The 215366-nt window shown below is 69.5% G+C and carries 182 protein-coding genes and 1 pseudogene (1 of these 183 cut by a window edge); 76 read left to right on the top strand and 107 right to left on the bottom strand.

Annotated elements, in window-relative coordinates; all coding sequences use genetic code 11:
• The 3 genes in view from AOM45_RS15640 to AOM45_RS15650 are tightly spaced (at most 19 nt apart) and all read left to right on the top strand, a layout consistent with a single transcriptional unit that may run on beyond the window.
• On the top strand, positions 1 to 378 hold the 3' portion of the coding sequence (locus AOM45_RS15640; RefSeq protein ID WP_201779977.1) for a RidA family protein. 114 nt of this gene lie to the left of the window's left edge; only the last 378 of its 492 coding nucleotides appear in the window; its start codon lies off the left edge, out of view; the stop codon is at positions 376 to 378.
• Complete coding sequence (locus tag AOM45_RS15645) at positions 375 to 1481, top strand: alanine racemase (protein WP_030474250.1); 1107 nt, start codon at positions 375 to 377, stop codon at positions 1479 to 1481. Before AOM45_RS15640 ends, AOM45_RS15645 begins: the two co-directional genes overlap by 4 nt.
• 19 nt (positions 1482 to 1500) lie before the next feature.
• Positions 1501 to 2235 carry an SDR family NAD(P)-dependent oxidoreductase gene (locus AOM45_RS15650; protein WP_030474251.1) on the top strand — a complete coding sequence of 245 codons (735 nt, stop codon included), beginning with the start codon at positions 1501 to 1503 and terminating at the stop codon, positions 2233 to 2235.
• Positions 2236 to 2243: 8 nt separating this feature from the next.
• Here AOM45_RS15650 and AOM45_RS15655 read toward each other — a convergent pair whose 3' ends face one another.
• From AOM45_RS15655 to AOM45_RS15670, 4 genes are all read right to left on the bottom strand, one after another.
• Complete coding sequence (locus tag AOM45_RS15655) at positions 2244 to 2915, bottom strand: GntR family transcriptional regulator (RefSeq protein WP_030474252.1); 672 nt, start codon at positions 2913 to 2915, stop codon at positions 2244 to 2246.
• 59 nt (positions 2916 to 2974) lie between these two features.
• A complete protein-coding gene (locus AOM45_RS15660) occupies positions 2975 to 4018 on the bottom strand; it encodes a phosphotransferase (RefSeq protein WP_030474253.1) in 1044 nt (347 codons plus the stop codon).
• A gap of 22 nt (positions 4019 to 4040) precedes the next feature.
• Positions 4041 to 5390, bottom strand: coding sequence for an aspartate aminotransferase family protein (locus AOM45_RS15665; RefSeq protein WP_030474254.1), 1350 nt, complete (start codon positions 5388 to 5390; stop codon positions 4041 to 4043).
• 141 nt (positions 5391 to 5531) lie between these two features.
• Positions 5532 to 6704 (bottom strand): ROK family transcriptional regulator, encoded by a 1173-nt coding sequence (locus tag AOM45_RS15670; protein ID WP_030474255.1) that lies wholly within the window; start codon positions 6702 to 6704, stop codon positions 5532 to 5534.
• Between AOM45_RS15670 and AOM45_RS15675 the strand changes: the two genes are divergently transcribed.
• The gene (locus tag AOM45_RS15675) at positions 6685 to 7137 is read left to right on the top strand and encodes a flavoprotein (protein WP_081902865.1); all 453 of its coding nucleotides are present in this window, start codon (positions 6685 to 6687) and stop codon (positions 7135 to 7137) included. The genes AOM45_RS15670 and AOM45_RS15675 overlap by 20 nt on opposite strands.
• Before the next feature lie 4 nt (positions 7138 to 7141).
• Here the strand turns inward: AOM45_RS15675 and aspA are convergent, their stop codons facing one another.
• From aspA to solA (AOM45_RS15730), 11 genes and pseudogenes are all read right to left on the bottom strand, one after another.
• Positions 7142 to 8542, bottom strand: a complete 1401-nt coding sequence (aspA, locus tag AOM45_RS15680) for an aspartate ammonia-lyase (RefSeq protein WP_030474257.1) — start codon at positions 8540 to 8542, stop codon at positions 7142 to 7144.
• A 60-nt stretch (positions 8543 to 8602) separates the two neighbouring features.
• On the bottom strand, positions 8603 to 9886 hold the full coding sequence (locus AOM45_RS15685) for an NAD(P)/FAD-dependent oxidoreductase (RefSeq protein ID WP_030474258.1): 1284 nt from the start codon (positions 9884 to 9886) through the stop codon (positions 8603 to 8605).
• Between the two features lie 19 nt (positions 9887 to 9905).
• A complete protein-coding gene (locus AOM45_RS15690) occupies positions 9906 to 10571 on the bottom strand; it encodes a haloacid dehalogenase type II (RefSeq protein ID WP_030474259.1) in 666 nt (221 codons plus the stop codon).
• 92 nt (positions 10572 to 10663) lie between these two features.
• On the bottom strand, positions 10664 to 12112 hold the full coding sequence (locus tag AOM45_RS15695) for an aldehyde dehydrogenase family protein (protein ID WP_030474260.1): 1449 nt from the start codon (positions 12110 to 12112) through the stop codon (positions 10664 to 10666).
• The gene (locus AOM45_RS15700) at positions 12109 to 13062 is read right to left on the bottom strand and encodes a succinylglutamate desuccinylase/aspartoacylase family protein (protein WP_030474261.1); all 954 of its coding nucleotides are present in this window, start codon (positions 13060 to 13062) and stop codon (positions 12109 to 12111) included. Before AOM45_RS15700 ends, AOM45_RS15695 begins: the two co-directional genes overlap by 4 nt.
• Before the next feature lie 38 nt (positions 13063 to 13100).
• Positions 13101 to 13868, bottom strand: a complete 768-nt coding sequence (locus AOM45_RS15705) for an amino acid ABC transporter ATP-binding protein (protein ID WP_059362498.1) — start codon at positions 13866 to 13868, stop codon at positions 13101 to 13103.
• On the bottom strand, positions 13865 to 14746 hold the full coding sequence (locus AOM45_RS15710) for an amino acid ABC transporter permease (protein ID WP_059362501.1): 882 nt from the start codon (positions 14744 to 14746) through the stop codon (positions 13865 to 13867). Before AOM45_RS15710 ends, AOM45_RS15705 begins: the two co-directional genes overlap by 4 nt.
• Positions 14747 to 14790: 44 nt before the next feature.
• Entirely contained in the window at positions 14791 to 15732 is a 942-nt protein-coding gene (locus tag AOM45_RS15715; RefSeq protein ID WP_059362504.1) for an ABC transporter substrate-binding protein, read from the bottom strand.
• A gap of 52 nt (positions 15733 to 15784) precedes the next feature.
• Positions 15785 to 16756: a succinylglutamate desuccinylase/aspartoacylase family protein gene (locus AOM45_RS15720; protein WP_030473756.1), complete on the bottom strand. Its 972-nt coding sequence runs from the start codon at positions 16754 to 16756 to the stop codon at positions 15785 to 15787.
• 22 nt (positions 16757 to 16778) lie between these two features.
• Positions 16779 to 17918: pseudogene (gene solA / locus AOM45_RS15725) on the bottom strand (N-methyl-L-tryptophan oxidase); the annotation flags it as partial.
• Between the two features lie 28 nt (positions 17919 to 17946).
• Positions 17947 to 19086, bottom strand: coding sequence for an N-methyl-L-tryptophan oxidase (solA, locus tag AOM45_RS15730; protein WP_030473758.1), 1140 nt, complete (start codon positions 19084 to 19086; stop codon positions 17947 to 17949).
• Between the two features lie 153 nt (positions 19087 to 19239).
• Here solA (AOM45_RS15730) and AOM45_RS15735 point away from each other — a divergent pair, with 153 nt between their 5' ends.
• The 3 genes from AOM45_RS15735 to AOM45_RS15745 all read left to right on the top strand — a co-directional run bounded on the left by AOM45_RS15735 (position 19240) and on the right by AOM45_RS15745 (position 21421).
• Positions 19240 to 19989, top strand: a complete 750-nt coding sequence (locus tag AOM45_RS15735; protein WP_030473759.1) for an IclR family transcriptional regulator — start codon at positions 19240 to 19242, stop codon at positions 19987 to 19989.
• A 210-nt stretch (positions 19990 to 20199) separates the two neighbouring features.
• Complete coding sequence (locus AOM45_RS15740) at positions 20200 to 20892, top strand: HAD hydrolase-like protein (RefSeq protein ID WP_030473760.1); 693 nt, start codon at positions 20200 to 20202, stop codon at positions 20890 to 20892.
• Between the two features lie 37 nt (positions 20893 to 20929).
• Positions 20930 to 21421: an Lrp/AsnC family transcriptional regulator gene (locus AOM45_RS15745; protein ID WP_035913937.1), complete on the top strand. Its 492-nt coding sequence runs from the start codon at positions 20930 to 20932 to the stop codon at positions 21419 to 21421.
• Here the strand turns inward: AOM45_RS15745 and AOM45_RS15750 are convergent.
• The gene (locus AOM45_RS15750) at positions 21390 to 22823 is read right to left on the bottom strand and encodes an aldehyde dehydrogenase family protein (RefSeq protein WP_201779978.1); all 1434 of its coding nucleotides are present in this window, start codon (positions 22821 to 22823) and stop codon (positions 21390 to 21392) included. The two genes, AOM45_RS15745 and AOM45_RS15750, sit on opposite strands and share 32 nt — an antisense overlap.
• Positions 22816 to 23892, bottom strand: coding sequence for a homoserine dehydrogenase (locus AOM45_RS15755; protein WP_030473763.1), 1077 nt, complete (start codon positions 23890 to 23892; stop codon positions 22816 to 22818). The genes AOM45_RS15750 and AOM45_RS15755 overlap by 8 nt, the downstream gene beginning before the upstream one ends.
• 380 nt (positions 23893 to 24272) lie before the next feature.
• On the opposite strand from AOM45_RS15755, the gene AOM45_RS15760 reads away from it, so the two are divergent.
• Entirely contained in the window at positions 24273 to 25019 is a 747-nt protein-coding gene (locus AOM45_RS15760) for an IclR family transcriptional regulator (protein WP_030473764.1), read from the top strand.
• Between the two features lie 61 nt (positions 25020 to 25080).
• Here the strand turns inward: AOM45_RS15760 and AOM45_RS15765 are convergent, their stop codons facing one another.
• From AOM45_RS15765 to AOM45_RS15775, 3 genes are read right to left on the bottom strand one after another with little or no spacing between them, the layout of a single operon-like run.
• Positions 25081 to 26520, bottom strand: a complete 1440-nt coding sequence (locus AOM45_RS15765) for an NAD-dependent succinate-semialdehyde dehydrogenase (RefSeq protein ID WP_030473765.1) — start codon at positions 26518 to 26520, stop codon at positions 25081 to 25083.
• Positions 26517 to 29327 (bottom strand): FAD-binding and (Fe-S)-binding domain-containing protein, encoded by a 2811-nt coding sequence (locus AOM45_RS15770; protein WP_030473766.1) that lies wholly within the window; start codon positions 29325 to 29327, stop codon positions 26517 to 26519. Before AOM45_RS15770 ends, AOM45_RS15765 begins: the two co-directional genes overlap by 4 nt.
• Positions 29324 to 30583 (bottom strand): aspartate aminotransferase family protein, encoded by a 1260-nt coding sequence (locus AOM45_RS15775; protein ID WP_030473767.1) that lies wholly within the window; start codon positions 30581 to 30583, stop codon positions 29324 to 29326. The genes AOM45_RS15770 and AOM45_RS15775 overlap by 4 nt, the downstream gene beginning before the upstream one ends.
• A gap of 210 nt (positions 30584 to 30793) precedes the next feature.
• Here AOM45_RS15775 and AOM45_RS15780 point away from each other — a divergent pair, with 210 nt between their 5' ends.
• Positions 30794 to 32365, top strand: a complete 1572-nt coding sequence (locus AOM45_RS15780; protein WP_030473768.1) for a PucR family transcriptional regulator — start codon at positions 30794 to 30796, stop codon at positions 32363 to 32365.
• Between the two features lie 4 nt (positions 32366 to 32369).
• Here the strand turns inward: AOM45_RS15780 and AOM45_RS15785 are convergent, their stop codons facing one another.
• Both AOM45_RS15785 and AOM45_RS15790 read right to left on the bottom strand, forming a co-directional pair.
• Positions 32370 to 34118: an ABC transporter ATP-binding protein gene (locus tag AOM45_RS15785; RefSeq protein ID WP_030473769.1), complete on the bottom strand. Its 1749-nt coding sequence runs from the start codon at positions 34116 to 34118 to the stop codon at positions 32370 to 32372.
• Between the two features lie 129 nt (positions 34119 to 34247).
• Entirely contained in the window at positions 34248 to 34997 is a 750-nt protein-coding gene (locus AOM45_RS15790) for a helix-turn-helix transcriptional regulator (protein ID WP_030473770.1), read from the bottom strand.
• 79 nt (positions 34998 to 35076) lie between these two features.
• Here AOM45_RS15790 and AOM45_RS15795 point away from each other — a divergent pair, with 79 nt between their 5' ends.
• Positions 35077 to 35886: a phytanoyl-CoA dioxygenase family protein gene (locus AOM45_RS15795; RefSeq protein WP_201779980.1), complete on the top strand. Its 810-nt coding sequence runs from the start codon at positions 35077 to 35079 to the stop codon at positions 35884 to 35886.
• Entirely contained in the window at positions 35883 to 36143 is a 261-nt protein-coding gene (locus AOM45_RS15800; protein ID WP_030473772.1) for a hypothetical protein, read from the top strand. Before AOM45_RS15795 ends, AOM45_RS15800 begins: the two co-directional genes overlap by 4 nt.
• On the opposite strand, the gene AOM45_RS15805 is transcribed toward AOM45_RS15800, so the two are convergent.
• Positions 36086 to 36745: a GNAT family N-acetyltransferase gene (locus AOM45_RS15805; protein WP_201779981.1), complete on the bottom strand. Its 660-nt coding sequence runs from the start codon at positions 36743 to 36745 to the stop codon at positions 36086 to 36088. The genes AOM45_RS15800 and AOM45_RS15805 overlap by 58 nt on opposite strands.
• Before the next feature lie 517 nt (positions 36746 to 37262).
• On the opposite strand from AOM45_RS15805, the gene AOM45_RS15810 reads away from it, so the two are divergent.
• A complete protein-coding gene (locus tag AOM45_RS15810; protein WP_030473774.1) occupies positions 37263 to 38537 on the top strand; it encodes an SGNH/GDSL hydrolase family protein in 1275 nt (424 codons plus the stop codon).
• A gap of 2 nt (positions 38538 to 38539) precedes the next feature.
• Here AOM45_RS15810 and AOM45_RS15815 read toward each other — a convergent pair whose 3' ends face one another.
• Genes AOM45_RS15815 through AOM45_RS15835 form a run of 5 tightly spaced genes read right to left on the bottom strand, consistent with a single transcriptional unit; the run spans position 38540 to position 45677 of the window.
• Entirely contained in the window at positions 38540 to 39550 is a 1011-nt protein-coding gene (locus AOM45_RS15815) for a glycoside hydrolase family 10 protein (RefSeq protein WP_081902818.1), read from the bottom strand.
• Positions 39551 to 39571: 21 nt separating this feature from the next.
• On the bottom strand, positions 39572 to 42577 hold the full coding sequence (locus tag AOM45_RS15820; RefSeq protein WP_030473776.1) for a glycosyl hydrolase 115 family protein: 3006 nt from the start codon (positions 42575 to 42577) through the stop codon (positions 39572 to 39574).
• 22 nt (positions 42578 to 42599) lie between these two features.
• Entirely contained in the window at positions 42600 to 43415 is an 816-nt protein-coding gene (locus tag AOM45_RS15825) for a carbohydrate ABC transporter permease (RefSeq protein WP_030473777.1), read from the bottom strand.
• 1 nt (position 43416) lies between these two features.
• The gene (locus AOM45_RS15830) at positions 43417 to 44391 is read right to left on the bottom strand and encodes a carbohydrate ABC transporter permease (RefSeq protein ID WP_030473778.1); all 975 of its coding nucleotides are present in this window, start codon (positions 44389 to 44391) and stop codon (positions 43417 to 43419) included.
• Entirely contained in the window at positions 44391 to 45677 is a 1287-nt protein-coding gene (locus AOM45_RS15835) for an ABC transporter substrate-binding protein (RefSeq protein WP_030473779.1), read from the bottom strand. The genes AOM45_RS15830 and AOM45_RS15835 overlap by 1 nt, the downstream gene beginning before the upstream one ends.
• 133 nt (positions 45678 to 45810) lie before the next feature.
• On the opposite strand from AOM45_RS15835, the gene AOM45_RS15840 reads away from it, so the two are divergent.
• From AOM45_RS15840 to AOM45_RS15870, 7 genes are read left to right on the top strand one after another with little or no spacing between them, the layout of a single operon-like run.
• Positions 45811 to 46824 carry a LacI family DNA-binding transcriptional regulator gene (locus AOM45_RS15840; RefSeq protein WP_030473780.1) on the top strand — a complete coding sequence of 338 codons (1014 nt, stop codon included), beginning with the start codon at positions 45811 to 45813 and terminating at the stop codon, positions 46822 to 46824.
• Positions 46825 to 46838: 14 nt separating this feature from the next.
• On the top strand, positions 46839 to 49139 hold the full coding sequence (locus tag AOM45_RS15845; RefSeq protein WP_030473781.1) for a beta-glucosidase: 2301 nt from the start codon (positions 46839 to 46841) through the stop codon (positions 49137 to 49139).
• Between the two features lie 40 nt (positions 49140 to 49179).
• Positions 49180 to 50178: a TerC/Alx family metal homeostasis membrane protein gene (locus tag AOM45_RS15850; protein ID WP_030473782.1), complete on the top strand. Its 999-nt coding sequence runs from the start codon at positions 49180 to 49182 to the stop codon at positions 50176 to 50178.
• Between the two features lie 43 nt (positions 50179 to 50221).
• Positions 50222 to 51652, top strand: a complete 1431-nt coding sequence (locus AOM45_RS15855; RefSeq protein ID WP_156094454.1) for a hypothetical protein — start codon at positions 50222 to 50224, stop codon at positions 51650 to 51652.
• Positions 51652 to 52251 (top strand): VOC family protein, encoded by a 600-nt coding sequence (locus AOM45_RS15860; protein WP_030473784.1) that lies wholly within the window; start codon positions 51652 to 51654, stop codon positions 52249 to 52251. Before AOM45_RS15855 ends, AOM45_RS15860 begins: the two co-directional genes overlap by 1 nt.
• Before the next feature lie 44 nt (positions 52252 to 52295).
• Positions 52296 to 52874: a TetR/AcrR family transcriptional regulator gene (locus tag AOM45_RS15865; protein WP_030473785.1), complete on the top strand. Its 579-nt coding sequence runs from the start codon at positions 52296 to 52298 to the stop codon at positions 52872 to 52874.
• A complete protein-coding gene (locus tag AOM45_RS15870) occupies positions 52871 to 54451 on the top strand; it encodes a CocE/NonD family hydrolase (RefSeq protein WP_030473786.1) in 1581 nt (526 codons plus the stop codon). The genes AOM45_RS15865 and AOM45_RS15870 overlap by 4 nt, the downstream gene beginning before the upstream one ends.
• A gap of 3 nt (positions 54452 to 54454) precedes the next feature.
• On the opposite strand, the gene AOM45_RS15875 is transcribed toward AOM45_RS15870, so the two are convergent.
• Together AOM45_RS15875 and AOM45_RS15880 are read right to left on the bottom strand one after the other, a co-directional pair.
• On the bottom strand, positions 54455 to 55543 hold the full coding sequence (locus tag AOM45_RS15875) for a serine/threonine-protein kinase (RefSeq protein WP_030473787.1): 1089 nt from the start codon (positions 55541 to 55543) through the stop codon (positions 54455 to 54457).
• A 627-nt stretch (positions 55544 to 56170) separates the two neighbouring features.
• Positions 56171 to 57364, bottom strand: a complete 1194-nt coding sequence (locus AOM45_RS15880; RefSeq protein WP_059362507.1) for an HNH endonuclease signature motif containing protein — start codon at positions 57362 to 57364, stop codon at positions 56171 to 56173.
• Positions 57365 to 57931: 567 nt separating this feature from the next.
• Here AOM45_RS15880 and sph point away from each other — a divergent pair.
• Positions 57932 to 58864 carry a sphingomyelin phosphodiesterase gene (sph, locus tag AOM45_RS15885; protein WP_030470609.1) on the top strand — a complete coding sequence of 311 codons (933 nt, stop codon included), beginning with the start codon at positions 57932 to 57934 and terminating at the stop codon, positions 58862 to 58864.
• Here the strand turns inward: sph and AOM45_RS15890 are convergent.
• From AOM45_RS15890 to kdpF, 8 genes are all read right to left on the bottom strand, one after another.
• Positions 58857 to 61346, bottom strand: coding sequence for a DUF6493 family protein (locus tag AOM45_RS15890; protein WP_030470608.1), 2490 nt, complete (start codon positions 61344 to 61346; stop codon positions 58857 to 58859). The two genes, sph and AOM45_RS15890, sit on opposite strands and share 8 nt — an antisense overlap.
• Positions 61343 to 62623 (bottom strand): SWIM zinc finger family protein, encoded by a 1281-nt coding sequence (locus tag AOM45_RS15895; protein WP_030470607.1) that lies wholly within the window; start codon positions 62621 to 62623, stop codon positions 61343 to 61345. The genes AOM45_RS15890 and AOM45_RS15895 overlap by 4 nt, the downstream gene beginning before the upstream one ends.
• Before the next feature lie 44 nt (positions 62624 to 62667).
• A complete protein-coding gene (gene lysA, locus AOM45_RS15900; RefSeq protein WP_030470606.1) occupies positions 62668 to 63978 on the bottom strand; it encodes a diaminopimelate decarboxylase in 1311 nt (436 codons plus the stop codon).
• Between the two features lie 109 nt (positions 63979 to 64087).
• A complete protein-coding gene (locus AOM45_RS15905; RefSeq protein WP_030470605.1) occupies positions 64088 to 64765 on the bottom strand; it encodes a response regulator in 678 nt (225 codons plus the stop codon).
• Positions 64762 to 65292, bottom strand: coding sequence for a potassium-transporting ATPase subunit C (locus tag AOM45_RS15910; RefSeq protein WP_030470604.1), 531 nt, complete (start codon positions 65290 to 65292; stop codon positions 64762 to 64764). The genes AOM45_RS15905 and AOM45_RS15910 overlap by 4 nt, the downstream gene beginning before the upstream one ends.
• Before the next feature lies 1 nt (position 65293).
• Positions 65294 to 67243: a potassium-transporting ATPase subunit KdpB gene (gene kdpB / locus AOM45_RS15915; RefSeq protein WP_051784207.1), complete on the bottom strand. Its 1950-nt coding sequence runs from the start codon at positions 67241 to 67243 to the stop codon at positions 65294 to 65296.
• Entirely contained in the window at positions 67240 to 68862 is a 1623-nt protein-coding gene (kdpA, locus tag AOM45_RS15920) for a potassium-transporting ATPase subunit KdpA (protein ID WP_030470602.1), read from the bottom strand. Before kdpA ends, kdpB begins: the two co-directional genes overlap by 4 nt.
• Positions 68862 to 68963 carry a K(+)-transporting ATPase subunit F gene (gene kdpF, locus AOM45_RS15925; protein ID WP_030470601.1) on the bottom strand — a complete coding sequence of 34 codons (102 nt, stop codon included), beginning with the start codon at positions 68961 to 68963 and terminating at the stop codon, positions 68862 to 68864. Before kdpF ends, kdpA begins: the two co-directional genes overlap by 1 nt.
• Before the next feature lie 271 nt (positions 68964 to 69234).
• Between kdpF and AOM45_RS15930 the strand changes: the two genes are divergently transcribed.
• From AOM45_RS15930 to AOM45_RS15935, 3 genes are read left to right on the top strand one after another with little or no spacing between them, the layout of a single operon-like run.
• A complete protein-coding gene (locus tag AOM45_RS15930; RefSeq protein WP_030470600.1) occupies positions 69235 to 69825 on the top strand; it encodes a nucleoside/nucleotide kinase family protein in 591 nt (196 codons plus the stop codon).
• A 15-nt stretch (positions 69826 to 69840) separates the two neighbouring features.
• Positions 69841 to 69996, top strand: coding sequence for a hypothetical protein (locus AOM45_RS50890; protein ID WP_156094138.1), 156 nt, complete (start codon positions 69841 to 69843; stop codon positions 69994 to 69996).
• A 60-nt stretch (positions 69997 to 70056) separates the two neighbouring features.
• Positions 70057 to 71547, top strand: coding sequence for a tetratricopeptide repeat protein (locus AOM45_RS15935; protein WP_030470599.1), 1491 nt, complete (start codon positions 70057 to 70059; stop codon positions 71545 to 71547).
• Positions 71548 to 71596: 49 nt separating this feature from the next.
• Here the strand turns inward: AOM45_RS15935 and AOM45_RS15940 are convergent, their stop codons facing one another.
• From AOM45_RS15940 to AOM45_RS15950, 3 genes are all read right to left on the bottom strand, one after another.
• Entirely contained in the window at positions 71597 to 72553 is a 957-nt protein-coding gene (locus AOM45_RS15940; protein ID WP_081902450.1) for a zinc metalloprotease, read from the bottom strand.
• A 69-nt stretch (positions 72554 to 72622) separates the two neighbouring features.
• Positions 72623 to 73726 (bottom strand): winged helix DNA-binding domain-containing protein, encoded by a 1104-nt coding sequence (locus AOM45_RS15945; protein WP_030470597.1) that lies wholly within the window; start codon positions 73724 to 73726, stop codon positions 72623 to 72625.
• 15 nt (positions 73727 to 73741) lie between these two features.
• Positions 73742 to 75718 carry an MMPL family transporter gene (locus AOM45_RS15950; RefSeq protein ID WP_030470596.1) on the bottom strand — a complete coding sequence of 659 codons (1977 nt, stop codon included), beginning with the start codon at positions 75716 to 75718 and terminating at the stop codon, positions 73742 to 73744.
• 55 nt (positions 75719 to 75773) lie between these two features.
• Here AOM45_RS15950 and AOM45_RS15955 point away from each other — a divergent pair, with 55 nt between their 5' ends.
• Positions 75774 to 76271, top strand: coding sequence for a MarR family winged helix-turn-helix transcriptional regulator (locus AOM45_RS15955; protein WP_236703645.1), 498 nt, complete (start codon positions 75774 to 75776; stop codon positions 76269 to 76271).
• Here the strand turns inward: AOM45_RS15955 and AOM45_RS15960 are convergent.
• The 3 genes from AOM45_RS15960 to AOM45_RS15970 are packed head-to-tail and all read right to left on the bottom strand — an operon-like array spanning position 76223 to position 79661.
• Positions 76223 to 76807 carry a maleylpyruvate isomerase family mycothiol-dependent enzyme gene (locus tag AOM45_RS15960; protein ID WP_030470594.1) on the bottom strand — a complete coding sequence of 195 codons (585 nt, stop codon included), beginning with the start codon at positions 76805 to 76807 and terminating at the stop codon, positions 76223 to 76225. The two genes, AOM45_RS15955 and AOM45_RS15960, sit on opposite strands and share 49 nt — an antisense overlap.
• A gap of 29 nt (positions 76808 to 76836) precedes the next feature.
• Positions 76837 to 79074, bottom strand: a complete 2238-nt coding sequence (locus AOM45_RS15965) for a molybdopterin-dependent oxidoreductase (RefSeq protein WP_030470593.1) — start codon at positions 79072 to 79074, stop codon at positions 76837 to 76839.
• An 11-nt stretch (positions 79075 to 79085) separates the two neighbouring features.
• Positions 79086 to 79661, bottom strand: coding sequence for a TetR/AcrR family transcriptional regulator (locus AOM45_RS15970; RefSeq protein ID WP_030470592.1), 576 nt, complete (start codon positions 79659 to 79661; stop codon positions 79086 to 79088).
• 76 nt (positions 79662 to 79737) lie between these two features.
• On the opposite strand from AOM45_RS15970, the gene AOM45_RS15975 reads away from it, so the two are divergent.
• From AOM45_RS15975 to AOM45_RS15985, 3 genes are all read left to right on the top strand, one after another.
• Complete coding sequence (locus AOM45_RS15975; RefSeq protein WP_030470591.1) at positions 79738 to 80676, top strand: RNA polymerase subunit sigma-70; 939 nt, start codon at positions 79738 to 79740, stop codon at positions 80674 to 80676.
• A gap of 399 nt (positions 80677 to 81075) precedes the next feature.
• A complete protein-coding gene (locus AOM45_RS15980) occupies positions 81076 to 81642 on the top strand; it encodes a GNAT family N-acetyltransferase (RefSeq protein WP_030470590.1) in 567 nt (188 codons plus the stop codon).
• 150 nt (positions 81643 to 81792) lie between these two features.
• Entirely contained in the window at positions 81793 to 82641 is an 849-nt protein-coding gene (locus tag AOM45_RS15985) for an alpha/beta fold hydrolase (protein WP_051784206.1), read from the top strand.
• Here the strand turns inward: AOM45_RS15985 and AOM45_RS15990 are convergent.
• From AOM45_RS15990 to AOM45_RS16000, 3 genes are all read right to left on the bottom strand, one after another.
• Positions 82591 to 83136 (bottom strand): hypothetical protein, encoded by a 546-nt coding sequence (locus AOM45_RS15990; RefSeq protein WP_035912047.1) that lies wholly within the window; start codon positions 83134 to 83136, stop codon positions 82591 to 82593. The genes AOM45_RS15985 and AOM45_RS15990 overlap by 51 nt on opposite strands.
• A gap of 106 nt (positions 83137 to 83242) precedes the next feature.
• On the bottom strand, positions 83243 to 83890 hold the full coding sequence (locus AOM45_RS15995; RefSeq protein WP_174517909.1) for a response regulator: 648 nt from the start codon (positions 83888 to 83890) through the stop codon (positions 83243 to 83245).
• Positions 83887 to 85152, bottom strand: coding sequence for a sensor histidine kinase (locus AOM45_RS16000; protein WP_030470586.1), 1266 nt, complete (start codon positions 85150 to 85152; stop codon positions 83887 to 83889). The genes AOM45_RS15995 and AOM45_RS16000 overlap by 4 nt, the downstream gene beginning before the upstream one ends.
• Positions 85153 to 85398: 246 nt before the next feature.
• Here AOM45_RS16000 and AOM45_RS16005 point away from each other — a divergent pair, with 246 nt between their 5' ends.
• Together AOM45_RS16005 and AOM45_RS16010 are read left to right on the top strand one after the other, a co-directional pair.
• A complete protein-coding gene (locus tag AOM45_RS16005; RefSeq protein ID WP_236703648.1) occupies positions 85399 to 86529 on the top strand; it encodes an ABC transporter substrate-binding protein in 1131 nt (376 codons plus the stop codon).
• A gap of 14 nt (positions 86530 to 86543) precedes the next feature.
• On the top strand, positions 86544 to 87296 hold the full coding sequence (locus tag AOM45_RS16010; protein ID WP_030470584.1) for an MBL fold metallo-hydrolase: 753 nt from the start codon (positions 86544 to 86546) through the stop codon (positions 87294 to 87296).
• Here the strand turns inward: AOM45_RS16010 and AOM45_RS16015 are convergent.
• Genes AOM45_RS16015 through AOM45_RS16025 form a run of 3 tightly spaced genes read right to left on the bottom strand, consistent with a single transcriptional unit; the run spans position 87283 to position 90447 of the window.
• Positions 87283 to 87705 carry a VOC family protein gene (locus AOM45_RS16015; RefSeq protein ID WP_030470583.1) on the bottom strand — a complete coding sequence of 141 codons (423 nt, stop codon included), beginning with the start codon at positions 87703 to 87705 and terminating at the stop codon, positions 87283 to 87285. The genes AOM45_RS16010 and AOM45_RS16015 overlap by 14 nt on opposite strands.
• Positions 87706 to 87715: 10 nt before the next feature.
• Positions 87716 to 88150, bottom strand: coding sequence for a helix-turn-helix transcriptional regulator (locus AOM45_RS16020; protein WP_201779982.1), 435 nt, complete (start codon positions 88148 to 88150; stop codon positions 87716 to 87718).
• Positions 88151 to 88188: 38 nt separating this feature from the next.
• Positions 88189 to 90447 (bottom strand): glycosyl hydrolase family 18 protein, encoded by a 2259-nt coding sequence (locus AOM45_RS16025; protein WP_236703668.1) that lies wholly within the window; start codon positions 90445 to 90447, stop codon positions 88189 to 88191.
• Positions 90448 to 90660: 213 nt separating this feature from the next.
• On the opposite strand from AOM45_RS16025, the gene AOM45_RS16030 reads away from it, so the two are divergent.
• Together AOM45_RS16030 and AOM45_RS16035 are read left to right on the top strand one after the other, a co-directional pair.
• Entirely contained in the window at positions 90661 to 91110 is a 450-nt protein-coding gene (locus AOM45_RS16030) for a hypothetical protein (protein ID WP_030470580.1), read from the top strand.
• Between the two features lie 67 nt (positions 91111 to 91177).
• Positions 91178 to 91360, top strand: a complete 183-nt coding sequence (locus tag AOM45_RS16035) for a hypothetical protein (protein WP_030470579.1) — start codon at positions 91178 to 91180, stop codon at positions 91358 to 91360.
• 108 nt (positions 91361 to 91468) lie between these two features.
• Here the strand turns inward: AOM45_RS16035 and AOM45_RS16040 are convergent, their stop codons facing one another.
• From AOM45_RS16040 to AOM45_RS16055, 5 genes are all read right to left on the bottom strand, one after another.
• Positions 91469 to 93094, bottom strand: a complete 1626-nt coding sequence (locus tag AOM45_RS16040; protein ID WP_236703677.1) for an IS1634 family transposase — start codon at positions 93092 to 93094, stop codon at positions 91469 to 91471.
• A gap of 71 nt (positions 93095 to 93165) precedes the next feature.
• Positions 93166 to 94161: a YdcF family protein gene (locus tag AOM45_RS16045; RefSeq protein ID WP_156094137.1), complete on the bottom strand. Its 996-nt coding sequence runs from the start codon at positions 94159 to 94161 to the stop codon at positions 93166 to 93168.
• Between the two features lie 22 nt (positions 94162 to 94183).
• Positions 94184 to 94363, bottom strand: a complete 180-nt coding sequence (locus AOM45_RS16050) for a hypothetical protein (RefSeq protein ID WP_035912041.1) — start codon at positions 94361 to 94363, stop codon at positions 94184 to 94186.
• 16 nt (positions 94364 to 94379) lie between these two features.
• Entirely contained in the window at positions 94380 to 94532 is a 153-nt protein-coding gene (locus tag AOM45_RS51780) for a hypothetical protein (protein ID WP_169774277.1), read from the bottom strand.
• Between the two features lie 23 nt (positions 94533 to 94555).
• Positions 94556 to 95293, bottom strand: a complete 738-nt coding sequence (locus AOM45_RS16055; RefSeq protein WP_035912039.1) for a phosphotransferase — start codon at positions 95291 to 95293, stop codon at positions 94556 to 94558.
• Positions 95294 to 95326: 33 nt separating this feature from the next.
• Here AOM45_RS16055 and AOM45_RS16060 point away from each other — a divergent pair, with 33 nt between their 5' ends.
• The gene (locus AOM45_RS16060) at positions 95327 to 96088 is read left to right on the top strand and encodes an IclR family transcriptional regulator (RefSeq protein ID WP_030470575.1); all 762 of its coding nucleotides are present in this window, start codon (positions 95327 to 95329) and stop codon (positions 96086 to 96088) included.
• 30 nt (positions 96089 to 96118) lie between these two features.
• Positions 96119 to 97564, top strand: coding sequence for an aldehyde dehydrogenase family protein (locus AOM45_RS16065; RefSeq protein ID WP_030470574.1), 1446 nt, complete (start codon positions 96119 to 96121; stop codon positions 97562 to 97564).
• 35 nt (positions 97565 to 97599) lie between these two features.
• Here AOM45_RS16065 and AOM45_RS16070 read toward each other — a convergent pair whose 3' ends face one another.
• The 7 genes from AOM45_RS16070 to AOM45_RS16100 all read right to left on the bottom strand — a co-directional run bounded on the left by AOM45_RS16070 (position 97600) and on the right by AOM45_RS16100 (position 104397).
• Complete coding sequence (locus tag AOM45_RS16070; protein WP_030470573.1) at positions 97600 to 98235, bottom strand: response regulator; 636 nt, start codon at positions 98233 to 98235, stop codon at positions 97600 to 97602.
• Positions 98232 to 99095 (bottom strand): sensor histidine kinase, encoded by an 864-nt coding sequence (locus AOM45_RS16075; RefSeq protein WP_030470572.1) that lies wholly within the window; start codon positions 99093 to 99095, stop codon positions 98232 to 98234. The genes AOM45_RS16070 and AOM45_RS16075 overlap by 4 nt, the downstream gene beginning before the upstream one ends.
• Positions 99092 to 100300 carry a serine hydrolase domain-containing protein gene (locus AOM45_RS16080; protein ID WP_051784202.1) on the bottom strand — a complete coding sequence of 403 codons (1209 nt, stop codon included), beginning with the start codon at positions 100298 to 100300 and terminating at the stop codon, positions 99092 to 99094. Before AOM45_RS16080 ends, AOM45_RS16075 begins: the two co-directional genes overlap by 4 nt.
• 90 nt (positions 100301 to 100390) lie before the next feature.
• Positions 100391 to 101938: an MDR family MFS transporter gene (locus AOM45_RS16085; RefSeq protein WP_030470570.1), complete on the bottom strand. Its 1548-nt coding sequence runs from the start codon at positions 101936 to 101938 to the stop codon at positions 100391 to 100393.
• Positions 101935 to 102558 carry a TetR/AcrR family transcriptional regulator gene (locus AOM45_RS16090; RefSeq protein WP_035912037.1) on the bottom strand — a complete coding sequence of 208 codons (624 nt, stop codon included), beginning with the start codon at positions 102556 to 102558 and terminating at the stop codon, positions 101935 to 101937. The genes AOM45_RS16085 and AOM45_RS16090 overlap by 4 nt, the downstream gene beginning before the upstream one ends.
• A 62-nt stretch (positions 102559 to 102620) precedes the next feature.
• The gene (locus AOM45_RS16095) at positions 102621 to 103373 is read right to left on the bottom strand and encodes a DUF427 domain-containing protein (protein WP_030470568.1); all 753 of its coding nucleotides are present in this window, start codon (positions 103371 to 103373) and stop codon (positions 102621 to 102623) included.
• A 40-nt stretch (positions 103374 to 103413) separates the two neighbouring features.
• Complete coding sequence (locus AOM45_RS16100; RefSeq protein WP_030470567.1) at positions 103414 to 104397, bottom strand: ribose-phosphate diphosphokinase; 984 nt, start codon at positions 104395 to 104397, stop codon at positions 103414 to 103416.
• A gap of 270 nt (positions 104398 to 104667) precedes the next feature.
• On the opposite strand from AOM45_RS16100, the gene AOM45_RS53490 reads away from it, so the two are divergent.
• Together AOM45_RS53490 and AOM45_RS16105 are read left to right on the top strand one after the other, a co-directional pair.
• Positions 104668 to 104802, top strand: a complete 135-nt coding sequence (locus AOM45_RS53490) for a hypothetical protein (protein ID WP_269083647.1) — start codon at positions 104668 to 104670, stop codon at positions 104800 to 104802.
• A 99-nt stretch (positions 104803 to 104901) separates the two neighbouring features.
• Positions 104902 to 106386, top strand: coding sequence for an alpha/beta hydrolase (locus AOM45_RS16105; RefSeq protein ID WP_051784201.1), 1485 nt, complete (start codon positions 104902 to 104904; stop codon positions 106384 to 106386).
• Here the strand turns inward: AOM45_RS16105 and AOM45_RS16110 are convergent.
• The 3 genes from AOM45_RS16110 to AOM45_RS16120 are packed head-to-tail and all read right to left on the bottom strand — an operon-like array spanning position 106367 to position 110869.
• The gene (locus tag AOM45_RS16110; RefSeq protein ID WP_051784200.1) at positions 106367 to 109126 is read right to left on the bottom strand and encodes an AAA domain-containing protein; all 2760 of its coding nucleotides are present in this window, start codon (positions 109124 to 109126) and stop codon (positions 106367 to 106369) included. The genes AOM45_RS16105 and AOM45_RS16110 overlap by 20 nt on opposite strands.
• Before the next feature lie 22 nt (positions 109127 to 109148).
• The gene (locus AOM45_RS16115; RefSeq protein ID WP_030470564.1) at positions 109149 to 109778 is read right to left on the bottom strand and encodes a response regulator; all 630 of its coding nucleotides are present in this window, start codon (positions 109776 to 109778) and stop codon (positions 109149 to 109151) included.
• Entirely contained in the window at positions 109775 to 110869 is a 1095-nt protein-coding gene (locus AOM45_RS16120; RefSeq protein ID WP_051784199.1) for a sensor histidine kinase, read from the bottom strand. The genes AOM45_RS16115 and AOM45_RS16120 overlap by 4 nt, the downstream gene beginning before the upstream one ends.
• A gap of 134 nt (positions 110870 to 111003) precedes the next feature.
• Here AOM45_RS16120 and AOM45_RS16125 point away from each other — a divergent pair, with 134 nt between their 5' ends.
• Entirely contained in the window at positions 111004 to 111783 is a 780-nt protein-coding gene (locus AOM45_RS16125; RefSeq protein ID WP_030470562.1) for a CPBP family intramembrane glutamic endopeptidase, read from the top strand.
• A 14-nt stretch (positions 111784 to 111797) separates the two neighbouring features.
• On the opposite strand, the gene AOM45_RS16130 is transcribed toward AOM45_RS16125, so the two are convergent.
• The 3 genes from AOM45_RS16130 to AOM45_RS16140 all read right to left on the bottom strand — a co-directional run bounded on the left by AOM45_RS16130 (position 111798) and on the right by AOM45_RS16140 (position 116065).
• A complete protein-coding gene (locus tag AOM45_RS16130) occupies positions 111798 to 113615 on the bottom strand; it encodes a S8 family peptidase (RefSeq protein ID WP_030470561.1) in 1818 nt (605 codons plus the stop codon).
• 163 nt (positions 113616 to 113778) lie between these two features.
• A complete protein-coding gene (locus AOM45_RS16135) occupies positions 113779 to 114717 on the bottom strand; it encodes a sigma-70 family RNA polymerase sigma factor (protein ID WP_051784198.1) in 939 nt (312 codons plus the stop codon).
• A 64-nt stretch (positions 114718 to 114781) separates the two neighbouring features.
• A complete protein-coding gene (locus AOM45_RS16140; protein ID WP_030470559.1) occupies positions 114782 to 116065 on the bottom strand; it encodes a hemolysin family protein in 1284 nt (427 codons plus the stop codon).
• A gap of 93 nt (positions 116066 to 116158) precedes the next feature.
• On the opposite strand from AOM45_RS16140, the gene AOM45_RS16145 reads away from it, so the two are divergent.
• From AOM45_RS16145 to AOM45_RS16160, 4 genes are all read left to right on the top strand, one after another.
• Complete coding sequence (locus AOM45_RS16145) at positions 116159 to 116554, top strand: ATP-binding protein (protein WP_063757127.1); 396 nt, start codon at positions 116159 to 116161, stop codon at positions 116552 to 116554.
• Between the two features lie 79 nt (positions 116555 to 116633).
• A complete protein-coding gene (locus tag AOM45_RS52885; RefSeq protein ID WP_030470557.1) occupies positions 116634 to 117374 on the top strand; it encodes a hypothetical protein in 741 nt (246 codons plus the stop codon).
• A 10-nt stretch (positions 117375 to 117384) separates the two neighbouring features.
• Positions 117385 to 118446, top strand: a complete 1062-nt coding sequence (locus AOM45_RS16155; RefSeq protein ID WP_201779983.1) for a sensor histidine kinase — start codon at positions 117385 to 117387, stop codon at positions 118444 to 118446.
• Positions 118443 to 119048: a response regulator transcription factor gene (locus AOM45_RS16160; protein ID WP_030470555.1), complete on the top strand. Its 606-nt coding sequence runs from the start codon at positions 118443 to 118445 to the stop codon at positions 119046 to 119048. Before AOM45_RS16155 ends, AOM45_RS16160 begins: the two co-directional genes overlap by 4 nt.
• Positions 119049 to 119621: 573 nt before the next feature.
• Here the strand turns inward: AOM45_RS16160 and AOM45_RS16165 are convergent.
• A complete protein-coding gene (locus AOM45_RS16165) occupies positions 119622 to 120284 on the bottom strand; it encodes a GntR family transcriptional regulator (RefSeq protein ID WP_030470554.1) in 663 nt (220 codons plus the stop codon).
• A 57-nt stretch (positions 120285 to 120341) separates the two neighbouring features.
• Here AOM45_RS16165 and AOM45_RS16170 point away from each other — a divergent pair, with 57 nt between their 5' ends.
• Entirely contained in the window at positions 120342 to 120764 is a 423-nt protein-coding gene (locus AOM45_RS16170; RefSeq protein ID WP_030470553.1) for a VOC family protein, read from the top strand.
• A 227-nt stretch (positions 120765 to 120991) separates the two neighbouring features.
• The gene (locus AOM45_RS16175) at positions 120992 to 122233 is read left to right on the top strand and encodes a cytochrome P450 (protein WP_030470552.1); all 1242 of its coding nucleotides are present in this window, start codon (positions 120992 to 120994) and stop codon (positions 122231 to 122233) included.
• Between the two features lie 40 nt (positions 122234 to 122273).
• Here the strand turns inward: AOM45_RS16175 and AOM45_RS16180 are convergent, their stop codons facing one another.
• Positions 122274 to 122864, bottom strand: a complete 591-nt coding sequence (locus AOM45_RS16180) for a TetR/AcrR family transcriptional regulator (RefSeq protein ID WP_030470551.1) — start codon at positions 122862 to 122864, stop codon at positions 122274 to 122276.
• A gap of 356 nt (positions 122865 to 123220) precedes the next feature.
• On the opposite strand from AOM45_RS16180, the gene AOM45_RS16185 reads away from it, so the two are divergent.
• From AOM45_RS16185 to AOM45_RS50895, 6 genes are all read left to right on the top strand, one after another.
• Positions 123221 to 126208: a S8 family peptidase gene (locus AOM45_RS16185; protein WP_156094134.1), complete on the top strand. Its 2988-nt coding sequence runs from the start codon at positions 123221 to 123223 to the stop codon at positions 126206 to 126208.
• A gap of 10 nt (positions 126209 to 126218) precedes the next feature.
• The gene (locus tag AOM45_RS16190; protein WP_051784195.1) at positions 126219 to 127487 is read left to right on the top strand and encodes an alpha/beta hydrolase family protein; all 1269 of its coding nucleotides are present in this window, start codon (positions 126219 to 126221) and stop codon (positions 127485 to 127487) included.
• A gap of 318 nt (positions 127488 to 127805) precedes the next feature.
• Positions 127806 to 131612 carry a discoidin domain-containing protein gene (locus tag AOM45_RS16195; RefSeq protein WP_051784194.1) on the top strand — a complete coding sequence of 1269 codons (3807 nt, stop codon included), beginning with the start codon at positions 127806 to 127808 and terminating at the stop codon, positions 131610 to 131612.
• A gap of 25 nt (positions 131613 to 131637) precedes the next feature.
• Entirely contained in the window at positions 131638 to 134964 is a 3327-nt protein-coding gene (locus AOM45_RS16200) for a CARDB domain-containing protein (RefSeq protein WP_030470547.1), read from the top strand.
• A gap of 54 nt (positions 134965 to 135018) precedes the next feature.
• Positions 135019 to 135870 carry a universal stress protein gene (locus AOM45_RS16205; protein ID WP_030470546.1) on the top strand — a complete coding sequence of 284 codons (852 nt, stop codon included), beginning with the start codon at positions 135019 to 135021 and terminating at the stop codon, positions 135868 to 135870.
• A gap of 6 nt (positions 135871 to 135876) precedes the next feature.
• Complete coding sequence (locus tag AOM45_RS50895; RefSeq protein ID WP_030470545.1) at positions 135877 to 136272, top strand: hypothetical protein; 396 nt, start codon at positions 135877 to 135879, stop codon at positions 136270 to 136272.
• 6 nt (positions 136273 to 136278) lie between these two features.
• On the opposite strand, the gene AOM45_RS16215 is transcribed toward AOM45_RS50895, so the two are convergent.
• From AOM45_RS16215 to AOM45_RS16230, 4 genes are all read right to left on the bottom strand, one after another.
• Entirely contained in the window at positions 136279 to 137292 is a 1014-nt protein-coding gene (locus AOM45_RS16215) for a CobW family GTP-binding protein (protein WP_030470544.1), read from the bottom strand.
• 83 nt (positions 137293 to 137375) lie between these two features.
• Positions 137376 to 138506, bottom strand: a complete 1131-nt coding sequence (locus AOM45_RS16220; RefSeq protein ID WP_030470543.1) for a GTP-binding protein — start codon at positions 138504 to 138506, stop codon at positions 137376 to 137378.
• A gap of 22 nt (positions 138507 to 138528) precedes the next feature.
• Complete coding sequence (locus AOM45_RS16225; RefSeq protein ID WP_030470542.1) at positions 138529 to 139461, bottom strand: alpha/beta hydrolase; 933 nt, start codon at positions 139459 to 139461, stop codon at positions 138529 to 138531.
• A gap of 77 nt (positions 139462 to 139538) precedes the next feature.
• Complete coding sequence (locus tag AOM45_RS16230) at positions 139539 to 140642, bottom strand: substrate-binding domain-containing protein (protein WP_030470541.1); 1104 nt, start codon at positions 140640 to 140642, stop codon at positions 139539 to 139541.
• A gap of 103 nt (positions 140643 to 140745) precedes the next feature.
• Between AOM45_RS16230 and AOM45_RS16235 the strand changes: the two genes are divergently transcribed.
• The 8 genes from AOM45_RS16235 to AOM45_RS16270 all read left to right on the top strand — a co-directional run bounded on the left by AOM45_RS16235 (position 140746) and on the right by AOM45_RS16270 (position 150451).
• Entirely contained in the window at positions 140746 to 142071 is a 1326-nt protein-coding gene (locus AOM45_RS16235; RefSeq protein WP_030470540.1) for an ABC transporter substrate-binding protein, read from the top strand.
• Positions 142068 to 143000, top strand: a complete 933-nt coding sequence (locus AOM45_RS16240; RefSeq protein ID WP_030470539.1) for a carbohydrate ABC transporter permease — start codon at positions 142068 to 142070, stop codon at positions 142998 to 143000. The genes AOM45_RS16235 and AOM45_RS16240 overlap by 4 nt, the downstream gene beginning before the upstream one ends.
• A gap of 41 nt (positions 143001 to 143041) precedes the next feature.
• A complete protein-coding gene (locus AOM45_RS16245; protein WP_030470538.1) occupies positions 143042 to 143851 on the top strand; it encodes a carbohydrate ABC transporter permease in 810 nt (269 codons plus the stop codon).
• Positions 143848 to 144858, top strand: a complete 1011-nt coding sequence (locus AOM45_RS16250) for a hydroxyacid dehydrogenase (RefSeq protein ID WP_236703686.1) — start codon at positions 143848 to 143850, stop codon at positions 144856 to 144858. The genes AOM45_RS16245 and AOM45_RS16250 overlap by 4 nt, the downstream gene beginning before the upstream one ends.
• 79 nt (positions 144859 to 144937) lie before the next feature.
• On the top strand, positions 144938 to 146839 hold the full coding sequence (locus AOM45_RS16255; protein ID WP_030470536.1) for a DUF2264 domain-containing protein: 1902 nt from the start codon (positions 144938 to 144940) through the stop codon (positions 146837 to 146839).
• A gap of 8 nt (positions 146840 to 146847) precedes the next feature.
• On the top strand, positions 146848 to 148305 hold the full coding sequence (locus AOM45_RS16260; protein WP_030470535.1) for a glycoside hydrolase: 1458 nt from the start codon (positions 146848 to 146850) through the stop codon (positions 148303 to 148305).
• Positions 148306 to 148658: 353 nt separating this feature from the next.
• Complete coding sequence (locus AOM45_RS16265) at positions 148659 to 149627, top strand: pectinesterase family protein (RefSeq protein WP_063757124.1); 969 nt, start codon at positions 148659 to 148661, stop codon at positions 149625 to 149627.
• Positions 149624 to 150451 (top strand): rhamnogalacturonan acetylesterase, encoded by an 828-nt coding sequence (locus AOM45_RS16270; protein ID WP_030470533.1) that lies wholly within the window; start codon positions 149624 to 149626, stop codon positions 150449 to 150451. Before AOM45_RS16265 ends, AOM45_RS16270 begins: the two co-directional genes overlap by 4 nt.
• Here AOM45_RS16270 and AOM45_RS16275 read toward each other — a convergent pair.
• From AOM45_RS16275 to AOM45_RS16285, 3 genes are all read right to left on the bottom strand, one after another.
• Positions 150445 to 151167: an aspartate/glutamate racemase family protein gene (locus tag AOM45_RS16275; RefSeq protein ID WP_030470532.1), complete on the bottom strand. Its 723-nt coding sequence runs from the start codon at positions 151165 to 151167 to the stop codon at positions 150445 to 150447. The genes AOM45_RS16270 and AOM45_RS16275 overlap by 7 nt on opposite strands.
• Positions 151164 to 152603, bottom strand: a complete 1440-nt coding sequence (locus tag AOM45_RS16280; protein WP_030470531.1) for an NCS1 family nucleobase:cation symporter-1 — start codon at positions 152601 to 152603, stop codon at positions 151164 to 151166. Before AOM45_RS16280 ends, AOM45_RS16275 begins: the two co-directional genes overlap by 4 nt.
• Positions 152604 to 152699: 96 nt before the next feature.
• The gene (locus AOM45_RS16285; RefSeq protein ID WP_030470530.1) at positions 152700 to 153413 is read right to left on the bottom strand and encodes a GntR family transcriptional regulator; all 714 of its coding nucleotides are present in this window, start codon (positions 153411 to 153413) and stop codon (positions 152700 to 152702) included.
• 73 nt (positions 153414 to 153486) lie between these two features.
• Here AOM45_RS16285 and AOM45_RS16290 point away from each other — a divergent pair, with 73 nt between their 5' ends.
• Positions 153487 to 154242, top strand: a complete 756-nt coding sequence (locus AOM45_RS16290) for a hypothetical protein (protein WP_030470529.1) — start codon at positions 153487 to 153489, stop codon at positions 154240 to 154242.
• Positions 154243 to 154405: 163 nt separating this feature from the next.
• Positions 154406 to 155245: a GDSL-type esterase/lipase family protein gene (locus tag AOM45_RS16295; protein WP_201779984.1), complete on the top strand. Its 840-nt coding sequence runs from the start codon at positions 154406 to 154408 to the stop codon at positions 155243 to 155245.
• On the opposite strand, the gene AOM45_RS16300 is transcribed toward AOM45_RS16295, so the two are convergent.
• From AOM45_RS16300 to AOM45_RS52890, 3 genes are all read right to left on the bottom strand, one after another.
• Entirely contained in the window at positions 155238 to 156050 is an 813-nt protein-coding gene (locus tag AOM45_RS16300) for an SAM-dependent methyltransferase (protein WP_030470527.1), read from the bottom strand. The genes AOM45_RS16295 and AOM45_RS16300 overlap by 8 nt on opposite strands.
• A gap of 55 nt (positions 156051 to 156105) precedes the next feature.
• Positions 156106 to 158328, bottom strand: coding sequence for an alpha-xylosidase (yicI, locus tag AOM45_RS16305; RefSeq protein ID WP_081902446.1), 2223 nt, complete (start codon positions 158326 to 158328; stop codon positions 156106 to 156108).
• A gap of 147 nt (positions 158329 to 158475) precedes the next feature.
• Positions 158476 to 159858 (bottom strand): ROK family protein, encoded by a 1383-nt coding sequence (locus AOM45_RS52890; protein WP_030470525.1) that lies wholly within the window; start codon positions 159856 to 159858, stop codon positions 158476 to 158478.
• A gap of 136 nt (positions 159859 to 159994) precedes the next feature.
• Between AOM45_RS52890 and AOM45_RS16315 the strand changes: the two genes are divergently transcribed.
• Genes AOM45_RS16315 through AOM45_RS16340 form a run of 6 tightly spaced genes read left to right on the top strand, consistent with a single transcriptional unit; the run spans position 159995 to position 168428 of the window.
• Positions 159995 to 161653: an ABC transporter substrate-binding protein gene (locus AOM45_RS16315; protein WP_030470524.1), complete on the top strand. Its 1659-nt coding sequence runs from the start codon at positions 159995 to 159997 to the stop codon at positions 161651 to 161653.
• A gap of 2 nt (positions 161654 to 161655) precedes the next feature.
• A complete protein-coding gene (locus AOM45_RS16320; RefSeq protein WP_030470523.1) occupies positions 161656 to 162654 on the top strand; it encodes an ABC transporter permease in 999 nt (332 codons plus the stop codon).
• A complete protein-coding gene (locus AOM45_RS16325; protein WP_030470522.1) occupies positions 162651 to 164420 on the top strand; it encodes a dipeptide/oligopeptide/nickel ABC transporter permease/ATP-binding protein in 1770 nt (589 codons plus the stop codon). Before AOM45_RS16320 ends, AOM45_RS16325 begins: the two co-directional genes overlap by 4 nt.
• On the top strand, positions 164417 to 165172 hold the full coding sequence (locus AOM45_RS16330) for an ABC transporter ATP-binding protein (RefSeq protein ID WP_030470521.1): 756 nt from the start codon (positions 164417 to 164419) through the stop codon (positions 165170 to 165172). Before AOM45_RS16325 ends, AOM45_RS16330 begins: the two co-directional genes overlap by 4 nt.
• Entirely contained in the window at positions 165169 to 167619 is a 2451-nt protein-coding gene (locus AOM45_RS16335; protein ID WP_030470520.1) for a glycoside hydrolase family 2 protein, read from the top strand. Before AOM45_RS16330 ends, AOM45_RS16335 begins: the two co-directional genes overlap by 4 nt.
• Positions 167616 to 168428 carry a LacI family DNA-binding transcriptional regulator gene (locus AOM45_RS16340; protein WP_035912025.1) on the top strand — a complete coding sequence of 271 codons (813 nt, stop codon included), beginning with the start codon at positions 167616 to 167618 and terminating at the stop codon, positions 168426 to 168428. The genes AOM45_RS16335 and AOM45_RS16340 overlap by 4 nt, the downstream gene beginning before the upstream one ends.
• 1 nt (position 168429) lies before the next feature.
• Here the strand turns inward: AOM45_RS16340 and AOM45_RS16345 are convergent, their stop codons facing one another.
• The 7 genes from AOM45_RS16345 to AOM45_RS16375 form a co-directional block, all read right to left on the bottom strand.
• Positions 168430 to 169254 carry an SCO6745 family protein gene (locus AOM45_RS16345; protein ID WP_030470518.1) on the bottom strand — a complete coding sequence of 275 codons (825 nt, stop codon included), beginning with the start codon at positions 169252 to 169254 and terminating at the stop codon, positions 168430 to 168432.
• A 5-nt stretch (positions 169255 to 169259) separates the two neighbouring features.
• The gene (locus tag AOM45_RS16350) at positions 169260 to 170003 is read right to left on the bottom strand and encodes a class I SAM-dependent methyltransferase (RefSeq protein WP_030470517.1); all 744 of its coding nucleotides are present in this window, start codon (positions 170001 to 170003) and stop codon (positions 169260 to 169262) included.
• A gap of 22 nt (positions 170004 to 170025) precedes the next feature.
• Positions 170026 to 170679 (bottom strand): polysaccharide deacetylase family protein, encoded by a 654-nt coding sequence (locus AOM45_RS16355; protein WP_035912023.1) that lies wholly within the window; start codon positions 170677 to 170679, stop codon positions 170026 to 170028.
• Positions 170680 to 170907: 228 nt separating this feature from the next.
• Positions 170908 to 171417, bottom strand: a complete 510-nt coding sequence (locus tag AOM45_RS16360; RefSeq protein ID WP_030470515.1) for a hypothetical protein — start codon at positions 171415 to 171417, stop codon at positions 170908 to 170910.
• Entirely contained in the window at positions 171407 to 172165 is a 759-nt protein-coding gene (locus AOM45_RS16365; RefSeq protein ID WP_030470514.1) for a thermonuclease family protein, read from the bottom strand. Before AOM45_RS16365 ends, AOM45_RS16360 begins: the two co-directional genes overlap by 11 nt.
• Before the next feature lie 262 nt (positions 172166 to 172427).
• Positions 172428 to 173294 (bottom strand): DUF4394 domain-containing protein, encoded by an 867-nt coding sequence (locus AOM45_RS16370; RefSeq protein WP_030470513.1) that lies wholly within the window; start codon positions 173292 to 173294, stop codon positions 172428 to 172430.
• Positions 173295 to 173374: 80 nt separating this feature from the next.
• On the bottom strand, positions 173375 to 174244 hold the full coding sequence (locus AOM45_RS16375) for a DUF4394 domain-containing protein (RefSeq protein ID WP_030470512.1): 870 nt from the start codon (positions 174242 to 174244) through the stop codon (positions 173375 to 173377).
• Positions 174245 to 174396: 152 nt separating this feature from the next.
• Here AOM45_RS16375 and AOM45_RS16380 point away from each other — a divergent pair, with 152 nt between their 5' ends.
• Entirely contained in the window at positions 174397 to 174843 is a 447-nt protein-coding gene (locus tag AOM45_RS16380) for a hypothetical protein (RefSeq protein WP_051784191.1), read from the top strand.
• Here the strand turns inward: AOM45_RS16380 and AOM45_RS16385 are convergent.
• The 11 genes from AOM45_RS16385 to AOM45_RS16430 form a co-directional block, all read right to left on the bottom strand.
• Positions 174840 to 177995: an AfsR/SARP family transcriptional regulator gene (locus AOM45_RS16385; protein ID WP_174517910.1), complete on the bottom strand. Its 3156-nt coding sequence runs from the start codon at positions 177993 to 177995 to the stop codon at positions 174840 to 174842. The two genes, AOM45_RS16380 and AOM45_RS16385, sit on opposite strands and share 4 nt — an antisense overlap.
• Before the next feature lie 7 nt (positions 177996 to 178002).
• Positions 178003 to 178701 carry a GvpL/GvpF family gas vesicle protein gene (locus tag AOM45_RS16390; RefSeq protein WP_051784189.1) on the bottom strand — a complete coding sequence of 233 codons (699 nt, stop codon included), beginning with the start codon at positions 178699 to 178701 and terminating at the stop codon, positions 178003 to 178005.
• Positions 178698 to 179060 (bottom strand): gas vesicle protein GvpJ, encoded by a 363-nt coding sequence (gene gvpJ / locus AOM45_RS16395; protein WP_030470508.1) that lies wholly within the window; start codon positions 179058 to 179060, stop codon positions 178698 to 178700. The genes AOM45_RS16390 and gvpJ (AOM45_RS16395) overlap by 4 nt, the downstream gene beginning before the upstream one ends.
• Positions 179057 to 179326, bottom strand: coding sequence for a gas vesicle protein K (locus tag AOM45_RS16400; RefSeq protein ID WP_035912021.1), 270 nt, complete (start codon positions 179324 to 179326; stop codon positions 179057 to 179059). The genes gvpJ (AOM45_RS16395) and AOM45_RS16400 overlap by 4 nt, the downstream gene beginning before the upstream one ends.
• A complete protein-coding gene (gene gvpJ / locus AOM45_RS49565; protein WP_081902445.1) occupies positions 179323 to 179484 on the bottom strand; it encodes a gas vesicle protein GvpJ in 162 nt (53 codons plus the stop codon). The genes AOM45_RS16400 and gvpJ (AOM45_RS49565) overlap by 4 nt, the downstream gene beginning before the upstream one ends.
• A complete protein-coding gene (locus AOM45_RS16405; protein ID WP_030470506.1) occupies positions 179477 to 180154 on the bottom strand; it encodes a GvpL/GvpF family gas vesicle protein in 678 nt (225 codons plus the stop codon). The genes gvpJ (AOM45_RS49565) and AOM45_RS16405 overlap by 8 nt, the downstream gene beginning before the upstream one ends.
• Positions 180151 to 180453, bottom strand: coding sequence for a gas vesicle protein (locus AOM45_RS16410; protein ID WP_035912055.1), 303 nt, complete (start codon positions 180451 to 180453; stop codon positions 180151 to 180153). Before AOM45_RS16410 ends, AOM45_RS16405 begins: the two co-directional genes overlap by 4 nt.
• Positions 180454 to 180467: 14 nt before the next feature.
• Entirely contained in the window at positions 180468 to 180770 is a 303-nt protein-coding gene (locus AOM45_RS49570; protein ID WP_236703688.1) for a gas vesicle protein GvpO, read from the bottom strand.
• Between the two features lie 155 nt (positions 180771 to 180925).
• Complete coding sequence (locus AOM45_RS16420) at positions 180926 to 181834, bottom strand: cellulose-binding domain-containing protein (RefSeq protein WP_156094133.1); 909 nt, start codon at positions 181832 to 181834, stop codon at positions 180926 to 180928.
• Positions 181835 to 181846: 12 nt separating this feature from the next.
• Positions 181847 to 183829 (bottom strand): RICIN domain-containing protein, encoded by a 1983-nt coding sequence (locus tag AOM45_RS16425; RefSeq protein WP_030470502.1) that lies wholly within the window; start codon positions 183827 to 183829, stop codon positions 181847 to 181849.
• Positions 183830 to 183993: 164 nt separating this feature from the next.
• Positions 183994 to 184812 (bottom strand): hypothetical protein, encoded by an 819-nt coding sequence (locus AOM45_RS16430; protein WP_030470501.1) that lies wholly within the window; start codon positions 184810 to 184812, stop codon positions 183994 to 183996.
• A 212-nt stretch (positions 184813 to 185024) separates the two neighbouring features.
• Here AOM45_RS16430 and AOM45_RS16435 point away from each other — a divergent pair, with 212 nt between their 5' ends.
• Positions 185025 to 185807: an alpha/beta fold hydrolase gene (locus AOM45_RS16435; RefSeq protein ID WP_201779985.1), complete on the top strand. Its 783-nt coding sequence runs from the start codon at positions 185025 to 185027 to the stop codon at positions 185805 to 185807.
• On the opposite strand, the gene araA is transcribed toward AOM45_RS16435, so the two are convergent.
• From araA to AOM45_RS16465, 6 genes are all read right to left on the bottom strand, one after another.
• On the bottom strand, positions 185777 to 187285 hold the full coding sequence (gene araA / locus AOM45_RS16440) for an L-arabinose isomerase (protein ID WP_059362513.1): 1509 nt from the start codon (positions 187283 to 187285) through the stop codon (positions 185777 to 185779). The genes AOM45_RS16435 and araA overlap by 31 nt on opposite strands.
• A gap of 17 nt (positions 187286 to 187302) precedes the next feature.
• Positions 187303 to 187956 carry an L-ribulose-5-phosphate 4-epimerase gene (locus tag AOM45_RS16445; protein ID WP_030474281.1) on the bottom strand — a complete coding sequence of 218 codons (654 nt, stop codon included), beginning with the start codon at positions 187954 to 187956 and terminating at the stop codon, positions 187303 to 187305.
• Entirely contained in the window at positions 187956 to 189638 is a 1683-nt protein-coding gene (gene araB / locus AOM45_RS16450) for a ribulokinase (protein WP_236703698.1), read from the bottom strand. Before araB ends, AOM45_RS16445 begins: the two co-directional genes overlap by 1 nt.
• Positions 189639 to 189788: 150 nt before the next feature.
• A complete protein-coding gene (locus AOM45_RS16455; RefSeq protein ID WP_030474279.1) occupies positions 189789 to 190802 on the bottom strand; it encodes a LacI family DNA-binding transcriptional regulator in 1014 nt (337 codons plus the stop codon).
• A gap of 83 nt (positions 190803 to 190885) precedes the next feature.
• A complete protein-coding gene (locus AOM45_RS16460) occupies positions 190886 to 192325 on the bottom strand; it encodes a family 43 glycosylhydrolase (protein WP_030474278.1) in 1440 nt (479 codons plus the stop codon).
• The gene (locus AOM45_RS16465; RefSeq protein WP_030474277.1) at positions 192322 to 194799 is read right to left on the bottom strand and encodes an alpha-L-arabinofuranosidase family protein; all 2478 of its coding nucleotides are present in this window, start codon (positions 194797 to 194799) and stop codon (positions 192322 to 192324) included. The genes AOM45_RS16460 and AOM45_RS16465 overlap by 4 nt, the downstream gene beginning before the upstream one ends.
• Before the next feature lie 204 nt (positions 194800 to 195003).
• On the opposite strand from AOM45_RS16465, the gene AOM45_RS16470 reads away from it, so the two are divergent.
• The 4 genes from AOM45_RS16470 (at position 195004) to yjfF (ending at position 199536) form a co-directional block, all read left to right on the top strand.
• Positions 195004 to 195981 (top strand): ABC transporter substrate-binding protein, encoded by a 978-nt coding sequence (locus AOM45_RS16470; RefSeq protein ID WP_169792640.1) that lies wholly within the window; start codon positions 195004 to 195006, stop codon positions 195979 to 195981.
• Between the two features lie 80 nt (positions 195982 to 196061).
• Positions 196062 to 197591: a sugar ABC transporter ATP-binding protein gene (locus AOM45_RS16475; protein ID WP_059362520.1), complete on the top strand. Its 1530-nt coding sequence runs from the start codon at positions 196062 to 196064 to the stop codon at positions 197589 to 197591.
• Positions 197588 to 198571: an ABC transporter permease gene (locus AOM45_RS16480; RefSeq protein WP_059362523.1), complete on the top strand. Its 984-nt coding sequence runs from the start codon at positions 197588 to 197590 to the stop codon at positions 198569 to 198571. The genes AOM45_RS16475 and AOM45_RS16480 overlap by 4 nt, the downstream gene beginning before the upstream one ends.
• The gene (gene yjfF / locus AOM45_RS16485; RefSeq protein WP_059362526.1) at positions 198568 to 199536 is read left to right on the top strand and encodes a galactofuranose ABC transporter, permease protein YjfF; all 969 of its coding nucleotides are present in this window, start codon (positions 198568 to 198570) and stop codon (positions 199534 to 199536) included. The genes AOM45_RS16480 and yjfF overlap by 4 nt, the downstream gene beginning before the upstream one ends.
• A 46-nt stretch (positions 199537 to 199582) precedes the next feature.
• On the opposite strand, the gene AOM45_RS52895 is transcribed toward yjfF, so the two are convergent.
• The gene (locus AOM45_RS52895; RefSeq protein WP_063757228.1) at positions 199583 to 201454 is read right to left on the bottom strand and encodes a S8 family serine peptidase; all 1872 of its coding nucleotides are present in this window, start codon (positions 201452 to 201454) and stop codon (positions 199583 to 199585) included.
• Between the two features lie 272 nt (positions 201455 to 201726).
• Positions 201727 to 204831: an AfsR/SARP family transcriptional regulator gene (locus AOM45_RS16495; protein ID WP_051784871.1), complete on the bottom strand. Its 3105-nt coding sequence runs from the start codon at positions 204829 to 204831 to the stop codon at positions 201727 to 201729.
• A 176-nt stretch (positions 204832 to 205007) separates the two neighbouring features.
• On the opposite strand from AOM45_RS16495, the gene AOM45_RS16500 reads away from it, so the two are divergent.
• Positions 205008 to 207824, top strand: coding sequence for an ATP-binding protein (locus AOM45_RS16500; protein ID WP_030474242.1), 2817 nt, complete (start codon positions 205008 to 205010; stop codon positions 207822 to 207824).
• 5 nt (positions 207825 to 207829) lie between these two features.
• Here AOM45_RS16500 and AOM45_RS16505 read toward each other — a convergent pair whose 3' ends face one another.
• Complete coding sequence (locus tag AOM45_RS16505) at positions 207830 to 208624, bottom strand: flavoprotein (RefSeq protein ID WP_201779986.1); 795 nt, start codon at positions 208622 to 208624, stop codon at positions 207830 to 207832.
• 109 nt (positions 208625 to 208733) lie between these two features.
• Here AOM45_RS16505 and AOM45_RS16510 point away from each other — a divergent pair, with 109 nt between their 5' ends.
• From AOM45_RS16510 to AOM45_RS16530, 5 genes are all read left to right on the top strand, one after another.
• The gene (locus AOM45_RS16510) at positions 208734 to 209891 is read left to right on the top strand and encodes a hypothetical protein (protein ID WP_030474244.1); all 1158 of its coding nucleotides are present in this window, start codon (positions 208734 to 208736) and stop codon (positions 209889 to 209891) included.
• The gene (locus AOM45_RS16515; RefSeq protein WP_051784872.1) at positions 209888 to 211939 is read left to right on the top strand and encodes a tetratricopeptide repeat protein; all 2052 of its coding nucleotides are present in this window, start codon (positions 209888 to 209890) and stop codon (positions 211937 to 211939) included. The genes AOM45_RS16510 and AOM45_RS16515 overlap by 4 nt, the downstream gene beginning before the upstream one ends.
• A complete protein-coding gene (locus tag AOM45_RS16520; protein ID WP_030474246.1) occupies positions 211936 to 212424 on the top strand; it encodes a flavin reductase family protein in 489 nt (162 codons plus the stop codon). The genes AOM45_RS16515 and AOM45_RS16520 overlap by 4 nt, the downstream gene beginning before the upstream one ends.
• 562 nt (positions 212425 to 212986) lie before the next feature.
• Complete coding sequence (locus tag AOM45_RS16525) at positions 212987 to 214186, top strand: HNH endonuclease signature motif containing protein (RefSeq protein WP_059362529.1); 1200 nt, start codon at positions 212987 to 212989, stop codon at positions 214184 to 214186.
• Positions 214187 to 214696: 510 nt separating this feature from the next.
• On the top strand, positions 214697 to 215366 hold a 670-nt coding region (locus AOM45_RS16530), incomplete at its 3' end, for an IS110 family transposase (RefSeq protein ID WP_201779987.1).

Raw genomic sequence — 215366 nt, forward strand, 5'->3', positions numbered from 1 at the left:
AGCATCTACATCTCGGGCCAGTTGCCGTACCGGGACGGCGTGCTGCTGGGCCAGGGCGTCGTCGGCCGGGACGTCGACGTGCCGATGGCGCGCGACTTCGCCCGCCAGACCGCGCTCAACGCACTCGCCATCGCCGCGGACGCGGTGGGGGATCTCGACCGGGTCAGGGTCGTGCAGATGCTGGTATTCGTGGCCAGCACACCGGATCTGGGCGAGCAGTCGCGGGTCGCCGACGCGGCCAGTGACCTCCTCGTCGAGGTACTGGGTGAGAACGGACGGCACGCGCGCACCGCGATCGGCGTCGCGGGCCTGCCGCGCAACAGTCCGGTCGAGATCCAGATGGTCTGCGCCGCGGTGCAGGAGAGGAGTGCAACGTGAGTCAGCTCCAGCGAGCGCTCGCCGCCCTGGCAGGGCGGATCGACACCCCGGCGCCGATCGTGCTGGTCGACGTGCTGCAGGACAACATCGACCGCATGCAGGCTTTCGCCGGCCAGCACGGCCTCCACGTCCGACCGCACGTCAAGACGCACAAGTGCGTCGAGATCGGCAGGCGCCAGCTCGCGGCGGGAGCGGTCGGCATCACCGCGGGCAACGTCGGTGAGGCCGAGGTCTTCGCCGCGGCCGGATTCGACGACATCTTCCTCGCCTACCCGGTCTGGCCCTCGGGGACCAAGGGCGCGCGGTTGCGCGGGCTGACCGAGTCCTCCCGGCTGCGGGTCGGCGTGGACAACGTCGCGGCGATCGACGCACTCGCCGACGCGATGGCGGGCGAACCGGAGCGGCTGGAGGTCGTGATCGAGGTGGACTGCGGCGCCCGTCGCTCCGGGGCACCGCCTGAGCTCGCGGGCGACCTCGCTTCGGCCGCCCGCCGGCGCGGCCTGGTGCCGGTGGGCGTCTTCACGTATCCGGGTCACGGCAGCGCCGGTCCGGACGCTCGCCTGCGCGCCGCGCAGGACCAGGACGTCGCGCTCGTCACCGCGGTGCGCAGCCTCACCGCTGCCGGGATCACCGCTCAGGTGGTGAGTGCCGGCTCCACCCCGACCGTCGAGTTCACCGGCAGCAGCGTGATCACCGAGATCCGGCCAGGCGAGTACGTCTTCTGCGACCTGAACAACACCCGGCTCGGCGCCTGCACGGACGACCAGGTCGCGCTGTTCGTCGCCACCACCGTGGTCAGCGACTGGGTCCCCGACCAGGTGATCGTCGACGCGGGCACCAAAGCCCTCAGCCGGGAGGGCAGCGCCGAACGCGGCTACGGCGGCATCGCCGGCACGAAGGCCGTCCTGACCAAGCTCAACGAGTACCACGGATTCCTCGCGTTGCCCGCCGGCGAGGTCCGCCCCACCATCGGCACCGTGCTACCGGTGGTGCCGAACCACGTCTGCCCGGTCGTCATCAACTTCGAGGAACTGATCGTCACCGACAGCACGGGCACGTCGCTGCAGCGTTGGCCGGTCGACGCCCGCGGATTCCTCAGCTGACCCACAGGAGTTGCCCGACATGAGACTCGACCACGTGACGGCCCTGGTGACCGGTGCCGGCAGCGGCATCGGCGAGGCCGTGAGCTCCCGCTTCCGCCGCGAGGGCGCACGACTGCTGCTCACCAGCCGCAGGGAGCGGCTCGACACGGCCCAGCCCGACGACCTGTACGTCCCCGGCGATCTCAACGACGAGGCGTTCGTCGAAGCCCTCGCCCGTCAGGCCGCCGAGTCGTTCGGCACCGTCGACGTCGTCGTCCTCAACCACGGCCTGCAGGCGAGCAGCCCGCTCACCGAGATGAGCTGCGAGGCGGCGAAGAACGTGCTCGACAGCAACCTGCTCAGCGCGTTCCTGGTGATGAAGCACTTCGCGCCGCTGATGCCCGCCGCGGGAGGGTCGTTCGTCTGTGTCGGCTCACGGCTCGGCATGGTCGGCAAGGCGGGCGAAGTCCTGTACTCCGCGGCCAAGGGTGGTCTGATCATGCTCGCCAAGGGCGCCGCGATCGAGTGGGCGGCACGCAACATCCGCGTCAACGTCGTCGCCCCCGGCCTGACCGTCACGCCGATCATCGAGGCGTCCATCCAGCGCAGTGCCGACCCCGAGGCCTACCGCCGCGAGCGCGAGTCCCAGATCCCGCTCCAGCGCCTCGCCACTCCGGAGGAGGTCGCCGACGCGGTGCTCTTCCTGGCGTCCTCGGAGTCGACCTACATCACCGGAGCGGTGCTACCTGTCGACGGCGGATACACCGCGTTCTGAGCATGGCCTCACGCCTGCCGGGGATGAACCTCGGCGTGGCCGCTGAGCCCTGTCTGGAAGTGGGCGGCCAACTCCTTGCGGAACTCGTCGATGGAGCCCTCCAGCGCGACCGCGGCCAGCCTCTCGTGCTCGACAGCCAGCTCGCGCGGGTCGCTGTAGGTCTGGTGATCGACGCTGAGGTAGAGCCGCAGCTTCGTCTCCCAGCCGTTCCACAGGTTCTGCAGAGCGCCACTGCCGGAGAGGTCGTAGAAGAGCCGGTGGAAGCCGAGGTGCGCGTCGACGCTGGCCGCGATGTCGTTCTTCGCCAAGGCCTGGTGGAGGTCCTCGACGGTCTGCAGCAACCTCGACCGCTCGGAACCGCGCAACGCCTCGGCCGAGAGCTCTGCGGCGTACGGCTCGACGAGCAGGCGGATCGCGTCGATCTCGGCGACGTCCCGAGCGCTCACCTCCGCGACGAACGCCCCGCGGTAGGGGATCTTGACGATGAGCCCCTCCTCCTCCAGCTTGGTGAGCGCCTCGCGCAGCGGGGACCGGCTGATGCCGAGATCCGCGGCGATGTGCGCCTCCCGCAGCTGCCCGCCGGGAGGCACGGTCCCGTCGAGAATGGCGGCACGCAGCACGCGGTAGACGCCGTCCGGCGTCGTCGTCCGGTCTTCGATCCACTCGAACTTGCGGTCCATTCCCCCGCCGCCTCCCCTTTGTCTATTGTCGACTATACCGGCTTGGCGGCGGTCAGGTTTCAGCGGAGTTGGGCGACGACCTCGTCGAGGGCCACAGCGAGCGCCTGCTCGACGTTGGTCCAGTCGTCCTTGGCGTGGGCCAGGAGGTACTCGCGCCGTTGTGGGACACGCTGCGCGCGCCAGTTCGTGATCAACGCGCGTAGCGTCAGCCGGGCCAGCGCGGCGACGGGCAGGAGTGCGAGTTCCGAGTCCTCGACCAGCCGGACGCGCTCGTAGCCCTTCAGGAAGGCGCAGGCGTCCTGCCAGGGGTTCTCCTGGCCGCGGCCGAGCAGGTTGGCCATGGGCACGGCGAGGTCGAAGATCAGGGCACTGCGCACCGTGTCACCGAAGTCGATGACGCCGGTCACGAACGGCTCGCCGTGCGGGTCTACGACCACGTTGTAGGGGCTGTAGTCGCCGTGGATCACCTGTGTCTCCAGGCCGCTCAGGCGCGGTACGACGATCTCGCCGAACAGCCGGGACACTTCCCCTGCCAGCCGGCGGTGCCCGGCGTCCGGCGTGTGCGTGACCAGCCCGGTCAGGTGGTGGAAGTGCTTGATGTCCCACGCCAGCCCTCGCCCGTCGGCGGGGTGCGCGAATCCTGCGAGTGCCACGTCGATGCGGCCCAGCATCTCGCCCGCCGCGGCGAGCTGCCGCGCGTCGCGGTTCGCCCCGGCCCAGACCGGGCCGGCGACGAAGCCGAACACCCGCAGGATGCGCGTTCCGACGGCCACGCTGTCGTGCCCGTCGACGGTCAGCCGCACGCGCTGGACCGGCAGTTCAGGAGCGGTGTCCTCGAGGAAGCGCATCGCGGCGGTCTGCAGGTCGACAACGCTCTCGTCCTCGCCCGGCGGCGACACCTTCACGAGGTGGTCACCAGAGCCGGTCGTGAGCCGGAAGGTGTCGTCCTTCTCCGTGGCCAGCCGCTTGAGCCGCCCGCGCAGCCGGTAGTGCTGTTCGAGGAGCGTCTCCACGAGCGTGACGTCGACAGGCTCGTGGGCCGACGCCAGTCCACTGTCGACCATGAGGCGCCTGCCGGAGTCCGCCAGCGGTGGGATGGTCACGGTGTGTCCCTTCGATCAGCCGTTACAGCCGGTCCTGCGCGACCTGGGCGAAGGTCTCCAGGAACCGGGTCACGTCGGCAGCGTCGAACGCAAGCGGCGGACGGATCTTCAGCACGTTCGCCTTGGGGCCGGTGCCGCTGATGAGCACCCGCCGGTCACGCAGATCGTTGATGACGTCCTCGGCGAGCGCACGGTGGGGTTCGCGCGTCTCCCGGTCCTTCACGAGCTCGACGCCGACGTAGAGACCGCAGCCGCGGACTTCGGCGACGTACGGCGACTCCCGCGTGATCTCCTCGAGCCCGGCGCGCAGGGCCGTACCGTTGTCGAGGACGCTCTGCTGGACGTTCTCCTGCTCGAAGACGTCCAGCACCGCGGCGGCCGCCGCCACCGGGATCGAGCTGCCGCCGAAGGTGTTGAAGTAGCGGACGTTGCGCCCGAACTCGTCGGAGACCTCCGGGCGGAAGACGACGCCGGAGACCGGCAGCCCGTTGCCCATCGGCTTGCCCATGGTCACGATGTCCGGCACCACGCCGTGGCGCGCGAAGCCCCACATGGACTCCCCGAGCCTGGCGAACCCGGACTGCACCTCGTCGGCGATGTAGACACCGCCGGCCGCGTGCACCTCCTCGATCATCGCCTTCAGGTAGCCGACCGGGTCGGTGAAGATCCCGTCACTGCTGTACGCCCCGTCCGTGACCAGGGCGGCGAGCCGGTAACCGTGACGCTCCAGGTCGTCGATGGCGCCACGGACCTGCGCACGCATGTGGTCGGCCAGCGTCGACCCCGGCGCGACGAGCCGTGGGTCCGGCGGGTCGATCAGCCTGACGTTCGGCCCCAGTGGAGATCCTGTGCCCAGGGTCGGCGAGAAGCTCGCGACCTCACGCGTGATGCCGTGGTAGGCCCAGCGCGTCGCGATGATGCCCTCACCGCCGGTGTGGAACCTGGCCACGCGCATCGCGAGGTCGTTCGCCTCCGAGCCGCTGCACGCGATGCTCAGCTTCGACAGCTCCGCGGGAAAGGTCGCGAGCAGCCGTTCCGCGTAGTCCACCAGCGAGTCCTGGACGTAGCGCGTGTTGATGTTGACCGCCGACATCTGCCGGGTGACGGCCTCCACCACGTGCGGGTGCGCGTGCCCGACGCACGGGACGTTGTTGTAGGCGTCGAGGTAGTCGTTGCCGTCGCGGTCGATCAGGTGAGCGCCGTGACCGGAGACGAACTCGACCGGTGTGCGGTAGATGAGGGTGTAGCCGGGTCCCAGCACCTCGGTCCGGCGCCGGATCGTGTCCTGGAGACGGTCGGGGAGCGCGTCCAGCACGGCCGGGTCGAAACGGTTCGGGTAGCCGGCGATCGCCCGGCTCAGTGTCGTAGTCATCGGCCGTCACTTTCCTCTGGTTCCGCAGGTGACCTGACCGTACCACTTTTAGTTCCAGTTCCAAACTGAAACTTTATAAGCGATGAAGGGTCCCTTCATCCACGTCAGGTGGATGAAGGGACCCTTCATCGCGAGCGTGGCTCAGAACGCGGGCGCGGGCTGCTGCTCCGCACGCGGCGCTTGACGACGTGCGTCGAGCAGAGCCTCCCGCAACCGGGCCTGAGCCAGCGTCAGACACGAGTACCCCGCGCCGCGTGCGGTCGACAGCCCCAGCACCTGCGTGGCGACCGTGACCCGCGGAACGGAGGGAAGGCGCTCCTCGAGGCGCCTGCGCACCTCGGGCAGGACTTCCTCGACCAGCGCGCGCAACCTGCCCACGAAGAAGATCGACTCAGGGTCCAGGGTCACGACGACGGTGGTCACAGCCGTCACCAACGCCGTGGTGAACGCCTCCACCACCGCCGCGCGCACCTCGTCGTGGCGCGCCTCGCCCCAGAGGTCGTCGATGCGTTCCATCCCCAGTCCCCGCTCATGCGCGAACGCGAGCAGCCCTCCCGTGCTCAGCAGCTTTTCGAGGGGTTTGTCGTGCACTCCGGAGGAGAGCACGCCGACGCCACCGAACGAGGGAGTGCTCCCGCGAGCAAGCGCGCGGTCGGTGCAGCAGGCGAAGCTGAGCATGCTGCTGACGCTGAAGAGTGCCGCGTTCCTGATCGTGACGTCGTCGGCGAGGACGCCCAGCAAGGACGCGTTCGCGTCGCTGTCGAGCAGCACCGGGGCGCCGAGCAGGTCCGCCAGCGCGCGCTGCAGGCCGGAGCCGGCGAGGTAGGTCATCGACTCGGCCGGGCCGAAGATCTCGGCACCGTCGCGGACCCGGCCGGGCACGGCCACGACGACCTGCCGCAACGGCCCAGCCGCGGACTGGCGGGCGCCGGCGATCAGACCGGCCAGCCAGGCGGCGGCCTGGCCGACGTCGTCGTGGTTCGCGGTGGGCACGATCACGTGCTGGATCTCGCGTCCCCTCAGGTCGGTCGCGAGAACACCGGTGGTCTGCGCACCGAAGCTCACGCCGACGACGTGCCCGGTGGTGCCGGGGATGTCCAGGTAGGTGGACGGCCGGCCACGACCGGCGACCGCGTCGACCCCGCCGTCCACGACGAAGCCGTCGGCCCGCAGCTCCTCCACCGCCCTGGACACCGTGGCCTTGCTCAGGCCCGTCAGCTCGATGAGCTTGTTGCGCGTCAAGGGCGCCTGGGCGAGAACGACGTCGAGGACGGATGCTTTGTTGTAGTCGCGCGTGGTCGGGTTGATCGTCACCCTGGTTACCATAGCAAAGATTTTAGTTTGGAACTGGAACAAATGGTGGTGTTCGCCCGGCCCCAGGAACTCGGACGAAGCAGGGCAACCGGCGCTCCCGAAGGCCACCGCGGTCGTCGTCGCACCCGCCACGTACAACACGATCAACAAGTGGGCGGCTGGTATCGCCGACACCTGCCTGCTCACCCAGCTCGCTGAGCTGACCGGGCTCGGTGTCCCGCTCGCGGTGCTGCCGTTCGTGAACACCGCGCTTGCGAACAACCGTCCGTTCCGGCGCAGCGTCGACGAGTTGCGCGAGTCGGACGTGACCGTGCTGTTCGGTGAGGGTGGGTTCGTGCCACATCCGCCGCGGACGGATGGCCAGGCCATGGACTCCTGTCCCTGGGGTGCGGCGTTGTCGGCCGTGAAATCCTTCAGCACCGGCGCCGACTGATACCTCAAGCGCTGCCCGCCACCACCTCCGGCCGCAGCAGGTCGGCCAGCGTCTGCGCCGGCAGCAATCCCTTCTCCAGCACCAGTTCCGCCACTCCCCTGCCGGTGGCGAGCGCTTCCTTGGCGATGTCGGTCGCCGCGTTGTACCCGATGTGGGGGTTGAGCGCGGTGACCAGACCGATGGAGTTCTCGACGGCCGCCCGCAGCACCTCGGTGTTGGCGGTGATGCCGTCCACGCACCGCTCGGCCAGAGTGAGACAGGCCGCGCGCAGGTGCGTGATCGACTCCGACAGCGAGTGCAGGATGATCGGCTCGAAGGCGTTGAGCTGCAGCTGGCCCGCTTCGGCCGCCATGGTGATCGTGACGTCGTTGCCGATCACCTCGAACGCGACCTGGTTGACGACCTCGGGGATCACCGGGTTGACCTTGCCCGGCATGATCGACGAACCGGCCTGCACGGGCGGCAGGTTGATCTCGCCGAAACCCGCGCGCGGACCGGACGAGAGCAGGCGCAGGTCGTTGCAGGTCTTGGAGAGCTTGACGGCGATCCGTTTCAGCACACCGGACATCTGCACGAACGCGCCGCAGTCCTGGGTGGCCTCGACCAGGTTCGCGGCTGTCACCAACTCCAGCCCGGTGATCGCGGCGAGGTGGCGGCGGGCCGCCTCCGCGTAGCCCGGCGCGGCGTTGAGGCCGGTGCCGATCGCGGTGGCGCCCAGGTTGATCTCGTGGATCAGCAGGACCGCCTCGGCGAGCCGGGCGCGGTCCTCGTCGAGCATGACGGCGTAGGTGGAGAACTCCTGCCCCAGGGTCATCGGCACCGCGTCCTGCAGCTGCGTGCGGCCCATCTTCAGGACGTCGCGGAACTCGACCGCCTTGCGGGCGAAGGCTTCCTGCAAAACCGACATCGCGTCCAGCAGGCCGCGCACGGCGAAGATCGTCGCGATCCGCACGGCCGTGGGGTACACGTCGTTCGTGGACTGCCCGAGGTTGACGTCCTCGTTGGGGTGCAGGTTCGAGTACTCGCCCTTCTCGTGGCCGAGCAGTTCCAGCGCGCGGTTCGCCACGACCTCGTTGGCGTTCATGTTCGTCGAGGTGCCGGCTCCGCCCTGGATCACGTCCACGACGAACTGGTCGAGCAGCTTGCCCGCCCGGATCTCGCGGCACGCCTCGGTGATCGCGGCGGCCTTCACCGAGTCGAGCAGGCCGAGCTCCTCGTTGGCGAGCGCCGCGGCTTCCTTGACCGCGGCCATTGCCCCCACCAGGTGCGGGTAGGAGGAGATCGGCGTGCCGGTGATCGGGAAGTTCTCCTTGGCGCGCAACGTGTGCACGCCCCAGTACGCTTCGGCGGGCACGTCGCGGTCGCCGAGCAGGTCGTGCTCTCTTCGAGAGTCCGCGGCAGTCATGGCAGTCCTTCGGAAGGAGGGCCTTCCGCGACGGGGGCGGTCGCGGAAGGCCGAGCGGTGTCAGCTCCAGCGGTCCTTGGCCTTGTAGTAGGCGCCACCGAACGGCAGGAACCAGGCGGTGCCGTTGTAGAACGGCACGGGAACCTTCGGGAAACCGAGGCCGCGCAACGGGTTGGCCTCCGGCTTGCCGTCCATCATGTCGGCGACCGCACGGCCCATGTAGGTCGCCATCTGGACGCCGTGGCCGCAGTAGCCCATGGAGTAGTACAGGCCGTCGATCTCCCCCGCGTGCGGGATGCGGTCCCAGGAGAAGCCGACCATGCCTCCCCACACGTAGTCGATCCGCACCCCGGCCAGCTGCGGGAAGATCTCCGTCATCTCCCGTTTGAGGATGTCGCCGCTCTTGATGTCGGAAGCCGGGTTGGAGGGTGCGAAACGGGCCCGGCCACCGAACGCGAGGCGGTTGTCCGGGGTGAGGCGGACGTAGTGGCCGACGTTCTTGTGGGCGACCAGCAGGCGGCCGTTGGGGATGAGCTCCTTGGCGCGCGCCTCACCCAGCGGCTCGGTGACGATGATGAAGCTGCCGACGTTGATGAGCCGCTTGCGGAACCACGGCATCGACTTGTCGGTGTAGGCGTCCGTCGCCGCCATGACCTGCTTGGCGCGGATGGTGCCGTGCATCGTCTCCACCACGAAGCCGCCGCCGGGCAGGCGGGTGAGGCCGGTGGCGGCGTTGCGCTCGTGGATCTGCGCACCGGCGCGTTCGGCGGCGTCCGCGAGGCCGCCGACGAACTTGCCCACGTGCAGGCCCGCGCTGAGCGGGTCGAGCAGAGCGCCGTGGTAGTAGTCCGAACCGATCTCGGCCCGCAGGTCGCTCTTGCTCAGCACGACCGTCTCGTGACCGAAGTTCTCGGCCAGTTCGCGCTGCTTGGCCTGCAGGTGCTCGAAGTGCTTGGGCTTGCAGGCCAGGCCGAGGCGCCCGGCGCGGGTGAAGTCGCAGTCGATCTGCTCCCTCAGCGTCAGGTCCTCGACGAGGTCCACGGCGTCGCGGAAGGCGTTGTACAGCTCAAGAGCACGCTCCTGGCCGTACCGCTTGCGGGCCTCGCCGGGCGGGATCGTGATGCCCTGCGTGCACATGCTGCCGTTGCGGCCGGACGCACCGGAGCCGATCTGGTCCTTCTCGACCAGCACCACGGACGCGCCTTTGCGGGCCGCGTGGTAGGCGGTCGACAGGCCGGTGAGACCGCCGCCGATGACCACCACGTCCGCGCTCTCGGGAAGTGGCTTGCCCGAGCGGTCGGGCCGTTGCGGGGCGGTGTCGAGCCAGTAGGGGATCTGTTTCATGGCGGCGGTTCCTCCGGTGTCAGCAGCCGAGCAGAGCGGGCAGCCCCGACAGGTCGGGCAGCTCGTCGTAGGGCTGGTAGTCGCTGCTGCCGCGACGGCCGTAGCGGTTGATCCACACGCGGCGATTCAGACCGAGGTCCCTGGTGGGGATGTGGTCGTACTCCCAGCCCTGCGCGACGTGGATCACCTGGCTCGGGTCGACGTCCATGGTCTGGAAGGCGTACTCGAACGTCTGCCGGTCCGGCTTGTACGCCTTGGCCTGCTGCGCGGTGATCACGTAGTCGAACTCGACGCCGATGTTCTCGACGTTGCGCGCGATGAGGTTGTCGTCGGTGTTGGAGATGATCGCGATCTCGTACTTCTTCTTCAGCGCCCGCAACGCCTCGGGCACCTCGGGCCAGGGCCCGAAGGTCGGGACGGCCTCGACGAGGGCGTCGCCGTCGGACTCGCGGTACTCCAGGCCGTGCAGCCGCATGGCGTTGCGCAGGCTGGAGTGCAGGATCTCGTGGTAGGGCCGGTAGGCCTCCAGGACGGCCTGGAAGCGCATGACCCGGAAGTCGTCCAGGAACTCGTCGACGTCCAGCCCGTCCAGGTCCAGCCGGTCGGCCAGCACCTTCAGGGTGGTCGGGGCGAGCTCGAAGTTGATCAGGGTCGCATAGGCGTCGAAGGTGACGATCTGACGCATGATGTCCAATCCTCTTTCTCAGACCACCCGGTCGCCGGGGGTCACGCTGATGACGGAGCCGGCGGCGGGCAGTGCTACCAGCGCGCGGTTGCTCAGGTGCGGTTCCCGAAGCCGATGCAGACGTTCTTGGTCTGCGTGTAGCTGTCCAGCCCCTCCAGGCCCTTCTCGCGGCCCCAGCCGCTGTGCTTGTAGCCGCCGAAGGGCAGTTCCACGCCGGTGCCGACGCCGGTGGCGTTGACGTTGACCTGGCCGGCACGGATGCCGTGCGCCATTCGCAGGGCCTTGTCGATGTCCCGCGTCCACACGTACGACGACAGGCCGAACGGGCTGTCGTTGGCGATCTCCAGCGCGTCCTCGACGTCGTCGAACTCGATGACGGTCACGACGGGACCGAAGATCTCCTCACGGGCGACCCGGTGCTGGTTGGTCAGTCCGGAAAGGACGGTCGGCGCGACGTAGTAGCCGCGGCGCAGCGTCAGGTCCGCCGGTTCGCCACCGCCCGCACGGACCGTCGCACCCTCCTCGCGGGCGACGTCCAGGTATCCCAGCACCTTGTCGCGCTGGCGTGCCGAGACGAGCGGCCCGACGTCGGGGTCGGTGAGTCCGGGGCCCACGCGCAGCGCGTTCGCGTGGGCCGCCAGCCGGTCCAGGAACTCCTCGGCACCGCGCTGCAACAGCAGCCGGGTTCCGGCCGAGCAGGTCTGGCCCGCGTTTCCGAACGCCGAGGCCGCGATGGCACCCAGCGCCAGGTCGAAGTCGGCGTCGGCGAACACGACGACCGGTGACTTGCCACCCAGCTCGACGACCGACGGCACCACGTTCTCGGCGGCGGCCTGGGCGACCTTGATCCCGGTCGCCACCGACCCGGTGAACGTCACCTGGTCGATGCCGGCATGCCCGGCCAGCGCCGCACCGGTCTCGCCGTCACCGGGCACGACGTTGAGCACCCCCGGCGGCAGACCGCACTCCAGCGCGATCCGGGCGATCTCCAGCGGCGTCAGAGGTGCTTCCGGCGACGGCTTCAGCACCACCGTGCAGCCGGCCGCGAGCGCGGGAGCGCTCCCCCGCGCGGTGTTCTGCAACGGGTAGTTGAACGGGATGATCTGCCCGGACACGCCGATCGGCTCGCGCACGGTGTAGTCGATCAGGCCCGGTCCCAGCGGGATGGTGGAGCCACCGAGCTTGTCCGCGAAGCCCGCGTAGAACTCGAAGTACCGCGCGGCGGCCTCGACGTCGGCCCTGGCCTGCTTCAGCGGCTTGCCCACGTCGAGGCTCTCCAGCCGCGCCAGCCGTTCGACATCGGCCCTGATGGCCTCGGCGATCCGGTAGAGCAGCCGACCGCGGTCCGCCGCGCGCATGCCCGCCCACTCGGGAGCGGTGAACGCGGCACGAGCGGCGGCGACCGCAGCGTCCACGTCCGCCTTGCCCGCCAACGAAACCTCGGCGATCGGGTCGCCCAAGGCCGGGTCCACGACGGTGAAGGTGCGACCGTCGGCCGCGGGCACCCGCTTGCCGTCGATCAGCAGCTCGGTGACGTTCATGGCTTGATCTCGCCTTCGACCGCACCGAAGATGACGACCTCGTCGCCGGGGCGCACGGTGCGGATGCGGCGCACCCACAGCACGATCCCGTCCCAGTCGGCGCGCACCTCTTCGAGCGTGTTGCCGTAGTGGTCCACGATCTGGCCGATCAGGTCGCCTTCCTTGCAGGTGTCGCCCGGCTCGGAGTGGCTGACGAAGAACCCGCCGGCGTTGGAACGGGCGAACGTGCCCGAAACCGCCGTGTAGACGTCCCGCAGCTCCACCTCGCCGTCGATCATCTTCAGGCTGCGCAGGATGTTGCGGATCGAGTGAAGGTGCCGCTCGACGTTGGCCTCGCGGTAGGTGGCGCCACCGCACTCGATGGTGATGGCGGGCTTGCCGGCCGCGAGCACGGGATGGCGGACCGTGCCGCCCCACTTGCCGCCCTTCCAAACCAGCTCGTGCCCGGCGGCCAGGGCGATGTCCGTCGCCAGGTCCTCGTAACCGCCCTGGAGGATGACCAACGGGGCGATCTCGCCGTAGGCGCCACCGGTGTGCAGGTCGACCACGGCGTCGACAACGGGGACGACCGCCTCGACGAACTTGGCGGCCAGCCGTTGCGAGTAGGAGCCGTCCGGGTCGCCGGGGAAGATGCGGTTGAGGTTCAGGTGGTCGATGCCGCTCGCACGGGCGGCCGCCTCGAACGCCGGGGTGTTCATGCACGGGATGCCGACGACGGTGCCCCGCAGGGTGGCCGGGTCGAGCTCGGCGAGCGCGCGCCGGATGGCCTCCTGGCCGTCGTACTCGTCGCCGTGCACGCCCGCGTCCACACAGAGGACCGGGCCGTCCTGGGCGCCGTTGACGACGATCAGCGGAATGCCGAGCTCCACGCCGTAACTGCTGGTGCCGACCGGGATGAGGCCCTGGGCGCGCTCCCCCGGCGAGACGGTCAGCGGACCGATGGAGTACATGTGGTTCCTTCCCAATGAGTGGTTCAGACGCGGGGCGACTACAGCACCCGTTCCAGGAACTCCTGGGTTCGTTTTTCGCGGGGGTTGGCGAGCACCTCACGCGCGTCACCGCGTTCCACGGCGACTCCGCCGTCCATGAACAGCACCTCGTCGGCGACGTCGCGGGCGAAGCCCATCTCGTGGGTGACGACGAGCATGGTCATGCCGTGGTGGGCGAGGTCGCGCATGACGGCGAGGACTTCGCCGACGAGTTCGGGGTCGAGTGCGCTGGTGGGTTCGTCGAACAGCATGATGCTGGGCTCCATCGCGAGTGCCCGTGCGATGGCGACGCGTTGTTGCTGGCCGCCGGAGAGCTGGGCGGGGTATTTGTGGCCGCACCCGGCGAGCCCGACCTGGGCCAGGAGTCTCTGGGCCTGTTCCTTGGCGACCTTGCGGCTGATCTTCTTGACCAGTACCGGCCCGGACATGACGTTGTCCTCGGCGGTCATGTTGGGGAACAGGTTGAACTGCTGGAACACCATGCCGATGTGGGAGCGCTGCTCGGCCAGCCGTTGCGGACGCAGAGCGTGGTAGGCACGTTCCTTCTCGACGTAGCCGAAGTCCTCGCCGTTGACTCGCAGCACACCGCGGTCGATGGTCTCCAACCCGTTGACACACCGCAACAACGTGGACTTCCCGGACCCGCTGGGGCCGATGATGCAGGAGATCTCGCCGGCCTTGACGGTCAGGTCGATCCCGCGCAGGACCTCGTGATGTCCGAAGCTCTTGCACAACTGGCGTGCCACGATCGTTCCGTCGGCTTTCACAGCAACGACTCCTTCGTCGCGACGGCCACCGGGGCAGGCCTGCGGGTCGAACGGGAGAAACGGCGTTCGATCATCGACTGCGGCACGCTCAGCGCCATTGTCATGATCAGGTACCAGAGGCTCGCCACGATCAGCAGCGGAATGGTCTGGTAAGTGCGGGCGTAGATCGACTGTGCGCTGTTGAGCAGTTCGGCCACGCCGAGCACGCTGACCAGGGAGGTTTCCTTGAGCATGCCGATGACCTGGTTGCCGGTGGCGGGGATGATCGCGGGCATGGTCTGCGGGATGATCACGTGGCGGAGCCTGGTGAAACCGCTCATGCCCAGGGAGTCAGCGGCTTCGTACTGGCCGCGGTTCACCGAGGCGAACCCGCCGCGGATGATCTCGGCCATGTAGGCGGCCTGGTTCAGCGTCAGACCGACGATGGCCGCGGTCAGCGGAGTCATCAGGGCGTTCATGTCCACCGGTGTGGAGATGTCGGTGAAGGGGATGCCGATGGTGATGTTCGGGTAGAGCGCGGCGATGTTGAACCAGAAGATCAGCTGCACGAGCACCGGTGTGCCGCGGAAGAACGTGATGTAGAGCCGGGCCAGGCCGGAGATCGGTGCCTGGTGCGACATCCGCATCACCGCGAGCAGCAACCCGAGCAGCGTGCCCAGCACCATGCTGGCCACGGTCAGGACCAGCGTGAGGACCAGACCGTCCAGAATGGCCTCGGTGGTGAAGTAGCTGAACACCACCGGCCACTGGTAGTTCTCGTTCGTCACCGTCGTGGTGACCAGGCCGCCGACGATCGCGATCGCGACCGCCCAAGACACGTAGTCGCGCGGACGCTTCGGCGTGATCCGCTTCTTCTGTTCCGGCAACAGTTCGGACACCGGCCGACTCCTGGTAGGTGAACCGATCGTATTGGTGGACATCATCACCCCAGTGGGACGGCCGGCGCCGCGGTCTTGATGCCCAGGCCCTGGAAGCCCCAGCGGTCAAGCGCTTCGGCGTACTTCGGACTGTCGATGATGGACTGAATCGCCGCCTGAACCGCCGGGGTCAGCGGAGAACCCTTGGGCAGCGCCACGTTCACATTCGTGGTGACCACGCGTTCCGGGAGGACCTCCAGCACGTTCGGCTGCCGCTTGGCCGCCCAGGCGAGCGAGGTGAAGTCGTACATCACCGCGTCGAGACGCTTGGAGGACAACTGGGTCAGCGCGTCGGTGACACTCGGCAGCGTCACGCCCGTGATGGCGGGCTTGCCCTGGCTCGTGCAGTCCTTCTCGGTCAGCTGCGGCAGCCACTTGAGCTCCTGCGTGCTGCCGGACTGCACGCCGACACGACGCCCGCACAACTCATGGACGGCCAGCTTCTGCGGGTTGCTCTTGGGGACCGCGACGCCGGTGCCGGTCTGGAAGTAGTTGACCATGTCGAGCACCTTCAGCCGCTCCGCCGTGGCGCCCATGGTGGACGCGGTGAAGTCGAACCGGCCGCCCTGCAGACCCGGGATGATCGTGTCGAACTTGACGTTTTGGATCTGCAGCTTCACCCCGAGCTTGGCGGCGATGAGTCGCGCCATGTCCGGGTTGAACCCGATCGGCGTCTTGTTGTCCGTCGCCATGAACGTGGTGGGCGGGGCCGACAGGTCCATCGGCACCGAGAGCGTGCCCTTGGCCTTCACCGCCTCGGGCAGCAGCTTCACCACGGCCGGATCCGGTTGTACGCCGACCGAGATGTCATCGGTGTGCTCGACCAACTGGCCGGGCTCACCGCTCTGCGGAGCGCTCTGAGGAGCGCCAGTCGACCCGCAAGCGGCGAGCGTGACGGCCAAGGCCGTCGAGACGATCGTTGCGCTCAAGCTTCTGCTGACTCGCATGGGTTTGCTCCTACTCAAAGGGAAAGCACGCCAGGGGCGGGCGTGATGTCTGTCAGTGGTGAGGGGTGGCGATGGCGGCGAGGTGCGTGCCGGGACGGACGGACAGCCCGTTCATGTGGTAGATGACCGTTCCGGAGGAGACGGCGGTGATCTTGTGCTCGGCGCCGTCGACCGGGTCGACGACGCGGCCGATGGTCTGTCCCTCGGTGACCTCGTCGCCGGTGACGGCGTCCGGGTACCAGAGGCCGGTGACCTCGGACTCGACCTCGCCCGTCCAGATCCAGTCGCGCGGCTGCGCGGTCACCGGTGCGAGGTTCTGCGGTGCCTCGACGACGCCGAGGTGGTGCAGCAGCCGGTACAGGCCGTCGAGCAGCCTGCGGACGGTGGCGGGCTCCCGGTCGCCGAGTTGCCCGGTCTCGATCAGGATCGCGGGAACACCCCGCCGGTTCGCCGCGGCGTGGCTGTTGCCGCCGTCCGGGCTGGTGCCGAAGATGGCCCGCTCGTAGCCGACCGCGCGGGCCATTGCCCTGTTCTTCGCGTCCAGCGCGTCGTCGCCGGTCAGGCGGTAGCCGACGAAGTCGAGCAGGTACTGGTCGATGCCACCGCTGTGCAGGTCCGCGTAGGCGTCGGCGCCGTCGATCAGGTGCTCGAACAACCAGGCCGCCATCCGCTCGGTGGGGCCGCCGCCGGGGTCGCCGGGGAAGACTCGGTTGATGTTGATGCCGTCCAACGGGGAGATGTTGAGCCGCCCGCCGTAGACGGCCGCCGGGTTGGCCACGGGGCAGATCACCACCTGGCCGGCGACGTCGTCCGGTTCCAGCAGCCCGGCCAGGCGGGCGGTGGCGTCGAGGGGAATGAACTCGCCGCCGTGGACACCACCGGTGAGCACGACCCTGGGGCCGGGCCGCGAGCCGTTGATGAGGATCAGAGGAACGTCCACCGTCGTGCTGCCGAGATCAGCGGTCAGACTCCCGCGGGTCTTCTGGCCGGGCTCCGCACTCAGCGGACCGATGGTCAGGTTCATGTCTCGCTTACCTCGTTCGGGCTCAGGCCACGGTGCGGGCGTGGGTGGTGACGAAGTCGATCGGCTGGGAGGTGCGGCCCTCCAGAACGAGGTCCGCGGCGATGTCGCCCATGGCGGGCGCGAGCTTGAAACCCTGACCGGAGAAACCGGCCAGCAGGACGACGTCGTCGCAGCCGGGCACAGGGCCGACCAACGGCAGGTTGCTGTGCGTGTAGCCCTCCATGAAGACCGACACGCGCACCGGGTCGGGGTTCAACCCGGGCAGGTGTCGCCGCAGCACCGCCGTGAACGTCTCCAGTTCCTCCGGTGCGACGGTCCGGTTCAGCCGGTTCGGGTCGTCGACCGGCTGGTGGTGGGTCTGGGGCAGGCCGAGCTTCACGGTCAGGCCGTCCGGAGACGGGATGCCGTAGAAAGAGTCCTCGCCACAACGGATGAAGGCGGGACGCTCCGCGTCTGCCGAGGGATCCTCGTGCGGCAGGAACCAGGCGCTGATCGCGCGGCAGATGCTCACCTCCCACGGCAAGTCGGGCAACAGATCGCCCACCCACGGGCCGGGGGTGACGACCGCGGCGTCGAAGCGTTCGGTGCCGGTGTCGGTGCGGATCTCCACGCCTCCCCCGGCGACGGGAGCGACCTCGCGCACCGGCGTGTAGCGGCGGATCCGGGCTCCCAGCTCCTCGGCACGCCGAGCCGCGGTCTGGACCGTGAGCTCCGGGCGGATGTAGCCGGCGTGGCAGTCGAGGATCACCAGGTCGCCGTCGTCGACGCGGAACTGCGGGAACCGCTTGGCCATCGCCTCGGCGTCGATCACCTCGTGGTCGAGGCCGTGCTCGGCGATGCCGTCCACGACGGTGCGCATGTGCGGGTCGTCGGCCGGACCCCAGACCAGGGCACCCGTGAGGCGGCGCAGTTCCCGCCCGGTCTCCGCCTGCAGCTGCTTCCACAGGGCGTCCGCGTGCTGCACGAGCGGTACGTAGCGGCTGTCGTGCGTCTGCACGCTGCGGAAGACACGGGTCTCACCACCGGCGGCACCGCGGTCGTGACCGGGAGCGAACCGGTCGTAGCCGACAACCTCGGCACCCCGTGCCGCCAGTCGCCAGGCGGCCTGACTGCCCACCGTGCCCGTCCCGACGACGGCGACTCGTTTCTTGCTGGCCATGTCGTTTCCTTGTCGGTGGGTGCGGGACGCCTCAGGCCGCGACGCGGTCGGCGGTCGAGATGAAGTCGATGGACTGAGCCGAGGAGCCGTTCAGCGCCAGATCCGCGGCGATGTCGCCGAAGGCCGGCGCGAGCTTGAAGCCGTGGCCGGAGAAACCGGCGAGCAGGATCACGTTCTCGTTGCCCGGCAGCGGACCGACCAGCGGGCGGCTGCTCTCGGTGTAGCCCTCCATGTAGACGGCCAGGCGGGTCGGGTCGGGGCACAGGTCGGGCAGGTAGCGGCCGATCAGCTCGCGGTAGATCTCGAGCTCTTCCGGCTGCACCGTCCGGTCCAGCTGGTTCGGGTCGTCCGCGAGGCGGTGCAGGGCCTGGGAGAGGCCGAGCTTGACCGACACACCGTCCGGGGAGGGCAGGCCGTAGCAGTGGGTGGGTGAGGTGCGGATGAAGGCGGGGCGCTCCTCCCCGAACCAGGCGTCGGGAGTGGTGGACATGAACCAGGCGCTGATCACCCGGCGAACGTCCACCTCCCACGGCAGGTCGGGCAGGAGGTCGTTGACCCAGGGGCCGGGGGTGACGACGGCGGCGTCGAAGTGCTCGCTGCCGGTGTCGGTGCGGATCTCCACGCCGTTCGCGACGGGGACGATCTCGCGGACCGGGGTGTAGCGGTGAATCACGGCACCCAGCTGCTCGGCGTGACGGGCGGCGGTCTGAATGGTCAGTTCAGGGCGGATGAAGCCGGCGCGCCGATCGAGCACGACCGCGTCACCTTCGTCGAGCCGGTACTGCGGGAACCGCTTGGCCAGGGACTCGGCGTCGAGAACATCGTGGTCGAGGCCGTGCTCGGCGATGGACTCGAGGACGGTGGCCATCTGCTGTCCCTCGGGGGACCCCATGAGCAGACATCCGGTGAGCCGGCGCAACTCCCGGCCGGTCTCCTGCTGCAACTGCTCCCACAGGACGTCGGCGTGCTGGAGCAGCGGCACGTACCGGGTGTCCTCGAAGTGCGCGCTGCGGAAGATCCGGGTCTCGCCACCGGCGGCGCTGCGGTCGTGGCCGGGGGCGAACCGGTCGTAACCGACGACCTCGGCGCCACGGGCTGCCAGCCGCCAGGCGGCCTGACTGCCCATCGTTCCCACACCGACGACGGCGACGCGCTTCCTGGCAGCTGACACAGGACCTGTCCTTTCGATTCGCGGGCCCCTCAAGAGGGCTCGTGCCACAATGTGGAACGTCGTGCTAGGATCTGGCACGAACCATGACACCGGCATCGAGGGGAGTCAAGAGGGTGTTCACAGGAAATTCAGAGAGTTAATGGGGGTGACCGGATGGAGATGAAGAGCGTCACCAGGTCGTTGCGCGTCCTGGAAGCGGTCGCCCAGCATCAGCCGGTCACGGTCGGGGAGCTGACGAAGCTCTTCGGCCTGCCGAAGTCGACCGTGCAACGCACCCTGGTCACCCTGGCGGAAGCCGGCTGGCTGCGAGCCAGCCGCAAGGACACCACCCGCTGGGAGATCGGCGCCCGCGTCCTGGCTGTGCGGCCGGCCGCTCTGCAGGGCTCCAGCCTGCTGGCGGTCGCGCACGAGCCGATGGTCCGCCTGCGCGACGCGCTGAACGAGACGATCCACCTGTCGGTGCCGGACGTCCTGCAGAGCATGGTCGTGGTGGACCGCGTCGACTGCGACCACCCCGTGCGAACCTTCCACGCCATCGGCGACACCTCGCCCCTGCACGCCACTGCGGCCGGACGCGCCGTCCTGGCCCAGCTGCCGGCGTCCGAAGTGGACGAGTTCATCGCGCACGGGCTGGAGCGGTTCACCGACACGACCCCGACCGACCCCGACGAACTGTGCGCGGAGCTCGACCGGATCCGCACCGACGGCTACGCGGTCAACCACAACCAGTACCGGCCCGGCATCTGTGCCGTCGCCGCGCCCGTCCTGGAGGAGGACGGCACTCCGCTCGCCGCCGTCGCGGTCTCCATGCCCGACTCCCGCTTCGACCCGAACCGGCTGCCCGAGTGGGGCCGCATGGTCGCCGACGCGGCCAAGGAAGCCACGGAACGCCGGAGCGCCTGAACGTCACCCACACGGCAATGAACGGCCCTTCACCGACGAACGTGAAGGGCCGGCCTTGTGCGCGTCGCCAATCCGCACCGAGCCGACTTGAACCTGTGTGACACGTGCGCCCTTGACCTCTTCGGACTCCATTGCCACCATGATGTGCCGTAATCTGGAACGTCGTTGCACAATGTGGCACGCGGTTCCGACGAAGTTGAGGAGCACACCGTGAAGCCCACCTGTCTGCTGCTGGACCTCGACGGCACGCTGGTGGACTCCGCGGCCGGCATCACCGCGAGCGTCGCCGCCACGTTGACGGCGATCGGCGTTCCCGTGCCCGACAGCGACACCTTGCGGAGCTTCGTCGGCCCGCCGATGCGCCAGACGTTCCGGGAGGTCGTCGGCCTTGACGAGCCGACCGCCGAACGCGCTCTGCGGCTGTACCGAGCGGACTACGCGGCGAGAGGCGCGCTGAACAGCCGGGTCTACGACGGGATTCCCAGCCTGTTGGAGACGCTGGCCGCAGGCGGCTTCCCGCTGGGCGTGGCGACGTCGAAGGTCGAGGACCAGGCTGAGCGGATCATCGAACACCACGACCTGACCACACATCTGACGACCGTGTGCGGCACGTCAGACGCGGCGGGCCGGGCCACCAAGCGTGATGTCATCCGTGAGTGCCTGCGGCGCATGCGGGAGCAGGGCGTCGACGTCTCGCGGCCGCTGATGGTGGGTGACCGCGGCTACGACGTGCTGAGCGCCGCAGCCGAAGGCATCCCCGCAGTCCGCGTGCTGTGGGGCTACGGAACCCCTGACGAGTCGGTGAACGCCCACGCGACTGTCGACTCGCCACAGGCATTGACCCGGCTGCTGATGCCGTCGGGCCGACCGGAGCGGGACCTCCTGTCGCGCGCCCTTTCCTGACCTGCTCTCGCCAACATCGCGGAAGGTTCCGTCCACCATGGACAGTGTCGATGAGAAGATCATCGCCGAGCTGACCCGCAACGCCCGCATCTCGCACGCCGAGCTGGCCGGTCGAGTGCTGCTGTCCCGCAACGCGGTGCGCCAGCGCATCGAACGACTGGAGCGCCAGGGACACATCGCCGGTTACACCATCGTCCGGGCCGGCGACGACTCCGGCGACATCGTTTCCGCGCTCGTGCTCATCTACCGCCAGGACCGCATGCGCGGCGGCGATGTGCTGGCCGCGCTCAAACGCATCCCGGAGGTCGTGATCTGCGAGGTCCTCAGCGGCGACTTCGACATCATGGTGCGTCTGGAGGCGGCGACGCTGCAGCGGCTGCGGGACATCTGGGAAGACATCGCCGAGATGCCCGGCGTCCGTGACACCGTCACCGCGCTCACCCTGTCCTCGGTGGTGAACCGCACGCGAGGAGCAGGGCGAGGTTCGGCGGCGCCGACTACAACCGGGAGCCCGCCCGGAGATGGTTGACGCACACGACCTTGGGCTGGGTCATCTCCTCGAAGGCGAAGCGCACGCCCTCGCGGCCCATGCTGCCGTGCTTGAACCCGCCGAACGGCATGGCGTCGAACCGGTAGTCGGACGAGTCGTTGATCATCACTCCTCCGGCTTCCAGTAGCCGGGCGGCGGTCAGGGCTCGGTCCAGGCGCGCGGTGAAGATTCCCGCGTGGAGGCTGTAGTCGATGGCGTTGGCCTGCTCGATGGCGTCCTCGAAGGACTCGACGGGCTGCAGCACCACGACCGGCGCGAACACCTCCTCCTGCCAGATCGAACTGGTGCTCGGAACACCCTCCAGCACGGCAGGCTTGTACACCGAGCCACTCACCTCGTTGCCGCACAACAGGATTGCGCCCCGTTCCACGGCCGCGTGGACCTTCGCCCGGATGGCGAGCGCGGCCTGCCTGGTGATCATCGGGCCGACGTCGGTGCGCTCGTCGAGCGGGTCTCCGACCCTCAGCAACTCAGTGCGAGCGACGAAAGCGTCGCGGAAGCGTTCGTAGACCTGGTGGGCGATCAGGATTCGCTGGGTGCCGATGCAGTTCTGGCCCGCGGCCCAGAACGCGCCGGAGACGCAGGACTCCACCGCCTCGTCGAGGTCGGCGTCGTCCATCACGATGACCGGGGCGTTGCCACCCAGGTCCATGGCGAGTTTCTTCAGGCCGGCCGTGCGGGAGATGGCCTCGCCGGTGGCGAATCCGCCGGTGAAGGACACCATGCGCACGTCGGGGACGGAGACGATCGCGGCGGCGATGTCGGCCTCGCCGTTGACGACGGTGACGACCTCCTCCGGCAGGCCGGCCTCGACGAGGGTGTCGACCAGGCGCAGCGCGGACAGCGGCGTCAGGGCGGACGGTTTGAGGATGACCGCGTTGCCGCCCGCGACGGCCGGTCCGAGCTTGTGGGCGACCAGGTTGAGCGGGTCGTTGAACGGGGTGATGGCTGCGATGATGCCCAGAGGTTCGCGGGTGAACCAGCCCTGCCGGTTCTCCGAGCCCTCATAGGAGTCGAACGGGATGACCTCACCGGCGTTGCGCCGGGCCTCGGCCGCGGACAGCGAGAGGGTGTTGACGGCGCGGGCGACTTCCTTGCGGGCCTGGGTGATGGTCTTGCCGGCCTCGCTCACGATCAGCCGCGCGAACGACTCCGCGCGCTGCTCGACCAGACGGGAGGCACGTTCCAGGACGGAGGCCCTGGACGCGCGGGACAACGCGGCCGCGACACGCCGCCCGCGCCTGGCCTGCCGCAGGACGCTGCCGATGGCGGTGGCATCGACGGTGGGAACCGAGGCGATGATCTCGCCGGTGTAGGGATTGCGCACGGGCGCCATCTCGGCTCCGGCCTCGACGCCGGTGTGTGTGATGGTGTCAGACAAGGTGGGTCTCCTGGAGGACGCGGCGCGTGGCGGTGGCGTGACGCTGGTGGATGGCGATGATGTCCGAGAGCAGGGCGCAGGCGGTCTCGATGCGGCCGGCGCCAGGGCCGGACACCGTGACCGTGCCGAGGAGGTCGGTGTGGAACGAAACCGCGTTGACCGGGCCTGACACGCCCGCGAGCGGGTGGTGGGCGGGCAGGGCGAGCGGGGCGACACGGGCGTCGACGCTCCCGTCCTCGTTGCGGGTGGCGGAGCCGACGAGCTTCCAGCGCAACGCCTTCGAGGCGGCGTCCCGCACTTCGTCAGGTGTGATCGCGGAGATGCCCTCGCAGAAGACGTCCTCGCGACGCAGGTCGGCGCCGAGCACCTCGTTCGCCAGGATCACGACCTTGAGCTGAACGTCGTGACCCTCGATGTCGGCGGTGGGGTCGGCTTCGGCGTATCCGAGTTCCTGCGCTTCCGCGATGGCCGCCGACAGATCGACACCTTCCTCGATCCGGCCGAGGACGTAGTTCGACGTGCCGTTCATGATGCCTTCGACGCCGGTGATCTCCAGCCCGCCGAACAGTTTTTCGGCCGTGCGCAGGACGGGCGTGCCGCTCAGCACCGAGCCCTCGAACTCGAAGCTGACACCGTGCTCGGCAGCCAGCGCCTTGAGCGCCCTGCCGGCGAGGGCGACCGGTCCTTTGTTCGTGGTGCACACGTGCTTGCCGGATTCGAGAGCCCAGCGCACGTGCGAGAGGGCGGGCTCACCGTCGGCGGGGTTGGTGAACGTCGCCTCCACGACGATGTCGGACGGCACGTCGCGGATCACCCACTCGTTGCGTGGATCAGCGCTTCCGCCCGGCAGCCGCGCGAAGTTCAGCTCCCCCGGCTCGGCGGCCAGCAGCGGCGCCAGATCGATGCCGTCGGTGTCCACCAGGGAACCGGCCCTCAGATCGGTGATCGCCACGACGCGCAGGGCGAAGCCCAAGTCTTCGGCAAGGCGGTCCCCGCGCTGGGACACCAGTTCGGCGAGCGCGCGGTTGACGCCGCCGAAGCCGATGAGGGCCAGGTCGTATCGGCTCATGTGAGAGGCTCCTTCGCGATCCACCGCATCCGACTGCGGTGCGGATGCTCAAAAGCCTCGCCGCCAGGCCTGTCACCTGCTCCATTCCACAACGCTCACAGAGCATGCCGATGTGCGCCGGACTGATGACAGTTCGCACAGCACGGTGCAGTCAGAAAGCCGTGCAGCCCCCGTCCACGGGGAAAGCTCGGGGCGCCGTCCGGTGAGTGAGTACGAGGTTGGCGCCGTCCCGGCGGAGGTGGGAGTGTTCCTCCTCGTTCATGTAATCCACTATGTGGCACGCCGTGCTAATTTATGGCACGACAATCTCCACCCCGAAAGGGGCGGTCAAGCGATGTGAGAAGAGAATGCAGAAGACCAACAGGGGGTAACGCGTGGAGATGAAGAGCGTGACCAGGTCGCTGCGCATCCTGGAGGCGGTCGCGCAGCACCAACCGGTCACGGTGGGCGAACTGACCAAGCTCTTCGGGCTGCCCAAGTCGACCGTGCAGCGCACACTCGTCACGCTGCACGAAGCAGGATGGTTGCGTGCCAACCGGAAGGACACGACGCGCTGGGAGATCGGCGCGCGCGTGCTCGCCGTGCGCCCGGCCGCTCTCCAGGGCTCCAGTCTGCTCGCGGCGGCCCGCGATCCCATGATCCGGTTGCGGGACAAGGTGAACGAGACGATCCACCTGTCCGTTCCCGACGCGTTGGACTGCATGGTGGTGGTCGACCGCATCGACTCGTCGCACGCGGTGCGCACGTTCCACGACATCGGCGACATCTCGCCGTTGCACGCCACGGCGGGCGGACGGGCGATACTGGCCAACACCGGCAAGTCCGATCGGGACGAAGTCCTCGCCAGGCCGCTGGAGAGCTACAGCGAGACCACCCTCACCGATCCGCAGCAGCTCAGGGCGGAGCTGGAGCTGGTGTCGGCGAACGGCTACGCGGTCAACCGCAACCAGTTCCGTCCCGGCGTGTGCGCCATCGCCTCGGCAGTGCTCGACTCCGACGGCTCACCGCTGGCCGCGGTGGTGATCTCCATGCCGGACTCCCGCTACGACCCGGACCGGCTCCCCGAACTCGGCCGCCTCGTCGCCGAAACCGCCAAGGAGATCTCCGCCCGCAGACTGGGCTCCTGATCTCGATGAACGGCGCATTTGTCCACCTGGGGCCGACGAATGCGCCGTTCATCGGGAGCGGTCAGGTCACCGGCACCGCCACGTACTTGTAGTCGAGGAACTCGTCGATGCCGACTCGGCCGCCCTCGCGACCCAGGCCGGACTGCTTCACGCCGCCGAACGGCGCGGCGGGGTTCGAGACGAGACCGGTGTTGAGGCCGACCATGCCCGCTTCCAGCCGTTCGCTCACGCGCAACGCCCGGTCGAGAGACTCGGTGAACACGTAGCCCACGAGGCCCCACTCGGTGTCGTTGGCGCGGCGCAGGACCTCGTCCTCGTCGTCGAACGTCAGGATCGCCGCGACCGGGCCGAAGATCTCCGTCCCCATCAGGTCGCTGTCCGGTGACACGCGGCTCAGCACGGTCGGCGGGTAGAAGCTGCCGGGTCCGGTCGGCGTCCGGCCGCCGGCGAGGACCCGTGCGCCGCGCTGGACGGCGTCCTCGACCAGGCGCTCCACCTTGCGGCGGCCGTTCTGGTCGATCAGCGGTCCGACGTCGACGCCCGGTTCGGTACCGGGTCCGACGTTGAGCGCGCTCATGCGCGCCGCGAGCCGCACGGCGAACTCCTCCGCCACGTCGCGGTGGACGAAGAACCGGTTGGCCGCGGTGCAGGCCTCGCCCATGTTGCGCATCTTGGCGACCATCGCCCCGTCGACGGCCTTCTCCAGGTCGGCGTCGTCGAACACGATGAACGGCGCGTTGCCGCCCAGCTCCATCGACGTGCGCACGACCTGCTCAGCCGACTGCTCGAGCAGCAGCTTGCCCACCTGCGTGGACCCGGTGAACGACAGCTTGCGGATCCGTCCGCCGCGCAGCAGCGGTTCGACGACCTCGCCCGGCCTGGACGTCGTGACGACGTTCAGCACACCGTCCGGCAGCCCGGCCTCGCGCAGGATCTCCGCCAGCACGAGGCTCGACAACGGAGTCTGCGGCGCGGGCTTGAGGACCATCGTGCAGCCGGCCGCGATCGCCGGTCCGATCTTGCGGGTGCCCATCGCCAGCGGGAAGTTCCACGGCGTGATCAGCAGGCACGGGCCGACCGGGCGACGCATCAGCAGCATCCGGTTGCGGCCGTCCGGCAGGGTGCCGAAGCCGCCCTCGATCCGCACAGCCTCCTCGGAGAACCACCGGAAGAACTCGGCCGCGTAGGCGACCTCGCCCCGTGCTTCGGCGAGCGGCTTGCCCATCTCCGTGGTCATCAGCAGCGCGAGCTCGTCGGTGCGCGACACGATGATGTCGTAGGCACGGCGCAGGATCTCGCTGCGCGCACGCGGCGCGGTGGCGGCCCACTCCTCCTGGACCCGCACCGCGGCGTCCACGGCGAGCTGCGCGTCCTTGGTGCCCGCGTCAGCGACGTGGCAGACGACCTCGCCGGTCGCCGGGTTGTCGACGGGCATCGTGGCGCCGTCCGCGGCGTCCACCCACGTACCGCCGATGAACAACTGCTTCGGAACGTCGATCATGGGTTCCCTCCTGGGTCGAGCAGCTCTGCCAGGTGCACGGCGCGGGCGCCGAGGTGGTCGACCTGGGTGGCGCAGCTGAAGCCGTCCGCCACGACGACGGCATCGGGGTTCTCTTCCAGTCGTGGCCGCAGGGACAGGCCCGCGACGGCCATCGACGTGTCGTAGTGCTGTTCCTCGAAACCGAAGTTGCCGGCGAGCCCGCAGCAGCCCTCGGCCTCGGTCACCGTCCGCACACCGAGCTTGCGCAGCAGGTCACGCGGACCGCCGAACGTGGCGTACTCGTGGCAATGCGTTTGCAGCACCACCGAGTCCGGCACGCCGGGCTGCCAGTCCGAAGTGGACAGATCGGTCAACGCGGACGTCAGTGTGTGCACGCGCGCCGCGACCCGCCGGGCGGCGTCGGTGCCCAGCAGTTCGGGCACGTCCCGCTTCAACGCGGCCGCGCAGCTCGGCTCCGCCACCACGATCGGCAGGTCGCGGTCCGGGCCACGATCGAGCCGGGTGACGGTGCGGGCCATCACCCGGCGTGCCACCGAAAGCTGACCGGTGCTGACCCACGTGAGGCCGCAGCACAGTCCGCTGCTCGGTGTGCAGGGCAGGCCGGCGGCGTCGAGCACGCGGGAGGCGGCGCCGGCGACCTGCGGGCGGAAGGCACGCGTGAAGCTGTCCACGAACAGCACCGCGGCCGGTCTGTCGACCGCCGTGCGCAGAACCGATTTCAGCGCACGGCGGGACGCGAAGGGCGGGATGGCCCGGTGTCGGGTGACACCGCCGAGCCACGCGGCGACCTTGCCCAGCGGGCCGCGCAGGACCGCGTTGAGCGGCCGTGCGACGTAACCGGCGAGCTTCGAGGTCGCGGGCAGCCAACCCAGCGAGTAGTGCGACCGCGGACGGATCCGGCCGCGGTAGTGCTGGTGCAGGAACTCGGCCTTGTAGGTGGCCATGTCCACACCGGTCGGACAGTCCGTCGAACACGCCTTGCACGACAGGCAGAGGTCCAGCGCGTCCCGAACCTCGGTCGAACGCCAGCCGTCGCGGACGACGTCACCGCGCAGCATCTCCTGGAGCATCCGGGCACGGCCGCGGGTGGAGTGGTTCTCCTCCCCTGTCGCTCGGTAACTCGGGCACATCACGCCACCGGAACCGCTGCGGCAGCGGCCGACACCGACGCAGCGCCGGACCGCGCCCTCGAAGCCGCCCTCGAAGGTGAACAGCGTCGGACGCCCCTGCGGCTGCGGGACATCCAGCGCGAGATCGGCGTCCACCGCGGACGGCGCCACGATGACACCGGGGTTCAGCAGACCGTCCGGGTCGAAAGCTCGTTTGAAGGCCTCGAAAGCCGCGATGACCTCCCGGCTGTACATGACCTCCAGCAGTTCGCTGCGCGCCCGTCCGTCGCCGTGCTCGCCCGAGAGCGTGCCGCCGTGGCGCACCACGACCTCGGCCGCCTCGCGCAGGAACCGGCGAGTGGCCTCCCTGCCCTCCTCGCTGCCCAGGTCGAAGTCGATGCGCACGTGCACGCACCCGGCACCGAAGTGTCCATAAAGGACGCCGGTGAGCCGGTGCGCGGCCAGCAACGCGCGGAAGTCGCGCAGGTAGCCCGCGAGGTTCTCCGGCGCCACCGCGGCGTCCTCCCAGCCCGGCCACGACTCACCGCCGTCGACCAGCCGGGCGGCGAGGCCCGCCCCGTCCTCACGCACCCGCCACAGCGAACGCCGCTGGGCTTCGCTGTCGACGACTCTGCCGTCGAGCATCCGCCCGCGCGCCTTCAACGTGTCGAGCAGCTGCCCGGCGCGGACCGCGACCTCGCCCGAATCGTCGCCGTCCAGCTCGACGTACAGCCACGCGCGACCTTCCGGAAGGCCGATGACCGAGCCGGAACCACGCCGGGCGCGCATGGTCGCCACGATCGCGGAGTCCATGCCCTCGACCGCGGTGGGCTTCCACCGCAGGATCTCGGGCACGTCCTCGGCCGCGTCCACGACGTCGTCGTAGCCCAATGCCAGCAACGTCGCCGCACGGGCGGTGGGCACGAGCCGCACCGTGGCCGCGACGACGACCGCGCACGTGCCCTCGGTGCCGACCAGCGCACGGGCCAGGTCGAAGCCGTTCTCCGGCAGGAGGTGGTGCAGCTGGTACCCGGAGACCTGCCGCGGGATGCGGCCCAGCTCGGTGCGGAGCGGCGCGAGGTTCTCGCCGATCAGCCGCCGCAGCCGGGCGTCCAGCTCGGCGACCTGGTCCTCCGCGGCGTCGAGTGACCGCAGTCCCGTGTGATCCGCGATCGCGTGCAAGCCGTCGATCGTGACGATCTCCAGCGACTCGACGTGGCCACTGGTGCGACCGTGCCGCACGGACCGGTTGCCGCACGCGTCGTTGCCGATCATGCCGCCGATCGTGCAACGGCTGTGCGAGGACGGATCCGGGCCGAACGTGAGGCCGTGCGGCGCGACCGCGTCACGCAGGTCGTCCAGCACCACGCCGGGCTCCACTCGCGCGGTGTGCGCGACCGGGTCGATGTCGAGGATCCGGTTCATGCCGCGGGAGAGGTCGAGCACGAGACCGGGCCCGACGGCGTTGCCCGCCATGCTCGTGCCGCCTCCCCGCGCCGTGACCGACACTCCGAGCTCCCGGCAGGCCCGCAGCGCCGCGGACACCTCCTCGGGAGATCGGGGGAAGGCCACGGCGCGAGGCGCCACCCGGTAGTTGGAGGCGTCGTAGGCGAAGGGCGCAGTTCCTCCGGCCTCCGACTCCACCCGCAGTCCGGGGGCGGTCTCGGCGAGCAGTCGCACCAGCGGGTCGCCGGTCATCGACCCGACACTCCGGCTTCCACGGCGGCGGACCAGGCCCGCAGCCCTTCGTCGACGGAGTTCTCGTCGATCACGAGAGCGGGGATCATCCGCACGACCTGGTTCCACGCACCGCAGAGCAGCAGGAGCAGACCCTCGTCCACCGCGGCGCGCTGGACCCGGCCGGCGGTCTCCGGGTCGGGGCGGCCGTCCTCGGTGACGAACTCGGTCGCGAGCATCAACCCGGCGCCCCGCACGTCACCGATGGCGGGTGTCCTGGCGGCGACCGCCTCCAACCCAGCCCGCAGCCGCGCGCCCATCAGCTCGGCGTTCTGCACGAGCTTCTCCTCCTCGACGACCTCCAGCGTGGCGACGGCGGCCGCACACGCCACGGCGTTCGCGCCGTAGGTACCTCCCTGCGAGCCCGGCCACGCCTTGCTCATCAGCTCCTCGCTCGCCGCGATGCCGGAGAGGGTGAAGCCGCTGGCCAGGCCCTTCGCGGTGACGAGGATGTCCGGCGTGACACCGGAGTGCTCGTGGCCCCAGAACCGGCCGGTGCGCCCGACACCCGTCTGCACCTCGTCGAGGATCAGCAGGAAGCCGTGCCGGTCGGCGCGCTCGCGCAACCCCTCCAGGAACGCGCGGGGCGCCGGCACGTAGCCGCCCTCGCCGAGCACCGGCTCCACGATGAGCGCCGCGGTGTCAGCGGGCGAGGAGATCGTCTGGAGCACGTAGTCGAGCTCCTGCAACGCGAACCGCGTCGCGGTCTCCTCGTCCCAGCCGTACCGGTAGGCCGTCGGGAACGGCGTGACGACGACCCCGCTCATCAACGGGGAGAAGCCGGACCGGAACCGCGTGCCGGACGTCGTCATGGACGCGGCGGCGACCGTGCGGCCGTGGAAACCGCCGTGGCAGACCAGGATGTTCGGCCTGCCGGTCGCCTGCCGCGCCAGACGCATCGCCGCCTCCACGGCCTCGCTGCCGGAGTTGACGAAGAACAGGCTGTCGAGGCTCTCCGGCAGCACCTCGCCCAGCTTGGCGACGAGCCGGCGCAGCGGCTGGTGCATGACCGTCGTGTACTGGCCGTGGATCAGGGTCGCGACCTGCTCCTGGGCGGCGGCCACGACCTTGGGGTGGCAGTGGCCGGTGCTGGTGACGCCGATGCCCGCGGTGAAGTCCAGGTACCGCCGCCCGTCCTCGCCGTACAGGTGAACCCCCTCGCCGCGGACCGCGACGACGGGGGTGGCTTGGCGCAGGTGCGGTGACAGTGCGGTCATGGTCATCTCCCGGCCGGATGGTCGTGTTGTGGTGGCGACCACCTGAGCCTCTCCGCAGCGCCGCACGCCGACAACGCGTGTTCTGTCCAGCCCGACGTCGTTGTTTGGACGTTTTGTCAACCGAAGGCCCTCACCGAGCCGCCGAACGGCCTCCCGAGGTGACGGGAATCCGCGCTTGCGCAGGTGAGAGCCGCTTGTCAAAGTGGCGCGGTGCCCGAGAACCAAGGCTCCGCGCCGCTCACCGTGGCAGGAGTGCTCGCCCTGCCCGTGCTGGCCGCGGGGCTGCCGGAGGTCGTGGTCGGCGGGGCCGGCCTGGACCGGCTGGTCCGCTGGGTGCACATCACCGAACTGACCGACCCCGCGTCGTTCCTCAAGGGCGGCGAGCTGGTGCTCACGACCGGCGTGCCGCTGCCCGGCGACACCTCGCAGGTGCGTCGTTACGTCGACGAGCTCGCCGACGTGGGTGCCGCGGCGCTGGTGCTCGAGCTCGTCCGCCGGTTCCACCGCCCGCCCGACGACCTGATCCGCGCCTGTCAGGCCCGCCGGCTGCCGCTGATCACGCTCGCCAGGGACGTCAACTTCCTGGAGGTGACCCAGGTCGTCCACACGCTGATCTTGGGCAACCAGACCGAGGTCCTGCGCCGTACCCAGAAGATCCACGACACCTTCACGGCACTGACCCTGCGCGGCGCGGGACCGGAGGAGGTGGTGCGGACGGCGGTCGAGATGACCCACCGCACCGTCGTGCTGGAGAACCTCGCCCACCAGGCGGTGATCTGCGAACCCGCCGACGTGGACGCCGAGGTGGCGCTGGAGCGGTGGGAACAGCGGTCACGAGCCACCGTCGTCAAGGACCGGACCGAGGTTCTCGGTCCTGAGGGCTGGCTGGCGACACCGGTCGAGTTCCAGGGCGAACGCTGGGGCCGCGTCGTGATGCTGCCCGGCAAGTCGTTCGGCGCCGACGACGTCACCGTGCTGGAGCGAGCGGCCATGACCCTCACGATCGCCCGGCTCATCCACTCCACCTCGTGGGAACGCAACGCGCACCGCAGCGTCCTGCAGGAAATCGCCGAGCAGCGCTACCGCTCCCCCACCGAGGCGAGGGCCCGCGCCGCCGCTCTCGGCCTGCCCGCCGCGGACGCCTCGTTCCTCGCCGTGCTGGTCGACACCCCGCGGAGCGCGACCGAGGTGGAAACCCTGCTGTCGCAGACCCTGGAGCGGACCGCGCTGGTCGGCACGTTCACCGACCAGCGCGTCGGAGTGCTGCTGTTCCTGCGCAGGGGCCAGCCGTGGCAGTCCGCGGTGGAACTGCTGAGCCGTGCCGCCCGCGCTCAGGACGCCGGTGTCGTGGTGAGCGTCGGGTGCGAGGTCACCGACCTCGCCCACGTCGCACGTTCCTTCCGGGAGGCCGGGCGCGTCGCCGAGGCCGTCCTCCCCGGTTCCACCGACCGGCTCTTCTACCAGCTGTCCGACATCGGCCTGCGGCACCTGCTGCACACGCTGCGCGACGACATCCGCGTCCAGGACTACGTCGAACGGCAGATCGGCCGGCTGGTCGAGCACGACGCCCGCCACGGCACCGAGCTGCTGCCCACGTTGCGCCACTACCTCGACGCAGCGGGCAACAAGACCATCGCCGCACGCCGTGGCGGCATCTCCCGGCAGACGCTCTACGAACGTCTGCGCCTGCTGGAAAGGCTGCTGGAGCGGGACCTCGAGGCAGGCGAGCACCGGACCGAGCTGCACGTGGCGCTCCTCCTGCTCGACGTCCTGCGCGGCTGACGACTCACGCCGTCCGTTCGCCCGTGAGCAGCTGGGTCGCGGCGAACCCCGCGTACAGCCGATCACTCGCGACGAGCTCGTCGTGGGTGCCCGCCGCCCGCACGATCCCGTTGTCCAGCACCACGATCCGGTCCGCCGAGGTGACCGTCGACAACCGGTGCGCCACCACGAGCACGGTCATCGTCTTCGCGGCGGCCGTGACGACGTCCCGGATCGCCATCTCGTTCGCGGCGTCGAGCTGCGAGGTGATCTCGTCGAGCAGCAGCAGGCGGGGACGGCGGATCAGCGCGCGGGCGAGCGCCACCCGCTGCCGTTCGCCGCCGGACAGGAACGTGCCGCGGTGGCCGACCTGCGTGTCCAGGCCGTCCGGCAGCCGTTCGACGAGCGTGTCCAGCCGGGTCTGCGCCAGGGCGTCGCGGATCTCCTCGTCGCCTGCCCAGGGCCGGCCGTAGACGAGGTTGTCGCGCAACGTCCCGGACAGCAGCGGCGCGTCCTGTTCGACGTACCCGATGCCCGCGCGCAGGTCCGCGAGGTCCCACTCCGCGAGGTCGCGGCCGTCCAGCAGAATCCGGCCGGCGGTCGGCTCGTAGAACCGTTCGATCAACGCGAAGAGCGTGGACTTCCCGGCGCCGGACGGACCGACGAACGCGGTGAGCCCGGTCGCGGGGACCTCGACGCTCACCCCGCGCAGCACCTCCGGCAGCTCGGGGCCGTAGCTGAACCGCACGCCGGAGAACTCCAGGCGCGCCGCGTCCTGCCCGAGGGCACAGGGCTGGGGGTCACCGGCCGGTTCCGCCTCCATCTCGTCGACCTCCGACAGGCGGCGCACCGCGGCCAGTCCGATCTGCAGGCGGCTGCCCGCGTGCAGCAGCTGCCCGATCGGCTCGTGCAGGTAGAACAGGAACAGCAGGAACGCGACCAATGTGGACAGTGAGATCGCACCGGTCGCGACCCGCGCCCCGCCGATGCCGAGCACGGCGAGGAACGCCGCCTGGACCGCCAGGGTGTTGGACCCGTGCACCAGGGACTCCCACCGGGCAGAACGCAGACCGGCGCGCCACGCGTCCTCGGCACCGCGGTCGATCGCGGCGATCTCCCTGGCCTCCGCGCCCGCGGACTTGACCGTGCGGAAGGCACCGAGCACGCGTTCCATTCGCGCCCCGGTCTCCCCCACCGCGGTCTGCGCGGCGCGGGACGCCTTCTCGATCATCGGCATGCCCGCGCCCGCGAGCGCGCCGACCACCGCGAGCACGGCCAGGGTGACGCCGAGCAGGACGGGGTCCATCACGCCCATCATCACGACCATCACGACGGACGTGACCGCACCGGTGACCAGCCCGACGAGCGCGCTGGTGCACACCTCGCGCAACAACGTCGTGTCGCTGGTGAAGCGCGACAGCAGGTCGCCGGGCTCGGTCCGTTGCACGGCAGGCACGCGCAGCGAGAGCAGTCGCCTGGTCAGTCGCTTCCTGGCCACCAGCACGACCGACTCCGCGGCCCGTTCGAGCAGGTAGTCGCCGATCATCGCGATCGCGGCACCGGCGAGCGCGAGGCCGACCAGCAGCACCAGCAGCCCGGTGATCGCGCCACCGGTGCCCAGCCTGTCCACCAGCGCCTTCGCGGCGAGCGGCTGGGCGGCCGCGGCGAGACCGCCGAGCAGGACCAGCGCCCCTCCGAACAGGACGGTGCGCCGCTGGGGCCGGACGTACCCCAGCAGCGTTCGCCAGGCCGGGCGGTCGATCTGCGTGCGCACGGTGACACAGCTCCGTTTCTCGTTGGACGGTCACCTGATCCTCGTGCCGTGCCACCGTTCGCAGCATCGCCGAACCGGCCGGACAGGCCAGCCGGGTGGCTGGAGATCACCCTCCACCTGGCGGGTCCGTCAACGCCCGGCGCGGACAGCACGCGGCGACGCGCCCCACACCCGGCGGCAGACCTTGTTGAACGCCTGCAGGTCCGGGATGCCCACGGCCGCCGCCACCGCGGCGATCGGCAACGTCGACTCGCGCAGGAGGTGGCGGGCCCGGTGGAGCCGGCGCTCACGGATGTGCGCCACGACGGTCGTCCCCTTCTCCGCCCGGAACAACCTCGTCAGGTGGTTGTGCGACACCCCGGCGGCCACCGCGACCTCCGCCACGCTCAACGGCCCCGCCAGGTTCGACTCGATGTGGGCGATCGCGGCGGACACCGCGGCGTGCGGTCCCGTGGCGTCGGACAGCCGCGCGGTGTGCCACAGCGCCGTCCACACCGCGGCCACCGCCATGGCGGGCTCGGTCGCCGCGACGGCGATCGCCTGGCGCAGCAACGTCGTCAGCACTGGGGTGTCGGCTCCGGCGTCCTGCATCACCGGAACCGTTCTGGCCGCACCGGTCTCCGCCAGGCGCAGGTGGACGTACAGGTGTTCCGACCGTCCGCGGTAGTGGTACGTGATCCGCTCGCCCGGCGGCACCAGGCTCACGTGGCCCGGCCTGATCCGGTGGCGGTGACCGCCGGCGTCGAGCTCGCCGTCGTAGCCGTACAGGTGGAACTGCCACAGGTCCGGCAGCCGGAAGACGTCACGCGGGCGCGAGGTGCCGTGGACACCGACTCCGAGGTTCACGACGACAGGAGGCTCGTCCAGTCGCACGCTCACCCGTTCCACGGTGAGAAATTACCAGTAATGGTGAGTGCAACCCATTACAAGGCAACAGGAAACGCCCAGACTCCGTTGGGTGGAAACCACTCACCTGCTGTCGTCCGCGCAGGTCGCCCGGTTCGTGGCGCAGGGCTTCCTGCGGCTCGACTCGGTCGTCCCCGACGACCTCAACCACGCGGCCACGGCGGCGATGCCGCACGGAATGCCCGATCTTCCCTACGGAACACCGTTGGCGAACGCCTACGAGGAAGGCTCGTTCGTCCGCCGGATCATGGATCTCCCGGCGATCGCGGGCGCCGTGCGCAGCCTCGTCGGCCCCTCCCCGAACGTCGACCACCACGCCGTGCACGTGCGGGAACCGCAGGAGGGCGCGGCCCAGCACCTGCACGCCGACGCCATCATCGACACCCGCCCCGACGCGTTCGACGTGCAGCTCATGTACTACCCGCACGAGGTCACCGCCGAGATGGGCGGCACGCTGCTGGTGCCTGGCAGCCACCTGCGCCGGACCAACGAGACCGACATCGGCCGCTACCAGAACCTGCGCGGGCAGGTGCGTCTCACCTGCCCGGCCGGCACGGTCCTCCTGCTGCACCACGGGATCTGGCACGGCGGCCGGCGCAACGACTCGGCGCACCGGCGGTACATGTTCAAGATCCGGCTCAACCCGACGGTCCCGCAGATCCGCTGGTGGGACACCACCGACCTCGGCTCACCGGAGGTCCTGGCCGAGCTCGACGCCAGGATGCCGTGGTACGAGTGGGCGACCGGACGGCTGGAGATCTACAACCGGATCAGGCTCTGGCGGGCGCTGACGTGCGACCCGGACTTCGACCTCGACCACTGGGTCACCAGGGTCACCAACCGTCCGGGGAGGACCGCGTGAAGCAGCGAGTTCTGGTGCTGTACCTGGCGAACTCGGCGCTCGACGCGCCCGTCGTCGGCTGGTCGTCCTACGACGGCACCGGCCGGAGCGCCCCGACGGCCGGCGACGGCGACGAACCGCCGTACGAAACCGGCGTGGACGCGCTGCGGGACGGGTGGCGCCTGTTCCAGGCCTCCCAGCTCATCCCGCCGCACCCCGGTCACGAGTACGACACGTCGTTCCTCAAGCACGAGTTCTTCTTCGAAAAGCTGGAGTGAAGGCCGAGGTAGGTCAGCGGACCGGGGTCGGCGACCGGGATCTCGTGGAAGCCGAGCCGGTCGTAGAAGGCCCTGGCCGCGGTGTTGGCCGTGACCATGCCGAGGTGAACGCCCGGCACCCCCTTGCGCCACAACGCGTCGAGGAAGGCCGACATCAACGCGCGGCCGTGCCCCTGCCGCTGGTACTGCGGCAACAGGTCGATGTGCAGGTGCGCCGGGTAGTCCTCGAGCCCGGGCACGAGCATGCGTCCGGGGTCGTGCATCAGCCCGATCATGACCTCGGACGGCGTGACCGGCGGCCTGCTCGGCGCCGGGTACCGGTGCACGAGCCCCGGCAGCCAGGACTCCCGGTACTGCTCGACGAACGTGGCCGTGTCGGCCGTGCCCAGAACGTAGCCGACGGCCCGTTCCCCGTTGTCCAGCACGAAGGTGAGGTCCGGTGCCAGCTCGGCGTAGGGCCCGGCGAAGATGCTGGGCACGAGGTCGAGGTCCGGGTAGAGGTGGCGCGAGTCACCACCCTCGTGGGCGGTCCGGACGCAGATGTCGTACAGCGCGGCGCGGTCGTCCGGGCGGTAGGGCCGGACTACGGGTGATGGGCTCATGCGCGCCATCGTCGCCCACGTGGGAGCGCTCCCACAAGGCGGTTTCCGACGGAGGTAGAGGCCTGCGATCGAGCTGGCCCAACGCAACCAGCGAATCCTGAAGAACCACCCATCCTGCCGATGCACGACAAATGAATAGCGCGGAACCACCGGCACGCCCAACACCGCCAACGCCGCGCGGAGTTCAAGCGTGCGATCACCGCCGCTGACGGCGCGCGGAGCTCAAGCGTGCGACCACCGACGCCGACGCCGCGGAGCTCAAGCGTGCGATCGCCGCCGGGTCAGCCCACGCGACAACACATCGACTCGACGGCGTTGCGAGGCCTGGCGGCGAAGCCCGCGAGCCTTCCTCCAGTTTCCTGGCGGAACCACCGGAAATCCCCTGTGGACGGTCAGCACAAACCCGCCGACGCCCCACCGCCAGCAGCCCGGAAAGCGCTTTCACACAACGATTGACGGCCTCGCGAACCTCCCTCTACGTTGAGATTTCCGAGCAGTTCCCGGAAAGGCAGGGTCAATGCGCAGACGTTCACTCCTCGGCGTGGCCGCCACCGCGATCGTCACCCCTGTGGTGACCGGCAACCGGGCGATCGCCGACCCACAGCCACAGGGCAGGTCCCGCTGGGTCAACACCTGGGTCTCGATGCCTCAGCTGTGCGAGCCGCACAACATGCCGCCACCACCCTTCACCCAGGGCAACCTGGTGCTGGCCAACGCCACCCTGCGCCAGACCGTGCGGGTGACGATCGGCGGCCGGCGGATTCGGTTGCGCTTCAACAACGCCTTCGGTGGCGCGACCCTGCCGATCACCGCCGTCACCGTCGCGCTGCCGAAGGACGGCAAGGCGGGTGTCCACGAGGTCCAGCCGGGCACGGTCCGGAAGGTGACGTTCACCGGACGGTCCTCAGTGGACATCACGGACGGCGCGCTGATGGTGTCCGATCCGCTCGACTTCCCGCTCGAACCGGGGACGAACCTCACGGTGAGCGTGTTCCTGGCCGACGGGCAGGCGTCCAGCTCGATCACCTCGCATCCGGGTTCCCGCACCACGTCCCACCTGATCGCCGGCAACCACGTCGAGGACGCGGGCCTGCCGAACGCGACGCCCACCGACCACTGGTACTTCCTGAGCGGGGTCGAGGTCCAAGCCACCGACGCCAGAGGCGTGGTCGTCATCGGTGACTCGCTGACCGACGGCCGCGGCTCCACCACCAACGGCAACGACCGCTGGCCAGACCGGCTCTTCGACCGGCTCCAGGCCGGCCACGACACCAGGCGGATCGCGGTGCTGAACCAGGCTGCCGGTGGCAACCGCGTGCTGAACAACGGTCTCGGGCCGAGCGTGCTGTCCCGGATCGACCGCGATCTGCTGGCGCAGAGCGGTGTCGCGTGGCTGCTGTTGTTCGAGGGCGTCAACGACATCGGCACGGCCGCACCCGACGAGAGCTCGCAGAAGAAGACAGCCGACGACCTGATCGCGGGCTACCAGCAGGTGATCGAACGGGCGCACACGCACGACATCCCGGTCTACGGAGCGACGCTGCTCCCCTTCGGCGGCGCCGGTTACGACGATCCCGGCGGCTTCCGCGAGACGGCCAGGCAGGCGGTGAACCGGTGGATCCGGACCAGCCGCCGCTTCGACGCCGTCATCGACTTCGACGCCGCCGTGCGCGATCCCGCGATTCCCCGGCAGCTCCTGCCCGCGTTCGACGTGGGCGACCACCTCCACCTGAACCCGGCTGGCTACCGGGCCCTGGCGGAAGCGGTGCCGACGCGCCTCTTCCGAGGCTGAACCTACGGGTTGATCCTGGTGTAGGCGGGCTTCGGCCTCAGGTTCGAGTCGAACAGGCAGGCCGCGCCTTCACCGGGGAACGTGCCCGGCACCCACGAGTGGCGGTCGGTGTAGCCCCACGTGGTGAACTCCACGCACCGCGAGACGGCGTGGCAGTCGTCCCAGATCTGCTTGTACATGGTCGCCTGCTGGTTCAGCTTGTTCTGGTCGGCCGGCAGCTGGATGCGCACGTCGGCCTCGGTGATCGCGATGTCGACACCGAGGGCGGCGAGCCGCTCGAGGTTCTGCCGGAAGCCCGACGGGTAGCCGTACCGGGTCGCCAGGTGGGTCTGGATGCCCACGCCGTCGATCGGCACGCCCTGCTGCTTGAGCGAACGCACGAGGTTGTACATGGCGTTGCTCTTGGCGTTCATGCCCTCGGTGTTGTAGTCGTTGATGTAGAGCTTGGCCGAGGGGTCGGCGGCACGGGCCGCGCGGAAGGCGTCGGCGACGAAGTTGTCACCGAGCCTCGTCTGGAAGATCGACTGCCGTCGTGAGCCGTTGTCCTCGAAGATCTCGTTGACGACGTCCCAGGCACGGATCTTGCCGCGGTAGCGGCCCATCTCGGTGTTGATGTGCTGCTGGACCACGGTGCGCAGCTCGCCCCCACCGAGGTTGTTCAGCCAGTTCGGGTACTGGCTGTGCCACACCAGCGTGTGCCCGCGCACGGTCTTGCCGTTCTGCTGGGCGTAGTTGACGATCGCGTCCGCACCGGACCAGTTGAACTGGTTGCGGTTCGGCTCGACCACCGCCCACTTCATCTCGTTCTCCGGCGTGACGCTGTCGAACTCCCGCGTCAGCACCGACCGGTAGTCCGCCTGGCTGCCCAGAGGTCCGGCAGCCACCGCACTGCCGACGTACCGGTTCGTGATGTCCTTCAACGGTCCCGCAGCGGTTGCCGGAACCGCCTGGCCCGTCACCATCACGGCCGCCGCCGCCGTGATCGCGAGAACCCGTGGTAAGCGCAACTTCATTGTCGCTCCTGTTGGGGTTGACTACATGCGTTTGCTCTCCGGCGGTCCGAGGTAGCTCGGTCGCAGCCCACCGGTGTCCACGACCAGCTTCTGCACCACGACGGTCGGATCGACCATCCAGAACTTGAGCACGTGCGGTCCCGCGGTGAGCACGTGCTTCGTGGCGGTGAGGTTGACGTTGTCGGAGGTCATGCGCTCCCACTGCCGGTTCATCAGCGAGTGGTCGGCACCGGAGGTCTTGATGATGTCCACGACCTGCGGTGCCGCGTCGTCGAACGACACCGCGTACCGCAACCCCGGCGTCGGCAGCACTCCGGCGCGGGGCGAGAGGTGCGCCCACACCGTCACCTCACCGGGGGTGAACAAGGTCATCCGGTACTCCAGCCTGGGGCCGCGGCCGGGTTCCCGGCTCGCCGCGGTCACCGGGAACGGCTTCATGCCCGCCCCGGTGCGTCCGATGCCCGGGATGCGCCGCCACCGGACGCCGTTCGCCGCCACGTTCGCGCTGGCGTGCTCGGCTTCCACCGACACGTACCCGCTCGCCTCCATGAACCCCGAGCGCCACGACCGCGGCACGTCGGGGTTGCGGACGACGGCCTCGACGGTCACCGTGCGACCGGCACCGGACACCACGATCGGAACCCGTGTCGTGCCACGGGGTGCGCGCGCCCAGTCGACCTCGACCGTTGCCCGCAGCTGCTTCTCGACGCGTCCCGACCCGGGTCGCACGACCAGCCACGGCACGCCGGCGTGGATCGTGCAGGCGAACGGTTCGCGGCCGCGGTTGAAGACGTCGACGAACTGCCCCGGCCGGCTCTGGAACGGGCTGAACTCCGGGAGCACCGGAGTGTCCGAAGAGGACGGCCACCACTGCTCGGAGCCGTCGATCGCGACGCCCATCTCGGCGCCCTCGGGCACGGTGATCCGCTGCACCGGCGGGAAGATCTCGTCGGGCAACGCCACGTTGTCCTTCTCGGGCTGCTGCCACGGCGCGTTCGGGCCGTAGCGTTCGACGTCGCCGTAGCCGATGTGCGGCTGGGTCTGGAAGCCACGCCACTTGCCACCGGCGACGAGAGTGTTGAACCGCTCCGCCAGCGCCAGGTCGTCGGCGAACCGCGCCTCCGCCGTCGCGGCGAGATCGTTGGCGAGCGTCCGGCCCTGCTTGGCGTAGAAGATGTTCGTGAACTCCGCGCGCCGCAGCTCGTACAGGTTCGCGGTGGCCTTCACCTGGTACAGCACCAGTTCGAAGAAGGCGTCCTGGTAGTGCGACGGAAGCCGGGACGCGATCCGCTCGGCGCGCTCGCCCAACTCGCGCCACTCCTCCGTCACCCGGTCCAGCTCGCCGTGGTGGACGAGGCTGAACGGCGTCTGCTTGTCGTCGTAGAGGATCGCGGTGCCCTCGACGGTGATCCTGCGGTTCAGCAGCTCGGGTTTGCGCCGCGCCTGGAGCTTGCCGTAGGTGCTCAGCACCTCGGCGATGTCGGCGGCACACCGGGAGCCGAAGTTCTGCGCGGCGTACTCGCGTTCCCACTGGGGCAAGCGCTCCAGCGGCATCGGTTTCCAGGCCTGGTCGAAGAAGAACTGCGCCGGCAGCTCGTTGCCCTTGAAGTCACCGACGTTCGCGACCCACAGCCGCGAGACGCCGTACTCGGCGGCCTGGTCGAGCTGTTCCCAGACGTTGGCGAGCGCGGCCGTGTCGACCCACTTGTAGTTGCGGCCGCCACCGACGTAGTCGAAGTGGTAGTACAGGCCGTACCCGCCGGCACGGGGTGGCAGCGACTGGTCGGGGAGCTTGCAGAGGTTGCCCCAGTTGTCGTCGGGGAACACGACGGTGACGTGGTCCGGTGGCCGCAGTCCCTTGTCCCAGTACCGCAGCACTTCCTTGTAGAGAGTCCACACCTGCGGGATCTCCGCCGGGTCGCGGCCGGTGACGCGGGCCAGCACCTCCTGCTCGGCGGCGAGGATCGACTGCATCAGCTCGATGCTGTCGCCGTCGGGCAGCCCGGTGTCGCCGTTGCCGCGCATGCCGACGGTGACGACGCCCTCGAAGTCCTCGTCCACCATGCGTTTGATGCCGTCGGCCCAGTAGGCCTTGATCGCCTCGGGGTTGCGGCGGAAGCTCCACTCCCCCGTGCCGCCGTACGGGTCCTGTCCCGGCTTGGCGTGGCGGTTCCACTCCTCGATGCCGCGCATCATCGGCGCCTCGTGCGAGGTGCCCATGACGATGCCGTAGCGCTTGGCGGTGGCGTGGTTCAGCGGGTCGTCCTCGGCGAACGCGCGGCCCCACACCGCCGGCCAGACGTAGTTGCCCTTCAGCCGCAGGACGGTCTCGAAGACCTTCTCCCAGAACAGGTGGTTGAACCCGCCGGGGTGGCCCGGTGCGTGACCGGGCCCGAAGTAGCGCGGAGCCCACGTGCCCAGCGCCGGGTTCTCGTCGTTGATGAAGATGCCGCGGTACTTCACGAACGGTGTGCCGAGGCTGTGCCGGTCCGGCGACACGTGCAGCTCGTCGCGGTGCTCCACGGGCACGTCGTCCCACCAGTACCAGGGCGAGACTCCGATGCTCCGGGAGAGGTCGTAGGTGCCGTAGATCGTGCCGCGCGGGTCGCTGCCGGTGAGCAACAGCAGGCGTCTGCGACCCGCTCGCACGACCTGGGTCAGCGACGTCTCCCACTTGCCCGCGACGCCGGCGACGTCGAGGTCGAGCTCGTCGACGAGCGGGCTGCCGAGAGTGCCGACCAGCACCGCGTCACCGTCGGCCGGGAGCGCGTTGACGAGCTGCGGCCTGATCCCGGTGACGCGCTCGACGTCCGCCTGGAGGTCGGCCGCGACCCGCACGACCCCTGGGTGGTCGGTGGTGCTGACCACGATCGGTGCCGCTCTTCTCTTCGACACCAGGGGAAAGCGCGCCGAACCACCCTGCTCCGACACGAGGCCGGCGGCGGAGGCTGTTCCGGTGACGCTCGCTCCCGCTGTCAGAGCGGCCAGCAGCTGCAGGAAGTTCCGACGGGCGAGGGGCGAGGTCATCGTTGAGCTCCTCCTCCAGGTGTCAGCCCTTCACCGAACCGGTGAGCCCTCCCACCATCCGGCGTTCGGCGAGCACGAAGAACGTGAGTGCCGGGATCATGGACAGCGCGGTGAAGGCGAGCACCTTCGCGGTGTCCTGGGTGTGCTCCGACTGGAACATCGCGACGCCCAGCGGGAGCGTGAAGTTGGTGGAGTCGTTGAACACCAGCAGTGGCAGCAGGAAGAAGTTCCAGCTGCTGACGAACGCGAGCACGGACACGGTGGCCAGCGCGGGCCGGGACAGCGGCAGCAGGATCCGCCAGAAGAACCCGAGCCTGGCCGCGCCGTCGAGCAACGCGGCGTCCTCGAGCTCGGTGGGAATCGCGTGCATGAACGGCCGCAGGATCACGATCGTGATCGGCAGGGAGAACGCCGCCTCGGGAATGGCCACGCCGAGCGGGTTCTCCAGCAGTCCGAGCTGACGCAGCCACAGGTACAACGGCAGCGTCGCGACCCCGAGCGGGAACAGCAGCCCGAGCGTGAACAGCGTGTAGAACGCCTCACGGCCCCGGAAGACGTAGCGGGACAACGCGAACGCCGCCATCGAGCCGAACGCGACGGCCAGCGTCGTCGCGATCACCGCGATCAGCGCGCTGTTCCAGAGCAGTCGCCAGAACACCGGCGAGGTCAGCACGTCCCGGTAGTTCTCCCACACCCACGGGCCGGGAAGGCCCGCCGGCGAGGAGTTGATCTGAGCGGTGGTGCGGAACCCGCCCAGCAACACGAACAGCAGCGGCACCACCGTGATGCCGACGACGGCGAACGCGGCCAGGTAGCCGGCGGTGTTGCGACGTGCCATCTCAGCTCACCGCCCTGGTCAGCGCGCCGTCGGTGTCCCGGCGCAGTGCGAACCGCTGGTAGAACAACGCGAAGGTGAAGCAGATGATGAACAGGATCACCGCGACCGCGCTGCCGAACCCGAACTCGTACCGCTTGAACCCGTGGTCGATCAGGTAGGTCGCCATGGTCGTGGACGCGTTCGCGGGCCCGCCCAGCGTCATGATCCAGACCAGGTCGAACAGCTGCAGCGACCCGATCACCGACAGGAAGATCCACACGCGGATCGTGGGTCCCAGCAACGGGAGCACCACGTGCCGGGTGGTCTGCCAGCTCGACGCGCCGTCGAGCGCGGCGGCTTCCCGCAACTCGGCGGGGATGCCCTGGAGCCCGGCCAGCAGGAGGATCACGCCGAAACCGATGTACTTCCAGGTGATCACGATGAACAACGTGTAGAGCACGAGTCCCTGGTCGGCCAGCCACTGGTGCACGAACGAGCCGAGGCCGACACCGCGCAGGACCTCGTCGACGAACCCACCCGGTTGCAGCATCAGCAGCCAGATCACCGCGGTCACGGCCTCGGACAGCACGTACGGTGCGAAAACCACCATGCGCAGGAACGTCCGGCCGCGCAGCTTCCGGTTGAGCAGCAGCGCGAGGCTGATGCTGAGCGGGAGCTGCACGATGATCGAGAGAGCCGCGATGATCAGGTTGTGCCCGATGGCACCCCGGAACACCTCGCCGGAGAAGGCGTCGACGTAGTTGTCCAGGCCGACGAAGTCCGTCAGCGGGCCGAAGCCGTTCCACGAGTAGAGGCTGTAGTACACGGCCACGCAGATCGGCACCAGGACGAACCCGGCGAACAGCAGCAGGCCTGGTCCCAGCAGGAGCGCGAGCTCGAGCCGGGTGCGCAGGCGCGACCGCCGCCGGGTGCCCCCGGCCGCTGGCGCGTGCGGCACGGGGGCGGTCGGTGGCCGCGTGGTGATCGCGGCGCTCATCACTTGTTCCCGGCAGCTGCTTTGCTGACCGACCCGACGATCGTGCTCGGGTCACCCTGCCCTGCGAAGAAGTTCGCGATCGCGTCGTTCAGCGCCTGACCGACGTTGGTCGGCATCGCGATGTCGAAGTAGAACTGCAGGTGCGGCGCCTTCGACACGTACTCCGCGATCTTCTTGTGCGTCTCGGTCTTCAGCGACGCCACCGCGGCCGGGTGGACGGGCAGGCCGGAGCCCGTCGCGGCGAGCTTCTTCTGCACCTCCTCGCCGACGAGGTGGCCGAGGAAGTCCGCGCACGCCTTGGCCGCACGCGTGGTGCAGGAGAAACCGTCACCGCCGCCGAGGACGGAGTTCGGGTCACCCTGACCACCGGGCACGGCCGGGAACGGGAACCAGCCGATCTTCGAGTCCAGGTCCTTGTCCTCGGTCAGCGACTGCATCACGTCCGGGTTCCAGTCGCCCTGCAGCTCCATGGCGGCCTTGCCGGTCGCGAGCATGCCGGCCGAGCTGCCGGCGCCCTGCTGGGCCGGCGTGCCGACGAAGCCGTCCTGGAACGGCTTGGTGTCCAGGAACGCCTTGAGGTTCTCGCCCGCCTTGGTGAAGCACGGGTCGGAGAAGTCCTTCTTCTCCACCGCGGTCTTCAGCGAGTCGACGGAGCACTGCCGGATCGCGAAGTAGTTGTAGTAGAAGGCATCCGGCCAGCGGTCCTTGCCACCCACGGCGATCGGCACCAGGTTCGCCGTCTTCAGCTTGGCCACCGCGGCGTTCAGCTCGTCCAGCGTGGTGGGCGGGCTGGTGACCCCGGCGGTCGCGAAGAGGTCCTTGCGGTACCAGAACCCGACGGCGTGCATCTGGTACGGCACACCGTACTGCTTGCCCGCGGACTGCCAGCCCGTCGCCGCCTGGCCGAGCGGTCCGATCCAGCTCTTCGACGCCTGCGTGATGTCGGCGAGCTTGCCAGAGCTGAGCTGCGAGACCAGTGAGCCACCGCCCCACTGCTGGAAGATGTCCGGTGGTGTGTTGCCCTGCAGCGCAAGGGGCACCTTGGTCTGGAACTGCTCGTTCTGCAACGGCTCGATCGTGAACGAGACGTCCTGGTGGGTCTTGTGGAAGTCGTCGGCGATCTGCTGCCAGATCGTCTTCATCGGTTCCGTGGTCCGGTTGTGCCACCAGGTGAGCGTGACCGGACCGTTGGCGGAGGCGTCGCCGCCACCCGAACCACTGCACGCGGCGAGCAGGAGTGTCGCTGCGGCGGCGAGGGCGACGGACAACTTGTGCACAGAACGCATTGAGGTCCACTCCTGACGACGTCGGCCGAGTTGGACAGGCGGTGAGCGATGCGCGACGGGTAGTGAGAATTGCGCGTCCGCCGCCGTGTGTCAATCGTTGTCGATAACGTTTTACAACGCTAGCCTGGCCCCCGTGCCTCCCCGCTCTCGTGTCACGATCCGTGACGTCGCCGCTCAGGCCGGCGTCTCGGTCGCCACCGTGTCCAAGGTCCTGAACCAGCGCTACGGCGTCTCCGCCGACACGTTCGCGAAGGTGACGGCCGTGATCAAGGAGCTGGGCTACGAGGCGAGCCTGGTCGCGCAGAGCCTGCGCAACCACCGCACCAACGTGATCGGCATCCTGGTCGCCGACATCGAGCCGTTCAGCACCGAACTGCTCAAGGGCGCGGCCGACGCCATCCGCGGCACCGGTTTCGAGCTGGTCGTGTACTCGGCGGGCGGCCGCACCGGCGATCCGGAGGGCTGGGAGCAGCGTTACCTGACGCGGCTCAGCGGCACCCTGGTCGACGGTGCCGTGCTCGTCACGCCTGCCGTCGACCTCGAAGGCCTGCCCGGCACACCCGTCGTCGCCGTCGACCCGCACACCGGGCGCGCGGCACTGCCCACAGTGGACTCCGACAACCTCCACGGCGGACGGCTCGCCACCGAGCACCTGCTCGCGCTCGGCCACCGCCGGATCGCCCTGCTCACCGGCCGCGAGGACCTGAAGTCCGCCCAGCAGCGCGAAACCGGCTACCGGGGCGCGCTCGCCAGCGCGGGCATCGAGGTCGACGAGAGCCTGATCCGCCGCGGTGACTACGACCACGACGTGGCGGCCGAGTCGGCACGGGCGCTGCTGAGCGAACCCGACCGCCCGACCGCCGTGTTCGCCGCCAACGACATCTCCGCCATCGGTGCCATCGAGGCCGCGCTCGAGCTCGGGCTGCGGGTGCCGGAGGACCTCTCGGTGGTCGGTTTCGACAACATCCCCGAGTCCGCGCTGTGCACCCCTCCGCTCACGACGGTGCAGCAGCCGATCCGGGAGATGGGCCAGCGCGCCGTCACGTTGCTGGTTCGGCTCATCAACGGCGAAGACCCGGAAGACACGCACATCACGCTCGGCACCGAGCTCGTCGTCCGCCAGACGACGCGCGCGCTGCTTTCCTGACCCCAGGAGGACCTGTGACGACCGAGGCCACCACGTCCGGCGAGCTCTGGCGCGATCCGCAGGCCGCGCCGGCCGACCGCGTGCGCGACCTGATCACCAGGATGACCGTCCGCGAGAAAGTCGCGCAGCTGTACGGGGTGTGGGTCGGCATCGAGTCCGGCGGCGAGGTCGCACCTCACCAGCACGACCTCGCCGCGCCGATCGACTGGGACGAGCTCGTCCAGCACGGTCTCGGCCAGCTCACCCGCGTGTTCGGCACGCGCCCCATCGCGCCGGAGGTCGGCGCGCGCAGCCTCGCCCGCACCCAGCGCGAGATCATCACGCGCGGCCGGTTCGGCATTCCCGCCGTGGTGCACGAGGAGTGCCTGACCGGTCTCGCCGCCTGGCAGGCCACGGTGTACCCGTCGCCGCTGTGCTGGGGCGCGAGCTTCGAGCCGGACCTGGTGCAGCGCATGACCGAGCTCATGGGCCGGTCGATGCGCCGTCTCGGCGTGCACCAGGGTCTCGCGCCGGTGCTCGACGTGGCGAGGGACCTGCGCTGGGGCCGCGTCGAGGAGTCGATCGGCGAGGACCCGCACCTCGTCGGGCTCATCGGCAGCGCGTACGTCTCCGGGCTCGAGTCGGCGGGGATCGTCGCCACGCTCAAGCACTTCGCGGGCCACTCGGGTTCGCGTGCCGGGCGCAACCTCGCGCCGTCCTCGGTCGGTCCGCGCGAGTTCGTCGACGTGCTGCTGCCGCCGTTCGAGATGGCGCTGCGAGCGGGTGCGCGCTCGGTGATGAACTCCTACACCAGCAACGACGGTCTTCCGGCCGCCGCCGATCCCGGGTTGCTCACCGAACGGCTGCGCGACGAGTACGGGTTCGCCGGAACCGTGGTGGCCGACTACTTCGCCATCCCGTTCCTGCACCGGCTGCACGGCGTGGCGGCGGACCGGGAGGATGCCGCGATCCAGTCGCTCGTCGCGGGCATCGACGTCGAACTGCCCACTGTGGACTGTTACGGCGAACCCCTGCTCGCCGCACTCGACGCCGGCACCGTCGACGAGGCCGTGGTCGACCGCGCGCTCGAACGCGTGCTGCTGCAGAAGCTCGAGCTCGGCCTGCTCGACCCGGACTACTCCCCCGACGTGCCCGGTGAGGAGATCGACCTCGACGACGCCGAGTCGAGGGCGCTGGCGCGACGGCTCGCCGAACGGTCGATCGTGTTGCTGCACAACGACGGACTGCTCCCGCTGACCGGCAGGCGCAAGGTCGCCGTCGTCGGCCCGCGGGCGAACGACGCCGGTGCCGTCATGGGCTGCTACTCGTTCCCGTTGCACGTCGGCGTGCACCACCCGGAAGTGCCGATCGGCCTCGACGTGCCCACCGTCGTGGACGCGCTGCGGGCCGACCACGACGTCGTGTACTCGCTCGGCTGCCCGGTGCTCGGTGGCACGGACGACGAGATCGCCGCGGCGGTCGAGGCCGCGCGCGAGGCGGAGGTCTGCGTCGCCGTGCTCGGCGACCAGGCGGGCCTGTTCGGCGCGGGCACGTCCGGCGAGGGCTGCGACGCCACCGACCTCAGGCTGCCCGGCAGGCAGGAGGAGCTGCTGGAGGCGCTGCTCGCGACGGGCACCCCGGTCGTGCTGGTGCTGCTGTCCGGACGGCCGTACGAGCTGCACCGCCAGATCGACCGGCTCGCGGCCGTCGTCTGCGGCTTCTACCCCGGCGAGGAGGGCGCGGCCGCGCTGGCCGACGTCCTCAGTGGACGGACGAACCCGTCCGGCAGGCTCCCGGTGACCTTCCCCGGCGCCGGCACGAGCCAGCCGTGGACGTACCTCGTCGCACCGCTCGGCGAGCGCACCGACATCAGCAGTGTCGACCCGACGCCGCTGTTCCCCTTCGGCCACGGCCTGTCCTACGCGCCGGTCACCTGGCTGACCACCGGTGTCGAGGCGCGGGAGTGGCCGACCGACGGCACGTGCCGGCTGGTCACGGTCCTGCGCAACGACAAGGAGATCGCGACCACCGAGGTCGTCCAGATCTACCTGCACGACCCCGTGGCCGAGGTCGCGAGGCCGACGCAGCAGCTGATCGGCGCGGTGAAGGTCGATCTCGCGCCCGGCCAGACCCGCACCGTCACCGCCGAGCTGCACGCGGACCTCACCGCGTACACCGGCCGCGCGGGTCACCGCCAGGTCGACCAGGGCGACGTCGAGCTCCGCGTCGGCAGGTCGAGCACGGACGTCCACGCGGCTCTGCGGCTCGTGCTCACCGGCCCTCGCCGCCGCGTGGGCTACGACCGTGTTCTGACACCGGTCTTCGACATTCGGTAGTGTCCATTGCGGACAGGCCGGGTTGTCGGAGGAGAGCTCTGTGCTGGAGATCAGCGGACTGACGTGGGCCGTGACGATCGGGGTGATCGTCCTGTTGCTGGCGGTGGACCTCGTGCTCGCGGCGTGGCGCCCTCACCGGATCGGCTTCCGCGAGGCCAGTCTCTGGTCGGTGTTCTACATCCTCGTCGCCGTGGGTTTCGGCGTGTGGTTCGCCACGGCCCACGGCGGCGGGTTCGGCGCCGAGTACTTCGCGGGCTACATCGTCGAGAAGAGCCTGTCGGTCGACAACCTGTTCGTCTTCGTGATCATCATGACGACGTTCCTGGTGCCCGAGGAGCACCAGCACAAGGTGCTGACGTTCGGCATCGTGCTCGCGCTGATCATGCGCGGCATCTTCATCGCCGTCGGCGCCACGCTGCTGTCGTTGTTCTCCTTCATGTTCCTGCTGTTCGGCCTGCTGCTGATCTACACGGCCGTGCAGCTCTTCCGGCACCGCAACGAGGACCCGGACGTCGAGAACAACGTCGTCGTGAAGACCGCCCGCAAGCTCCTGCCCGTCACCGACGACTACGTCGGCGGCAAGATCTTCACGCGGATCGACGGCAAGCGCATGGCCACTCCCCTGTTCGTCGTGCTCGTGGCCATCGGCGGCGTCGACCTGCTGTTCGCGCTCGACTCGATCCCCGCGGTGTTCGGCGTGACCGAGCAGCCGTACATCGTGTTCACCGCCAACGCGTTCGCGCTGCTCGGCCTGCGCGCGTTGTTCTTCCTCGTCAAGGGCCTGCTCGACCGGTTGGTGTACCTGTCGGCCGGTCTCGCGGTCATCCTGGCGTTCATCGGCGTCAAGCTGATCCTGCACTGGGGTCACGTCGACATCTCCGCGTCGATCCCCGAGGTGCCGACCCCGCTCAGCCTCGGCGTGATCATCGGCATCCTCGTGATCGTGACCGTCGCCAGCCTCGTCAAGACGCGCAACGACCCGTCGGCGAAGGCGCACGCGGGATCGCTGCACGGCCACAAGGAACCCGAAACCGACTAAGGTTTCTGCCCACGCTCGTCCGCCGATCTCGGAGGTGTGCACCGTGGGTGCCGGCACGTACGGAGACGCCGCTTACCGCTTCCTCGTTCCCGACGCGCCGCACCACAAGCGCACCGACTCGGACCTGTTCCCCGCGTTCGACTCCACCCGCGCCACCACGCTGAACGTGTTCCGCGCCAGGCCGGGTGTGCAGCGCCCGCGCCTGATCTCGTCGTGGTCGGGAACGATCGAAAGCCTGTTGCTGGCGTTCCCGTCCTACGGTGTGCGGGCGCCGGAGCTCACGGCCGGCTACCGCTCGGTGATCAACGCGATGCGCATCGGGACCCGGTTCGTCGTGGTGCACCACGAGAGCGACCGGCAGGTCGTCGAGGAGTGGTTCAGCGGGCATCCCGCCGCGAACGTGTCGTACGTGCCGATGCCCGACTACGTCGACTTCACGGACTGGGCGGAGGACGGCTACCTCGCGCTCGTCGACGCGGACGACACCGACGACCTCCGCACCTACCTGCTGGAACCGTGGTCGTTCCCGCGCTCGGGAGACTCGCTGATCGCGGACACCGCCGAGGAGTTCACCGCGCTGCGGGCGAGCCAGGCGCCGCTCGTGTTCCAGGGCGGGAACTGCCTGATCGGTGACGACTTCTGGTTGCTGGGCACCGACTACTTCCTCGACACGCTCGAACTGATCCGCAGCGGCGAGCTCCCGATCAGCGTGCCGGAGGGCCGCACGGAGGTCGAGTTCGTGCGGGAGCTGTTCCGGCGGCACGTCGACAGCACGCGCGAGCTCCAGCTCGTCGGCACGAAACGGCCGTTGGGCCTGAAGAGGTACTACGCGACCGTTTCGGACGGGGAGTTCTTCCTCGACCTGCCCGGTGGCGGCACCGGGGACCTCCAGCCGATCTTCCACATCGACATGTTCGTGACGCTCGCCGGACCGGCGGACGACGGCCGGTTCCGCGTGCTCGTCGGCAGTCCAGCGCTCGCCGACGCCGCGCTGGGCACGAAGTCGCCGTTCGCGTTGCAGACCGCCTACGACGAGATCGCGGCCGAGTTCGACCGGCTGGGCTTCGCCGTCGTGCGCAACCCGCTCGTGCACCGGCCGCAGATCACCCAGCGCCTCACGTTCGCCGCTCTGCGGGACTTCGCGGCCACCCCGGACGGCGCCGAGCTGCGCGAGGTCGTCGCCCAGTTCACGGCGGCGGGTGCGCAGCAGGACACCGTGGTCCAGGTGCGGTCGTGGCACCACATCACCTGGAACAACTGCCTGGTGGAGAACAGTTCCAGTGCCGGGAAGTCTGTCTACCTGCCGACGTTCGGGCACGGCGAGCAGGCCGACCTCGCGGTGATCGACGACGAGATGGAACGGCTGTGGACCGGTTTCGGGTTCTCGGTGGTCCGGCTCGCCGACTTCAACGCGTTCGCCAGCCGTCTGGGTGTCGTGCACTGCATCAAGAAGTACCTGGGACGGGGTGCGTGATGATCGATCACCTGATCTACGCCGCGCCGGATCTCGACGCCGCGGTCGACGAGATCGAGCAACGGTTCGGTGTGCGCGCCGCGGGCGGTGGCCAGCACCTCGGTCTGGGGACGCACAACAGGTTGCTCGCGCTCGGTCCGCGAACGTACCTGGAGATCATCGCGCCGGACCCGCGCCAGCCGGAGCCGGACCTGCCCCGTCCGTTCGGAGTGGACGGTGTGACGACGCCGGGCCTGGTCGGCTGGGCGATCACGTGCGACGACATCGACCAGGCGCGGACCGCGGCCACGACCGCGGGTTTCGACCCCGGCGCCGTGATCGGCGGACAACGGCGGACGGCCTCGGGTGACGTGCTGCGGTGGCGGCTGACCAGCAACGCCCTCACCGGCGGCGTCGTGCCGTTCCTGATCAGCTGGGGTGACACGCCGTCGCCGGCGATCTCCGCGCCACCCGGCCTCGTGCTGGAGTCGGTGCACGTCGAGCACCCCGAGCCGGCGCTGATCACGTCCTGCCTGCACGCCCTCGGCGCCTTGGTCGAGGTCCGCTCTGCTCAGGAACCCGCCCTGGTCGCCGTGATCTCGGGACACGAACTCAGATAAGTAACACTTGACTACTTAGTAACAGGTGTTACACGATCCGCGGCATGGATCTGCACGAGGCCGAGCCCGCCCGCGATCCGCGGGTGCGCCGCACCCGCGCGGCGGTGATGCAGGCCGTCTTCGACCTGGTCAGCGCACGCGGCACGACCGCGATCACGGTCTCGGAGATCGCCGAGCTCGCGGACGTCAGCCGCCGCGTCGTCTACCAGCACTTCGGCGACCTCGACACGCTGCTGCTGGAGACCGGCCTCGACCTCGCGCGGCGTGAGCTGCTGCCCCGGCTGGCGGATCTTCGCGAACCCGTGGACGGGCGTGCGGAAACGCTCGTCCTGGCCCGGCACTTCTCGGACAACCGCGTGTTCTACCGCGCGCTGCTGACCGGCTCCTGCGCGTTCGCCCTGGACCGCGGCCTGATCAGGCTGATGCTGCCGCTCAACCGGCACGGCGTCGCGCACCGCTACGGCGACAAGCTCTCCCCGCAGGCGATCGACGACCTCGCCGCGTTCATCACCGGTGGCGCGGGCTCCTTCGTCACGACCTGGGTGGTCGACGGCGCGCCCGACCCCGAGGCCTTCACCGACCGGCTGCTGAGCGTGATCTCACTGATGATGGAGCTCCGATGATCAGCTATCTCATCGAACGCAAGCTCAAGCTCTCCCCGCCCCTGACCCGTGACGTGGTGGTGCAGCGGGATCTGCGCGTGCCGATGCCCGACGGCGTGGAACTGCTGGCCGACAGGTGGATGCCGCACTCCGGTGGCGACGGGCTGCCGACCGCGTTGATCCGCTCCCCCTACGGCAGGCGCGGGTTCGGCACGGTGTTCGCGAGGCCGCTGGCCGAACGCGGTTACCAGGTGCTGATCCAGAGCGTGCGCGGCGGGTTCGGCTCCGGCGGCACGTTCGACCCGATGCGCCAGGAACGCGCCGACGGCCTCGCGACCCTCGACTGGCTCGTCGCCCAGCCGTGGAGCGACGCGATCGTGCTGTACGGCCTGAGCTACCTCGGGCACGTGCAGTGGGCGGTCGCCGACCAGCTGCCACCGCAGGTCAAGGCGATGATCCCGATCGTCACCGAGTCCGCGTTGACGCTGGAGTTCCTGCGCCCCGACGGCATCTCGCTGGAGACGCCGTTCGGCTGGGGCGTGCTGGTGGGCACGCAGGAACGCCCGCTCGCGATGCTGCGCAAGCCCTTCCAGGACAAGAAGACGGCCAAGGCGCTCCAGGTGCTCCCGCTCGTCCAGGCGGACGTCGCCGCCTTCGGCGAGCGTTCCGCGTACATCCAGGACATCCTCACCCACGACGCCGGTTCCGCGCGGTGGGACGGGCTCGACCACAGCCACCGCGTCCCCGGCGTGACCGTGCCGGTCAGCTCGATCGGCGGCTGGTACGACATCTTCCTGCCCGGTCAGCTGCGCGACTACCGCGTGTTGCAGGACAACGGCCGCAACGCCCGGCTGACCGTCGGCCCGTGGACGCACACGGACATCACCGCCACGCCCGTCGAGGAGGCGCTGGAGTTCGGTCTCGCCCACGCCAACGGGATGGCGCCGCCGCACCGCGAGCCGGTCCGGCTGTACGTCATGGGCGAGGAGGCGTGGCGCGACTTCCCGTCGTGGCCGCCGCCCGGATACTCGTCGCAGCGCTTCCACCTCACTTCCGGAGGTGTGCTCAGCGCTGAGGTTCCCGCAGAGTCCTCAGTGGACTCCTACCGCTACGACCCCGCCGATCCCACGCCCGCCGTCGGTGGTGTGCGCCTGGCCGGGGACAGCGGCCGGGTCGACAACACCGCCCTGGAGGCGCGGCCGGACGTGCTCACCTACACCACGCCGTTACTGGAGAAGGACGTCGAGGTCATCGGTGAGGTGAGCGCCGAGATCTGGTTCTCGTCCAGCCTGCCGCACGCCGACGTGTTCGTGCGACTGTGCGACGTCGATTCCGACGGCCGGTCGTGGAACGTGTGCGACGGGCTGGTGAGCCTCACCGGAGCACAGGAGAAGCAGTGCGCCACCGTGCGGCTGTGGCCGACGGCGTACCGCTTCCGGTGCGGGCACCGCATCCGGGTCCAGGTGTCCAGTGGCGCGTTCCCGCGGTACGCGCGCAACCCCGGTACCGGTGAGTCACGGGCCACCGCCACGACACTGCTGGCAGCAGACCAGACCGTCCACTGCGGACAGTCCGTGATCACGCTGCCGGTGCGCTGACGGTCAGGGACCCTTGCCTTTGCCCTTGCCGGACTTGCCCTTGCCGCTCTTGCCGTTCTGCTGGACCTGAACGGGCGCCGGCTGCACGGTGGTCTCGGCCACCGGTTGCTGGACGACCGGTGCCGGTGCCTGCACGGTGGTGCTCGGCTGCGTGGACACGGGCGCGGTGGTGGCCGGTGGCGCCGACTCCGCCGGTGCGGCGTGGTTCTGCGCGAGGATGCCGGTGCCGGCCGCCGCGATCAGCACCGCGGCCGACGCGGCGGCGAGCAGCCCCCGTGAACGCCGCGGCACGACAAAGGTCCGCGTGTCCGCCGCGAGCAACGCCTTGGCGCACTCGCGTGCGGTGGGACGGCGGGCAGCGGACAGGGACGTCATCAACGTCAGCAGCCGGGCGACACCGAACGGCAGGTCGTCCGGCACGACCGGCGGCCGGTGCAACCTGGCCACGGCCGCCTCGATCTCGGCGCCCTCGTACTCCCGGTGCCCGGTAAGGCATTCCAGCAGCACCAGCCCCAACGCGTACACGTCGACCGCCGGCGTGATCTCGCCGCCACGCACCTGCTCCGGCGCCAGGTAGGCCGCCGTGCCGACGACCTGGTCGGCCCGCGTGACCCGAGCGCCGTCCACGAGGCGCACCAGGCCGAAGTCGGCCAGACGGGGCACATCGTCCTCGCCCAGCAGGATGTTGGAGGGCTTGACGTCACGGTGGACGAGGCCCTGATCGTGCACGTGAGCCAATGCGTCGGCCAGTGCCGCCCCGAGCCGGCGCACGTCCTCGACGCGCATAGGCCCGCGGTCGAGGCGATCACGCAACGTACGCCCCTCGACCAGTTCCAGCACCATGAACGGCGTCTCGCCGGTGGTGTCCGCGTCGTAGACCGTCACCAGCCCCGGATGCGACAGTCCCGCAAGCGTGCGGATCTCGTTGTCGAACCGGCGCGCGTCCGCCAGATCACGACCCTTGCGGAACAGCTTGATCGCGACGTCACGCGCGAGCACGGTGTCCCTGGCGCGGCGCACCTCGGCCACGCCACCCGTGCCCAGCACCTCGCCCAACCTGTAGCGGTCGGCGAGAAGACTCCTGTCCGGCATGATCCGGGATTCCCCGCCGAACGGGCGACCTAACCTTCCGGGAGGGGGCCGTGCGCACTGATCGGCGCGGTCGTGTCGCTGATGGTCACGTTCCAGCGGCTGCGCCCATGACGAGCTTTGGTTGCGTCATCGCCGCTTCGCGACGATTGCAATTGGCGCTTGACTTCGGGGCCCTTGCGAGGCGCTGTGTCGGGCGGAAAAGGTCGGATGCTCCGCACCCGCCCGATCCGTGGACGGTAGCACCTCGCTCCCAAAGTCAAGCCCCAATCGCAGTCGTGCGTGGTTGCGTTGGGTTGTTCGGCTCACCTCATTACCGCTTGCCCGATGACGCATTGCCCTGTCCGGCTCGGCTTCGCCATCGCGGTTGTCAGGGGCGCTCGACTTCGCCTTCGACAGTGGTTCAGCTGGAGGGCCGGTTGTGCCTTGCCACTGCGGTCAGTGAGACGCATCGGCGATGCCGCTGCCATTGCTGTTTATCACTGTCGCGACCACTTCGCCATCGCCGTCGCGGAATTGTCGACGCGCGACAGAATGGGCCACGCAACGAGGAGGAAGCCGTAGCCCATTCGCCATCGGATACGTTTCCTCGTCGCGGCCAGGCAGCATCGCCGTGCCTTCCTGCGGCGGTCAGGCGATGTTGATCGGGTTGCGTCTTGGCTTTTGTTGGGGGTCGAGCCAGTCGGGTGCGTAGAAGGTCGGGATGCCGTTGACCATCCTGACGTTCCACTTGCTCTGGTGGATGAGTGTGTGGTGGTGGCGGCAGAGCAGCACGGCGTTGTCGACGGAGGTGTCGCCTCCGTTGGCCCAGTGTTTGATGTGGTGGGCGTCGCAGTGTCTGGGCGGTCTGCCGCAGCCCGGGAACGCGCAGCCCCGATCCCTCGCGACCAGAGTCCGACGGATTCCTGCCGGGAAGGTGCGGGTCTTGCGGCCGATGTCCATCGGCTGACCCTGGCTGCCCAGCAGCAGCGGGATGATGCCCGCATTGCACGCCAGCTGACGCACCTGCTCGGCCGGGATGTGATCGCCGTTGTCGAGCATGCCCTGCCCGACCCGCTCGGCGAGGTCCTCGTGCCGCATGGTCACAGTGAGAGTGACCGGTTCGCCGCCGTGTTCGGGCAGCTGGTCGGCGCGCAGCATCAGGTCGATCAGGTCGGCGAGTGCGTCGCCTTCGCGTTCGGAGCGGCTGCGCGCGTCTGGGCCTTGCCCGGTGTCCGGGCGGGGCTTGGCCAGCGGATCCAGGAGTGCCTCGTACTTGGCGCCGGTGACCTTGTCCAGCTTGGCGCGGATCTCCAGCCGCCCGTTCTTCCACTGCATCAAGTGCTGATTGCCCGGCGGCGCAGGCTCGGCGTCACGAGGCTCCGGGTCGTTCTGGAAGAGGCTGTAGGCGAGCGTGTTGCCGAGCTTGCGGACTGTGACGGGCTCGAAGTCGCGTGCGTAGCCGACCACGGTGGTCTCGTGTTCGGCGGGCACGGTCTTCATGATTTCAGCGATTGCCGCGACGTGGTCGATCGACAACGCGCCCTCGGCCACCGCCTCCGCCGTCAGCGGCAGCTTAGGAGCGAGTTCGCTGCCGGTCGGGGTGATCTCATTCGTCAGCAGAGCGGCAGTGTCGATCCACCGGTTGGCGACGCGGAGATCCCAGCGGACGACGTGCCGCAACACCTGCGGCAAATTCCGGTAACCCAGCTCGCTCGCGGCTCCGCGCCGATCCAATTCGGCGACGATCTGCAAGGCGGCATTCTCGCGGACCCGGATTTCCGTCACCTCGTCGACGAGACTGCGGAGCAGCTCGTCGGTGGAGAGGAGGCGGTTTTCGATCACGTGTTCTAATCTACCGCAAGATCACGACCAGATAACGGGTAAAGCCGCACACGATAGGGTGAACCAGCGATGGCGAAGCCGAGCCGGACAGGGCAATGCGAACGCAGGAAACCGGTAATGAGGCGAGCTGACCAACAGACGCAACCACGCACGCTTGCGATTGGGGCTTGACTTTGGGTGCGAGGTGCTAGCCTTTTCGGATCGGGCGGGTGCGAAGCATCCGACCTTTTCCGCCCGACACAGCGCCTCGCAAGGGCCCCGAAGTCAAGCCCCAATCGCAATCGTCGCGAAGCGGCGATGAAATGACCCGGCTCGTCATACGACCCACGCAACCACCACCGCAAGACGACCGCACCAGCAAAAGGCGCCTTGACCGGACGCGACCTTGTTGGCGGCACGCTTGCGGTTCTTCGGTGCATACAGCCCATCAGGCCACCATCCGCTGCCGCACACCCACCCGCTCCGCTTGAACGCCCAGGACCGCACCAAGAGGTTCATCAACGCTTGATCGATACGACACCCCTGCCCGGTTGTGAAGGATTCTCACGTCCTTCACCATCGGGCCCCATGCGCCTGATCACGCTCGCCGCCGCCGTCGCGCTCACGATCCCGGCCGCACCGGCGGTCGCCGCCCCGGCTGCCCCTGCCGCCCCGAAGATCGCCACCTACAACGTCTTCATGTTGTCGCGGAACCTCTACCCGAACTGGGGGCAGGTGGCGCGGGCCGACCTGATCGACAGCACCGGTGTGCTGAACGGCCAGGACGTGGTCGTGCTGCAGGAGGCATTCGACAACACCGCCTCCGACCGGCTGCTCGCCAACCTCCGCGACACCTACCCGCACCAGACGCCGGTCCTCGGGCGCAGCACTGCCGGGTGGGACGTCACGAGCGGCGCCTACCGCGACTCGACTCCCGAGGACGGTGGGGTCGCGGTGCTGAGCCGGTGGCCGATCACCACGCGGGTTCAGCACGTCTACCGGGACGCGTGTGGTGCGGACTGGTTCTCCAACAAGGGTTTCGCCTACGTGCGCATCGAGGCGCCGTCCGGGCCGTTGCACGTGATCGGCACGCACATGCAGGCCGAGGACTCCTCCTGCACCAGCGCGCCGTCGGGGTACCGCGCCAAGCAGCGCGCCGAGATCAAGGCGTTCCTGACTGCGCGGAACATTCCCGCTTCCGAACCCGTCTACGTGGCCGGTGACATGAACGTCGTCAAGGCCAGTGACGAGTTTCCGCGGATGGTCGCCGACCTGGGCGCGGCGACGCCCGAGATCGGCGGGCACCCGTTCTCGTGGGACTGCGCGGACAACAGCGTGTGCCGCGACCAGTACGGGCCGGAGTACGCGTCCGAGCACCTCGACTACGTGCTCAGCATTCAAGGACCGGTGCTGCGCAACGAGACGCGGCGGGTGAAGAGTCCTGAGTGGTCGATCTGGTCGTGGGGGCGCAAGTACACCTACACGGACTTCTCCGACCACTACCCCGTGTTCGCTAGCTGAGCGCGGCCACCAGCCTCTTCGCCTGCACCACCGCCTTGCTGGAACCCTTGCGCGCCGCGACTTCCGCGAGTCCGTCGACGTCACCGCCCGGTTTGAGCTGCTGGGCCAGTTCGACGGCGAGCTCGATCACGTCCGCGACCCGGTTGTGCGTCCACAGTTTCGGCAGGAGTGCCACCAGGGCGTCCCAGATCTCCTTCAGCGCACCTGACCTGGCGGCGTCGCGCAGGCCTGGCACGACCCGGTTCAGCGCGAGCTCGCCGCGGTGCACCAGCAGGCCGATCATCTCGCCCAGCGGCTTGCCTTCGAGCTGGGAGCGAGAGGCCAGGATCAGCAGGGCGTCGACGGCGTGGGCGCGGTTGACCGTGACCTCGGCACCGAGTCCGTACGCGAGTGCCAGGTCCATGCCGATGCCGAGCGGGCCGTCGGCTTCGGCGAGCATCGGCAGCAACGGGCCGTCGCTGCCTCCCTTCGAGTAGAGCCGGTTCGCGAAGTGCGGCACGAGGCGTGCGGCCACGGCGTCGCGTTGCGCCGGCAGGACGGCCGGCCACCACTCGATCAACGGGCCCCAGTCGCCGTACCCGTACCAGTGCTGCTCCGGAGCGGGCAGGCCCGGCGTGACGGTGGCGAACAACCGTTTTTCGGTCACCGCCGGCCGGTAGTAGCCGTAGTCGGCCGTGGTGCGGATCTTCTCGGCCAGCGCGACGACCGGATCGGTCCGGTCGGCGAGCCACTGACGGAGCAGCCGTCCCGTGTTGCCGGGCAACGACGCGAAAGCCTCGGGTGCGACGTCGCGAGGAAGGCGCTGGTAGGCCTGTTCGAGGTCGCGCGGCCACGGTTCCCAGCCCTCCGCGTCGGCCTTGGCCAGCCGTTCCAGCAACGTGTCGGCGTCGAGCAGGCCGGACGCCTCGGTCGGGGGCGAGACCAGGGCCGGGCGCGGCGAGTGCACCAGGCCGTTCCTGATCTCGCGCAGCCGCAGGGCGAGCCGGTCGCTGATCGAACCCGGCTGTGTCCGCTTGAGCTGCGTCAGCCACTTGCGAGTGGATTCCAGCACCGACGCGATGGACCCCGACCACGTCGCCGGTTCGGCCACGGCGGCGATGATCGCGATCAGCTCGGACCAGGGGTCGCTCTTCGAGTGCTCGGAGTAGTAGGAGTTGCGGTTCTGGATCCACGGGTGCTTGTCGTAGATCGGCCCGAACGCCTTCGCGACCGCATCCCTGTCCTGCCAGGCGAACCGGACCACGGCCTCGATGATCCGTTCCGCGGTGACCGCGTCGACGTGCCCGGCGTTGCGGCCGAACAGTGCCCGCACCTCGCCGGTCAGCTCGTCGAGCGTGGCGATCGGTTCGGGCCACGGACGGGGCGTGAACGGGGCCAGCGCGACGGCTTCCTCCACGAGCGCCTCGCCACCGAGCTGCGCCGCGAGGTCCGCCGGCAGCTGCTCGGCCAACGCCAGCAGGTCGGCCCGAGTGTCCGCGCTGATCTTGGCCAGGTGCTTCGCGACCAGTTTGACCGCCTGGCCGCGCAGGTCGTCCGACTCGTGCGCGAACAGTTCGGCGACGACCAGCACCACCTCGTCCGCACTGGTCTTCGCGTGCTTGCCGAGCCACGTGAGCTGGGCGCGGACGAGCTTCTTCTCAGAGCGCCCGAACACCCACCGGCTCGCGTCGCACAGCAGGTCGAAGTCGAGCCTGCCTGCCTCGTCGAGCGACTTCAGCCGGTCCTGGGCCAGCGTGGCGACGGTCGAGCGAGAGTCCGGCAGCATCGCGACGTAGTCCCGCGCGTGCTCCGCCCTCTCGTCCTGCGTGACCTCCAGAACCTCGTGCAGGGCCAGGAAACCCTCCATCTCCTTGGCACTGCCGCCCTGCTGGAGCCGGGCGAGGCAGCCGTCGAGGAGGACCTGCCGGTCCGCCCTGTCGCGCAGCAACGTTCCCCACTGCCGGGTGTTCGCGATGATCGCTCCGGCGCCGACCACCTCGAGCATGCGCGGGAACAACACCTCGTAGCCCGCCGGGAAGTCCACGTGGCCGCCGCGGCCCATGAAGTGCAGCAGGAACCCGTCGTTGTCCGGCGGGTTCTCGCCGCAGAACGCCAGGACGATCCTCAGCAGGTCGTGCCGCGTGGTGTTGCGCGTCGGCATCTTGGCCGCGAGCCTGGCCGCCAGGTCGGGCAGCCACTTCTCGTCGCGGTCGCGGAGCAGACCGATCACCACGCCGATCCCGTCGTGCGGGGACCTCTGGTGGTGCCAGATCTGGTACCTGATCAGCCACGGCGCGAGCGCCGACGGGGTCTGGAGCAACCCGGCGCCCGCGATGGCGAGCGTCTCCCGGTGGTGCCAGCTCCGTTCACCCGCCCGGTGCTGCTTCTCGTACGCGACGAGCTGCGCCGCGAGCTCCTTGCGGTCGCTGACGTTCGTGAGCGCCGCCCCGAGAGGGACCGGCTCATCGGCCTCGATCAGCGCACGGATCTCGTCGAACGTCATGCCTTGCTCCTGACCATGTCCGCCGCCAGCACGTGCTTGCACTTGCCGCGTCCGCCCCGGTACTCCGCCCACCACTGACACGTGCAGGCGTCACCGTTCACCCGGTAGTCGCCGATCACCGCGGTGTCACCGTCCCAGCTGACCGCGTTCTGCTCGACGAGCGCCTTCGCGTTGCGCAGCCTGGGGTTCATCGCCTGCACGTCCGCGCCTTCGTACGGCAGCTCGCGGTGGAAGTACGACGCTTCCGCGAGGTCGTAGCCCACGCGTCCGGCCGTGCCGAGCTGCGCCAACGCGTCCTTGACCCGGCCGGCGGTGAGCCCCGAACGTTCGGCGAGGTCCGCGATGTCCACGCGGGGTTCGAAGTCGAGCAGTGCGCCGATCAGTTCGGCGTCGGTGTCGGCGTCCCCGGCGGCCAGGCCGTCGAGGACCGCGCCCTCACCGGACAGGCCCCGGTTGACCTCCGGGGAGAGCACGAGCGTCAGCCGTTGCGCGCCGAGGTCGACCTCCCAGCCGCTCGCGACCGGTTTGCCGTCGGCGGGCGGGCCGTACAACCTCACCGCCTTCGCGAAGCGCAGCAACGGGATGAGCGTTTCGAGGCGGTTCGGCCCGGCCAGGCACACGGCGTTGGCGGACGCGGTTCCGCTGAGCCGCAACGACTTCCCGGACGGCACCGCCCACACCGCGGCTCGGCCTTTGGGGAGCGTGCGCAGGAACCGGGTGGCGTCGGCAGGACTCAGCTCGGCCTTCAGGTCGAAGCGCGAGGTGAGCACCTGGGTTTCGGCGAAGCCGCGCAGCCAGCGGGGCGGCAGCGGGACCTTCTTCTCGACGACCGCGCCGTCGAGCGTGCCGACCTCGACCTGGTCGGGCCCGACGGTCAGGTGCAGCGGATCGCCTTTGGTCACGCGCGCGAGGGCCCGGCGCAGCGGCTCGTTGACGTCGACGTTCGTGGTGCCGCGGTCGTGCACCTCGCCGTCGAGCGCGCCGCTGAGCACGTCGAGCCGCGCGTACACCCCGCAGCAGCCCGAGAACGACTCGAACCGCAACCGGTCGCCGTTGCAGGTGACGACCGGGTCGCGCAGGCGTTCGGTGGTGGGCTGGAAGTAGCGGGTGCCCGCGATCTTCGCGATGGCGAGCAACGCCGTGGCGGCCTGCTGCGAGTCGGCGAGGAACCCGGTGAAGAAGCGCGGGTTCGGCGCGCGGCCGCCGGAGGTCTGCAGGCCCAGGGCGCGACGCGTCTCGTCCAGCCGGGAGTCGGCGACGTAGGCGTACGAGTGCATCGCGCCACTCTAGGGAACAGATGTTCGATCGTGGGGCGGAACGATCAAACGTACCGGCGCAACAGGTCCTCCTCCGTCTCCCGCCGCACGATCGGCCGCGCCACGCCGTCGCGCACCGCGACGACCGGCGGTCGGCAGACCTGGTTGTAGTTCGACGCCAGCGCGTGGTGGTACGCACCCGTCACCGGCACCGCGAGCAGGTCGCCCGCGTGCACGTCGGCGGGCAGCGGCACGTCCTCGGCCAGCACGTCACCGGCCTCGCAGTGCCGCCCGACCATGGTCACGGGCTTTCGCGCGCCACCGCGACCGACCAGTCGCACCGCGTACTTCGCCCCGTACAACGCGGGCCGCGGGTTGTCGCTCATGCCGCCGTCGACCGCCACGAAGGTCCGAGCACCGTGCTTGACCGCGCAGACCCGGTACAGCGTGACGCCGGCGTTCGCGACGATCGACCGGCCCGGCTCGATCAGCAGCTTCGGTACCGGCACGCGGTGCAGCGCGCACTCGTAGTTCAGCGTTCCCCGCACCCGTTGCGTGAAGCCGAAGAGGTCGAACGACGACTCGCCGGGCAGGTACGGCGCGCAGAAGCCGCCACCGAGGTCGAGTTGCTCGACGCGCACCCCGCACGACGCGATCAGACCGACCATGCGCCGCACGGTTTCCTCGTAGGACGCGACGTGCCGGACCTGGGAGCCGATGTGGCAGTGCAGCCCGACGAGCCTGAGCGACGGCTGCTCTACGACCCGCAGGATCGCCTCCAGTGCGGCGCCGGAAGCCAGTGAGAAACCGAACTTCTGGTCCTCGACCCCCGTCGTGACGGCCGCGTGGGTGCGCGCGTCCACGCCGGGCGTCACGCGGATCACGACCTCCTGACCGTGCCGGGACAGGGCACCGAGCTGGGCGATCTCGTCGAACGAGTCGACGACGATCCGCGAAACCCCGTGCTGCAGCGCGGCTTTGAGGTCCTCACCGGTCTTCACGTTGCCGTGCATGACGATTCGCCGCGCCGGAAAGCCCGCCGCCCGCGCCAGGGCCAGCTCACCGGCGGAGGACACGTCGAGCGACAGGCCCTCGGAGGCCATCCACCGGTAGACCTCCGGGCAGGGCAACGACTTGCCGGCGAACACCACCTCGGCCTCCGGCAGCGCACGCCGGAAAGCCCTGGCGCGGTGGCGGACCGTCGTCTCGTCCAGCACCTGGCACGGCGTGCCGAACTGGGCCGCGAGCCGCGTGGCGCCGACTCCACCGATGACGAGGTCCGAACCGGAGAGGTGAGTTCCGTCCGGCCAGAGACCCTCTTCCAGCACCGGCTCGGTGGCACATCCGGTGCTGGGCAACAACTCCGCGAGCGTCATGCGTCCAGCACACGCCTGACGGACGCCCGTGCCCAGGTCCCGGACGAGACCCTGACACGGGCACCCCTCACCTTGACGCAATTCTGACTGGCGCCGTTACCCACGTCACTCAGAGCTCCAGCCGGTATCCCATGCCGGGCTCGGTGATGAGGTGACGCGGATGGGCGGCGTCGTCCTCCAGCTTCCGCCGCAGCTGCGCGAAGTACACCCGCAGGTACTGCGACTCGTTGACGTGCATCGGCCCCCACACCTCCTGCAGCAGCTGCTTCTGCGACACGAGACGCCCCGGATTGCGCGCGAGAACCTCCACCAGCCCCCACTCGGTGGGCGTCAGGTGAACTTCGCGGCCATCCCGCCGCACCTTCTTCGCCGCCAGGTCCACGACGAACGACGACGTCTCGACCACGGGATCCCCTGCCTCCCGCGCCACCCCCCGCCGCACGGCCGCGCGCAGCCTGGCCAGGAGCTCGTCCATCCCGAACGGCTTGGTGACGTAGTCGTCGGCGCCCGCGTCCAGGGCCTCGACCTTGGCCGAGGAGTCGGTGCGCGCGGACAACACGATGATCGGGATCGTCGACCAGCCGCGCAGGCCCGCGATCACCTCCACGCCGTCGATGTCAGGCAGGCCGAGGTCCAGCACGACCACGTCCGGTTTGCCTTCGACCGCGACGCCGAGTGCGGATTTGCCGTCGTAGGCCGTCATCACGTCGTAGCCCCGTGCGCTGAGGTTGATCCTCAACGCGCGCACGATCTGCGGTTCGTCGTCGACCACCAGCACGGACGTCATCGAATTGCGCTATCGATGGCACGGTTCAGCGCGGTCACGTTGACGGTGGTCGTGAACGTGACCGAGGTGTTGGCAGCGACCAGTTCGCGCACCTTCTCCGTGGTGAGCCCGGACGCGCGGGCCACGCGGGGCACCTGCAACGCCGCGTAGTCCGGGCTGATGTCCGGGTCCAGACCGGACGCCGACGCGGTCACCGCGTCCTGCGGCACGTCGATCTCCGGCACGCCCTCGCGTTGTGCCACGGCGGTGCGGCGCTCGGCGACGACCTTGTCGTAGTCGAGGTTCAGCTCGCTCTTGTTCGAGCCGCCGGACGCGGGCAGCGTCGCCGCGGACGGACGTGGCTGGAAGTACTGGTCGCCCTCGCGGACGACGGCCACCAGCGTCGTGTCCTGCGCCTCGGCGTTGGCGCGCAGGCCCGGCAGGCGGGACACGCCCCACACCGTCAGCGGGTAGAGCACGCCGAGGAGCACGGTGAGCGCGAGCAGGATCCGCAGACCCGCCCACGACTGCTTCAGAAAGTTGTCCATGTCAGCCGATCCCCGGGATGAGTCGGACGAGCAGATCGATCAGCCAGATCCCGGCGAACGGCGTCACGACGCCGCCGAGGCCGTAGATCAGCAGGTTGCGCCGCAGCAACGCCGAGGCGCTGGACGGCCGGTAGCGAACGCCCTTCAGAGCCAGCGGGATCAGCGCCACGATGATCACCGCGTTGAAGATCACCGCCGACAGGATCGCGGACCGCGGTGTCGCGAGGTGCATGATGTTCAGCTTGTCGAGCGCCGGGTAGATCGCCGCGAACATCGCGGGCAGGATCGCGAAGTACTTCGCGAGGTCGTTCGCCACGGAGAACGTCGTGAGCGCACCGCGGGTGATCAGCAGCTGCTTGCCGATCTCCACGATCTCGATGAGCTTGGTCGGGTCCGAGTCGAGGTCGACCATGTTGCCGGCCTCCTTCGCGGCCGACGTGCCGGTGTTCATCGCGACGCCGACGTCCGCCTGGGCCAGTGCGGGCGCGTCGTTCGTGCCGTCGCCGGTCATGGCGACCAGCCGGCCGCCTTCCTGTTCCTGGCGGATCAGGGCCATCTTGTCCTCGGGCCTGGCCTCGGCGAGGAAGTCGTCGACGCCTGCCTCCTCCGCGATGGCCTTGGCGGTCAACGGGTTGTCGCCGGTGACCATGACCGTGCGGATGCCCATCGCGCGCAGCTCGGCGAACCGTTCCTTCATGCCGGGCTTCACGACGTCCGACAGCCGGATGACGCCGAGGACCGTGCCGTTCTCCGCGACGACGAGCGGTGTGCCGCCCTGCGCGCTGATGTCGTCCACGACCTCGCGGGCCGTGTCGCTGAGCTGGAACGCGGACGCCGCGCCCTTGCGGATGACGCGGCCGTCGAGGTCGATGCCGGACATGCGGGTCTGCGCGGTGAACGGCACGAACTCGCCGGTCTTCTCGTGGTCGGACGCGGGTTGCCCGCCCGCGAGCTCCAAAATGCTGCGGCCTTCCGGGGTGTCGTCCGCCAGGCTCGCGAGCCGCGCGGCCGCCACCAGCGTCTCGTGGGACGCCGGGCCGAGCGGGATGAACTCGGTCGCGCGCCGGTTTCCCCACGTGATCGTGCCGGTCTTGTCGAGCAGCAACGTGTCGATGTCGCCGGCGGCCTCGACGGCCTTGCCGGAGGTCGCGAGCACGTTGCGCTGCACCAGCCTGTCCATGCCCGCGATGCCGATGGCGGACAGCAGCGCGCCGATCGTGGTCGGGATCAGGCAGACCAGCAGCGCGGTCAGCACGACGACCGACTGCTCGCCGCCGGAGTAGATCGCGAACGGCTGCAACGCCACGACCGCGAGCACGAAGATGATCGTCAACGTGGACAGCAGGATCGTCAGCGCGATCTCGTTCGGCGTCTTCTGCCGTTCCGCGCCTTCGACCAACGCGATCATCCGGTCCACGAAGGACTCACCCGGCTTGGTCGTGATCCGCACGACGATCCGGTCGGACAGCACGGTCGTGCCGCCGGTGACCGCGCACCGGTCACCTCCGGACTCGCGGATCACGGGTGCGGACTCGCCGGTGATCGCGGACTCGTCGACGGTCGCGATGCCCTCGACGACGTCACCGTCACCGGGGATCACCTCCCCCGCCTCCACCACGACCAGGTCGCCGACCTTCAGCTCGGTGCCCGCGACGACGTCACCGTTGATCATCCTCGCGACGGCGTCCTTCTTGGTCCTGCGCAACGAGTCCGCCTGCGCCTTGCCGCGTCCTTCCGCGACGGCCTCCGCGAGGTTCGCGAAGAGCACGGTGAACCACAGCCACAGCGCCACGGCGACGGTGAACACGCTCGGGTCTGTCGCCGCGAACACGGTGACCAGCACCGAGCCGACCCAGACGACGAACATGACCGGGCTGCGGAGCTGGTGGCGCGGGTGGAGCTTCCGCACCGCGTCCGGAACGGCGGCGGCGATGCCGGGTTTGGTGGTCACAGCAGTGCCTCCGCGATGGGACCGAGAGCGAGAGCGGGAACGAAGGTCAGCGCGGCGACCAGCACGATGCTGCCGCCCAGCAGGGTGGCGAACAGCGGCCCGGTCGTGGGCAGCGTGCCCGCCGTCACCGGCACCTTCTTCTGCGCCGCGAGGGAACCCGCCAGCGCGAGCACCGCGATGATCGGGACGAACCGGCCGAACAGCATGCACAGCCCCAGTGACGACTGGAACCAGTCGCTGGTCACCGTGATGCCGCCGAACGCGCTGCCGTTGTTGTTCGACGCCGACGCGTACGCGTAGAGGATCTCCGACAGACCGTGCGCCCCAGGATTGTTCAACGCACCCGGTGTGCTCGGCAGGATCGCCGCGATGCCCGCGCCGATCAGCAACACCGCCGGCATCGCGAGGATCGACACCGCGGCGGCCGTCACCTCCTTGCGCCCCAGCTTCTTGCCCAGGTACTCGGGCGTGCGGCCGACCATCAGGCCCGCCAGGAACATCGCGATGATCGCCATCACCAGGATGCTGTAGAGGCCCGTGCCGACACCGCCGGGCGTCATCTCGCCGAACAGCATGTTCAGCAACGTTCCGCCGCCGCCGAGCCCGGTGTAGCTGTCGTGCCAGGAGTTCACCGCCCCCGTCGACGTGCCGGTGGTGGAGTTCGCGAAGAGCGCGCTGCCCGCGATGCCGAACCGCAGCTCCTTGCCCTCCAACGGCCTCAGGCCCGCGGCTTCGGCACCCCAGATCACCGCCAGCATCGCGGCCCAGATCGTTCCCATGACACCGAGGAGGACGTAACCCTGCTTCCGCTCGCCCACGAGCTGCCCGAACGTGCGGGTCAGCGCGACCGGGACCACCAGCAGCAGGAAGATCTCGAACAGGTTCGACCACTCGTTGGGGTTCTCGAACGGGTGCGCCGAGTTCGCGTTCAGCACACCGCCGCCGTTGGTGCCGAGCTCCTTGATGGCCTCCTGGCTGGCGACCGGGGCGTTCGCGACGACCTGGCCGTCGACGTCCACACCGGACTTGAGCGACATCGTGACGCCCATGACGATCAGCACGAGGGCCGCGACGAACGCGATCGGCAGCAGGATCCGGACGGTGCCGCGGGTGAGGTCGACCCAGAAGTTGCCGAGCCTGTCGGTCTGGTAGCGGACGAACCCGCGGACCAGCGCGATCGCCACCGCCAGTCCCACCGCCGCCGACACGAAGTTCTGCACGGTCAGCCCGAGCATCTGGACGGTGTGGCCCATCACGGTTTCCGGCACGTACGACTGCCAGTTCGTGTTGGTGACGAAGCTGACGGCGGTGTTGAACGCCATGCCGGGCCCGACGTCACCGCGGCCGAAGTCGAAGGGCAGCAACGACTGCACGCGCTGGATCACGTACAGGAACACGATTCCGGCGAACGAGAAGCCCAGCACGCCGAACGCGTAGGTGCTCCACTTCTGCTCGGCGTCCGGGTCGATCCGCGCGAACCGGTAGATCGCGCGTTCCAGCTTCGAGTGGCTCCTGGCCGTGAAGACCCGGGCCATGTAGTCGCCGAGAGGGCGGTACGCGACCGCGAGGGCCGCGACGAGAACGCCGACCTGAACCAGGCCGGCCACGAGAGGTGACATCAGAACTTCTCCGGCCTGACGAGCGCGACGAACAGGTAGACGATCAGCAGCAGCGCGATCACGCCCGCGACGGCGTTCGCGACGACACCCGTGCCGCTCACAACTTCTCCAGTCCGCGCACCGTCAGGCCCAGCACGACGAAACACCCGATCAGCAGCAACGCGTAGGCCAGGTCGGCCATACGCCGCTCCCTTCAACGACAAGGCTTCTTGTTGACGCTCGGAAGCGTGCATCAGGAAACCCCTGACCAGGCGATGCCTGACAACGTCCTTACGGCGTCAGGCCCGGCGTTTACGCGTTCTTGAGGCCGGGGAGACGTGGGTCTCATCCGATGGGGCCAGCGCGGGTGACGGTGTGTGAGATCGTCGATCGATGACGGTGCTGAACGAGGTCGCCGCGCTGCTCCCCGCCCAGGGACTGGTCGCGGTCGACGGAGTGGACGGCGCGGGCAAGACGACGTACTGCGACGAACTCGCCGCGGTGTTGCGGGCGCAGGGCCGTGCCGTGGTGCGCGCGTCGGTGGACGACTTCCACCACCCGCGGGCCCGGCGCTGGCAGCGGGGCCGGACGTCGCCGGAGGGGTTCTTCCTGGACAGCTTCGACTACGAGCGGTTCACCGACCACCTGCTCAGACCGTTCGCGGCCGGGCGACCGTTCCGGCGCGCGAGCCACGACCTGGAGACCGACGAGTACGTGGACGCCGAGGCCGAGGTCGCGCCACCGTCCGCGCTCCTGCTGGTGGACGGGATCTTCCTGCACCGCGACGAACTCGTGGACCACTGGGACTTCTCGGTGTTCCTGTCCGTCGACTTCGCGGTGTCGGTGGGGCGCATGGCGTTGCGCGACGGCAGCCCGCCCGACCCGGACGACCCGCGCAACCGCCGGTACGTCGAGGGACAGCGGCTGTACTTCGCTCGGTGCGATCCGGCCCGTCGTGCCGACCTGGTGATCGACCACAACTGAAGTACGGTGTCGGGCGTGACCGAGCCGGCGAAGAAGACCGTCCAACTGCCCCAGTGCCCGCAGTGCGAGTCCGACGACCTGCGGCCCTACGGCAACGGCTCCAAGTGGATCTGCCCGAGCTGCCGGTTCCTGGCGCCGTGCTGCGAACCGGACACCGCCTGCCACTGGTAGTCGGCAACGGTGTGGTCAACACCGTCCCCGAGGTGCGCACCGCGTGATATCCACTCGCACGTGACCGAGCCAGTGCGCCGCGAGGATACGTGGCACCGGACAGCCCGCGACTGCTACCCGGACCCGTACCGGATCATGCGGATCCAGTTCCCGATCGTCGAGGAGCTGCGCGGCACTCCGCGTGAGACGTGGCCGCAGCCAGACTCCTTGCCTACGGCTCTGGGCTACCTGGCCGAGACGTTCGAGGACTGCGGCTGGGACGACCTGGCCCTGCGGGTGCACCAGGAGATCCTCGAACTGCAACGGGGCCGCCCGGAGCAGACGCTGCGGGCGCTGACGGCGATCCGCGGGAACCTCGTGCGGCAGGAGCTCCACGAGGAGGCGATGCGGGCCGCCCACGAGGAGTACGAGTTCGCGAAGCAGCGCGGCAAGCACGAGGTCGCGCACACGGCCAAGTACTGGGTGACCAACGTCCTCGGCAAGCTCGGCCGGCACGAGGAGGCGGCGCGCATCGCCCGCGAGTCGGTGGCGGAACGGCGCGAGTGGCCACCGTCCAAGAAGGACCGCTCGGCGGTCTACCAGCTCGCACACGCCCATGTGGAGTACGCGCACCGCCTCATGAGGATCAGGTCGTACGAGCAGGCCGTCGCCCCGCTGGAGGAAGCCGCGGCCTTCTGGCGTGAACGCGCCTGGGACGACGCCGCGAGTCTCTACACCGTGCTCGACGAGCTCTGCGCTCTTCACCTGCGTCTGGGCAACCTCGACGAGGCCCTGAGGTGCCACACCGAAGGCGTCGCCGCGATCAGGACCCGCGCGGAGCGGCGGGGTGAGCTCGAGTTCCTCGGCCACCTCGGCGGCGTGCTCAACAACCACGGCAACCGGCTGCACGCCCTCGGACTCGACGAGGAGGCGCTCACGGCGGCCCAGGAATCGGTCGAGTGGTACCGGAAGTACGCCGCGAAAGCCCCTGCGCCGACGGGGAAACTGTGGCTGAAGCTGGCGATCGCGCTCACGAGCCTCGGCAGCCGGCTGGACGACGTGGGCAGGTTCGACGAGGCACTCGACGCCAACGACGAGTCCATCGCTCTCATCACCGAGCGCGTGGACGGCGCCGACGGGCAGGCGGAGCTGGCACGGGCGTGGACGAACCGGGCCAGCGCCCTGATCGCCCTCAGTTCCTTCACCGAAGCCGGTGAGGCTGCGGCGAAAGGTCTGGAGCTCTACCATGCGGCGGACGGCAAAGCCATGGCGCGCAACACCTTCGCCCTGGCTTCCGCACACGCGGGCAACCACGACGTGGCACTGGAGGCGTCACTGCGGTCGGTCGCCGAGTACCGGGAGTGGAGCGCGGACGACGCTCACGAGTACGGCGGCCTGCTGGCCGACGCGCTCACCGACCACGCCCTGATCCGCCTTCTGCGCTCCGAACGCGCCGAGGCCGAGGCCGCCATCACGGAGTCCATCGCCCTGCACGAAACGCTCGTCGCCGCCAATCCTGGCCGCTACCAACGTGAACTCGACCGCGCGCGTGCGGTCGCCGCCCGGATCTGAGAACGCGAAAGGGCACCGCCCGAAAGCGGTGCCCCGTCGTCACGTCAGATCACTTGCCGCTGCGGTACGCCGTCCAGGCGCTCTGCATGCGGCTGTTCTGGCCGTTGGTGAACTGGTTGTAGCAGGAGTCGTACGAGTAGTCCATGTAGTTGTGGATCGGGTCGAGCCCCGCCAGACGGCAGGAGTCGCGGCCTTCCGGGCACCCCGAGGTGGAGCTCTTCTGCGCCGGGGTGTCGGCGACCTCGTCGTTGGTCGCGGTGCAGCCGCCCTGGAAGGTGTGCCAGAGGCCCATCCAGTGACCGGTCTCGTGCGTGAGCGTCTTGCCCAGGTTGAAGTTCGTCGCCGAACCGCCCGGAACGCTCGTGTACTTGATGACCACGCCGTCCATCTTCGGGTCACCGGCGTACCAGTTCGGGAACGTCGCGAACCCGAGGTTGCTGGTGTCGGTCGACCACACGTTGAGCGTCGAGGCCGTGCCCACGCGCGTGGCCGTCTTCATCGCCCGTTCCGTCGACGCGGTGTCCACGCCGGTGAACCAGGTGTTGTTCGACCAGCGCTTGGTCTCCTGCAGGACGAACTTGAACCCGGTGTTGGCGGCCGTTCCCGGAAGCTCGGAACCGGCGAAACCCTGGTTCAGGACCTCGATCTGCTTGGCGATGGTGGCGTCGGAAACCGCTCCGACCCCGCCCGTGCCGGTGACGACGTGGAACACGACCGGGATCGTGCCGCCCACCGCCGCCGCGGAGAGATCGGTGCGGTTGAGCGCCTTCTCCGCGATCTTCTTGCGCAGGTCGGCGTTCATCCGAGCCGCCTCGGCGTCGCTGACCTCGTTGCGCTCCTGGCCGTGGCTGCCGGGCAGCGCACGGGCCGTGGCGTGCTCGTCCGCGCACATGACCGAGTCACCGGACGCGGTCGCGGCCGGAGAGCCGCCGAGCAGGGTGATCGCGCCCGCTGCGAGCAGACCGGCCGCGAGGGCCGAGTGGGCGCGCTTTTTCGTTTGGAACATTGAACTTTCCTCCATGCAGGGTGGAGGAATAGTGACTCACGCATGGGTCCTTTGTGGATCTTGACGTTTTCACAGAATACGAACGTCGTAGGCCGGAAGGCCGCTCCACCACCGTGCGTAACGCTTGTAGACCTGCGGTTCGCGGTCGCCGAGGAGCTTGCGGAGCTCGGCCGCCTCCTGCGCCAGACCGGCCCAGTCGTCGTCGCCCAACGCGTGGAAAGCGGTTGCCTCAACGCTTCCGTCCTCGGCCGGGCGCCAGACCCCGGCCACGTGACCGTCGACGAGCAGCGTCGGCAGGGTGTCGCCGTTGTTGCGGATGACTACTTTGCGGTACTGCTCGGGGATGATCCGGCTGCGGTCCGCGTAGGCGAGCAACGTGCTGTCCCACATGGCCATCAGCCGTGGCGGCGCCGGGGTGTCTTCGTCCGGGATTGTCCGATTTGGAACGTCGTAGTGCTCGCCGGTCTGCACCACGTCGACCAGCTCCAGCGCCTCCCTGATCGCACCGCGCGGCAGCATGGTGAACTGGTTCAGGTCGAGCACGGTCGCGGGCCCGAACCCCGTCAGGTAGCGGCGCAGCAGTTCGGCCAGGCACTCCAACCGTTCCCGCGGCTCGGTCGCAACGGACTGGTAGGCCGGTCGCAGCCCGAACGACCACGGCCCGCCCGTCGGCGCGTGCACGAGCCCGGCGTAGGTGCGCAGCGCCCACCACACACCGGGCTGCCCGACGTCGCCGACGTGCGAGTGCAGCAGTTCCTCGACCTCCGCCTTCTGGCGGGGTGTCCGCGCGAACTCCAGCAGGTGCTCCAGCAGCGCGTCGGCTTGCTCGACCGTGATGTCCATGCCCTTGAACCGCTTGTCGTACAGCCGGGAGGCGCGCAACGCGGGCAGCATCGCGTGGTGGAACACCTCCCGGTCGGCCGCCGTGACGGCGTGCAGGGTGAGCCGCATCAGCGACGCCTTGCGGACCACCCCGCTCGTGAACGCCTCGTCCAGGTCCGCGGGGTCGAAGCCCTCGATCCGGTTCCACAGCGCGATGTACGGTGACGCCGGCTCCTGCGCCTGGATCGCCACGATCCTGTCCACGGCGGTCACGACGTCGACCGGTTCACGCCGCAGCAGCATCTGCCGGTCGAGCGTGGCGCGGTTGAGCTGACGTGCCGTGAAGGTCATGCCCGCGATCCTGGCTCACCGCAGCTTCGACGGCCACCAGATTCGCCCGCCGATGTCCACCGACAGCGCCGGGACGAGCAACGACCGCACCAGCAACGTGTCGAGCAGGACACCGAACGCCACGATGAACGCGATCTGCGTGAGGAACAGGATCGGCAGCACGGCGAGCGCGGCGAACGTCGCCGCCAGCACCACACCGGCCGACGTGATCACACCACCGGTCAGACTGAGACCGCGCAGGGTCCCCTCGACCGTGCCGAGTCGCTGAGTCTCCTCGCGGACCCTGGTCATCAGGAAGATGTTGTAGTCGATACCCAGTGCCACCAGGAACACGAACCCGAACAGCGGCACCACCGGGTCCGAGCCGGGGAAGTCGAAGACGTGGTTGAACACCAGCGCCGAGACGCCCATCGTGGCCGCGAACGACAACACGACCGTCGCGATCAGCAGCAACGGCGCGAGCAACGACCGCAGCAGCAGCGCCAGCACCAGGAAGATCACGACCAGCACGATCGGGATGATCAGCAACCGGTCGTGCTCGGACGTCGTCCTGGTGTCGAGCAACGTCGCCGTCTGCCCGCCGACCTTGGTGTCGTCGATCCCGTGCACCGCCGCACGAATGCGCTCGACCGTCGCGACCGCCGCATCGGAGTCCGGCGCGTCCTTCAGCGTGGCCTCGATCCGGACCAGGCCGTCCGCCGTGCCGCTGGGCCTGACGTCGGCCACGCCGTCCACCTTGGACTTCGCCAGCACCTCGGCGGTCCTGCCCTCGGGCGCGATGATCACGGTCGGCGAGCCGGTGCCGCCGGGGAAGTGCCTCGACAGGACCTCCTGTCCCGCAACGGACTCGACCTCGGTCAGGAACACGTCGGACTGGGCGGTGCCGGACGCCTTGAGCTGCGGCAGGAACGCGGCGCCCGCGAGCAGCACCAGCGCCGTGACGATCCAGATCGCCCGCGGCCTGCGGCGCACCAGCCCGGCCACGCGTCCCCAGAGCCCGGTCGTCTCCGGGTGCGGTGAGCCGAGCTTCGGCGAGAACGGCCAGAACGCGCCGCGCCCGATCAGCGCGAGCGTCGCGGGCAGGAACGTCATCGTGGTCAGCAACGCCGCGCCGATGCCGATGGCCGCGACGGGCCCGAGCCCCTTGTTGGAGTCGAGGTCGCTGAACAGCAGGCACAGCACGCCGAGGATGACCGTGCCGGCCGATGCCGCGATGGGCTCAATGGTGCCGCGCCAGGCCGTGCGGATCGCCGTGTACTTGTCCTCGGTGTCACGCAGTTCCTCGCGGAACCTCGACACGAGCAACAACGCGTAGTCCGTCGCCGCGCCGAACACGAGGATCGAGAGAATGCCCTGGCTTTGGCCGTTGAGCGCCAGCACGTCGTTCTTGGCGAGCAAGTACACGACGAAGCTGGCGAGTCCGAGCGCGAACACCGCCGACACGAGCACGACGACCGGCAGCAGCGGACTGCGGTAGACCACGAGCAGGATCAACGCGACCACCGCGCCCGCGACGATCAGCAGCAACCCGTCGATCCCGCCGAACGCCTCGACGAGGTCGGCGACCTGCGCGGCAGGCCCGGTGACCAGCACCGTCAGCCCTGCCGGAGCGCCACGCGCGCCGTCGCGCAGCTGCACCACCGAGTCGCGGACCTCCTTCGAGGGGTCGAGCAGCACCACGATCTGGGCGGCGTCCTTGTCGTTGGGCGCGGGGATCACCGGCGACGCCTGGAAGCCCTTGCCTCGGTCGGCGAGGAACTTCCTGTCCTCGTCGGTCAGTCCGCCGGACCGTTCGACCACGACGATCGCCGGGATCGCGTTGGTGCGCTGGAACTTCTTCTGCAGCTCCGCGACCTGCGTGGACTCGGCGGAGTTCGGCAGGAACGCGCTGCTGTCGTTCTCCGCCACCTCCGACAGCTTGCCCGCGTACGGCCCGGTGAAGCCACCCAGCGCCAGCCAGACCACGAGCAGGACCCCGGCGAGGACTCGCATCAGACATTCCTTCGATCGTCGAACGTTTCGATGGTCGAAACAGTATGCTGAGACGGTGAGCGAGGCAAGTGACTACGACCTGAGCATGCTCGTGCGCGCGTTGGTCATGGAGTCGAACCGGTTCCTGGAGATCTTCAGCGCGGCGCACGAGCTGCACACCACCGACATGACGGCCCTGAACCTGATCATGACGGCCCGCTCCCCCATGACACCCGGCGCGCTCGCGAAGGCGCTCAACCTCAGCGCCTCCGCGACGACGTCCGTGCTGGACCGGCTGGCCAGAGCCGGTCACGTGGTCCGCGAACGCGACCCCGAAGACCGCCGCCGCGTCGAGCTGCGGGTCCTGTCCGACGCGCAGGCGCTCGCCGCGACGTTCTTCCAGCCGCTGGCGCGCGAGTACTCCCAGGCGTGGGAACGGCTCAGCCCCGCCGACCGCGAGGTCGTGGCGAGCTTCCTGAGCACCACGACCGAGGCGACGGCACGGGTGCGCGACGAGGTGATCGGTCAGCCCACCGGCAAACGGCGTCCGCAGACGAGCAGCAGCAACTCCTGAGCGGGCCGCCGCAGCGGCTCGCCCTCGCCGAACGTCCAGTCGAGGTCCGTCGCCTCCAGCCGCTTGCCGTCGAGGTCTGCGCCGAAGTACTTGACGTGACGCTGACTCACGCCGCCGAGGACGATCCCGAGGCGCTCCGCCGGCACCCTGCGGTCGATGCCGAGCGCGACCGTGATGTCCAGGCCGTGGATGACGTCGTGCGACAGCGCCCCGGCCAGGCCGCCACCCGGTGGCGTCCAGGGGTGGTCGATGTTGGCCTTCAGCGCGCCGAGCAGCTCGTCGGTGGTCAGGTTTTCCGCGTCCTTGCGGGCCATGCGGTTCGAGGCGTGGTTGAACCTGCCGCCCGACTTCAGCATCTCCAGCAGCACTCGCGCGCCCGAGCTGCGGAACGGCAGCGTGGTGTGCGCGATGACGTGCTTCACGGTCCAGCCCTCGCACAGGCTGGGCGCGTCCCACTGCTCCTCGGTGAGGCCGCTCAGGAGTTCTGCCTGGTCACGCCGTTCCGCCGCCACCGCGGCCATGATGTCTTCGGTCATGCCCTACGTACGGAACGGCGCGGCGAAACTCATCGGTCCGGCCCGAGCGGTTCGAGCTTGGCCGGCACGTGCTTGTGCCAGGGCGTCCCCGCCCACTCGTCGCGGTCCTCGGCGGCGGTCAGCTCGTTCGGCGCGACGCCCGTGCGTTCCCCGACCGTGAGCCCGAGGCCGTTGGGAAGTGAGATGTGGCCTGGGCGCATGGTGTCCGTGGTGTCCACAGAGACCTCCGCGCTGCCGCGCCGGGTCGTGAGCCTGACCTTGTCGCCGGTCGTGACCCCCAGCCGCGTCGCGTCGGTGACGCTCATGCGCAGGCGGCCGTCCGGGTCGCGCCGCCGCCAGCTGGGATCGCGCATGATCGTGTTGGCCGTGAACGCGCGCCGCTCTCCCGCCGACAGCACGAACGGCCAGTCCAGGTCCTGCGCCGGAACCGGCCTGTCCCGCAGTGCGGCGACCGCGGCCAGCAGTTCCGGCACGTCCAGGTTGATCCGGGTCCTGGGAAGGCGCTGCCACGACGCGTCGTACTCGTCGTCGGTGATGTGCACGCCGTGCGGGCCGTTGACGATCGCCTCGAAGAGCCGTTCGCCCGCGATGATCCCGGAGCCGTAGCCCGCCTTCTCGACGCCGGCAGGGTTCTTGCGGGCGCACTCGTGCGCGGCCATCCACAGCACGGCGGCCGCTGACGCGTCGTGCGGCAGCGTCGGCCCGAGGGTGCGGTACAGCAGCACGGACGCGAACCGCCGTTTCGCCGGATCCGCGAGCACCGCGAGGAACGCCTGGGCGAACTCGGCGCGTCCCGCCGCCGCGGCCGCACGCAACGGCGCGTAGTCGTCCTCGGTGAGCGCACCCGACGCCTCGACGAGCCGGGCGTGGATCTCCGGTTCTGCCAGCACGCCGTCCGGTGCGGCCACGACGGGGTGCCGCAGGTGGAAGATGTTGCGCGGGAAGTCGAAGTTGAAGAACGTGGCCTCGAACTTCTCGAACTGCGTCGGCGCGGGCAGCACGTAGTCGGCCAGGCGGGCGGTCTCGGTCATGGCGACGTCGATGACGACCACGAGCTCCAGCGCGGCGAGCGCTTCCCGCATGCGCGCCGAGTCGGCCAGCGAGTGCGCGGGGTTCGCGCTCTCGACCAGCATCGCCCGGTAGCGGGCCGGGTGGTCGGTGAGGATCTCCTCGGCGATCACGTTGCACGGCACGAGACCGCTGATGATCCGCGCGCCCGCGACCGGGCTGCGCGGGCCCTCGCCGTCGGCGTACCCGCGGTCCCGGCCGATCGGCACCAGGCTGGAGGGCACGTACTGCGTTCCCGGCTTGCCGAAGTTGCCGGTGAGCAGCCAGACGAGCTTCTCGACGTAGCTGACGAGCGTGGAGTCGCGGTTCATCTGGACGCCGAGGTCCTCGAAGACCGCCACGGACCCGGCGGCGGCGATCCGGGCGGCGACGGCCCGCACCAGCGTTTCCTCGACGTCGGCGACGGCGCAGTAGTCCGCGACCGGCACCTCGCGCAGGACGGCGGTGACGGCGTCGAGGCCGTCCGCGTGCTCGGCGAGCCAGTCCGCGGCGATCAGGTCCTCCTGCACGAGCACCGCGGCCAGCGCGGTGAGCAGGTAGAGGTCGGTACCCGGCCGGACCTGGAGGTGGAAGTCGGCCAGCTCCGCCGTCTCGGTCCGCACCGGGTCGATCACGATCATCGACCGGGCCGGGTCCTTGGCGATGTCCTTGAGCACCGAGCGGGCCCGCGGGAAGCCGTGCGACTGGTAGGGGTTCTTGCCGACGAACAGCGCGACCTCGCAGTGCTCGAAGTCCGCGCGGGTCATGCTGCCGAGCATGCGGGCGTTCACCCAGAACTCGCCGGTCTTCTCCTGCGCGAGCGCGGACGAGCGGTAGCGGGCACCGAAGGCCGCCAACGTGGCGGGCGAGTAGGCGCCACCGAGGTGGTTGCCCTGGCCGCCGCCACCGTAGTAGAAGATCGTTTCCCCGCCGAAGGTGTCGCGGACCTCGCCCAGCCGTGCCGCGATCTCGCTGATCGCGGTGTCCCAGTCGATCTCCTCGAAGCCGCCGTCGGGCCGCCGCCGCAGCGGGCGGGTGATCCGGCCGGTGTCGCCGTTCTGGTGCAGGTCGAGACGCAGCGCCTTGTTGCAGGTGTAGCCGGCCGACGCGGGGTGGAGCTTGTCGCCGCGGATCTTGTCGAACGACCGGCCGTCGTCACCGACGAGGATCTCGATCCCGCAGTTGCACTCGCAGAGGATGCAGGCGCTGGGTTTCCACATGGGCCAGGCTCCTAGTCTCGTCGCTCCAGCAGGGGCGCGATCTCGGTCAACACGTCGTCCAGCGGGCCCAGGTCGCGGTGCGCGCGGCACAGGATGATCGCGCCCTCGATCGCGGACACGACCAGCGTCGCGAGCCGCTGCGCGCGTGGTGCCGCGAAACCGCTCTCCTCGAACGCCTGGGCCAGGCCTGCCTGCCACTGGGCGAAGATCTCCCGCACCACGTCACCGGCGTCGGGGACGAGGTCGCGGCTGTCCAGCGCCATCGCGGCGACGGGGCAGCCCGCCCGGAAGTCGGTCTTGGTCAGCGCCCGCTTCCAGAAGGCCACGAGCCGGTCCACCATCTGCCGCGCGTCGCCCTCGGCCGACTCGCGGACCATCGTGGCGATGTAGTCCCCCGCCTGGCGGACCGCGCCCAGGACCAGCTCGTTCCGGCCGCCGGGGAAGTGGTGGTACACGGACCCCCGCGGCGCACCGCTGTGCGCCAGCACCGCGTCGACCGTGACACCGGCCGCACCGCGTTCCCGCAGCAGCAGCACGGCGCTGTCCAGCATCCGCTGCTTGGTGCCGCGCCTGCCCTGATCGCTCATGACACCTTCTCCCTGATTCGGGAGTATGGCAGAAACCATAGTCGCTGGTCGAGGGCGGTCCGCGTAGGGTCGATTCGTGATCGAGACGCTGGAGCCGTTCCGAGTCGAACTGACCGGCTACTGCTACCGCATGCTCGGCTCCGGCTTCGAGGCCGAAGACGCCGTGCAGGAAACGCTCGTGCGCGCGTGGAAGGCCTACGACAGCTACGACTCGTCGCGCGCGTCGCTGCGCACCTGGCTGTACCGCATCGCCACGAACATCTGCATCGACATGCAGCGCAGCGCCCAGCGGCGCGCGTTGGCCATCGACCTCGGGCCTTCCGGCGGCGAGATCGGCGCGCCCCTGTCCGAACGCGTCTTCGTGCAGCCCGTACCCGACGCGTTGGTGCTGCCCGAGGACCAGGCGATTCGGCGCGAGACGATCCGGTTGGCGTTCGTGGCCGCGTTGCAGCACCTGCCGGCCCGTCAGCGCGCCGTCCTACTCCTGCGCGACGTGCTGGCCTGGCCGGCGGCCGAGATCGCGACCCTGCTGGACATCTCGGTCGCGTCGGCGAACAGCGCGCTGCAACGGGCGCGCGCGACGTTGCGGACCGTCGACCCCGGCGAGCCCCTGAACCCCGCCGACCCCGTGCAGAAGTCGCTGCTGAGCCGCTACTGCGAGGCGTTCGACCGCCACGACATGCGCACTCTCGTCGCGCTGCTGCACGAGGACGCGACGATGTCGATGCCTCCGTTCAGCTGGTGGCTGCGCGGCCGCGGCCCGATCTCAGCGGTGCTGAACGCCCCGGACTCCCCCTGCGCCGGCGCGTGGCTGGTTCCCGTGCGGGCCAACGCCTCGCCCGCGTACTGGCAGATGCGGCCGGGGATGGACCGCCCGTTCGGGCTGGTGTTCCTCGACGTGCGCGGTGGCCTGGTCACGGGCAGCACGACGTTCCTGAACGTCGACGAGCTGCTGCCGATGTTCGGCGCACCGATTGGTTCCGGACGGCCGGGCCGTATCTCCGTGGACGACTAGGAATCCATCCGGCCCGCGTTGTGACCTCGCCCTCGACCGGGTACGGGCGTGCTGCCAGCAGGTCCTCAGCGCGACCGAGGTGTCGCGGCACCCGGTGGTGGACTCCGTGTTCGTCAAGATGCTCAAGATCGGCGACGTGCTGCCAGCGTCGAGTCGCGCCACGTCCAGCCGGGCACGTCGCCGAGGACTCGGACGGGCCGGCAGCGGCAAGATCTCGAGTTGTCCACAGGCTCGCGATGCGCTGACCTGCGCCTTCACGATTCGCGGTAACCTGTGGACAGCCAGGGAACCGAAAACGCGAATTGTTCGTTCCGCAGTGGAAGGAAGCGCGGGGGGCGGGCGAGTCGGGCCGGACCGAAACGCCGGTGCACCTCACCCGAGGCCTCTAGGCTGGCCCTCGTGATCCGGATCGTGCCGTCGGACGAGGTGCCGTGGGAGGACGTCGAGGCGATCTTCGACGGATCCGAGCCCGGCAAGTGCCACTGCCAGCGCTACAAGGTCAAGGGCTGGATGTGGCGCGACTCGACGCTGGACGAACGGGTCGCCGCGCACACCGAACAGTCCGCGCGCGGCAGCGGCCTGGTGGCCTACGTGGACGACCAGCCCGCCGGATGGGTCGCGGTCGAACCCCGGTGCGACTACGCGAAGCTCCTCGACATGCCCATCCCGTGGAAGGGGCGAGCCGAGGACAAGGACGACGACGGCGTGTGGGCCGTGACGTGTTTCGTGGTGCGCAAGGGTTTCCGGCGGCAGGGCCTCACCTACGAGCTGGCGGCGGCCACCGTCGGCCACGCGCGTGCGCACGGTGCCCGCGCGGTCGAGGCGTACCCGATGATCGCCGCGCCCGGCCAGAACGTCACCTGGGGTGAGATGCACGTCGGGGCGCGGCAGGTGTTCGAGGAGGCCGGGTTCACGCAGGTCACCCATCCCACCAAACGACGCTTCGTGATGCGGGTGGACTTCTGATGCGGGCGGACACCTCGTACGGGCGACGCCTGGTGCGGGCCGACACCTCGTGCGGGCGGACAGCTGGTGCGGGCCGATACCTGACGCCAGCCGACGCCCGAAGCCAACCGACACCCAAGCGAGCCGACACCTGAAGCGAGCCAACACCTGATGGACTTCGACGAGATCGTCATCGACACCGACCGCGGCTCCGTCCCGGCCCTGACCGCGGGCGACGGCCCGATCGTCGTGTGCTGGCACGGTTTTCCCGACCACCCGGCGTCGTTCGGCCCCCTCGCCGAACGCCTGGTCGCCGCGGGCCGTCGCGTGGTCGCGCCGTTCCTGCGCGGGCACCACCCGTCGACCGTGGACGAGATGCCGTTCGGCGACGGGCTCACGCTGGCCGCCGATGCCGCCGCGGTGAACGCCGCGCTGTCCGAAGAGCCGTTGGACGTGATCGGGCACGACATCGGTGCCGGGGTGGCCGGGCGGCTCGCGGCGGTGTGGCCGGAGCGGGTTCGTCGGGTCGTCACGATGTCCGTGCCGCCGCCGGCCGCGTTGGGCACGATCTTCGACGATCCCGCGCAGCAGCAACGGTTCTTCTACCTGTTCCTGTTCCAGGTGCCCGGTGTCGCCGAAGACTTGTTCAACGACGAGCTGATCGGTTACCTGTGGCGCACGTGGTCGCCGGGGCTCGAGGTGCCGGAGCACGTGAGGGAGCTGTACGCGGATCCCGGGGTGCGGGCCAGTGCGCTGAAGTTGTACCGGGCGAACTTCGACCGGTCGCTGCACGACCCGTCGCTGGCGGAGCTCGCGAAGGTCTCGGAGAAGCCCGCGTCGATCCCGATGCTGGTGCTCGCGGGTGCCGAGGACGGGTGCATCACGCCAGACAACTACGACAGCGCCGCCACGGGTCTCGCCCCGGGGTCGAGGGTCGAGATCGTGGCGGGCGCCGGGCACTTCCTGCAGCTAGACCGCCCCGACGAGGTCGCGGCGCTCGCGCTTGACTGGCTGCGCTGACTTGCGAATCCGGCCCCACGGCTTGAACACCGACAGGACGTAGGCGAACAGCAGCAGCGTCGGCGCGACCACGACCGGGTGCAGCAGATCAGACGGGATGACCGCGCTCGGGTCGCCCGCCAGCATGCGCTCCCCGATCCGTGCCGCCTCGGCCACGCCCGGCCGCAGCGCGAACGCGATCAGCAGCGACATGCCGACGTTCATGAAGAGCTTGACGGCGACCCACCAGTACTTCACCAGTCCGTACTTGCTGCCGACGCCGAGCACCACGCCCGAGATCATGCAGACGAGGCTCGCGCCGAACATGGGCCAGATCGCGAACAGGTCGACCGCCTGGATCGCGATCCCCGCGGTGGTGACGTCCTCAGTGGACAGTGCGACCACGACGAGGATGCCCAGTGCGAGGTCGATGCCGAGCCACGCCGCCGCCGACAGGACGTGCACGAGCAGCACGGCCTTGCGGGCGCGGCCGCTGAGCTTGCGGGTGGTAGTCATCGCGGTGCACTCCTTCTCTCGTGGTGTCGCGTCTTACTCTCGCGACCACGAGGGCGTGCATCATCCGCTCACGTTCTGATCTCGCGTACGTCAGTTTGCGTACGCCTCACCCGCCCGGCGTGACGATCCCTCGCTCGTACGCGAACACCACCGCGTGCGTGCGGTCCCGCAGCCCCAGCTTGGCCAGCACCCGTGACACGTGCGTCTTCACCGTCGTCTCCCCCAGGTACAACGACGCCGCGATCTCCGCGTTCGACGCGCCCTTTGCGAGCTCCACCAGCACCTCGAACTCGCGGTCGGTCAGCTCCGGCGGCCTGGTGCGCTCACGGGCACCGGTGCTGAACCGCGCGATCACCCGCCGCGTCACCTCGGGCGACAGCAACGCGTCGCCGCGCGCCACGACCCGCACGGACTCGACCAGGTCCTCCGGCGACGCGTTCTTCAGCAGGAACCCGCTCGCGCCCGCCTGCAACGCCTCGAACAGGTAGTCCTCGCGGTCGAACGTCGTCAGGATGACCACCCGAGTGCCGTCACCGGCGGCGAGGATGCGCCGGGTGGCTTCGAGGCCGTCCATGCGCGGCATCTGCACGTCCATCAGCACGACGTCGGGCCGCAGCCGCGCCACCAGTTCCACCGCGTCGGCGCCGTCACCCGCTTCGCCGACCACCTCGATGCCCGGCTCCGTGCCGAGGATGACCCGGAAGCCGGCGCGGACCAGGTCTTGGTCGTCGGCCAGCACGACTCGCAAACTCACGCCTTCTCCTCCGTAGGCAGTGATGCACGGACCAGATACCCCGCATCACGCCGTGGTCCTGCTTCCAGCGAACCGCCATGCACGGCCAGACGTTCGCGCATCCCGACCAGTCCGAAACCTGCGTCGGTGGACGATGACGGTCCACGGCCGTCGTCGGTGATCTCCAGTTCGAGCGCGCTGTCCAGGAAACGCATCCGTACGTCCACGTGTTGCGCGTCTGCGTGTTTGACCACGTTCGTCAGTGCCTCCTGCACGACTCGATACGCGGACAACGCGACACCGGACGGCACCTCTCTCGGGGAGCCGTACACGCCGTGCGAGACCTCCAGGCCCGCAGCGCGCGCGTTCTCGAAGAGTTCCGGCAGATCGTCGAGACCGGGCGCCGCCCGCAGTTCCTCCTGGGCGTCCGCGCGCAGCACGCCGAGGAGGCCGCGCAGTTCGTTGATCGCGGTCCGCGCGGTCTGCTCCACGGTCTGCAACGCGTCGCGCGCCATCGCGGGATCGGAGTCCAGGACCCGGCGCGCGGCACCGGCCTGGATGCCCATCACGGACACGTGGTGCGCCACCACGTCGTGCAGGTCGCGGGCGATGCGCAGGCGTTCGGCCGCGATGGCACCGGCGGTGTTGCGCTCCTGCGACCGCCGCAGCTCCTCTGCCTGGAACTCGAGCTGCGCCCGGCGCCGGGCGCCCGACCACGCCATCTCCCCCACCACGTAGGCGAAGAGGAAGAAGAAGATGTTGAACTCCAGTCCGTAGAGGACGGAGGCGAGCACGGGGTCGAGCGGCCCGGCGGCGTTCTCGAAGTTGCCCTTGGGACCGAGCAGCGCCCGCACGAGGCTGAAACCCAGCCACAGGAACATCGCGACGATGACGCCGATGCGGGACCAGCGGGCGACGAGGCGGTTCTGCTCCCACGCGCCGACCGTGAAGATCGCGAGGAAGAGGATCGCCGACGGCACCAGCGTGTCGCCGGCCTTGTTCACCTGCGCGGCGATGAACAACGCGGACACCACGAGCATGACGGCCAGCGGGTAGCGGCGCCGCACGACCAGAGGCACGGACAACGCGAGCACCCACGCCAGTTGCGCGAGCAGACCGGGCGGGTCCTTGAAGACGTAGGCGCCCATGCTGTTGACCAGGGTGGTGACCTCGACCGCGCACAGCAGCACGATCACCGCGATGCCGATGTCGCGCCGCCGTTGCGCGGGCGTCGGGCCTGGCCGCCGCCATTCGTTCCACACGGGCTCTTCCACTCCGGTCACGCTACCCGGAGCACCTTTTCCATCGGTAACCGAAGCTGTTCACCCCGCGGGGTGTTTCCGGCCACAAAATTGGACTGGCCGCGACCAGTTACCCAATACTCGCGCTACCCGCGAGTAACCTCCCCTGCGACAAGGCGTGGAATGTCCATTCGTCACTTATTCTTGTCCACCGCCCTGCTGGCCGGCGCGCTCACCGCATGCGGCTCGGATGACCAGTTGACGGAACCTGTTCGCACAGGTCCTGGCGTGACTGCTGAATCGATCTCGCTCGGCGTGTTGACAGACATGACTGGCCCGTTCAAAGGAACCACGGTTTTTCGCATCCGCGGCTACGAGCTCTATCTGGACGATGTCAACAAACGCGGCGGAGTGTGCGGCCGCCGGGTCGAGCTGAAACAGAAGGACCACGCCTACGACGTCCAGAAGGCCCTCGACGGCTATTTCGAGCTCGAACCCCAGGTGCTGGGTTTCATCGACGTGGTCGGTCAGCCGATGACCGCGGCCATCGAGCCCGACCTGATGCAGACCCGCGCGCTGACCGTGCCGGTGTCGTGGGCGGCCTCCCTGCTCGGCAACCCGCACATGATGATCGTCGGTACCACCTACGACCTCGACATCATCAACGGGCTCGACTTCTACAAGCGCAAGGGCGCCCTGGCGGCCGGTGACACCATCGGTCACGTCCACCTGCGCGGCAGCTTCGGCGACAACGCCCTGGAGGGCAGCCGGTTCGCCGCGGAGAACTGGGGCCTGAAGATCTCCGAGCAGGCGGTCACCGAGACGACGGCGAACCTCCTCGACCAGATCACCGCACTGAAGGCCGCCAACGCCAAGGTCCTGGTCCTGAGCCTGACTCCGCCGCAGACCGCCGCCGCGGTGGGCATCGCCGCCCAGCTCGGCTGGACCGTGCCGATCCTGTCCAGCGCCGTCAGCTACGACCCGGCGATCATGCAGTCCCCGGTCGCCCCGGTGTTCGCGAAGCAGGTCCTGCTCACCTCGCCGGTCGCGCCGTGGAGCGCGGACGCGCAGGGCGTCCGCGAGCTGCGCGACAGCTACCACCAGCGCTTTCCCGGCGAGGAAGGCACGCTGAACACCGTGCACGGCTACACCGTCGCGATGGCGTTCGTGGCCGTGCTGGAGAAGGCGTGCGCCAAGAAGGACCTGAGCCGCGACGGCGTGCTGCGCGCGTTCCACGACACCAACTCGCTCAACACCAAGAGCCTCACCGGCGAGCTGCGGTTCTCGTTGGTGGGCAGGCCGTCCGCGACCCAGTCGTACATGAGCCGGCCGGACGCGAACGTGCCCGGCACGCTGAAGGTCGAGGAGAACCTCAGGGAGTCGGAACTGGTGAAGCTCAAGGGAACCCGCGCGCGTTGACCTACGGTTGACCGATGGGCCTCGATCTCACGGTGCTCGGGTGCGCGACCCCGTACCCGAGCACGGACAACCCCTGTTCCGGCTATCTCGTGTCGCACGGCGACACTCGCTTGTGGATGGACGCGGGCACCGGCACGCTGGGCCCGCTCCAGCGCCACACCCGGCTGGAGGACCTCGACGCGATCTGGATCTCGCACCTGCACGCGGACCACAGCGCCGACCTGCTCACCGCCTACTACGCCCTGCTCTTCGCGGACGTCGAGCGCGACCGGATCCCGTTGTACGGCCCGCCCGGCATCGCCGACCGCCTCGCGGCGTTCCTCACCAACGGCCCGCGACGCAGCCCTGTCGAGGACGCGTTCGAGATCACCGAGCTGCACCACGGTCACGAAACGGCGGTCGGCTCCCTGCGGCTGACGACGGCGGCCGTCGAGCACGGCATCCCCGCGTTCGGGGTGCGGATCGAGGCCGCGGGCGCGTCGCTGACCTACTCCGGCGACACCGCGCCGTGCCGGAACCTCACGGAGCTGGCGAGCGGCACCGACGTGCTGCTGTGCGAGTCGGAGAGTGCCGTGAAGACGTCCGACACGGCTCATCACACGCCGGAGGACGCGGGCGAGACCGCGACGGCGGCCGGCGCGGGACGGTTGATCATCACGCACGTGGGCCGCTTCCTGACCCCGCAGGAAGCGGTCACCCGTGCCTCGGCCCGTTACCCGGGGCCGATCGAGCACGCCGCGCCGGGCGTCACGTTCAGCGTTGGTTGATGCGGACCAGGTTGCCGGCCGGGTCGCGGAACGAGCAGTCCCGCACTCCCCACGGCTGGTCCTCCGGCTCCTGCAGCACCTCGCCGACGCCTTCCTTCTCCACCCACGCCTTCGCACGGTCGAACGTGCCCTGGAGGTCGTCCGAGGCGAGAGAAAGGGCCGTGTAGACGCCCTTCGCCATGAGGACTGCGATCGTGCGGCGTTCCTCGTCGCTCACGCCGGGGTCGGCGGCGGGCGGGTGCAGCACGATTCCGGTCTCGGGCTGGGCGGGCGGGCCGACGGTGATCCAGCGCATCTTGCCCTGGCCCACGTCCTGGCGGACCTCGAAGCCGAGCGCGTCGCGGAAGAAGCCGAGGGACTTCTCGGGGTCGTCTGCCGGCAGGAACGCCGAGGCGATGATGACTGACATGGCGATCAACCTAATCGGACGGACCCGCCGCCGCTTCTTTATTCCTGATCGGACGCATCACGGCTTTGGCGAGGCAGTTCGGGATGCCCTGGCCGTCCTCGGAGGCGACTTTGCGGTACTGGCTCGGTGACATGCCGACGAGCTCGGAGAACCGCGTGCTGAACGTGCCGAGCGACGTGCAGCCGACCTCGAAGCAGACCTCGGTGACGGACAGGTCGCCGCGGCGCAGCAACGTCATCGCGCGCTCGATGCGCCGGGTCATGAGGTAGCTGTACGGCGACTCGCCGAACGCCGCGCGGAACGCCCTCGACAGGTGTCCGGCGGACAGGTGGACGCCGCGCGCCAGTGCCGCGACGTCGAGAGGCTCGCGGTACTCGCGGTCGATCCTGTCGCGGACCTTGCGGAGCAGCACGAGCTCCTGCAGGCGCGGGTCTGGGGCGGTCACGTCGAACAGCCTAAGACCCGCGCCTGACAATTCGCTGGCTAACAGGCGCCTTGGTCGCGCCAGACGCCCCACTCACCGGTGGTGCCGGGTTCCTCACCCTTCGTCCACCACTGGGCGCGCCACTTGCGGCCCTTGTGCGACACCTCGTTGCCGCCAGTGTAGACCTGCTCGCGGTCCCACGCGGGCAGCGAACAGGCCGGGTTCGACGTGGTGGTGGTCGTCGTCGTGGTGGTCGTGGACGTCGGCGTGCTGCCACCGCCGATCTTCGGATAGTCCGCGCTGATGGCGTACGACTGGCCGCCGAACGTGAACACGAAGTTCGACGGCGTCGAGATCGGCAGCTGGTAGCTGACCGTCATCTCGATCGACGCGCCCGGTGCGAGCGACTGCCACGACGGCAGCGTGAGCTCCGCCTTCTGGAAGTCACCCTTCAGGCCGCCTGCGTTGGAGCCGCTGTGGCCCTTCGCCACGACCTTGAGCCCGAAGCCGGACTGGTCGGCCATGCTGCCCGGCGCGCTGGTGCCGTAGTCGAACGCGATCTTCGTGCCGCCGGGGATCGTGACGGTCGACCGGTTCGTGAACTTGATCTTCGGCGTGATCGGGTAGTTGTTGTCCCCCAGCGCGAAGCCGTACACGTCCACGTCGACCGCGAGCGACTGCGACTGCTGGGACGACGCCTTCGAGGCACCGTAGGGCGCGGCGCCGTTCAGACCGGTGTTGATGGTCGACAGCAGCGTGTCGCCGATGAAGTACTCCTTCTTGACGGAGTCGTAGTTGTAGTCGCCGGCGAGCTCCCAGATCATGATGCCGCCAAGACCCTTGTCGCGCACGTACTTGGCCTTCTCCGCGATCGACTGCTCGGTCTCCGTGGAGAGGAACACCTTCTTGTCGTTGTTCCACAGCCACGGCGACTTCAGCGTCGCGTCGTAGTACGGCGTGTAGGTTCCGGTCAGGCGGTCCGCCGGGTCGTTGACCGGGTCCAGGCCGTACTGCGAGGAGTACGAACCGGTGACCTTGGCTTCGAGGTTCTTGATGTGCCACAACGGGTTCACCCCGGACGGAACCTCGGCGCCACCCGCCGTGACGTCGTGCCAGAGGTTGTCGATGCCGGTCGCGCCGTTGCCGCACGGCGTGGTCGAGCCGACCGACGAACCGGTGCCGGGCGGGCACTTCGACTGGTCCGGCAGCGCGGCCCTGCCCCACAACCCGTTGGTGCCACCGGTGACGCCCTGCCAGCCGCGCGAGTAGAACGGCACGCCGATGTTGATGCGTCCGGCCTGCATGGCGCCGCGGTAGTAGTGGTACGCCCAGTCGGTGTTGAGGTAGCCCATTCCTTCGTACTGCGGCGCCGTGTACACGCCACCGGCGGAGAGCTCGCCGTCCTTGCCGTCGTCGTAGAGCGCGGCGTTCGGCCCGACGAAGTGGTTCCACGAACCGTGCAGGTCGTAGCTCATGACGTTGAGGTAGTCGAGGTACTTCACGACCTGGTAGGACTCCTGGCCGCGCAGCAGCCAGCCGGACGCGGGCACGGCGGCGGTGAGCAGGTAGTGCTTGCCGTCGGCGGCACCGGCGCGGTCGAGCTTCTCCCGCAACGTCTTCATGATGGCCTGGTACCCGGCCCACAACGTGCCGCGGTTGGCGTTGGAGATCCAGAAGTCGTCCGGGTTGCCCGCGTGGTTGTTCGACGTGGCGTACTCGTAGTCGATGTCGGCGCCGTTGAACCCGTACTGGCGCAGGAAACCCACCACGCTGTCCGCGAACGTGTCGATCGCCGCCTGCGACTGCCCCAGCTTGTAGAAGCCACCCGACGCGTTGCGCGTGCCGTCGGCGTTGAAGAAGCCACCGGTCTCCGCCCAGCCGCCGATGGAGATCAGCGTCTTGACGTTCGGGTACTGCTTCTTGAACTTGGTGAGCTGGTTGAAGTGCCCCTTGTAGGGCAACGACGGGTCCATCTCGGCACCGGCGACACCCGGCCACTCCATGCCGATCGACGAGTTGCCGGCGTCCTGAGCACCGACCGAGATCTTGTTCTGCGCGTCGATGTGCGCGAACGCGTAGTTGAGGTGCGTGACCTTCGACCAGGGGATGTCCTTGGCGAGGTACCCCGGCTGACCGTTCTTGCCGGTCCTCCAGCTGGTGAAGTAGCCGATGACGCGGCGGGACTTGTCCGAGCCCAGGTTCTCGCGGCCGGCGGTGTCGTAGACGGTGCAGTAGGGCACGTCGACGCCCGTCGTCTTGTAGAGCCCGTCCGGCCGGCAGTCCTCGTGGGCGGCGGCCGCGGTGGGCGCGTTGGTCACGGCTATCAGGGTCCCGGCTAGCAGGGCTAGCGCCGGGACCACTCTGGTGAGCAGTCGCAAGGGAAGGACCTCCTGGCTAGGGCGGCGGCCACTGCCCCGAACGGTAAAATGGTCCAGACCTTTACGTCAACGGGTCGATCACTGACAACGTTTGCGGCAGCTCAACGCGATCACTGACATCGGATGTCAGTGATACGGCTTAGCGTCCCTCCCATGAGTGCAAACGACTTCGACTTCTTCCACGGCCGCTGGCACGTCACGAACCGCAAGATCGCCGACATTCCCGGACGCGGCACGGAGTGGGTCGAGTTCGACGCGGAGTCCGACTGCCGGCCGGTTCTGGGTGGCGCGGCGAACGTCGACACGCTGCACGCGCCCGGCTGGGAGGGCATGACGCTGCGCCAGTACGACCCCGAACGGCAGGTCTGGCGCATCTGGTGGGCCTCCACCCGCGCGCCCGGCCACCTCGACCCGCCGGTGGAAGGCCGGTTCGAGGGCGACCACGGCGTGTTCTTCGGCGACGACGTGGTCGGCGGGCAGGCGGTGAAGGTGCGGTTCGACTGGACCGCGGGTGCCGAACCGGTCTGGCAGCAGCAGTTCTCCTACGACGACGGTGCCACCTGGGAGACGAACTGGATCATGCGGTTCAGCCCGGCCGCGTGACCTGGGAACCAATGTTTCGCCAAGGTCTGCCCCGCAAGCTCGTCTCACCCGACCGAAAGGGGGAGACATGCTGGGGAAGAAGGCAGCGGCCGCGACGGGGATCGCGGTGGTCGCGCTCGTGCTGGGTGTGGGTGTGGCAGCGGCGGCGAGTGACGACGGCAAGGAGCAGAACGGCACGCGGGTGACCTCGGAACAGCCCGAGGCCACGAAACCGCCGACGCTCGTCGCACCGGCGGGCAAGGACCAGTAGGCGGAAGAGCCGGGGCGGACAGCCCCGGCTCTTCTCGTGTCACCCGCTAGCCCCGTCTTTCGCACATGGCGATGAGTGAGATGGTCCCCGGAATCGGGGATTTATTGATCATGGTGGTTGAGTCGGGTCGACGGCAAGAAGGTCGAGCAGTCTGGCCTGGACAGGGCCGGGTTGCGGGATGGTCGCGGGTTGCCCGTTGGTGGCCGGGATCAGCCGTAACCCGGCCAGGGCCTGGAAGATGAGCGTGCCGGTGGGCTTGGCTTTCTGGCCGGGATACAGCCCGGTCATGGCGGTGTCCGGGGCGAGGGCTCGGCGCACGGAACGCTCGACGAGGCAGAAGATCAGCAATGCCAGGCAGATCACGGTGATCAGGGCCTCGATGCGCCGGTTGGTCTTGAGGAACATCGGCGCGACCGCGAGCGGGCCCTTGAACGCGCTGTAGCGGCGTTCCACCACTTCCTGGCCTTTGTAGCGGATCAACACTTCTGCGGCGTCGATGGTGGCGGGCAGGTTGGTGAGCAGGGCGTACCAGCCGTCGGTAGCGGCCTCCGCGTCCACGGTGGCCTGGTCGAACCACCAGGTCAGGGCGGGTTTGCCGGTGGCCGGGTCGGTGCCGGTCTCGCTGCGCAGGTAGGCCTTGACCCGGCGGTCGCGGGCGATGGCGGTGACCCGGTCGGTCACGGCCTGCTCAGTCGGGTAGTGCCGCGATCCCAGGCCGCGGGTCAGCCGTTCCAGGTCATCGCGGGCGCGGTCGAGCTTCTTGGTCCGCGCCGTGACGGCCGCTGCGGCTCGCGCGCTGGAGTGCACGAACACCCGCCGCAACCGCAGCGCGGGATCGGTCTTCTTCTTGCCGGGCACGACGAGTTCGTCTTCGAGCACCCGCCAGGCGCCAGTGCGATCGGCGGGCTTGCCCGCGTCACGTTCCGCGGTGTAGTCCACGGTGGCGGCCGCGTCGATGTCGAGCCCGGCCAGCTCGGCAGTGCTGACGTAGAGCTTGGACGCCGGGGCGATGAACTCCACCCCAGCCGCGATCATCGCGTGCAGATTGCCGTAGGAGACGAGTTTGGAGTCACCGACGAGCAGGAAACTCCTCGGCCCGGCAACGTCTTTCAACGCGGTCATCGCACCCACGACCTGGGCCACCTCGCCGGCGTTGCCGTCGTAGGCGCGGTGCCAGAGCGGGATCCCGCCATCGGCGGTCGCCGCCAGCCCGGCCTGGATCTGCTTCAGATCCGGGCGGCGGTCCTTCGGATGACCGAACTTCGGGGTCGCGAACTGGTCATCAGCCTGCTCGTAGGCACCGAACAGCGAGATCGAGGTCATGTCCCAGTGCAGCCGGGACACATCCACCCCGAACGCGGCGATCGCTTGCGCCCCAACCGATCCGACGATCCTGTCGAGTTCCGGCGCGATCGCGTCCAAGGCGCGGGCGATCCGGTCATCGCCCAGCGCGGCCGGGTCGATGCCGAGTGTCTCCCCGACCGCCCAGGCCCGCGCCCAGTCCTGGACCCGGTACAACGGCGATGGTGAGGTCAGCCGGTTCGCCACCAGCGCCTCGATCACCTGCCCGTGCGTCAGGATCGCCACATCCTCGCGGATCGGGCAGGCCCGGTCGACGATCCCCGCGAGGTCCAGCCGGTGGCAGTACTCGGCCACCACCGGCAACGCACCCAGCACCTTCTCCACACTCGGCCCGCCATAGGCCATCGGCTGCCGAGACCGTCGTTCCCGCATCCCGCCACGATAAGATGATCAAGGCGAATCGCTGTAGCGGCCCCAACCGACCTCATGTGCGAAAGACGGGGCTAGCCGATCTGCGTCAGCGCCAGCCCACCTGCCATCAGCACCACACACGCCAGGCCGTGCACGACCGGGTTGCGGACCAGCAGCGCCACGAACTCCCGCAGGAACGCGCTGGGCACGAAGTACCAGGCCGTCGGCGCGCCGATGACCTGCAACCGCAGACCCTGCTTGCGGGAGAGCACGGCGGTGCGGAACACGTGGTAGTTGTTCGTGACGGCGACGACCCGGCCGGTGAGGCCGCGATCGGCGAGCAACTTCTTGCTGTAGCGGAGGTTCTCCTCCGTGGTGGTCGCCTGGTCCTCCAGCACCACGTCCTCGGCGGGCACGCCGCGCTCGAACAGGTACTCGCTCATCGCGAACGCCTCCGACACGTGCTCGTCGGAGCCCTTCCCGCCCGTCACGACGATCACCGGCGAGCGGCCCGCTTCCTGTTCGCGCCGGTACAGCCGCAACGCGCGCTCGAGCCGGTTCGCGAGCAGCGGCGGCACGCGGGAGCCGAGCAGGCCGGCGCCGAGCACCACGATGCCGTCGAACCCGCTGCGGCGCCCGGTGCGGCCGTAGATCACCGAGTACAGCAGCAGGCTCACGAACAGGAACGCGATGTAGGCCGACACCAGGAAAAGGCCGATCGCGCTGCCGCGGACCCAGTCGTTGGACTGGCTGATGCCCCACCCGAAGTAGGCCATCTCACCCAGCAGCGCGAGACCGGCGAGCAGCGAGAGCAGGTTGCCGAGTGAACGGCCCTCGCGGCGGACCATCACCAGGCCGTTGGCCAGCAACGCGAGCGGGAGCAGCAGCAGGCCCAGCACGGCCAGCATGAACGCGAGCACCAGCGGCAGGCTGAGCACCGGGTTGTCCCGCCCGGCCTCCGCCAGGAGCAGCAACAGCATCACCAGCGCGATGCCCAGCCAGACCGCGTTGCTCAGCCTGCGGCGGTCGCGCAGCATCCCGTACACGAAGAAGACGGCAGGGATCAGGAAGAGCAGGGCGGCCGGCACCGGCCAAGGGTAATACCGATGATCATTCGGTGCTGTTGGATTCCGGGGCGGGCTGCGCTGCGGGTTTCGGCCGCGGCCTCAACCGCACCGCACCCGCGGTGAGGTCGAGCGGACCGGTCTCCTCGTAGTCCTCGCCGGTGCCGGAGTCCGTCGCCTCGGTGCGGAGCTTGCGCCCCGGGAACAACTCGCCCAACTGACCCATGCCTTCGACCCTACCCTCAGAACAGGGCGATGAGCAGCACGATCACGGCGATCGCGACGACGATCGGGATCAGCGCGCCGGTGGGCGGCCTGCGGTAGTGGCTGCGGACCGTGGTCGTGCGGAAGAAGCTGAACGGCGCGCTGCGGCGGTGCCGGCGAACCCAGGGCATCTCGTCCTCCTCACAGTGACTTCCTAGATCGGGGATACCCCGGTCCCGAGGCGGTCGAGTACTCCAGCCAGACCAACCTCCGCCACCTCCCGGTCGCCGATGTCGTTGCCGTACAGCACCTCGTGCCACGGCCCGAGCCGGTGCCAGATCAACGCACGTCTGCGCAGCTCACGGTCCACGCCGTAGGTGTCCGCGAACGCCTCGGCGAACTCGGGCGGCGTGCCGTGCAGCGCCCACGCCAGGTCGACCGCCGCGTCCCCGACGTGCAGGTCACCGAAGTCGATCACGCCGGTCAGCACGCCGTCACGGCCCAGCACGTGCTCGGGACCGAGGTCGCCGTGCACGAGCGTGTCCACGGGCAGCCCGTCGAGCTCGGCCAGGAACTCCTCGCCGCCGGGCACCCGCACCTCGGCGCGGAACCGTTCCACCGGCAACGGCCTGGGCCCGACGCCGCTCCGCACCGCCTCCGCCACGGGCGCCGCGTGCAGCGCGAACAGGAACTCGCCGAGCTGCCTGCCCTGCTCCGCGTTCAACGCCGTCAGTTCCTCGCCGGGCACCAGTTCGTGCCGCACCACCACCGGATTGCGCGACACCACCACCGGCACCGGGACGGGCAGCGGCAGCAGAGGAGCGAGCCACGGCATCACCACGGACTCGCGTTCGAGCTGCGGCCCGATCTCGGGACGGCGCGGCCGCCGTTCCACCCAGCGTTCGTCGACCAGCACGGCCGTGCTGTCCCAGCCCTCACCGAGGTACGTCACGCGCCCAGTGTTACCAGGGGTCAGAATCTCGGGGTGGCCGCCACCGTCTCCTCCAAGCTGCTGTCGCTGCTCGGCACGTTCGACAGCCGGCACCGCCGCCAGACGCTCAGCGGCATCGCGCGGCGCAGCGGGCTGCCGATCAGCACCGTGCACCGGTTGCTGGCCGAACTGGCCGAGTGGGGTGCGGTGCGGCGGCTCGACTCCGGGGAGTACGTGATCGGGCGGCGGATCTGGCGGCTCGGCCTGCTCGCGTCCGGGGAGGTGGACCTGAGCCGGGTCGCGGAACCGTTCCTGCACGACCTGCACGCCGCGACACGGGCCGTGGTGCACCTGGCCGTGCGGGAGGGAACGGAGGTCCTGTACCTCGACCGGGTGTCCGGGCACGCGTCGGTGCCGATCGTGAGCTCGACCGGCAGCCGGTTGCCGCTGCACTCGACCGGTGTCGGCAAGGTGCTGCTCGCGCACGCGCCCGCGGAGGTGCAGGAGGAGGTCCTCCAGCACAAGCTGACCCGCCTGACCCCGTACACGGTCACCGAGCCGGGACGGATGCGCGCGCAGCTGCACCGGATCCGGCGTGACGGGTACGCGCAGACGTTCGAGGAGATGACGCTCGGGGCGTGCAGCGTGGCGGTGCCGGTCGAGGTGGACGGGCACGTCGTCGCGGCGCTCGGCATCGTGGTGCCGGACCTGCGCAACGTGCGGGCCAGGTTGGTGGCGGCGTTGCAGGTCGCGGCGAAGGGCATCGGGCGGACGCTGCAGCCGGGTTTCCACCCACCGGAAGAAGGTCTTGGATGACGTACCTCACAAGCGGTTGAATCTTCAACCGTGGCAAGCGAAAAGCGTGAGCTCATCATTGGCGGCGAAAGCGTTCCCGCGCTGGACGGCCGCACCACCGACGACCTCAACCCCTACACGGGTGAGGTGTACGCCGTCGTCGCCGCGGCAGGGACCGCCGACGTCGCGCGTGCCGTCGACGCGGCGGAGGAGGCGTTCGCGGAGTGGTCCGCGACGCCGCCGTCGGCCCGGCGGCGAATTCTGCTGAAAGCCGCCGACGTGCTGGAGTCCCGCACGCCGGAGGCCATCGCGCTGATGGCCCAGGAGGTCGGCGGTGTCGCCGGGTGGGCCGGTTTCAACGTGATGCTGGCGGCCGGCATGCTGCGCGAGGCGGCCGCGGCGGTCACCCAGCCGGTCGGCGAGGTGCTGACCACGGAGACGCCGGGGCAGCTGTCGCTCGCGGTGCGGGAGCCGCTCGGCGTGGTGGCGGCGTTCTCGCCGTGGAACGCGCCGATCATCCTCAGCACGCGCGCCGTCGCCGCCCCGCTCGCCGCCGGCAACACCGTGGTGATGAAGCCCAGCGAGGACGCGCCGATCGCGGCCGGGCTGTTCATCGCCGACGTGCTGCACGAGGCCGGGTTGCCGGCGGGCGTGCTCAACGTCGTGACGAACGCACCGTCCGACGCCGCGGAGATCGCGGAGGCGCTGATCGCCGACCCGCGGGTGCGGGCGGTGAACTTCACCGGGTCGACCGAGGTCGGCCGGATCGTCGGAACCCTTGCCGCACAACACCTCAAGCCCGCGGTCCTGGAGCTCGGCGGCAAGAACTCGTTGCTGGTGCTCGACGACGCGGACCTCGACCACGCGGTCGAGGCGGCGACGTTCAGCGCGTTCTTCAACGCCGGTCAGATCTGCATGTCGGCCGACCGGATCCTGGTGCACGAGTCGGTGGCGGAGGAGTTCACGGCGAAGTTCGCCGCCAAGGTCGCCTCGCTCCCCCACGGCGACCCGGCCGACCCCGGCACGGTGATCGGTCCCGTGATCACGCCGCGCTCCGCCGAACGCGTGGCCGCGCTGGTCTCCGAGGCGGTCGAGGCGGGTGCTCGCGTGCGGGCCGGTGGTGACGGCGTCCCGCACGTGCTGGACGGCGTGACGCCGCGGATGCGCATCTTCACCGAGGAGATCTTCGGCCCGGCCGTCGTCGTGACTGCGGTCGCGGACGACGACGAGGCCGTCGCCATCGCCAACGACACCGAGCACGGCCTGACAGCGGGCATCCTCACCGAGGACGCACGGCGCGGCCTGGCCCTCGCCCGGCGGATCCGCACCGGCATCGTGCACGTCGGCAACCAGACCGTGGACGACGCGCCGCAGGTGCCGTTCGGCGGGGTCAAGGCCAGCGGGTACGGCAGGTTCGGTGGCCGGTGGGGCATCGAGTCCTTCTCGGCGACCCGGTGGGTCACCGTGGCCGGTGGGCACGGCCACTTCCCGATCTAGCGACGTTCCGGGCCGCGCCACCGGCGAGGCCCGGTTCAGCTCGCCAGCCCTGCTTCGTGCGCGACGATCGCCGCCTGCACCCGGTTCTCCGCCCCGAGCCGGGTCAGGATGGCGCTCACGTGCCCCTTCACCGTGCCCTCGACCAGGTCCAGGCGCCGGGCGATCTGCGCGTTCGACAGCCCTTCGCCCAGCAACGCCAGCACGTCCCGTTCGCGCGCGGTCAGCGACTCCACCAGGGACTTCGCCCGGCCCGTCCGGCCGCCGCGGAACCGCGTGATCATCCGTGCCGCGACCTTGGGGGCGAGGTAGGCGCCGCCGGACGCCAGCGCGTGCACGCCCGCGATCAGCTCGCGCGGGTCGCCCGACTTCAGCAGGAAGCCCCGTGCGCCGCCGTCCAGTGCCTGTTCCAGGTAGCCGTCGTCGTTGAACGTCGTCAGCATCGCCACCCCGAAGCCGAGGCGTGCCAGCTCGCGGGCCGCCTCCAGCCCGTCGAGGCGCGGCATGCGGACGTCCAGCAGCACGACGTCCGGCCGGTGCTTCAGAGCGAGGTCGACGGCCTCGCGCCCGTCGGACGCCTCCGCCACCACCTCGATCGCCGGATCGGAACCGAGGATGGCGCGCACGCCGGCACGCACCATCGCCTCGTCGTCGGCGAGCAGAACCCGGATCACGACTCCCCCGCGTGTGGAAGCGTGGCGACCAGCTCGAACCTGCCCCCGCCACGGCTGACGCGCAGCGTACCTCCCGCGAGCCGCACCCGTTCGCGCAACGCGACCAGGCCCAGGCGGCTGCCCGCACCCCGGCGCAGTCCCGCATCGTTGCTCGCCTCGACGACCGTCGTCGCGTCCTCCGACGTGACCTTCAGCAGCAGCAAGGACTTCGGCGCGTGCTTGGCGGCGTTCGTCAACGCCTCCTGCACCACCCGGAGCACGGTCGGCTCCACAGTGGACGGCACGGCACCGTCCACGGAGAACTCGACCCGCAACCCCGCCGCCACCGCGCGGTCCACGAGGTCGCGCAACTCCAGCACGGACGGCGGGTCGCCCTCCCTCAACAGGAGCACGAGGTCCGCCAGCCGTTCCGTGGCCGCGGCCGCCGTCACCCTCAGCCGCGCCGCCGCGTCCTGGTGCTCGGCGGGCACCGTCATCTCCAGCGCACCGGCCTGCAACGCGATCAGGCTCAGCTCGTGGCCGAGCGTGTCGTGCACCTCGTGCGCGATCCGGGTGCGTTCGCGCAGGTGAGCGGCCTCGGCACCGGCGGCGGCCAGTGCGGCCTGCTGGTGCGCGACGCGGCCCAGGAACCACGGCAGCGCCACCGCGAGACCCACCACGGTGAGACCCATCAGGCCACCCGCGACAGCGCCCGCCAACACCAGTGCCGTCCACCCGTTGGCCGTACGACGTCCCAGCAGGAACGACGCGATGAACAGGGGAATCCACACCGCCACCGTCCACGGTGGAACGCCGTCGTGCATCGCGAACGAGACCGCGACCGCCACCGCGACGCATCCCGCGAGGGCTGCCGTCCTCATCGCCTCCACCTCACCACCGCCACGCCGGCGTTCATCACGCTCGACACGCCCAACCACACCACAAGCGGCAGCGAATAGTGCATCAGTTGGAAGAACGTCATGTCCCGGCCTCCGTACAGGACTCCCAGCAACGCGGGCAACGCCAGCAGCACGGCGAGCGGCACGAACCTCAGCACCTGCCACGCCTTGTGGAACCTCCGCGGCCGCCGCAGGGCACGAATCCCCAGCGCGAGCGACAACAACGTCAGTCCCGCCAGCACGAGGTCGATCAGCAGCCGGTACGACGTGGGCTCCGGTGGTGCCTTGCCGTCCACGAGGTCGGCGATGCCGTTCTCCAGCGCGTACGTGCCCTCGTTGCCGAGCGTGAGCCCGCTGGTGGACATGACCGCGATCCCGTACCCGGACGGGGTGATCAGCTGACCGGCCGTGGCGGTGAACCAGATGCCGTTGTGCCGCAACCGGCCCTCGGAGTCGGCCTGCCAGCCCATGCCGTCCCGCGGCGCCAGCTCCGGTTGGGCGGCCAGCCACTTGGCCATGTCCGAGGCCGTGGTGATCACGCCGTCCGACCCGGTGACGAACCGGTGCGGCTCGGTGAGCGGGACCGAGAACCCGTAGGCGTAGCCGTGGCCCTTGCGGAAGTCCGGTGGCAGGTCCCGCGGCGTCACGTCGATCGCGACGGTGTCCCGCATCCCGAGGGGTTCGAAGACGTGCTTCTTCAGGTAGGCGTTGAAGTTCTCCCCCGACGCGAGCTCGACCAGCCGCGCGGCCAGGTGGTAGTTCGTGTTGGTGTACCGGAACTGACCGTCGGGGACGGCCTCCCGCAGCACCTCCCGTGCCCGGTCGAGAGCCTCCGCGGGAGTGTTCGGCTGCGCCAGGCTCTTCTCCGGCAACGTGCGGTCGCTGATGCCCGACGTGTGACCGAGCAGCTGACGCGGTGTGACCCGTGAGTCGAAGACCGGACGGTCCAGGTCGATCTTGCCCGCGTCGGCGAGCTGCCGGACGGCGAGTGCCGTGAACGACTTGCTGACCGACGCGATCGCCATCTTCGTGTTCCCCGTGATCGGCTCGCCCGCCGAGTCGTGCCCGTAGGCCTCGACGGCGACGACCTGGTCCCCCTTGGTGATCGCCACCGCGACGCCCGGATGGGAGGCCTCGCCCGCGAAGGTGGACACCAGCAGCGTGAGTGCTGCACCCCAGATGTTCATGTCCCACAACGTATGGAGCGCGAGCAGGAGAAACCCGACCCGAAAGACAGAGCGGACCCCCGACGAAAGTCAGGGGTCCGCTGGGGGAACTCAGTGACCCGCGGCCATCTCCGCCGCCAGCCTGTCGTCACCGCTCTGCTCCTTGAGCGGCTTCTCCTTGATGAACACCACCGCGAGCAGCGCCAGCACCGCGAACGGCGCGCCCACCAGGAAGATCTCCGCCGTCGCCGTCGCGTAGATCTCGGCGATCACGGCCTTGACCGCGGGCGGCAGCACCGAGATGTCCGGCACCTCGTTGCCACCCGTGCCGCCCATCGGCCCGAACTTCTCGGCCGCGAGCGACGAGACCTTGCTCGCCAGCACCGCGCCCAGCGCCGACACACCGATCGCACCGCCCAGCGAGCGGAAGAACGTCAGCGTCGACGTGGTGGCGCCGAGGTCCTTGGCCGGCACGTCGTTCTGCGCCGCCAGGACCAGGTTCTGCATCAGCAGTCCGACGCCGACGCCGAGCACGAACATGTGCACGGACACCATGAACACGGTGGTGGTCGCGGTGATCGTGGACAGCAGCAGCATGCCGCCGACCATGATCACGCCACCGGCGACCAGGAACGCCTTCCACTTGCCGAACTTCGTGATCAGCTGTCCCGCCACGGTCGACGAGATCAGCAGGCCGAAGATCAGCGGCAGGCCCAGCAGACCCGCCTGGGTCGGCGTCTTGCCGAGCGAGAGCTGGAAGTACTGCGAGAGGAACACCGTGCCGCCGAACATCGCGACACCGACCAGGGCGCTGGCGATGGTCGTGAGCGAGACGGTGCGGTTGCGGAAGATCGACAGCGGCACGATCGGGTCGTGCGCCGTGGCCTCGACGCGCACGGCGGCCACGAGCAGCAGGACGCCGAGCGTCACCAGGCCCGCGGTCCAGCCCGACCACCACTCGAACTTCTGACCGGCCAGCGAGGACCAGATCAGCAGCGTCGAGACACCGGACACGATCAGGAACGCGCCCAGGTAGTCGATCTTCGTGTCCTCCTTGCGCACGACCGGCAGGTGCAGGGTGCGCTGGAGCAGCCAGATCGCGGCCAGGGCGAACGGCACGCCGACGAAGAAGCACCAGCGCCAGCCCAGCCACGACGTGTCGACCAGCACGCCGCCGATCAGCGGGCCCGCCACGGTGCCGACGCCGAACACGGCGCCGAACAGGCCGGAGTAACGGCCGAGCTCGCGCGGCGGGATCATCGCCGCCATCACGATCGTGGCGAGTGCCGTGACGCCACCGGCTCCCAGGCCCTGCACCACGCGGCTGACGATCAGCATCTCGATGTTCTGCGAGAAGCCCGCGATCAGCGAGCCCGCCACGTACAGGCTGAGCGAGGCCTGGATCAGCAGCTTGCGGCTGTAGAGGTCGGCGAGCTTGCCCCACAGCGGCACGGTCGCCGTCATCGCGAGCAGCTCGGTGGTGACGATCCAGGCGAAGATCGACTGCGAGCCCTTCAGCTCGGCGACGATGCGCGGCAACGCGTTCGACACGACGGTGCCCGCCAGGATGGCGACGAACATGCCCAGCATCAGGCCGGACATGGCCTGCACGACGTCGCGTCTGCTGTGTACCGGTGTCACTTCTGCTTCGGTGGTCATGATCCCCCTTCGTGGTGGTGCGGCACGTGAGCCAGCCCGGTGGCGAACAGGTCGAGCGCCTCACCGACCAGGTCGCCCAGCGAGACCGCGTCGTCCTGCGCCCAGCGCGTGATCGCACAGCGGAACGCGGCGGTCCCGGCGGCGACCAGCAGGCGCGGGTACAGGTGCGAGGCCGGCAGCCCCGCCCGCCGCGCCACGGCGTCCGCGAGCTGCTGCTCGGACTCCGCGTTGCTGGCGAACGCGCGGACCAGCAGGTCCGGCCGCTGCATCAGGACGTCCTTGCGCAGCAGCCACAGGTCGCGGGCGTTGTCCATCTCCTCGGTGACCTCGGCGAGCACCGAGGACCGGTAGGCCTCGAACGGGCTGACGCCGGCGTCCGCGGCGACGATGCGCCCGGCCATGCGCGGACCCAGTTCCGGGTCCGCGCCGATGAGCGCCTCGTCCTTGCTCGCGAAGTAGTTGAAGAAGGTCCGCACCGAGACGTCGGCCTCGGCGGCGATCTCCTCAACGGTGACGTGGTCGTAGCCCCGCTCAGCGGCGAGACGCACGGTCGCCCGCTCGAGCGCGGCACGCGTGCGGCGCTTCTTGCGGTCGCGCAGGCTCTCCCCCGGCTGGTTCACGGGGCAAGCGTACACGACAGTTTTGCAGTGACTGCAACTTTGCAGAGTGTGAAGTAGGTCGCCTACGACCAGGGGGTTTTCGGTTTGGCCTGGAGCTCGCCGTCGACGTAGAGATCGACCCTCTCACTGAAGAAGCAGGCCATCCCACCGATTTTCTGGCTCTCGGGCAGCGGGGACCGGTAGATCCACACGAGGTCCTCGTGAACCTTCCCGTTGACCTCGACCGACCAGTACGTGGCGGTGCCCTTGTACGGGCAGTGCGTCTGCGTGTCCGACGGCCTGAGCAGATCGAACCGGACGTCGCTCAACGGCAGGTAGTACCGCGGTGGAAGGCTCGTCTCGAACAGGATCCGCGGCTGTGTGGACGCCGCCAGCGTGACCCCGTCGAGCGCGACCCGCACGTGCCGTGAGCTGCCCAGGACGTCGACCCGCTTGTACGGGTCGCGCGGGTGCACGTAGATCGGCTCGTCCTCCTCCAGCCACTCGTCCATGGCGGAGAACTCGAACCGGACGAGGTCCCGCAGCTCCTCGATCGGCGAGTCGGGGTAGGTCAGCGCCGCGCCCTCGGCGGTGCCGCCCGCCGTGACCACGTCGTGGAGCACGCCCTCGCCCCTGCTCGGCGAGTGCTTGGTCTCCCCCGTCGGCTTCAGCTCGACGCGCACGGCCGAAAGCGGCAGGTAGTAGGCCGGGTAGTGGGGGATCTCCCAGACGAGGTGCGGCGAGGTCGTGTCCGCGACCAGATCGCCACCGAAGTACGCACGGACCCGCTTCGCCGAGGTCTCGACCCGGACCCGGCCACGCTGCTCGTTGCCCATGTCCTGTACCAACACGGGACGGGCGGGCAGGCTTCCCGGATCAGGCGTTGCCGTCGAAGAGGCTCGTGACCGAGCCGTCCTCGAAGACCTCCTGGATCGCCCGTGCCAGCAACGGCGCGATGCTCAGCACCGTCAGGCCGGGGAACCGCCGCTCGTGCGGGATCGGCAGGGTGTCGGTGAGGATCACCTCGCGGGCCTTGCTGGCGACGAGCCGCTCGTAGGCGTCGCCGGACAGCACGCCGTGCGTGGCCACCAGGACGACGTCCTTCGCGCCCTGCTCCAGCAGCTGCCGTGCCGCCGACGTGCTCGTCAGCGCCGTGTCGATCATGTCGTCGACCACGACGCACGTGCGGCCCTCGACGTCACCGACGACGCGGTTGGCCACCACCTCGTTGGGACGCAACGGATCACGCGTCTTGTGGATGAAGGCGATCGGGCAGCCGCCGAGCAGGTCGGCCCACTTCTCGGCGAGCCTGGTCCGCCCGGCGTCCGGCGACACGATGGTGAGCTCCTCGCCGTGGTACCGGACTCGGACGTGGTCGGTGAGCAGCCACATCGCGTGCAGGTGGTCGACGGGGCCGTCGAAGAAGCCCTGCGCCTGCGCGGTGTGCAGGTCCACGGTGACGATCCGGTCCGCACCGGCGGTGCGGAACATGTCCGCGACGAGCCGTGCCGACACGGGTTCACGTCCCGCGTACTTGCGGTCCTGCCGCGCGTACGGGTACGACGGCACGACCGCGGTGATGCGCTTGGCCGAGGCGCGCTTGAGGGCGTCGACCATGAGCAGCTGCTCCATCAGCCAGTCGTTGATGGGCGCGCTGTGGCTCTGCATGACGAACGCGTCCGCGCCGCGCACGGACTCCTCGAAGCGGACGAAGATCTCGCCGTTCGCGAAGTCGTAGGCGGCCTGCGGCGTGATGGCGACACCGAGGTGCTTGGCCACCGACTCGGCGAGCTTCGGGTGAGCCCTGCCGGTCAGGAGGATGAGCTGCCGCTTCGCGATGCCCGGCTTGCCGCTGACCATCGTTCACGCTCCACGTTCGTCCAACGTTGAACCCGATCGTTCAACATTGCCGCGAGATCACGCAAACGGCGCGTCCGGCCGATGAGATTCCACGTTGCTGGGCACACCGGATTACCCCGATCGGGCACACCCACACGTAGTCCTGTAGCAGGTCCTGACCTCCACGCTCGGTATAGATCGGGGGAACCGGATTCACCTCATGGGGTATGACGAGTGTGATTCCTTGATCAGCGTGCTTGAGGAGGCAATGACCATGCCTACGCTCCTCGCATGCCTGACAACCAGGACACACCGGGACCGACACCGCAGGCCCAGACCGCGAGCCCGGTCGTGATGAGCACGCCCATCCACGACCAGATCGCGGATCGGCTCGGAGTTCGCCAGAAACACCGGCGTCCGGACTGACCGGCGTCCCATTTGGGGCGGTCACGACCTTCGGCGGTAACGGTCCCGGTCGTGAGCCGGTAGGAAGACCCCCTCTGCGGACAAGAGGGGAGCTTGTCGATGCGACTCACCGTGCTGGCCGCCGCGGCCGCACTCATGATCACCGGAACGCCCGCTGTCCAGGCCGACCCCGGCGTCCCCCGGATCGGCTGGACGGCCTGCGGACCCGACCACCCCGGCTTCGAGTGCGCCTCCGTGAAGGTGCCGCTCGACTACGACAACCCGCGCGGCGCGACCACGACCGTCGCGCTGGCGCGCAAACCGGCCACGGACAAGGCGAACCGGATCGGGTCGCTGTTCCTCAACCCCGGCGGGCCGGGCGGGTCCGGCGTCGACTTCGCGCTCGGTGCGGGCGAGAGGCTGTCGGCGAACCTGCAGGGCCGCTTCGACATCGTCGGTTTCGACCCGCGCGGCATCGGCAGGTCCGATCCGCTGCACTGCTTCGCCAGCGAGGCGGATCTGAACAAGTTCTTCGAAGGGATTCCCGGTTTCCCCTACCAGGCGAGCCAGGAGCGTCCCTTCTTCGAGCGCTACCGCTCGCTCGGCCCCGAGTGCCGCGACGACCAGGCGATCGCACGGCACATGAGCACCGCCGACGTGGCCAGGGACATGGACCTGCTGCGCCGGGCGGTCGGCGACCGCAAGATCAGCTACCTCGGCTTCTCGTACGGCTCGTTCCTCGGCGCCACCTACGCGAACCTGTTCCCGAACAACATCCGTGCGCTCGTGGTCGACGGCGTGCTCAACCCGGTGCTGTGGTCGAGCGGGCGGCAGATCGAGTCCGACCGCATCGCGACCAAGGAGGAGTTCCGCGAGTTCCTCCGCAACTGCGACGAGGCCAAGTGCGTCTTCGGACCGAACTCGGAGAAGCGCTGGAACGCGTTGCTCGCCTCGGTGCGCGCCAAGCCGATCCAGCTCGGCGACCAGGTGTACACCTACGACGCCGTGATCAACGCCGCGATCGGCGCGATGTACTCGCCGCGCGACTGGCCGGACGCCGCGGCGCTGTTCGACCAGCTGTCCGACGCGGCGGCGGGGCTGTCCGTCACGGCCGCGGAACCGGACTACCCCAACGGTTTCGACGCCTACAACGGCAACGTGTGCGCGGACATCGAGTTCCCGCACGACTTCGGCGCGTACCGGTCGACCGCTCGTTACGCGGCGGCGGGTTCGGAGTTCGGGCCGGCGTGGTGGTGGGGCAACGCGGCGTGCGCGAACTGGCCGACCAACCCCGACCGCTTCACCGGACCGTGGCGCACCCGCACCAACGCACCGGTTCTGGTGGTGGGCAACTACTTCGACGGCATCACGGACTTCCGCGGTGCGCAGGCCGTGAACCGACAGATCGCTGGTAGCCGTCTGCTCGCTTATGCGGGTTGGGGACACACGGCGTACGGGGTCAGCAAGTGCGCGAGCGACCACACGAACGCGTACCTGCTCAACGGAACGCTGCCTCCGGTCGGCACGGTGTGCCCGGCGAACCCGAACCCGTTCCTGCCCACCGCGGCGGCCGCCGAGCCGTTGTTCAAACCCGCCCGGCGCTGACTTCCTGAGCCAGTTCCACGGCGGCACGCGCCGGGTCGTGGCCGAACCGGCTGCCGAACGCGTCGTGCACGCGCCACCCCGCGTGGGTGAGCGCACGCCAGCGTGCGAGATGCGCCCGCGTCCCCTCCGGATGCGGGCGCGTCTCCACCGCGACCGCGTCTTCCTTCTCCCCCACCACGAGGTCGACCCGCCACTGCCCCACCGGATAGCCGGTGCGCACGGTCAGCCCGGTGGCTTTCAGCTCCTCGGCCAGCCGAGCCGTCCAGGTGTCCTCGGGGTCCGCACCCGCCGTTTCCGTCGGCGCGACGTCCGCGTGCCGCAAGTACTCGCCGATCAGTCCGGGTGGTTCGGGTGCTGATGCGATCACGTGGACCTTGCGGCGCGCACGAGTCGTGAGCACCGCCAGCAGGTTGCGGTCGTTCACGAACCGCCACGCGCCCGGTTTGGCGTCCGCGGCGAGGCTGATGACGACCTCGTCGAACTCACCGCCCTGCACGCCGTGCACCGTGCCCGCGCGCACACCGCCCGTAGTGATCTCGTCCAGCGTCAGTTCGTTCAGCAGCGCATCTTCGAGTGCGTCTGCTTGCGCGCGGAACGGCGTCACGACACCGATGGACCGCACGCCCGTGGCGACACGTTTACGGACATGGGCGAGCACGGCGTCGACCTCGGCCTGGTTGACGCCCTTCGAGGTCCGTTCGCCGTCGACGCGTTCGGTGTCGATGCAGTCGACATCGGCGATCGCCGGGTGCGTGGTAAGCAACGCGATCCTGCCGTCGTAGAACCTGGTGGCGGCGAACCCGATCAGGTGCGGTGCGCAGCGGTGGTGTTCGTCGAGCCAGTGCACGCCCGCGGTCGCGGCCGCGGCGTCGAACAGGCTCACCTTCGGCACGTCCAGCCGATCGCGCAGGTCCTGCGTGCCCTCCGCCTCGACCGCCGCCTGCACGGCCTGGTCGCTCACGAACGACACGTGCCGCAGCTGCCGCGGATCGCCCCCGATCACCGCGGACCGCCCGCGCAGCAACGCCGGCGCGGCGAGCGGCTGGTCGACGTGACTCGCCTCGTCGATGATCACCAGGTCGAACATCGCCGGTACCGGCGGCAGGATGTCCTCCACGTCGGACAACGTCCCGACCCACAACGGCAGTGCCGCCACCAGGTCCGCGCTGTCGATCTCGGCCAGCCCGCGCCGCCGTGCCGCCCGGCCGGACCGCAACGCCTTCGCGAGCGCGGCCACCGCCCGGCGCGCGCCCGAGCCGCGGCGGCTGACCGAGTACTCCTTGAGCCACAAGGCGGTCGCCTGCCTGCTCGCGGTGTCCTGCTCGGCCAGCAACGGCCGCAGCTCGGCGAACGTGGTGCCGCCGTTCGCCCCGAGCCGGACCGCGGCCGCCGTCTGCTCGGCTGCTTCGACCGCGGCGGCGAGGTCCTCCGGTGACGCCTGGTTCGCGCCCGTCAGTTTTCGTGCTTTGCCGAGCGCCCACCCGGTGCGCAGTCCACTCAGGAATCCCGTGCGTGGTTCGAGAAGGTCGTACAGCTGCGGGAAATCCACGCCTGCATCGAACGCCTTGGGTGCTACGGAACGATGTGCGGCCATCAGCGCGTGATGCTTGCGCGCTTCCGCGGCAAGCTTCTCGTCGTTCAACGCCTGTGCGACCGTGCGCTCCACACGGGCAACGGCCGCCGCGGCAGCACGCCGGTTCTTGTCGAGTTCCTTCACCCGGTCCGGACGGCTGGTGGCGTCGAGCCCGTCACTGAGCTCGCGCGCCATCTCCTGCCGCAGTTCGGAGTCGCCGAACAGCACCGGCACCGGGCCACCCGCGCGGCGCAACGCGGCACCGAGCACGTCGGCGGCGTTGCGGGTGCGGCTCGCGAGCAACACGGACTTGCCCGTGGCCACCGCGTCGAGCGCCAACGCGGCGAGGGTGTGTGTCTTGCCCGAACCAGGAGGTCCACCAACAACGGTGATCCGTGCACGACGTGCGTGCTCCACGGCTTGTTGCTGACTGTGGCTGAGCGGCAACGCGGAACTGATCGGCTCGTCACGGTCGTCCGGTGCGGCGCCGGCCCCGTAGAGCGCGGCGAACGCGGTGTCCTCGATGCTCTGCTTCGTGGCCCACTCGACCAGCGCCGACCCCTGCTCGGTCGTCACGACGGGCTCACCCGCGTGCAGCCCGGCACCCATCGCCACCGCGAGCTGATCACCTGAGATCAACGTCCTGGGGTCCGCACCGACGATCGGCACGTCCTCGAAACCGGCCTGCCGCAGCGTCTCGGTGATCCACTCCTCGGTCGGCGCGAGCGCGGCCTCCCGTTCCGCCGTCTTCGCCCAGTCGTCGATCAACGGGAACACCCCGGCGTCACCGGCCACGTGGAAGGCGTAGTTCGCCCCAACGCCCTTGTGCAGGCGCACGGGCCGTGAGATCAACGGCAGGCACACGCGCCGCCGCTGACCGCCGATCTGCGCGGGCCCCGCCAGGAACGCCCAGCCGAGCCGCAGCAGCCGGTCCTCCTGGTGCAGCGCGTCGAACGCGGCGAGGTGCGCGGCCTGGTCACGTGCCTGCTTCGGCGCGTTCCACGTGACGGGCTGCCCGTCCTGCTGGAGGGTGATGGCGCGCCACGCCGGCTCGTGGTCGCCGAGCCAGAGCAGCCCCGCCGCCTTCGTCAGGTCGAGCTGGACCTTCTGCGGCTGCTCGGCGGCGCTGAGCCGGGCCAGGGTGCGCAGGACGGCGGGCACGTTCACGCCGCACATCGTGCCACCCGAATCAGGGTGTGCCGCCGCGCACCACCAGGGCCAGCTGCGTGCGGTCCCGCAGGCCGAGCTTGCGCAACGCACCCGACACGTGGTTCTTCACCGTGCCCTCGGTGATGAACAGGCGTGCGGCGATCTCGCGGTTGCTCGCGCCGGTGGCGACGAGCGCGGCCACGTCCGACTCCCGCGCGGACAGCAGCTCCTGGCCGGGGAACCGAGTCCTGCCGGGACCGACGACCTCGGCGACCAGCCGTGCGGCGACCGGACTGTCCAGGATCGTCTGGCCCGCCGCGACCTTGTGGATCGCCGCGACCAGCTCGTCCGGTGAGGTGTCCTTCAGCAGGTAGCCGCTCGCGCCTGCCCGCAACGCGCCGAAGACGTAGTCGTCCTCCTCGAAGGTCGTCAGCACGATGCACGCCACGGCGGGATGGTCCTCCTTCAGCGCGGCGATCAACGCCACTCCGTCCATCACCGGCATCCGTGCGTCGACCAACGCGACATCAGGGCGTGAGTCCATCTTGGCCAGTGCGTCCGCACCGTGCGCGGCCTCCGCGACGACCTCGATGCCGTCCTCGATGTCCAGCAACGTCCGCAGGCCCCTGCGCATCAGCGGCTGGTCGTCGACCAGCATCACCCTGATCATGCGGGCAGCTCCACGCGCAGCTCGAACCCGCCGCCGGGCCGGTTCCCCGCGCTGACCGCGCCGCCCAGCGCCGTGACGCGTTCGGTCAGCGCGACCAGGCCGAACCCGTCCTGCGACGGCTCGGCGCCGATGCCGTCATCAGTGATCACCAGCTGGACTCCCTCTTCCTCGAAGCGGAGTTCGGCGGACGCGGTGGCCGCTCGGGCGTGCCGCAGCACGTTCGTCAGTCCCTCCTGGAACGCCCGGTACAGCACGATCTCGGCGTCCGGACCGAGGTCGCGCTCCGCACCGGTGACGTGAAGATCGACCTTCAGACCGTCGAAAGAGCGGGCCAGCTCGCCGAGCGCGGCACTCCCCCGGCGGCCCTCCAGCGCGAGAGGCCGCAACGCGCGCACGGACCGGCGTGTCTCCGTCAGCGCCTCCACGGTCAGCAGTTTGGACTGCCGCACCTCGTCCCACGCCCTGTCGACGGCACGCTCGCGCAGTCTCTCCGCGTTCTCCAGCCCGACCTTGATCACCGTCAGGTAGTGGCCCACCGAGTCGTGCATCTCCCGCGCCATCCGCGCACGCTCCTCCGCGACAGCCAACCTGCGGATCTCCTCCTCACGCGCGTTCAACTCGTTCAACAACAAGGCAGCCTTGCGCACGGCCGCAGCCACACTGATGCCGAAGGCGCACAGCACTGCGTTGATCAACGAGATGCGCAACGAGTCGGCCCACTCCTGGCCGTAGACCACCATCCCGCCGACGAAGAACATCGCGACGACGACCCCGAGCACCCCGTACGCCGAGCGGGTGCCGAAGACCTGCGCCACGTTGCCGAGCCCGATCAGCAGCAGCGGCGCGACCAGCCCGCTGCCGTCGACAGCCGCCAGCACCACACACACGATCACGAACGCGACGCTTGCCGCTCTGCGCGTCGCGTTGAGCTCCCACGGCAACATGAACCACAACGCGACCAGCACCACCAGCAGGCCGGCGAGCGGGAGGACCCCCAGATACCCCGGGAACGTGGGCGCGCCGAGCAGGTGCACGACGAGCACCGCCGGCGCCACGACCCAGAACAGCACGGTGAACAGCAGTGGACGCACGGCATCGACGCTAGCCAGATCACGGCGCCCGCACATCGGACTCAGGAAGGTCCGGCACCCATGACTTCAGTCATGGTCCGATGCCTGTCCGCGGCTGGATGTGCGCCGGACGCGGGGTTCGTAGCGTTCCCGGCATGCACATCTCCTTGCGGATTCTGTTGGCACTGCTGGGTTTCATCGTCACGATCCTGGCCATCGCCGGCGTGGCACAGCTCGCGACCGCGTCGTGGCCGCCGGTGGTCGCGATCGCGGTCGCGGGCACGGCCGTCTCGGCGGGTGTCCTCTGGTTGGTCCGCCTCCTGCGCCGGCGCGTCGACCGAAAGCCTTGGGACCTACTGACGTTCGACCGCACCGCACTGCCGGTGGTGGTGTGCGGCATCGCGCTCGCCGCGGTGGTGGCGCTGGCGGGCGGGGCGGTGAGCGTGTGGCTCGGCTTCGCGGACTGGGGGCTCGGAGACGCCGTGCCGGCGGAGCTGAGCCGGCCCGCCGCGATCATCTCGCTCGCCGCGACCACCCTGCTGGTGCAGGGGTTTCCCGAGGAGCTCGTGTTCCGCGGGTACGTCCTCGGCAATCTGCACGAGCGGCTGCCGCTGTGGGGCGCGGTCGTGGTCAGTTCGCTGATCTTCGGGTCCATCCACGTGGTGTCCCGCAGCGGTGCGACCACCATCAGCGAACGGCTGGTCTACGCGGTCATGGCGATCGGGTTCGGGCTGGCGCTGGCGGTGTGCCGCACAGTCAGCGGTTCGCTCTGGCTCGGCATCGGCTTCCACGCCGGCCACGACGCGTTCGTGCGGATGTTCGTCACCGTGCGCCCTGATGCGTTCATCGCGGCGCAGCTGGTCACCTTCGGTGCGCTGGCGACGGCTGCGGCGGTGGCGTGGCGAGCGTCCCGCAGAACGCCCGCCACGCTGTGAACCAACGCCAGGAACTACAGCGTCAGGCTCCACGTGTCGATGGTGCCGACATCGGCGGCGGCCGCGTCACGGACCTGGAGCTTCCAGGTGCCGTTGCGCGTCTCCGACGACAGGTTGACGGTGTAGGTCTGGTCGATGTTGTCCGCGCTGCCACCGGCGCGGTTGTGCAGTGAGTAGGACGACCCGTCCGGAGCGATCAGGTCGACCACGAGGTCACCGCGGTAGGTGTGCTTGATGTGCACCTCGACCTGGCTGGTGGCCGACGCGGTGCCGGTGCAGCCGCTGACCGTGATCGAGCTCGACACCGTCGAAACGTCCGGGATCGCGACGTCCGTGTCGTTGGTCTGCTTGCCGCACGAGGCGGAGCCGACCGTCCACGTGAAGGACGTGCTGCCCGAGCCACCGGCCGACGCCGTGGCCGTGACGGTCACGTTGTAGGTGCCCGCGGTGGTCGCGGTACCGGTGACCAGACCGTTCGAGGAACCGATCGACAGACCGGTGGGCAGCCCGGTGGCCGACCACGTGTACGGCGCGGTGCCGCCGGACGCCGTCAGCTGCAGGTTCGCCGTGCCGTTGAGCGCGGTGGTCTGCGCGCCGGGGTTGGTCACGCCGACGCCGGGAACGCCGCCGGTGTTGGTGCGCAGCAAGCGGTTCGGCGAGTTCGTGCCGGGGCTCGTGACCTTGTTCGGCGTGGCCGCGGCGATGATCGCGGCCTGCACCTCGGCCGGGGTCTTGCCGGGGTTGTCCGCGAGGTACAGCGCCGCCGCGCCCGCCACGTGCGGCGAGGCCATCGACGTGCCGCTCATCGTGGCGGAGCCGGTGTTGTTGTTGTAGGACGCCGAAACGATGTCCTGTCCGGGTGCGAACAGGTCGCTGCAGGTGCCGTAGCTGGAGAACGACGCGCGGGCGTCGGTGCGGGCCGTCGCCATGACGTTGATCGTCTCGGTGACGCGCTGCGGCGAGTACTTGCAGGAGTCGTCGTTGAAGTTGCCCGCCGCGACGACGTAGGTGACACCGCGCTGGATCGACGCGCGGACGGCGTCGTCGAGGACGCGGCTCGGCTCGTTCGCGGTGCCGGTGTACAGGCTCATGTTCGCGACGGCCGGCAGGACGGCGTTCGCGGTGACCCAGTCGACGCCCGCCGCCTCGGTGGAGACGGAGCCGCCGCCGCCGCAGTTGAGCACGCGGACGGCCTTGAGCTTGACATTCTTGGCCACGCCGTAGGTGGCGCCACCGACCGTGCCGGACACGTGCGTGCCGTGGCCCTGGCAGTCCTTGCCGTTCTGGCCGTCGGTGAACGCGTCGAACCCGAAGCTCGCCCGCCCGCCGAAGTCGGTGTGGTCGTAGTTGATGCCGGTGTCGATCACGTACGCCGTGACGTTGGAAGCGTCCGTGCTGTAGCTGTACTTGTTGTTCAGCGGGAGGTCGGTCTGGTCGACCCGGTCGAGACCCCACGACGGCGGGTTGAGCTGGTCAGCCAGGATTTGGACGGTCCGGTCCTGCTCGACGTAGGCCACCGCCGGGTCGGCCGCGAGGCGCTTGGCCTGCGAGGCCGACATGGTGGCGGAGAAGCCCTTGAAGGCCGCCTTGTAGGTGAACCCGATCTTGCCTCCGTAGCGCCCGACCAGGCCGTCGGAGTTGCCCCGGACGGCGTCACGCGCCATGGCGTTGTCTCTGAGCACCACGATGTAGCTGTCCTGGACGGAGTTCGGCGCGTTCTCCGCGAGGATCTGTCCCTCGGGCTGTGCGGCCACAGCCTGTGGGAGCGCTAACACCGTGCTGACGGCGGCGACCGCCGCCACACCGAGCGTGCGCAGGGTGCGTCGATTCATCACTGCTCCTTGTTTGCAGGGAACCGCGTGCGAACGCGGGGCCGGCCCTCGACGGCCCGTCAGGATGCGTTCACACGCGGTGCGAAACAGCGTCAGTCCGCAAGCGGACGTGATGAATCTTTAGTTGAGACAACGATGAGTACAAGCGACTTTCGTACGGTTCTCAGCCGGCGAGCGCGAAAAGTTCGTCCGGGCGGCCAGACTGCTTGAGCACCGCCAGGGACTGCTTCTCCAGCTGACGAATCCGCTCGCGGGTCAGCCCGAGCTCCTCGGCGACCTCCTGGAGCGTGCGCTCACGCCCGTCCTCCAGGCCGAAGCGCAGACGCAGGATCCGCACCTGCCGTGCGGGCAGGACGTCCAAGAGGGACCGCACGCCGTCGGTGAACTCCTGGCGCTCCACGAGATCCGGCGCCGACACGCCGTCGGTGTCCTGGATCAGGTCGCCCAGCACCGAGTCGCCCTCGTCGCCGACCGGCGTCTCCAGCGACACGCAAGTGCGTGCCGCGTCACGGAGGTCCTGGACGCGGCTCGCGGAACACTTGGCCTCGGCGGCGATCTCCTCGACCGTGGCCTCCCGGCCCAGCGCCGCGGAGAGCTTCTGGCCGATCTTCTTGAGCTTGTTGACCTCCTCCACGACGTGCACCGGCAGGCGGACCGTGCGGGTCTGCTCGGCAAGACCCCGTTCGATCGCCTGACGGATCCACCACATCGCGTAGGTGGAGAACTTGTAGCCCTTGGCGTAGTCGAACTTCTCGACCGCGCGGATCAGTCCGAGGTTGCCCTCCTGCACGACGTCCAGGAACGGCAGCCCGCGGAACGAGTGCTTCTTCGCGACCGACACGACCAGGCGCAGGTTCGCGCGGATCATGTGATCCTTGGCGCGCTCGCCGTCGGCGGCGATGCGCCTGAGCAGCCGGCGATCGTGCGAGCTGTCGCCGGTCTCCAGGAGGTGCGCCGCGTAGACACCGGCCTCGATGCGCTTGGCGAGGTCGACCTCTTCGGACGCGGTGAGCAGCGGCGTGCCGCCGACGTCGCGCAGGTACTGGCCGACCAGGTCCGCGTCCTGCTGCCCGGACACGCGGTTCTTCAGATCTGCGGGCATGACAAATCCCCCGTTTCCGTTGGCAGGAGTGGCAGCCGGAAGTGGCTGCCTCACGTGTAACGGTTCAGAGGCCTTGGTCATTCCGCGGTTCGGGCTGTGACCTCAGCCTCACCTTCGTGATCGCGTGGTGCTCGACGGCCAGCACCTCGACCTTCCAGCCGGAGACCTCCACCACGTCACCGGGTTCTTCCGGGATGCGGCCAAGGAGCACCAGCACCAGACCCGCGATCGTCGCGTACGGACCGGCAGGCGGGTCCCGCAGCTCGACGCCGACGTCCGCCAGGTCGTGCACCGGGAACGTGCCGGGCAGCTCGATCGAGCCGTCCGCCTCCGCCCGCACCGCGACCACGTCCGAGTCTGTCTCGTCGTAGATCTCGCCGACGATCTCCTCGAGCAGGTCCTCCAGCGTCACGATGCCGTCGACCGCGCCGTGTTCGTCCACGACGAGTGCCATCTGTTCGTGCTCGGCCTTCATGCGCCGCAACGCGTCCGTGACGCGCACCGAGTCCGGCAGGACCATGGGCACCCGCGTCACGTCCGCGAGCGCCACGTCGTCGTCGAGCAGATCGCGCAGGTTCACCACGCCGACCACGTCGTCCAGGTGACCGTCCTTCGTCACCGGGGCCCGTGAGTGTCCGGACCTCGCCAAGATTTCCCGCGCGGTCGCGGTGTCCAAACCTGCGTCGAGGACGGTGACCAGGCGGCGCGGGACCAGGACCTCGCGCAGCTTGCGTTCGTGGATCTCCAGCGCGCCGGTCATGATCGTGCGCTGCTCCGGGTTCAGATGCTGTTGCACCTCAACGAGATCACGCAGTTCCTCCGCCGACATCTGCTCGTCGTCGGCGTCCGGGTCGCCGCCGAAGATCCGGACCACGAGGTCGGTCGACTTGCTGAGCAACCACACCACCGGCCGTGACACGGTCGACAGCAGGTCGAGCGGGCGAGCGATGATCTTCGACCAGCGCACCGCGTACTGCATCGCCAGGCGCTTGGGCGCCAGTTCCCCCAGGACCAGCGTGACAAACGTGAGAATGACGGTGACCAGCGCGATAGCGACCCCGTTCGCCGCTGCACCGAGGAACTCCAGCAACGGCACGAGGGGCTGCGCGAGAGAGACGGCAGCCGTCGCCGAGGCGAGGAAACCCGACAGCGTGATGCCGATCTGGATGGTCGCGAAATACCTGTTCGGATCGCGTGCGAGGCGCACGAGCGTGTGGCGTCCTTCGCGCTCCAACGACCGCAGCTGCCCTTCCCGCAACGACACCAGCGCCATCTCGCTGCCCGCGAACGTCGCGTTCAGCAACACCAGCACAGCGACCAGAGCGAGGTTGAAGCCATACCCGTCCACACGTTTGGGGTAGCACGCGTGGTGGTATTTCGCACCCTGACGGCCATCTTGAGCAGCCAGGAGGGCCCTCAGGCAAACGAGGTGGGGAAAGAGATGGATGCTCCCGAGGTGCTCAGCACCTCCGCGAGGACCGTGTACGCCCTGCCGGAGGACAAACCCGATCTGGCCGCCGTGCGCGCTTGGGCGTGCAGTCTTGTCGGAGATGTCTCTGAGGACGTTCGGCTCGACGTGCTCCTCGTGTGCACAGAACTCGCCAGCAACGCCTACGAGCACGCTGAGGGGCCACGGACCGTGCGGGTGCATAGGCAAGCCGACGTCATCCGCATCGAGGTGGACGACCACACTCCGGCCGAACTTCCGCACTTGGGCGAGTCACGGCTCGGTGATTCGCGGGGGCGTGGACTGCTGTTGATCGCCCAGATCTCACGTTGCTGGGGCACGCGCGACTTCGCCGGTGGCAAGACCATCTGGGCAGAGGTGAGCGCATAGGTCGTCTGTGCGTTTCGCACAGAAAAGTCATGACACCGCACGGATGGGTCTTGCCGGGCGCCGCCTCGACTCTTGAGGCATGACGACAACGGTTTCTCCAGCGGTCAGGCCGCTGGTGCGCCACGGGTTCGAGATGCTCGCGGCGATGCTGATCGGGATGGCGCTGCTCGGGCCCCTGTGGACACCTGAGCGCGTCGAGCTCGCCGCCCTGTGGATGGCGGTGTCGATGTCCGTGCCCATGGCGTTGTGGATGCGCTATCGCGGCCATGGCCGGATCTTCGAGATGTCCGCGGCGATGTTCGTGCCGTACCTCGTGCTGTTCGTGCCGTACTGGCTCGGCGCGCTCGACGGTGATGCGGTGGAGATGGGCGGGCACGTGCTGATGCTCCCCGCGATGGTCGCCGTGATGATCCGCTATCGGCACGAGCACGGGACACCTACTACGAATCGGGTCATACGCGCGTTGGGCGATCGTTGGCCGATGGTTGTTGCTCTGGCCCTGTCGTTCGACTTCTGGCAGACGCCGCTCGTGCCTCCCGTTTGGACGCTGCTGCTGTGCCAGGCGGCGTACCTGGTCTGGGGCCGACGCGCGCCACGGCTGCAACTGGCGGTGTTCGGTGTGTACCTCGTGCTGGCCGCTGCGGTGATCGTGGTGTCGCCTTCGCTCGGGGTCCTGCTGATCGCTCTGGGATGGGGCGCGCACGCCGTGTGGGACCTCGTGCACCACGTCCGCAACGCCGTCGTGCCCCGGTGGTGGTCGGAGTTCTGCGGAGTGTTCGACCTGGTCGTAGCGGTCACGATCCTGCTGAAGTGGTTCTAGGCTGATGGCGATGAACGATCTTCCGCACACCGCGCTGCGCGGAACCCTGCACGTGCTGTGGGCGAGCTGTCTCGTCGTGCCGCTGATCGCGGTGCTGCGCGAACCGTCCGCCACGCGCTGGCTCGGCGTGCTCGGGCTGCTGGCGCTGGCCGTCGCGTACGCGGTGACGTTGCGCGGCGGCCCCGTCTGGGTGCTCGTGGCGGCGACCCTGGTCTCGATCCCGCTGGTGGCACCCGTCGGTCCCCGCGAGATGTCGACGTGGGCGTGGATCGGCGGCGCCGCGGCCGGTTTCGCGCCACTGCTGCTGACGGGCGTGTGGCGGTGGTTGGCGGCGATCTGCGCGGTCGTGCTGACGGGCGTGGTCGGCGCCTTCGTGGCGCACTACGCCACGACGTACCAGATGATCGCGGTGGCGGTCGGGGCGACGATCCTCGCGATGGCGGGCCTGCCGATGTGGTTCGCCGGCCTGCTGGCCCAGGCACGGGCGGGCCGTGAGGCGCAGGCGGAACTGGCGGTGAGCGAGGAACGGCTGCGGTTCGCCCGTGACGTGCACGACCTGCTCGGCCACCGCCTCACCGTGATCGCGCTGAAGGCCGAACTGGCCGGCCGGTTGGCCTCGACCGATCCGGAGCGGTCGTCCGTCGAGGCGTTCGAGGTGCAACGGCTCGCCTCCTCGGCGCTGGAGGAAGTGCGCGACGCGGTGCACGGCTACCGCGCGGTGAACCTGCCCGAGCAGCTGGAGGCCGTGCGGAACGTGCTGCGGGAGGCGGGCATCCGTTGCACCGTCACGAAAGTCCCGGTGCACGGCGAGAGCGCCACCCAACTCGCGCTGGCGCTGCGCGAGGCGTGCACGAACGTCCTGCGCCACAGCCACGCGACGTGGTGCATGATCGACGTCGCGGTCGTGGACGGGGAGGTGCGGATGACCGTCACGAACGACGGCACCGAGAAGCCGTCCGGTTCCGGCAACGGCCTGCGCGGCATGAGCGAACGTCTGGTCGCGGTGGGAGGCAAGGTGTCCGTCGAACAGTCGGCCGACTCGTTCACACTGCAGGTCGTGGTGCCCGCGTGATCAGGGTGCTGCTGGCCGACGACGAGGAGCTGATCCGCGACGCCCTAGCGGCCCTGCTGGACCTGGAACCGGACCTGGAGGTGGTCGCCAGGGCCGGCGACGGCAGGGCGGCCGTGGAGGCAGCCCGCGCCCACCGCCCGGACGTGGCCGTGGTGGACCTGCAGATGCCCCTCCTCGACGGCCTGGAGGTCACCGAGGAACTGGCGCGGGCCCTGCCGTCGTGCGCGGTGGTGATCCTGACCGGCCGAGGCAGACCCCCACACCTGCAACAGGCCCTGCAGGCGGGAGCGAAGGGCTTCCTGCCCAAGGGCTCCCCCGGCGGCACACTCGCCGACGTGATCCGCCGCGTCCACTCGGGCTCGCGCTGGGTGGACCCGGCCCTGGCAGCCGACGCGCTGGCCGCACCCCCGTGCCCGCTGACGCAACGGGAGCTGGAAGTGCTCAGGCTGAGCGAGTTCGGGACGCCGGTGGCGGAGATCGCCGCGCGCACCTCGTTGTCGGCGGGGACGGTGCGGAACCACCTGGCTGCGGCGGTGGCCAAGCTCGGGGTGGGTGGCCGGGCGGACGCTTTTCAGGTGGCGCACGAGCACGGGTGGCTCTAGCGGCGCGGTGAGGGCGGCGCGACGGGGCGGGGGCCCAACTCCGGCGGCCGACGTGAGCCGGCGGGCTCGGCAGCACTGTCGGCGTGGCTTGAGCGGGCGACGCAGGTCGGCGGGCTCGGCGACATTGTCGGCGCGACTCCCGCGGCCGACGCAGGCCGGCGGGCTCGACATCGTCGGTGTGGCCTCAGCGGGCGACGTGAGTCGGCATGCTCGGCAGCATTATCGGCGCGACTCCCGCGACCGACGTAAGCCGACACGCTCGGCAGCACTGTCGGCGTGACTCCCGCGGCCGACGTAAGCCGGCGGACTCGGCAGCGCTGTCGGCGCGACTCCTGCGACCGACGTAAGCCGGCACGCGCGGCGACATTGTCGGCGCGGCTTCAGTGGGCGACGTGAGCCGGCGGACTTGGCCACGTTGTCGGTGACGTTCCACCGGCCGCGATGGACCGGCGAGCTCGCGTTGATTCCCGTTGAGCACGCCGTTGTCCACACGGGTCGCCGACCACGTGTCCGCCGCGGTCCCTATCTCGTTGCGCGACCGGCCCAGCCGACACCCGCCAGCCGACGCGCGCTCTAGCCGCCCTCCCCCGACGGCCCCGACGTGAGCACGTCGAACGCGTGCCTGCGGTGCTCCGCGAACAGCTTCAGCGCCCCGTCTACGTTGCCCAGCCTCAGCGCCGCGACCAGGTCCCGGTGCTCCTCGCGGATCTGCTCGAGGTAGCCGTGCGTGCTCACGTTCACCCGCGTGATCAGGAACAGGTGCACCTGCGACCTGATCGCCTGCCAGGCCTGGGTCAACCGCGAGTGGGCGGCGGCCGCGTACACGGCGTCGTGGAACGCTATGTCGCACCGCACCATCTCGTGTGGGGTGTCCGCGCGGTCCATTGCGGTGGCGGCCTTTTCGATCAGCTCCAGTGACTCGTCGGAGGCCTGGTCGACCACTCTCCGGACGGCCAGGACCTCCAGTGCGCCGCGCAGGCTGTCCAGTTCGGCCACGTCTTGCACGGACAGGGCCGTCACCGTTGCGCCGCGGTGCCATTCGGTGCGCACGAGGCCCTCTCGTTCCAGCGACTGCAGCGCCTCGCGGATCGGGCCTCGGCTGACCTTCAGGGCCTCCGACAGCTCCACCTCCCGCAGGGGCGCGCCCGGTGCGTAGCGGCCGTCGAAGATCGCCTCGCGGATCACGTCCGCGACCTCGCTGCTCAGGCCTCGCCTGCGTGCAGGTCCCACCGTCATGTCGCAATGTTAACAAGCACACAGGTTGCCCGCTTGTCTCAATGTTAACATTCCTACATGCCGAACATCCCACGCTTTCACCTCGCCATGCCCGTTGACGACCTCGACGCCGCGCGCCGCTTCTACGGCGAGACGCTCGGCCTGGAGCAGGGGCGCAGCTCGGACACCTGGGTCGACTGGAACCTGCACGGCCACCAGTTCGTCACGCACCTCGCCCCGAAATCGGGGGCGGGACGGGTCAGCAACCCCGTCGACGGGCACGACGTGCCGGTGCCCCACTTCGGACTGGTCCTGACCGTGCCGGAGTTCCAGGTCCTGGCCGAGAAGCTTCAGGGCGCCGGAACGAAGTTCGTCATCGAGCCGTACGTGCGGTTCAAGGGTGAGCCGGGCGAGCAGTGGACGATGTTCCTGCTGGACCCGGCGGGCAACGCGCTCGAGTTCAAGGCGTTCGCGGACGACTCCCAGGTGTTCGCAGTCTGATGTCACAGGTCTGAGGACTCCAGCCCTAAGGCTCCAGCCTGAAGACCCCAGGCCGAAGACCCAGCATGAGGACTCAACGCGAAGACACAGCGCGAAGACCCAGCCTCAACCACTGAAGGCCGAACCCTAAAGGCCCGTTAAAAATCTTGCACGTCGCGCAAGTTTCGGTAGCGTGGGAGTGACGCCGAGCCACGACCTGGTCACACCGGGTCAGACAGGGAGAGGCCATGACCACGGCCGAGCGGCAGCGCAGCGCTCAGGAGCTCATCCGTCCGCAGCTGCCTTCCGAACTCACCAAGCGCGACGGATGCCCGTTCGACCCGGCCAGCGGGCTGACCGAGTTGAGCGGGCAGGGGCGGATCCACCGGATCGAGCACAACGGTGAGACCGTCTGGCTCGTCACCGGGCACGAGGAGGCGCGGGCGGTGCTCGCCGAGCCCAGGATGAGCTCCGACCGGATCAACAGCCCCCGCGCCAGGAAGCTCATCTCGCCCGAGCTGCACGCCGAGCTGTTCCCGCCGCAGCGCAGGGCCGGGTCGTTCATCTTCATGGACGCCCCCGAGCACACCCGTTTTCGCAGGCTGCTGACCGGCCAGTTCACCGTGCGGCGGATGCGGGACCTGACGCCGCGGGTGCACGAGATCGTCACCGCGCAGCTCGACGCGATGATCGAGAAGGGGCCGCCCGCGGACCTGGTGCACGACTTCGCACTGCCGGTGCCGTCGCTGGTGATCTGCGAGCTGCTGGGCGTCGACTACGGCGACCGCGACGAGTTCCAGCGCCGCACAGCCAAGCTGCTCAGCCTCACCACGACCATCGAGGAGCAGATCAAGGTCAACACGGACCTGGGCCTGTTCATGCGGTCACTCGTCCGCGACAAGCAGAAGAACCCGGGAGACGACCTGTTGTCCGGGCTCGTCCGCGACACCGACCTCAACACCGACGAGCTCACCGGCATCGCGAACCTGCTGCTCATCGCCGGCCACGAGACGACGGCCAACATGCTCGCGCTCGGCACGTTCGCACTGCTGGAGCACCCCGACCAGTTCGCCAAGCTGCGCGAGCACCCGGAGCTCGCCGAGAACGCGGTCGAGGAGCTGCTGCGCTACCTGTCGATCATCAGCATGGGCGTCTCACGGCACGCCAAGGAGGACGTCACGATCGGCGGCGCCACCATCAAGGCCGGCGAAACGGTCGTAGTGTCGGTGCCGGCCGTCAACCGGGACGCGAGCCAGTACGACAACCCGCACGAGCTGCTCGTCGACCGGCCGCGCGGGCACCACGTGGCGTTCGGGCACGGCATCCACCAGTGCCTCGGCCAGCAGCTGGCGCGCGTGGAGATGACCGTCGGCTTCACCGAACTGCTGCGCAGGCTGCCGACGCTGAAGCTCGCCGTCCCCGCGGACGAGGTGCCGCTGCGCACCGACATGTCGATCTACGGAGTGCACAAGCTGCCTGTCAGTTGGTGAACCCCGTCAGTTGGTGAACACAGTCAGTTGATGAACACGCTTACCTGGTGAAACCGGTGCCGAGCTGGTCGATCATCCGGCCGATCAGCTCGGCCGCCGTGTACCGCTCCGAGGCCTGCGGCGTGTCCAGCCACCACTGCACGACGGCGCGCAACGTCGCGAGGATCGTGGACGCCGTCACGGCCGGGTACGGGTCCACCGAAGCGTCGAGTCCGCACCGTTCCGCGATCACCGCGGTCAGCTCCTGCTCACGGGCGGAGTAGGCGGCGAACACGTGCGGCAGCAGTGCCGGGTGGCGGCGCAGCTCCCGCGACCGGCGGAGGCGTTCGAGGTCGACGTGCTGCGGGTAGATCGACTGCAACGCCCCGCGCAACGCGACGAGGACCGGTTCGTCGGCGGGCCTGGCCGCGAACTCCCGCACGAACGTCTCGGCCGTCTGCTTGTCGCCGGCCATGACGGCTTCCTCTTTGGACGAGAAGTAGTTGAAGAACGTCCGCAGCGACACCCCGGCCGCCCGCGCGATCTGCTCCACCGTCACCCGGTCGAGGCCGTGCTCCACGCACAGGCTCCAAGCGGCTTCCCCCAGAGCTTCCCTGGTAGCCGCCTTCTTGCGTTCGCGCAGGCCCGTCATGGCGGAAAGATTAAAGCGTCCCGGAAATTGGTGTAGACCTTGTCACTCGAGCGAGCACCTCACTACGGTCCGTGAGAACGCTCTCACGACCTACGGAGGACCGGGTGCGCCTACTCGGAGTCGTCGTACTGGCCGGCGCCCTGCTCACCGCCGGACAGGCCCATGCCTCTCCCCCGCGAGCAGCCGCCCCATCAGCGTCCCAATCAGCGTCCCAATCAGCGTCCCAATCAGCGTCCCAATCAGCGTCCCAATCAGCGTCCCAATCAGCGTCACGGCCGACCGTCACGCTGATCACCGGAGATCAGGTGCTCACCGGCCAACGGGCGATCAGACCAGCACCCGGCCGTGAACAGGTCATGTTCACGACCTACACGGCGCAGGGCCACGAGTACGTGGTGCCGAACGACGCCATACCGCTGATCGCGAACGGCCGTCTCGACGAACGCCTCTTCGACGTCACCGAGCTCGCCACGTACAGCGGCGCGCTGCCGGTGATCGTCACCTACCCCGAGGGCACCCTCAACGCCCAATCCGGCACCAAGCTGAACAGCATCAACGGCGTCGCGTTCGACGCTGCCAGGACGCCGGTTGTCGGAATGTCAACATCCACCAAGTCGACATCCGGCCTGTCGACATCGGGCCTGGCAACACCCAGCTTGTCAACATCCGGAATGTCAACATTGGACATGTCGGCCTCCGGCATCAAGAAGATCTGGCTCGACGCCAAGCGCAAGGCGACCCTCGACCGCAGTGTCCCCCAGATCAACGCCCCCGCGGCCTACGCGGCGGGCTTCACCGGCAAGGGCACCACCGTCGCCGTCCTCGACACCGGCGTCGACCAGACCCACCCCGACCTCGCCGACCGCGAGATCGCCGAACGCAACTTCACGTCCTCCCCCGACGCGGGCGATCACTACGGCCACGGCACGCACGTGGCGTCGATCATCGCGGGCACCGGCGCGAAGAGCGGCGGCAAGTACCGCGGCGTGGCGCCGGACGCGCGCATCCTCGACGTGAAAGTCCTGGGAGACAACGGGTCCGGTCAGGACAGCCAGATCATCGCCGGTGTGGAGTGGGCCGTCGAGCAGGGCGCCCAGGTCGTCAACATGAGCCTCGGCGGCTACGACACGCCCGAGATCGAGCCCCTCGAAGAGGCCGTCAACCGCCTCACCGCCGACAAGGGCACGCCGTTCGTGGTCGCCGCCGGCAACAGCGGCCCCACCACCAGCACCATCGGCTCGCCCGGCACCGCCGACGCCGCGCTCACCGTCGGCGCCGTCGACGACCAGAACCGGATCGCGGAGTTCTCGAGCCGCGGCCCCACCAAGGCGGGCGCACTCAAACCCGACCTCACCGCGCCCGGCGTCGGCATCGTCGCCGCCCTGCACTCCGACGGCAGGATCGGCCCGCCCGTCGCCGACGGCTACACCTCCCTGGACGGCACGTCGATGGCCACGCCGCACGTCGCGGGCGCGGCGGCCCTGGTGCGCCAGCAGCGCCCGGACCTCACCGGCGCGACGCTCAAGGCGAGCCTCACCGGCAGCACCACGCCGACGGCGAACCTGACGCCGTTCGAGCAGGGCTCCGGCCGCGTCGACGTCGCCAGGTTGATCAAGCAGAACGTGACCTCGAACCCGGCGAGCATCAGCTTCGGCTCCCACCGGTGGCCGCACTCGGGCAAGCTGACGAAGGAGATCACCTACACCAACGCGGGCGCGGAACCCGTCACCCTCGACCTCACCACCGAGACGAACGGCAGCCTGTTCAGCGTCTCCCCCGCGAAGCTCACCGTTGCTCCCAACGGCTCCGCGACCGCCACGGTCACCGCGGACATCGCCCGACAACCGGCCGGTGGCGTCTTCGGCGGCGCGGTGGTCGCGAGCGGCGTGCGCACGGCCGTCGTCGCCGATCTGGAGGTCGAGAGCTACGACGTCACGATCACCGGAACCGAGCGCTCCGGAGCGAAGACGAACTCGACCTTCGCGTTCCTGATCAACGTCGACACCGGCGCCCGCGTCTGGCCGAACAGCGAGACCGGCGTCGCCCGCCTCGCCAAGGGCCGCTACGTCCTCACGGGCAGCGTCATGTCGTCCAGCGGCCCTTACACCCACGACGTCATCAACTACCCGAACCTCACCGTCACCGGCGCCACGACGATCGACCTCGACGCGCGGCAGGCGAAACCGGTGCAGGTGAAGCTCCCGGTCAGCGCGCGACTGTCGTTGCTGCAGACCGGTTTCGAACGCATCGTCAACGGCACGAGCTACACCATCGGCAACTTCTCCGTCGGCGGCGTGATCGACCACCTCGGTGTCGCGAGCCTCGGCCCCGACTCGGCCGAGGTGACCGGCAAGATCGCGACGTTCTGGAACGCGGGCCCCGACTTCTACGGACTCGCCTGGTACCGCAAGGGATCCGCGCCGAACGGCCTCACCAGGACCGTCTCGAAGAGAGACCTCGCCACCGTCAAGGTCGACATGCCGGCACTCAAGCCGGGCCAGCACGCCAGCATCGGCCACACCTCGGCACCCGAGGGCCGCGCCGACTGGAACTACGGCTCGCTCGACAACCTGGCCCCGGGCCCGCGCACCGAGTACTACGGCGGCGAGGGCGGCGACTGGTCGCGCAGGTTCAACCTGTTCGACGACAGCGGCAACATCGGCGCACTCGTCGGTCCGCTCAGGCACTACCGGCCTGGCCGCAGCTACCTGGAACCGTTCAACCGCGCGGTGTTCGGCCCAGCGCTGCCCGAGACGAGGGACGTCCCGCACTCGTTCCGCACCGGCGACCTGATCCGGATCACCGTCCCGCTCCACGGCGACAACGCGGGCAACGAGGGCTACAGCCCCGTCACCGAGGCCAGAACCACGCTGTACCGCGACAACGTGAAGGCCGTCGAAACGGCCGAGGCCGGCTGGGCACTGCTCGACGTCGAACCGGGCGCCGCGAACTACCGCCTGGAGACCACAGCCACGCGCGAGAACCTGTTGAGCACCAAGGTGTCCGGCGTCTGGACGTTCCGCAGCGACACGACGGCCGAGCGGACAGCGCTGCCGCTGAGCGTCATCCGCTTCACCCCGCAGCTCGACGACGACGGCTACGCCCAGGCCGGACGGATGCTGGCGGTGCCGATCTCGACCCAGTCGCAGACCGGCTCGGTGAGGATCACGTCCGTCGAGGTCTCCTACGACAACGGCACGACGTGGCGCCCGACCCCGGTCACGAGCAACCGCGTGCTGCTCGCCCACCCGAGCAACGCCAAGTCGGTTTCCCTGCGGGCCAAGGCGTCCGGGCACGGCCAGACCGTGGAACAGACGATCATCAATGCCTACCTGCTCCGCTAGCCTAAGGATCATGGGGACGGCGGCGCGTGAACTGACCGACGACATGGTGCTCGACCACTGCGCGCCGCCGCCCACCAGGAACTCAGCCCACACGGTGACCATCCCCGGCCGCCACGTCGCCGACGTCGCGCGGCACCCCGACGGACGGCTCGCGGTGATCACCTGGTCCAGCCCGAAGATCGACCCCGGACTGCTCAACCCCGCGCTTCACGTCGTCGAGACCGACGGCACCGTCGTCGATCTCGGCGCCACACCCGTCGACGCGGGCAACCCGGTGTGGTGGGGCGACGAGGTCGTCTACCTCGCCCTGACGCCACCGCACGTCCAGGGCGGCAACGCGGTGTTCGACCAGCGCCACCGCAACCTCACCGCGGGCATGCCGGCCTGCCCGGTCGAGCTGGTGCAGGACGACGGCGACGCGCCGGTCGTGGTGGTCGCGACCGGACTGGACACCGAGTTCCACCGCCTCGGCGGGGGCCTGCTCGCGCGCATCAAGGGTTCGCACAAACGCAGGAACGACTTCATCGAAGACATCCCTTGGGGCACACAGGAACGCCTTCGTTACCGCGCGCAGGACGGGCTGGAGCTCGACGGGCTGCTCGTGCTGCCACCAGGCAAGACTCGGGACGACGGGCCGTTTCCTCTCATCACCCTCGTCCACGGCGGCCCCTACGACCGCTGGGCCGACGACCTCCAGCTCCAATGGGTGCCGTCGGCGCAGTGGTTCGCGCACCAGGGGTTCGCGAGCTTCCTGCCCAACCCCAGGGGCAGCCTGGGCAGAGGGCACGAGTTCGCCGCGAGCGTCTCCAAACGGGTCGGGCAGGAGGAGTGGCACGACATCGAGACCGGCATCGACCTCCTCGTCGAGGAAGGCGTCGCCGATCCCGGCCGGCTCGGCATCTCCGGCTGGAGCCACGGCGGGTTCATGGCCGCCTGGGCGACCACGCGGACCGACAGGTTCAAGGCCGCGCTCGTGGGCGCGGGCATCGCCGACTGGCCCAGGCTGATCGCGACGGGCGAGTGGGGGACTTTCGAGGCGGCACTGGGCGACGGGCCGGAGCACAGCCCGCTCACCTACGCGGACCGGATCCGCACACCGTTGTTGATCGTGCACGGCGCGGACGACACCAACGTCCCGGTGGAGCAAGCCGAACTGCTGCACGGGGCCGTGAAGCACTCCGAACTCGTCGTCTACCCCGGCGAGGGGCACTCCCTCAGAAAGCGTGAGCACAGGTTGGATCTGCTGAACCGAGCCAGAAGGTTCTTCGCGAAGCTCTGACACTTGCGCAACGCTTTCGCAAGCAATGCAAACTCGTAGCAAGCCAGTGCAAGCGAAGCCCATCGACCCGGGCTCAATTTTGAGCGGACGTTCGGAGGCGAACCTCCCGCACCTGCCATCACCCAGCCGCTGGTGATCGCCCCTGCGCCGCCCACGACGGGGCTCAACCGCCCGAACAGCGACACATCTTTCCTGTTCAGAGCATGATGTCGCAAATTTGCGCAATCACGTCGACATATTGCGGTAATCTGCTGGGCACTTCTACGGTGAGGCGCGCCACACCCCCTCGCGTCCCCACCGAGAAGGGCCAAGCACGCCATGTCACCGACGACACGCGTTCGCTCCCTGCTAGCCCCGCTGACAGCACTGATCACCGCCGCGGCCACCCTGACCGTCTCCCCAGCCGCGCAGGCCGCGCCGGTGAGCCTGGAACTGCGGAAGCAGACCCGCATCGACCAGGTCACGCTCTCCGCCCCGAGGAACAGCACCGAAACGTTCGCCGTGCAGACGAGTCTCGACGGCAGAGGCTGGTCGATGCTCGTCGCGGAGGCGCCCCACGCCTTCTCCAACGGCAAGGTCACGTTCCAGGTCGACCCGACGCTCGTGAAGCACGTCCGCGCCACGAAGACCACAGCCAAACTCGAGGTCCACGAGGCCGCGGTCAGCGCCACACTCCAGGCCACGTACAGCGCCAGCAGCACCAACCAGAGCTACGGGCCCGGCAACGCCGGTGACGGCGACCAGGGCACGTACTGGGAGAGCGCGAACAACGCGTTCCCGCAGTGGATCCAGGCCGATCTCGGCGCCGCGCTGAAAGCGGACCAGGTCGTGCTGAAGCTCCCGGCCGCGAACTGGGGCACGCGCACGCAGACCCTCGCCGTGCAGGGCAGCACGGACGGAAACACCTTCACCGACCTGGTGCCGAGCAGGGGGTACGAGTTCAACCCCGCTGCGAACAACACCGTCACCATCGGCTTCACCGCGGCCACCACGCGGTACGTCCGGCTGCGGATCACCGCGAACACCGGCTGGCCTGCGGGTCAGATCAGCGAGTTCGAGGTCCGCGGTCCCACGACCGGTGACACGCAGGCGCCCACCGCACCGGGCAGCCTCGCCTTCACCCAGCCCCAGGCCGGGCAGATCCGGCTCACCTGGAACGCGAGCACGGACAACGTCGGCGTCACCGGCTACGACGTCTACGCCAACGGCAGCCTCCGCAGCACGGTCACCGGCACCACCTACACCGACAGCCAGCCCGACGGCCTGCGGGTGACCTACCACGTGATCGCGAAGGACGCGGCGGGCAACCAGTCCCCCGCCAGCAACTCCGTGACGCGGGAAGGGGCCACCGGCACGAACCTCGCGCAGGGCAAGCCCGTCACGGCCAACAACAACGTGCACAACTTCGTCGCGGCCAACGCCAACGACGGAAATCTGGGCACCTACTGGGAGTCGGGCGGCTTCCCCGGCACGCTGACCGTCCAACTTGGATCGAACGCGGACCTCAGCTCGATCGCCGTCAAGCTCAACCCCGACGCGATCTGGGGCGCCCGCACGCAGAACGTCGAGGTGCTCGGCCGCGAACAGAACGCCACCGGCTTCACCAGCCTCGTCGCGGGGCGCGACTACCGCTGGGATCCCGCCAGCGGCAACAGCGTCACGATCGGACTGGCGGCGCGCGTCGCCGACGTCCAGCTCCGCATCACGTCCAACACGGGCGCGCCCGGCGCGCAGGTGGCGGAGATCCAGGTGTTCGGCACCCCTGCCCCGAACCCCGACCTCACCGTCACCGGCACGTCGTTCACGCCGTCGAGCCCGGTCGAGACCGACCAGATCACGTTGAACGCGACCGTCCGCAACGCCGGCAGCGCCGCGTCCGGAGCGACCGACGTGACGTTCTTCCTCGGCACCACCGCGGTCGGCACGGCACAACTGAACGCGCTCGCGGCCGGTGCGCAGGCAGGCGTCAGCACGACGATCGCGGCACGTCCGGAAGGCTCGTACCAGTACACCGCCAAGGTCGACGAGACCAAGAAGGTCGCGGAGCAGGACGAAACCAACAACGCCAGGCCGCACCCCGACCCGCTGGTCGTGACGCCGGTGCCGAGCTCCGACCTCGTCGCCGTCCCGTCCTGGTCGCCGAGCAACCCGGGCAACGGCCAGAACACCACGTTCAGCGTCGCGCTCAAGAACCAGGGCACGCTCGCGTCCGCGTCGGGCGCCCACGGCATCACGGTCTCGATCCTGACCAGCAGCGGCCAGACGGTCCGCACGCTGACCGGCAGCCACACCGGCACGATCAACGCGGGCGCCACGACCGCCGCGGTCACCCTCGGCACCTGGCAGGCCGCCGACGGCCGCTACACGATCCGCACGACGATCGCGAACGACGGCAACGAGATCCCCGCCAAGCAGGGCAACAACACCAGCGAGCAGTCGTTGTTCATCGGCCGCGGCGCGAGCGTCCCGTGGCAGCACGTGGAGGCCGAGGACGCGACCGCCGGCGGTGGCGCACAGGTCCTGGGTCCCAACAGGACGATCGGCGATCTCGCCGGTGAGGCGTCCGGCCGTCGCGCCGTCACGTTGAACGGCACCGGCCAGTCGGTCGAGTTCACCACATCGGCACCCACCAACACCCTCGTCACCAGGTTCTCGATCCCGGACAGCTCCGGTGGCGGCGGCATCACCTCGACCCTCAACGTCTACGTCAACGGCCAGTTCCACAAGGCCATCGACCTGACGTCGAAGTACACGTGGCTCTACGGCAACGAAGCCGAGCCGGGCAACTCGCCGGGTGCCGGCGGGCCGCGCCACCTCTACGACGAGGCGAACGTGATGCTCAACCAGACGTTCCCGGCGGGCACGAAGATCAAGCTGCAGAAGGACGCGGCCAACACCACGAACTACGCGATCGACTTCGTGAACTTCGAGGAAGCCCGCGCCGCCGCGAACCCCGACGCGGCGCGCTACGCCGTGCCCGCCGGGTTCACCCACCAGGACGTGCAGAACGCGCTCGACCGCGTCCGCATGGACACCACGGGGAACCTGGTCGGCGTCTACCTGCCCGCCGGCACCTACCAGACGGCGCAGAAGTTCCAGGTGTACGGCAGGGCGATCCGGGTGATCGGCGCAGGTCCCTGGTTCACCCGGTTCCAGGCGCCGTCCAGCCAGGAGAACACCGACATCGGCTTCGACGCGCAGTCGTCCGCGAGTGGCTCGACATTCAGCGGGTTCGCCGTGTTCGGCAACTACACCGCGCGCATCAACGGGCCGGGCAAGGTGTTCAACTTCGCCGGCGTCCAGAACACGACCATCGAGAACATCTGGGTCGAGCACATGATGTGCCTGTTCTGGGGCAACAACGTCGACAACAACACGATCAGGGACAGCCGCATCCGCGACATGTACGCCGACGGTCTCAACATGACCAACGGGTCGGCGGGCAACCGGATCTCCAACATCGAGGCGCGCTCGACCGGTGACGACGCGTTCGCGCTGTTCGCCGCCACCGACAACGGCGGAAGCGGCCAGCAGAACAACACCTTCGAGAACCTGAGCGTGCTGACGCCGTGGCGCGCTGCTGGTCTGGCGGTCTACGGCGGCAAGCTCAACACGTTCCGCAACATCTACGTGGCGGACACGCTCACCTACTCCGCCGTGACGATCAGCTCGCTCGACTTCGGTTACCCGATGGAGGACTTCGGGCCGGAGCCGACGACGTTCAGCGGGCTCACCCTGGTGCGGTCCGGCGGTCACTTCTGGGGTGCGCAGACGTTCGGCGCGATCTGGATGTTCTCGGCCTCCAAGAAGTACACGGGGATCCGGGTGAGCGACGTCGAGATCATCGACCCGACGTACAGCGGAATCATGTTCCAGACCAAGTACAACGGTGCCGCCGAGAACATCTTCCAGGACACCGTCCTCTCCAACGTCAGCATCTCGGGTGCGCGCAAGAGCGGCGACCAGTTCGACGCCAAGTCCGGCTTCGGCCTGTGGGCCAACGAGATGCCGGAACCGGGCCAGGGCCCTGCCGCCGGCGCGGTGACGATCAACGGCATCCGCTTCAGCGACAACTTCCAGGACATCCGGAACACGACCTCCACTTTCACGATCACCATCAACTGATTTCCCTGCCGTGAAGGAAAATTCGATGAAATCCACGCTCATGAAGCGTGCGGTGAGTGCTGCACTCGTCACCGCACTGACACTGTTCGGACTGACACCGACGGCAGGAGCAGCGGTCGTACGGCTGTCCGCGAACCTGACCGCGTCGAGCACCAACGGCCCGTACGGCGCGGGCAACGCCGGTGACGGCAACCAGGGCAGCTACTGGGAGAGCACGAACAACGTGTTCCCGCAGTGGATCCAGGCCGACCTGGGCGCCGCGCGGGACGTCAGCAAGGTCGTGCTGCGACTGCCCTCGAACTGGGAGCAGCGCACGCAAACGCTTGCCGTGCAAGGAAGTCAGAACGGCTCGCAGTTCAGCGACCTCTCCGGGTCGAGCGGCAGGGTGTTCTCACCCGCCTCGAACAACACGGTGACGCTGGACTTCGCGGCGACCAGCGCCCGGTACGTCCGCGTCACGATCACCGCGAACACCGGCTGGCCCGCCGGGCAGCTCAGCGAGTTCGAGGTGCACGGCGAGTCCGGTCCCGTCGACCCGCCACCGGGCGACAACCTGGCCCAGGGCAAGCCGGTCGAGGAGTCCGGGCACGTGCACGACTTCGTGGCGGCCAACGCCGTCGACGGCAACACCGGCACGTACTGGGAGTCGAACGGCTTCCCCGGTCACCTGACCGCGAAGCTCGGTGCCAACGCGGACCTCACCTCGGTCGTCGTGAAGCTCAACCCGGACCCGGTCTGGGGCGCGCGCACGCAGAGCTTCGAGGTGCTGGGCCGGGAGTCGAGCGCCACGGCGTTCGCGACCCTGAAGGCACGCGCGGACTACCGGTTCGACCCGGCGAGCGGCAACAGCGTCACGATCCCGGTGACCGGCCGGGCCGCGGACGTGCGGCTGCACTTCTACTCGAACACCGGCGCGCCCGGTGGCCAGGTCGCCGAGTTCCAGGTCTTCGGCGCCGCCGCGCCCGCTCCCGACCTGACCGTCACGAACCTGACGTGGACGCCGTCGAGCCCGACCGAGGCGGACACGATCAGGTTCACCGCCACCGTGCGCAACGGCGGGACAGTCGCGTCGGGTGCGACGACCGTCAACGTCACGCTCGGCGGCACCGTCGCGGGCACCGCGCAGGTCGGCGGGCTCGCTCCCGGAGCCACCGCCGCCGTCACCGTCGACGCAGGCCGGCGGGGTGCCGGGTCCTACGCGGCCGCGGCCACTGCGGACCCGGCCAACCAGGTCGCGGAGACCAACGAGGGCAACAACACCTTCACCTCCGGCTCTCCCCTGGTCGTCGGCGCGGCACCGGGACCGGACCTGCAGATCACCGGCATCACGCCGAACCCGTCGTCACCGGCGGCGGGCCAGCAGGTGACGTTCGCGGTGCAGGTCACCAACCGCGGCACCTCGGCGGCGGGCGCGTCGGTCACGCGCGTGGTCGTCGGCAGCAGCACCCTGAACTCCAACACCGGCACCATCAACGCCGGTCAGACCGTCACCGTCACCGTCGGCTCGTGGACCGCCACGAACGGCGGCGCCACGGCGACCGCGACCGCCGACGCCACCGGTCAGGTCGCGGAGACCAACGAGAACAACAACACCGCCACCAGGTCCATTGTGGTCGGACGCGGCGCGTCGGTGCCGTTCACGAGCTACGAGGCCGAAGCCGGCCGCTACCAGGGCCAGCTGCTGGAGGCCGACGCGAAGCGCACGTTCGGGCACACCAGCTTCGGCAGCGAGTCGAGCGGGCGCAAGTCGGTGCGGCTCGACGCGCAGGGTCAGTTCGTGGAGATCACCTCGACGGTCAGCACGAACTCGATCGTGGTCCGCAACTCGATCCCGGACGCGGCCGGTGGCGGCGGCCAGGAAGCGACGATCAGCCTGTACGCCAACGACCAGTTCGTGCAGAAGCTGACGCTGTCGTCGCGCCACAGCTGGCTCTACGGCACCTGCGACGACCCGGAGTGCCTCACGAATCGGCCGGGTGGCGACGCCCGCAGGTTGTTCGACGAGTCGTCGTCGTTGCTCGCCAACACCTACCCGGCGGGCACCCGCTTCAAGCTCCAGCGCGACGCGGGTGACAGCGCGCAGTTCTACGTCATCGACCTGATCGACCTGGAACAGGTCGCGCCCGCCGCGCAGAAGCCCACCGAGTGCGCGTCCATCACGCAGTACGGCGCCACGCCCAACGACCAGACCGACGACGCGGACGCGATTCAGCGGGCGGTGACCGCCGACCAGAACGGCGAAATCCCGTGCGTCTGGATCCCGGAGGGCAAGTTCCGGCAGGAGAAGAAGATCCTGACGGTGTTCAACAGCGGTGGCTACAACCAGGTCGGCATCCGCAACGTCACGATCCGCGGCGCCGGCATGTGGCACTCGCAGCTGTTCTCGCTGACCCAGCCGCAGGACGCGAACACGATCAACCACCCGCACGAGGGCAACTTCGGGTTCGACATCGACGACAACACCCAGATCTCGGACATCGCGATCTTCGGTTCCGGCCGGATCCGCGGCGGTGACGGCAACGCCGAGGGCGGGGTCGGCCTCAACGGCCGGTTCGGCAAGAACACGAAGATCACGAATGTGTGGATCGAGCACGCCAACGTCGGCGTGTGGGTCGGCCGCGACTACGCGAACCTGCCCGACCGCTGGAACCCCGGTGACGGCCTGCAGTTCAGCGGCATGCGCATCCGCGACACCTACGCCGACGGCATCAACTTCACCAACGGCACCAGCAACTCCACGGTGTTCAACTCGTCGTTCCGCACCACGGGCGACGACGCGCTGGCGGTGTGGGCGTCGAAGTACGTGAAGGACCAGAACGCGGACGTGGGCAAGAACAACGCGTTCCTCAACAACACGATCGCGTTGCCGTGGCGTGCCAACGGAATCGCCATCTACGGAGGTGCGAACAACCGCGCGGAGAACAACATCGTCTCCGACACCGCCAACTACCCGGGCATCATGCTGGCGACCGACCACGACCCGCTGCCGTTCTCGGGGACGACATTGCTCGCCAACAACGCCCTGTACCGCACGGGTGGCGCGTTCTGGGGTGAGGCGCAGGAGTTCGGCGCCATCACGCTGTTCTCGCAGAACCTGCCGATCCCCGGCGTCGTCATCCGGGACACGGAGATCCTCGACTCCACGTTCGACGGCATCCAGTTCAAGGGTGGCGGCAGCGGCATGCCGGACGTCGCGATCACCAACGTGCGGATCGACAGGTCGAACAACGGCTCCGGCATCCTGGCGATGGCCCAGGCTCGCGGTTCGGCGAGGCTGACGAACGTGACGATCACGAACTCGCGCGACGGCGACATCCTGATCGAACCCGGCTCGCAGTTCATCATCAACTAGATCACCTTTAGAACCACCTCCGGCCGGGTATTCCCTGGCCGGAGGTGGTGTCACATGTCCGCGGTCGTGGTCGGTTTCGACGGTTCGGACCTCGCGAGGCGTGCCGCTCTCTGGGGCGCCGAGGAAGCTTCCCGGTGCGGTTGTGCTCTCCAGGTCGTGCAGGCGGTTCGCGCGCCACTGCCCGAGCCCGTTTTCGCGCCGATGTCCGCGCCGGTGCCGGAGTTCGTCACCGAGGAGACGATGTCCCGCGCCGCCGAGGACCACCTCGCCGAGCTCGCGGCCGAGATCAGGCAGAACTGGCCGGATCTCCAGGTGTCCACGCGCGTGCAGATCGGCCGCCCCGCCGAGGTGCTCGCCGGCGAACCCGGCGACCTGCTCGTCCTCGGTTCCTCCGGCCGGACCGGCATCGCGGAGATGTTCCTCGGTTCCACCGCGGCCGAGCTGGTGTCGACCGGCGGGCGTCCCGTCGTCGTGACGCGGTCCGGGCCCGTGGACGGGCGGGTCGTGGTCGGTGTCGACGGTTCCGAGACCTCGACGGACGCGATCGCGTTCGCCTTCGCGTTCGCCGCGAGGCACGGCCGTGAGCTGCTGGCGATCCACGCGTTCAACGACGTCGGCTGGGCCGAGCTGCCCGAGCAGGACGTCGACCACGTCCGCGTGGACCTCGCGAAGCTGCTCGACGAACAGCTGGCGTCGCACCTCGCCCGTCACCCCGAGGTGCACGTGGCGCAGGAGGTCGCGTTCGACGCTCCCGCGCGCGCGTTGCTCCAGGCGGCCGACGGCGCTGCGCTCATCGCGGTCGGAAGTCACGGCCGCGGCGCGGTGAAGCGTGCGATCCTGGGTTCAGTGAGCCACGCTGTGCTCCACCACGCGCCGTGCCCGGTCGCCGTGGTTCATCGGAGGTGACGCGAGATGCGCGGGTTAGCGGCCGTGCTGTTGTGTCTGACGTTGGCTGGGTGCGCGGGTCAGGTACCACCGCCACAGCTGCCCGCGTCGAGCACTCCCACCACTGACACGTCGACGCCGAGCATCCCCGCTCCGCCGACGCCCTCGCCGACGCTGCTGTCCACGAGCCCGTCGCGGGCGCTGGACCTCATGACGGTGCGGGGAACCGTGTCGACGGGTGTGGAGCCGGGATGCGTCCTGCTCGACACCGGCTCGACCCAGTACCTGCTGCTCGGCGCCGACCCCGCGATCGCCGTGGCGGGCGCGCAGGTGGAGGTGACGGGGAAACCCGATCCCGGTGGGATGACGACCTGCCAGCAGGGCACACCGTTCGCCGTCGTGAAGACCCAACGCGTCAGTTAGAACCCTTCACAGTTCTTCCAGCTCTTCGCGCCAGTCCGTGAACGGGTCGGCGAACTCGAGCTCGTCCGCGAGGGCGAGCTCCTCGTCGGTCGCCAACGCGTCGGTGAGTGCGGCCGTGATCGCCTCGGGCGAGGCGGAGGCCGTGATCACCACGACCTCCTGCACCCGGTCGCCCGGCCACGGCCCGAGGTTGCCGACCCGCAGCGAGCCGCCCGCGGACTCGAGCCACAGCGCCTCGTCCGGCTGACTGACCACCCACACCCGGCCGCGAGTCCGCACCACGCCGTCGAGCAGGACGTCCATGGCGTGGTGCAGGCGCATCGGGTGGAACGGCCGCCGCTCGCGGAAGCGGACGACGTGCACGCCGTGTTCCGCTGTGAACGGCGGCTGGCCGTGCAGCAGCGATCCGTAGCCGTCGTCGAACGCTCCGCGCCGGGCGCCGTCCGGGATGGCGGCGAACAGTGCGGGCACGTCGAGCGCGGCGAGGTCCTGCCGCGGCGCGAGCGGGTTGAGCCGGTCGAGCACTGCGTCCAGCACGGGGTCGGTGCCGGTGACGACCAGCGCGTCGGCGAACTCGGCCTGGCCCACCACGACCTGGGAGACGGTCCGCTCGTCACCCTCGGCCGCGGCCCTGCCCCGTTCGGCGAGCGTCGCGTCGCCCGTCGCGTCGGCCAGCCACGTGGCGTGGTCGACGACGGTGACAACGGCCTCGACGTGGACGTCGGTCTCGCTCAGGGCGAAGCACACGGCCTCCGGTTCGAGCACGGGGTCCAGGTGCACGATCACCTTGCGGTCCAGCTGCTCCAGCAACGGGATCAGGTCGAGCCGCAGGGTGCACGACACGCACCCGTGCGCGAGTTCCAGCACCGTCAGCACGCCGTCGACCCAGCGCCGCACGACACCTTCGGCCAGCCCGCTCAGGTCGTGGCGGACCAGCACCGATTCCGGAGTCACGCGCCAGATCTCGTCGGCCACGTCGTGGCTCGCGAACCCCGCTACCAGTACGACCTCGGTTCCCATGCCCGCAGCCTAAATGAACATGATTGTCATTTCAACTCTGGGCTCCGATGTGGACGGTCTGCACGCGGCCGTCGGGCCGGCCGTCAGGCGTGCTCGTGCAGGTCGGCGAGGTCCCACTCCGGCAGCGGGTCCTCCAGCGTGCGCCAGAACTCCGCGCCGGCCGCGAACTCCTCGTCGGTCAGCAACGCCGGTTCCAGACGGCGGCGCGGCTCGTCGAGGTCCAGGCCGACGCCGATGAGGACGAGCTCCTGCCGCGCCTGCGGAGAGTCCAGCAGCTGCCCCGGCTCCAGCGTGAGGTTCGGACCCGCCTGCGACCACACGGCCAGCACGTCGGGGCGCGTGGCGATGTGGCAGAAACCCTTGCTGCGCAACACTCCGTCCCAATCGGACAGTGCCGCCACCAGCCGGGCCGGGTGGAACGGCCGTGCGGCACGGAAGGCGACCGACCGGATGCCGTACTCCTCGGTCTCCGGGGTGTGCCCGCCCGCCAGTTCCTGAGCCCAGCCGGGAGCCTGTGCCGCGGTGATCGGGTCGTAGCGGCCGGTGTCGAGGACCTCGCCCAGGTCGACGACGCCGCGGCGGGTGTGCAGCAGACGGGCGGCGGGGTTCAGCCTGCGCAGCACCGCGTCGAGGGTCGCGAGCTCGTCAGCGGTGACGAGGTCGGTCTTGTTGACCACCAGCAGGTCGGCGAACTCGACCTGGTCGACGAGCAGGTCGGAGATCGTGCGCTCATCCCCTTCGGCGGCGGCCAGGTCGCGGTCGGCGAGCTGATCACCGGTCGTCAGCTCGCACAGGAAGCCCGCCGCGTCCACGACGGTGACCATCGTGTCCAGCTGGGCGTGGTCCGACAGGCTCGTGCCGTCCTCGAACGTCCAGTCGAAGGTGGCGGCCACCGGCATCGGCTCCGAGATGCCGGTCGACTCGATCAGGATCGTGTCGAACCGGCCGGACCGCGCCAGCTCCCCGACGCTCTCGAGCAGGTCCTCCCGCAACGTGCAGCAGATGCAGCCGTTGGTCAGCTCGACGAGCCGTTCCTCGGTGCGGTCGAGACTGCCCTGGCCGGCGACCAGGGCGGCATCGATGTTGATCTCACTCATGTCGTTGACGATCACCGCCACCCGCCGCCCCTCCCGGTTCGCGAGCACGTGGTTGAGCAACGTGGTCTTCCCAGCGCCGAGAAAACCGGACAGGACGGTGACGGGTGTACGCCTCATACGGACATGATAATCATCTTCATCAGGCGAGAGCGCGGCGGAGGAAGTCGGCGGCCTGGTTGATCGCGGCCTCGGCGGCGTGCGTGCCGCGCAACGCGTTCAGCATCACGAAGTCGTGGATCGCGCCCGCGTACCGGACGGCGGTGACGGGCACGCCCGCCTCGCGCAGCTTGTCGGCGTAGGCCTCGCCCTCGTCGCGCAGCACGTCGGCCTCCGCGGTGATCACCAGCGCCTGCGGCAGGCCTGCCAGCTGCTCCTTCGTGGCACGCAGCGGGGACGCGGTGATCTCGGCGCGCTCGGCCGGGTTCGTCGTGTACTGGTCCCAGAACCACTGCATGCCGTCGCGGCGCAGGAAGTAGCCCTCGGCGAACTGCAGGTACGAGTCCGTGTCGAAGTTCGCGTCGGTCACCGGGTAGAACAGCACCTGGGCCTTGAGCTGGACGTCGCCGCGTTCCTTTGCCTGCAACGTGAGCGCCGCGGCCATGTTGCCGCCGACCGAGTCGCCGGCGACGGCGATGCGCGAGGCGTCGAGGCCGTAGTCGGCGCCGTTGCTCAGGATCCACCGCGCGGCGGCGTAGTTCTGGTTGATCGCGACCGGGTAGCGGGCCTCCGGCGAGAGCGAGTAGTCCGGGAAGACGACGGCGGCGCCCGCCTTCGTGGCGAGCTCGCGGACCAGGCGGTCGTGGGTGTGGGCGTTGCCGAAGACCCAGCCGGCGCCGTGGACGTAGAGGATCACGGGGAGCACGCCGGTGGTGCCGGCCGGCTTCACCACACGGATCTTGAAGCCGTCGAGCTCGATCCACTGCTCGTCGATCGCGGGCTTCTCGATCTCGCCCGACTGGACCTCGTCGACGGCCTTGCGGCCCTCCTCCGGGGCGATCTCGAACAGGAACGGCGGCTGGGCGGTGGCGGCGGCGAACTCGGCGGCGGCGGGCTCGAGGACTGGACGCTTCATGACTTTCCTCCTGGCGTTCCGGGGTGGACGCCATAAAGGTATTGCGCGATTAAATCGCGCACAACGTAATCGTCGCCTCACGCCGTCCGGGAATAACTGCCGCACGACTCGCGCACCGTCAGCGTCGGCCACAGCACGACCCGGTGCACCGGGCGGTCCAGCGGGTCGGCGAGCCTGGCCAGCGCGAGTTGGGCGGCCAGGGCGCCCAACCGGTGCTTCTGCGGGCGCACGGCCGTCAGCGGCGGATCCGACGCCGCGGCCACCTCGTCGTCGTACGACACCACGGCGAGGTCGTCCGGCACGCGCACTCCCCGCTCCCGCGCGCGTTCGAGCAGCCCGATCGCCTCGCGGTCGGCGTGCACGAGGACGGCGTGCACGGAGGCGGCCAGGCACTCGTCGATCACCTCGTCGACCGCGCGAGTCCACTGTGGAGAGCCGTACGGCGGCACGTCGAGCACGGGAACGCCGTGGAACGGCAGCTCCAGCGACGACACGGCCGTCGTCCAGCCCGCGCGGATGGCGTCGCTGTGCGGGCTCTCCCGCGACGTGACCAGGCTGATGCGGCGGTGGCCGAGCGTCGCCAGGTGCCGCACCGCGAGGCCCGCGCCGATCGCGTGGTCGGTCACCGCGGCGTCCAGCGCGATCGTGGGCAGCTCCGGCGGCGGGAGCCGTTCGACCAGCACGACCGGAACGGACTGCGCGCCCAGCCAGCGCAGCAGTTCGACGCCCGCCCGGCCGGTCGTGCTCGGTGCCACCAGCAGGGTCTGCACGCCGCGGTCGAGCAGCTCGGACACCTTGCGGCGGTCCTCCGCGGCGTCGTAGCTGGACGCGCGCAGCACCAGCCGCCCGCCCGCCGCCGCCACCGCGGTCTGCACGCCCTGGATCACGGCCGGCCAGTAGTACTCGACCGACGGCGCGACCATGCCGACCAGCGGGTGCGTGGCGGCGGGACCGACCACGGACTGCGGTCCGCGCGGGGACGGTTCGGCGTGCCGGGGCAGGGTGATCCCGCCGTGCACGCGCACCACCAGGCCGCGGTCGGCGAGCGCCGTCACGTCCCGGCGCACCGTCACCGCGGAGACGCCGAGCAGTTCCACCAGCTCCGGCAATCGGACGGTGCCCTGCGTCCGGACGGCGCGCAGGATCAACTCATGGCGCTGAGCAGCCAACTTCTGGGTCATGTCTTCGCTTCTGATCGTTCCCGAGCGTTTCTGATCGTTTCGTTGACCGGTGAGTGTGCCACGCGTTGAGGTGTCCTCCATCACTCCAGCAGGAGGGTCAGCAATGGAGCTTTCCCCAGCGCTGCGGGCCCGCGGTCTCTCACGCCGCGGTTTCCTGCGCGCCACCGCCGCTCTGGGCGCGGCAGGTCTCGCCGGCGGCTGCTCGGCGACCGCCGCACCACCCGGCGCCACCAAGGTCACCATCTGGTCGTGGCTCACCGGCATGGACAAGTACGTCGCCGCATTCAACGGAGCGCAAAAAGACGTCTTCGTGGAGCTGCGGGTGATCGCGGCCGGCCTGTCCGGCGGGTACGCCCAGCAGACCAACGCGATCAGGGCGCACAACGCGCCCGACGTCCTGCACGTCGAGTACCAGGGTCTGCCGCAGATCCTGCTCACCGGTGGCCTGCGCGACCTCACCGCGGACATGGCCGACCTGGAGAGCCAGTACTCGCCCGCCGCGTGGCGCGGGGTGCGGCCCGACGGCAGGACGTGGGGCGTGCCGATGGACCTCGCGCCGATGGTCTTCTACTACCGCAAGGACCTCTTCGACCAGCACGGCATCGCGTTGCCGCGCACGTGGGACGAGTTCCGCGCGGCGGCAGCGGCGGTCAAGCAGGTCGACCCGCAGGCGCGCATCTGCTCGTTCCCGCTCAACGACGGCTCGTTCTTCGCCGGCATGTCGTGGCAGGCGGGCGATCCGTGGTGGACGGCGCAGGGCGACACGTGGGCCGTCGACATCGCCGGCGAGGGAACGCTGCGCACCGGCACGTTCTGGCAGTCGATGATCTCGGAGAACCTCGTCGCCGGTGTCGTGCACGGCACGCAGGACTGGATCGCCGGGATGCACGACGGCAAGCTGTGGGGCCTGCTCGGCGCGTCCTGGAGCGTCGGCACCCTGGGCCGGTCGATCCCGAAGGACACCGGCCGCTGGGCCGTCGCGACCATGCCGACGTGGAACGGCAAGCCCTCCAACGGAGTGCAGGGCGGCACGGCGTTCGGGATCTCCGCGGAGAGCAAGGCCCCCGAGGCCGCGATGACGTTCCTGCGCTGGCTCAGCACGAACCCGGACGTGCCGAAGATCGGCAGCACCTTCACCACGCCGTTCCCCGCGCACCTGCCGAACCGGGCCGTCGCGCGGCAGGCCTACAAGGGCGGTTACTTCATCGGCGATCCGGTCTACGACGTCCTCGACGAGGCGGCGAAGCGCGTGCCGGACTGGACGTGGGGACCCAACGCGCTGCGGCTGTTCTCGACGATCTCCGACTCGTTCGGGCCGGTCCGCGGTGGCGGGACGACGTTGCCCGACGCGCTTCGGAAGATCCAGCAGAGCGCCGTGGCCGACATGCGCGCCAAGGGACTTTCGGTGCGGGAAGGGAAATCGGCATGAGCGTTCTCGCGCCCGAACGCACACCTGTGCTGGAAGAACGGTCCGCGGAACCGGCCGTGCGGACCCGCAGGAAGGACTTCGCGGGACTGGTCCTGGCCATCCCGTTCCTGGTGCTGCTCGTGGGCACGGTGCTGGTTCCCGTGCTGTACGCGCTGTACCTGAGCCTGTTCACGGAACGCCTGAGCGGCCTGGGTTTCTCCGGTCCCGAGCACGTGTTCGTGTGGCTCGGCAACTACGTCTCGGTCGTCGCGGACAAGGCGTTCCACGCGGGCCTGGGCAACGTCGCGCTGTTCGCGCTGGTGCACATCCCCAGCATGCTGATCGGGGCGCTGGTCCTGGCTCTGCTGCTGGACTCCGCCGTCGTGCGGCTGCGGCGGATGTGGTCGCTGGCGGTGTTCGTGCCGTACGCGGTGCCCGTGGTCATCGGCGGCCTGATCTGGGCGTACCTCTACAGCCCCACGATCGGCCCGATCAAGAACCTGCTCGGCATCGATCCGTTGAGCGACACCGCGGTGCTGCCGTCGATCGCGAACATCGCGACGTGGCAGTGGGTCGGCTACAACATGATCATCTTCTACACGGCGTTGCAGGCCGTGCCGAAGGAGATCGTGGAGGCGGCGCGCGCGGACGGCGCGGGCGGGTTGCGCACCGCGTGGTCGATCAAGATCCCGGTGATCCGGCCGACGATCTTCGTGGCGGTGGTGTTCACCGTCATCGGGTCGTTGCAGCTGTTCACCGAACCCATGGTGCTCAGGGGCTTCACCGGCACGGTGACCAGCACCTGGACGCCCAGCATGTACGTGTACGAGGCCGCGTTCGTGGCCGGTGACAACGGGCGCGCCGCGGCGGCGTCGGTGCTGCTCGCGGTGATCTGCGCGGTGCTCTCCGCCGTCGTCATGCGCTTCTCGACTCGGAGGTCGTCGCGGTGAGCGTCGTGGACAGCAAGTCCCGCTGGGTATCTGTTCCGGCGGTGCACGTGATCCTCGTGGTGGCGGCGCTGTACAGCCTGCTGCCGCTGGTGTGGCTGGTCACGTCGTCGACCAAGTCGCTCGGCGACTTCTCCACCACCGGGGCTTTCGAGTTCGGCGACTGGAACCTGTGGGCCAACGTGAAGGCGTTGTTCGCCCAGGAGAACGGCATCTTCTGGCAGTGGCTGCTCAACTCCGTGCTGTACGCGGGCGGTGGAGCCGTGCTGGGCGCGCTGATCTGCGCCGCGTGCGGGTACGCCATCGCCAAGACGAGCTTCCCCGGCCGAAAGCTGTTGTTCGCGCTGACGCTCACCGGTGTGCTCGTGCCGACGACCGTGCTGGCGCTGCCGATGTACCTGCTCGCGTCGGAGCTCCGGGTCGTGGACACGTTCTGGGCGGTGTTCATCCCGTTGCTCACCAACCCGTTCGGCGTCTACCTCGCCAGGGTGTACGCCGACGCGTCGGTGCCGGACGAGGTGCTGGAGGCCGCGCGCGTCGACGGGGCCGGTCAGCTCCGCACGTTCTTCACCGTGGCGCTGCCGATGATGCGGCCCGGTGTGGTGACCGTGCTGCTGTTCCAGTTCATCGGGATCTGGAACAACTTCTTCCTGCCGCTGGTGCTGCTGACCGATCCGAAGCTCTTCCCCGTCAGCCTCGGCCTCTTCCAGTGGAGCACGCGGCAGAACCAGTTCCCCCAGTACACGCCGCTGGTGATCACCGGGTCGCTGCTCGCGGTGCTGCCGCTGGTGGTGGCGTTCCTGGTGCTGAACCGGCAGTGGCGCAAGGGGCTCGCGGCGGGGAGCGTCAAGTGAACCGTCCCGAGGTCCTCCTCGCGATGAGCCAGGACGTCGCCGACCTCCAGTTCGGACCGCGTGAGCTGGAACGACTGGGGAGGTTGGCCCGTGTCGGCAATCCCCTGGTGGCACAGGACTTCTCGTCCCCCGCAGTGCGCCGCCGCCTGGCGTCGGTGGAGGTGCTGATCACCTCGTGGGGCTGTCCACCTCTGGACGCCGACGTGCTGGCGGCGGCACCCCGGCTGCGGGCCGCCCTGCACGCGGCGGGCAGCGTCCGGTCGCACGTCGGTGACGCCGTGTTCGACCGCGACGTCCTCGTCACGACCGCCGCGCACGTCAACGCCGAACCCGTGGCGCAGTACACCGTCGCGGCGATCCTGTGGGCGTTCAAGAAGGCACCGTTCCTGGCGGCCGACGCCCGCCGGTACCGCGAGGACTGGGGCTACCGCGAACGGCGCGGCGAGCTCTCGGGCCTGGGCCGCACGATCGTGCTGGTCGGGTTCTCGCGGGTGGGCCGCCGGGTCGTGGAGTTGTTGCGGCGGCTGCAGCTCGGCCGGTTGCTCGTGGTCGACCCGGTGGTGGACCCCGCGCTGGTGCGGGCGGCGGGCGCGGAGCTCGTGTCCCTGGCCGAGGCACTCCCCCAGGCCGACGTGCTGAGCCTGCACGCCCCGGCGCTGCCGGAGACGCACCACCTGATCGGAGCGGCGGAACTGGCGGCGCTGCCCGAGCACGCCACGCTGGTCAACACCGCTCGTGGGTCCCTTGTGGACACCGCGGCACTGGAGGAAGCCTGTGCGCACGGACGCGTGCACGCCGTGCTGGACGTGACCGACCCCGAACCGCTGCCCGCGTGGTCACGGCTGTACGACCTGCCGAACGTGGTGATCACGCCGCACGTGGCCGGGTCGCTGGGATCGGAGACCAGGTTGATGGCCGCGGCGGCGCTCGACGAGCTGGAGCGGTACGTGAGCGGGCAGCCGCCGCTGGAGCCGGTGACGAGGCACGGGTTGACGGTGCAGGCATGAGGGGCGGCAGCGGCACGAGCCTGAGCAACTGGCACCGCCTCCTCGACCCCGCGCCCCGGAACTGGACGGCGGCACCAGCATGATCCTCCCTCCCGAGAACCGCTTCCTCTCCCCTCACACGGGCTGGACCCGCGAGCACTGGGAGGCCATCGCCGACCACGTGCTCGACTCCGTCAACCCGTACTGGTCCCCGAGGTGCGCCCGCATCGACCTCCCCGGCGAGCCCAGCCGCTTCGGCCCGGTCTCCGACGGCCTCGAAGGGTTCGCGCGCACGTTCCTGCTCGCGGGGTTCCGGGTCGCGGGTGGTGGCGATCCGAAGCTGCTGGAGCGGTACGCCTGGGGACTCGCCGCCGGCACCGACCCGCACTCGCCGGAGGCCTGGCCGCGGCCGGACCAGCTGGGGCAGGCCAAGGTCGAAGCCGCGTCGATCGCGCTCATCCTGCAGCTGACCAGGCCCTGGCTGTGGGACCACCTCGACGACGGCGTGCGCGACCGTGTCGTCGGCTGGCTCGGCACCGTGGTCGGGCAGCCGTACCCGCCGATCAACTGGGTGTGGTTCCGGATCGTCGTCGAGTCGTTCCTGCGCGAGGCCGGTGGCGAGTGGTCATCGGAGGACGTCGAGCACGACCTGGCGCTGCACGCGTCGTTCCGGCGTGAGGGCGGATGGCTCAGCGACGGCGAAGAGCGCGCGTTCGACCACTACACGGGCTGGGCGCTGCACCTGTACCCGTCGCTGTGGACGCACCTGTTCGACGTGCCGGATTCGCTGTGCTCGCAGGAGACCCGCCGCGCCTGGTCCGACGATCTCGCCCGGTACCTGGAGGACGCAGCCGCGCTGGTCGGTGCCGACGGGTCGCCGCTCATGCAGGGGCGCAGCCTCACCTACCGGTTCGCGGCCGCGGCGCCGTTCTGGGTCGGCGCGATCACGGGTGTGGCGGAGCCCGGGCTGGTGCGGCGCGCGGCGTCCGGGGTGCTGCGGCACTTCGTCGACCACGGCGCGCTCGAACCGGACGGCCTGCTGCGCCTCGGCTGGCACGGCTCCTGGCCCGCGTTGCGCCAGGCCTACTCCGGCCCTGGCTCGCCTTACTGGGCCTCCAAGGGCATGCTGGGTCTCGCGCTGCCCGCCGACCATCCCGTGTGGACGGACGTGGAACGGCCGCTGCCGGTGGAGACGCACGACTTCACCCGCGTGATCGCGGCGCCGGGCTGGCTGGTGTCGGCGAGGCGTTCCGACGGCATCGTCACGGCGGTGAACCACGGCACGGACCACGCGTTGCCGGGAGACCAGAGGGCGGACTCCCCGCTGTACGCGAAGCTGGGCTATTCCACGGCGACGATGCCGTGCGTCACCGACAACTCGGTGGCGCTGGTCGACCCCGAAGGCGCGGCCAGCCACCGCGCGGGCTTCCGGACGTTGTTCGTCGAGGAGCTGCCCGGTGGCGTGGTGGCCGGTGCGTCGCGCGGGTCCGTGCGCTGGGTCGACACCAGCGCGGACGACTCACCCGACCACGGTTCCGGTCGCAGCGGCGAGGTCGTCGAAGGCCCACCGGTGCTCGTGGTCTCCGTCGTGCGCGACGGCGTGGAGATCCGCATCGTGCGGGTCGACGGCGACACGGACGCGCGGCTGCGGCTGTCGGGCTGGCCGGTCGCGGCCGACCTGCGACCGCGCGCGGAGTCCCTGACAGGGCCCGAGATCGTGGTGACCGGTGCGCGCCTGCGCTCTTCGCTGTGCGCCCTGCGCGGGTTCGACCTGGCCGGCGTCGACACCGAGTCCGGATCGTCGCCACTGGGCAAGTTCGTCGCGGTCCCCCGGCTGACCACCGCCGGAGGAGTTCCCCGTGGTGAGGTGCTCGCCGCCGCCGTGCGCCTGGACCGGGGCTGCGGCGCCTTCACCAACCCGCTCTTCCTGCCGCACGGCGACGAGGTCGTGCTGCGGTGGAGCGATGGACTCGACACGAGGATCACCCTGCCCAATTCCTAGGAGGAGCCGTGGTCACCCGCAGGACAGTGTTGTCCGGTGCAGCCGCCGCCGCAGCAGCGACGGCGCTGGGCACCAACGCCAGTGCCGACCAGACCATCGCGATCGACCCCAGCACGAGCTACGGCACGTGGGAAGGCTGGGGCACGTCCCTCGCCTGGTGGGCCAACGTGTTCGGTGACCGCGACGACCTCGCGGACCTGTGGTTCACCACGAAGTCCGTGACCTACAACGGAACCGCGCTGCCGGGGCTGGGCATGAACATCGCCCGCTACAACCTCGGCGCGTGCAGCTGGAACAGCGTGAACGGCGAGAGCATGGTCGCCTCGCCGAACATCCCGCGGTTCAAGCAGATCGAGACCTTCTGGCAGGACTGGAACGTCACCGACCCGAACTCGTGGCAGTGGGGCGCCGACGCCAAACAACGCGCGGCCGTCGTGAAGGCCGTGGCCCGTGGCGCGATCACGGAACTGTTCTCCAACTCGCCCGCGTGGTGGATGTGCCTCAACCACAACCCTTCCGGCGCCGCCAACGCGAACAGCAACAACCTCCAGTCGTGGAACTACCGCACCCACGCCTCCTACCTGGCCGAGGTCACCCGGCAGTTCCGCGACCGCTTCGGCGTCACGTTCCGCACGGTGGACCCGTTCAACGAGCCCGCGTCGGACTACTGGTCGGCGACCGGCAAGCAGGAGGGCTGCCACTTCGACCCGTCCCTCCAACGAACCATCCTGCAGTACCTGCGCGAGGAGCTGAACAACCGAGGCCTGTCCGGAACGCGCATCTCCGCGTCCGACGAGACCAGCTACGACGTGGCACGCAGCACGTGGAGTTCCTTCGACGCCACCACGAAGTCCGTCGTGAACCAGATCAACGTCCACGGCTACCAGGGCTCCGGCGGCCGTCGCGACCTCCTGTACACCGACGCGCGGTCGGTCGGCAAGGTGCTGTGGAACTCCGAGTACGGCGACAAGGACGGCACCGGCCTGTCGATGGCGAGCAACCTGTGCCTGGACTGGCGCTGGCTGCACCCGACGGCGTGGTGCTACTGGCAGGTGATGGACCCGACCCCGGAGTGGGCGTTGATCGCCTACGACCCGAGCACGCTGAGGGCGGGTGCCGTCGGGAACAAGCTGTACGTGCTCGCGCAGTTCACCCGCCACATCCGGCCGGGCATGCAGGTCATCTCCGCCTCCACCGGGAACGCCGCCGCGGCCTACGACCCCGCCGCCCGCAGGCTGGTGCTCGTCGGCGTCAACACCGCGACCTCGGCGCAGACGATCACCTTCGACCTCACCCGGTACGGCACCCTGCCCACCGGGCTGGTCACCCGGTGGTCCACCTCGACGACCAGCGGCAGCGACAGGTACGTCCAGCGCACCGACGTCCGGCTGGACGGCAAGCTGCTGCGGGTCCCGTTCGCGGCGGGGCAGGTGCAGACGTTCCAGCTGGACGGAGTGTCCGCGTGACCGGCGTGCGCTGCTGACTCTCGACGGTGGCTCGCGAGATTCCCGGGATGCCCTGGGTGGTTCCCGGGAATCTCGCGAGGTCGAGGCGGAGGCGATCGGTGTGGCCTGCACTGAACCGGCTGTGTTGTCTTGCGTTGGGAGCGACACCCGGTCGGGTCGCGCCACCTCCGCACTGCGCAGAGCCCGGCCACGACCACGAACCCGAGCGCGAGAACCCAGATTTGTTCGACCATCGATTCGACCGTCGAATTGACGAATCCCACCGCACTGTTGCGATTTCCGCGCCGCGCAACGCCATACTCCCCTCAGGAAAGCGCTTACCTACACCCTGCGCAAGAGGTAGGAGAAGTCCTGTGAACAGGAGAGTGGCAGGTACTTCCGTTTCGACCGTCCTGGCACTGGCGAGCTTCGCGGCACCGGCAGCCGCCGCCCCGGCGGCAACGCTGACCGTGGCGGCCGACGGCAGCGCCCAGTTCCGCACCGTGCAGGCCGCGATCAACGCGGCTCCGGTCAACAGCACCGCGCGCACCACGATCACGATCAAGGCCGGCACCTACCGCGAGGTCGTGCGGGTGCCGGCGAACAAGACCGCGATCACGTTGCAGGGACTGGGTTCGGGTCCCGCGCAGACCGTGCTCGTGTTCAACAACAGCGCGACCAGTCACGGCACGTTCAACAGCGCCAGCATGTTCGTCGACGGCCGCGACTTCGGCGCCACGAACCTCACCATCTCCAACGACTACGTGGAGCAGCCAGGCAACGAGGGCAACCAGGCCGTGGCGTTGCACCTCAACGCTGACCGCGCCGTGTTCCGCAACGTCCGGATGCTCGGCGACCAGGACACGTTGCTGGTCAACGAGAAGACCCGCGCGTACATGGCCGACTCGTACGTGGAGGGCACCGTCGACTTCATCTTCGGGGGCGGCACCATGGTCTTCGAACGCACGACCGTGCACGAGAAGCGCACGGTCGGCGGCCCGATCACCGCTGCCAGCACGCCGGCCGCCAAGAAGTACGGCCTGTTGTTCTACCGCTGCACGATCACGGGCACCACCAACAACACCACGCAGCTCGGCCGGCCGTGGCGGCCTGACGGTCAAGTCCTCTACCGCGAGTCCACCCTCACCTCCACGCTCAAGACCGCGCAGCCGTGGACCGACATGAGTGGCAACTCGTGGAAGAAGGCCAGGTTCTTCGAGTACCGCAACACCGGCGCGGGCGCCGGCACGAACTCCAACCGGCCGCAGCTGCCCGACGCCCAGGCCGGTGACTACACCCCGCAGAAGTACCTCGCTGGCACCGACGGCTGGAACCCGAGGTGAAGCACCGCCGCCCCGACAGGAAGAGCCTCGTACCCCTCATCGGCCTCCTCGCGGCCGCACTGGCCGTCACGGGGACGAACGCCTCCGCGGCGGCCCCCGCCCAGATCTTCATCGCGGGAGACTCCACCGCGTCGACCTACACGTCGTCGCAGGCTCCGCGCGCCGGGTGGGGGCAAGCGCTGCCGGTGTTCCTCACCCCGAGCGCCGTGGCGCGCAACGAGGCGCTGTCGGGCGCCAGCTCGAAGAGTTTCGTCGACCTGGGTCGGCTCGACCGGATCCTGGCGCGGATCAAGCCCGGCGACCACCTGCTCATCTCGTTCGGGCACAACGACGAGAAGAAGGAAGACCCGGCCCGCTACACCGAGCCGTCGACGACCTACAAGTCCTACCTCTCGCAGTACATCGACAAGAGCCGGGCCAAGGGTGCGAAGCCGGTGCTGGTGACGTCGGTCGAACGGCGCCGCTTCTCCAGCTCGGGAGCGATCACGCCGACGCACGGCGCGTACCCGGCGGCGATGCGCGAGCTCGCGCGGGCCAAGGGAGTGCCGTTGATCGACCTGACCGCGATGAGCACGGCGCTGTTCAACCGCGTTGGACCCGAAGGAACCAAGAAGTACTTCATGCACCTCAAGGCCGGGCAGTTCCCCAACTACCCCGACGGTGTGGAGGACAACACGCATTTCCAGGCGACTGGTGCGATCGAGGTCGCGAGGCTCGTCGCCACCGCTCTGCGCAACCAGGACGTGATTCCGCCCCAGGCGTTCTGGAAGCTCGGCGACCAGATTCCCCCGAGCGCGATCGCGTGGCCGAAGTCCGCTCAGTGACCGAAGTCCCGCAACAAGCCCGCGTACCGCTTGGGCGGCGGGACGGCGAACTCGTCCCGCTTGCCGGTGCGCAGACCCATCTCCACCAGGGCCTGCACGGTGAGGACGGCGGACTGGACGCCGTCGACCACGGGCACGCCGATCGCGCTCGCGATCGGCGCAGCCCAGTCCGTCATGCCCGCGCAGCCGAGCACCACCGCGTCCGCGTCGTCCTCCTCGACGGCGCGGGCACAGGCGGCGGTGACGAGATCCAGTGCGCCGGGATCGAGCTCCAGCACGGGGATGTCGCAGGCGTGCACGCCCCGGCACAGCCCGCGCATCCCGTAGCGTTCGGCGAGCTCCCACGCGCGGCCGCGGGTGCGGGACAGCGTCGTCACCACGGTGAAGCCCCGTCCCAGGTAGGCGGCGGTGCGCATGGCGGCTTCGGCGATCCCCACGACGGGCCCGGCCGCGAGCTCCCGTGCGGCGTCGAGTCCGGGGTCGCCGAAGCACGCGACGACATAACCGTCCACACCGGACCGTTCCCCGGCGGCGACCTCGGCCAGCAGACCGGGCACGCTGAGCGCCTCGTCGTAGTGACTCTCGATCGACTCCGGTCCCATCGCCGGGCTCACCGCGTGCACGGTGGTCCCGGCAGCGGCCACGGCCTTGGCGGACCGCTCCACCAGCGCGGTCATGTCCGCGCTGGTGTTGGGGTTCACGACCTTGATGATCATCGCTTGGACGCCGCGGTGTACACGGCCAGGCCCACGATCATTCCGATGAACCAGGTGTACTGCGCGGCGGGCGCCAGCACGGGCACGAGCACCGGCGCCACCGCGACGACCGCGCCGGCGGCGGTCGCGGCGATCGCCTTCGGGTTGTAGCCCTTGCGGTAGTGGTACTGCCCGTCCGGGGACATCGTGAACAGGTCGTCCACCACCACCTTCTGCTTGCGCACCAGGTAGTAGTCCGCGATCAGCACGCCGAACAGCGGTCCGATGAACGCGCCGAGCACCTCCAGCGTGTAGTGGATGACCTCCGGGCTGTTGTAGAGGTTCCACGGCGTGATGAGCACCGACCCGACGGCGGCGATCATGCCGCCCGCGCGCCAGCTGATCTTCTGCGGGCTGACGTTGGAGAAGTCGAACGCGGGCGAGATGAAGTTCGCGACGATGTTGATGCCGATGGTGGCCACGCTGAACGTCAAGGCGCCCAGCACGATCGCGAACGTGCTGTCGACGCGTGCGACCGTCTCGACCGGGTCCGTGATGAGCTCGCCGAACACCGGCAGCGTCAGCGACGTGGTCACGACGACCAGCACCGAGAACACCAGGAAGTTCACCGGCAGGCCGAGCACGTTGCCCCGCTTGACCGCGGCGAACGAGCGGCCGTAGCGGGAGAAGTCGCCGAAGTTCAGCATCGGGCCGGAGAAGTACGATACGACCAGGGCGATCGCGCCGAGCATCACCGGGATCGACGCCAGTCCCGTGTGGCGAACCTCGCCGAGGCTCAGGTCGATCGCGCCCCAGCCCGCCCGGTAGATCAGGTAGCCGGTGAGCACGAACATCACCACGTACACGGCGGGTCCGCAGAAGTCGATGAACCGGCGGATCGTCTCCATGCCGGTCCAGAACACCGCGGCCTGCACGAACCAGAGCAGGGTGAAGGAGGCCCAGCCGAGCAGCGGAAGCCCGAGGAACCCGTACTGCTGCACGTCCGCGTACGGCATCAGCGCCGGGAAGAGCTTGAGCAGCACCACGTTCAGCGCGGCCGACGCCAGGTAGGTCTGGATGCCGTACCAGGCCACGGCGATGAGCCCGCGGATGATCGCCGGCACGTTCGCGCCCAGCACGCCGAACGACGCGCGGCAGATGACCGGGTACGGCACACCCGTCACCTGGCTCGGTTTCGCGACCAGGTTGCAGAACACGTTCACGATGCCGATGCCGACCAGCAGCGCCAGCAGCACCTGCCAGCTGGACAGGCCGAGCATGAACAGGCTGCCCGCGGTCACGTACCCGCCGACGCTGTGCACGTCCGACATCCAGAACGCGAAGATGTTGTACGAGCCCCAGGTCTGCTTCTTCAGCGGCGCCAGGTCCTCGTTGGTGAGGCGCGGGTCGTACTGCGGCGTGGTGCCGATCGCCGGGCGGGAGACTGTATCGGTCATCACCGACTCCTCGTGAACCTGGGATGTGGTGCGAGAAGCCTGGTCCCGGCTTGTTACGCCGTCATGACGCGAACCGTATATCTTTCGCGGGCCGATTCATTCGCCCTCGACGAGCAACCCCGTGTGACGAGGCAATGTGGCCAGTGACGCCCGCAGCCGCCCGTGGTGCGCCCGCGCCGCCGCGACCAGCCGCTCCACGTCCCGCGCCAGGAACGCCGCGAGCATCTCCTCGTGGTCGCGGTGCATCTCCGCCTTCGCGCCGTCCGACACGTGTGCCATCGGCTGCACGGGTTCGGTGGTGTTCCAGGCCGACTCCAGCATCGCCAGCAGCCGGTGCATGCCGCACGGCCGGACCAGCGCGAGGTGGAACCGCCTGCTGTCGCGGTGGTAGCCGCGCACGTCGTGGGCTTCGATGGCGTGGCCGAGCGCCTCGTGGGTCGCGGTCGCCTCCACGTCGTCCTGTTCGGTCGCCGAGGCCACCGCGGCGGTCAGCGCCGCCACCTCCAGCACCTCGCGCACCACGTACAACTCGTGCAACTCGCGGGCGGTCAGCCTGGCCACGTGATAGCCGAGGTTGGGCCGGTGCTCGACGAGGCCCTCGCCGATCAGGGTCTTGAGCGCCTCCCGCACCGGGATGCGGCTCACCCCGAACACCTGCGCGACCTCGTCCAGCGGGATCGGCGTGCCCGGCGGCACCTCGCCGTCGAGCAGGCACCGGCGCAGCTCCTCGAGGATGGACGCCTGGGACCCGCCCGGCTGGTCGCTGACCAGCCGGGCGATCAACGCAGAACGCTTCCGCGGGCCCGCCACGCCCAGCAGCGTAGGCCACCACCCGGCCGGTCGGCCGGTTTCCTCGTGGCCGGAGATCTCCTAGCCTGCGCTCATGCCATTTTGGAAAGCGCTCTCCGTGCTTCTGGCACTTCAACTCGCGACCGCGGCCACTCCGGCCCTCGCGCACCCCTCCTCCTGCGCTCGCCCGGACGTGCTGTTCTGCGAGGACTTCCAGTCCGTCCCGCTCGGCGGCGCCACCAGTCTCAACTGGGGCGTCGACACGAGCCACGGCACGCTCACCGTGGAGAGAGCCCCACGCGGCCAACGGGTTCTCCACGCGCACACCGAGCGCAACGGACGTGCGTTCCTGAAGGTCGAGGACTTCGCGCCGCCCGGCAACAGCTTCTACGGCCGGGTGCGGCTCAAGGTCAAGGCCTTCCCGCGCAAGCCCGACTGGGCCCACTACACCCTGATCGAGACCACCGGCCAGGGCGCGGAGATCGTGCGGCCGCTCGGTGGTCAGTACGTGCCCACTGTGGACCGTGCGCTGTGGGGCGTGGGAGCCGACGGCGGGCCGACCGGTGACTGGACGAACTGGCGCGAGTCGGCGCCGTCCCGCGAGGACGTGTGGCAGTGCGTCGAGTGGCGGATGGACGCGTCCGACAACCGGGTCGAGCTCTGGTTCGACGGCGTCGCCCAGCCGGATCTGACCGTGTCGACGCGCAGCCACGGCGGCAACCCCGTGGACTTCGTCTTCCCGCGGTTCAACACCGTGAAGTTCGGCTGGCAGCTCTACCAGCCCAACGACGGCGCGTACGACCTCTGGATGGACGACATCGCGCTGGCCACCAAGCGGATCGGCTGCTGACTCCTCCCGGACCGGCGGGCGCCTCGACGAGTACGGGGCGCCCGCCTGTTGAGACGGTGAATTCCTTCTGCCCCAAGGAATCGACGTCGATTCGATGCGATTGTCCGCATCGACATCCGGCCCTAACCTGGCTGCACGCGGCGATTCACCTAGGGAGACAACTGTGCGGAAAACCCTGCTGGCGGTGGCAGCTCTCGCGGTCCTGCCGTTCGTCACCGCCGCCGCTCCGGCGTCCGCGGACCAGCCCGATTGCGCCCCGGCGGCCACGACTGCGTCGACGAACGCCGCGAGCGTGAAGGTCTGGCTCGCCGGCGACTCGACGATGGCCGACCCGCGATCGACCTGCCCGGTCGGCTGGGGCAGCCAGTTCGACGCGTTGTTCAAAGACGACGTCACGGTCGTGAACGCCGCGGTGGCCGGTCGGAGCATCCAGACCTGGCTGTACGAGTCCAACGTGCAGAGCACCAAGGACTCCGCCGGTGAGTGCGTGGTGAGCCCCAAGACGTTCCACCAGCGCTGGCTGACCATGCTCGATCCCGCCGCCGGGATGAAGGCCGGCGACTACCTGATGATCCAGTTCGGGATCAACGACGGCGACCGCAACTGCCCCCGGCACGTGGGTTCGGCGCGCTACAAGGAACTCCTCGCCCTCATGGCCAAGGCGGCCAAGGACCGCGGCGTCACGCCGATCTTCCTGACGCCGGTGTCGGCGATCAGGTGCAGCGGCAGCACGGCGGTGGCCACCCGCGGCTTCCTGACCGAGACGTTCGACGCGGCCAGGAGCGCCGGAGTCACCGTCGTCGACCTGCACAAGCTGAGCTACACGCTCTACAACACGCTCAAGCTGTGCCCCAACGACGGTGACTACACCAGGGGCCCTGTCGGCGCCTTCTTCTGCAACGACCACACCCACTTCGAGGCCGCCGGTGCGAAGCAGATCGCCGGGGTGGTCGCGAAGGCCTTGCGCGACCAGCGAATCCCTCTTTCCAGCTACCTCAGGTGACCTTGCGTCCCACCGCGGCGAGGCCGGTGAACCGCTCGGGGTTCTCGTCGACCTCGTCGAGGTTCTCCGGCCGCCACAGCGGCAGGTACACCACACCGGGATCGACCAGCTCGAGGCCGTCGAACAGCGCCCGCACCTCGGTGCGCGAGCGCATGGACATCGGCGTCGCCGTGCGCTGGTACAGGGTCTGGTGCTCGTCCGCGCGCTGTGGCTGACCTTCGTGCGTGGCGTGCGACATCACGAGGAAGCTGCCCGGCGCCATGGCCTCGCGGTAGCCGGCGACCACCGCGGCGGGGTCGTCGGCGTCGGGCACGAAGTGCAGGACCGCGACCATCATCACGGCCACCGGCCGGCTGAAGTCGAGCAGGCCGGTGACCTCGGGAAGCTGCAGCAGCAGGTCGGGACGGCGCAGGTCGGCCTGCACCACGGCCGTCTGCGGGTCGCCCTTGAGGATCGTGCGGCTGTGGGTGACGGCGACGGGGTCGATGTCGGCGTAGACCACCCGAGCGTCCGGCGCGGCCGCCCTGGCGACCTCGTGCACGTTCCCGGCGGTGGGAATGCCGGAGCCGAGGTCGAGGAACTGGCGGATGCCGGCGGCGACGCAGAACCTCACCGCGCGCCGCAGGAACGCCCGGTTGGCCTGCATGATCAGCGGGAGGTCCGGCCACATCGCGATGGCCTGCTCGGCCATCTCGCGGTCGGCGGCGAAGTTGTGCGCCCCGCCGAGGTAGTAGTCGTACACGCGGGCCGCGCTGGGACGGCTGAGGTCGATGTCGCTGGGCAGCGCCGACGGTTCCGTTGGCATGCAGGTCCTCGCTTCCCGGGGCTGATCGAACGAACACGGTAGCCGACCCCGCGCGTCACGGCCGGAGGTCCCTGACGGTGAGCGCGGTGCCGGGGACCGGGTCCTCGCCGGGGAACTGGAGCTGCCACGCGGACGGCGACTCGGCCTCGACCTCGATCCGGTCGCCGCTGCGGCGCGTCCGGAACGTGGAGCCGCCGACCTCGGTCGTGATCTCGGCGCCGTCGTCGAGGTGGTGGATCCGCAACGTGACGCCGTCGGCGTAGTCGTAGTCCGGGCGGTCGTCGACGGCACCGAGCGGGAGGACGGTGTTCGGCCTGACCAGCAACGGCACGGTGAGGAAGTCGCATGTCATCGTTGTCCACCGGCCGCCGGGCACCTCTGCGCCGGTGAAGAAGTCCGTCCAGGTGCCCTCGGGCACGTAGAAGGACACCCGGCCGCTGTCGGAGAACACCGGCGCCACCAGCAGGCTGTCGCCGAGCATGTACTGCCGTTCAAGGTGCGTGCACGCCGGGTCGTCGGGGAACTCCAGCGCCATCGCCCGCATCATCGGCGTTCCGTCGGTGACCGCCTGCGACGCCGCGTGGTGCAGGTACGGCATCAGCCGGGCCTTCAGCTTGGCGAACACCCGCAGCACGTCGACGGCCTCCTCGTCGAACAGCCACGGCACCCGATACGACCTGCTGCCGTGCAGGCGGCTGTGCGACGACAGCAGGCCGAACGCGATCCACCGCTTGAACAACGCCGGATCGGGGGTGCCCTCGAAGCCGCCGATGTCGTGGCTCCAGTAGCCGAACCCCGACAGGCCCAGGGACAGCCCGCCGCGCAGGCTCTCGGCCATGGCCTCGTAGGTCGACTCGCAGTCGCCGCCCCAGTGCACCGGGAACTGCTGCGATCCCGCGGTGGCGGCACGCGCGAACACCACCGCCTCGCCGTCACCACGGCGTTTGCGCAGCACCTCGAACACCGTCTGGTTGTAGAGGTAGGCGTAGTAGTTGTGCATGCGCTCGGGATCGGAGCCGTCGAAGTACACGACGTCGGTGGGGATGCGCTCGCCGAAGTCGGTCTTGAAGCAGTCGACGCCCTGGTCGAGCAGAGCGTCCAGTTTGGACGCGTACCACTCGCGGGCGGCGGGGTTCGTGAAGTCCACCAGCGCCATGCCCGGCTGCCAGAGGTCCCACTGCCACACGTCACCGTTCGGCCGCTTGAGCAGGAAGCCGCCTTCGACCCCCTCGGCGAACAGCGGAGATCGTTGCCCCACATAGGGGTTGATCCAGACCGAGATCCGCAGGTCCCGCGACTTCAGCCGGTCCAGCATGCCCACCGGGTCCGGGAACGTGCGCGGGTCCCACTCGAAGTCGCACCAGTTGTACTCGCGCATCCAGAAGCAGTCGAAGTGGAACACGCTGAGCGGCAGGTCGCGTTCGATCATGCCGTCGATGAAGCCCGACACCGTCTGCTCGTCGTACGACGTCGTGAAGGACGTGGACAGCCAGAGGCCGAACGACCACGCCGGCGGCATCGGCGGCCTGCCGGTCAGCGCCGTGTACTTGCGCAGGATCTCCTTCGGGCTCGGGCCGTAGATCACGAAGTACTCCAGCGACTGCCCTTCGACGCTGAACTGCACGCAGGACACCTTCTCCGAGGCGACCTCGAACGACACGTGACCCGGATGGTTGACGAACACGCCGTACCCCGCATTCGTCAGGTAGAACGGCACGTTCTTGTACGCCTGCTCACTGCTCGTGCCGCCGTCCGCGTTCCAGATGTCGACCGTCTGCCCATTGCGCACCAACGGCCCGAAGCGCTCGCCGAGCCCGTAGACGACCTCGCCGACGCCGAGAGCGAGCCGGTCCCGGACGTAGTGCCTGCCGTCCAGCGTCATGAAGCCCATGCCCTTGGCCGCGCTGGACGTCAGCACCTCGCCGCCGGCCGCGAACTCGACCTGCCAGTCGCGGCTCACCTTCACCTCCAGCGCGCCGGACGTGAGGGAGTCGCCGGTGAGGCGCACGTGGGGCTCTGTCCTGTCGAGGCCGAACTCCGGTTTCCTGGGGAGCCCGCCCTCGAAGTGCGTCAGGCTCACCCCGATCACGTCCGGCATCGGCGAGGAGAACCGGACGGTCGCCACCGGACCCTGCAGGAGGTCGCCGCGGTGCCGGATCGGGCGGGTCGGCGCGTGGACCACCAGCTCCCCCGCCGCCGGGGTGATGTCGTAGACCTCGACCGGATGCGCCGCCTGCACTCCGTCGCGCAGCAGCCAGTAACCGTTGCTGAACTTCATTCGACCGCTTTCACCGCTCGAATTCGAATCGAATCGCTTCGATTCTCTTTTGTCACGGGAGACATTAGCGATGACGTGCCTGGTGAGGAAGCCTCGAAATTCCCCCGCATTCGCGTTCCCGAACGAGTTTTCCGTGGCAGTTCTCGATCAGCGCACGAACACCGGCGGCTCGTCGGCGGCCAGGTCGTCCGGCAGGTGCAGGCCCTTCTGCCGCGGCACGAGCTCGGACTGCAGCACGATCGCCGCTGCCCCGATCGCCGGTGCGGACGCGGCCGACGGCGACAACCGCACGGAGACGGGGTGGGCGTCGCGGGCGATGAACGCGGTGTCGAGCTCGGCGCGCAGGACCGGGAGGTAGACAGAGCCGGCGACGGCGAAGCTCGGGCCGGTCAGGACGAGCACTTCCAGGTCCAGGACGCCGGCCAGGGAGCGGGCGGCCACGGCGATGTAGCGGGCGGAGCGTTCCAGGAGAGCCAGGGCCCGGGGGTTGCCGTGACGGGCTGCGCGGCTGATGGCGGCGAAGTCGGAGGCGATGGGGGTTCGGGCGGGCGTGCGGCGCAGAGCTGCCGTGGTCTTGGCGGACGTCCGGGCCGGTGCCGCGGGCTCCATCCCCGCCGAAGCCTCACCACCGATCCCGTCCCCCACCCGGTTCACCGCCGCGCCACCGGTCCCGTCCAGCACCCGGCCCAGCGCCGCACCCGGCACCACAGCTCGCGCCCCAGCACGGCTCCGTCCACCCACCAGCCCGGCCGCCCGCCTCAACGCCCGATCCGCCCGAGCCTGCGCCACCACCGCCCCCGGCCCCGCCAACGCCTCCAGGCATCCCCTGGCCCCACACCAACATTCCGGACCATCGACGTCCAGGCACATGTGCCCGATCTCGCCGGCGTGCCCGCTCGGTCCCCGGTGCGTGGCCCCACCGAGCACCACCCCGGCACCGAGCCCGGTCCCCATGTACAGCGCGGCGAACGTCGCGGAGGCCCCGACCCCACCGGACCAGTGCTCGCCGATCGCCGCCGCGGTCGCGTCGTTGTCCAGCACGACCGGCAACCCGGTCGCCTCCTCCAGCGCCTGAGCGAACTCGCCGAGCGCTGACGGACGCGCCGACACGAGGCCCAGCCCGAGGATTCGATCGCGTTCGACACCCACGCTGTCGATCAGCGCGTCGACCTCGCCGGCCATCGTGGCGACGAGACCGCTGCCCGCGCGCGAGATCCGGGCGACGACGGCGCCGCCGAGGTTGGTCAGGACGTACGTGATGCGTGCGTCGTCGAGGTGGACGCCGACGGCGTAGCGCGCGAAGTGGTTGAGCTGCAACATGACCCGGCGCTTGCCGCCGGTGGATTCCGCGTGACCGGTCTCGGCCACGAGGCCCTCGTCGATCAGGCCGCGGACGACCGTGGAGATCGTGCCGCCGGTCAGGCCGCTGGCGTTGACCAGGCCCACCCGGCTGATCATGCCCGCCGCGCGGATCAGGTCCAGCACCGCAGCTCTGGTGCTGGCGTGGGTCACGCGCGCCGGTCCGCCCACCGCATTCCTCCGTCGAACGACGAACTTTCCTCATCGACAAGTCGCGACCAGTAAAGCATCCAGGAGCGTTGACTTTCTTTGTTTAGTATCTGAAGAATCCTCGCCGCGAACCACCCAGCGGCGGGGAGGATCAACGATGCACAGGCGGCTTTGGGCACTCGGTCTGGCGGTGGTCGTGGCGGCGACCGCGGGCTGTTCAGGATCCGGCGGTGGCGGTCAAGCCAGGGACACGCTCGTCGTCTACACCGGGCAGGCCGGCGACTTCCAGCTCAACTTCAACCCGTACTCCCCCACCTTCATCGAGGGCATGGGCACGATCAACGAGCCACTGTTCTTCTTCAACATCGCTGCCGACCAGCAGCCGAAGCCGATGCTGGGCACGGACTTCAAGTGGAACACCGACGGTACCGAACTGGCGATCACGTTGCGGGACAACGTGTCCTGGGCCGACGGCGAGAAGTTCACCGCCGAGGACGTGGTGTTCACCCTGGACATGGTCGCCAAGAACCCGGCGCTGAACAAGACCGCCTACAAGGGCACGGCCACCGCGACCGACGACACGCACGTGGTGGTCAAGTTCCCCGAGCCCGCCTACATGGACGGCCCGCAGGTGCTCGGCCAGATGTGGATCATGCCGGAGCACATCTGGAAGAACGTCGCCAACCCGGCGACCGAGGTCAACCCCAAGCCGGTCGGCACCGGCCCGTTCGTGCTCGGTGACTTCAAGGCGCAGTCGTTCACCCTCAAGGCGAACCCGAAGTACTGGGGCGGTGAGCCCGCGGTCAAGCAGGTCCGCTACCTGTCGCTGTCGGGCAACCAGGCCGGTGTCGACGCGCTGAAGGCCGGGTCGATCGACTGGCAGACCGGCCCGATCCCGGACATCAAGGACATCGAGAAGAACTACCCCGGGTACAAGGCGATCACGTTGCCGCTCAACCAGGTCTCGTTGTACACCTGCTCCAACACCCAGCTGGGCTGCCAGGGCGCGCAGACCGATCCGGCCGTGCGCAAGGCGATCTACTACGGCATGAACCGCACCCAGATCAACTCACTGGCCTTCCAGAACGTCAACAGCGAGATGTCCCCCGGCTTCACCCTGCAGCCCCGCGACGCCGCGCTCCTGTCGAGCAAGCTCACCGACCGCATGGCGCCGATGAACCCGGACACCGCCAAGGCCAACGAACTGCTCACCTCCGCCGGGTACGTCAAGGGTGCGGACGGCATCTACGCCAAGGACGGGAAGCCGTTGGCGCTCAGCGTGAAGGTCGTCGCCGGCTGGACCGACTACATCACCGCGCTGGAGACGCTGAGCCAGCAGCTGCTCCAGATCGGCATCAAGATCACCCCGCAGCAGCTGTCGTGGAACGAGTGGGCCGACGCGCGCGGCCGCGGCCAGTTCGAGCTGTTGATCGACTCCGTCGAGCAGGGCCCCGCACCGGATCCGTACTACACCTACGCCTACTTCTTCTCCACCACGGCCACCGCTCCGGTCGGGCAGGCCGCCTTCCCGAACTACTCCCGGTTCAGCAACCCGATCGTCGACAACGCGCTGGCCGAGCTGAAGAAGACCGACCGCGGCAACCCCGCGCGGCAGCCGCACTACGACGCGATCCAGGTCGAGCTCGAGAAGTACATGCCCTACATCCCGGTGCTGACCGGCGGAATCCCCAACGAGTACAACGACAAGGCGTTCACCGGCTGGCCCACCAAGGACGACCTCTACGCGTTCCCGGCGGTGTGGAAGCGGCCCGACGCCTCCCAGGTGTACATGAAGCTCAAGCCCGCCGGGAAGTAGCGATGAACTACTACGTGCGCAAGGCCGCCTTCTACCTGGCGGCCTTGTGGGCGGCGGTCACGCTGAACTTCGTCATCCCCAGAATGCTGCCGGGCAACCCGGTCGACATCCTGATGGCGAAGCTGCAGCAACGCGGCGGAAGCGTGGACCCCGCCGCCCGCCAGGCCTACGAAACACTGCTCGGCACGGGTGGCGGCGGCTCGGTCTTCAGCGAGTACGTCGCCTATCTGGGCAACCTGCTGCGCGGTGACCTGGGCGTGTCCGTCAGCGCGTTCCCGGCGAAGGTCTCCGACGTGATCGCGGACTCGCTGCCGTGGACCGTCGTGCTGGTCGGGCTCGCGACGCTGCTGTCGTTCCTGCTCGGCGTCGGGCTCGGCGCGCTCGTCGGCTGGAAGCGCGGCACCTGGCTCGACGCGCTGGTGCCCGCGACCACCGTGCTGTCCGCGGTGCCGTACTTCTGGCTGGCCCTCATCCTGGTCGCGCTGCTGTCGACCGGGCTGGGCTGGTTCCCGCTCAACGGCGGCTACGACGTCGTTCTCGATCCGGGTTGGAGCGGTGAGTTCATCGGATCGGCCATCTACCACGGCATCCTGCCCGCGCTGACGATCGTGATCTCCTCGGTCGGCGGGTGGCTGCTCGGAATGCGCAACATGATGGTCTCGGCGATGTCCGAGGACTATGTGCTGACCGCACGCGCGAAGGGGCTCAAGGACAGCCGGATCATGATCCGGTACGCGGCCCGCAACGCCGTGCTGCCCTCCGTCGCCGGGTTCGCGATCTCGCTCGGGTTCGTGGTGTCCGGGTCGATCGTCACGGAGCTGGTGTTCTCCTACCCCGGCATCGGGTCGAAGCTGCTGCAGGCCGTGCAGAACAACGACTACGCGCTGATGCAGGGCATCTTCCTGGTGATCACGATCGCGGTGCTGGGCGCCAACCTGGTCGTGGACCTGCTGTACGGGCTGATCGACGCCAGGACCAGGGATCGGAGCGTGGTGTCGTGACCAACCTCAGTCCGCTCACCGAGGTCGCGCCCGAAGTCCCGAGATCGCGCAACCGCTGGCGGGGCCTGCTGCCCCGCTGGTCCCCCAAACTGGGCACCGGGCTCGGCCTGGCCGGTGCGATCGTCCTGTTCGGACTGATCGGGCCGCTCGTCACCGGTGACCCGGCCACGATCAGGGACTTCGGCCTCACCCCGCCCGGCGGCGAACACCTCCTCGGCACCACGGTCACCGGCCAGGACATCCTCGCCCAGCTGGCCCACGCCACCCGCGGGTCGCTGCAGATCGGCCTGCTCGTCGGGATCATGGCGACCGTGCTGTCCGGCGTCTTCGGCATCGTCGGCGCGTACGCGGGCGGGGTCGTGGACGAGATCTTCTCGTTGTTCTCCAACGTGATGCTGGTGATCCCCGGTCTGCCGCTGGTCATCGTCATCGCCGGCTTCGTGCCGCCGGACCAGCGCGGCACGGGGACGATCTCGCTGGTCCTCGCGATCACGGGGTGGGCGGCGGCGGCCCGCGTGCTGCGGGCGCAAACGTTGTCGTTGCGCAACAGGGACTACGTGGCCGCGGCGCGGGTGTCCGGTGAGAAGACCTGGCGGGTGATCTGCGTCGAGATCCTGCCGAACCTGTTGCCGATCCTCGCCTCGCAGTTCGTGTTCGCCGTCGTGCTGGCCATCCTCAGCGAGGCGGGCCTGTCGTTCCTCGGGCTCGGCGCGGCCAACTCGTCGACGCTCGGCACGATGCTCTACTACGCCCAGAACGGCTTCGCGCTGCAACGGGACGCGTGGTGGTGGTTCGTCCCGCCTGGACTGATCATCGCCCTGTTCGGCGGTGCGCTGGCGCTGATCAACTTCAGCATCGACGAGATCATCAACCCCAAGCTGCGCGATCGTGCCCGGCGCGCACGGGACGTGGTGGCGGTCGAGACGGACACCGCGGCCGCCGAGCAGGACGCCGTGCTGACGGTGAAGAACCTCAACGTCGTGTACCAGGCGGACACGCCCGTGCACGCGGTCAAGGACGTGTCGCTGACGTTGCGGCGTGGCGAGATCCTCGGCCTGGCAGGGGAATCCGGCTGCGGCAAGACGACCCTCGCGTACGCGATCAACCGCCTGCACCGGCCGCCGGCCGAGGTCACGTCGGGCTCGGTCACGTTCCACGACCGCGACGGCGAGGACGTCGACGTCCTGGCGTTGGCACCGGAGGAGCTCAGGGCGTTCCGGTGGGTCAAGCTCTCCATGGTGTTCCAGGGCGCCATGAACGCGCTGAACCCGGTCACCCCGATCCGCGCGCAGCTCCAGGACGTCCTGCGCACGCACCGCCCCGGCATGCCGGCCTCGGACCGCGAGAAGCGGTGCGCGGAGGTACTCCGGCTCGTCGGGGTCGACCCGGCCAGGCTCGGTTCGTTCCCGCACGAGCTGTCCGGCGGGATGCGGCAGCGCGTCATGATCGCCATGGCGCTGCTGCTCGACCCACAGGTGATGATCATGGACGAACCCACCACCGCGCTGGACGTGCTGGTGCAACGGGAGATCCTCAACGAGATCAAGCGTTTGCGCGACGAGCTGAGCTTCGCGGTCGTGTTCATCACCCACGATCTGCCGTTGCTGCTGGAGCTGAGCGACCGCATCGCGGTGATGCGCGACGGCGAGGTCGTCGAGTACGCGGACGCCGAGGAGATGTACCTGCGGCCGCAACACCCGTACACGCGGGAGCTGCTGGCGTCGTTCCCCGGCCTGAACGACGACCGAGGAGCCCTGATCCGATGACCACACTGGAAGTCCGCAACCTCAGCAAGACCTTCCACAAGCTCCGCGCGGTCGACAACGTCTCGTTCACCCTCACGCCCGGCCGCACGGTGGCGCTGGTCGGCGAGTCCGGGTCCGGCAAGTCGACGGTCGCCAGGATGATCGCCCGGCTGGTCCGCCCCACCTCGGGCGAAATCCTGCTGACCTCCTCCGACGGCGAACCGGTGCCGCGCAAGGCCTATCGCGACCACGTGCAGATGATCTTCCAGGACCCGTTCGCCTCGCTCAACCCGTTCCACACCGTCGAACACCACCTCGTCCGGCCGCTGCGGCTGCACGGGCGTTCCCGCGCCGAGGTACCGCACCTGCTGGAACGGGTCAGCCTCCCGCCGGACTTCGCGCACCGGCGGCCGCACGAGCTGTCCGGCGGGCAACGGCAGCGGGTCGCCATCGCCCGCGCGCTCGCACCGGGTGCCAAGGTGATCATCGCCGACGAGCCGGTGTCCATGCTGGACGTCTCGATCCGCCTGGGAGTGCTCAAGCTGCTCGCCCGCCTGCAACGCGAGGAGAACCTCGCCGTCCTCTACATCACGCACGACCTCGCCACCGCACGGCACTTCTCCGACGAGGTGCTCGTGATGCACCGGGGCCGAATCGTCGAGCACGGGCCGAGCGACGAGGTGCTCACCCGTCCGGAAGCCCCGTACACGCGACAACTCGCCGCCGCCGCACCAGATCCGGACGCCCGGTTCCGCCAGGGAGGACAGCCTTGATCCGCCAACACCTGCACGACGGCTGGCAGCTGACCGCGACGACGAACGAGGTGCCGGACAACATCAGGGGCAGGACGGTGCCCGCGACCGTGCCCGGCAGCACCCACCTCGACCTGCTCGCGTCCGGGCTGATCACCGACCCGTTCCTCGACCGGGCCGAGACCGAGCTGACCTGGATGCACCGCACGGACTGGCGCTACAGCACCACGTTCCTCGCCGCCGCGGTCACGTCGGACCAGCGCGTCGACCTCGTGTTCGACGGCCTCGACACCATGGCGACCGTGCGGCTCAACGGACACGTCCTCGGCCACACCGCGAACATGCACCGGACCTACCGGTTCGACGTCCGCGAGTTCCTGTTCGACGGCGGCAACGACCTCACGGTGTCGTTCTCGTCCGCCCTGGCGCACGCCGAAAAGGTCGAGGCCGGTCTCGGACCCCGCGCCCACGTGAACGCCCACCCGTTCAACATGATCCGCAAGATGGCGTGCAGCTTCGGCTGGGACTGGGGCCCTGACCTGCAGACCACCGGCATCTGGCGGCCGGTGCGGCTGGAGCGCTGGCACACCGCGCGGCTCGCCGGGGTGCGGCCGGTCGTGACCGTCTCGCCGGACGGGACCGGACACGTCGAACTGCACACCGACCTGGAGTGGGCCGCGCAGGAGGACCTGACGCTGCACATCGCCGTCGGCTCGCGCGAGCACACCGTCGCCGTCCCCGCCGGGCAGGAGACCGTGGTGGCCCGCGTCGACGTCCCGGACGTCGACCTGTGGTGGCCGGCGGGATACGGTGACCAACCGCTCTACGACCTGGATGTGGCACTGCACGCGCGATCGTCCGTTGTGGACGTCGTGCGCCGGCGGATCGGGTTCCGCACGATCGTCGTGGACACGACACCCGACGAGATCGGCACGCCGTTCACCGTGGTGGTGAACTCCAAACCCGTCTTCGTCAAGGGCGCCAACTGGATTCCCGACGACCACTTCCTGACCAGGATCACTCCCGAACGGCTGGCGCGGCGCGTCGACCAGGCCCTGGGCGCGCACGTCAACCTGCTGCGCGTGTGGGGTGGCGGGATCTACGAGTCCGACGACTTCTACGACATCTGCGACGCGCGCGGTGTCCTGGTGTGGCAGGACTTCCCGCTCGCGTGCGCCGCGTACCCCGAGGAAGAACCGGTGCGCGGCGAGTTGGAGGCCGAGGCCCGCGAGAACGTCTCGCGCCTGATGTCGCACGCCTCGCTCGCGCTGTGGAACGGCGGCAACGAGAACCTGTGGGGCTTCGCCGACTGGGGCTGGCCGTGGCAGCTGGAGGGCAGGACCTGGGGCCTCGGTTACTACGACGAGCTGCTGCCGGGGATCGTCGCCGAGCTCGACCCGACCCGGTTCTACTGCCCCAGCAGCCCGTACAGCCCGGTCGAGGGCCTGCACCCGAACGACGAGAACCACGGCACCCGGCACGAGTGGCAGGTCTGGAACGAGGTCGACTACACGCACTACCGCGACCACGTGCCCCGGTTCTGCGCGGAGTTCGGCTTCCAGGGCCCGCCGACGTGGTCGACGCTGACCCGCTGGATCCACGACCAGCCGCTGACGCCGACGTCACCGAGCTTCCTGACGCACCAGAAGGCCGAGGACGGCAACGGCAAGCTCGACCGCGGCCTGGCGGCACACCTGCCCGTGCCGGAGGAGTTCCCGGACTGGCACTGGGCGACGCAGCTCAACCAGGCACGCGCGGTGAGCTTCGGCATCGAGCACTTCCGCTCGTGGTGGCCGCGCACGGCGGGCGCGGTCGTCTGGCAGCTCAACGACTGCTGGCCGGTGACGTCGTGGGCGGCGATCGACAGCGAGGAACGCCTCAAGCCGTTGTGGTACGGGCTGCGGCACGCGTTCGCGCCGCGGCTGCTGACCTTCCAGCCGCGAGACGGCCGGCTCGTCCTCGTCGCCGTGAACGACCACGACGAGCCGTGGGACGCGCACATCACCCTCGACCGGCAGAGCTTCCGGGGCGTTACCCTGCACCTGACCAGACTGCGCCGGAAGGTGCCGCCCCGGTCGGTTGTCGAGCTCTACCTCGACGAACCGCTGCGGCAGCCGGTGAACGCGGATGCGGAGGTGATGGTGGCGACCACCGCCGAGGCCCGCGCGATCCTGCCGTTCCTGCCCGACTCGCAGCTCGCCTACCACCCGAGGCCTCTCGACGCGCGCGCAGAAGCGGTGCGCGGCGGGTACGAGGTGGAGGTGCGCGCCGACTCGTTCGCCCAGGACGTGGCGATCCTGGCCGACCGGGTCGCGCCCGACGCCGTCGTGGACGACATGCTCGTGCCGATGCTCGCCGGAGAGGTCCGCGTCTTCGGCATCCGCACCGGCGCCACCGTCGATCCCGCGGCCTTCACCGACCCGCTGGTGCTGCGCTGTGCCAACGATCTCGGCGCGGTCGGGTCGTGATCGGCGCGGTCGGGCTCGTGCTGGCCAGGCCCGCGCGGCTGCTGGGCGTCGAGCCGTTCTTCATGGAGTTCATCGCGGGGATCGAGGAACGGCTCGCCGAACGCGACCTCTCGGTGCTGCTGCACGTGGTGGCTGACCACGAGGCCGAGATCGCCGCGTACCGCCGCTGGGCGGCGCGCGGCCTGGTCGACGCGACCGTGGTGGTGAACCCGGTGGTGGACGACCCGCGCCCGGCCGTGGTGCGGGAACTGGGACTTCCCGCCGTCGTCGTCGGGGACGGCGGCGGGTTGCCCGACGTCCGCACCGATCACCGCGGCCCGGTGCTGGAAGCCCTGGGTCACCTGCTGGACCTGGGCCACCGGCGGATCGCGAGGGTCACCGGGCCGTCCGCCCTGCAGCACACGCAGGCACGCACGGCCGCGTTGCTCTCGCGCTGCCCGGAGGCCGTGATCGTCGAGGGCGACTACTCCGAGGAGGCGGGCGCCAAGCTGACCACCGCGCTGCTGAACCTCGCGGACCCGCCCACCGCGATCCTCTACGACAACGACGTGATGGCCGTGGCGGGTCTGGCCGCGGCCACGTCGTCCGGTGTGGCGGTGCCGTCGCAGCTCAGCCTCGTCGCGTGGGACGACTCGACGTTGTGCCGCTTGGCAACCCCTGCGCTGACGACGATGAGCGTGGACGTGCACCAGTTCGGTGTGCTGGTGGCGGAGTCGGTGCTGGAATGCGTCGACGGTCTTCCCGTGACGGTGCGCTGGTCTCCCGCCGCGCACTACGTTGCGCGCGGCACCACGGCAGCGGCCCCGTAGCTCACTGCGATCCGGTTTCCACCAGCCTCGCGCTGATCGGTTCGAGCTCCGCGACCAACTCGTCGAGCTCGGCGGGAGTGAGCGCCTCGTACGGTGCCTCCGCGAGCTCGTCGGTGAGGGCTTCGATCCGTTGCTGGAGCTCACGACCGGCGTCGGTGAACCGGCCGTCCGCGTCGACGACCCCGCGCTTGCGCAGGCCCTCCATCACTTCGGCGAGCCGCTTCTTCGGCAGGTGGTGGATGCGCCCGAACGACTCCGGCGGGTGGATGCCCATGGCGATGGCGGAGAGCACGTGCGCCTCCGTGCCGCCGACGCGCGCGCCGACGAGAGCGGCGATGTGCCCGTCACCGCGGTGTTCGCGCAACATGGTCGCGGAGTGCCAGAGCCGGGCGACAGGATCGCTCGGCACCTCGACAGTGCGCATCCCCGCGTACATCACCCTGCCTTCCATGGGCGCGCTCGTCGCGGCCTTCGTCGTCAGGTCGGCGGCGCGCACCAGGCCAGGGGTGCCGGCGAGGTCGCCGAGGATGCGGCGCAGGGAGGCCGCGCTGCCCCGTTCCCGCGCGGCGACGGACGCCTCGGGCGGGATCGTCTCCCACGCGCTCGGGATGTGCCGCGCGGCCTCACCGTCGGCGAAGTTGTAGAACGCCGCGTGCACGACCTCCGCCGAGACCCGTCCCAGCGGTGCGGCGCGGCTCGCGAAGTACCCGTCCCAGTAGGTGCGGTGGCCGAGCGCGGCCAGTTCCTCGTTGCACTCGTCGGCGAAGAACGTGACCAGGCAGATCGGTTCCAGGAGCTCGTGCATGCGACGAGCGGTGCGAGACATGGCCTTCATCGTGCCATCGGCTTGCGGGCGAGCAACGTGAACGTGTTCGGCAGCCTTCCCCGCCACGCCGCCGCGTCAAGGTCGCCCCACCGGAAGAACGGCTCCGCGTGCTCGGCCACGTGCCGCAGCTCCAGCCCGGCGCCGAGCACCGCGGTGACGATCCCGGCCAGCGTCGCCTGGTACTCCACCGCGCCGCCTGCGGGAAAGGTGTCGTTGACGTGGGACCGCTCGAAGTACCCGCGGTCGGGGCGGATCCTGGGCTCGTCCTCGTCCCACGTCCACAGCGGCACCAAGGGGTGTGCCTCGAGCACGAACAGGTGCCCGCCCGGCCGCAGCAACCGTACGACGTCCTCGGCCCAGGAACCGAGGTCCGGCAACCAGATCAACGCGCCCTTGCCGGTGTAGACGAGATCGGCGCAGCCGTCCCGCAGCGGCGCTCCGGGCAGCTCCGCGATCACGTACCGGCAGTTGACGCCCAGCTCGTCCGCTCTGAGTTGCGCGGCCTTGGCCGTGACGGAGCTGAAGTCGACGCCGACCACGGACCGGGCGCCCTCCGCGACGAGTGCGAGGTCGTCCAGGCCGTGGCCGCTCTGCAGGTGCACCACGGCAGGCGACTCCGCCAGCAACGGCCGCAGCACCTCCAGCTCGACCGCGGCCAGGGACGAGGAGTTCCTGGCCTGGTCGAGAAGTTCCTGGTGTTCCTGGACGTACTTGTCCGACGCGGCTTCCCACGCGCTCCGGTTCCCCATGGTTCCACTGTGCACGAACCGATCAGGCGGGCGCCACCGCTCGCCCGGTCTGCGGGGAGATCATGCCCGCGCACAGGCCGCGGCTCGCCAGCACCTGTGCGATGCGGGGAATCGCGGTGAGCGTGTTGGCCGGGCCGTCGTGCATGAGGATCACCTGGCCGTTGGTGAGTCTGCCGTTCGCCTGCACGATCGCGTCGACGCTCGCGTTGTTCCAGTCCTGCGAGTCGACGTCCCAGAGGATCTGCCGCAGGCCGTACTGGGTCGCGACGGACTGCACCGTCGCGTTCGTCCCGCCGTACGGGGGACGGAACAGCCTCGGCGTGCCACCACCGGCGGCGGAGATCGCCCGCTGGGTGCGGGAGATCTCCGAGTCGACCTGCGCCCTGGCCATCTGGTCCAGGTGCGGGTGGGTGTAGCTGTGGTTGCCGACCCACATGCCGGCGCTCACCTGCGCGCGGACCAGCGCGGGATTGGCCGCGGCTGCCTGGCCCACGTTGAACATGGTGGCGCGCAGGCCGTTCTGCCGCAGTGCGTTGAGCAGGCTCTGCGTCTTGGTCGTGGGGCCGTCGTCGAAGGTGAGCCCGACGTACCCGTTGCAGGCGGCGGCGTTCGCCTGGCCCGAGCCGACGACGCTCGCCGCGGCCAGCACGACGGCGGCGAGGAATCTGGTGTGCACGAGAGAGATCTCCTTCAATGCCTGTGCGCATTCACGGAAAGGCGGCGGAGAACTGGCGTTTTCGGTCAGCCACAAGCACTTTAGCGCGCACGGCAAGGAGGGCGTGCATTCGATTGAATTCGACGGACGTTCGACTGTTCGACTCGACCGAATGTCCACATCGGACCACTCGGCACGTCCGGGGTGAACCGATTGACATCTTCACGAGTTTCGAACGCGTCGAACGCCTCAGCTGAGCAGCTCCACGACGTGCAGCACGTGGTCGCGCGCCCACGTCCGGTGCCAGCCGCCGTGCAACGTGACCAGGAGCTCCTCCCCCGACGTCACCGCGACCACCTGACCGACCGGCCCGATCGTGCCGTACAGCCGGATCAGGTCACCCGGCGTGAGTTCGTCGGCCCGCTTGGTCCCGGTGTTGCGCGCGGACGAAGCCGGCCGCACGAGCACGGTGAACAGCCACCACGAGACGCCGCACACCGCGGGGGTCGTGATCACCAGGACACCCGCGACGACCGGCCTGCTGGTGACCACCACGGCCGCGCCGACCAACGACCACAGCAGTCCTGCGAACGCCGCGATGTGCGCCGAGCTCACCGGGTGGTGGCCGACCTGGAGCCATCCCGTCGTGCGCACCCAGCCCGCCTTGGTCAGCCCGCGCGGCGGCCTGCCGTCGCCGAGACCGGGCACCAGACCGGCGGCGGGCTTGCTGAACAGATCGATGCTGCTGTCAGTCGGCACGCCGCCACCTCAGCTGGTTCTTGCCGTTGCGGGCACAGACCATCTCCTCGCCGCTCGGAGACTTCTTCCGCGCACCTTCCTCGGAGCACCGCCGGCCCAGCAGGATGCCGGTCAGCGTCGTCTCGGACGTCGTCGTGGTGGTCTCCGGCTCCTCGGGCTCAGGCGATTCGGACGTTCCCGGCACGGGCGGGGTGGTCGTCGTCGTGGTCGGCGCCGGAGACGACGAGGTCGAGGACGGCGTGCTGGAGGTCGTCACCGCACCCGGAGCGCACCCGACCGACCACAGACCGCGATGTTGCTGGCGAGCCGCGGCTTCGACGGGCGCGAGCTCGTCACGGGCCGACAGGTCCGCCGGCACCACGCCGTCGCCCACCACGGTCTGCGCGTAGTCCGCCCCGTCCGGCAGCCGCACGTCGACCGCGATCCGATCGTCCCCGGACCCGGCGTCCTTCCTGACGGTGAGCCGCACGTTCTTGCCCAGCAACAGGTTCCGGGCGGCGGCGAGGGACTCCGACACCCAGCACTGCCCCGCGGGGCGCACCCCGGCGACCCGAGCGTGGAAGAAGAGTCCGGTGGCGGGCTCCACGCCTTCGAACCGATCCACATCGGACACGCTGTGGACCGTCACCTCGAAGGAGTCACCCCGGTGCAGGGCCTCCCGGGGCGCGACGTCCTTCGCCGGGACGTCGGCGTTCATGAACCCGGCCGCACCCGTCGTGGCGAGCGCGGTCAGAACCCCGAGGCCCATGATCGTGAGCCTGGTGGGCTGGCTGGTGTGCCACCAGAAACGGCGGACGGCCCCCGGCCGCGTCGTGGTGGACTCTGATGTGCTCGGCAAGGGCGGTTCCCGATCCGTGAGAGTCGTACGGTCTGGTATACGGGAGGTCCGCCGGAAATGTTCAATCGATCAACCGCCTATGTTTCACAGAACGCCGTGTTATTGCTTCCGCACACGTTCGGAGAGCACCACCCGTGACCGGATGGTGCTCTCGTCCCCTGGAAGAGGAAAGTCAGTATCCGTTGAGCGAAACGGCCAGGTCGGCGATCGCCAGCGGGAACTGGCCGACGACGGTCGCCGCGCCGCTCAGCAGGTTCACGGTGTACAACGACGCCGAGCCGTTCGGCGCGACCAGGGTCGCGAACCCCGCCGAGGAGACCGCTTTCCCACCGCTCAGCGTGCTGAAGATGTCGAAGCCCGCGTTGGCACCGGCGTCCACACCCAGCTTGCCGGTGGCGGCCAGCAGGCCGTTGTTCGCCGGTGACTGGACGAGCACCTCGTCGGTGGCCGTGCCGATGTCGAACAACGTGGTCGCGGTGCCGGGGTCGAGGTCGTTGTTCGTGTACGCGACCGCCGTGACACCCCTGGTCGGCCCGAGGGCGGGCGGGGTGGACAGGAAGGCGTCCTCGGTCGTGGTGTTGTCGCCGAGGTTGTGCCGGAGGTTCTGACCGGTGTCGCCGACCACCCGGAGCCGGTCGGCCGCCGGGTTGAAGTCCACCCCGAAGTTCGTGCCGTACAACGGGACGGTCAGCTGCGAGACCTTGGTGATGACCGGGTCGGGCTGCGACGGCGGGTTGGGCAGCTTGACGGAGTAGATGCCGCCCTTGTTGCCCACCAGGTACATCAACCCGTCCTGAACCCGGAAGTCCAGCCCGATCGCCGCCGTGTCACCGGAAAAACCCTGGATCTGTCGCACCCAGTCCAGCACCTGCGGCTTGTCCGTCGTGAACGTCACCATCAACGTGCCGTCCGCCGAAATTCCGAACGCTCGCAGTCCGGAAGGCTGAGCGACACTGCTCCCGCCGCTCGCCACGACGGCCGCGGCCATCGACACCACCACGGCCGCCGCAGCGACTCCCCGCTTGATCCGCGCCTTCATCAGCCCACTCCCCTGTGCGAAGAACCTTGCGGCACAAGCTATTCGACAGGTCTGGACATCTACTGGACGCGCGGGGAAGATCAGCTCCCGGTCAGCGAGACGGCCAGGTCGGTGATCGCCAGCGGGAACTGCCCGATGCTGGTCGCCGTGCCGTTCAACAGGTTCACGCTGTACAACGACGACGAGCCGTTCGGTGCGACGAGAGTGGCGAACCCGGCCACCGACACGGCCTTGCCACCGCTCAACGTGCTGTAGATGTCGAAGCCCGCGTTGGCACCGGCGTCCACGGTGAGGCTGCCGGTCGGCGCCAGAGTTCCGTTGTTGGCGGGCGACTGGATGAGCACCTGGTCGCTCGTGGTGCCGATGTCGAACAACGTGGTCGCCGTGCCGGGGTCGAGGTCGTTGTTCGTGTACGCCGCCGCGGTGACGCCCTTGGTCGATCCCGTCGTGGGCGGGGTGGAAAGAGCGGTGTCCGCGACGGTGGTGTGCGTGTTGAGGTCGTGGCGCAGGTTCTGGCCGTTGTCACCGACCACCCGGAGCCGGTCGGCCGCCGGGTTGAAGTCCACCCCGAAGTTCGTGCCCTGCAGCGAGACCGTCAGCTGCGAGACCTTGGTGACGACCGGGTCCGGCTGTGACGGCAGGTTGGGCAGCCGAACGGAGTAGATGCCACCCTTGTTGCCCACCAGGTACATCAACCCGTCCTGAACCCGGAAGTCCAGCCCGATCGCCGCCGTGTCACCCGAGAAGCCCTGGATCTGTCTCACCCAGTCCAGCACCTGCGGCTTGTCCGTCGTGAACGTCGCCATCACCTTGCCGTCCGCCGAGATCCCGAACGCGCGCAGACCCGCGGCCGGAGCGGCGTGGCCCGCGGTGCTCCCCGCCAGCGTGGCGGCCACCACCGACGCGACCACCGCGGCCGCGGCGGCAACCCGCTTGGTTCGAACGTTCATCAGCCCTCATTCCCTGTGGAATCACCTTGCGACACAAGCTATTGGGCTGGACTGGACGTCGATTGGACGTCGGTTGGACGTGGCGCGCCGGCCTCTTGCGGTCACCCGCGAGCAGGCACCACAGTGCAGGCACACGTACTCGAGGGGGCGCCATGAAGGTCAGGGTGGCAGCGGTGGGCCTGGCGGCGGTCGTCGCGGGGATCTCGCTCACCACGGGCACCGCGACCGGCGCGACCGAGACGACGTGCTCGACGCCGGTGCTGACGTCCGCGCCGGTGCATCTCACAGATCCCGGCAGGTGGAGCTACACCTACCACGTCTCCTGGTGCGTGGAGGGCGGACGGATCACCGGCATCACCCAGCACATCGCCCACGAGGAGGACGGCAGCACGTGCGTCTGGGTGGCGAACCAGGAGGAGTCGAAGACACCTGTTCCGGACGGCAGCGGGGCCTGGGACTCGTTCAACATGGTCGAACTGTCCTGCAAGGACGGCGCCGGCAAGCCGGGCAGCGTGAACCCGTGGGGTGTCATCACCGTTCGGCCGGACGGCACCAGCACCGTGCTGCGCAAGGGAATCGGCGACCTCGTCGAGAACTAGCGCCGTGCCCGCCGCAACACCGCGAGAGTGGCCGCCTCCGCCTGCCGGTGGCCGGTCTCCCGGTGCACGGCGAGCGCCTGGAACGCGTGATCGGTGCCGTCGCGGGGATTGCCCGACGCGAGCAGGATGCCGGCGACCGCCGTCAGGGCTTGGCCCTCCAGCGCGCGGTAGCCCGCGTTCCGCGCCAGCGCGAGAGCCTGCCGGGCGAGAGCGGGGTCGGCGGTGACGGTGGCGAGACCGATGAGGATGTCGATCTCGGGATACCTGTCCCCGGTGTTGCGGACGAGGTCGAGTGCCTGGCGGTAGTGCCGGATCGCGTCCGTGCGGTGACCGAGCCGGTGGTCGACGGCCGCCAGTGCGGCGAGCGCTTCCACCTCGGTCCGGGGATCACCGGCCTCCTGGGCCAGGAAGAGTCCCGTGCGGGCGTGCTCCAGCGCCTCTGCCGCGCGGCCGAGGTCACCGCACGTCGCGGCCAGCCTGCCGCGGGTCTGGGCCTCACCGCCACGGTTGCCGCTCTCCTGGTGCAGGGCGAGAGCGCGGGTGAGCAGCTCGGCCGCTTCGACGGGCAGTCCGCGGGCGCGTTGCGTGTGGCCGAGGTTGCCGAGGTTGATCGCTTCGCCGTACCGCGACCCGATCTGCCGGTACCGGCTCAGCGCCAGGGTGTAGTGCTCGGCCGCCTGCTCCAGCCTGCCCATCTCCCAGTGGACGAGGCCGAGGTTCCCGAGCGCGACGGCCTCACCCGCGGGCTGGCCGATGCTCCTGCTCAGCGCGAGGCACCTCGCGAAGCGCGCGGCCGCTGCGGCGAGCCGCCCCGACTGCCAGTAGACGCACCCGAGGTTGCCCAGCACGGCGGCGCCGGCCGCCGCCCACTCCGCCTGCCGCGCAAGCAGTCGTGCGTGGGTGTAGTGCCGGACGGCGTCCTGGTACCTGCCCTGCCGGAAGTACAGGTCGGCCAGGCTCAGCCTCGCGGCGGCCTGCGGGCGGGGCTCGCCGGACTCCTCGGCCGCGGCCAGCGCCGACTGTGCGGTGGCGAGCCAGTCGACGCGCCGGCTGGACATCCAGAAGTAGCCCCGGAGCGCGTCGGCGAGCAACCACGCCGTGGCCCGCGGCCCGCCTTTCGCCGCGCTCCTGACCGCCGCGACGAGGTTGGCGCGTTCGGAGTCGAGCCAGTTCGCGGCCTCCGCCGGTCCGGTGACGCCCGCCGGTGGCCGTACCAGGAGCGGCGGTAGCGGCAGCCTCAGCATGTGCGGGTAGAGCAACCGGGCCGCGGCGTCCACAGCGCACAGGTACCAGTCGTACAAACGCTGGAGAGCGGCCGCGCGATCCTCCTCCGTCTCGTGGCGCGCCGCCTGCTCGGCCGCGTAGAGCCGGAGCAGGTCGTGAAAGCTGTAGCGGCCGGGGACGTGGAACTCGACGAGGTGCGCGGCGGCGAGCCGGTCCAGCAACCGCGCCGCCTGCTCGGGTTCCGCCCCGGCGAGGACCGCGACGGCCTCCGTCCCGGTGTCGCTGCCCGGCAGGAGGCTCAGCAGGCGGAACAACCGTTGCGCCTGCGCGGGCAACGCGGCGTAGGAGAGGTCGAAGGCCGTGCGGACCGCCGTGTGCTCGTCGCCCGGCACCGCGAGGGCCGTCAACAGGTTGCCCCGCCTCAGCTCGGCCACGTGGTCGTCGATCCCGCGGCCGGGGTGGTCGGCGAGGTTGGCGGCCGCGATCCGCAACGCGAGCGGCAGGTGGGCGCACAGCTCGGCGAAGTCGGCCGCCGCCACCGGTTCCGCCCGGATCCGCTCCGGCCCGAGCACACTCGCCAGCAGCTCCAGGGCGTCCGTGGGACTCAGCACGTCGAGCGTCACCTGACGGGCGCCGTGCGAGGCGACCAGACCGGTCATCCGATCACGGCAGGTCACCACGACCAGGCACGCGGAGCCCGCCGGCAACAGCGGGCGGACCTGGTCAGGGTCGGCGGCGTTGTCGAGCAGCACCAGCACCTTCCGGTCGGTCGTCAGCGTCCGGAACATGGCCGACGCGGCGTCCACGTCGACGGGCACGCGCTCGGCGGGAACCTCCAGCGCGGTGAGGAACTGGGTGAGCACCTCCAGTGGCGCCGCCGCCCCGCCCCTGGAGTGCCCGCGCAGGTTCGCGTAGAGCTGCCCGTCCGGGAACCGGTCCGCGACGCGGTGCGCCCAGTGCACGGCCAGCGCGGTCTTCCCGACGCCCGCGGTGCCGGAGATCGCGGCGATCGTCACGGCGTCGACGGAACGCCCGCTCACCGGAACCAGGGAATCCAATGTGGACACTTGAGCCGTCCGCCCGGTGAACCCGGGAGGGTGCGCCGGCAGCTGTCTCGGCACGCGCGGCACGGCCCTGGCCCGCGTGGCGGCGTTCTCGGCGCCACCGAAGTCGGTGTCGTGCAGCAAGGTCGCGTGTGCCGCGCGCAGTTCCGGCCCTGGGTCGATGCCGAGCTCCTCCACGAGCCGGGCACGGGCCTCGTGGTAGACCTGGAAGGCCGCGGCACGACGACCGACGGCGTGGTAGGCCCGGATCAGGCGCGCCTGTGCGGGTTCGTCCAGCGGCTGGTCGGCTGCCGCCTCGGCGATGTCGGCGAGCACGTCCGCCGCGGACCCGATCGCGATCATCGCGTCGCCTTGGCGGGCGAGCGCCTCCCGGTGCACCGCCACGAGCGACACGACCTTCGGATGCGTGGCGAGCACGGGAAGATCCGCGAACGGCCTGCCGTGCCACATCTTCAGCGCCGTGCCCAGCCCGGCCGCGGCACGGTCCCAGTCGCCGTCGCGGTAGGCGTCGTTCGCCTCCGCGACGAGGCGGCGGAACGCCACCAGGTCGACGTCCACCGCGTCCGGGTTCACCGCGTAGCCGCCGTTCGCGAACGGCAGGACCCCGCTGCCCGACCGTGCCGAACGGCCGGGCTCCAGCAACCGGCGCAGGTGTTTGACGTGCGTCTGCAGGACGTTCACGGCACTCGGTGGTGGCCGGTCGCCCCACAGCGCGTCCACCAGCGACCCGGTGGCCACCGGTTCCCCTTCTGCGAGCACGAGAAGTCCCAGCACGGCCCGTCGTCCTGGCGGACCGAGCTCGATCTCCGTCCTGCCGTTCCACGCCCGCGTCGAACCCAGCACCTGGATCCGCACAGAGCTCATCGCAGACCTACCAGCCCCAGCGCGAGGCCGGCTGCTGAGCGTTTCGCGGTGCCAGGTCGAGGAAGTGGAACGCGGGCAGCGGGCCGGTGCAGGTCGCCACGACACCACCGAGCCCGGCGACCGCGGCCCGGACGCCCTCGGCCTCGTCCAGTCGCACCAGGTACGCCCGGAGCTCCTCGGTGTGCTCCGGCGCTTCGAGCAGGGCGACCGACCGCGCCATCGCCGACACCGGTGCGAGCACCGCGTCGGCCTGACTCCTGCGCCACGCGACGATCTCCCTGGCGATCTGCTCACCTCCCGCGATGGTGGACGTGAGGTCCGCGCCCCGTGCGGTGAACGTCGCCTTGCCGTGCACGGCACGAAGCGCGGTGTCCTCGTCGAACACGAGGCGAACGTGCATCTCCGCCAAGCCGTCCAACCGGTCGAGGTGCTGGCGCAGCAGCGGCGCCCTGAGCGCGAGCACGGCGGCACGGGCCGCGGCCTCGTCGACCGCGACCGTGCCGATCCGCAGCGGCAGCACCGGTCCGCCCGGCAGCAACGCGCACAGCTCCGCGAGGTGGGCCGTGGCCTCCTCCTCGGTCAGCTCGCGGTTCTCCCGCCGGTCGCTCACCACGACCGCGAGCTCGTCCAGGCCGATCAACCGGAACGGCGAGCATTCCGGCAGACGGTGGCTCGCCCGCACCACCCCGTGCAAGAACAGGCTCACGGCTGGGGTTCCTCCACGGCGACGGGAGCCGGCGTGACGGCGGGAGCCGGTGTGACGACGGCGGGTGCGACCACCGCCGGGACCGCCGCCTGGGTCAGCAGGCCGTAGGTGCCGGCGATGCCCTGTCCCCCTGGCGGCTGCACCACCACACCTCTGCGCGCGACTTCGAGTCGTTGCATCGCCTCGAGATAACGGATGTAGGTGTCGACGCTCGCGATCACGACCTTGATGTCGATGCTCAGGATCTCGATGCCGATCAACGACACCTTCACCGACGCGTCGATCACGAGTCCCTTGTCCAGCAGGACGTTCAGCACGTCGGCCAGGCCGCCGGAGCCCGGAACGGCAGGAGCGGTCACGATGATGTCCTCTCTTCGTGCGACAGGCTCGCGATGTCGACCGGCAGCCGGACACCGGACGTGTCGGGATCTCCGAGTGCTTCGCGCAACGCCGCGAACTGGCGTTGCAGCGAGATCAGCGCCTGACCGAGGTTCTCCACCTCCTCCGCGGTGAGGGTGCCCGCGTCCACCCGGCGCAGCGCCTGACGCTCGAGCAGTTCGCACACGATCTCCAGCACCGCCACGACGATCCGGCCCAGTCCGCGTCCCGCGTCCTGCGCGCTCATCGGATCTCGCCGCCGATGCCGATCAACAACAACCTCAGGTCGAGCCGGATCAGTTCCACGCCCGCCAGCGCGATCACCACGTCACCCCGCACGACCGCGCCCCGGTGCACCACCCGGTCGAGCAGGTCGACCAGGCTCGCCGTGCCGTGCTCAGGCATCGGCGAGCTCCACCTTCGTGAACGAGTACGGCGGCCACGGCCCGGTGATCTCCACCGCGAGCCCCAGCTCGGCGGCCAGCCGGTCGGCCTCGGCGGGGAACTCCGTCCCGGCGTCCACCAGGTAAGCGGTTTCCAGGAGCGCGTCGCGGGTGACGTCGCGGGACACGCTCTCGTCCGCCCGTTCGCCCAGCTTCTCGTGCAGAACCGCGGCGGCACGGCGAACCGCGTCGGCGTCGGCGAGCCGCTGCCGGCGTTGAGCCAGGTACGCCGTGCCGGAAAGCCCGTCGAGCCGCACCGCTTCCCGTTGCGCGGCACGCACTTTCACTCCCCACTCCTGCCGTCCCCGCACGCGGTCCAGCCAGGCCGACACCTCCTCGTGGCGGGCGTCGAGCAACCGCACGGCCGCGTCGGCCCCTTCGAGGACGGTCCCGAACCGCAGCGGCAGCACCGGTTCGTGGCGGAACACCGAGCGCACGACGGCGTCGTGGTAGCGGGCCAGCACCGCGAGCGGGCTGTCCTCGGAAGGCTCGTCCAGGTCGAGCCCGGTGAACCGGTCCAGGTCGACCTCGGCCACGACGAGCGCGAGCCCGCGGTGGCCGACCAGCCACGGCCCGGCGAGGTCGAGAGGCAGGTCCCTGGTGATCGCGTAGGCGTACAGACCGCGGCTCATCGGCGTTCCTCCACCACCCGCTCCAGCTCCGCGACGCGGTCGCGCAGCACGGCGTTCTGCTGGGCGAGCTCGTTCGCCTCAGCGGTCCGGTCCACCGCTTTGGGTGTGAAGAAAGGATCGTTCGTCCACCAGTCCATTCCCATCTCACGCGCTGTCTGCGCGGAAGCCACGAACAACCGCACCCGCAACGTGAGCAGCTCTATGTCCACCACGCAGACGGCGATGTCCCCGACTATCACCACACCTTTGTCCAGGACGCGTTCCAACGTGTCGGCGAGCGAACCGGATCTGTTGTCCACGAAGAACCATCCCGTCACATGTCGGTCGTCCCACGGGTGTAGCGCCTGAGCCGCTCGCAGCCGCACAACTCACCGGCGGCGTCGACGTCGACTCGATAGGTGGCGATGATGCTGGTGGTTGCCGGAATTCGTTCCAGCTCGACGACGTCGACCAGCACCGACCAGCCGCCGTCCGGCACAGCGCGAATGCCCGAAACGGCTTCCGGTGTCCTGCCGATCAGAGCACTGAACTGTTCGGTCGCGGCTCGAATTGCCAATACCGCGGTGAGTTTTTCAGGTTTTCCGGATGGCGAACCGTCATTCGAATCGTCAGCCACTCTCCCGATCTTAGGCATGCGGGAGAGTGGCGTGCCGAATTGCCCGCCGGGAAAGAATTAACACGTTCACTTTCAACTGCGCAAACGGTCGAACACTGGTCCGCCCGTTTCAGTCGGTTGCGCAATTCAGTGGCGCAATCGCGCCGTCGGTTCGACTACTCGACCGAGCACTGCGCCCCGTTGAGGGAGAAGGAGGAGGGCGTCGACGGCGGACCCCACGCGTTGGCGTTGAACCCGATCTGCACCGAACCGCCGGGCGCGACCTGCGGGTTGTAGTCGGCGTTCACGGCGTTGACGGTCGCCCCGGACTGCCGGGACGAGGCGTTCCACATCTCCCTGACGGACTCGCCATTCGCGAGGTTCCAGCGCAGCGTCCAGCCGTTGGTCGTCGAGGTCCCGGTGTTGCGCCAGGTCACGGTCGCTTGGAAGCCGCCCTGCCACTGCCCGGCGATCCGGTACGCGACCGCGCACGACCGCGCGGGCGGCGGCGGTGTCGTGGTGGTCGTCGGCCCAGGAGGGGGCGGCGGTGGCGGTGTGGCGGAAGTGGTGGTGGTCGTGGTCGGCGCGGAAGTCGGCTTGGCCGTGCCGGAACCGTCACACGGCGGGCCCCACAGCCCGCGTTTCGCGGCGGCGGCTTCGGACTGAGCGGCGATCAGCGGGCCGCCGTCGACGCCTTCCGGCCGCATCGCGCCCTGCTGCACGGCGAGCACCGCGTAGTCGGTGCCGTCCTCGAGCTCCATGTTGATCTCGCCCGGTGTCAGGCCGGTGAAGCGCACCGAGGCGGCGAGCAGCGTCTTCCTGGCGAACGCCAGGGAGGCCTCCGCCCAGCACGGCTCGGGCGGGGCGAGCAGGGCGACGCGGACCTTGGAGCCGTCCGCCAGCTCGACCGTGCGGCCGTCGATCACGTCGCGGACGACGGTGAGCACGTTCTGGGGCGGCACCACCTCGTTGATGAGCGTGGGCGGTTTCAGGTACGACGGGGTGGACGGTGGCGGCGCGGCCGGCTCAGCCGTGCACGCTCCGGTGAGCAGTACCAACATCACCAGCAAATGGCTGCGCGCCACCGTCACTCCCGACTATCTCACCGAAGAAGCTGTCCAGCGTTGGTTCGCACCAGAGGTCGCGTGGTACAAACCGATTCTTGCGCCGTCCTCACGCGACTCACCGACGACGTCGAGCAGCGCTCCCGTCGCGGCGTTGACGAAGGTCCAGCTGTCGTCGCCGGTGGAGGACAGGATCCACCTGGCAGCCGGACTGTCGCTGGAGATCAGCGTCGCGTTACCGTCCACAGCGGCGATTCGCTGGCCAGTGGCGGAGTTCACCACGGCGAACTGGACGTCGTTGCCGTAACCGCCCGTCTTGCGCTCCAGACGCCACACCTGGTCCTGCGCGGCGGTGTTCGTCGTGCGCTGCACCAGCGAGGTGCCCGACGGCGCGAGCGACTTGCCGCTCTGCGCGCCCGTGAGGCGGTACTTGCCGTTCAGCGCGGCCGAACGGTCCAGTCCGCTCACGCCCGTCACGTCGAACGTCACGACCGACTTCGCGGGCACGGTGAGGGTCGCCTTGCGGTCCTTCACCTTCACCGCGCCGCCCTTGACGAGCGCGCCGAACATGTCCGTCACGATCGGACGGACCGAGGCGTTCGGCCGCACCGACCCGAACGCGGACAGGTCCAGGGTGACCGACTGCGGCTGCTCGGACTGGTTCAGGTGCACCACGGACTTCAGCTCGGTGTTGCGCACCGCCGCCACGTCGGACTTGGTGTTGACCTTGATCATCCGGTCGCCCGGCTTGATGTAGTGCGTGAAGTTCCGCAGCGTGTGGAACTTGCTGTTGACCCGCGCGGGGCAGGTCGCGAGCGTGTCCTGCGGGCCGCAGTTGAACGGGATCTGGACGACGCCCCAGTTCATGCCGTTCGGCGTCTCGCCGCCGGGCTTCATGTTGTCGTAGTCCTCGACGGCCTGCCACAGCAGCCAGGCGCGGGGCTCGAGCTCGCGCAGGTCGTCGATCACCCGTGCGGCGATGCCCAGCCCGGAGTCCATGGCGGTGAAGTTCTGGGAGTTGCCCCAGGACCCGTCGACCTCGCTCATCCACATCGGCTTGTCCGCGGCCTTGGCGATGTCACGCGCGGACGTGCGGCGGTCCTGGCCGTAGGTGTGGACGTTGAGCTGACCGACCTGCGAGCGCACGGCGGCCGGGTACCCCGCCCAGTCGTCGGCGAAGATGCCGGGGTTGGTCTCGTCCGGTGCGGACACGACTGCCTTCAACCGCTTGGCGCGCAACGCGTCGGCCACGGCGGGCACGACCTTCGCCTGCAGCGCCGGGCTCATGTGCGCGCCCTCCTGGCGGCCGCCCGTCGGGTTGCCGTCCGGACCGAGCTTCGTGCCCCAGTACGTGGTGTTGGGCTCGTTGAACGGGTCGAGCGTCGAGAACTTGATGCCGTGCGCGCGCTCGAGCTCCGCGGTCGCCTGCGTCAGGTACGCGGCGAAGTCCTTGACGCGGTCCTCGCGCAGCTGGTCGGCCGACGCGTCGAAACCGCCGGAGACGTACCCGCTGACGGTCTGGAACCACGGCGGCGAGTTGCTGAACGCCTCCCACTTCGTGACCTGAGACTTGATCTTGTCGACCCACCAGCGCTGGCGCGGGTCCGCCGAGGCGTCGAAGAACCGCGGATCACCCGGCTTCCACCAGTCGGTGTCCTTGCGAGTGGTCCCGGAAGGCGCTTTCCACCAACCGGGCACGGCCGCGCCGGCGCGCAGGTACGACGGCACGTCCGGGGCGTTGCCGCCACCGATGTTGTAGCGGGCGATGTTGAGGTTGAGCCCGTCCTCACCGAACAGCAGCTCGGCGAGCTGGTTGCGAATCTCGTCCGGGTATCCCCCGGTGGCGTTCGCGAACCAGATGAGGCTCGTTCCCCACCCCTGGAAGGACTCCTGTTGGTAGGTCGGATCCGGCCGCACGGTCACGGACTCCACAGCGGCCGCGGCGGGAACTCCGCTGGCGACCACTGTGGACAACGTGAGCGCCGAAGCGGCGAGAAGTGCAGGGAATCTTGTCATCGGTTCTCCGTCGAACAGTCGATGTGCGCGCTAACATCTACCGAGGACGGCATGGTGCGTCAAGGGCTTGCCGAGCGGTGGCGCGACCGCTCGGCAAGCCCTTTCCCAGGAACGCTCGCCCCCCGAGGAGAGGCGGGCTCTGCTCGCTCACACCCCGAGGAGGGTCACTTGAGCGAGCAGGTGGCGAAGCGTTCCAGGCCTTCCGGCTTCGCGGCGACGCGACCGATCGCGGTCTCGATCCGGTTGAGCGCCGCGACGCGCTTGTCCTTCAACGGGCCGAGAATCGCGTTCTGCACGAAGTTCGGGCCACCCTGACCCGCGGACGTCCGCAGCCGCTCGTTCGCCTCGGCCTGCTGCTTGCCGAGGTTGGCGAGCTCGCGGTCCACTTCGGCCTTCGCCTGAGCCGGGACGTTCTGCACGACGGGCAGCGGACACTCGATCGTCTTCCCCGACGCCGACGCGTTGTTTCCGGACCCGTTGTTGCCGTTCGCGTTGCCGTTGCCGTTGCCGTTCGCGTTCCCGTTGTTGCCGGACGCCTGCTTCGTCGGCGCCGCCGCCACCGCCGGCGCCGAGCCGACTCCGCAGGGCGCGAATCGTTCAAGCCCCTCCGGCTTCTCCGCCACGCGGCCGATCGCTGTTTCGATCCGGTTCAGCGCCGCGACACGCTTGTCCTTCAACGGACCGACAATCGCGTTCTGCACGAAGTTCGGGCCACCCTGACCCGCCGACGTGCGCAGACGGTTGTTCGCCTCGGCTATCTGCTTGTCCAGGTTCGCCAGTTCACGCTGGACCTCGGCCTGCGCCTGGGCGGGAACCGCGGGGATGACGGGCTTCGGGCACGCGATCGACTGGCCAGCGGCGTTGTTGCCCTCACCCGCGGCGAACGCGGCGATAGCGGTACCGGCGGTCAGCGTCGCGGCGACGGCGATTCCGGCGACGAGCACCCGCTTGCGCCGTTCTGGTTTTGCATGCGCTCTCGACATGTTCGAACCCTCACGAATCAGTGGATGAAATCTGCCGGCACAGCGGGATACGGACCGGGACGGTCAAGGGTTCAACCACTTGTGAGCGCTCACAGCAAATGGCATGCTGGCGTCCCGTCGTTCCGCAGCCCGCACCTGCGCAGAATTCGGGGTCCGCCATGCCATCGGGGCACAGAGTCGTGCACGACCAGCTTCTCTTGAGAGTTCAGGGGGTGAACCTCAAGGTCGCCGCCGTGCACCGCGGGGGCACCGCCGAGCCGATCGTCTTCCTGCACGGCTTCGGCACGAGCAAGGAGGACTACACCGACATCACCCAGCGGCACGAGTTCACGGAACGCGCTTTCCTGGCGTTCGACCTGCCCGGATGCGGCGCCACGGAGTGCGCCGACCTCAGGGCGATCGACGTGCCGTTCATCGTGGACACCGCCCGCGCCGTGCTCGATCGCGCCGGCATCGGCCGCTACCACGTCGTCGGGCACTCGCTCGGCGGTCTCACGGCGCTGCTGCTCGCGCACCGCGAACCGAGCCGGGTGCTCAGCTTCGTCAACATCAAGGGCACGCTCGCTCCCGAGGACTGCGCGCCGACCAGGCAGTTGCTGTCCCACCAGGAGACCGGCGACCTCTTCCACCGGTTCGTCGAGGGAATCCGCCACTCCCAGGGCTACTCGAGCGGCCTGTACGGCGCGAACCTGCCGTACAAGATCCGCCCGGGAGCCGTGCCCGGCATCTTCCGGTCCGTGGTCGAGCTCGCCGACCACGGGGAGCTGTTGAACAAGTTCCTCGCGCTCCCCATCCCGAAGATGTACCTCTACGGCGAGGAATGCGCGTCACTGTCCTATTTGCCGCTGCTCGACGCGAACGGGGTGGAGCTCGCCGAGATCCCGCACAGCGGGCACCTCCCGATGTACTCCAACCCCGTCGCGACGTGGAAGCGGATCGCCGGGTTCTACGCCGGCGACCTCAGTCAGCGAATTCCGGCCGCCAGGCGGTGGTAGGCGGCGTTCCAGCGCAACCGGTCACCGAACTGGGCCGGGGTGGTCGACGAGTCGATCAGCACCAGTTCGGTGGCCGCCATGGTGGCGAAGTCCCGCAGCGTCTCGGCCCCGACCGCGTGGGTCATGACCGTGTGGTGGGGTCCGCCGGCGGTGAGCCAGCACTCGGCCGAGGTGGACAGTGACGGTGCGGGCTGCCAGACGGCGCGGGCGACGGACAGGTTGGGCAGCGGCTCGTCGGGTGGGACGACGGTGATTTCATTGGCCACCAATCGGAAGCGGTCGCCGAGGTCGGCCAGGCCGATCACGACGGCGGGTCCGGGGGTGGCGTCGAAGACGAGTCGGACGGGGTCTTCGCGGTCGCCGATGCCGAGCGGGTGGATTTCACACGACGGCTGGTCCGCCGCGATCGTCGGGCACACCTCCAGCATGTGGGCGCCGAGGATCTTCGGGGTGCCGGGTCCGAAGTGGTAGGTGTAGTCCTCCATGAATGAGGTGCCGCGGCCCGTGCCGACGCCCATGGCCTTGACGGCGGCGAGCAGTGCGGAGGTCTTCCAGTCGCCTTCGCCGCCGAAGCCGTAGCCGTCGGCCATGAGCCGTTGGACGGCGAGGCCGGGGAGCTGGCGCAGTCCGCCGAGGTCCTGGAAGTTCGTGGTGAACGCGCCGAAGCCGCCTTCGTCCAGGAAGGACCGCAGGCCGATCTCGATGCGGGCGGCGTAGCGCAGCGAGTCGTGCCGGTCTCCCCCGCGGGCGAGTTCCGCGGCGAGCCGGTAGGTCTCGGCGTAGTCGGCCACGAGCAGGTCGATGTCCGCGTCGGACACTGCGTCGACCTTCGCCACGAGATCATTCACGCCGTAGGTGTTGACCGAGACACCGAACCGCAGCTCCGCCTCGACCTTGTCGCCCTCGGTCACCGCGACGTCGCGCATGTTGTCGCCGAACCGGGCCAGCTTCAACGACCGCAGATGCGCCACACCCGCCGCCGCACGCGCCCAGCCGTCGATGCGCTCGGCCAGGTGCGGGTCGCTCGCGTGACCCGCCACCGTCTTGCGCGCCACGCCGATCCGCGTCTGGATGTACGCGAACTCCCGGTCGCCGTGCGCCGCCTGGTTGAGGTTCATGAAGTCCATGTCGATCGTGGACCACGGCAGCGCCTCATTCAACTGCGTGTGCAAGTGCAGCAAAGGTTTGCGCAGCAGGTCCAGCCCGGTGATCCACATCTTCGCCGGGGAGAACGTGTGCATCCACGCGATCACACCGACGCACGACGGGTCGTTGTTCGCCTCCTGCATGATCCCGCGGATCGCGGCCGCGTCGGTCAGCACCGGCTTCCACACGATCTCGGTGCTGATCCGGCCGGACTCGCTGAGCATCCGCTGGATCTGCTGCGACTGCGCGGCCACCTGGTCGAGCGTCTCGGGGCCGTACAGGTGCTGGCCGCCCGTCAGGAACCAGACCTGGGGCTTGCCCGCGAACGACATCTTCTCTCCTCGTGGGCTCACTGCCCGTAGACGTTCTGGTAGCGCTGGTAGAGCCGGTCGACGTCCTGCTGTTCGATCGGTTCGGCCTTGCCGAGCTGGAGTGCGAAGTGGACGGTGCGTGCCACGTCCTCCAGCATCACGGCGGACTTCACCGCCGAACGCGCGCTCGGGCCGACCGTGAACGGGCCGTGGTTGCGCATCAGCACCGCCCGGGACCTGCTGCCGCGCAAGGTTTCCACGATGCCGCGCCCGATCGAGTCGTCGCCGATCAACGCGAACGGGCCGACCGGGATCTCACCGCCGAACTCGTCCGCGATCATCGTCAGCACACAGGGAATCGGCTCTCCGCGCGCCGCCCACGCCGTGGCGTAAGGGGAATGCGTGTGCACGACACCGTTCACCTCGGGCATGTGGCGGTAGACGTACGCGTGCGCGGCGGTGTCCGACGACGGCGCGAACTCACCCTCGACGAGCTTGCCGTGCAGGTCGGTCACGACCATCGCGTCCGGCCCCAGCTGGTCGTAGGACACCCCGGACGGCTTGATCACCATCAGCTCGTGGCCCGGCACGCGCGCGGAGACGTTGCCCGCGGTCCAGATCACCAGCTCGTACTTGGTGAGCTCGCGGTGCAGGTCGGCGACCGTGCGGCGCAGCTCAGAGGTCACCGACATCAGTTCTTCCCTTCCAGTGCGTCACGGCGGAACTTGCGCAGCCGGCGCATGACGTCGTTGACACCGCGGCCGAAGTAGTCGTGCAGCTCGAGGTAGTCGAGGAACAGCCGTTCGTAGGCCTCGACGTTCTCCGGAATCGGCGTGAAGACGTGACGCTGCACCGATCCCATGGCGTTCGCGGCACCGCGGATGTCTTCGAACGCCCCCGCGGCCACCGCCGCGTGCATCGCCGAACCGAGCGCCGGCCCCTGCGCCGAACCGATGACCGACAGCGGCAGGTTCACGACGTCGGCGTAGATCTGCATCAGCAACGGGTTCTTGACCAGACCACCGGCGATCACCAGTTCGGTCACGGGCACGCCGGCGTCGGTGAAGGTGTCGATGATGACCCGCGTACCGAACGCCGTGGCCTCCAGCAACGCCCGGTAGACGTCTTCGGCCTTCGTCGCCAGCGTCTGCCCGACGACCACACCGGACAGTTCGTGGTCGACCAGCACGGACCTGTTGCCGCTGTGCCAGTCCAGCGCGACCAGGCCGTGCTCACCAACCCGTTGCGTGGCAGCGAGTTCGGTGAGGAGTTCGTGCACCGTGATGCCGCGCTCGTTCGCCTGCTCGTGGTAGGCGGGCGGAACCTGGTTCTTCACGAACCAAGCGAAGATGTCACCGACACCGCTCTGCCCGGCCTCGTAACCCCACAACCCCGGAACAATGCCGCCGTCCACGACACCGCACATGCCAGGAACCTCACGCAGCACATCGCCGCTCATCACGTGACACGTGGACGTGCCCATGATCGCGACCATCTGCCCCGGCTCCACCGCCTGCGCGGCCGGAGCGGTCACGTGCGCATCGACGTTGCCGACCGCGACCGCGATTCCCTCGGGCAGCCCGGTCCACGCCGCGGCTTCAGCGGTCAGGGTTCCGGCCGTGTCGCCCAGCGCGGACAGCGGGTGGTCGAGCTTGTCCGCCACGAAAGTCGCGAACGCGGGGTTGAGCTCGGCGAGGAACTCCTCGCTCGGGTACGCACCGTCCTGGTGGATCCCCTTGTACCCGGCGGTGCAGGCGTTGCGCGTGTACCGGCCGGTGAGCTGCCAGATGATCCAGTCCGCCGCCTCGACCCAGTGCTCCATCGCCGCATAGACCTCAGGCGCCTCCTCCAGCACCTGCAAGCCCTTGGCGAACTCCCACTCCGACGAGATCAGCCCGCCGTAACGCGGAAGCCACGACTCCTTGCGGTCGTGTGCCAGGTCGTTGATCCGGTCGGCCTGCCCCTGCGCGGCGTGGTGACGCCACAGCTTCACGTAGGCGTGCGGGTTCTCCGCGAACTCCGGCAGGTCGCACAACGGGGTTCCGTCGGCGGTCACCGGAACCATCGTGCAGGCGGTGAAGTCGGTGCCGATCCCGATGACGAGCTCCGGCGCGACACCGGCGTCCGCCACGGCCTGAGGGACGGCGGTCCGCAGGACGTCGAGGTAGTCGCTCGGAACCTGGAGCGCCCACTCCGGCGGCAGGGCGCGGCCCGTCGCGGGCAGCACTCCGTCCACCACGCCGTGGCTGTAGTCGTGCACCGCGGTGCCGAGCTCGGCACCGTCACGGACGCGCACCACCACCGCACGGCCGGACAACGTGCCGAAGTCGACACCCACCACACAGGCGTCGGGATGGATCGTCTTGTCAGTCACGCGCTGAGTGTTATCGCTAACATTCGGTCCGTCAAGTACGGGCGGAGAAGTCGCGAAAGCCTTGATGAGGCTAGGTGGGCCAAGAGAGTGAACGTATGACAAGACGTCCCGGTCGACGGAGGCCGGCCGGGACCTGGGCCCACCCGGCGATCAGGCGGGCGGTGCCACGCTGTCCCGCGCCACCAGAACAGGTTTGATGGAACGCCGCGGCTGCGCGGACTCGCCCTCGCTCACCTGCTCGAGCAACAACCCCAGCGTCTCCCGTGCCACCGCCGCGAAGTCCGGGCGGATGGTCGTGAGCGGCGGGATGAAGTACGCGGCTTCCGGCACGTCGTCGAAGCCGACCACGCTCACGTCGTGCGGCACCCGCCTGCCGCGTTCGTGCATCGCCCGCAGCACGCCGAGGGCGAGGTGGTCGTTCGAGCAGAACACCGCCGTGACCTCGGGCATCCTCGCCAGCATCTGCCCCGCCTTGTAGCCGGAGGCCGCGCTCCAGTCGGCGGCCATCACCGGCGGCACCTCCTTGCCTGCCGCCTCCAGCGCCTCGCGCCAGCCCTGCACGCGACCGGCCGCGTCGAACCAGTCGGTCGGACCGGAGACGTGCCACACCGTGTCGTGCCCGGCGTTCAGGAGGTGCTCGGTGGCGTCGTAGGCCCCCGACGCCTGGTCGACCGTCACCAGCGGCGTCGGCCGGCCGGGGTCACCGTCCACAGTCACCAGCGGCAGGCCGGCGGGGACGTCGGCGAGCGCGTCGGCGGCGGACGAGTTCGGTGCGATCACGACGATGCCCGCCACGCGCTGGTCGCGGTGGCGTTCGACGGCGGCCGCTATCGAGTCGCGGTCGAGGACCTTGACGCGGCCGACGCTCACACCGAACCCGGCCTCGCCCGCCGCCTCCTCGAAGGCGGACAGCAGCGAGGCCGGGCCGTACAGCGTCGAGTTCTGCGCGACCACGCCGATCAGGTAGGTCTTGCCGGTGACCAGGGCACGAGCTGCCCTGTTCGGACGGTAGCCCAGCTCCTTGATGGCGGCGCGAACCCGCAGCCGGGTCTGCTCGCGAACGTTCGGATGGTCGTTGAGCACGCGCGAAACCGTCTGGTGGGACACCCCGGCCAGGCGGGCGACGTCGGTCATCGCGGGGTCACGCGTGGTCTTCTGGTCCACGAACGGTCTCCGATCCTTGGTCTAGACCTAGGGTGTTAGCGATAACACCCGTCAGCCTCGGTTCAGCAGACCCATTGTGACTCCTACTCGAGCCGGAACGTCGCACGTCGGCGCGCGTCGCGGTCGTTTCCGGGTCTGCCGACCACCAGTCTGCCCCGATCGTGAATGAGATAAGAATCTGCTCCAACATTCAACGAAATCGCCTTGCCGTCGGCGAGCCCCCGAACCTGCGTGAAGCTGGTCGCCCGGCCGTACGCGTCGGAGTCCTCGAACGGGTCGATGCGGACCCCGTTCGCGTCCGCCCGCACGTACCGGTCGGGGAAGTTCACCGACTGCAGCGCGACCGTCCCGGTGCCGAGAAGCCCCGGTACGAACCGGAACTGCGAGTCGGCCAGCTCGCGGACGTTGCCGTCGACCCGCAGCTGGTACTCGTAGTGCCGCACGTGCAGTCCGTCCATCGTGGCCAGCCGCGAGATCGGGCCGCCCTTGCCGACCGGGACGCCGAAGCTCGGTGTGCCGTCGGCGTTCCAGTGCAGGCGCTGCACTCGGGTGTGCCGGTTCGGGTCGAACAGCGGGTCGCCGTTGATGTCGCGGTAGTCGCGGGCGTGGTAGACCAGCACGTCCATGTCGCCGACCGTCGTGAACGAGTTGTGCCCCGGCCCGTACTGCGAGCTCGGCGCGTTGGTCGCGAACACCGGGTTCGGCGACTTGGTCCACGACCGCGCGTCGAGCAGGTTCGCGTTCTCGTCGGCGGTCAGCAGGCCCATGCAGTACCGGGCGTCGGTGGCGCTCGCGGAGAACGTCACGAACACCCGGCCGTTGCGGATGAGCACCGCCGGGCCCTCGTTCACCCGGAAACCCTGCACCTCCCACGACGCCGTCGGCGTGGCGATCCGCACCGGCGCGGTCTTCAACGCGAGCGGCGAGGCCATCTCGGCGATGTAGAGGTTGGTGCCGGAACCGACGGCGGGGTCGTTCTGCGCCCACAGGAGGTAGCGCTTGCCGCGGTGCGCGAACGTCGTCGCGTCCAGGGTGAACGTGTCCAGGTGCGTCACGATCTGGCCGCGCAGCACCCAGCCGTCCGCGCGCGGGTCGGCGTTCGGGGACTCCAGCACGTAGGTGCGGATGCGGAACGGTTCGTCCTTGTCACCGGCGGCGAAGTAGACGTACCACTTGCCGTCGATGCGGTGCAGCTCCGGCGCCCAGATGTAGCCGCCCATCCTGCCGGACGCCGGACGGCGCCAGATCGTGCGTTCCCGTGCCGAGGTCAGGCCGTCCAGGGTGGACGCGCCGCGGATGACGATCCGGTCGTACTCCGGCACGGACCCGGTCAGGTAGTACATGCCGTCGGTCGGCGGCGTGATGAACGGGTCGGCGCGCTGCTCGACGAGCGGGCTGCGGGTGGGCAGCTCGGCCGGTGCTTCCGGCGCGGCCACGACAGGAGCGGAGGCCGCGAGCGACACCGTGCCGGTGGCGGCGAGAACACCACCGGTGCCCAGCAACAGGGTTCTGCGGTCGATCACTTGCGGCTCCTGTCCTTGACGCGGAAGACCGTGATGGAGTTCGGCGGGAACGTGTAGCTGAACGAGCTGCGCACGCTCACCTGGGACGTGCGCGGCTTGATGGGCTGGACGAACTCGGTGTTGATGTCGTCGGGGCGTCCCTGCAGGGTGGTGACCCGCGCGGTGGACGCCACCGGGACACCGAGGTCGATCTTGGTGCGGGCGGCGTTGTCCTGGGCGTTGACGACCTTGACGATCAGCTCACCGGTGGCGAGGTCGCGGGTGACGACCTGACGGAACGGCTCGGCCAGCTTGTCGTCGGTGAACTCGCCCCACTTCTGCCCGTCGAGGAACAGCGCGACGTGGCGTCCCTTCACCTCGACCCGCACGTCGTAGGTGCGGCCGGTCTCGATGCTGGTGTTGTTGCTCATCAGCGTGCTCTTGCCACCGCCGACGGCCTTCTCCACCGCGGACTGGGTGTTGTTCCAGCCGCCGAGGTTCCACCAGTAGTAGTTGCCGGTGTCCTGCACGCCGAACGCGACGAGGAAGCCCTCGCGGCCGGACTGCTTGGTGGCCTTGAGGTTCAGGGTGTAGTCGTGCCAGTTCCGGTCGCCGGCGGTCACGAGCGTGTTCTCGGCGGCGGCGTCGGACTGGACGTAGGCGCCGTTCACGACGTTCCAGGTGCCCTTGCCGGTCCTGGTCCACTGCGCGTCGGTGCCGGAGAAGTCGTCGTTGAACAGCTGCTGGCCGGACGTGCTGGTGACGCGCACGTCGTCGTAGCTCGCGGCGGTCGCCCACGTCGAGAGGCCGATCGCGCCGGTGATCGGGGCCTGGGTGGACGGCGTGGCCGACGCCGTGCTGGGCACGACCTCGTCACCGACGTTGTTCATGAACAGCTTCTGCGTCTCGTAGCTGGCCGATCCCCACGACGCGTGGTTGTTGAACCAGATCATGTCCGGCTTCCACTGCACGTAGTCCTCGTTGGACAGCAATGGCGCGTAGGAGGCGAGCTTCACGACGTCGGCGTTGCGTTCGAGGCCGGTCATGAACGCGGCTTCGCTCAGCGCGTTGAAGAACTTGTTGTCCAGAGAGGCGTACTCGCCGAGGAACACCTTCGGACCGTTGCGGTCGTAGGAGTCGTAGCGGTTGTTGTTCTCCAGGAACCAGCTCGGGCTGTTGTAGTAGTGCTCGTCGACCATCTTCACGCCGGCCTGCTTGTTGAGCTGCCACAGGCGGTCGAACGTGCCGCCGGTGTCGTCGGGGCCGGAGTTGCTGACGACGGTGATGTCCGGGTACTTGGCGTTGATGGCCTTGCGGAACTCGGTGAAGCGGGCGAAGAACTCGTCGGGCAGGTTCTCCTCGTTGCCGACCGAGAGGTGCGTGAGCTTGAACGGCTTGGGGTGCCCCATCTCGGCGCGCTTGCGGCCCCACGCCGAGTCGGCGGGACCGTTGGCGAACTCGATGAGGTCGAGCGTGTCCTGGATGTGCCGTTGCAGCAGCGCGGGGTCGTCGGTGGCGCGGTTCTGGCCGCAGCCGGTGACGAGCGCGGGCACGACGGGCAGCGGCATGGCGCCGACGTCCTCGGAGAACTGGAAGTACTCGTAGTAGCCGAGGCCGTAGGACTGGTTGTAGCCCCAGAAGTTCCAGTTGGTGGCACGCTGCTCGACTGGGCCGATCGTGTCCTTCCACTGGTACGAACGGCGGCGCTCGTAGTTCGGCGCGTCGTAGCCGTAGTGGCTGCCGGTGTTGACCAGGCAGCCACCGGGGAACCGGACGAAGCCGGGTTTGAGCGCGGCGATCTTCTCGGCCAGGTCGCGGCGCAGGCCGTGGCCCTTGAAGGTGTCCCGCGGCATCAGCGAGATCATGTCGAGGCGCAGGGTGCCGCCGCCGTCACCGGTGACCAGCAGCCTGCCGGTCGTGGTGGACTTCTTCGCGCGGACCGTGCCGCTGTAGCGGGTCCAGCCGTCGCCCTTGACCTGCACCTTCACCGGATCGCCCAGCGCGTTGCCCGCCGGGTCGGTGATCGTGGCGGTCAGCGGCGTGGTGGCCTGGTCGGTGCGCGCCCAGACGGAGAAGTCGTAGCGCTGTCCCTCCTGGACGGCGATGCCGGAGTTGTAGCCCGAGTTGATGACGCCCGCGGGCAGGCCGAGCTTGAGGTAACGGCGGTTGCGGTCGTTCATCCGGCCGTTGTCGTCGATCACGTCTACCGTGCCGCTGTGCGGTGCCCATCCGGTCAGCGGTGTGTAGCTCGCGTTGTCGGCCTTGTCGTACTCGAACGAACGGTTCTGGACGAGCTCGGCGTACAGGCCACCGTCGGCGGCCCGGTTGATGTCCTCGAAGAAGACGCCGTACATCGTGTCGTCGATCGACGCGCCCTTCTTCGTGGCGTCGACCTTGAGCGTGTAGTCGGTGTCGACCGCCGCGCCCGAACCGGGGACGGCGGCCAGCAGGGAGGCCGCGAGTGCGGCGGACAGCAGAACGTGCCTGGGGGACATGAAGTAGAGCTCCCGGCGTTCGGAAGTGCCTTCGCAGGAAAAGTGAGCGCTAACATACGACCGCAATGGAATCAGGTCAACGGTTACAAGTCGTTATGGCCGAAGGCTTGACGCGCCGGATGTGAGCGTTCACTGTTGTCCACCTGACAGCCGCGGGCACGTGGCCGGGCTCCGCGACACCGTAGTCACCTCGGAGGAATCGCTGTGCTGAAGAAGATCACGACAGCCGCCAGCGTGATCGCGCTGTGCGCGCTCGCCGCGTGTGGTTCTGGTTCTGGCGGTGCCGGCAACGGCACTGGTTCATCCGGTGGCGACGCCATCACGATGGGCTTCGCCCAGGTGGGCGCGGAGAGCGGCTGGCGCACCGCCAACACCAAGTCGATCCAGGAAGAGGCCAAGGCCGCCGGGATCGACCTGAAGTTCTCCGACGCGCAGCAGAAGCAGGAGAACCAGATCAAGGCGATCCGCTCCTACATCCAGCAGAAGGTCAAGGTCATCGCGTTCTCCCCGGTGGTGGAGACCGGCTGGGACACCGTGCTGCTGGAGGCCAAGCGGGCCAACATCCCGGTCATCCTGACCGACCGCGCGATCGACTCCGACGACACGTCGCTGTACAAGACGTTCCTCGGCTCGGACTTCGTGGAGGAGGGCCGCAAGGCCGGTGACTGGATGGTCGCCAACGCCACCGGCCCCACCAACGTCGTCGAACTGCAGGGCACCACGGGTGCCGCGCCGGCGATCGACCGGAAGAAGGGGTTCGAGGAGAAGATCGCCTCCAAGCCCGACATCAAGATCGTGGCGTCGCAGACCGGTGACTTCACCCGCTCCGGCGGCAAGCAGGTCATGGAAGCCTTCCTGAAGTCCCAGCCCAAGATCGACGTCGTCTACGCGCACAACGACGACATGGGCCTGGGCGCGATCGAGGCGATCAAGGCCGCGGGCAAGGTGCCCGGCAAGGACATCAAGATCATCACGGTGGACGCGGTCAAGGACGGCATGACCGCCCTGGCCAACGGCGAGATCAACTACATCGTCGAGTGCAACCCCCTGCTCGGCAAGCAGCTCATGGAACTCGCCAAGAAGGTCGTCAAGGGCGAAAACGTCCCCGCACGGGTCGTCACCGAAGAGGGCGCCTTCAACCAGGAGCAGGCCAAGGCCGCACTGCCGAACCGCCAGTACTGATCCCACCAAAGACTGCGGGACCCGTCACTCTCTCACGTTCCAGTGGCGGGTCCCGCACCCCAAGCGACGAAGGCTCCCTCATGACCGAGTCACCGCCGCCCGTCGTCGAGATGCGAGGCATCAGCCTCGCATTTCCTGGCGTGAAGGCGTTGCAGGACGTCGACTTCCGGCTGTTCCCCGGCGAAGTGCACGCCCTCATGGGCGAGAACGGCGCCGGCAAGTCCACCCTGATCAAGACCCTCACCGGTGTTCACACGCCGGACAGCGGCACAGTGCAGCTCGCGGGTGACGCGGTCGCGTTCTCCTCCCCCGGCCAGGCGCAGGAAGCCGGGATCAGCACGGTGTACCAGGAGGTCAACCTCTGCGCGAACCTCACGGTCGCGGAGAACATCCTGCTGGGCCGCGAACCGAGAAAGCTCGGCGGCATCGACTTCCCCGCCATGCGCAAGCGCGCGGCGGAAGTGCTGTCGCGCATCGGCGTGCACATCGACCCCGCGTCGAGCCTCGGTGAACACCCGATCGCCGTGCAGCAGCTCGTCGCCATCGCCCGTGCCATCGCGGTCGACTGCCGGGTGCTCGTGCTCGACGAACCGACGTCCAGTTTGGACGCCGGCGAGGTCGCCGAGCTGTTCCGCATCATGCGCGTGCTGCGCGGCGAAGGCGTCGCGATCCTCTTCGTCTCCCACTTCCTCGACCAGGTCTACGAGATCTCCGACCGCATGACGGTGCTGCGCAACGGAACTCTCGTCGGCGAGCACCTGACCTCGGAACTCGACCGGCGCGCGCTGGTCTCGAAGATGATCGGCCGCGAGCTCGGTGCGCTGGAGGCGATCGAGGAAGCCGCGGAGAAGCACCAGGCAGACGGACCGGTGCTCGTGCGCGCGGAAGGCCTCGGCCGCCGCGGCGCGATCGCGCCGTTCGACCTCGACGTCCGCGCGGGCGAGGTGGTCGGGCTGGCCGGTCTGCTGGGTTCCGGCCGCACAGAACTCGCGCGGCTGCTCTTCGGCGCCGACAAGGCCGACTCCGGTCAGTTGCTCGTCGACGGCAAGCCGCTGCACCTGCGCGGCCCGCGCTCGGCGATCGCGGCCGGCATCGCGTTCTGTTCGGAGGACCGCAAGGGCGAAGGCCTGGTCGCGGACCTCTCCATCCGTGACAACCTCGTGCTGGCCATGCAGGCCGCGCGCGGCTGGACCCGTCCGCTGTCCCGCCGGGTGAAGGACGAGCTGGTCGAGAAGTACCTGGCGGCGCTGGACATCCGGCCCGCCAACCCGGACGCGCTCGTGCGCACGCTCTCCGGCGGCAACCAGCAGAAGGTCCTGCTGGCCCGCTGGCTCGTCACCGAACCGCGGTTGCTGATCCTGGACGAGCCGACGCGCGGCATCGACATCGGCGCCAAGGCCCAGATCCAGCACCTCGTCACGACCCTCGCCGCGGAAGGCACGGCGGTGCTGTTCATCTCGGCGGAGTTGGAGGAGGTCGTGCGCATCGCCGACCGGATCGTCGTGCTGCGCGACCGGCACAAGATCGCCGAGCTGGACGGCGGGGCGAGTTTGGACGAGGTCGTCGGCCTCATCGCGGGTGAACAGCTCCCGGAAGGGGTGGCGTCGTGAAGAACCGCTTGCTCTGGCCGATCGTGGCGCTGGTCGCCCTGCTGCTGCTCAACCTCATCTTCACTCCGTCGTTCTTCGCGTTGCGCATCCAGGACGGCCACCTCTACGGCGGCCTGGTCGACGTGCTCAAGAACGGCGCGCCCACGCTCCTCATCGCGATCGGCATGACGCTGGTCATCGCCACCCGCGGCATCGACCTCTCCGTCGGCGCCGTCGCGGCGATCGCGGCCGCGGTGACGTGTGTCCACATCGGAACGTCACCGGACTTCGGCACGGCGTTGGCAGGCATGGCGATCGCGCTGGTGCTCTGCGCGGTGCTGGGCCTGTGGAACGGTTTCCTGGTGGCAGGACTCGGCATCCAGCCCATCATCGCCACCCTGGTCCTGATGACCGCAGGCCGCGGCATCGCCATGCTGGTGACCGAGGGCCAGATCATCACCGTCAACAACAACGCCTACCGCCAGGTCGGCGCCGGGTTCGTGGTGCTGCCGGTCTCGATCCTGATCAGCCTCGCGGTGCTCGGTCTGGTCGCGTTCACCACGCGCAAGACCGCACTCGGCATGCTGATCGAGTCGGTCGGCGTGAACCCCGAGGCCTCCCGCCTCGCCGGCGTGAAGTCCAAGACGATCATCTGGACCGTCTACGTGTTCGCGGCGGTCTGCGCGGGCATCGCCGGTCTGATGATCAGCTCGAACGTGAGCGCGGCCGACGCCAACAGCAACGGGTTGTGGATCGAGATGGACGCGATCCTCGCCGTCGTCATCGGCGGCACGTCGCTCGCGGGCGGCCGGTACTCGCTCGCCGGCACGCTGCTCGGCTCCCTGATCATCCAGACCCTCACCACGACCGTCTACACGATCGGCGTGGCGGCGGAGGTCACGCTGGTGTTCAAGGCGGTCGTCGTCATCACCGTGTGCCTGATCCAGTCGCCGAAGGCCCGCGCCGCACTCAGCTTCCGGAAGGTGGCCGTCGCGTCATGACCGCTCTCACCACCCGGCTGCCGTCGCGGTTCCTGCCGGTCCTCGCGACCGTGGTGCTGTTCGTGATCACGTTCGGCGTCGGCTCGGTCCGGTACGACGGGTTCGCGTCCGGTCAGGTCATCGCGAACCTGTTCATCGACAACGCCTTCCTCATCGTGCTCGCCGCGGGCATGACCTTCGTCATCCTCAGCGGCGGCATCGACCTCTCCGTCGGCTCCGTCGTCGCACTGTCCACAATGGTCACCGCCGCCGGACTCCGCGCAGGCTGGCCGGTCCCCCTGGTCATCATCGCCGTCCTGCTGATCGGCTCGACGCTCGGACTGCTCATGGGCCTGGTCATCCACAAGTTCGACATCCAGCCCTTCATCGTCACCCTCGCCGGCATGTTCCTCGCCCGCGGCCTCTGCTTCCTCATCAGCGTGGAATCCGTCTCCATCAAGGACACGACCTTCCGCGACGTCGCCACCGCCGTCATCGAACTGCCCGGCGGCGTCACGATCACCTACAACGTGGTCATCGCGCTCGTCGTCGTGCTGGCGGCGCTGTTCGTCCTGCACCGCACCCGCTTCGGCCGCACGGTCTACGCGGTCGGCGGCAACGAGCAGTCGGCGATGCTGATGGGGCTCAAGACCGGGCGCACCAAGGTCGGCGTGTACGTGATCAGCGGCTTCTGCTCGGCGCTGGCCGGGCTGCTGTTCAGCCTGTACATGCTCTCCGGGTACGGCCTGCACGCGGTCGGCATGGAGCTCGACGCCATCGCGGCCGTGGTCATCGGCGGCACTCTGCTGGCGGGCGGGCTCGGGTACGTGCTCGGCAGCCTCGCCGGGGTGCTGGTGCTCGGCACGATCCAGACGCTGATCTCGTTCCAGGGCACGCTCAGCTCGTGGTGGACGAAGATCGTGATCGGCGCGCTGCTGCTGGTCTTCATCGCGGTCCAGCGCGGGATGATCCGCGACCGGCGCTGAGCCGGACCGCCCGGCTGGTCGCTGACCAGCCGGGCGGTACCCCCAGCTAGGAGGCCAGCGGGACGTCACCTCCGATGCCCCACTGGGTGGTGAACTGGCCGCGCACGTACCAGTTGCCCTCCCACGGACGCCACACGGCGAGGTCGGTCACGCCGTCACCGTTGAAGTCGCCGGGCACCGGGATGTCGCCGCCGATCCCCCACTGGGTCGTGCTGATGCCCCGCACGTACCAGTTTCCTTCGGACGGACGCCACACGGCGAGATCCGCGACGGCGTCGCCGTTGTAGTCGCCCACAACAGGGATGTCACCGCCGATCCCCCACTGCGTGGTGCTGATCCCGCGCACGTACCAGTTGCCTTCAGACGGACGCCACACGGCGAGATCCGTGATGCCGTCACCGTTGTAGTCACCCGCCACGGGAACGTCGCCACCGATGCCCCACTGCGTGGTGCTGATCCCGCGGACGTACCAGTTGCCCTCGGACGGACGCCACACCGCGAAGTCCGTGATGCCGTCACCGTTGTAGTCACCGGGCACCGGAATGTCGCCACCGATGCCCCACTGGACGGTGCCGATGCCGCGCACGTACCAGTTTCCTTCGGACGGACGCCACACGGCGAGGTCGGTGACGCCGTCACCGTCGTAGTCACCGGGCACCGGAATGTCGCCACCGATCCCCCACTGGGTCGTGCTGATCCCGCGCACGTACCAGTTGCCCTCGGACGGACGCCAGACCGTCAGATCCGTTGTCCCGTCACCGTTGTAGTCGCCTTCCGGGCCCCACCGGGTGAACAGCGAGTACAGCAACAGGTTCGGCGACCCGGTGCCGGGACCGCCGACCACGCCGGGCGTGGCGTTGCGGACGATGGCGTCGTGCACGCGCTGGGCAGGGGCGGCTGGATGCCGTTGCAGGTACAGCGCGGCCACGCCCGCCACGTGCGGGGTCGCCATCGAGGTGCCGCTGATGTTGTTCGTCGCGGTGTCACTCGTGTTCCACGACGACGTGATGCCGACACCAGGCGCGAACAGGTCGGTGCAGGTACCGAAGTTCGAGAACGACGCTCTGGCGTCGTTCGTGCCGGTGGCGTTCACCGTCAGCGCCTGCGCGACCCTCGCGGGCGAGGTCTGGCACGCGTCGGTGTTGGAGTTGCCCGACGCCACCGCGTAGGTGATGCCCGACGCGATCGAGTTGCGGATCGCCGTGTCCAGCGGGTCGAACGCGCCACCGCCCAGGCTCATGTTCGCGACCGCCGGCCTGACCGCGTTGGCGGTCACCCAGTCCACTCCGCTGATCACACCGGCGAAACTGCCGCTGCCGGAACAGTTCAGCACCTTGACGGCGACGAGCCGCACCGCCTTGGCCACGCCGTACTCCGCGCCACCGATCGTGCCCGCCACGTGCGTGCCGTGGCCGTTGCAGTCGGTGTCGTTGCCGTCCCCGGTGGTGTTGATGCCCCAGCTCGCCCGTCCGCCGAACGTCGAGTGGGACACCCGGATGCCCGTGTCGATCACGTAGGCACGTACACCGGGTGCGGTCGGCCCGTAGTTGTACCGCTGGTCCAGCGGCAGGTTCCGCTGGTCGATGCGGTCCAGTCCCCAGGACGGCGGGTTCACCTGAACGGCGTCCGCCTTCACCACGGCGTCCTGGTACACCGCCGCCACACGAGGATCACGCGCCAACGACTTGGCGCTGGCCGCGGTGGCGCTGACCGCGAACCCCTGCAGCGCGTGCTGCCAGGAGGCGGTCACCTTTCCGTTGTACTGCTTGGCGAGCGAGCCCGAACTCGTCGCCGCCACACCGTTGCGGAGCACGACCACGTACTGGTCCGCGATCGCCTTCCCCGCCGGTGCGGCGATGACGACCCCGTCGGCCGCCGACGCCGTCGTGACACCGGTCGTCAGTCCGGCCGCTGCCACGAGGATCCCTACAAGCGCACGCCGTCTGGCGCGTCTGCCCGAGGTTTTCACAAACGCCCCTCTCATCCGAGACAAGCCTTGTGCAGGCGCACGATGCGCCCGCACAGGAGGTCGTCGCAGCGGAGGTTTCGCTACCGGAAAAGTGGGTAGTGGATCCAAATGACTCCGTCGGGACCACCCGGCTACGCGATGTGCTCGCCAGGCCGCGACGCAGACAGCAGTCAGCGATCTGGTCCTTTCGGCCACCGGGAAAGTGCTCAACTGCCGGTCGTTCAGGTCGGCACGGCGAGCCCGTCGAGGCGGGCTTTGAGCTGATCGGCCTCCGGCACGCCGATGTCGTCGTAGAGGGCGGCCGCCTCACGCCACAGCGCTGCCGCCTCAGCCGGGTTTCCCGTGCTGCAACGCACCTTTCCGATGCCGTCGAGCGCACGGGCCCGTTCGTACCTGTCGCCGGTCTCGGTGGCCAGCGCGAGCGCGGCGTCGTGGTGCAACTCAGCCTGGTCGAACCGGCGCATCGCCGTCGCGGCGGCCGCGATGCCGTTGAGCGCCTGTGCTTCCTGGAACCGCTCGCCGAGGCGCCTGTCCAGCGTCAGCGCCTGGCGGAACGACCGCAACGCCTGTGCGGGCAAACCCATGCGCAGCAACAGATCCCCCTGGAAGCCGAGCACCGCGGCCTCGCTGGCGAGGTCCCCGGCCGCCGCGTGCACGGCCAGGGCCCGTTCGACGTGGCGGCGCGCGACCCAGTGGTTGCCGAGCCTGGTGTGCAGGACGGCGAGGTTGCCGGACACGAAACCCTCGCCCTGGCGATCACCCAGCTCGCGGCACATCTCGGCGGCCCGGTGCAACGACCGCGCGGATTCCCGGTGAAGGCCGAGGAGCGCGTACACCAGCCCGAGGTTGCAGTGCTCGATGCTCTCCATCATCCGGTCGTCCAGCAGCTGGGCCAGCTCCAGCGCCCGGCGGTGGCAGTCCACGGTCTCCCGGTAGCTGCCGAGCCGCAGGCGCACGAACGCGAGGTTGGCCAGCACCATCGCCTCGCTCGCCCGGTCGCCGAGATCGCGCGCGATCGCCAGCGCCCGCCGGTAGTGCTCGATCGCGTCGCCGTGCCTGCCCAGCCTGGCGTACACGCCCGCCAGGTTGCTGGTGGTCCTCGCCTCGCCGGTCCGGTCACCTTCCTGCCTGCGCAGAACCAGTGCCGCGTCGAGGTGTTCGGCCGCCTCGGCATAACGACCGAGGTGGTGGCACACACCACCGAGGTTGTTGAGCGCCGCGCCGATGCCGGCCGGGTCGCCGAGTCTGCGGGCGGCGTGCAGCGCGTGCCGGTGGACGGTCTGCGCCTCGGCCAGATGACGGCCCTGGTCCAGGTAGGGCCGCAACGCCTGCGCCAGCTCGCAGGCCTGGGCGTGCCAGCCGTGAAGCGCGCAGTGCGCGACGACGGCGACCAGGTTCGCCCGCTCGGCGTTGAGCCAGTGCGCGGCCAGGACCGGGTCGTGCAGCGGCGGCGTGCGGAACGCGGACGGTGGCGGTGTGCGGCCACGACCCAGTGGCAGCACGGTTTCGGCGACGTTCGCGGCGTGCACGTAGTAGTCGAAGAGTCCGGTGAGCGCGGCCTCGACGGCGTCGGCCGGTGGTTGGCGCCGGCCGTAGGCACGCAGCAGGTCGTGGACGTGGTACCGGCCCTTGGCACCGCGCTGCACCAGATGTGCGCGGCAGAGCGCCCCGACGAGCCGTCCCGCCTCCTCGGGTGAGGTCTCCAGCAGGGCGGCGGCGGCGTGCACGTCGAAGTCGGCGCCCGGATGCCAGGTGAGGAGGCCGAACGCGCGTGCCGCGGCGGGAGGCAGCACCCGGTAGGACCAGTCGAACACCGCCACCACGGCGGTGCCCGGATCACCGCCGGCGTCCATCTCGTCGAGCGCGCGCTGCCGGTCGGCCAGGGTCACGGCGAGCTCGTCGAGCGGGACCGCGGACTGCGCCGCGAGCTCGGCGACGATGCGCAACGCCAGCGGCAGCCCGGCGCACTGCCCCGCGATCGCTCCCGCACCCTCCTGGTCGCCGATCAGGCTCCCGAGCAGCGCCTGGGACTCGTCCGCTGTCATCGGGTCCAGCCGCACCCGCCGGGCGCCGTCCCGCGCCACCAGACCGGCGAGGTCGTCGCGGCTCGTCACCACGACCACGCAGCCCGCGGTGCCCGGCAGCAGCGGCCGCACCTGCTCGGCGGCACGCGCGTTGTCCAGCACCACCAGCATCTTCCGGTCCGCGATCGCCGTCCGGTACCGGCCGGACAGCTCGGCGATGTCGTGGCCCGCGTGGGCGCCGCGTTCACCGAGCACCCGCAGGAACCCCACCAGCACCTGCTCCGGCGGCACCGGCGTGCCGGGTCCGTAGCCGCGCAGGTCCACGTACAGGCAGCCGTCGGGGAACCGGTCACGTGCGCCGTGCGCCCAGTGCACCGCCAGCGCGGTCTTGCCCACCCCCGCCGTTCCGACGACCGCGGTGGTGCCGGATGCCGCGGCCGACAGGCGATCCAGCTCGTCGTGCCTGCCGACGAACGGTTCCGCGTCCGGCGGCAACTGCCACGGAACGGCAGCGGCGCGCGGCGGAACGGCGGCGGTCCGCACGGGCCCTGCCAGCCCGGGGTCGTCGCGCAGGATCCGTTGGTGCAGCTGCTTGATCTCGGGGCTCGGGTCGGCTCCCAGCTCCGCGTGCAGCACCCGCCGCAGCCGGTCGTACGCCCGCATCGCCTCGCCCGGCCTGCCGCTGCGGTACAGGGCGAGCATCAGCTGGCCCCACAACCGTTCCCGCAGCTCGTACCGGCCAGTGAGCTCACGCAGCTCGGCGGCGAGCCCCGCGTGCCTGCCGAGCTCGAGCCGTGCCTGAACGCAGTCCTCGATGGCGTCGACGCGCCGTTCCTCCAGCATCCGGACGGTGGGCGCGACCGCCTGCGGGACCGGCACTCCGTCGAGCACGGGACCTCGCCACAGCGCGCCCGCACTGGTCAGCCGCTCGACGGCCTGTTCGTGCTCGCCGCGCGCGAGACAGTCCCTGCCCGCGAGCGCGAGCGCGGTGAAGCCGAGGACGTCGAGGTCGTCCGGCTCCGAGGCGAGCAGGTAGCCACCGCTGGCGGTCTCGATCCTCGTGCTGTTCCTCCCGCCGGAGCGCAGCAGCCGACGCAGGTCGCTGACGTACGAACGCAGGTTGATCCGCGCGGACCGCGGCGGGGAGCCGTCCCACAGCGCGTCGACGATCCGTTCGGTCGGCACGAAGGTGTTGGCGTGCAAGGCGAGCACGCCGAGCAGCACCCTGGCCATCCGCCGCGCGGGCAACGCAGGACCGTGGTCGGTGGCGATCTCGACCGGCCCGAGAATGCGAAGTCTCACCCACACTCTCCAGCGTCACCAGGAAGTGTCGACGTTTCGAGCCTAGGGCCGGGAACGGCGGTCGTACGCACCCAATCGGAGTGAAGCGTTTGCGTACACGACGCCGTGTACGCCGTTGTGTACGCGGGCAGCCGATCGTGCCGGACATGGGAGCCGTCACAGTGCCATCGCCCCGGATGATCGGGCGCTCACAGGAGTTGCGGGTGCTCACCGGGGTGGTGGAGACCGGCGGCGCCGCGATCGTGCTCGGCGAGCCGGGCATCGGGAAGTCGCGGCTCGTGACCGCGGCGGCGGACCACGCGGTGGGGTTGGGAATGCGGGTGTTGCGAGGCCGCGCCGACGCCTCGGCACCGCTGCGGGCGTTGTCCGAGGCGGTGCTTTCGCTCGCCCGCGACGACGGCCTGCCCGCCGACCCCGTGCTCCTGCCCTACCGGCACGCGCTCGCCCGGTTCGCCCCGGAATGGCGCGACAGCGGGACCAGCGACGAGCCCCTTGTCGTTGTCGCGGAAGGGCTTCTGCGACTGCTGGGCGTCCTCGGCCGCGACACCGGCTGCGTGCTGGTCCTGGAAGACCTGCACGACGCGGACGTGGGAACAGTGGCGATCCTCGACTACGTCGCCGACAAGCTGGCGCAGCAGCGGGTGTCCGTGCTCGCGACCGCGAGGGACGAGGAGAGCCCGGTGCTGGAGCTCGCGCGGGACGGCAGGCGCGATGGCCTCACCGCGGTCTCACTCGGTCGGCTGGACAGGGCGCGGACGGGTGAGCTGGTCGCGTCCTGTCTCGGTGTGGCGTCGGGCGCGGTGCCAGGTGCCCTGGTGGAGGAGGTGTTCCGCGACAGCGAGGGTGTGCCGTTCGTGGCCGCGGAGCTGGTCGCGGCCGGGCACCTCGTGCGGGAGCCGGGCTGGGCGGTGCGGGCTGGTGCGGACACCGTTGTGCAGGAGCCGGGTGGGTGGTCGGCGCGATGTCCTGAGGACACCGTTGTGCCGGAAGCGGTTGTGCACAGCGTCGCGGGCCAGGTCCGCGGGCTCGGCGCCGAGCTCGCCGATCTCCTCACCACCGCCGCGGTGTTCGGGCGCCGGTTTCCGCTGCCGGCGCTGCGGGCCATGTCCGGTCTCGGCAGGCACGAGCTCGTGCGGAGGCTGCGTCCCGCCGTGGCGAAGCAGCTCGTCGCACCGGATCCCCTCGCGGCGGGCTGGTACTCGTTCCGGCACGCGCTGACCCCACAGGCCCTGCTGAGCAAGGCAGGCGAACGGGTGGAGCTCGCCCGGCGCGCCGCCGAGGCGGTGGAGGCCTGCTGGCCGGGGCTGCCCGGCGAGTGGTGCGCGGTGGCGGCCGGGTTGTGGCTCGTGGCCGGCGAGACCGGCACTGCCCGGCGGCTGTTCGTCGACGCGGGACAGCGCGCGCTCACCGACGGGAACGCGGTCACCGCCGTGCGGCTGCTGCGCCGGGCGCAGGAGTTGGCGACGTCGTGCTGCGAGCCGATCGCGGTGCTGGCGCCGCTGCTCACCGCGCTCGCCGAGGCGGGCAAGGTCGAGCAGGCCCTCGCCCTGGCCGCGAACGTCGACGACCTCGGCCTCGACCAGGCAGGACGAGCCGTGCTGCACACCACGCTCGCGCGGGTGGCGGTGCGAGCGGGACTGCCGTCACGCGGCCACGAGGAGCTGGAAACCGCCCGCGGGCTGCTGGGCCCAGACGCCTCACCGGAGCTCGACCTGGTCACCGCGCACCTGACGGCGGACGCGGAGGACCTGGCGTTGCGGGCACTCGGCGAGGCCGCCCGGTCCAGGTTGCCCGCCCTCGCCTGCGAGGCGTTGGAGCTGCTCGGAACCCTTGCGGCGCAACGAGACCCCGCCGAGGCGGACGCGCGGTTGCGGCGGATGGCCGAATTGGCGCACCAGCACCGGCTGCCCGCGATGCGACTGCGGGCGCGCGCGAGGTCCGCCGTCAACCACACGCTGCGCACCGGCGACGACACCCGGCTGCGTCAGGTGTGCGGTCAGGCGTTCGAGGCGGGCGCGGTGCTGGAAGGGCACCTGCTGCAGGCGAAGCTGGTCATGACCACGGTGCTGCGCGGTGAGATCGTGCTCGCCGCCGAGCTCGCCGACCGCTGCCTCCCCGAGGTGACCAGGCTGGGACTGCGGCAGGTGGCCAACGACGTGATCACCGCCAAGGCGGTCGCGTTCGCGTTGCGCGGGCAACGTTCGGCGATGGAGCGCGCGGTGCGGTCGTTGGACGGCAACGTCTCCGCTCTGGTGCCTGCCGCCTGCGAGACGTTCTGCGCTCTCGTAGAGGAGGACAGGCGACGAGCGGTGGACGCGCTGGACCTGGCCGGCGCACGGGACGCGGCGCACCACCTCCAGGCGTGGCCGCACGGGCTGAGAGTCCTGCTGGGGGCGCTCGACGGCGAGATGGGCTGGTCGCACCACCGCGCCGCGGTCGAGGCCGCACGCGCGGGATCGGCGTGGCACCGCCAGTTCCTCCTGCTGACCGAAGCGGTGCTGGCCGGCCGGGACGGTCGCGCAGACCAGGCGGCGGAGGCGATGGCGGAGCACGGCCGGGTCGCCGAGCCGTTCGCGCTGACCCGCGGGCTCGGGCTGCGGCTGGCCGCGGAGGCCGCGCTCACCGACGGGTGGGGTGACCCGGCGAGCTGGTTGCGCGAGGCGGAGGAGTACTTCCACGTCGGCCAGCTGACCGCGCTCAGGAACGCCTGCCGCGCGTTGCTGCGGCGAGCCGGGTGGACCGCGTCGCAACGCCGCACCGGCACCAGCGACGTTCCCGCCGGGCTGCGGCTGCTCGGCATCACCGCGCGGGAGAACGAGGTGCTGCGGCTGCTGGCGGAACGGCTCGGCAACACCGAGATCGCCAGACGGCTCTACATCTCACCGCGCACGGCGGAGAAGCACGTCGCGAGCCTGCTCGCCAAGACCGGTGAGCACGACCGCAGTTCGCTGCACAGGTTCGCCATCGACCACGTGAGCGACCTCGCGGGCTGACCCCGTCACCCGTTGAGCGTCACGGTTTCCGCCTCCTCCTCGCCCACGCTGTCGAGGAGCACCTCCAGCCAGGCCACGATCAGTTCCGTCGCCTCTTCCGGCTCCGGCATGCCGATGCCCAGCACGTTCTCCTTCTGCCACAGCTCGAACACGGGCCGCCGCTGCGGTTCGACCACGGTGTGCCCGTCCGCGCGCAGCGTCTCCACGTGCCTGCGCACCACCGGTTTGTCCCACATGACCTCGTTCATGGCGGGGAAGAACAACGCCGGCCGGGTGGCGGCCAGCAGCGCGGTCTGGGCCGGTGACGAGCCGAGGCCGAGTGCGGTCGCCGCCAGCACGTTCGCGGTGGCCGGCAGCACGACGATCCCCAGCGACCTCCTGGCGAACTCGACCGGGTTGAGGTCCGGGTCGTCGCTGACGCACACCTCGTCCGCGTACCAGCCCGCGACTTCTCGCCGCAGGAACCGTTCCGCGCTGTGCGTCAGCAGCACGCGCAGGCTCAGGTCGATCTCCTGCCGCAGCCACGTCAGATATCCCGGCATGCCCAGTGCGGCACTGGATCCGGTCACGATGATCGAAAGCGCGTCGTCTCGCATGCGCACACCGTCCACCGTCCCGTGCGGTGGTGGCCATGGGGGACGGCCCCCAATCCACGCGCGGCGGCCGCGGCGAATTCCGGGGTCCCGTCCCCACTGCGGCGCGAGGTCCGCCGCTGACACGGTGAGTTCCGCCGACGCCTCGGCAGAAACGGGGGTGACTCCCATGAAGAAGATCGCGATCCGCAAGAACGGTTCGATCAAGCTCACGTCTTCCGCGCCGGGCTACTGCACTCCTTGTTGCTGATGAACCGGGCGGCCGCTCCCGTGCTCTGCCCGGGAGCGGCCATCCACCTACCTCCCGGAGTTCTCGATGTCCGCGCACCGTCTGGAGTTCCACCCGCTGACCTACGTCGAGGAGCACGACGGGATCACCGTCGGCAGGCCCGACGCCGAGTCCTACGCCACGCTGCCGGAGGACGGAGCGGCCCTGCTGCGCCGGCTGTCGGAGGGCATGCCGGTGCCGGAAGCGGCCGACTGGTACCGGACCGAGTTCGGTGAGCCCATCGACATGGAGGACTTCGTCGCGGCGCTGCACGAGCTCGGGTTCATCCGCGAGGCCGGGGAAAGTCCGGCTGTGGCAAGGGAAGTCCGGTTCCAGCGGCTCGGCCGTGCGGTGTTCTCACCACTCGCGTGGGCGTGCTACGCCGTGCTCGTGGCCGTGGCGCTGGTCCTGATGGCCGCACAACCCCAGCTGCGCCCGCACGCGGAGAACGTCTTCTTCACCTCCTCGCTCGTCGCGGTGCAGCTGGTGCTGACGTTCTCCCAGATCCCCGCGCTCCTGCTGCACGAGGGCTATCACGTGCTGGCCGGGCGGAGACTCGGTCTGCCGTCGAAGCTCAGCGTCGGCAGGCGGTTGTACTTCCTCGTCGTGCAGACCGAGCTCGACGGCCTGCTCAGCGTGCCGCGGCGCAAGCGCTACCTGCCGTTCCTCGCGGGCATGCTCGCCGACCTGCTGCTGTTCAGCCTGCTGACGGCGACCAGCGCGGTAGCGGGGCCGAACCTGGTGGGGCGCTTGGCACTCGCCGTCGCCTACCTGATCGTGTTGCGGCTGGCCTGGCAGTTCTACGTGTTCCTGCGCACCGACCTCTACTTCGTGTTCACCACCGCGCTCGGCTGCACGAACCTGCACGAGGCCACCACGGCGTACTTGCGTGACAGGTTCGCCTGGTTGCCGGGCGTCCGCAGGTCGCCGCAGCAGGACTGGTCCCCACGCGATCGGCAGGTCGCGCCGTGGTTCGCGGCGATCACCGTCGCCGGAGTGGGTTTCCTGCTGGTGACGCTCGTGGTCGCGATCCTGCCGGTGATCGTGGGGTTCGCGGTCAGGACGTGGAACGCGCTGGCGCAGGGCACCTCGGGCGGCGCGGGTTTCTGGGACTCCGCCGTGTCCGTTCTGTTGATCTTGATCCAGGCCGTCCTGCTGCTCGTGGTCTCCCGCCGCGACAGCTCATCGAGGAAGGAACGAGCATGAGCGAGCACCTGTGGCGGACCGGTCCGCGAGCCGAGGCCTTCGGTGACGCCGACTTCGAGGTCGACTGCCACTCCAGGCTGCGCGGGCCGTACACCGGCGTGGGAACACTGCTGCGCGCGTTGGTGCCGGCCGTGCACGCCGAACGGCCTGATCTCGTCCAGCGCCACGCACTGGAGATCCTCTCCGCCGCGCCCGAGCTGTCCGGTCTGATCGGCGCGGGACCGCAGACCCTCACCTCGCTCGCGATCCCCAGTGAGCGCACGAGGATCTACCCCGCGAACAGGACCCGGCGGCTCGCCCACGGCGTCTTCGAGTTCCTGCGGTCGCACGCCGAGCTCGCCGGCCACGATCCGCTGACGCTGGCGTTCACGAACCTCGACGAGGCCGACCACACCGACCAGGAGTTCGTCGCCATCGCGTTGCGGCGCAGCGGATCCGGCCCGCTGCGGTTCGTGGTCACGACCCGCACCGAGCACGTCGACGAGGAGCTGGCGGCCTCGCTGCGCCGGTACGCGCGGCAGACCGTTCCGGCGCAACGTCCGGATTTCGTTGGCACGGAAGAAGAAGCGCTGCGGGCGTTCATCGACGGCGACTGCACCTCGGACGATCCCCGCCTGCTCGCCGCGTACGCCGCGGCCGCGGACGACGTGCGCGCCCGGCTGCACGACGAACGCGCCGCCCGGCTCACGGGAGGTGACAGCAGCCTCGGCCTCGGTGCGTTGCTGTACCACCTCGAACACGGCAGCGATTCCGCCGGAGCGGGCAGCATCGCGATGCTCGACGCCGCGAACCACTGCTTCGACATGGGTTTCTACAACATGCTCCTCGACATCGTGCCGCGCGGCAGGGCGATCACGGATCCTGACGCGGAGCAGGAGCGCCACTGGCTGCTCACCACCAAGATGACCACCGCGCTCGCGTCGCTCGACCGCAGCCTGGAGAGCCTGCCGTACTACGACGAGCTGCGTGAGCGGCACACCCTGCCGATGGTGCACCTGTTCTGCTCCTACGCGATGGCGATGCTCTACACGCGGCACCACCCGCCGGAGCACAAAGACCACCACCAGGCCAAGGTGCTGCTCAACAACGCCGTCGCCATCGCCTCCCTGCTGCCCGACATCGAGCAGCGGACGTTCCAGACGGTGTTCCAGAACAACGGCAAGGCGTTGGTCGAGATGCACCTGGGCAACCTCCCAGGTTCTCTCGCGCTGGTGAACGAGGGCGTGCGGCGGCTCGACGCGGAACTGGATCCGGAGAAGCACCAGCTGCACAGGTCGGTGCTGCTGAACAACAGGGCCAAGGTGCTGGTGGCACTGGGCCGCGTCGAGGAGGCACTCGCCGACCTCCACGCGGTGATCGAGGTCGACCCCAACTACCCCGACTACTACTTCGACCGCGCCGACGTGTGGCGCAGGCTGGGCGAGCCGGAACACGCGCTGGCCGACTACGCCAAAGCCATGACGCTCACCGCGCCGTTCCTCGAGCTGCACTACAACCGCGCCGACCTGCGCGCGGAACTGGGCGACCTCGAGGGCGCGATCACCGATCTGTCCTATGTGGTCGAACTGGAACCCGACCAGCTGGACGCGCGCATCAACCTGGTCAGCCTCCTGATCGACACCGGCTCGTTCGACACCGCCCGCGCCTGCGTCGACGAAGGCCTGCGCGTGCACCCGGAGGACGCGCGACTGCTGCACGCGAGCGGCCTGCTGGCAATGGAGACGGGCGATCTCGACCTGGCGGCCAAGGAGTTCGATCATGCACTGCGCATCGACGCCCAACTCGTGGCCGCACGGGCCAGCCGCGCCGCCCTCGCCCACACCACCGGCGACCAGAACGCGGCCATCGAGGACCTCACCGTCGCCATCTCACTCGACACCGGCAACCCGGACCTGTTGTACAACAGGGGTTTCGTGTACCAGGCAGCCGGCAGGTACCGCGAGGCCATCGACGACTACTCCCGCGCACTGGTGCTGCCCGGCGCCGACGAGCCAGGACTGCTGCACCAGCGGACGATGTGCGAGGCCGAACTCGTGGACCACCGATGACGACCCGTGCTGACCCAGCGCTCACCGGCGAGGACCTCCGCACGTTCATGCGGACCTGGCCCACCGGCATCGCCGTGGTGACCAGCACCGCGGGCACGAACCCGGTGGGCTGCACGGTGAACAGCTTCACGTCCGTCTCCCTGCACCCACCGCTGCTGATGATCTCACTGGCCCAGCACAGCAGCACCCTCGCAGTGATCCGGCAACGGGAGTCGTTCGCCGTCAACGTCCTCGGCTACGCACACCGCCGGCTCGCCACCCGGTTCGCCACGCCCGGCGACGACAGGTTCGCGGGCGTGCCGTGGAACGAACGACTCGGCGTCCCCGTTCTGGACGCCGCGACGGCCGCGGCGGTGTGCACGGTTCGCCAGGTCGTCGAGGTCGCCGACCACGTGCTGGTGATCGGCAGCCCGTGCTGGTGCGGACACCGCGGCGAGAGCGATCCGTTGGTGTTCTTCGACAGCGCGCACCACCGGCTCGCGTGATCCGTGGAACACGCGTGAACGTGTGCGCGGTCGGCTTCGACAGCCCGATCTGGTCATCGGCCTTGGCCTGGGCCGGACATGCTCATGACACTCGGGTCTGCCGTTGTGGGAGGTCTTGAAGTGGACACCGGACTTCAGCAGGCCAACGAGCGGGTCGGCTTTGGTGGTTCGGCGCGGGTTCCAGCGGGGTTGGTCACCTTTTGCCGGTGTGGTCGCTTTGTGTTGGTGGTTGCGCGGGCCATATGACGAGCTTTGGTTGCATCATCGCCGCTTCGCGACGATTGCGATTGGGGCTTGACTTCGGGGCCCTTGCGAGGCGCTGTGTCGGGCGGAAAAGGTCGGATGCTTCGCACCCGCCCGGTCCGAAAAGGCTAGCACCTCGCACCCAAAGTCAAGCCCCAATCGCGGTCGTGCGTGGTTGCGTTTGTTGTTCGGCTCACCTAATTACCGGTTGCCCGCGTTCGCATTGCCCGATTCGACTCGGCTTCGCCATCGCTTGGTTCAACCTATCGTGTGCGGCTTTACCTGTTATTCGTTCGTGATCTTGCGGTAGATTAGACACGTGATCGAAACCCGCCTCCTCTCCACCGACGAGCCGCTCCGCAGTCTCGTCGACGAGGTGACGGAAATCCGGGTCCGCGAGAACGCCGCGTTGCAGATCGTCGCCGAATTGGATCGGCGCGGAGCCGCGACCGAACTCGGTTACAGGAATTTGCCGCAAGTGCTGCGGCACGTCGTCCGCTGGGACATCCACATCGCCAAGCGCTGGATCGACAACGCCGCCCTGCTGACCAACGAGATCACCCCGACCGGCAGCGAACTCGCCCCCAAGCTTCCGCTCACCGCCGAGGCGGTGGCCGAAGGCGCGCTGTCGGTCGAGCACGTCGCGGCGGTCGCGGCGGTGATGCAGACCGTGCCCGCCGACCGCGAAGCCGACGTGGTGGGCTACGCCCGCGACTTCGAGCCCCACACCGTCCGCACACTGGGTGCGAAACTCGCCTACAGCCTCTTCCAAGACGACCCGGAGCCGCGCGACCCCGAGCTCACGCCGCCGCCGGGCAATCAGCACTCGATGTTCTGGAAGAACGGGCGGCTGGAGATCCGGGCCAAGCTCGACAAGGTGACCGGCGCGAAGTACGAGGCGCTGCTCGACCTGCTGGCCAAGCCCCGCCCGACCACCGCCGACGAAGGCCCCGACCCGCGCACCCGCGAGGAACGCGAAGGCGACGCCCTGGCCGAGCTGGTCGACCTGATGCTGCGGGCCGACCAACTGCCCGAGCACGGCGGCGAACCAGTCACCCTGACCCTGACCATGCCCTACGAGGACCTCGCCAACCAGGTCGGCCACGCCACCCTCGACAACGGCGACCGCGTCCCGGTCGAGCAGGTGCGTGAGCTGGCGTGCAACGCGGGCATCATCCCGATGGTCCTCGGCGGAGCAGGCCAGCCGCTCAACGTCGGCCGCAAGACCCGCACCTTCCCGGCCGCGATCCGCAGGATTCTGGTCACCAGGGATCGGGGCTGTGCCTTCCCTGGCTGCGGCAGACCGCCCAGGCAGTGCGACGCCCACCACATCACACACTGGGCCAACGGCGGAAACACCTCCGTCGACAACGCCGTGCTGCTCTGCCGCCACCACCACACGCTCATCCACCAGAGCAAGTGGGACGTCAGGATGGTCAACGGCATCCCGACCTTCTACGCACCCGAGTGGCTGGACCCGCTCCGCAAACCCAGACGGAATCCGATCAACATCGCCTGACCACGGCCAGGCAGGCGATAGCGATGCCGCCCCGGTCACGGCGAGGACGCTGATGACTGAGGCTCGGCCACCACGAGCAAGCAGATCAATGCTGCCGGGCCGATGGCTGGATCGGCTGCGGCCTTCCATTCATCGCGTGGGCCATTCTGTCGTGCTTTGACGGCGAGACACCGATGGCAAAGTGATCCCGGCGACGGACAACGACAAAGGGTAAACCGCGACGGCGGCGGCATTGCCGAGCGCCCCACAAGCCGCAATGGCAAGGCACAACCACCTCTCCCGCTGAACCGCCGTCAATGGCGACGCCGAGCACCCAACAACCGCGATGACGAAGCCGAGTCGGACAGGGCAATGCGAACGCAGGCAACCGGTAATGAGGTGAGCCGAACAACCCAACGCAACCACGCACGACCGCGATTGGGGCTTGATGCGATGAAGGAGCGGGGCCTCGCTCCTGGTGGGTCCCGAGCGGACACTCGGGTTGCTCACTCCAACTCAAGGGAGGCCCCTGTGTCTGAGTATGACGGGAAACAGTTCGTCGGGATCGATTTGCACCGGTCTCGTTCGGTGATCGTGCGGATGACCGCTGAGGGTGAGCGGTTGGACGCGGTGCGGATCGTGAACGATCCGATGCGGTTGATGGCCGAGATCGGCAAGGCCGGTGAGGCGCCGGAGGTGGTGCTGGAGGCCACCTATGGCTGGTACTGGGCCGCGGACGTGCTGGCGGAGGCGGGCGCGCACGTGCATCTGGCGCATCCGCTGGGGATCAAGGGATTCACGACCCGGCGGGTGAAAAACGATGTGCGGGATGCCACGGATCTGGCGGACCTGCTGCGGATGGGCCGCCTGCCCGAGGCGTGGATCGCTCCGCCGGCGGTGCGGGAGCTGCGGGAGTTGGTGCGGTATCGGTGCCGGCTGGTCGGCCGGCGGTCGGGGTTGAAAGCGGGTGTGCACGCGGTGCTGGCCAAGCAGGGCCTGCGGCTGCCGGTCACCGATCTGTTCGGGGTGCGCGGGCGTGTCCTGCTCGCGCAGGTTCCGCTGGAGCCGGTGTTGCGGGCCAGGGTGAACTCGCAGTGCCGGCTGATCGACGCGTTCGGTTTCGAGATCGACACCGTCACCGGCCTGCTGCTGCGCCGGGCCGCCAAAGACCCCGGCTGGACGGTGATCCAGCAGATCCCCG

Source organism: Lentzea aerocolonigenes (genome assembly GCF_000974445.1).
GTDB classification, from domain to species: domain Bacteria; phylum Actinomycetota; class Actinomycetes; order Mycobacteriales; family Pseudonocardiaceae; genus Lentzea; species Lentzea aerocolonigenes.

Coding starts and splice junctions, on each gene's coding strand:
- AOM45_RS15945 (WP_030470597.1), bottom strand. CDS start 73,726: ATGACCTTCACGGCACGTCAGCTCAACCGCGCCACGCTCGACCGGCAG.
- AOM45_RS50895 (WP_030470545.1), top strand. CDS start 135,877: ATGCGCGGGTTAGCGGCCGTGCTGTTGTGTCTGACGTTGGCTGGGTGC.
- AOM45_RS16225 (WP_030470542.1), bottom strand. CDS start 139,461: ATGAAGCGTCCAGTCCTCGAGCCCGCCGCCGCCGAGTTCGCCGCCGCC.
- AOM45_RS16320 (WP_030470523.1), top strand. CDS start 161,656: ATGAACTACTACGTGCGCAAGGCCGCCTTCTACCTGGCGGCCTTGTGG.
- AOM45_RS16330 (WP_030470521.1), top strand. CDS start 164,417: ATGACCACACTGGAAGTCCGCAACCTCAGCAAGACCTTCCACAAGCTC.
- AOM45_RS16500 (WP_030474242.1), top strand. CDS start 205,008: ATGATCGGGCGCTCACAGGAGTTGCGGGTGCTCACCGGGGTGGTGGAG.
- AOM45_RS53490 (WP_269083647.1), top strand. CDS start 104,668: ATGCCTGACAACCAGGACACACCGGGACCGACACCGCAGGCCCAGACC.
- AOM45_RS51780 (WP_169774277.1), bottom strand. CDS start 94,532: ATGCCCTGGGTTCGCCGGCACCGCCGCAGCGCGCCGTTCAGCTTCTTC.
- AOM45_RS16370 (WP_030470513.1), bottom strand. CDS start 173,294: ATGAAGGCGCGGATCAAGCGGGGAGTCGCTGCGGCGGCCGTGGTGGTG.
- AOM45_RS16205 (WP_030470546.1), top strand. CDS start 135,019: ATGTCCGCGGTCGTGGTCGGTTTCGACGGTTCGGACCTCGCGAGGCGT.
- AOM45_RS16030 (WP_030470580.1), top strand. CDS start 90,661: ATGAGTGCAAACGACTTCGACTTCTTCCACGGCCGCTGGCACGTCACG.
- AOM45_RS16345 (WP_030470518.1), bottom strand. CDS start 169,254: ATGTCTCGCACCGCTCGTCGCATGCACGAGCTCCTGGAACCGATCTGC.
- AOM45_RS15755 (WP_030473763.1), bottom strand. CDS start 23,892: ATGAGCCGATACGACCTGGCCCTCATCGGCTTCGGCGGCGTCAACCGC.
- AOM45_RS16050 (WP_035912041.1), bottom strand. CDS start 94,363: ATGGGTCAGTTGGGCGAGTTGTTCCCGGGGCGCAAGCTCCGCACCGAG.
- AOM45_RS16275 (WP_030470532.1), bottom strand. CDS start 151,167: ATGATCATCAAGGTCGTGAACCCCAACACCAGCGCGGACATGACCGCG.
- AOM45_RS16290 (WP_030470529.1), top strand. CDS start 153,487: ATGCCATTTTGGAAAGCGCTCTCCGTGCTTCTGGCACTTCAACTCGCG.
- AOM45_RS16145 (WP_063757127.1), top strand. CDS start 116,159: ATGGATGCTCCCGAGGTGCTCAGCACCTCCGCGAGGACCGTGTACGCC.
- AOM45_RS15695 (WP_030474260.1), bottom strand. CDS start 12,112: ATGAACGTCACCGAGCTGCTGATCGACGGCAAGCGGGTGCCCGCGGCC.
- AOM45_RS52885 (WP_030470557.1), top strand. CDS start 116,634: ATGACGACAACGGTTTCTCCAGCGGTCAGGCCGCTGGTGCGCCACGGG.
- lysA (WP_030470606.1), bottom strand. CDS start 63,978: ATGACGCTCGCGGAGTTGTTGCCCAGCACCGGATGTGCCACCGAGCCG.
- yicI (WP_081902446.1), bottom strand. CDS start 158,328: ATGAAGTTCAGCAACGGTTACTGGCTGCTGCGCGACGGAGTGCAGGCG.
- AOM45_RS15760 (WP_030473764.1), top strand. CDS start 24,273: ATGAAGAGCGTGACCAGGTCGCTGCGCATCCTGGAGGCGGTCGCGCAG.
- AOM45_RS16400 (WP_035912021.1), bottom strand. CDS start 179,326: ATGAGCGCGCAGGACGCGGGACGCGGACTGGGCCGGATCGTCGTGGCG.
- AOM45_RS16365 (WP_030470514.1), bottom strand. CDS start 172,165: ATGGGCCTCGGGGTTCTGACCGCGCTCGCCACGACGGGTGCGGCCGGG.
- AOM45_RS16175 (WP_030470552.1), top strand. CDS start 120,992: ATGACCACGGCCGAGCGGCAGCGCAGCGCTCAGGAGCTCATCCGTCCG.
- AOM45_RS16515 (WP_051784872.1), top strand. CDS start 209,888: ATGAGCGAGCACCTGTGGCGGACCGGTCCGCGAGCCGAGGCCTTCGGT.
- AOM45_RS15770 (WP_030473766.1), bottom strand. CDS start 29,327: ATGACCGGCGACCCGCTGGTGCGACTGCTCGCCGAGACCGCCCCCGGA.
- AOM45_RS15970 (WP_030470592.1), bottom strand. CDS start 79,661: ATGAGCGATCAGGGCAGGCGCGGCACCAAGCAGCGGATGCTGGACAGC.
- AOM45_RS15815 (WP_081902818.1), bottom strand. CDS start 39,550: ATGAAGTTGCGCTTACCACGGGTTCTCGCGATCACGGCGGCGGCGGCC.
- AOM45_RS16230 (WP_030470541.1), bottom strand. CDS start 140,642: ATGACCCAGAAGTTGGCTGCTCAGCGCCATGAGTTGATCCTGCGCGCC.
- AOM45_RS16350 (WP_030470517.1), bottom strand. CDS start 170,003: ATGGGGAACCGGAGCGCGTGGGAAGCCGCGTCGGACAAGTACGTCCAG.
- AOM45_RS15775 (WP_030473767.1), bottom strand. CDS start 30,583: ATGACCGCACTGTCACCGCACCTGCGCCAAGCCACCCCCGTCGTCGCG.
- AOM45_RS15865 (WP_030473785.1), top strand. CDS start 52,296: ATGGATCTGCACGAGGCCGAGCCCGCCCGCGATCCGCGGGTGCGCCGC.
- AOM45_RS15655 (WP_030474252.1), bottom strand. CDS start 2,915: ATGGACCGCAAGTTCGAGTGGATCGAAGACCGGACGACGACGCCGGAC.
- AOM45_RS16015 (WP_030470583.1), bottom strand. CDS start 87,705: ATGTCAGTCATCATCGCCTCGGCGTTCCTGCCGGCAGACGACCCCGAG.
- AOM45_RS16235 (WP_030470540.1), top strand. CDS start 140,746: ATGGAGCTTTCCCCAGCGCTGCGGGCCCGCGGTCTCTCACGCCGCGGT.
- AOM45_RS16405 (WP_030470506.1), bottom strand. CDS start 180,154: ATGAGCCGCGGTCTGTACGCCTACGCGATCACCAGGGACCTGCCTCTC.
- AOM45_RS16035 (WP_030470579.1), top strand. CDS start 91,178: ATGCTGGGGAAGAAGGCAGCGGCCGCGACGGGGATCGCGGTGGTCGCG.
- AOM45_RS16095 (WP_030470568.1), bottom strand. CDS start 103,373: ATGGGCAACGAGCAGCGTGGCCGGGTCCGGGTCGAGACCTCGGCGAAG.
- AOM45_RS16240 (WP_030470539.1), top strand. CDS start 142,068: ATGAGCGTTCTCGCGCCCGAACGCACACCTGTGCTGGAAGAACGGTCC.
- AOM45_RS15810 (WP_030473774.1), top strand. CDS start 37,263: ATGCGCAGACGTTCACTCCTCGGCGTGGCCGCCACCGCGATCGTCACC.
- AOM45_RS15960 (WP_030470594.1), bottom strand. CDS start 76,807: ATGACCGAAGACATCATGGCCGCGGTGGCGGCGGAACGGCGTGACCAG.
- AOM45_RS15985 (WP_051784206.1), top strand. CDS start 81,793: ATGGACTTCGACGAGATCGTCATCGACACCGACCGCGGCTCCGTCCCG.
- AOM45_RS15965 (WP_030470593.1), bottom strand. CDS start 79,074: ATGTGGAAACCCAGCGCCTGCATCCTCTGCGAGTGCAACTGCGGGATC.
- AOM45_RS15875 (WP_030473787.1), bottom strand. CDS start 55,543: ATGCCGGACAGGAGTCTTCTCGCCGACCGCTACAGGTTGGGCGAGGTG.
- AOM45_RS15830 (WP_030473778.1), bottom strand. CDS start 44,391: ATGAGCGCCGCGATCACCACGCGGCCACCGACCGCCCCCGTGCCGCAC.
- AOM45_RS16075 (WP_030470572.1), bottom strand. CDS start 99,095: ATGAGGACGGCAGCCCTCGCGGGATGCGTCGCGGTGGCGGTCGCGGTC.
- AOM45_RS15700 (WP_030474261.1), bottom strand. CDS start 13,062: ATGTACTCCATCGGTCCGCTGACCGTCTCGCCGGGGGAGCGCGCCCAG.
- AOM45_RS15715 (WP_059362504.1), bottom strand. CDS start 15,732: ATGCGAGTCAGCAGAAGCTTGAGCGCAACGATCGTCTCGACGGCCTTG.
- AOM45_RS16105 (WP_051784201.1), top strand. CDS start 104,902: ATGCGACTCACCGTGCTGGCCGCCGCGGCCGCACTCATGATCACCGGA.
- AOM45_RS16385 (WP_174517910.1), bottom strand. CDS start 177,995: ATGAGCTCTGTGCGGATCCAGGTGCTGGGTTCGACGCGGGCGTGGAAC.
- AOM45_RS16220 (WP_030470543.1), bottom strand. CDS start 138,506: ATGAGGCGTACACCCGTCACCGTCCTGTCCGGTTTTCTCGGCGCTGGG.
- AOM45_RS16430 (WP_030470501.1), bottom strand. CDS start 184,812: ATGTCGAGAGCGCATGCAAAACCAGAACGGCGCAAGCGGGTGCTCGTC.
- AOM45_RS15835 (WP_030473779.1), bottom strand. CDS start 45,677: ATGCGTTCTGTGCACAAGTTGTCCGTCGCCCTCGCCGCCGCAGCGACA.
- AOM45_RS15720 (WP_030473756.1), bottom strand. CDS start 16,756: ATGAACCTGACCATCGGTCCGCTGAGTGCGGAGCCCGGCCAGAAGACC.
- AOM45_RS16475 (WP_059362520.1), top strand. CDS start 196,062: ATGACCGAGTCACCGCCGCCCGTCGTCGAGATGCGAGGCATCAGCCTC.
- AOM45_RS16040 (WP_236703677.1), bottom strand. CDS start 93,094: ATGCGGGAACGACGGTCTCGGCAGCCGATGGCCTATGGCGGGCCGAGT.
- AOM45_RS16085 (WP_030470570.1), bottom strand. CDS start 101,938: ATGACCACCGAAGCAGAAGTGACACCGGTACACAGCAGACGCGACGTC.
- gvpJ (WP_081902445.1), bottom strand. CDS start 179,484: ATGCCTGAGCACGGCACGGCGAGCCTGGTCGACCTGCTCGACCGGGTG.
- aspA (WP_030474257.1), bottom strand. CDS start 8,542: ATGACTGCCGCGGACTCTCGAAGAGAGCACGACCTGCTCGGCGACCGC.
- AOM45_RS15745 (WP_035913937.1), top strand. CDS start 20,930: ATGGACAGTGTCGATGAGAAGATCATCGCCGAGCTGACCCGCAACGCC.
- AOM45_RS16185 (WP_156094134.1), top strand. CDS start 123,221: ATGTTCACGACCTACACGGCGCAGGGCCACGAGTACGTGGTGCCGAAC.
- AOM45_RS16520 (WP_030474246.1), top strand. CDS start 211,936: ATGACGACCCGTGCTGACCCAGCGCTCACCGGCGAGGACCTCCGCACG.
- AOM45_RS16155 (WP_201779983.1), top strand. CDS start 117,385: ATGAACGATCTTCCGCACACCGCGCTGCGCGGAACCCTGCACGTGCTG.
- AOM45_RS16135 (WP_051784198.1), bottom strand. CDS start 114,717: ATGCCCGCAGATCTGAAGAACCGCGTGTCCGGGCAGCAGGACGCGGAC.
- AOM45_RS15825 (WP_030473777.1), bottom strand. CDS start 43,415: ATGGCACGTCGCAACACCGCCGGCTACCTGGCCGCGTTCGCCGTCGTC.
- AOM45_RS16315 (WP_030470524.1), top strand. CDS start 159,995: ATGCACAGGCGGCTTTGGGCACTCGGTCTGGCGGTGGTCGTGGCGGCG.
- AOM45_RS15950 (WP_030470596.1), bottom strand. CDS start 75,718: ATGCGAGTCCTCGCCGGGGTCCTGCTCGTGGTCTGGCTGGCGCTGGGT.
- AOM45_RS16375 (WP_030470512.1), bottom strand. CDS start 174,244: ATGAACGTTCGAACCAAGCGGGTTGCCGCCGCGGCCGCGGTGGTCGCG.
- AOM45_RS15990 (WP_035912047.1), bottom strand. CDS start 83,136: ATGACTACCACCCGCAAGCTCAGCGGCCGCGCCCGCAAGGCCGTGCTG.
- AOM45_RS16190 (WP_051784195.1), top strand. CDS start 126,219: ATGGGGACGGCGGCGCGTGAACTGACCGACGACATGGTGCTCGACCAC.
- AOM45_RS15650 (WP_030474251.1), top strand. CDS start 1,501: ATGAGACTCGACCACGTGACGGCCCTGGTGACCGGTGCCGGCAGCGGC.
- AOM45_RS15765 (WP_030473765.1), bottom strand. CDS start 26,520: ATGATCGACGTTCCGAAGCAGTTGTTCATCGGCGGTACGTGGGTGGAC.
- AOM45_RS15860 (WP_030473784.1), top strand. CDS start 51,652: ATGATCGATCACCTGATCTACGCCGCGCCGGATCTCGACGCCGCGGTC.
- AOM45_RS15930 (WP_030470600.1), top strand. CDS start 69,235: ATGACGGTGCTGAACGAGGTCGCCGCGCTGCTCCCCGCCCAGGGACTG.
- AOM45_RS16255 (WP_030470536.1), top strand. CDS start 144,938: ATGATCCTCCCTCCCGAGAACCGCTTCCTCTCCCCTCACACGGGCTGG.
- AOM45_RS16130 (WP_030470561.1), bottom strand. CDS start 113,615: ATGAATCGACGCACCCTGCGCACGCTCGGTGTGGCGGCGGTCGCCGCC.
- AOM45_RS16215 (WP_030470544.1), bottom strand. CDS start 137,292: ATGGGAACCGAGGTCGTACTGGTAGCGGGGTTCGCGAGCCACGACGTG.
- AOM45_RS15665 (WP_030474254.1), bottom strand. CDS start 5,390: ATGACTACGACACTGAGCCGGGCGATCGCCGGCTACCCGAACCGTTTC.
- AOM45_RS16280 (WP_030470531.1), bottom strand. CDS start 152,603: ATGACCGATACAGTCTCCCGCCCGGCGATCGGCACCACGCCGCAGTAC.
- AOM45_RS15940 (WP_081902450.1), bottom strand. CDS start 72,553: ATGTTCCAAACGAAAAAGCGCGCCCACTCGGCCCTCGCGGCCGGTCTG.
- AOM45_RS15685 (WP_030474258.1), bottom strand. CDS start 9,886: ATGAAACAGATCCCCTACTGGCTCGACACCGCCCCGCAACGGCCCGAC.
- AOM45_RS15890 (WP_030470608.1), bottom strand. CDS start 61,346: ATGACGTTCGACGAGATCCGTGCGCTGATCGAGGCCGATGAGCCGGTC.
- AOM45_RS16100 (WP_030470567.1), bottom strand. CDS start 104,397: ATGGTCAGCGGCAAGCCGGGCATCGCGAAGCGGCAGCTCATCCTCCTG.
- AOM45_RS16080 (WP_051784202.1), bottom strand. CDS start 100,300: ATGAACATCTGGGGTGCAGCACTCACGCTGCTGGTGTCCACCTTCGCG.
- sph (WP_030470609.1), top strand. CDS start 57,932: ATGCGCCTGATCACGCTCGCCGCCGCCGTCGCGCTCACGATCCCGGCC.
- AOM45_RS15820 (WP_030473776.1), bottom strand. CDS start 42,577: ATGACCTCGCCCCTCGCCCGTCGGAACTTCCTGCAGCTGCTGGCCGCT.
- AOM45_RS16170 (WP_030470553.1), top strand. CDS start 120,342: ATGCCGAACATCCCACGCTTTCACCTCGCCATGCCCGTTGACGACCTC.
- AOM45_RS16165 (WP_030470554.1), bottom strand. CDS start 120,284: ATGACGGTGGGACCTGCACGCAGGCGAGGCCTGAGCAGCGAGGTCGCG.
- AOM45_RS16125 (WP_030470562.1), top strand. CDS start 111,004: ATGCACATCTCCTTGCGGATTCTGTTGGCACTGCTGGGTTTCATCGTC.
- AOM45_RS15735 (WP_030473759.1), top strand. CDS start 19,240: ATGGAGATGAAGAGCGTCACCAGGTCGTTGCGCGTCCTGGAAGCGGTC.
- yjfF (WP_059362526.1), top strand. CDS start 198,568: ATGACCGCTCTCACCACCCGGCTGCCGTCGCGGTTCCTGCCGGTCCTC.
- AOM45_RS16380 (WP_051784191.1), top strand. CDS start 174,397: ATGAAGGTCAGGGTGGCAGCGGTGGGCCTGGCGGCGGTCGTCGCGGGG.
- AOM45_RS16465 (WP_030474277.1), bottom strand. CDS start 194,799: ATGTCCCCCAGGCACGTTCTGCTGTCCGCCGCACTCGCGGCCTCCCTG.
- AOM45_RS15870 (WP_030473786.1), top strand. CDS start 52,871: ATGATCAGCTATCTCATCGAACGCAAGCTCAAGCTCTCCCCGCCCCTG.
- AOM45_RS15690 (WP_030474259.1), bottom strand. CDS start 10,571: ATGCGTCAGATCGTCACCTTCGACGCCTATGCGACCCTGATCAACTTC.
- AOM45_RS16115 (WP_030470564.1), bottom strand. CDS start 109,778: ATGATCAGGGTGATGCTGGTCGACGACCAGCCGCTGATGCGCAGGGGC.
- AOM45_RS16195 (WP_051784194.1), top strand. CDS start 127,806: ATGTCACCGACGACACGCGTTCGCTCCCTGCTAGCCCCGCTGACAGCA.
- AOM45_RS15895 (WP_030470607.1), bottom strand. CDS start 62,623: ATGCACTCGTACGCCTACGTCGCCGACTCCCGGCTGGACGAGACGCGT.
- AOM45_RS16445 (WP_030474281.1), bottom strand. CDS start 187,956: ATGTCGGTGACCTCTGAGCTGCGCCGCACGGTCGCCGACCTGCACCGC.
- kdpA (WP_030470602.1), bottom strand. CDS start 68,862: ATGTCACCTCTCGTGGCCGGCCTGGTTCAGGTCGGCGTTCTCGTCGCG.
- AOM45_RS16180 (WP_030470551.1), bottom strand. CDS start 122,864: ATGACGGGCCTGCGCGAACGCAAGAAGGCGGCTACCAGGGAAGCTCTG.
- araA (WP_059362513.1), bottom strand. CDS start 187,285: ATGTCGTTCGCGGGCAAGCCCCAGGTCTGGTTCCTGACGGGCGGCCAG.
- AOM45_RS16425 (WP_030470502.1), bottom strand. CDS start 183,829: ATGACAAGATTCCCTGCACTTCTCGCCGCTTCGGCGCTCACGTTGTCC.
- AOM45_RS15910 (WP_030470604.1), bottom strand. CDS start 65,292: ATGGACAACTTTCTGAAGCAGTCGTGGGCGGGTCTGCGGATCCTGCTC.
- AOM45_RS16300 (WP_030470527.1), bottom strand. CDS start 156,050: ATGCCAACGGAACCGTCGGCGCTGCCCAGCGACATCGACCTCAGCCGT.
- AOM45_RS15905 (WP_030470605.1), bottom strand. CDS start 64,765: ATGACGTCCGTGCTGGTGGTCGACGACGAACCGCAGATCGTGCGCGCG.
- AOM45_RS16510 (WP_030474244.1), top strand. CDS start 208,734: ATGTCCGCGCACCGTCTGGAGTTCCACCCGCTGACCTACGTCGAGGAG.
- AOM45_RS15805 (WP_201779981.1), bottom strand. CDS start 36,745: ATGAGCCCATCACCCGTAGTCCGGCCCTACCGCCCGGACGACCGCGCC.
- AOM45_RS16010 (WP_030470584.1), top strand. CDS start 86,544: ATGGGCCTCGATCTCACGGTGCTCGGGTGCGCGACCCCGTACCCGAGC.
- AOM45_RS16200 (WP_030470547.1), top strand. CDS start 131,638: ATGAAATCCACGCTCATGAAGCGTGCGGTGAGTGCTGCACTCGTCACC.